Source organism: Arthrobacter phoenicis (genome assembly GCF_047238215.1).
Taxonomy (GTDB): Bacteria; Actinomycetota; Actinomycetes; order Actinomycetales; family Micrococcaceae; genus Arthrobacter.
In genome coordinates this window covers 1,258,623-1,479,863 of record NZ_JBDFMK010000001.1, presented here as the reverse complement: position 1 = coordinate 1,479,863, position 221,241 = coordinate 1,258,623, and the positions used below count along the sequence as shown (strand labels likewise).

The following is a 221,241-nucleotide window of genomic DNA, read 5'->3' as shown; positions in this document are numbered from 1 at the left end:
ACCGCGAGGGGTTCGCCCTCGAATGCCGGGCGCTGAAACGGGTCCGGGAGCGGCTGGGTTTCGGCAACGTGATCGTCATGGTGCCGTTCTGCCGGACCCCGCAGGAGGCGGACAAAGTGCTGGCGGTGATGGCGGAAAACGGCCTGGTCCGCGGGGAAAACGGGCTGCAGGTGTACATGATGTGCGAGATCCCGGCCAACGTGGTGCTCGCCGGGAAGTTCGCCGCCCGCTTCGACGGGTTCTCCATCGGCTCGAACGACCTGACCCAGCTGATCCTCGGCGTGGACCGGGACTCGGCGCGGCTGGCGGCGCTTTTCGATGAGCGGGACGAGGCGGTGATGGCGATGATCAGTGAGGCGATCCGCCAGGCGCACGTGGCCGGGATCAAGATCGGCATCTGCGGTCAGGGCCCCAGCAACCACCCGGAGTTCGCGCAGTTCCTGGTGGGGGAGGGGATCGACTCGATCTCACTGAACCCGGACAGCTATCTCAGGACGGTTCCGCTGATCGCCGAGGCGGAGCGGCGGCCCACGGGAGGGTAGGGAGCGTTAGGCCCGGACAGGCCTACCGCGGGAGATCGACACCATAGGTCTCCGTCGCGATACGGAACGCTGCCCAGGCCTTGGGCCACCCGGCGTAGAACGCCGCGTGGGTTAGCACCTCTGCCATTTCTTCGGCCGTGACCCCGTTGGCCTTGGCGAGGCCGATGTGATGGCGGAGCGAGCCATCGAGCACTCCGCTGGACATCAGGGCGGTCACGGTGACGATGCTGCGGATCCGCGGGGAGAGCTCCTCCTCGCGGGACCAGACCTGTCCGAAGAGCACATCGTCGTTGAGCCCGGCGAACGTCGGGGCAAAGGTACCGAGCGCGTCCCGGCCGGCTGTCACTTTTTCAGGCATTGTCGATTTCTTCTACTTTCCGGAATAGACGGGGAATGCGGCGTGCTCGCCGTAGTTCTTCTCATCGAGAGTGCGAAGCGTTTCCATGTCCTGATCGGAGATCGTGAAGTTGATCTCCGCATTTGAGCGCATGTGGTCCGGGTTCGCGGTTTTGGGCAGCGAAACGGCGCCGAGCTGTGTCGTGTAGCGGATGCAGAGCTGCGGCACGCTCGCCCCGTACTTCTCCGCGATTCCGGCAATGTCCTGGTTCTTCAGGATCTCGCCGTGGGCGATGGGCGAATACGCTTCCACCGCAATGCCCTTGGACCGGCAGTAGTCGATCAGGCCGGTGGGGGTGTTGCCCGCGTGTACGAGGATCTGGTTGACGTGCGGAGCAACGGTTCCGTGGTCGAGGAGGTTCTCCAGATCGGCCTGCAGGAAGTTGGAGACTCCGATCGCGCGGATTTTCCCTGCCCGGTGGGCTTCCTCCAGGGCCCGCCAGGCGGCAAGGTTGCCCTCGGAGTAGTCGCCGCCACGGAAATCGTCCCAGGGCTGCGGGGCGTGGATCAGCATGAGGTCGACATATTCGAGCCCCAGCTTTTCCAGCGACCCCTCGATCGCGGCGAGGGCCCCGGCGTAGTCCTTGATCTCGGCGGCGAGCTTGGTCGAAACAAAGAGTTCGTCCCGTGCCACCCCTGAGGTGCGGATGCCTTCGCCGACGCCGCGCTCGTTTCCGTAGGCCTGGGCGGTGTCGATGTTGCGGTATCCGATCGCGATGGACTGGCGCACGGCCTCGGCGGCCTTGTCATCGTCGATGAACCACGTGCCCAGCCCCAGGGCGGGGACCTCGACGCCGTTCGAGAGGGTGAGTTTGTCGTTCAGGATGGTCATGCTTCTCCTCCGTTCCGGGGCAACCCGCCGTACGCCTCGTCGGTGACGGGCTCGAGCCATTCGTTGCTGACGTCGTTGCCCGGGGTGATGAAAGCGACGTGGGAGAACCACGAGTCCGCCTTCGCTCCGTGCCAGTGTTTGGTGCCGGCGGGCACGTGGATGACCGTTCCCGGTTCCAGGCTGACGGGGGCCTCGCCGTCGGCCTGGTACCAGCCGCTGCCCGCGGTGCAGAGCAGGACCTGGTCGCCTCCTCCGTCTGTGCCGTGGTGGATGTGCCAGTTGTTGCGGCATCCCGGCTCGAAAGAGACGTTGCTGACGGGGACTGGGCCCGAGGCGAGGGGCGCCAGATAACTCTGGCCGGTGAAGTACTGCGCATACGCGTCGTTCTTCTGGCCCAGCGGGAAGATCTGGCTAAATTCGGTGCCGTGCATGGTGTTTCCTTTCAGTGATGGGAATGCTCTGGAACGGGTGTTTCAGAGGACGGTCTTTCCGCCGATGCCGGGCGGGACGCCCGGGGCAGCAGGACCAGGGCGGTCGCAGCTGCCAGGATGATCGCGGCGGCGGTCACCAGGCCCAGCGGGAGGATGCTGAGTGCTCCGGCGAGTCCTACCAGCGGGGCGGCGACTCCACCGAGAGCGAAGCGGGCGGCACCGAGGAAGGAGGAAGCGGCGCCGGCGATGGTCGGATAGCCGGCCAGTGCGATGGTGGTCGAGGGCGGGCTGGTGACCGCGGTCCCGCTCACCAAGAGAAGCAGGGAAACCATCACCGCGGGCAAGGGAAGGTGGGTGATACCGGCGGTCAGAATTCCCCCGGCTCCGGCCGCGCACATGGCCAGGCCGATCATGAGGGTCCCGGTGATGCTCCACCTTTCGCTGGACCGGCCGGCGAGGTAGCCGAAAACCATGAACCCTGCAGAATTGAGGCCGAAGGCCATGGCGTACTGCTGTGGGGAAAGGCCGTAGACACCCTGCAGGACGTAGGTTGCGCCGCTGAGATAGGCAAACAGGGCCGCGTAGACAAACCCTTGAACCACAACAGCGCCGACGAACCCGCGGTCCCGGAACAGAACCCGCATATCGCGGCCCACCTGGCCGAACCCGCCCGGGGTGCGCGACCCCGCGGGCAGCGTCTCGCCAAACCCGACGACGACCCAGGCCAGAATCGCCGCACCAATGACCGCAAGGACCTGGAACAGGCCCCGCCAGTCCATCACCGCGGAGAGCGCACCGCCCACCAAGGGGCCCACGATGGCCGCAAAGCCGCCGATAACGGTCAGTCGGCCGTAAAAGCGGATCAGTCGGCCGCCGTCGTACACATCTCGGCCGGCGGCCTGGGCGATCACGATCCCGACGCCGCCGGCCACGCCCTGGACCAGCCGGGCGAGCACCAGCACCTCAACGGTGGGGCTCATCGCACACAGCGTCGACACGACGACGTACGCGGCCACCCCGATCAGGAGCGGCTTTCGCCTGCCAAAACGGTCAGAGAGCGGGCCTGCGACCAGCTGCCCCGCCGCCAGCCCCAACAGGCACGCGGTGACCGTCAGCTGTGCCGTGGACGTCTTCGCGCCAAGCTCGGCGGTCAGGGCAGGGAGAGCCGGAAGGTAAAGGTCCATGGAAATGGGTCCAAAGACCGTCAGCACCAGCAACAGCGCCGCCAACCACCGGCCATGTCGGCCCGTCTGATTGAGGGTGGAGGAATCAGTCATGTATCCAGCAAAACCCTTATCGGCAGACCGAAGAAGTCCCTGTCAAGAGGTGTACTGGCAGGGCATCCCTCCACCGCGAGGATCGTCGTATGGTCATAGGCATGGACAATCGAGCCCAGGTGCGCGAGTACCTCATGTCACGTCGGGCCAAACTCACCCCCGAGCTCGCCGGGATACCCTCCGGCCCCAACCGACGGGTCAAGGGACTCCGCCGCTCCGAGGTGGCCATGCTCGCCGGTGTCAGCGTCGAGTACTACTCAAAACTCGAACGCGGAGCCATCGCCGGGGCCTCGGCCTCCGTGCTCGACGCCATCTCCGAGGCCCTGCAGCTGAACGACACGGAGAGGGCGCATCTTCTTGACCTGGCCCGGGCGGCCGACGGAATTCCCAGCTCGGGCCGTGCGCGGCGGCGCAGCGCCATCCGCAACCCCGCCCTGCGCCCGAGCCTTCAATGGGCGCTGAGTTCCATTACTGACGGCCCCGCCTTCGTCCGCAACGCGCACCAGGACATGGTGGCCACCAACGAACTCGGCCGCGCCTTCTACTCACCGGTGATTGGCGACGGCGGCCGGACACCGAATCTGGCCCGCTTCCAGTTCCTGGACCCAGCCTCGCGGGAGTTTTATCCGGACTGGGATCTCTTCGCCGACATGTGCGTAGCGATCATGCGGGCGGAAGCCGGCCGGGACCCGCACAACAAGCATCTCCAGGACCTGGTGGGCGAGCTGTCGACCCGTAGTGACGTCTTCCGCCGGCTGTGGGGAGCCCATGATGTCCGCACCCACGGGTCGGGGACCAAGCGCTTTTTTCATCCGGTCGTCGGTGAGCTCACCCTCGCCTATGAGGAGCTCGCCATCACGGCGGATCCGGGCCATGTCCTCTTGGTCTACTCGGCCGAACCCGGATCCCCCTCGGCTGAGAGGCTGCGCCTCCTCGCCTCCTGGGGTGTGCCGCAATCGGCTGCCCGGTGAGGCATACCCTCTACGATCACTTCACCCCAGGCGCCGGCGTCCGGGTTCCCTTCCGCCCCGCACTCAGCGCCCGCAGCGCGTTCAGGATGGTGGCGAGGTCCACCACCTCCTGGGACAGGGCACCGGCGATCGCAGGGACGTAACCGGCGGCAGCCGCCACCATCAGGGCCACGCTCATCGCGATGCCGATCCAGATGCTCTGCAGCGCCACCTTCACCGTGCGCTGGCCGATCCGCACGGCGGAGGCCACCTTGGACAGGTCGTCCAGGATGATCACGACGTCGGCGGACTCGCCGGCCGCCGTCGAGCCCCGCGCACCCATGGCGATCCCGACGTCGGCGACGGCGAGGACAGGGGCGTCGTTGACGCCGTCGCCCACCATCATCACCGGCCGCAGCGGCAGCGACCGCACCGCCTCCACCTTGTCCGGGGGCAGGCACTCGGCCCGGACGTCCGTGAGACCGGCTGCATCCGCGATGTGCTCTGCCGTGGCCAGGGCGTCGCCGGTCAGCATCACGGTCTGCGTGACCCCCAGATGCTGCAACTCGCCGAGGGTCCGGCGCGCCTCGTCCCGGAGCGGGTCGCTCATCACCAGACAGCCGACGAATTTTCCGTCCACCCCCACATAGATGCCTAATTGCCCGGACACCAGCTCCGTCTCCACCACCCCTTTGGCGGATTCGGCCACAAAGTTCGGCTTTCCCACCACCACGTCCCGCCCGTCCAGACGGGCCCGGACGCCGTGCGTGGCGTACTCGGTGGCCTCAGAGGCGCTGTGGAAGCCCAGCACCCGCGCCCTGGCCGCATCCATCACGGACGCGGCGAGCACGTGGGAGGAATACTGCTCCGCGGACGCGGCCAGGCGCAACACCTCGTCCTCGTCCAGGGCGCCCGTGGTGCGGATCTCCACCAACGCCGGGCGGCCGTAGGTGAGGGTGCCGGTCTTGTCGAACGCCGCGGTGCGGATCCGGCCCAGCAGCTCCAGCACCCCGGCGTACTTGACGATGATCCCGCCGCGGGCCGCGCGGCTCATCCCGCCCAGGAACGCCACCGGCGCGGCGATCAGCAACGGGCAGGGCGTGGCCACCACCAGCACCTCGGCGAAGCGGGCGGGGCTGCCGCTGATGATCCAGCCGACGGCGCCGAGCACGTACGCCAGGGCGGTGAAGGGCACGGCGTAGCGGTCGGCCAGCCGGACCATCGGGGCCTTGCTCTCCGCGGCTTCCCGCACCAGGGCCACGATCCTGCTGTACTGGGAGTCCTCCATCCGGGCCGTGACCCGCATGCGGACGGCCGCCTCGCCGTTCAGCGACCCGCTCATCAGGCCCTCCCCGGCTGCCCGCTCCACAGGCAGGCTTTCCCCGGTGAGGGAGGATTCGTCGAAGGTGCCGGACTCGGAGAGCAGGACCCCGTCCAGGGGCACCACCTCGCCGGGCCGGACCAGCAGGATGTCGCCGATCCGGACGTCGGTGGCGGCCACGTCCTCGTGCTGGCCGTCGGCCAGGGTGCCGTCGCCGTGGGTGCCGTCCGCCGCCACCCCGGCCCGCTCGCGGTGCGCTGTCTGCGGGACGCGTTCGAGCAGGGCGGTCAGTTCCGCCTTGGCCCGGCCGGCCGCGAAGTCCTCCAGGGCGGTGCCGCCGGCCATCATCAGCACGATGATCATGGAGGCGACGAACTCGCCCACCAGCACGGTACTGACGATCGCGGTCACGGCCAGGATGTCGATGCCCCAGGTGCCGCCCATCAGCCGGCGGACCATGCCCACCGCCAGGTACGCGGCGACGGCCAGGGCGTAGAGGCTGGCGGTCCACCGGGCGATGCCCTCCTGGCCGGACACCAGCAGCAGGATCACGGCCAACAGGACGGCCAGGGTGCCTGCCACCAGCGGGTACCGAAGGAGAGTTTTCACGGGGTCCTGCCTCGCTTCAGCGACGAATCCGGGATGTGCCTCTCCCTGCATCCTACTGCCCCGGGACGACGGGTTTCCGGGGCCGTTGGAGGGGCCCTTCAGCCCTATCCCGGGCCGTGAAACCGGGGTCACGGTGGGGCATGTGGACGATCCCCGCCGGCGGCCAGCGCCGGCTTCTGGCGGCGGCGCTCGCCGTCCTGCTCGTGGCGGCCGCGGTGGCCGGGGCGGTGCTGCTGGCCTCGGGGCCGCGGGGTTCGGGCCCGCAGGGCGGGCCCCCGGCCACGGCACCCCTGCCGCCCACGTCTTCGTCGCCATCCTCAGCCACGACCACGGTGTCCCCGTCGCCGGCTACCTCGTCGTCCGCGCCTGAGTCACCCACCCCGGCACCGCCCGCACCCGAGCCTCCCGCCCCGCCGGAATCCGCGCCACCGGCACCGGAACCTCCCGCCCCGCCCGCCCCGGAACCTCCGGTCCCGCCTGCCGCCCCGTTCCCGGCCGCGCTCCGGGGCGCCGACGTCGAGGTCATCCCGGGCGCCGGGCCGGTGGTCGCGCTGACCTTCGACGCCGGGGCCAACTCCGCCGGGCTGCCCAGCATCCTGCAGACCCTCTCCGCGACGGGCGTTCGCGGGACGTTCTTCCTCACCGGTGCGTGGGCGTCCGGCAACCCGGCGGGCGTGGCCGCGATCGTGGCCGGCGGTCACCGGATCGGCAACCACTCGATGACCCACCCCGGATTCACCGGCCTGTCCGACGCCCAGATCACAGAGCAGCTCGCCGGCGCGGAGTCCGCCATCAACGTCGGCGGCGGGACCGCCCGGCCGCTGTTCCGGTTCCCGTTCGGCGAGCGGGACGCGCGCACCATCGCCGCCGTCAACGCCCTGGGCTACGTGGCGGTCCGCTGGAGCGTGGACACGCTCGGCTGGAAGGGAACCAGCGGCGGCATCAGCGTCCAGACCGTGCTGGACCGGACCCTGGCCGGCCTGCGCCCCGGCGAAATCGTCCTGATGCACATCGGCTCCAACCCCGACGACGGCAGCACCCTCGACGCGGACGCCCTGCCGCAACTGATCTCTCGGCTCCGGGCCGCCGGCTACGGCTTCACTACCCTCGATGCCCTCCTCCGCTGAGCCGCCCCCGGCTGTGATGCAGGCCTGTCGCACGCCCGGGAAGGCTGGTACGAATAACGCATGACGGTCTCGCCCACAGTCGCCGCCGCACTGGCGCCGGTGGATGCCGTCGTCTTCGAACTCGACGGCGTGCTGCTGGATACCGCCGAACAACGCGCCGCGGCCTGGCGGATACTGCTGGACGAGGTCCTGCGTGACCCCCGGCTGCCGGCCGCCGCCCGGCGCGGCCCGCCCACCGCCGCCGACTTCACCGCCTACCTGGACGGCCGAACCCCCGCCGAGGGGGTGGCGGACTTCCTGGCCTCCCGCGGCGCGGCGCTGCCGGCCGGAAACCCCGCCGGCCCGCCGGGGGAGTGGACGGCGGCGGGGCTGGGCGCCAGGCAGGACCAGCTCTTCGTCGCGGCGCTGGCGGCGGACCCGCCGCGGGCCTACCCCGGCTCCGTGGCCCTGCTGGAACGTCTCAGGGCCGGCCGTGTCCCGGTGCTGCTGGCCACATCCGCCCCGCACGCGGCCCCGCTGCTCGCCGCCGTCGGACTCGACGCCGCCTTCGACCAGATTGCCGACGGGCAGACCGCCGCGCACCGGGGCCTACCCGGTAAACCCGCCCCCGCCCTCCCGCTGGAGGCGGTCCGGAAGCTGGACATCCCGCCCCGCCGCGCCATGGTGATCGAGGCCTCGGTGGCCGGGGTCCTGGCGGGGCGGCGCGGCGGGTTCGGGCTGGTGGTCGGCATCGACCGGGACGGCCGCCGCGCGGCTTTGGAGGCAGCCGGCGCGGACATTGTGGTCGAAGACGTCAGCGAACTGGACATCGGCCTGGTCATCACCCACCCCTGGCTGCTGGTCTACGAGGGCTTCGACCCGGCGCACGAGGGGCACCGGGAGGCGCTGACCACCCTGGGCAACGGCTACCTGGCCACGCGGGGGTCCGCACCAGAACAGCGCGCCGGCCCCATCCACTACCCCGGGACCTACCTGGCCGGCGTGTACAACCGGCTCACCAGCACGGTGGAGGGCCAGCGGACCACGGACGAGCACATGGTGAACATCCCGGACTGGCTGCACCTGGACCTGCGGATCGAGGACGGGCCGTGGTGGTCGGAGGGCGGGCTGCGGCTGCGCCGGGAACGGCGCACCCTGGACCTGAAACGCGCGCTGCTGACCCGGGAGGCGGAGCTGGAGGACGACGCCGGGCGGCGGCTGCGGGTGGTGCAGCGGCGGCTGGTGTCGATGGCCGAGCCGCATCTCGCGGCCCTGGAGACCGTCATCAGCGCGGAGGGCTGGAGCGGCCGGATCAGCATCAGCAGCGGCTGCGACACCGCGGTGCGCAACGCCAACGTCCCCGAGGACGCCGGCCTCGCCCAGCGCCACCTGACCGGGGTGCAGGCGGTGGAAAACCCCGCCAACGCACCCGGACCGGGCGCCGTCGGCCTCGACGTGCAGGTCCGGACCAGCCGCAGCCGGATCGGGATCGCGCTGGCCCTGCGCACCGAATCCTCCGGCCCGGCCAATACCGCCTACCACCAGGCCGCCGGCCTCTACGCCCACCGCCTGGAGGCCGCCGTGGGGGAGGGGGCCCCGGTGACGGTCACCAAGACGGTGGCGGTGGCCACCTCCCGGGACCACGCGGTGTCCTCGCCGCTGGCGGGGGCGCAAGCGGTGCTGGCCCGCGCCGGCAGCTTCGACCAGCTGTTGGCCGACCACGAGCGGGCCTGGTCCCTGCTGCTGGCCCCGTTCATCATCGACTCGGACGCCCCCTCCCAGGCCCAGCTGATCCTCAACCTGCACGTCTTCCACGTGCTGCAGACCCTCACCCTGCACACCGCGGAGCTGGACGCCGGCGTCCCGGCCCGCGGGCTGCACGGGGAGGGCTACCGTGGCCACGTGTTCTGGGACGAGCTCTTCGTCCTGCCGGTGCTGAACTCGCGGCTGCCGTCGCTGGCCCGCGAGCTGCTGGACTACCGGTGGCGGCGGCTGGGGACGGCGCGGGACGCGGCCCGGGCGGCGGGTCTCTCCGGCGCCCTGTTCCCCTGGCAGAGCGGCAGCGACGGCACCGAACAGACCCCCAGCCTGCTGTACAACAGGCTCTCCGGGCACTGGCTGCCGGACTACTCGCACCGGCAGCGGCACGTGGGACTGGCCGTGGCCTACAACGCCTGGCAGTACTTCGAGGCCACCCAGGACCGCGGCTGGCTCACCCAGCACGGGGCCGAACTGATCGTGGAAGTGGCCCGGCTGTTCGCCTCGATGGCCGAGCACGATCCCGCGGACGACCGCTTCCACCTGCGCGGCGTCATGGGCCCGGACGAGTACCACACCGGGCCCCCGGAGCGCCCGGACGCGGGCCTGGCGGACAACGCCTACACCAACGTCATGGCCGCCTGGGTTTTCGACCAGGCCGAATGGATCCTGCGCTCGGTGCGGGGCTTCGACATGGAGGACCTGAAGGCCCGGCTGGGGATCACGACGGCGGAGATCACCCGGTGGGCGCGGCTGAGCCGGCGGATGTTCGTGCCCTTCCACGGCGAGGGCATCATCAGCCAGTTCGCCGGCTATGGCCGGCTCCGGGAGCTGGACTGGGCCGGTTACCGCCGCCGCTACCGGAACATCGAACGCCTGGACCTGATCCTCGAGGCTGAGGGGGACAGCCCCAACCGCTACCGGTTGGCCAAGCAGGCGGACGTCTTGATGCTCTTCTACCTCCTGGGCGAGGACCAGCTCACCGGGTTCCTGGCCCGGCTCGGCTATCCGGTCACCCCGGAGCAGCTGGCCGCCACAGTGGACTACTACCTGGCCCGCACCGCGCACGGCTCCACCCTCAGCCGGGTGGCGCACGCCTCCGTGCTGGCCCAGCGCGACCCGGAACAGGCCTGGGCAACCTTTCGAGAGGCGCTCGACGCCGACCTCGACGACACCCAGGGCGGCACCACCAGTTCGGGCATCCACCTGGGCGCGATGGCGGGGACCATCGACGTCGTCCAGCGCAGCTTCGCGGGCCTCCGGGTCACCCGCGACGCACTGACCTTCACGCCCCGGCTGCCGGCCGAGCTGCGCCGGGTGGGGTTCACGGTCCGATACCGGGACCAGTTGCTGGCGGTGGACCTTGAGCCGGGCCGGCTTGCCGTTTCCGCCGCCCCGGGCGACGCCGCGCCTGTGCTGGTCCGAGTGGGGCAGCAGGAGGTGTTCCTGCAGGCCGGGCAACGTCACGAGTTCCAGGCCGGGCCATGACACCGGGCTTCCGGGACGCCCTTGGCACCCGGCGCAGTGGCTGCCGTGCTCAGTCCCTCACCCGGATGACGGCGGCGCCCGTGACCCGGTCGGCGGCCAGGTCCTGCAGCGCCCGGCCGGCCTCCTCGAACGGGTAGGCGGTGGTGCTGGGCCGCAGCGGGATCTCCGCGGCGATCCGGAGGAATTCCTCGCCGTCGGCCCGGGTGTTGGCGGTGACGCTGCGCAGCTGCCGTTCCTGGAAGAGGTCGGTGGCGTAGTCCAGGGCCGGGATGTCGCTGAGGTGGATGCCGGCGACGGCGAGCGTTCCGCCGCGGTCCAGCGCCCGCAACGCCGGGGGCACCAGGGTGCCCACCGGGGCGAACAGGATGGCCGAGTCCAGCGGGTCCGGCGGGTCCTCGTCCGCGTCACCGGCGAACACGGCGCCCAGCTCCAGCGCCAGGGCCCGGGCCGCGGGGGAGCGGGTCATCACGTAGACGCTGGCGCCCCGGTACAGGGCCACCTGCGCGGCGAGGTGGGCGGAGGCGCCGAAGCCGTAGATCCCCAGCCGGCCGCCCACGGGAAGGTCCGCGCGCAGCAGGGCGCGGTAACCGATGATCCCGGCGCACAGCAGCGGCGCGGCCTCCTCGTCCCGGAACGACTCCGGGAGCCGGTAGGCGAAGTCCTGGGCCACGGTCACCAGGTCCGCGTAGCCGCCGTCGCGGTCCCACCCCGTAAAAATGGGCGCCAGGCAGAGGTTCTCCTGCCCGCGGACGCAGAACCGGCACACCCGGCAGGTGCCCCCGAGCCAGGCGACCCCCACGCGCTCGCCGGCCTGGAACCGGTCGGCCCCGGGCCCGGATGCGACGACGTCGCCCACCACCTCGTGCCCGGGCACCACACCGGGCCGCTTCGGTGGCAGGTCCCCTTCGGCCAGGTGCAGGTCGGTCCGGCACACCCCGCAGACACGCACCCGGACCAGAACCTCGCCCCGGCCGGGCACGGGATCGGGCCGCTCGCCGGCCACCAGTGGGCCGGTGTCCGCGGGTCCGGGCCGGCCTACCCACCAGGCACGCATGGGCCCTCCCGGGCGATGAGGACGTTGCAGGGTGCCTGCTGCAGAACCCCGGAGACGGTGTTGCCCGGGCCGGTGCCGCGGTGGTGGGACCCCAGGACCAGGACATCGGCCCCGGCCGCTGCGGCCGAGAGCTCCCGTGCCACGTGCCGCCCGGTGATCAGGGTTCCGGTGACGGCCAGTGCGGGGGCCAAGCGACGGGCCTCGGCCACGGCGTCCGCAAGGAACGCGGCCCCGTCCCCGGCCCGGCCGGCGCCCCGCCCGGGGGCGACGTGGAGGATTTCGAGGCCGGTGCCCGTGGCCGTGGCGAGGGCAGCGGCCTGGGCCACGACGGCGGCCCGTACCGCATCGGCGTCGACGGCGGCGGCCACCGGTTGGCCCGGCAGGGTGAGCCGCCGGACCACCATCAGCGGGCAGGGCGCGGAGCCAGCGAGGTCCGCGCAGACGGAGCCGGCGAGACGGCCGAGCACGCCGCCGAGTCCCCGGCTGCCCACCGCCAGCAGGGCCGCGCCGCGGGCGGCGTCGAGCAGAACCGGGGCCGGGAGCCCCGGCAGCATCCGGGCGGTGACCGTCAGGCCGGGAGCGGCGGCCCGGGCCAGCGCCGCCCCGGCGTCGCGGATGGTCTCGGCGGCCTGGCGAAGCCCGCTGCCGGCGACGCCGCTGACCGGGCCCAGGTTGGAGGTGAAAACCGGCCAGACCCAGGCGTGCACCACCTCGAGGGGGCGCCTGACGGCGGCGGCATGCCGTGCCGCCCAGCGGACGGCCAGACGGGCGGAATCCGAGTCGTCATACCCGGCCACGACGGCGGCGCGCTGACCTGCTGCGGCTGCCGGCATGGATCCTCCCGGGTAGGCGGACGGCACCCCAGCAGTGCGGCTTCACCCCAGTACAGGCCGCCCGCCCGGGCGGAGGCTAGGGGCTTTGGTCCCCGCGGCGGCCGTCGGACCCGTGACCGGCACCGTGCCCTGCGCCCTGCTCCTCGGAGGCCTGGCGGGCGTGCTCCTCGCGGAGCTCCCGGCCGCGGCGGATGTCCTCTTCCTCCTGGGCCTGCAGCTTGTCGCTCTTCTTGGTGTCCCGCGGCGGCAGCTGGATGGTTTCCTCGGCCTCGATCCCGGCCTGGAGTTCGCGGCCGCGCTCGGTCTCGGCGTCGAACTCGGCGCCGAAAAGCAGGGACATGTTCAGGATCCAGAGCCAGAGCAGCGCCACGATGATGCCGCCGATCGCGCCGTAGGTCTTGTTGTAGCTGCTGAAGTTCGCCACGTAGAAGCCGAAGGCCACCGAGGCGAGCAGGAAGACCAGCAGGGCGATCGCAGATCCCATACTCAACCAGCGGAACTTGGGCTGCTTCACGTTGGGGGTGGCGTAGTAGAGGATGGCGATCGCGACGATCAGCAGGATCAGCATGACCGGCCACTTGGCGATGTTCCACACCATCAGGAAGGCCCCGCCCAGGCCGATCAGGTTGCCCACGGATTCGGCCACCGGGCCGCTGAGGACCAGCATCGCGGCGATGACCACCACCAGCAGGAGGTTGACCACGGTGACGCCCAGCATGGTGCCGCGCAGCTTCAGGAAGGGCCGGCCCTCATCCGTCTCGTAGACCCGGTTCATGGCGCGGCCAAAGGCGCCCACATAGCCGGACGCGGACCAGATGGCCGTCAGGAGGCCGACGACGAACGTCAGTCCCGCGGCGGAGGAGCTGGTCAGGTCCTGGATCAGCGGGCGGATGGTGTCCACGGTCTGCCCGGGCGCAAAGCCCTGGACGATGTCCAGCAGCGCGCCGGTGGTCTTCTGGGCGTCGCCGAAGAGCCCCAGCAGGGACACCAGCGCCAGCAGGGCCGGGAAGATGGAGAGCACCGAGTAGTAGGTCAGCGAGGCCGCCAGGTCCGGGCACTGGTCCTTGGTGAACTCGCGCAGGGTCTTGCGGGCGATGTACTTCCAGGACGGTTTGCTGACGTCGGTGGGCCGGTCCGGCTTGCGGGCGTCCTCCGGGCCGGGGGACGTGCGGGCCTTGGCGGTGCTGCTGGTGGCGGTCTCGGCGTCGTCCATGGAGCCAGTCTGCGCCTGGGTGAGGTTCTTGGCCATCGGAATCTTCTTTCGTGGTTAAGCGCAGCGGCCGGCTGCCTCCGCATCAGCGGGGGCAGCCGGCCGCCATCCGGGTCAGGCTAGGCCTGCTGGACATTGTCCTTGGCGTCAGCGGCGCGGTCCTTGACGTCGGCGACGGCCGTCTGGCCCTCGCCCTTGACGTTCTGGGCTGCGTCGGTGGCCGTGGCCTTGACGTTTTCCATGGCCGCCTGGGCGGGTTCCTTGAGTCCCTCGGCCACGTGCTGGGCCGCCTGGCCCAGTTCCGTGGTGAGCGGCTCTGCTGCCGACTTCAGCGCATCGGCGGCCTCCCGTTCCTTCTGGCTGGCCGGGATCAGGGCGGAGACCAGGAGGCCGGCGCCGAAGGCGATGAGGCCTGCGGCGAGCGGGCTGCCCTGGGTTTTTGCCTTCACCTGGTGCGGTGCATCGGAGACGGCGGAGCCGGCGTCGCTGAAGTGCGCTCCGGTGCTGCTGCCGGCGTGGTCGGCTGCTCCCATGACTTTCTCCTTCGCTCCGAAGACTGCGTCTTTGACCTTGTCGGTCTGGCGCTGGACGATATTCGACGGGGTGACCTTGTCCGCTACGGCGTCGACGTTGGTTCCGAGCCGTGCGCGGGTTGCTTCAATGTCGGCACGGATGGCATCCGGGTTCTGACTCATTGTCTTTCCTCGCTTTAGTGGCTGGGCTTGAGAGTGGGGGGAATTTCCTGGATGGTCTCGGCGGTCTGGGGCAGGCCCTTGATCGCCTTGAGCTCCTTGCGGCCCATGGAGGCCATGATGGCGCCGATGATGCCCCAGAGAACGGCGACAATGACCCCGGCCCATCCGAGTCCCATCAGGGTTCCGAGGCCCCACCAGAGGGCCAGGGACAGGAACAGCAGGACGAAGTGTCCCGCCACTCCGGCGCCGGCCAGCAGGCCGCTGCCCTTCCCGGCCCGGCTGGTGGTTTGCTTCAGTTCCGCCTTCGCGAGCTCCAGTTCCTGACGCATCAGGGTGGACATGTCGCGGGTGACGTCCCCGAGCAGGTCACCCAGGGAAGTGGTTTCCGCTTTCACGTGGGCATCCGTGGCCTGGGCGTGGGCGCCCAGCGGCATCTCGGTGCTCATCGGCGTCCGCCGTCGAACGGGTCCTTACGGTCCGGGTCGACGCCGGGATCGACGCGGTACGGATCCGCCTCCAACGGGTCCTCGGCCCAGCTGCCGGCGTGGGCGCCTGAGCCCTCTCCCTCCAGCGGGTTGGGCGGGTAGGTGTCCGCGTGGGCGGCCGTGGTGGCTTCCGGGTACTGCACCGGCGGCGGGGGCACCGCGACGCCGGCATCGGGCACCCGCGTGACGGGCTGCGGTGCGCGGGAAGCAGTGCCGGTGGAGCCGTTGGCGGACTGCTCCGGAGCGCCGGCGCTGAGGCTGCGGCTCAGGCGCCCGGCGAGGATGCCGGCGCCCGCGGCTGCCAGCAGGAAGGCGCCGGGCCGCTGGCGTGCAAAGGACTTGACCTCGGTCAGGAGCGAGCCCGGATCCCGGTTCTCCAGCCAGGTGGCGACGGAGGCGGAGCGCTCGGCGGCCTGGCGGACCAGGTCGGTCGCGACGCCGGGCTGGTCCGAGGCGCGGGCCATGGTGTGCAGTTCGCTGGAGATCGAGTGCAGCCCCTGGGCCGCCTTCTGCTGCTGGTTGCCGGCCTGCTCGGTCAGGTCCGTACGGGCCTGGTCCAGCAGGTCGCGGGCGTTGCTCTTGACCTCGGTGGCGACGTTGGCTGCCTCGGTCTTGGCGGTCTCGGCGACGTTCTGGGCCGAGTCAACGGCCTGGTCCTTTACCTCGGCGGCCTCATCCTTTGCGGCGTCCGTCTTGGACGACGTGCCGGTTCCGCCGGTGCTGTACGAGCCGGTGCTGTACGAGTCAGCCTCATAGGAACCGGCGCCGGAGGGTGTCTGCCCGCCGACGTAACCGCCGGTGGTGCCGGCAGCCGGGTACTCGGTGGCGGGGTATCCCGTGCCTGCATGCTCCGTGCCGGAATTTGCCGCGGACGGGAACGTGGTGCGGGGGCGCAGTTCGTCCTGTGCTTCACCGGGCGTTCCGTAGGTACCGTCCTGGGGCCATTGGTTCTCTGTCATCGTCGCTCTCTTTCCTTGAAGATCCAGTCTTAGATCTGAGGCCCGGCCGGCCGTTCAGCAGCACCGGAACCCGAATAGTAAGCATGATTACTAACAAATAGTAAGCAAACTTTGCTTCCAATCACAAGGGCCGCCCGGGACCTGGTCCGGAACGGGCGGATAGGGTTGGTGCATGGGTGAGGGGGCTGACGGCTGATGGCGAAGAAAGGCAGGGCTGCGCGGCGCGGGGCCGAGACGACCGAGGAAATGCCGGGTCGTAATGCAGGCCCCGGCGCGGCCGGCGCGGCCCGTGGACCGGGTAAATCCGGACCCGTGGCGGGGGTCTACGCCATCGATACCGGCGAATGCGAACTCGTCCCGGACCAGGACAACTCCACCGGCTGGCTGCTGCGCATCAACGGCGTGATGAGTTCCCATATCGATCTGGCGGACCCATTGTTCCTGGACTTCGAATACATGCGCTGGATCGCAGCACTGGTCGAGTCCCGCTGGCCGACGGCGGCCTCGCCCCGGCTGCGCGCCCTGCACCTGGGCGGCGGGGCGTGCTCCTTGGCCCGCTACGTCCATGCCGCCTACCCGGAGGCCCGGCAGGTGGTGGTGGAGCTGGACGGCAAGCTGGCCGAGTACGTCCGCGGCTGGTTCGACCTACCCAAGGCCCCGTTGCTGCGGCTCCGGGTGGGGGAGGCCCGCGAGGTCACCGAATCGCTGACACCCGAAACCCGGGACCTGATCATCCGGGACGTCTTTGCCGGCTCACAGACGCCGCGGCCACTGACCACCGCCGAGTTCGTTGGCCACGCCAAGCGCCTCCTGGGCCCCGGCGGCGTCTACGTCGTCAACTCCGGTGACGCCCCGGCGCTGACCAACGCCCGCGAGGACGCGGCAGCCATCGCCGCGGCCTTCCGGCACACCGTCATCATCGCCGACCCCGCCATGCTCAAGGGCCGGCGCTACGGAAACATGATCATCGCCGGCAGCGACGAGCCGCTGGGCGAGGATCCGGGCCTGGCCCGGCGGCTGCTGGGCGGCGGCGTCCCGGCGCATCTCTGGGACGACGCCCGGGTCCGCTCCTTTGCCGCCGGCGCTGCCGTCCGGCAGGATCCGGCGCCCGCGGAGCCCTAGGTCCGGGACGTGCCGAGGCCCATCAGTGCGTCGTGGTTGGCGTCCGTCCCCTCGCGCAGGGCCTGGACGACGGCGGCCACCGCGGGCCGGCGGAGCGAATCGGGCCGCAGCACCATCCAGTAGGGCAGCATCTCGGCGACCTGGTCCGGCACCAGCCGCACCAGGTCCGGGTGCAGGTCCGCGGCGAAGCAGGGCAGGAACCCTACCCCGGCACCGGCCCGCGTGGCCTCGATGTGCACGAAAACGTTGGTCGAGCTGAGCCCGTCGCGCATGGTCGGCACCAGCCTGCGCGGGGCATCGAGGTCATCCACCTGCAGCATCGAGTCGACAAAGTAGACCAGCGGGTGGCTCTCCAGTTCGGCGAGGGAGGCGGGCGTCCCGTGCTCGGCCACGTAATCGCGGGAGGCGTACATCCCCAGCATGTACTCGCCCAGCCGCGAGGCCTCGGCGCGGTGCACCTGCGGCTCACCCACCACCACCTCGATGTCCAGGCCGGAACGCTGCTGCAGTGCCCGCCGGGTCACGGTGATGATCTCCACGCTCAGCCCGGGGTGCCGGCGCCGCAGCTTCGCCACCGCCGGGGCGGCGATGTAGGCGCTGAAGGCGTCGGTTGCGGTCATCCGGACGACGCCGGTGACCGGGTCCGGGGTCTTCCCCGGTTCCTCGAGGGAGCGCACGGCGCCCTCCACCTCTTCGGCGACGGCGACGGCGGCGGCGCCCAGGTCCGTCAGCTCCCATCCACCGGCGGCGCGGGAGAGGACCCGCCCGCCGAGCGCCTTCTCCAGCGCGGCGATCCTGCGCGAGACCGTGGTGTGGTTCAGACCCAGGGACTGCGCCGCCGTCGTGAATTTCGCCGAGCGGGAGACGGCCAGCAGCACCAGGAGGTCGTCCGGATTGAGATTCATATCTGCAATTCTGCACACATATCGTGCCGGTTTGGCCATTGAGCGGCGGCGAATCTGCGGCGATACTCGATGAAGCCCATTTTCAGTGCCGTGCATCACAGCTGATTGCACCGCGACGGTAAGCACCACACACTGTGTCGCCGTGGACACCTAGGAGTTATTTATGAGCGTAGAACAGCGCTCCGCAACACCGCCTGCCGCCCGCAAGGGCGAGGGCCTCAAGAAAATCGTCGCCGCCTCCATGGTGGGAACAGTCGTCGAGTGGTACGAATTCTTCCTCTACGCCACCGCAGCCACCCTGGTCTTCGGCAAGTACTTCTTCCCGTCCACGGGCAACGACCTTGACGGCATCATCCAGGCCTTCCTGACCTACGCCGTCGGCTTCATCGCCCGGCCGCTGGGCGGCATCGTCTTCGGCCAGATCGGCGACAAGCTGGGCCGCAAGCCCACCCTGCAGCTGACCATCGTCATCATCGGCGTGTCCACCTTCCTGATGGGCTGCCTCCCGGGCTTCGTCGACATCGGGTACCTCGCCCCGGCCCTGCTGGTCATCCTCCGCTTCATCCAGGGCTTCGCCTTGGGCGGTGAGTGGGGCGGCGCAGTCCTCCTGGTCGCCGAGCACAGCCCGGACAAGGGCCGCGGATTCTGGGCCAGCTGGCCGCAGGCCGCCGTTCCGGTGGGCAACCTGCTGGCCACCCTGGTGCTGTTCATCATGTCCAACACCCTGAGCGCCGCGGACTTCCTCGGCTGGGGCTGGCGCGTGGCGTTCTGGCTCTCCGCCGTGATCGTCTTCGTCGGCTACTACATCCGCACCAACGTCTCCGAGGCGCCGATCTTCCTCGAGGCCAAGGCGCAGCTGGAAGCCGAGCAGGCCGCCAGCTACGGCGTCCGCGAGGTCATCCGCAAGTACCCGAAGGGCATCCTGCAGTCCATGGGCCTGCGCTTCGCCGAGAACATCATGTACTACCTGGTGGTCAGCTTCTCGATCGTCTACCTGAAGACCGTGGACAAGTACGACACCTCGTCCCTGCTGCTGGCCCTGCTGATCGCGCACCTGGTGCACTTCCTGATCATCCCGCAGATCGGCCGACTGGTGGACAGCTGGGGCCGCAAGCCGGTGTACCTCGTTGGTGCCATCTCCGGTGCCACCTGGCCGTTCTTCGCCTTCCCGATGTTCGACACCAAAAACGCCGTCGTCATCGTCCTGGCCGTGACCATCGGCCTCTGCCTGCATGGCTTCATGTACGCCGGCCAGCCGGCCCTCATGGCCGAGCTGTTCCCCACCCGGATGCGGTACGCCGGCGTCTCCCTCGGCTCCCAGGTCACCTCGATCTTCGCCGGTTCGCTGGCCCCGCTGCTGGCAACCGCCTGGCTCAAGGACACCAACTCCTGGCTGCCCACCGCCATCTACCTCGTGGTGGCATGCGTCATCACCGCGGCCACCGTGCTGACCCTGAAGGAAACCAAGGGCATCGCACTGGAGGACGTGGACCGGGCCGACGCCGAGCGCGAAGGCCTGGCCGTAGCCTCCGTCCGCTGACCCGGACAGCAGCATCTGCAGCACTCGTCAATTTCTGAACTGGAAGGCTGGGTACATGGAAAACTCACTCAACGGCCGCAAGGCCCTGGTCACCGGCGGAGCGAGCGGCATCGGCGCGGCAACAGTCCGCGCCCTGGCCGCCCGCGGCGCGAAGGTGGTGGTGGCCGACGTCAATGAGGCCGCCGCGACCGCCCTCGCTGACGAGGTAGGCGGCTCCGCCTGGGCCGTCGACCTGTTCGACACGGACGCCCTGCAGTCGCTCAGCCTGGACTGCGACATCCTGGTCAACAACGCCGGGATCCAGCGGATCAGCCCCATCGAGGACTTTGATCCGGCCGATTTCCGCCGGATCCTGACCCTGATGCTGGAGGCTCCGTTCCTGCTGATCCGCGCCGCGCTGCCGCACATGTATGCGAACAACTTCGGCCGGATCATCAACCTCTCCTCGGTCCACGGGTTGCGGGCCTCGCCGTTCAAGAGCGCCTACGTCTCGGCCAAGCACGGCCTGGAGGGCCTGAGCAAGGTCACGGCGCTGGAGGGCGGCGCGCACGGCGTCACCTCCAACTGCGTCAACCCGGGCTACGTCCGGACCCCGCTGGTGGAGTCCCAGGTGGCGGACCAGGCCAAGGTCCACGGCATCCCCGAGTCCGAGGTGCTGGCCAAGATCATGCTGACCGAGGCGGCCGTGAAGCGGCTCGTGGAGCCGGAGGAAGTCGCCTCGCTGGTGGCCTGGCTGGCCTCCGACGACGCCGGCATGGTCACCGGCGCGAGCTACACCATGGACGGCGGCTGGTCCGCCCGCTAGGGGTGGCCGGCTGACGGGCCCAGAAGGGTAAGTAACGGTGGGAATCCGTCCGGGCGCGACGCCCGGGCGGATTTCTGCCGTTAAGCGGGGGATGCGGGTGCGGGCAGCCGGTGTACGGGCGCACCGCCCTCCCGCGTCCCGGCGCCCGGCGCGGGCCTCGCTAGGCTGGGCGCATGCGTAAGGATTTCAGCCCCTCGGACCTGTCCTCCGCCGAGTTCTACCGGCTGCTCACGGCCCTGGTGGTACCGCGGCCCATCGCGTGGGTGTCCAGCACGTCCGCCGAGGGCGTGGACAACCTCGCGCCGCATTCGTTCTATACGGTGGCCTCGGTGACGCCGCCCATCCTCCAGTTCACCTCGGTGGGCCGGAAGGATACCTTGCGGAACATCACGGAGCGCGGGGAGTTCGTGGTGAACTTCGCCCCCGCCTCGCTCATGGCCGAGGTCAACGCCACCGGCACCAATTTTCCGGCCGACGTCAGCGAGTTCGACGCCGCCGGTCTCACCCGGGAGCCGGGCAGGACGGTCTCGGTACCGCGGGTTGCCGAGTCGCCCGCGGCCTTCGAGTGCCGGCTGCACGCGACGCAGCCAATGGGGGATTGTGTACTGATTTTCGGTGAGGTCACCCATGCCGTGGTGGCCGGGGATGTCCTGGCCGGTGACCATCCGCTGATCGACCGGCTGGGCCCCCTGTCCCGGCTGGGCCGGGACGAATGGGGCCTGCCGGGACCTGTTGAGGAACTCAAGCGGATCCGCCGGTCCGAGTGGCCGGGCTCCTTCGGCCGTCGCGACGACCGCGGCGCCTAGCCGGTTTTCCCGTGGGGCCGGTGGGCCTCCGTCAGCCTTCGCAGTCGGTGCAGTAGGCGTGGCCGTCCTTTTCGCGGGCGATCTGGGACCGGTGCCGGACCAGGAAGCAGGAGTAGCAGGTGAATTCGTCGGAGGCCTGCGGGATGACCTGGACGACGAGTTCCTCGTTGGAGAGGTCCGCGCCGGGGAGTTCGACGCCGTCGACCGTGTCGGCCTCGTCGAGTTCCAGCACGACGCTTCGGGCGTCCGGGGAGTTGGCGGACTTCAGGGCTTCAAGGGAAGCATTGCGGGATTCGGCGACGTCGGGGCGTACTTCGTCGTAGTCGGTTGCCACGTGGGGTGTGCTCTTTTCTTTGCTGTCTGGTTGCTGGTTCAGGTACAACGCGCCCGACCCCCATTTTGTGCCCGCACGCCGAAATCTCTTTTCCTGCCACCTCCCGGAGGCCGTCCGGGCTCATGATCCCGGAGCGTCCCCGGCCCGGATTGGCGAGGCTTGCAACATACCCCCGGGGGTATTATCGTTGTGTGTAGACCAACGGAGGATCCTCCTCCTGGACGCCAACGAAAGAGAGTCCCATGCTTATCGAGCGCATCTATGACGAAGACCTCGCCCAGGCCAGCTACTTCATTGGCTGCCAGGCCAAGGGTGAGGCCCTGGTGGTCGACCCCCGCCGTGACAATGCCGTCTATCTGGACCTTGCTGCCGCGAACGGGATGAAGATCGTGGCCGTGACCGAGACCCACATCCACGCCGACTTCCTCTCCGGCACCCGCGAACTGGCGGCCGCTACCGGCGCCACCGCGTACGTCTCCGGCGAGGGCGGGGCTGACTGGCAGTACGGCTTCGAGGCCGAGCGCCTGAACGATAACGACACGATCACCCTGGGGAACATCACGGTCAAGGCCCTCCACACTCCCGGCCACACCCCGGAGCACCTCTCGTTCCTGATCACCGACGGCGCGTTCGCGGACCAGCCCGGCTACCTGCTCTCCGGTGACTTCGTGTTCTCCGGCGACCTGGGCCGCCCGGACCTGCTCGACGAAGCCGCCGGCGGCGTCGACACCCGCTTCGAAGGTGCCAAGCAGCTCTTCGCCAGCCTGCGGGACAAGTTCCTGACCCTGCCGGACCACGTCCAGGTCCACCCGGGCCACGGCGCCGGCAGCGCCTGCGGCAAGGCCCTCGGCGCCATCCCGTCCTCCACTGTCGGCTACGAACGCCTCTACGCCTGGTGGGGCCCGTACCTCGCGGCCAACGACGAGCAGGGCTTCATCAACGAACTCCTCGACGGCCAGCCCGACGCGCACGCCTACTTCGCCCGCATGAAGCGCGAAAACCGTGAAGGCCCCGCCGTCATGGGCGAGCGTGCACCCCTGGCCGAGCTGGACACGGCCGACGTCGCCAAGGATCTCGCCGCGGACAAGGTCATCTTCGTTGACACCCGCGCCAACGCCCAGGTCCACGAGGGCACCGTCACCGGCTCGGTCAACGTCCCGGCCGGCAAGTCCACCGCCAGCTTCGGCGCCTGGGTAGTCGACCCCGAAAAGGACAAGGCCCCGCTGGTCCTGCTCGCCCCGGACCAGGCCGCCGCGATGGAGATGTGGGACCACCTGGTCCGCGTCGGCATCGACAAGGTCGCCGGCTACGTCACCGGCCTCGAAGGCCTGCCGATCTCCGTCCCGAAGCTGATCCAGCCGGAGGAACTCGATGGCTTCGAGGCCGCCATGGTGCTGGACGTCCGCAACAAGACCGAGCACGCCGCCGGCCACATCCCCGGCTCCTACCAGCTCAGCGGCGGCCGCGTCATGTGGCACCTGGACGAACTCCCCGCCGAGGGCACCATCGTCTCCTACTGCCAGAGCGGGGTCCGTAACTCCGTAGCGGCCAGCGCCCTGCGCCGCGCCGGCTACGACGTCGTCGAACTCGACGGCAGCTACGCCGCCTGGGCGGCACAACAGCAGAAGTCCGCCGTCAACGCCGGCTAATCACTGCACCACAAGGGCGGCGGCCCGGGGAAACCCGGGCCGCCGCCCTTTTTGCGTCCCCGGAAACAACCCGCCCGTGGTCTTCCCGGGAGCCGCCGTGCCGGGCTTTTAGTTCGTGGCACTAAGGGACTCGCCGGCGGGGACCGGATTCAGGCGACCCTGGTGTTCGAGAGCCTGGGATAGCTTTCGGGGGGCCGGCTGAGGGCCGGTAGAGGGGCCGGCTCAGTGGGCGTTGCCGGCCGGCTGGGCGGCGAGGCTGTCCAGCCAGGCCAGGGCCTCCGGCTCGGAGGTGAAGTAGGCGTGCGGGCAGTGGTCGTGGCGGCTGAGGGCTGCCCCCATGATGGTGTCCACCACGCTGGAGCCGATCATCGCCACAGCGGAGGCGGGCTGGGCGTGGGCGAAGGCTGCCCGGGCCGGGTTGCTCAGGGTCACCCCGGCGATCTCCAGCAGCAGCAGTCGCGGGGTCGCGCTCAGGCTGCGCATCGCCTCGATGGAGGCGCGGGCGTCGTCGGCGTCCACCTCGGACTCCGGGGCCCAGACCAGGTGGAAGTACTGCCCGCGAAGGCCCAGTCGGCCCTTCCCGTCCGCGATCAGAATCTCGTTCATTTACGCCTCCTGCGCCCAACTTACCCCGGGCGGGTCACGATCAGTGCCGGGGCACGAAAAAGCGCCGGAAGACGGTGTGTCTTCCGGCGCTTTCGCGGTGCGCTGTGCCGGTGATGTCGATGATGCCGCGGGCGTCGGCGATGCCGCTAGGCGAGCAGGGCCTGGGCGGTGACGTAGGCGGCGACGGCCAGGACCAGGATCCCGAAGCTGCGCTTGAGGACCCGGTCCGGGATGTTCGTGCCGAGCCTGCCTGCGATCAGGGACGCGGCCATGGCGGCCACGGCGAAGGCGGCGGTGACGGCCCAGTCGATGTGCAGGTCGCCCAGGTGGGCGGCGAAGCCGGCGATGGAGTTGATCACGATGATCACGAGCGACGTGCCCACGGTGGCCGCCATCGGCAGGCCAAGGACCAGGGTCAGGGCCGGGACGATCAGGAAGCCGCCGCCCACGCCCAGCAGGCCGGTCAGGAAGCCCACGACGGCGCCGGTGGCGATCGCCTTCGGCAGGCAGCTGCGCCAGTGCACGCCGCCGCCGGGAAGGGCGCAGGACCCGCCGGCGGTCTTGGTCGGCATCATCATGCGGATGCCTGCGATCACCATAATCGCGGCGAACGCCAGGAGCAGGACCTTCTGGTCCAGCAACCGGTTGACGTAGGCGCCCAGGTAGGCGGTGGCGGTGCCGGCGGCGCCGATGATCACGGCCAGGCGCCAGTTCACGTTGCGGAGCCGGGGCACCACCGCGACGGCCGAGGAGGCGCCGACGACGACCAGCGAGGTCGGGATCGCCGCGGAAAGCGGGAGCCCGACGCCGTAGACCAGGGCGGGAACGGCGAGGATGGAGCCTCCGCCGCCGACCAGGCCGAGAAGGCCGCCGACGATCAGGCCGAAGGCCGCCGCGGTGATGATCATGACTTGGTGCCCAGGTTCTGCAGAGCCTGGTGGGCGGTGGGCTCGTTGGCGGAGCGGTTCCACGGCATCTTGGAGAGCATCTGGCCCATGGCGCAGCTGTTGGTCGCTGCGGAGAAGGTCAGGCCCGCGCCGATCCCGCCGGCCAGCAGGCCGAGCTTGGGGGAGAGGAGCTTGCTGCCGACGACGCCGGCGAGCACCAGTGAACCGGCCGTCATCCGGACCTGGCGTTCCAGGGCCCAGGTGTTCTTACCCTTGACGACGTTGCCGCCGGCGGCGGCGTAGGCGGGCACGCCGCCTGTGAGGACGCTGGCGCTGCCGAGGCCGACGGCGTCCAGGTGCTTCCGGGCCTGCTCGGCCCGGTTGCCGGACTGGCAGACCAGCACCACGCGGGTGCCCATCTTGGCGGCGAACTCTTCCGCGTGCTCGCTCAGCAGCGGCAGCGGCACGTGGTAGGAGCCCTTGATGTGCATCGAATCAAACTCGGCACCGCCGCGGACGTCAATCACCATCAGGTCATCGTGGTTGTCCTCCCAGGTCTTCAGCGTTGCCGCGTCGATGGACTTGGGAGCCGTGGCGGCGGGGGTGGGGACGTTCGTGGAAGTCATAATCTCTTTCGGTCTAGCAAAGGATGGAGCGGGGTGGTGCCGACGGCGCACCCGCGGAGGCGGGGACGATGTCGTCCGCCTGCCGGCTCCTGTGCCCGGCATGCCGGGTACAGGTGGCGTGGCAGGTGGAAGCCCGGGCGGCGCAGTTGGGGGTCGGCGCCGCCCGGGCGGTCTTTGGGGATTACGCGGCTGGCAGGCCGTTGGCGGACCAGTCGAGCATGCCGCCGGTCATCGTGTAGGCGGTGAAGCCGGCGGCGGCGAGCTGGTCGGCGGCGGCGGCGCTGCGGCGGCCGCTGCGGCAGACTGCGACGACGGGACGGGCCTTGTCCAGTTCGCCCATCCGGGCAGGCAGGTCGCCCAGGGGGATGTGCCGGGCGGCGGCGATCATGCCCGCGGCGACCTCGTCGGCTTCGCGGACGTCGACGATCTGGGCGTCGCTGCCGTTGTTGATCTGGGCATTCAGTTCGTTAGGGGTGATATCCATGGTCTGGCCTTTCGGGGGTGCCGGGGGATTCGGGGTCAGGGGAGATAGGGGATGCACGGCGCAGAAAGAGTCCGTGCCGTGGCTCAGGTGAGGCGAAGGAAGAGTGCTTGAAGTTCCTCGAGCGTCGGCGGCGCCGGGGCCACGGGGCCGGTGGCGCCCGTGCCGACGTCGGCGGCCGTTGCGGCTGGCGGCGTCGGGCCGGTGTAGGCGGCTGGGGCGAGGCAGTCGCGCATGGCGCTGGAGATGAGTTCGAAGCCGGCCTTGTCCAGGGCCCCGCGGACGGCCGCCAGTTGCGTGACGGCGGCCCGGCAGTCCGTGCCGGACTCGATCGCGTCGATCAGTGCGGTCAGCTGCCCGCGCGCCCGCTTGAGCCGGTTGACGGTCCGGTGCTGGGATGCTCCGGGCGACGGCGCGGCCACGGTGGCGGACATGCCTAGCGTCCGGCCTGGTAGGTCACGGGGTGGCCGTTGCGGTACCACTCGGTGATGCCGCCCATGACGTTGACGGCGTCATACCCAGCCTCGGTGAGCGCCGCCGTCGCCCGCGAGCTCCGGCCACCGGAAGCGCACATGATGTACACGGTCCGGCCGGCAGGGATATCGCCCATGGACTGCTGGAAGCGGGAGAGCGGGACGTTCCTGGTCCCGGGCACGGAGGCCTCGGCGTACTCCTCTTCCTCGCGGACATCGATGATCGGGACCCCGGAGCCCAAGGCAGCGAGGTCGTCCACGGAAATGCTCTTCATGTCCACAGTCCTTTCATGGGGGCCGAAGGCCGCGGTGGCCTTCATCTCCTTCCATGATGATACCCCCGGGGGTATTTAGCAAGTCGCGGCCGACTCTTGCTTAAATACCCCCGGGGGTATTATTTTTATTGCATGGCAACCATTGACATCACCGAACTAACCTTTGAATCCACCATCTCCGGCAGCGACATCGTGCTGGTCGACTTCTGGGCGGCCTGGTGCGGCCCGTGCCGCATGTTCGCCCCGACGTTCAGCAAGGCCTCCGAAGCCCATCCCGACGTCGTTTTCGCCAAAGTGGACACCGAGGCCGAGCCCTCCCTCTCCGCGGCGGCCCGGATCACCTCCATCCCCACCCTGATGGCGTTCCGCGAGGGCATCCTTGTCTTCTCCCGGCCCGGCGCGATGAACGCGAGTGGGCTCGAGCAGCTCATCACCGCCATCAAGGGGCTGGACATGGACGACGTCCGCGCCAAGGTGGCCGAGGCGCAGGCCTCCTAGCGGCCGGCGCCCGTGATCTCCGGGTAAAGCATCTCCACGGGCGAGCTCAGCGCGGCCTTCACGCCCGCGGTGGTGGCGTCGGCGATGACCTCGTAGGCGCCCGCCTCGACCCCCTCGAGGACGGCCTGGACAAGGTCGGCCGCGGTCATTTTGGGGCCATCGGCGTGGGCGGCCATCGCGGTGTCGACATAGCCCATGTGGACGCCGACCACATGGACGCCCCGGGGGGCCAGTTCCAGCCGGAAGGAGTTCGTGGCGGACCATAGTGCGGCCTTCGAGGCGCTGTAGATCCCGCCGAACGCGTACCAGCTTGCTACGGAGTGAACGTCAATCAGGACAGAATCCGTCGCCGCCGCGAGTGTCGGCGCGAACGCCCGGGCCAGCAGGACGGGCCCGTAGAAGTTGGTCTCCATGTTCTGCCGGAGGTCCGCTTCGGTAATCTCCAGCAGGCTCGCCGTGGGCGGGTTCGCCCCGGCGTTGTTGATCAGGACCGTCGCGTCAGAGGCCGCCTCGACGGCGGACTGGATGGACGCGGGATCCGTGACGTCCAGGGTCAGCGGTACGATCCGGCTGTCGTCCCAGGTCCGGGGAGTGCGGGCGGTGGCGTAGACCTTGGCCGCTCCCCGGGCGAGGGCCTGGTGCACGAACTGCGTGCCGATGCCGCCGTTCGCACCGGTGACGAGGACGACGGCGTTGTTGAGGGAGGGCATGGGGATTTCGCTTTCTCGAGGGTTCCGACGCCCGCCGGGGCGCCGTTTGTCTGACTCTGTTCATAACTGAGTGCAGTCATAATTTATTTCCCCGAGAGCTGCGTCGTTTTTCGGCGGCCCCTCAGTTCCGCGCGGTGCCCGCTTCCGGCGCGCCGGCCGCTTCGCGCCTCCGTTCCTCGGCTTGCAGGATGCCGTCGCGCACGGCCGCCCGGACCACCCCGTGGAGGATGTAGAAGAAGATTGCCGCGAAGGTGACGGTCAGGACGAGGCCGTTCACGCGGGCGTCCCGCCGGGCCAGTAGGCCTGGGCGTCCGCGGCCGCGTCGCGCAGGGCCGCACCGTCCAGGGTGATTGAACTTTCCTCGATGCCCATGGCCGTCCACTGTGTCACCAGGCGCAGGTCTCCCGCCGGCGGCAATGGCCAGAGCCACAGCGTTCCGGCGGAGGAGAAGTCGTGGTCGCCGCCGTGGCCGCCCCCGGACCTGAACGTGAAGACCGGGCCGTTCGGTTCCTGGCCCATCGGTGGCCCCGCGTACTGGTCAACAGTCGAAACGCTTGCCCTGGTCCCGTCCGGGAGCTCGATGCCAAAGAGGAAGATGTCCTTGCCCGAGACGGAAGGACCCGGCGGCCCGAACCGGTTGAAGAAGCCGGCATTCATTACGGCCCATTCCTGGTCATCTTCGTCCGTCCGGCGAATCGTCCAGGTCAGGTTGATCGTGCACCCGGTGGAATAGGCGCTGACCGACTCGACGGCGACGACGCGGCCCGTGGACCGGTGAAGGAAGCGGCTGACCGGGACGATGGCCGGCAGCTCGTAGCGCGGCGGCCCTGACCAGGGCGGAGGCACGAACTCGGGCATCCGGGGCCGCGGGGGCAGCGCCGGAATCGGGTAGTCCTGGAAGAAGGTCACGGGTGGTCCTTTGCGTTCGCGGTCTGCGGCCGGTCGAGGAACGCCCGGCGTGGTGCGCCCCGGATCCCCCAATCCGTCCTAGGCCGCCCAGTCTAGCCGTGGCGGTCCTTGGCGCGGCGGAGTAACGGAGTTGCCGCATCCGAACCGACCCGGAAGACTGCCGGGATGGGGCGGGACGAAAAGAGCGGCGACGAACTGCGCACCGGCATGCCGGCCCGGTACAGGGCTGTGCTGGCCGTGATCGGGCTCCTGGCCACCGCCGTCGTGACCCTGTCCACCGGCCAGGCCTGGGCTGGCGTGGCGATGCTGCTCGTCTTCGTCTCCGCGGGGCGGCTGACCGCCCGCATCCGCTGCGACGGAACCGGAGTTCACGTCAGGGTTGCCGGAATCTTCTCCACCACGGTTGCCTACGCGGACCTTGTTGAGGTCGCACCCGGGCCGGAGACCGGCCTGCTCGAAGGAATGGGCCTGAGGATTCTCCGTGGCGGCGGCGCCGGCTACCTGGTGGGCGGCCCGACGCTGAGAATCCGGTCCAAGGGTGCCTGGTTCCTGGTCTCCTGCGCGGATCCGGAGGCCGGCGTGGAACTGATCCGCGCGCGGAGCGGACTGACGTTTTAGCCCTGGGTGCCCTCGCCGCGCGCCACCGCTTCGAGGCGGTTGTAATAGTTGCCCCACCAGGCCTGGTCCTCTGCGGGCAGGTTGCTGTAACCGTCCCGGTGCCCGGCGCTGCCGTCGGCTAACTCCCGCACGATATCGGCGTGCCCGGCGTGCCGGTGCGTCTCCGCCGTCACGTGCACCAGGATGCGGGCCAGGGTTACCGGGTTGCTGTCCTCACGCCACCACGGCACGAACCCGGCGGCCGTGAGGGGAAGCCGGGAGATGGTCTCGTCGGCATGGGCCCAGACGCGCCGATACAGGCCGATGATGTCCTCGCGGGTCTCCCCGGGAGTCGCCCACATGTCAGCGTTCGGCTCGGCATCGGGCGCGAGCCAGCTCAGGGTCTCCCGGAACGGCCGGTCGAACACCGAACCAAAGTACTCGGCCTCAACGCCCGCCAAATGCTTGATCAGCCCCAGCAGATTCGTGCCCGTAGGCGTGAGGGGCCGGCGGACGTCGTAGTCGGCAAGCCCGTCAAGCTTCCAGACCAGGGCATCACGGCCCTCCTGCAGATAGCGGCACAGGTCCGCTTTCGCTCCATCGCTCATGACCGCGATCCTGTCCGCGATGCGGGGCGATTGCAAGTCAACGTGGGGCTTCAGTGCGGTGGGGCCTTCACCCGAAGCGAGCCTCATTCGGCGCATTGCCACAAAGACTGCGGAACGCGGCGGCTCGGCTCACACCGCGCCGGTGGCGGACTGACGGATGTATCCCTCCACCGCCGCCTGGGAGATGCGGTAGGAGCGGCCGAACCGGACGGCGGCCAGGGCGTGCGACTTGACCAGGCGGTACACGGTCATCCGGGACACGCGCATGATGTCGGCGACCTCGGCGATGGTCAGGTAGGCGGGGCGGTCGGCTGGAAGCATGGAACAGACTCCTTCTGGGACGCGGGAACGGAATGAGCGGTACTCAGTCGGGTAGGCGGACGGTGCGGTGGTCGAAGAACACGAGGGTTCCTGCCGGCGTGCCGGGGACCCTGACCCCCACATACGGTGGCCGGACGACCGTCACCCGTCCCTCACGGCGGCCGTTGAAGGGGTCATCCCCGACCACCACCTGGCCCACGCGGAAGCGGACCCGGGACGCGCCGAGGCGGCTGATCACGGCACGGAGACGGCGGTGCCCCCGGGCTGCGGCCGGAGACGCCGCGGCGCGCGGTTCGTGGGGAGCGGACTGGAGGTGGCTGGCGGCGTGAACGCCCATCGGAGTGCTCCTTCCGGCGGATCGAAACGTCTCCCCACGGTAGGCACCCGCACCCACCGTTCACACGAGTAACAGGTACCCCATCTTTCTCACGGACTACTTGCTTGCCGCCGACGGCGGAGCGCCCGCCGGGGACTGCTACGGCCGTGGTCCGGTGGAGGTTTTATCTGGGATTACAGACACTGGACAATCGCGGTGGCCTCCGCCGGCCTCCCGCGGAGGCATTCTTAAGTACGGGATACCGGACATCCCCTGCCGAAGGACGGACATGACAACTGCACCGCACGCCCCCGCCACCCCCGCTGCCAGGGCCGCCTCCAAGGTTCCCGCCGCCGAAAACACCCTGCGGATCCTCAAACTGCTGGCCTCCAAGCGCGGGCCGATGGCGGCGTCGAACATCGCCACAGCGCTGGACCTGCCGCGCTCCAGCGTCTACCACCTCCTGGGCGTCATGGAGGCCAATGGCTTCGTGCTGCACCTGCATGAGGAACGCCGCTACGGGCTGGGCATCAGCGCGTTCGAGCTCAGCTCTGCGTACTCCCGGCAGGAGCCGCTGTCCCGGTTGGGCCGCCCCATGCTTGCCGCCCTGGTGGACAAGATCGGGGAAAGCGCCCATCTGGCCGTCCTGCACGGCCGCGACGTCCTCTACATCGTGGAGGAACGCGCCAAAAACCGCCCTTCCCTGGTGACCGACGTCGGCGTCCGGCTTCCCAGCCACCTCACCGCCAGCGGCCGGGCCATCCTGGCCGCCCTGCCGAAGTCCCAGGTCCGGGCCCTCTACCCGAATGCCGCCGCGTTCAGCGTCCGGCACGAGAGCGAAACCGCCATCACCAAATACTCGGTCCTCTCCTCGCACCTGGATCAGGTCCGGCAGCGCGGCTACGCTACCGAACACGGCGAGGTCACCCCCGGCTTCGGCTCGATCGCCGCTGCCGTCACGGACCACGCAGGCTGGCCGACAGCCGCCGTCGCCGTGACCTTCCTCGAGGACAAGCTGCCGCCGGAGCAGTGGCCGGCCCTGGCCGCGCGGGTCAAAAAAGCCGCCGACGATCTCTCGGTCCGGATCTACGGACGCCCCAACCCAACTAACTAGCAGCTGGGGCCGTTTTAGGCCCGGAAAACGGCTTCTGCTGCGAGTCAGTTGGGTCTGGGATTCCGGACAGCACCCCCGCCAAAGCCCTGTGACCGGCGCCACCGGCAGGCTTTAGTAGATACAGAACCTCTCCCCGGAACCACCCCACACCACGAAGGAGCCCCTCATGGCACCCGTCGATTTCACCACCGGTGCCCGCCCGGTCAAGGCAGCCCGCGGCACCGAGCTCACCGCCAAAAGCTGGCAGACCGAGGCCCCGCTGCGCATGCTGATGAACAACCTGGACCCCGAGGTGGCCGAACGCCCGGACGACTTGGTGGTCTACGGCGGCACCGGCCGGGCCGTCCGGTCCTGGGCCGCCTTCGACGCCATCACCCGCACCCTGGAAACCCTCGAAAAGGACGAGACCCTGCTGGTCCAGTCCGGCAAACCGGTGGGCGTCTTCCGCACCAACGAATGGGCCCCGCGCGTACTGCTGGCCAACTCCAACCTCGTCGGGGACTGGGCCACCTGGCCGGAATTCCGCCGGCTCGAGGCCGAGGGCCTGATGATGTACGGCCAGATGACCGCCGGGTCCTGGATCTACATCGGCACCCAGGGCATCCTGCAGGGCACCTTCGAAACCTTCGCCGCGATCGGCCGTAAGCTCACCGGCGACGAGAACGGCACCCTCGCCGGCACCCTGACCCTCACCGGCGGCTGCGGCGGCATGGGCGGCGCGCAGCCGCTCGCCGTCACCCTCAACGACGGCGCCTGCCTGATCGTCGACGTCGACGAATCCCGCCTCCGCCGCCGTGCCGGCAAGCGCTACCTCGACGAGGTCGAAACCGACCTCGACGCCGCGATCGCCAAGGTCCTGAAGGCCAAGGAGGAGCGACGCGGCTGGTCCGTGGGCTACGTCGGCAACGCCGCCGAGGTCTTCCCCGAGATCCTCCGCCGCCACAACGCCGGCGAACTCACCGTGGACATCGTCACGGACCAGACCTCCGCGCACGACCCCCTGAGCTACCTGCCCGAGGGCATCACGGTCGAGGAATGGCACCGCGAGTCTGCGGCCGACCCGGAGGGCTTCACCAAGAAGGCCCAGGCCTCCATGGCCCGCCACGTCCAGGCCATGGTCGAATTCCAGGACGCCGGCGCCGAGGTCTTCGACTACGGCAACTCCATCCGCGACGAGGCGCGCAAGGGCGGCTACACCCGGGCCTTCGAGTTCCCCGGCTTCGTCCCGGCTTACATCCGACCGCTGTTCTGCGAGGGCCTGGGCCCGTTCCGCTGGGTTGCCCTCTCCGGCGACCCCGAGGACATCCGCGTCACGGACGAGGCCATCAAGGAACTGTTCCCCGAGAACAAGCACCTGCACCGCTGGATCGACGCCGCGCAGGAACGGGTTGAGTTCGAGGGCCTGCCCGCCCGCATCTGCTGGCTCGGCTACGGCGAACGCGCCAAGGCCGGCCTGCTGTTCAACCGGCTGGTCAAGGAGGGCAAGGTCAAGGCCCCCATCGTGATCGGCCGCGACCACCTCGATTCCGGCTCCGTCGCCTCCCCGTACCGCGAAACCGAGGCCATGGCCGACGGCTCGGACGCCATCGCCGACTGGCCCCTGCTGAACGCCCTGCTCAACACCGCCTCCGGTGCCACCTGGGTCTCCCTGCACCACGGCGGCGGCGTCGGCATCGGCCGCTCGATCCACGCCGGCCAGGTCTCGGTCGCCGACGGCACCGACCTCGCCGCGCAGAAGCTCGAGCGCCTCCTCACCAATGACCCCGGCATGGGCGTCATCCGCCACGCTGACGCCGGCTACGACCGCGCCGTCGAGGTCGCCAGGGAACGCGGCGTCCGCATCCCCATGCTCCCCACGGACTCCCTAGCCTCGCAAGCTCGGCCAGGGGACCCTGTCCGCGTGGGCCCAGAGTCCGCAGACTCCGCAGAAGCAACGAAGTAGGGACCTCCGATGACCATTGCCACCCACGAACCGCTCACCGTCACCCTCGGCGCCAGCGGCGTCACGCCCGAGGACGTCGTCGCCGTCGCACGCCACGACGCCCGGGTCACCGTCGCCCAGGACGCCCTCGACGCCGTCGCGAAGGTCCGAGCCCACATCGACGGGCTCGCCAACAGCGAGGTCCCTGCCTACGGCATCTCCACCGGCTTCGGCGCCCTGGCCAACCGGCACATCCCCGCCGAACTGCGGACCCAGCTCCAGAAATCGCTGATCCGCAGCCACGCCGCCGGCATGGGCCCGGCCGTGGAACGCGAGGTGGTCCGCGGGATCATGTTCCTGCGCGCCAAGACCCTCGCCTCCGGCCGCACCGGCGTCCGTCCCGTAGTGCTGCAGACCATGGTGGATGTCCTGAACGCGGGCATCACCCCCGTGGTCCGCGAGTTCGGCTCGCTCGGCTGCTCAGGCGACCTCGCCCCGCTGTCCCACGTGGCCCTGGTCCTGATGGGCGAGGGCGAGGCCACTGGCCCCGACGGCACCCGTTTCGGCGGACGCGGCGAGGCCCCGGTTGCGGAGCTGCTGGCCGCGCACGGCATCGAACCCGTCACCCTGGCCGAGAAGGAAGGTCTGGCCCTGGTCAACGGCACCGAGGGCATGCTGGGCATGCTCCTGATGGCCATCGCCGATCTGCGGCTGCTGCTGACGACGGCGGACATCACCGCCGCGCTCAGCGTCGAGGCGCTGCTCGGCACGGACCAGGTGTTCCTGCCCGAGCTTCACGCCGCACTCCGGCCGCACCCCGGCCAGGCGGCCTCCGCGGACAACATGCTGCGGGTCCTCTCGAACTCCCCGATCGTGGCCTCGCACCGGGTCAACGACACCAAGGTCCAGGACGCCTACTCGCTGCGCTGCGCACCCCAGGTGGCCGGCGCCGTCCGGGACACCGTGGACCATGCCGCCCTGGTAGCCTCGCGGGAGCTCGCCGCCGCGATCGACAACCCCGTGGTGCTCCCGGACGGCCGGGTCAGCTCCAACGGCAACTTCCACGGCGCCCCGGTGGCCTACGTCCTGGACTACCTGGCGATCGCGGTCGCGGACCTGAGCTCCATCGCCGAACGCCGCACCGACCGGATGCTGGACCCGGCCCGCTCGCACGGGCTGCCCGCGTTCCTGGCCTCCAATCCCGGCGTGGATTCTGGCCTGATGATCGCGCAGTACACCCAGGCAGGGCTGGTCTCGGACAACAAGCGGCTGGCTGTCCCGGCGTCGGTGGACTCGATTCCGAGCTCGGCCATGCAGGAGGACCACGTGTCCATGGGCTGGCATGCCGCGCGCAAGCTGCGGCGCGCGGTGGAGAACCTGCGCCGGGTGCTCGCGATCGAACTGGTCACCTCTGCCCGGGCCCTGGATATCCGCACCCAGCTCTCCGACGGTACCCTCGAAGCCGGCCCGGCAGGCTCAGCCGTCATCGCCGCCCTCCGCGGCGTGGTGGAGGGCCCGGGAACGGACAGGTTCCTCTCCCCGAACTGGAGGCCGCGGACCGACTGGTGGGCTCCGGCGCCGTCCGCGACGCCGCCGAATCCGCCGTCGGAAATCTTGCCTGACGGCGCAGAAAATGCAGGGACGCCGGGCGTTTCGGGGACCCCCCGAAATGTTCGGCGCCCGGTCCGCCGAGGCGGTGCGGAATGTAGTAAAACTATGACCGGCGCCACACCGGTGCGCGCAGTGGATTCAGAGCATGGATTCACACCACAGATTCACACAGCAACAAGATCTACAAAGGGGTAGACGTTCATGAAAGCACGCGGGACGGTCCTGTCCAGGCGCACGGCATACACGGCCACAGTCTCGGACTGGCGGAGCCTCACGGCGGGGGACCGGGTGGAGATCCTCAAGCATGCCCAGCTGATCGCGGCCGGGTCCGTGGAAGAAGTCTCGGACAGCGGCAACGTCCTCTGGCTGGTGCCGGCGGCGCCGGGTGAGGCGCAGCTGTTCCTGAAGTCCGACGGCGTCCAGGTCCGGCGCAGCTAGGGCAGCGCGCGCAGACTGCCCGGACCCGGACCCGGACATGCGAAAGGCCGGTGAGGCGGTTCCTCACCGGCCTTCCGTATGTCCAGGAGTCCGCTACGCGGCGATGGCCTCGCGGCTCTCGTGGGTCTCGCCGAAGGGCACGGTGTCATCGAGGGACACGGTGTAGGCCCCCGGCTGGTGCCGGGTGACCCGGATGCCGCAGCGCCGTTCGACGGCCGCCGAGGCGATCAGGGTGTTGACGGCGTTTTCGAGGCCGCTGTGGACTTCGCGCGCACTGTCAAACGAGAGGCTGATGGACGTGGCATCGGGGCCGACGGCCCGCATGGTGTGTGTGTTCATTACTGGTCTTTCGTTGAATCAGGCCGTTTGGCCGCCCTCTATTCTAGTCCGCGGGGCACGATGGGCCTGTCCGGAGCCGGTAGGGTGCAAGAAGCGGTACACGATTGAGGTAACGGCACGCTCCCCGCGGGGACGGCGCCCGGACCCCCGGCCCGGGCCCGCAATCCGGTTTCCACAGGAGGGCATGCGCCATGTTTGAAGCTCCCAGCATCGTTTTTACCGCGGCCGGGATCGCAGTCTTCGTAGCCGCCATCCTGCCGAAGCTCCTGCGCAACGCGCCCCTGTCCATGCCGATGGTCTTCCTTGGCGGCGGCATGCTGGCCTTCACCCTCATCCCGTCGCTGCCGGACCCTGACCCGCTGCAGCACGGGGACTTCGTCGCCCACCTCACCGAGGTCTGCGTCATCATCTCCCTGATGGGCGCGGGCCTGGCGCTGGACCGTCCCGTGGGCCGGAAGGCGTGGTCCACCACCTGGCGGATGCTGGGCCTGGCCATGCCGCTGTGCATCGTGGGCCTGACCCTGCTGGGGCTCTGGTTCCTGGGCCTGGGACTGGGCGCGGCGCTCCTGGTGGCCGCGGCCCTCGCCCCCACTGACCCCGTGCTGGCCTCCGAAGTCCAGGTGGGGGAGCCGGCTGACGAGGACGAGGAGACCGAACGCGAGGACGAAATTCGGTTCGGGCTGACCTCCGAGGCGGGACTCAACGACGGTCTGGCCTTCCCGTTCGTGTACCTGGCCATCGCCATCAGCTTCGTCGGCGCAGCACCCTCGGCCTGGCTGGGCCACTTCCTGGCCGTGGACCTGCTGTGGCGGATCGTCATCGGCGTCCTGCTCGGCTTCGGCACGGGCAAGCTGCTGGGCCGTCTCTTCTTCACCGCCCGGCACGAAACCATCCGGCTCTCCAACCACTCGGAGGGCTTCGTGGCCCTCGCGGCCACCTTCCTGGCCTACGGCGTCACCCAGCTGCTGGACGGCTACGGCTTCGTGGCGGTCTTCGTCTGCGCCCTCACCATCCGCGCGGCGGAGCGCACGCACGGCTTCCACCGGGTCATGCACTCCTATGTCGAACAGCTCGAGCGGCTGCTGACAGTGGTGATCCTGGTCCTCCTGGGCGGCGCGATCGCCCGCGGACTGCTGGCCGGAATCGGCTGGACCGAGGTGCTGGTAGCGCTGGCGTTCCTGCTGATCGTGCGGCCGCTGGCCGGGTGGCTCGGGCTGGCTCGGGGCAAGACCGGCCCGCGGGAACGGATCGCCATCTCCTTCTTCGGCATCCGCGGCATCGGCTCGCTCTACTACCTGGCATTCGCCGTGGCGCACGGAAACTTCGCCGCCCAGGCGCAGCAGCTCTGGGCCTTCGTCGGCCTGGTAGTGGCGATGTCGATCGTGCTGCACGGGGCCACCACGGCCCCGGTGATGAACCGGCTGGACCGGCTGCGCGAGCGCCGCGCGATCGAGGTCCACGGCGACGAGGACCGCGCCCCGCACACCCCCATCTAGGCGATCCCGCTGGTCTCCAGGCGATTCCCGCAGCCCGGCCAGGGCCCTCGGCGGCCCGCAGGGCGCAGCGGAGCTCCGGCGTCAGCGGATCAGAGTGTCGATCAGCCGCGCGGCGACCTTGGCGGTGCGCGCATCGACGTCGTACTCCGGGTTCAGCTCCGCGACGTCCACGTGCAACAGCTTTCCGCTCGCTGCCACCTGCCGGCAGACGGCCGCGATCACCGGCAGCGGCACCCCGTAGGCGGCCGGGGCGCTGACGCCCGGGGCCACCGACGCGGGCAGGACGTCCAGGTCGATCGTCAGGTAGAGCGCGTCCACGCGGTCCAGGAAGCGGGCGACGAACTCCGCCGCGGCGTCCGCGGTGCAGTCCTCGTCCAGCAGGTATTCCACGCCCAGGCGTTCGGCGGTGCGGAACAGGGCGGCGGTGTTGTTGGGTTCGGAGATGCCGACGACGGCGTACTCCAGCGCGCGCCCCGCGGCGGCTTCCGCGCGGGCCATCTGCAGAAACGGGGTGCCGGAGCTGGGGACGGGTTCGTCCCGGAGGTCGAAGTGGGCGTCCAGGTTGAGGACGCCAACGCGCAGCCCGTCCCGGACCGCGGCGCTCCCGGCCACACCCAGGTAGCTGGCGAAGGCCGTTTCGTGGCCGCCGCCCAGCACCACCGGCAGCGCACCGGCGTCGAGCAGGCCGCTGACGATCCGCCCGGCCCGGACCTGGCCGGCCTCCAGTTCGTCCCCCTCGACGGTGACGTCCCCCGCGTCGTGGACGGTCCGGCCGGAGTGGAAGGCCAGGGGCCCGAGGGCGGCGCGGAGGGCTGCCGGGGCCGCCACCGCGCCGGGGCGGCCCTTGTTCCGCCGGACGCCGGCGTCGCTGGCGAATCCGAGCAGGACCGCGGCGCGGGTGTCCCCGGACGTGGGTGTGGGGGTGCCGCCTGCCCGGTCCGGGGAGGCTTCCGGGGAGACCGCCGGGTACGGCGTGACCGCCTGCCACCAGCGGTGGTGCTCGGCGCCGTCGCCGTCGAACCTTCCGGACCAGGGCTGGGGCGCGACGTCGGGGGCGGGGCAGAGGAGAGGCATGCTCCTAGCTCACCGCAGCGACAGGAGGAAAACCAGCGCACCCGCCGTCGTCCTGTCCGGAATCCCGGAAACGTCCCGGCGCGGGGGACAACCCGGGCCTTAAACGCCGGAGGGCACCCCGCCGCGGTGAAACACTGCGGCGGGGTGCCCTCCGGAAGAGTGCGCGACTCCTAGTGGATGCCCAGGGCGGCCTCGATCGGGCCAATGCCGAAGAACAGCAGGAACGCGGCGGCCACGGCCCACATCAGCGGGTGGATCTCGCGGGCCCGGCCCTGGAAGAGGCGGATCAGCACGAAGGAGATGAAGCCGGCGCCCAGGCCGTTGGCGATCGAGTAGGTGAACGGCATCAGGGTGAAGGTCAGGAAGGCCGGGATCGCGATGCCCCAGTCCTGCCAGTCGATCTTGCCCACCTGGGAGACCATCATGAAGCCCACCACCACCAGGGCGGGGGCCACGGCCTCGAACGGAACCAGGTTGATCAGCGGGGTGAAGAACATGGCCACGAGGAACAGCAGGCCGGTGACCACGGAGGCCAGGCCGGTGCGTGCGCCCTCGCCGATACCTGCGCCGGACTCGACGTAGATCTGGTTGGAGGAGACAGACGCGCCGCCGCCCACGATCGCGCCCAGGGCGTCAATCTGCAGGACGCGGTCGACGTTGGGGATGTTGCCGTCCTTGTCGATGGTGCCGGCCTCGGTGGCCAGGCCCACCATGGTGCCCATGGCGTCGAAGAAGATGCTGAGCAGGATCACGAAGGCCAGCAGGGTGGCCGCGACGACGCCGAGGTGCTCGAAAGCGCCGAACGGGTTGGCCTTGCCGATCAGGGACAGGTCCGGGGCGGCCCACTCGGAGAACTTCGGCGCCACCAGGGACCAGCCCTGCGGGTTGTAGTTCTTGCCGTCGAAGCTGGGTCCGATGTGCAGGGTGAATTCCAGGATCACGGAGAGGATCGTGGAGGTGATGATGCCGATCAGGATGGCGCCCTTGACCTTGCGGACCACCAGCGCGATGGTCAGGATCAGGCCGACGACGAAGACGAAGGTGGGCCAGCCGAGCAGCTTGCCGTCGAAGCCCAGGCCCACGGGGACGGTGGTGCCGGCGACGTCGGGGATGCGGCGGACGAACCCGGCATTGACCAGGCCGATCAGGGCGATGAACAGGCCGATGCCCACCACGATCGCGGTCTTGAGGCCCTCCGGGACGGCCTTGAACACGGCGGTCCGGAAACCGGTGAGGACCAGGATCAGCATGGTGACGCCGGAGAGGACCACCAGGCCCATCATGTCCGGCCAGGTCAGGCCCGGGTTGGTGGCGACCGTGACGGCCACGAAGGCGTTGACGCCGAGGCCCGTGGCCAGGGCGAACGGGTGCTTGGCCCAGGCGCCCATCAGGATGGTCAGGATGCCTGCCACGAAGGCCGTGACGGCGGCGACGGCGGGGAAGCCGAGGGTGCCGCCGGATGAGTCCGCGCCCGAGAGGATCAGCGGGTTGAGAACCACGATGTAGCTCATGGCGAAGAACGTGGCGAACCCGCCGCGGATTTCACGGGAGAAGTTCGACCCCCGCTCGGAAATCTTGAAATACCGGTCGAGTGCAGAGCCCTGCTTAAGCATTGGTCCTCCGGGAGGGAAAAGGGTGTTAGCTAAATCCTATTAGGAGTGACGGCGCCCACCTGCCAGATTCGCCTAGTCTGTAAGGAAGCCAACACAAGGAGTTGCTCCGTCATGCCTTCCTACCGATCCACTCCCGCATCCGTTCTGGCCCGTTACCTGACCGCGGCGCTGCTGTTCGCCGCCGCCGCGCTGGGGCTGACCGTCCTGGGGGCCGCGCCCGCGTCCGCCCACGACTCGGTGGAATCCACCAGCCCGGCGGCCGACGCCAGCCTGCCGGCCCCACCGGAGAAGGTCTCGATCACCCTGAGCAACCACCCCCTGGCGATCGGCTCGCAGATCAAGGTCAACGACGCCGCCGGCACCAACTGGGCGGACGGCGACGTGCAGATCGTGGACAACGTCGCGTCCCAGCCGCTGAAGCCCGGCGCCCCCGCCGGCCGGTTCACGGTGCAGTGGCGCGTTGCCAGCTCCGACGGACACCCGATCGAGGGCACCTTCGGCTTCACCGCGGCGGCCGCGGCTCCGGGAGCGGCAGCAAGTACGGCCCCGGGCGCCAACACCGTGCCGACCATGGGCACCGCCGAGCCGGGCACGACGATCGCCCCGACGCCGGTGAAGGACGCGTCCGAGCCGTTTCCGTGGAGCATCGTGATCTTCGTGGCCGTCGCCATCGGCATCCTGGTGGCACTGGGCCTGATGGCGAAGCGCCGGCTGCAGGCCGGCGACGACGACCGGCCCTAACTCGCCTGCTATGTCGCGTGGCGGTTCAGGCGGGCAGCGCCAGTTGCCCGCCCAGCAGGGACGGCAGGCCTTCCGGGTGCACCTTGGCGGAAATGGCCTGGCCGACGACCTTGGCCTGCCGCAGCACTTCCTTCGGCGTCGGGGTGATCAGCTCGCCCACGCCCACCAGGTACATGCCGAGGGCGTGCATGGCGGCCATCAGGTTCTGGCCGACGGCGACGCCGAGCTCCACCAGCATGCGCCGCAGTTGGCTGTGCGCGCAGCGGGTGAGCACCAGGTGGTCTGCGTAGAGGATGCCGCCCGGGGTCCGGACCGCCCAGCCCTGGGACGGTGCCACGGCGGAGTCTGAGCCGGACGTTCCTGCCAGGCAGGCGGGGCCGGCGGCGGTTCCCGCCCCGGTGCCATCAGCCATCAGCCGGTCCAGTTGCAGGGCGCGGACCGAGCCGCGGACGTCTAGGTTGTGGCTGGCGGCGTAGTTGCGGAGGTGTCGGAGGATTTCGTTGCGTTCCCGCAGCGTGGCCGCGTCGGCCGCGTCGCAGCGCTGGAGGGACGAGGTGTTGGCCGGGTGGCCGGCCCCGAGGAGGTCCAGGCCGTCCACCACAATGGCGTCCACGCCGCGGCGCTGCAGCTCGCTGGCCACCGCCAAACCGGACAGACCCGTACCGATGACCACAGTGCTGGTCCGTTCGATTCCGCCGTTCACAGGCATGCTCGACACTGCAGGGTCCCTCCTCGAATAATGCCGGATCCGGGCCCGTGCCCGGACAGCTTTCCGGACCCGCCACAGGGCATCCCAAAGGGATGATCAGATCTGAAAGACGAGTCTCGGTTCAGCAATGCCTCAGAGGATACCCAACAATTCTGACCGTGAACAGACCCGCGTTAAGACTTTGACGCAATGCCCGCGAGCGGGCCTGCGGGCGGGCTGACGGTGGTCCGCGGAGGTGCGCGCCGCCGCCTCTGCGATCTGGCAGAATAGCCGCAACACAGCCACATTCGCGAGGAGGCGGACCCCATGGCCGAGGAACAGACGCACCCATACCGCGACGGCGATTCCGGCGGGGAACGCCCCGCCGTGCGCGGCATCGTCGTCGGCGTCGACGGCTCCGAGCACAGCCATTGCGCCCTCGTGTGGGCGGCCAGGGAAGCCGAACGCCGGCAGGAACCGCTGCACATCGTCACCGCCTACTCTGTGCCCGTCTTCGCCGCCTCCGGACTGGACGGCGGCTACGCCACCGTGGACGACTCCGTCATCCGCGAGGGTGCCGAGGCCATCCTCAAGCAGGCCATGGACAAGGTGGCCGGGTACTCAATCGACGTCGACGCCTCGGTGGAGAACGGCGACGCCTCCGGGGTCCTGCTGGAGATGACCGAGACCGCGGACCTGCTGGTCTTCGGCACCCGCGGCCGGGGCGGATTCGTCGGCCGGCTGCTCGGCTCGGTCAGCAGCGCCCTGCCCGCCCACGCCAAGTGCCCCACCGTGACCGTCCCGCTGGTCTGCGGCGACCGGCTGGGCGAGACCACCGAGGACCGGCACGTCCGGGCGGAGCGCGAGAAGTCGGGCCACCAGCCGGTGGAGAACGTCGTGGTGGTGGGCGTCGACGGTTCCGACCAGGCCCGGGTGGCCGTCCTTGAGGCCGCCGCCGAGGCGGAGCGCCTGGCCGCGAAGCTGCGGATTGTCTGCGCCGTGCCGCAGTACAGCGGCTCGCTCGCCTGGGTCCCCGCTCCGATGGACCGGGAGGCACTGTTCGCCGACATTCGGGTCCAGCTCGACGCCGGCGTCGCCTGGTTGAAGAGCCACTTCCCCAACCTGGAGGTGGAGACCAGCCTGGTGGACGGCTCGCCGGTGGACGTCCTGGTCGAAGCCAGCCGCCACGTGGAACTGGTGGTGGTGGGCACCCGCGGCCGCGGCGGCTTCGCCGGAATGCTCCTGGGCTCCACCTCGGACGGCATCCTGCACCACACCAAGGGCCCGGTCCTGGTGGTCCCGGACAGGGAAGATCCGCGGCTGGATGACCGTGCCAACTTCGGGCCGGTGCTCGGCCGCTCCTGAGCGTGATGCCCGTCACCGGCGGGCGTAGAGTTAATACATGAACTGCCATGCAGGAGCGCGGTCGTCATGACCCGCACGTGGCTGCGCTGGATGCCAGCCGCCGTCGTCCCCGCCGTGATTGCCGCCGGAGTCCTGGCGGGGTCGGTCCCGGCCAGTGCCAAGGATCCGCTGCCTTCGAAGACCCCGGCCGAGGTGATCGCACTCATGGCCGGGCAACGCCAGGCCGCGTTCTCCGGCACGCTGGACCAGGCCTCCAGCCTGGGCCTGCCGCAACTGCCCACCACCGGGCCGGGAAGCTCTCCGGAGACCGCCTGGCTCGAGCTGCTGACCGGACCGCACACGGCGCGCGTCTACCGCGACGGCCCCGGCAACCTCCGCGTGCAGGTACTGGACCGGCTCGCCGAACGCGACGTCATCCGCCGCGGCAACGACCTCTGGCTCTACTCCTCCAAGGACAACTCCGCCGCCCACGCCGTCATCCCCGCCGACGCCGGACACCAGGGCAAGGGCTCCGGTTCCGGGGCCGACGCCGGGACGGCCCCAACACCGGATGCGCTGGCCGCGAAGCTGCTGGCCGCGCTCGAACCCACCAGCGATGTGGCCGTCGCGCCGGAAGTCAGCGTCGCCGGCCGCTCCGCCTACCGGCTGGTCCTCACCCCGAAGAGCGCGGACACGCTGATGGCCTCGGCGGCGATCATGGTGGACGGCCAGACGGGACTGCCGCTGGGCGTGGAACTGAAGGCCCGCGGCCAGGCGGACCCGGCCTTCCGGGTGGCGTTCAGTGCCATCTCGCTGACCGCCCCGGCCGCCGGGATCTTCCAGTTCACCCCGCCGGCCGGCGCCAGCGTCAAGGAACTGCCCGTTCAGGATCACTCCGGCCAGGCCGCCCACAAGCCGTCCGGAACCGGCAAGGACCCGCAGGCCGGGAAGCGCAAGGTCAGCGGCAGCGGTTGGGACTCCGTACTGGAACTGCCTGCCGGTACGCTGACCCCACCGCCGTCCGGCACCGCCGGTGCCACGCCCGGCAACGCGGCGGCCCTGCTCCAGCAGGCCGCGGCTCCCGTAGCGGGTGGCCGGCTGTTGTCCACGGCACTGCTGAATGTCCTGATTCTCGACGACGGACGGGTGTTCCTGGGGTCCGTGCCGCTGGCGCGGCTGCAGGCCGCGGCCGGCGGCCAGTGACCGACCGCCCCGGGCACGCAGGGAACCCCGTGTCCCCGGTGAGTGAGACGCCCCCGGAGCGTTTGCCGCCCCCGGGAGCCGGGCCGTCCGGCCTCAGCATCGAGACCCGTGGCCTGAGTAAACGGTTCGGCCGCCAGCTGGCGGTCGACGGCGTCGACCTGTCCGTCCCGACGGGCTCCGTCTTCGGGTTCCTCGGCCCCAACGGCTCGGGGAAGACCACCACCATCCGGATCCTGCTGGGCCTGGCCGCGGCCTCCACCGGAACCGTCCACGTCCTGGGCGAGGAGATGCCGCGGCAGCTGCGGTCCGTGCTCCCACGAGTCGGCGCCCTGGTGGAAGGCCCCGCCTTCTACCCCTTCCTCTCGGGCACGGCGAACCTGCTGCGGTTCGACGCCGCGGACCCCGAGGCCCCCGCCCGGACCCGGCACGCCCGCGTCCACCGGGCACTGGAACGGGTGGGACTCACCCTCGCCGCGGACAAACCGGTCAAGGCCTACTCCCTGGGCATGAAGCAGCGGCTGGGCATCGCCAACGCGCTGCTGGCCCCGCGCGAGCTGCTGGTCCTGGACGAGCCCACCAACGGCCTGGACCCACAGGGCACCCGCGAGGTGCGGAACCTCGTGCGGTCCCTCGCCGCGGACGGCACCACGGTCTTCGTCTCCAGCCACCTGCTGGCCGAGGTGGAACAAATCTGCACGCACGCCGCGATCATGAGCGCCGGACGCGTGGTGGCCCAGGGGACGCTGGCGCAGCTCCGACAGGACGGCCACGCCCGGGTGCGGCTGCTCACCCCCGACCCCGACGACGCCGTCCGGGTCCTCCGCGGCCTGGGACTCCCCGCCGCGGCCGGACACGACGGGGAGGTCACCGCGCCGCTGCCGGAAGGCCCGGCCGCCGCGCCGCAGGCCCCGCCGGAAGATCTGGTCTCCGCCCTGGTGGCCGCGGGCGTCAGGGTACGGGGCTTCGCGGTGGAGCAGGGCAGCCTGGAGGACCGCTTCGTGGAACTGACCGGGGAGGGCTTCGATGTCGCCCGCTGAACCGGCGCCGCAGGAAAAGCCTGCGCCCGAATCGGGGCCGGAGCGCCAGCCCGGGCCCGGGGGTCAGCCCGCGACAGCGCCCCGGCCGTCCACCTCGCCCAGTCCCGCGCCGGTGCTCCGGCTGCTCGGCTCGGAACTGGCCGTGCTCTTCCGCCGCCGACGCACCTGGGCCATGCTGCTGGCGCTCGCCGCGATCCCGATCCTGATCGCCGTCGCCGTCAGGCTCTCCTCCGCCGTGCCGCCGGGCCGCGGCCCCGCCTTCCTCGACCGGATCAGCCAGAACGGACTCTTCGTCGGGATCACTGCCATGGTGGTGGCGGTCCCGTTGTTCCTGCCGCTGACGGTGGGGGTGGTGGCCGGGGACACCCTCGCCGGCGAGGCCGGCCAGGGCACCCTGCGGTACCTGCTGGCGGCCCCGGCCGGACGCGGCCGCCTGGTGCTGGTGAAGTACCTCGCCGCGGCGGCGTTCGCCGTCGCGGCCCCGGCCGCCGTCGCCCTGGCCGGCGCGGGCATCGGCGCCTTGCTCTTCCCGGTGGGGCCGGTGACGCTGCTCTCCGGGGACACCATCGGCGTCGCTGAGGCGGTGGGCCGGCTGCTCCTGATCGCCGCCTACCTGGCGGTGTCCCTGCTGGGTCTCTCCGCCGTCGGGCTGTTCGTCTCGGCCCTCACCGACGTGCCGGTCGGGGCGATGGCTGCCACGGTGGTCCTTGCCGTCGTCTCCCAGGTCGCGGATGCGTTGCCGCAGCTGGACTGGCTTCACCCGTGGCTGCTCAGCCACCGCTGGCTGGACTTCGCCGATCTGCTCCGGCAGCCGATCGGCTGGGACTCGTTCGGCGCCAACGCGCTGCTCCAGGCCGGGTATGTGGCGGTGTTCGGAGCCCTGGCCTACGCCCGGTTCGCCACCAAGGACGTCCTGTCCTGACGCCCGGACCGTCTCAGTAGCGGGCGGCGTAGGGGTAGAGCTGCATGCCGGACATCGCGGCGATGTCCGTGACGGTGATGCCGGCGTCCGGGTTCAGCGCCTGGACCACGCGGCCGCCGCCCAGGTAAATGGCCACGTGGTAGAAGCCGGGAGCGGAACCCCAAACCAACAGGTCGCCCGGCTGCGCGGCGGAGAGCGGAACCTTCACCGGCGCCTGGGCGAACTGGTCCGCCGCCGTGCGCGGGAGGCGCTTGCCGGCTGCGGCGAAGGCGTTCTGGACCAGTCCGGAGCAGTCGAAGCCGTAGGCTCCCGTGCCGCCGTACTGGTAGAAGTAGGGCGCGCCCACCTTGGCCAGGGCCGAGGAGATCGCCACCTGGTTGGAGCCTCCGGTGGACGGCGGCAGGACAGGTGCGGGTGCGGGGGCCGGTTGTACCGGGGCGGGCTGGACGGGAGCGGGCTGGACCGGTGCTGGCGCGGCGGCCGGGGGTGCCGGCTGGGCGGGCGCGGGCTGGGCCGGTGCGGGCTGTTGGGCCGCGGGGGAGTTCACCGGTGAGTTTCCCTGAGGGGTTCCGGTGGTGCCGGCTGGCTGGTTCCCCGACTGTGAAGCCGATGCCTGGGGCGCGGACGGGGCGGTGCCCCCCTGTCCCGGCTGCGGGGCCCTGGCGGCGGCGGCCGTCACCGCGGCCAGCTGCGCCTCCTGGCGCTGGCGTTCCAGCCCGTCGACCCGCTCGGTCTCGAGGGTGACGGTGGTGTTGCGGAGGGTGGCGAGCTGGCCCACCAGCACGGTCTTCTGCGCAGCGGCCTCGGTCACGGCCCGCTGCCGCTCGGTGTTGGCCCGCTCGGCGTCGGACTTGCGGGATTCCGCGGTGGCCGCGGCGTCGTCGGCCGCGCGGCGGGCCTCGGCGGCGGCGTCCTTGGTGGAGGCAGCTGCCGCGGCGGCGGTTTCCGCAGCCTGGAACGCCCGGGTGCGGCTGGCCGCGACGGATTCCAGCGTGGCGGCCTGCTGCAGGGTCTCGCCGTTGCCGCCCACCAGGCTGCCCAGGCCCGGGGTCATGCCGCCGTTGCGGTACAGGTCACCGGCGAGCTGCCCGATGACCTTGCGGGCCTTGGCCTGCTCGGTCTCCGCCGCGGAGGCCTTCGCGTCCGCCAGTGCGGCGGCATCCTTGCGGATCTGCAGCTGCACCAGCGCGTCCGTGTAGGCGTTGTTCGCGGCCAGGGACGCGGCCATGCCGGTGTCGCGGGCCACGGAGGCGTCGGCAAGGAGGCCGTCGATCCGGTCCACCTCGGCGGCGGCAGCTGCGGCGTCGGACTTCGCGGCGGCGATCTCCTCCGGGGACGGCAGTTCGGGCGAGGCGGGGATCCGCTGGACGGTGGCCGGGGCTGCGGTGGCCGCGTGCGTCGGGAGTGCCGTGGCACCCAGGAGGACGACGGCGGTACACAGGGCCGCGGCCCTGCCGCCGGTTCCGGACCAGATCATGGGAAAACCTCGCTGCAGTCAGGCTGGCGCGAGCGAGGGAAGGAGTGATGGCAACGAAAAAAGGCCCTCTGCGGATCGCCCAGCAGGCTCGAGGCTACGTGCCAAAAACCACTTTGGCAACAGAGGTCACATGAATAACATAAACAACACGAGTGTCATTCGGAAGGCATTGCTCCGGCGTGTCGCGTCGTCGGCTCAGCCCCAGCCGAGCTCATGCAGCCGCCCGTCGTCGATGCCGAAGTGGTGGGCAATCTCGTGCACCACCGTGACCGTGACCTCGTGCACCACCTCCTCACGGGAGGCGCAGAGATCCAGGATGGGGCCGCGGTAGATGGTGATCCGGTCCGGCAGTGACCCCGCGTCCCACCACGAGTCCCGCTCGGTCAGGGGAACGCCCTCGTAGAGGCCCAACAGGACCGTCTCCGGGTCCTCGCCGGGCTGCGGGACGTAGTCGTCCTCGATGAAGACGGCCACATTGTTCATCGTCGCGGCCAGCTTCGGCGGGATACGGTCCAGGGCGTCGGCGACAGCCGCCTCGAAATCGTCCGCCGACATCGCGAACCCGGTGCCGCCGTCGTCGTCGTTTCCGGCGGGCACGATCGGCAGTCCGGGCGGCAGGGAAGCGGTCATGGGAAAACCCTACGCCGGGCGCGGGCGCGACCGGCGGCGGGTGAGCGCGACGCCGGCCAGGCAGATCACGCCGCCCACCAGGCCCCACACGGTGGGGATCTCGCCCAGCAGCAGCCAGGAGATCAGGATGGTGGTGCCCGGCACCAGATAGGTGGTGGCGGCCAGGCGGCCGGCGTCGATCAGGGACAGTGCATAGGCCCAGGTGGTGAACGCGATGGCGGTGGGGAAGACGCCGAGATAGACCAGGCCCAGGGTGGCCGGCGGCGGGGCGGCTTGGACCTCCGTGACGAGCTGGCCGGCGAAGGGGAGGCAGCACAGGGCACCCACGAGGATGCCGAACCAGGTGGCCTGGGCGGCAGGGACCTTGCGCAGCACGGGCTTCTGGATGATGACGCTGACGGCGGCGAGGGCGGCGGCCAACAGGCAGAGCAGCACGCCGGCCACGTCCCCCTTCGACTGCTGCCCGGAACCGAGCGCGATCACCGCGACGCCGCCGAAGGCCACCAGGCTGCCGATGATCAGCCAGCGCGGGAAGCCTTCCTTGAGGATGATCCCCGCCATCACCGCCACCAGGATGGGGTTGACGTTGATCAGCAGCGCGGCCGTCCCGGCGTCCAACAGGTGCTCGGCGGCGTTGAGGGCCACGTTGTAGCCGCCGAACCACATCACCCCGTAGGCCACGATGGGCCACCATTCACGGCCTCGCGGGATGATCCCGGTGCGGCGCAGTTGCGGCACCACCACCACGCCCAGCGCGACGACGGCCACGGCCAGCCGGCCCAGGGTGAGGCTGCCGGGGGAGAAGCTGGGACCGACGGCGCGGATTCCCACAAAGGCCGACGCCCACAGCAGCACGGTGACGACGACGGCGGCGATGCCGCGGCCGCTGACGGCGGGCGGTACGCCCTGGGTGCGCGGGGGCTCGGGGAGGGCGGGGTCAGCGGGTGCCGTCAGGTTGTCATGCTGGGGGAGTCCAGTGCCGTTGCCGGCCGTTGTTGCCATAGTGCCAATCTAGCTCCCGCCGGAGCGGCCCGGCTGGCGGAAATCGGCCACGTCTCGTCGAGTTCCTGCCAGACCTCAGATTTGGGACCCGCTCAGTGCAGCACCCGGGCGGCGGCCCGGATGGCGTCTGCGACCCCGGTCAGGGCGGTGGAACCCTGCCGCCACTGCTGCCAGTAAAGGGTCACGTCCACCGGGGTCCCGGGGGAGAGTTGGGCGAGCCGGCCGGACCGGAGGTCCCCGTCCAGCTCCCGGTCCGGCATGAGGCCCCAGCCCAGGCCCTGCCGGATGGCGTCGGCGAACTCCTGCGCGGCGGGGATGTAATGCCGCGGCGGCCGGGAACCGGCGGACTGCATCGAGGCCAGCCACCGGTCCTGGAGGTCGTCCTTGCGGTCGAAGGCCAACATCGGTGCCTGGCCCAGGGCATCCGCGGAGACTCCGTGCGGGAACCATCGGCGGGAAAAGTCCGGGGTGCAGACTGCCAGGTACCGCATGGTCCCGAGCCGCCGGGAGGTGCAGCCGGGCACCGGTTCAGCTGTGGCGGTCACGGCCGCGGCGGCCGCCCCGGACCGGAGCAGGTCCAGTGAATGCTCCTGGTCCTCGCGCAGGATCTCCAGCCGGGCCGCGGTGCCGGCCGCCGCCACGCCGGGCATCGCCCAGGTGTGCAGGGAATCGCTGTTGATCACCAGCGTCAGCCGCGGGGCGGTATGGGGGCCTGCCGGCTGGAGTTCCTCGGCCAGGTCGGCGGTGAGCAGTTCCAGCCGCCGGGCGTAGCGCGCCACCACGTGGCCGGCGTCGGTCAGCGCCGGCGGCCGCGCCCGGGTCAGCACGGGACGTCCGACGGCGGTCTCCAGCGCGCGGATCCGCTGGCTCACGGCGGAGGCCGTGACGGAGAGCTCGTCCGCGGCCGCCTCGAAACTCCCCTCGGCCGCGATGGCCGCCAGCGTGCGGGCCTGCTCCGGCGTGATGTCGATCATTAGCCCAGCTTATGTTGCCGCAGAATCATTAACTGGTTTCAGGGTTCCGCGGCGCCTACGGTGGCAGGGTGATCCTCCCGCTGCTCACCGGCCTGTCCGCCGGGCTCTCCCTCATTGTCGCCATCGGCGCGCAGAACGTCTTCGTCCTCCGCCAGGGCATCCAGCGCTCGCATGTGGGCCTGGTGGTGGCTGTGTGCGCCGCCTCGGACCTGGTGCTCATCCTGGCCGGCGTCGCCGGGATCGGGGTCCTGCTGGACCGGGCACCCGCCGCCATCACCGTGATCCGGTGGGCCGGGGCCGCGTTCCTCCTGGCCTACGGGGCGATGGCGGCGCGGCGGGCGTTCCGTGGCGAGCGGATGGAGATTTCCGACGGCGCCCAGCCCCGGCGGCGGGTGGCGATTCTGGGCGCCTGCCTGGCCTTCACCTGGCTCAACCCGCACGTCTACCTGGACACCGTGCTGTTGCTCGGCTCGCTCGCCGCGGCCCAGGGCGACCCCGGCCGGTGGTGGTTCGGTGCCGGCGCCGGCCTGGGCAGCATCCTCTGGTTCACCGCACTGGGCGTCGGCGCCCGGTACCTCGCGCCGCTCTTCCGGCGCCGCGGGGCCTGGCGGGTGCTGGACGCGGGTGTCGCCGTCGTCATGGTGGCCCTGGCTGTGGCCCTCCTGGCCTGAGGTGCCGAACGGCGATGCGCTACCGGCCCCGCCCGACCCACTCCAGCAACCGCTCCACCGGCCAGGTGGTGATGATCCGGTCCGCGGGGACCCCGTTGCGCTCCGCCCGTTCCGCCCCGTACTGCAGGAAGTCCAGCTGGCCCGGGGCGTGCGCGTCGCTGTCGATGCTGAACAGGCAGCCGGCCTCGAGGGCCAGCTGGACCAGCTCATCCGGCGGGTCCTGGCGTTCGGGGCGGGAGTTGATCTCCACGGCCACGTCGTGCTCGGCGCAGGCGGCGAAGACCGCCTTCGCATCGAAGTCCGACGGCGGCCGCGTCCCCCGGGATCCGGAGAGCAGCCGGCCCGTGCAGTGGCCCAGGATCCGGGTGTGCGGGTCCCGGATGCCGCCGAGCATGCGGGCGGTCATGGTCCGGGTGTCCGCGCGGAGTTTCGAGTGGACGCTGGCCACCACCATGTCCAGCCGGCCCAGCAGCTCCGGGCTCTGGTCCAGGGTCCCGTCCTCCAGGATGTCCACCTCGATGCCGGCCAGCAGGCGGGTCCGCACCCGGCCGTCGTCGTCCTGGTCCGCCTCGATCCCGGGCAACAGGTCCAGCTGCTCGCCCAGCCGCTCCGGGCTCAGGCCGTTGGCCACCTTGAGGTTCGGCGAATGGTCCGTGAGCCCGAGGTACTCCCGGCCCAGGGTGCGGGCTGCGTCCAGCATGGCCTCGATCGGGGATCCGCCGTCGGACCAGTTGCTGTGGCTGTGCAGGTCACCGCGTAGCCGGGCCGCCAACTCGCGGCCGCCCTCGGCCAGCGGGGCCGCGCCGCGTTCCCTCAAGTCCGCGAGGTAGTCGGGTACCCGGCCGTCCACCGCCTGGGCGATCACCTCGAACGTCCGGTCGCCGATGCCCTTCATCCGCTTCAGCCGGCCGTCCGCGCGCCGCGCCGCCAGCTCCTCGGGGGCGAGGCCGGCGACGGCGGCCGCCGCCTTCCGGAAGGCCTGCACCTTGTATGTCCCGGCGAGCTCGCGCTCCAGCCAGAAAGCGATCTCGTTGAGGGCTGCGACGGCGTCCATCCGACCATCATCCACACACCCCGGCGGGCCCTGTCCAGAGCTTATTCCCGGATCGGGCAACCGATTTTGGAGTTTCCGGAAGTTGGCCCTATAGTTTTAGAGGTCCAGTTCGGAGGAACCCGGCGGGCGCAGGAATCACGGCTTCGGCGTGTGGCTTTTGTCCCGGCATTAATGGTTTGCCGGATGGCGTCCTGGCCCCCATCGTCTAGCGGCCTAGGACACCGCCCTTTCACGGCGGCGGCACGGGTTCGAATCCCGTTGGGGGTACGCAGGGAGCTGGTCAAACCGGATGAAAAAGTCTGGTAAGCTAGAGTCCTTGAAAAAGTGCGGTAGCGATACGGCGCAAGCAAGAAAACGCAGTAACAAGCAGTACACGCAAGGCCCTGTAGCGCAGTTGGTTAGCGCGCCGCCCTGTCACGGCGGAGGTCGCGGGTTCAAGTCCCGTCAGGGTCGCTTTGGTTGCCAGAAGAAATTCCGGCGGTCATGGTGACATGTCACCTAGGCTCTGTAGCTCAGTTGGTAGAGCGTTCGACTGAAAATCGAAAGGTCACCGGATCGACGCCGGTCGGAGCCACCAGCTAAAACCCCCAGGCAATGCCTGGGGGTTTTTCTTTAACCCTCAGGCGCGGGATACCGGTAATGAGGCGCACAATGAGGCAATATCCGGACCCTTCGGTACTCTGTGGGATTGCGAATAGTGGGCGGGCGTCACCCTCGGGACGCCAGCCCTTGCCCCGGAAGGGCCGCTTTGATCTGGAGGCCTCTGATGTGGTCAAAACTTGAGACGTATTTGTTCCCTTTGCCACCGGGAACTTCTTGTCCCTCGGGAACCTTTGAATATGAGCTTTCGTCGGGCACGATGCAGTGGTCCGACGGGTTGTTCGGGATTCATGGGCTGCACCCCGGTGATGTTGTTCCTACCTTGGAACTGTTCATGGCCCACAAGCACCCCTCCGACCGTGACCACATCCTAGGTATTTGGGCAGACCTGGTGCGCGACGGCGGCCAGGCGGCCTTGATGCACAGAATCAGGGACATCCGAGGCCGTGAGCGACGGGTTTTCTCAGCGGTTCAGGCCGTGGCCGACGCGACGGGGAAGGTGGACTCTGTCCGCGGATTCATGGTGGACGTGACGCAGAGTCTCCGGATCGAGTCGAAGGAAGCCGCGGAGAAAGCCATCGTGGGAAGCCATGCGCACCGGGAGCTCATCGAGCAAGCGAAGGGGATCGTCATGGCCCTAAGAGGTGGAGACGGCCCGGCGGCCTTCGGGACACTCTCCGCGGCGAGCCAAAACTCCAACCAGAAACTCCATGCTGTGGCGGAGGGACTCGTCCGCGCGGCTGCTGAGGGCCGGGCGGCGGCCCACTTGGCATCACTGCAAATCTTCAAGGCTCCTTAGCGGGCCGCAACTCGCAACAGGGGCGGTCACTCCTACGTGACGGGGTAGCTGGAGAGGATGTAGTCGGCGGCAGCCGGACCGGTGATGCGCCGGCGAAGGTTGAGGGGGTCGATACCCTGGTGCTGAAGGACATCGCGGAGCTGGAGTTCCTCCAGCGGGGTGATGCCGTGGAGTAAGCACCAGCTGGTGTAGAGCCCGTAGAGGCAGTCGGGGCCAAGCGGCGGTTCGGTGTTGTCGGGGACAGTTGCTTCCAGGAGGAAAGCTGTGACGTGAGACGTGGGCATGGTCGGGCCGTTCTCTTCGGTCTATCATCCCACCGGCCTGCTTCAGTGGATTTCCCGTGGGGGCCAGGGGCCACCACGACAGTTCAGCTCCCAAGGTACTGGGAGGTCCCGGTCCCGTCCACCCCGGGCAGCAAGGGATCCGCCCGGGCCGGGCGGTCGCTCTCCGACCGTTTTGGGGACACGCCGGGGCCCCGGGCTAAACTCGCACGCTGGGGAAGAACGCCAAGGCCACGGCCGGTCCCGCGGACCCCGTGGCGCAATCTCGACCAGAAGAGTAACTGTGAAGAACATCCTGCCCGCCGTTGCCCGCCCGCTGACCCTCGCCGCTGCCGTCTCCGCCCTGGCGTTGACCGGCTGCTCGGCCCCCGAAGCCGCCGCTCCGGCGTCGTCCGCTTCCGCGCCGGCCACGGCCTCTGCTACCTCGACGCCCAGCGCCGCCGCCGCCTCCGGCCCGTGGGGCGACTTCCCGTCGGCCGCCGAGGCCTGCAAGACCATCTCCGAGCAGGCCACCGGCGCCTCACTGCTGCCGATGTCCGCCGCGCAGGGCAAGACCGCCGAGCTGGAGCAGTACAAGGCGGAGTTGAGCCGGACCGCGGAGCGTGTGCCGGACAGCCTCAAGGTCGCCTTCAGCAAGCTGAACCAGGTGGCCATGGCCGGCCTGAGCGACCAGACCGTGTACAGCAGCGGCAGGTTCCAGGCCGCCATGGCCCCGGTCACCGGCTGGATCGCCGCGAACTGCAAGTAGCCCGGCGGCCGGATCCTCCCGCCTCATCCCCATGGTCGGCCCCACGGGCTAGGGTGGTGGAAAAGAGAAGGGAGTGCCCCATGGACTACCAGGATTCCCACCCGGCCGCTGCCGACGGCGCGCTGGTTCCGGCCGCGGCGTCCGCTGCCTCCGGCCGCACCGTTATTTCCGAGACCGCCGTCGCCAAGGTTGCCGGGATCGCCGCCCGCTCCGTGCCCGGCGTCTACTCGCTGGGCAGCGGCCCGTCCCGTGCCCTAGGTGCCATCCGCGACGCGGTCGGCAGCGTGGACCACGCCGCGGGCGTCCGCGCCGAGGTGGGCGAGACCCAGGTGGCTGTGGACATCGACCTGGTGGCCCTCTACGGCACGCCCCTGCACCCGCTGGCAGACCAGATCCGCGCCGCGGTGTACGCGGCCGTGGAAGAGCTCGTCGGCCTGCAGGTCATCGAGGTCAATGTCGAAATCCACGACGTGTTCGTCCCCGGCCCGCCCAAGCCCGCGGCCGCAGACGCCCGTCCCACCCGGGAGGTCCTGCAATGAGCCCCACCATCGCCGGCATTGCGGCCGGAGCGTTTCTGGCCTTCATGTCCTTTGCGTTCGGCGCGTGGGGCTTCCTCGGCTCCCTGCTCTTCATGGCCATCGGCGGGCTGCTGGGCCGCGCGGCGGAAGGGAAACTGGACCTTCGCGGCGTCCTCGACGCCATCACCGGCCGGCGCTCCTCCTCATGAGCGTGGCCACCGGGCGGCAGCTGGCCGGACACAACCGGATCAACACCCAGGCGCTGACGTCGGTGGCGCGCGCCGCGGCCGCCGAGGCGCTGGGCGTCCCGGCGCAGGACGTGCGCGCGGACTGGAACGACGACGACGGCCTGCTGGCCCTCTCGCTCGTCACCCCCATCGCCATCCCGTCGCTGACGTCCGTGCTGCGCGACCCGTCCCGGGTGGCGTCCTTCGGCGGACCCATCCAGGACCGTGCCGTCGCGGCCAAGGCGCAGATCCTGCACCGCGTCACGGAGCTCAGCGGGGCGCAGCTCAGCCGGGTCGACATCCGCATCAGCGGCGCCACCATCACCGACGGAGGGCGGGTCCGGTGACACACGCAGCGCAGCCGAACGACGTTCCCCCGGGTCCGGGGCCGGATCTGCCCGGGAACCCCGAAACCTTTGCCAACCCCGAAACCTCCGGCGAGCCCGGCAGGCAGCGGATACTGGCCCGCGAGACCACCTCGTCCCGCGCCGGTGCCGCCGTGGTGGCGGCCATCCTGGTGATCGCCGTCTGCGGCTACGCGCTGCTGGAAACGGCGGTGCGCGCCGTCGGCCAGCCGCCCTGGCTGATCGACCCGCAGACCGCGGCGGACCAGGTCACCGCCCTGCCCGCCGGGGTCCCGCCGGTTCTGCTGGGCACCGTGGGGGCCATCCTGCTGGCAGCCGGTGCGTGCTTCGTCATGGCCGCCGTCCTGCCGGGCCGCCGCGCCCGTCACGTCCTCGCTGACCCTCGTGCCGCCGTCGTCGTGGACGACGAGGTGATCGCCTCGGCCCTGGCCCGACGCGCCCGGCTGGCTGCCAATGTGACCCAGGAACAGGTCATGGTTGTGGTCTCCCGCCGCGAGGTCCAGGTCAATGTCCGGCCCACCTCCGGCGTCCCGCTCCGTGCCGGTGACCTGCAGGCCGCGGTCGAGGCCGAACTGCGCGACATGGCGCCCGAACCGATGCCCGCCGTCCGGGTCAACGTGGCCTCCTCGGGGGTGATCGGCGCATGAACGGCACCCCGCGCGTCCTGAACCGGACCCTGGTCGGCATCTTCGGCCTTCTGTTGGTGGCCGTGGGGCTGCTGCTGGTCCTGCTGGCCGCCGTTCCCGCCGTCGCCGCCTGGTGGCAGGGCTGGTCCTCCGAGGAATGGGACCGCATCCGGACGCTGTCCGAAAGCACCCGGATCCCCGGCCAGTCCGAGAGCTGGCTCTGGATCGCGATGGTCCTCCTGCTCATCGCCGTAATCGTGGCGATGGTGGCCTGGCTGGCGCAGCAGGGCAAGGGCCGCTCCAACATCCTCGTGACCGAGGACGACGCCGGCGAGGTCCCCGGCTACGTCCGGATCGGCGGCGGCGTCGCCGAGCAGGCGCTCCGTGCCGCCCTCGCCGGCCGCCCGGACCTGGCCGGAGCCACGGTAGCGACGTACGACTTCCGGGGCCGGCCCGGTCTCCGGATCCGGGTCCAGCCCCGCCAGGGGGTCGCCCCGCACCTGCTCGCTGCAGAGGTTTCGGCGCTGGTGGAGGCCCTGGACGCGGTGATCGGACGGCGGACTCCGGTGCTCATCCACATCGGCTCCGGGGCCCGCTCCAGGTTCGGGCGCGCCGAACGGGTTCGCTGACCCCTGCTTCATGTCGCGTTTGTGAAACTCTTCCGCAACCCGCGATGTAAACGCTTGCATTTTGTTGGTAAGCCTGATTACTGTGATCGGTACCACATGAATGCATCACCGGTTCCGCCGGTACTCAGCGAGGAGCACCTGTATGAAAACCCGTAAGTATCTACTTCCCGTGGCCGCGGCCGGTGTGCTGGCCCTCTCCCTGTCCGCCTGCGGTGGCGGCGGCAGCTCCAGCGGTGGCGGAGGCGGTAACTCGGGCGGCGGTGACGCGGCAGCCAACATGGACGGACGCGGTCCCATCACGTACGTCCAGGGCAAGGACAACAGCAACGTCGTCCGGCCGCTGATCGAGAAGTGGAACGCGGCGCACCCGAACGAGAAGGTCACGTTCAAGGAGCAGACCGACCAGGCCGACCAGCAGCACGATGACCTGGTCCAGAACTTCCAGGCCAAGAACGCCAACTACGACGTGGTCAGCGTCGACGTCGTCTGGACCGCGGAATTCGCCGCCAAGGGCTGGCTGCAACCGCTCAAGGACAAGATGGCGCTGGACACCTCCGGCATGCTGAAGCCGACCCTCGACGCCGCTTCCTACAAGGGCACCCTCTACGCGGCCCCCGAATCCTCCGACGGCGGCATTCTGTACTACCGCAAGGATCTGGTCCCCACCCCGCCGAAGACCTGGGACGAGATGATGAGCATGTGCTCGATCGCCAAGTCCAACAACATGGGCTGCTACGCCGGCCAGTTCTCCAAGTACGAGGGCCTGACGGTGAACGCCTCCGAGGCGATCAACTCCGCCGGCGGCTCCGTCCTGGACAAGGACGGCAAGCCCAGCCTGAACACGGATGAGGCCAAGGCCGGCCTCGGCAACCTCGCCAAGGCCTACGCCGACGGCAACATCCCGAAGGAAGCCATCACCTACAAGGAAGAGGAATCCCGCCAGGCGTTCCAGGACGGCAAGCTCCTCTTCCTGCGCAACTGGCCCTACGTCTACAACCTGGCCGTGACCGAAGGTTCCTCCAAGGTCAAGGACGTCCTGGGCATGACCGCCCTTCCGGGCAAGTCCGGCCCCGGCGCCTCCTCCCTTGGCGGCCACAGCGCCGGCATGAGCGTCTACTCCAAGAACAAGGCCACCGCGCTGGACTTCATGAAGTTCCTCACCACCGAAGAGACCCAGAAGTTCTTCGCCACCCAGGGTTCGCTGGCCCCGGTCCTGACCAAGCTCTACGACGACAAGGACCTGGTCGCCAAGCTGCCGTACCTGCCGGTGCTGAAGACCTCCATCGAGAACGCCGTCCCGCGCCCCGTGACCCCGTTCTACCCGGCCGTCAGCAAGGCCATCCAGGACAACGCATACTCGGCCATCAAGGGCGAGAAGGCTGTTGACGCAGCACTGTCCGACATGCAGAAGTCCATCGAAACCCAGACTAAGTAGTCACACCATGGCAACCGAACTAGGCCCGACGCCGGTTAAGAAACCGGCGTCGGGCGGGGCCGCCCCGCAGCGGGCCCCGAAGAAGGGCGTGGGGGAGGACAACGTCATCGCGAGCCAGGGCAAGTGGGCTTCGTGGCTGCTCGCCCCCACCATCCTGGCGCTTTCCGTGGTGATCGTTTACCCGATCATCAGCGCCATTGTGATGTCGTTCCAGGCCGACGCCGGCCTGGACCCGGCTACCGGCCTCTTCACCGAGGGCGGCCCGGCCGGTTTCAGCAACTACGTCAACTGGATCGCGCAGCAGTGCTCCTCGCCCAACGGCGGAACCGTGGCCTGCCCGCCCGGCACCCTGGGCTCGCAGTTCTGGTCCGCGACCGCCACCACCTTCTTCTTCACGGTGGTGACGGTGGCCCTGGAGACCGTGCTCGGTTTCTGGATGGCCATGATTATGGCCCGCACCTTCAAGGGCCGCAGCCTGGTCCGCGCCGCCGTCCTGGTCCCGTGGGCCATCCCGACGGCCGTGACCGCCAAGCTCTGGCTGTTCATCTTCGCGTTTGAGGGCATTGCCAACAAGCTGTTCAACACCACCATCCTCTGGACCGGCAGCGAGTGGCCGGCCAAGTGGGCGGTCATCATCGCCGACGTCTGGAAGACGACGCCGTTCATGGCCCTGCTGATCCTGGCAGGCCTGCAGATGATCCCGGCCGAGGTGTACGAGGCGGCAAAGGTGGACGGTGCCACGGCGTGGCAGCGGTTCCGGATGATTACCCTCCCGCTGGTCCGTCCGGCACTGATGGTGGCAATCCTGTTCCGTACCCTCGACGCGCTGCGCATGTTCGACCTGCCGTACATCCTCACCGGCGGCGCGAACAACACCACCACGCTGTCCATCCTGGTGATCAACCAGATCAGGCAGGGCTTCAACGTGGCGGCAGCGCTGTCAACGATCACGTTCATCATCATTTTCCTGGTCGCGTTCATCTTCGTCCGGTTCCTCGGAGCCAACGTGGTTGAGCAGCAGACCGGCGCCACGAGGGGGAAGAAATGACCGCCGCCGCAACCGAGCTCCGCGCCGAGCAGGACCGCGGGCGCCGGGCAGCGCAGAACCGGGAGAAGTGGGCCCAGGGCCGGACCTACATCAGCGCCGCGGTGATCCTCATCTGGTGCCTGGCCCCGGCCTACTGGATGGTGGTGACGGCCTTCCGCGAGGTCGGGTTCACCTACGACACCTCGATCCTGCCCTCGCACGTGACGCTGGATAACTTCAACACCGCGTTCGACACCTCGTTCGGCAACCACTTCGGCCAGGCCCTGCTGAACAGTGTGTTCATCGGCGTCGTAGTCACCGTGGTCTCGCTGCTGATCGGCGTGTTCGCGGCCTACGCCCTGGCCCGGCTGAACTTCCGGTTCAAGTTCCTGGTCCTGGGCTTCATCCTGGGAGCCTCGATGTTCCCGGGCGTGGCCCTCATTACCCCGCTGTTCCAGCTCTTCACCAATATCGGCTGGATGGGTACCTACCAGGCGCTGATCATCCCGAACATCTCGTTCGTGCTGCCGCTGACCGTCTACACCATGACCTCGTTCTTCCGCGAAATGCCGTGGGAGCTCGAGGAATCGGCCCGGGTGGATGGCTGCACGCAGGGACAGGCGTTCCGGAAGGTGATCATGCCGCTCGCGGCGCCGGCCATCTTCACCACGGCGATCCTGGCGTTCATCTCCTCCTGGAATGAGTTCCTGATCGCCAGCCAGCTCTCGTCCGACGCGACCCAGCCGGTCACCGTCGCGATCGCGAGCTTCGCCGGGGCCCAGCCGAACCAGATCCCGTACACGGCCATCATGGCCGCCGGCACCATCGTCACGATTCCGCTCGTGATCCTGGTGCTGGTGTTCCAGCGCAAGATCGTCGCCGGCCTTACCGCCGGCGCGGTCAAGTGACCCCGGGGACGGGGTCCTGATGGCTGCGCCCGGAAACCAGGGCCAGGTGCGCGGCGCCAACCGCCGCGTCCGCTCCGGCGAGGATTTCGACATCATCATCGGGTTCCTTGGTTTCTGGGCCGTGGTCCTGCTGGCGGTCACCGTCTGGATGGAGGTGACCGCCCAGCCGGCCCTCGGCTGGGCACTGGGTCTGCTGGTGACGCTGCTGGCGCTCTACGGAATGATCCGGCTGCGCCGGCGTCTCCCGGAGCGCACCGGCTCCCGCCGGCGCTGACCCGCCGCTGGCCTGCCCGACACCGGACACGTCCGGGGTCCGGGCCAGGGAGCCTGCCCGGCAACGCGCCGGGTCAAGAATTGAACGGGCAGCCATGAGGGCTGCCCCGCCGGCCGCCCACGCGGCCGGCCGAAGGGGAAATGGTGGGACGGACAACAGACAGGGCGCAGCGCGGCGGCCATACCGGCGTCAGCATTGAGGACGTCGCGGCCGCGGCCGGCGTCTCCACCGCCACCGTCTCCCGCGCCGTCCGCGGCCTGCCCCGCGTCTCGCCCGCCACCCGGGAGAAGATCCTGGATATCGCCGAGTCCCTCGGCTACGTGGCGTCCTCCTCGGCGTCGGGCCTGGCCACCGGCCGCACCCGCACCATCGGCGTCCTCGCCCCCTTCGTCAGCCGCTGGTTCTTCTCCAAGGCCATCGAGGGCGCGGACCGTGAACTGCACGGCCGGCAATACAACCTCTCGCTGTTCAATCTCGGCGGGCACGGCAGCCGGCGCGAGCGGCTCTTCAGCAAGACCATGGTCTACAAGCAGATCGACGCGCTGCTGGTCCTTTGCATGGCGCTCAGCGAGGACGAACTGGACCACTTGCAGAAGATCGATATCCCGCTGGTGGTGGTGGGCGGCCACGTGGAGGGCTGCCCCTACATCGGGATCGACGACTACGCCGCAGCCTCCACTGCGGTGCGGCACCTGATCGACATCGGTCACCGCGACATCGCGCTGCTGCACGGCGACGACGAGACCGACCTCAACTTCGATGTGCCCCGGGTCCGCATCCGGGCCTTCCACGACGTCATGGCCGGGGCCGGCCTGCCGGTCCGGCCGGAATGGGACGAGTGGGGTGACTTCACCGTCCACAGCGGCCAGGAAGCCTTCCAGCGGCTGTGGAACCGGCCCGGCACCAAGCCCACCGCCGTCTTCTGCGCCAGCGACGAGATGGCCATGGGCCTGATCTTCGCCGCGAACCAGGCCGGCGTGCGGATCCCCGAGGACCTGTCCGTGGTGGGCATTGACGACCACGAATTCTCCGCCAGCGTTGGCCTCACCACCGTCGCGCAGCACCCGGACGACCAGGCCGAGCTCGCCACCCGGATGCTGCTGGACGAGCTCGACGGCGTCGCCGGCGCGGTGCGCTCCACCGTGGCGCCGCACACGCTGATCGTCCGGAGTTCGACGGCGCCGCCCCGCGCCCAGGAATAGGGCGCCGGCGCAGCCAAGCCCGACCCGCCGCCGTTAGGAGGCGCGGGCCAGCTGCCGGATCGGGATCCAGCGGGAGGCCAGCCGCCGGTAGGCCGCGGCGGCGCCGGTCATGTCCCCCTCGGCCAGGCACTCGATGCCCAGCCGCACATCCAGCGGCGATTCGTCGGGGTAGACTTTGTCCGCCACGGCGCCGTAATCCAGCTCCACCACCGAGTCCGGGTGGAACAGCTCCAGCCATTCGGTCAGCTGGGTCAGGTCTTCGAGCAAGTCGAGTTCAGGGGCGGCCAGCGCCAGGTGCGCGACGGCGGTCCGGGCCCGGTCCGTGGCCGCGGCCAGGGACGCCCTGATGCGCACGGTGACGATCCGCCCGTCGACTTCGACCACGTCGGTGGGATCGGACTCCTGGAACAGGCAGAACCAGCTGAACGGGATACCCCAGGTGGAGGCCCGGGTGTGCACGCGCACCGAGCCCTCGCGGGCCTTGACCTGGTCGATCCGTTCCTGGTGCCGGTCGCGGACGTCCTCCGGGATCAGCAGCTGGGCCAGCGGGCCGTGGATGCCCTCCATCAGGGCATTCGCGGCGAGACCGGCCCGCAGCACCAGCTGGCTGGGGCAGTACAGCAAACGTGCCGGCGCCGTTGCGGAGTGCGGAGCCGAGGCGGCGGAGGCTGCCGCGGAACCGCCGTCGAGGCTCCCCGCCCCGCGGGGCGCGGCACCGGAGACGGTGACCGCCAGCACCCGCACCAGGTCCGTCTGCCCGGTGGGGAAGGGATCCCCGTCGGCCCGGGTGATCCGGCCCAGGGAAGCCTGCAGTTCGGCGTTTTCCACCGCCGCGCGGGTCTCGCCCCGCCCGCCGGCCGCCTGCAGGGCCTCGCGCTGCGCGGCGGGGAAGGCCTCCAGAGGCTCATAGACGCGCAGCGCCGAGGAGAAAGGCAACCCGGCTTGGCCGCGGTAGAGGTTGCCCGTCATCGCTGTCCCGCGGTTCCCCGGCGCCCGGTCATCAGTCGGCCAGGTCCACGAGCACGGGCGCATGGTCCGAGGCGCCCTTGCCCTTGCGTTCCTCGCGGTCGATCGCCGCGCCGGTGACGCGGGCCGCCAGCGCGGGGGAGGCCAGGACGAAGTCGATCCGCATGCCTTCCTTCTTCGGGAACCGCAGCTGGGTGTAGTCCCAGTAGGTGTAGACGCCCGGGCCCGGGGTGTGCGGGCGGACGACGTCGGTGTACCCGGCGTCCTCGAAGGCGCGGAACGCGGCGCGCTCGGGCTCGCTGACGTGCGTGAGGCCGGCGGAGCGGAAGTAGTCGATGTCCCAGACGTCCTCGTCGCGCGGGGCGATGTTCCAGTCACCCATCAGGGCGATCTGCGCGGCCGGGTCGGCCTGGACCCAGCCCTCGGCGTGGGACCGGAGCGTGTCCAGCCAGCTGAGCTTGTAGGGCATGTGTTCATCGTCGAGGGCGCGGCCGTTGGGAACGTAGAGGCTCCAGACCCGCACGCCACCGCAGGTGGCGCCGATCGCGCGGGCCTCCTGGGTCTCGTCCTTGCCGCCCTTGCCGAAGGCGGGCTGGTCCATGAAGGTGCGTTCGACGTCGTCCAGGCCCACGCGGGATGCGATGGCCACGCCGTTCCACTGGCTGAGGCCGAAGTGGGCCACCTCGTAGCCCATCCGTTCGAACAGCTCCCAGGGGAAATTCTCGTCCTTGCACTTGGTTTCCTGGATGGCCAGCACGTCGCAGTCGCTGCGCTGCAGCCAGGCCTCCACACGGTCGGCGCGGGCACGGAGGGAGTTCACATTCCAGGTAGCAATCTTCACAGACCCTAACTTACCCAATGCGGCCGACGGCGGGGGCGGCGCGGGGCCCTGGGCGACGCCGCAGCGCGGCCCGCGGAGGCTCTGGAGATTACTAGGAAGTCCGAGTATATTCGGGTTCGAGATGATCTAGGTCACATGCAAAGGAGCATTCCCTCATGGTTCGTGAGCTTTCCCATTACGTCGGCGGCCAGCACGTCGACGGCACGTCCGGTCGTTTCAGCGACGTTTACGATCCCTGCACCGGCGAGGTGCAGGCCCGGCTGCCGCTGGCCAGCGCGGAGGAGGTCCGCAACGTCGTGGCCAACGCCGAGAAGGGCCAGCTCGAGTGGGCGGCCATGAACCCCCAGCGCCGGGCCCGGATCCTGCTCAAGTTCGTGGACCTGGTCAACGAGAACATGGACGAACTCGCCACCCTGCTCTCCTCCGAACACGGCAAGACCTTCCTGGACGCCAAGGGCGACATCCAGCGCGGCATCGAGGTGGTGGAGTTCTCCGCCGGTGCCCCGCACCTGCTCAAGGGCGAGTTCTCCGACAGTGCCGGCACCGGCATCGACGTCCACTCGCTCCGCCAGCCGCTCGGCGTCGTCGCCGGAATCACCCCGTTCAACTTCCCTGCCATGATCCCGCTCTGGAAGTCCGGCCCCGCCCTGGCCGCCGGCAACTCCTTCGTCCTCAAGCCCTCCGAGCGGGACCCCTCCGTGCCGCTGCGGCTGGCCGAGCTCTTCACCGAGGCCGGGCTGCCGGACGGCGTGTTCAACGTCGTCAACGGCGACAAGGAAGCGGTGGACGCGCTGCTCGAGGACCCGCGCGTGCAGGCAATCGGCTTCGTCGGCTCCACCCCGATCGCGCAGTACATCTACGCCACCGCCGCCGCGCATGGCAAGCGCGCCCAGTGCTTCGGCGGCGCGAAGAACCACATGGTGATCATGCCGGACGCGGACCTGGACATGGCCGCGGACGCGCTGATCGGCGCCGGCTTCGGTTCCGCCGGTGAGCGCTGCATGGCCATCTCCGTCGCCGTGCCCGTCGGCAAGGAAACCGGGGATGCGCTGGTGGCCAAGCTGCAGGAGCGGATCGCCGACCTGAAGGTCGGCCACAGCCTGGCCAAGGACTCCGACTTCGGACCCGTCGTTGCCGCCTCCGCCAAGGAACGGATCGAGGGCTACATCGCCGCCGGCGTCGAATCCGGCGCCACCCTGCTGGCGGACGGCCGCGGCCTCGCGGTGGAGGGCTACGAGGGCGGCTTCTGGGTGGGCCCCACCCTGTTCGACAACGTCACCAAGGACATGTCGATCTACAAGGAAGAGATCTTCGGCCCGGTCCTCAGCGTGCTCCGCGCCGAGAGCTACGACGAGGCGCTCCGCCTGTGCAGCGAGCACGAGTTCGGCAACGGCGTGGCCATCTTCACCCGCGACGGCGACGCCGCCCGCGACTTCGCCAGCCGCGTCCAGGTGGGCATGGTGGGCATCAACGTCCCCATCCCGGTCCCGATCGCCTACTACACCTTCGGCGGCTGGAAGGCCTCCGGTTTCGGTGACCTCAACCAGCACGGTGCCGACGCGTTCCGCTTCTACACCAAGACCAAGACCGTCACCACGCGCTGGCCCTCCGGCATCCGCCAAGGCGCCAGCTTCGTGATGCCGGAAGGCAGCTGATGGCGGAGCAGGCGGCCGCCGGGGCAACCAAGGAACCGGCCGCAGAGGTCCTGTTCGAGCTTCGCGGCCGGCTTGGCGTCGTCACCCTGAACCGGCCCAATGTCGTCAACGCACTCACCGCCGGGATGGCCGCGGCCATGCTGGAGACGCTCACCGACTGGGCGACGGAAGACGGCGTCGCCGCCGTTCTGGTGCGGGGAGCCGGTGACCGCGGGCTCTGCGCCGGCGGCGACATCGTGGCCATCTACCGCGACATGGCCGACGCCGGCCGCGCCACGGCGGAGTTCTGGGCTGTCGAGTACCGGCTGAACCTCCTGATCTCCGAGTATCCCAAGCCCTACATCGCCTTCATGGACGGCCTGGTCCTGGGCGGCGGCGTCGGCATCTCCGCCCACGGCTCGGTCCGGATCGTCACCGAACGGACCCGCACCGGCATGCCGGAGACCACCATCGGGTTCGTGCCCGACGTGGGCGGGACGTTCCTGCTCTCCCGCTCACCGGGGGAGACCGGAACGCACGCAGCCCTGACCGGGGCGCACCTGAGCGGGGCGGACGCGATCTTCCTGGGCCTCGCGGACACGTTCGTCCCGTCGAACCGGCTGGACGACCTGGCTGCCGCGCTGGAGACCGAGCCCGTTGAGGACGCCGTCGCCCGCGTCGCCGAACCCGCGCCGTCCTCGGTGCTGGCCGCGCAGCAGGAATGGATCGATGCCTGCTACGCCGGGGACGACGCCGGCGAGATCGTGCGCCGGCTGCGCACCGTCGGCGGGGAGGCGGCGGACGTCGCCGGCACCATCGAAGCCAAGTCACCGACCGCGGTCAAGGTGGCCCTGGCGTCACTGCGCCGCGCCGGCGGCCTGGACCTGGCCGGGGCGCTGGAACAGGAATACCGGGTGGGGCTGCGCTTCCTGGACGGCCCGGACTTCCGCGAGGGCATCCGCGCGCAGGTCATCGACAAGGACCGGACCCCGCACTGGCAGCCGGCCAGCCTGGACGAGGTGCGCGACGCCGACGTCGAGGCCTACTTCGCCCCGCTGGGCGACCGCGAACTGCAACTGACGAAGGAGCGCGACAATGTCTGAAACACCGACCGCCGAGGTCCCGCCGACAGCAGCACAGCCCGGGCCGCAGATGGGCCCGATCGCTTTCCTGGGCCTCGGGCACATGGGCGGCCCCATGGCGGTGAACCTGGTCAAGGCCGGGTACACGGTGACCGGGTACGACGTCGTCCCGGCCGCCCTCGAAGCGGCGCGGGCGCACGGCATCGCCACGGCGGACACCGCGGCGGAAGCCGTCGCCGGGGCCGCCGTTGTGCTGACCATGCTGCCCAGCGGCAAGCACCTGCTGGACGCCTACCGCGGAACCCCCGGCGGCCCGGGACAGCAGAGCCAGGAGGGCCTGCTGGCCGGCGCAGCGCCGGGAACCATGTTCCTGGACTGCTCCACCATCAACGTGGACGAGGCACGCGAGGCCTCCGCCCTGGCGGTCGAAGCCGGGCACCGGGCCGTCGACGCGCCCGTCTCCGGCGGCGTCGTGGGCGCCGAAGCCGGGACGCTGACCTTCATGGTCGGCGCCGAGGCGGAGGACTTCGAGGCCGTGCGGCCGATGCTCGAGGTGATGGGCAAGCGGGTGGTTCACTGCGGCGCGCACGGCGCCGGCCAGGCCGCCAAGATCTGCAACAACATGATCCTGGGCATCTCCATGATCGCCGTCAGCGAGGCCTTCGTCCTCGGCGAGAAGCTCGGGCTGACCCACCAGGCCCTGTTTGACGTGGCCTCCGCGGCCTCCGGACAGTGCTGGGCGCTCACCACTAACTGCCCGGTGCCCGGCCCGGTGCCCACCAGCCCCGCCAACCGGGACTACCAGCCCGGATTCGCCGGCGCGCTGATGGCCAAGGATCTGAAGCTGGCCCTGAACGCCCTCGAGAGCACCGGCGTGGCCGCGCGGCTGGGTCCGATGGCCTCCGAAATCTACGATACTTTTGCCGCGGAGGGCGGTGCCGGGCGGGACTTCTCCGGCATCATCACCGACATCCGGGACAAATCAGACCAGCCGAGGGGATAGGCATGACCGACTACGCAAACATTCTGGTGGAGCGCCGCGGCCGCGTGGGCCTCGTGACGCTCAACCGGCCGCAGGCGCTCAACGCCCTGAACAAGGCCACCCTGGACGAAGTGGTCTCGGCCGTCACGGCCATGGATACCGACCCGGAGGTGGGCGCCGTCGTGCTCACCGGCTCCGCCAAGGCCTTCGCCGCCGGCGCGGACATCAAGGAGATGCAGTCCAAGGGCTACATGGAGATGTACGCCTCGGACTGGTTCCGCGGCTGGGAGGACATGACCCGGCTGCGGATCCCGCTGATCGCCGCCGTCTCCGGCTTCGCGCTCGGCGGCGGCTGCGAGCTGGCCATGATGTGCGACTTCATCATCGCCGGGGACAATGCCAAGTTCGGCCAGCCCGAAATCAACCTGGGCGTGATCCCGGGCATGGGCGGTTCGCAGCGGCTCACCCGTGCCGTGGGCAAGGCCAAGGCGATGGACATGGTCCTCACCGGCCGCATGATGGACGCCGCCGAGGCCGAGCGCTCCGGGCTGGTCTCCAGGGTGGTCCCGGCCGACGACGTCGTGGCGGAGGCCCTGAAGGCCGCCGAGGTCATCGCGTCGAAGTCCAAGCCGGTGGCCATGGTGGCCAAGGAGGCGGTTAACGCGGCCTTCGAGACCGGCCTGGCCCAGGGTGTCCTGTTCGAACGCCGCATCTTCCACTCCCTGTTCGCCACGGCGGACCAGAAAGAGGGCATGGCGGCCTTCAGCGAGAAGCGGCAGCCGGACTTCACCCACCGCTGACGCTCCGCGTAACGCCCGAAGCCGCCCCGCTGTCACAGCGGGGCGGCTTTGCCGTTTCCGGGCGGCCGGGGCGGCGGTCTGGAACGGGCGGCAGATCTCGGCTAGTCTGTATTCTTTAGACAGTCTTACAACTAGGCGATCGAAGGAATTCGGATGAAACGTCTTGGTGCCGGAGATGGTTACTGGTACCCGACCAGCGAAAGCCGACGCGCCACCGCCGTGCGTGTCCTGAATGCCCTCAGGGAATACCGGGCCTCGGAGACGGCCATGCGCCGCCGGACCCGCTCCTCCATGGCGATGGGGGAGACGGACCTGTTGGCCCTGCGGTACCTGCTCGACGCCGAGAAGGCCGGGCATGGCACCCGCCCCAAGGAGCTCGCCGCACGCCTGGGCATGACATCGGCGTCCATGACGGCACTGGTGGACCGTATGGTCAGCGGCGGGTACGTCACCCGCGAACCGCATCCTGTTGACCGCCGCGCCATTATCCTCCGGCCCACTCCCGGAGCCGACGAAGAGGTGCGGCATACGCTCAGTCAGATGCATCAGCGCATGATCGAGGTGGCCGAGTCGCTCACGCCCCAACAGGCTGAGGCCGTCACTGTCTTCCTGCAGCGGATGCGCGACGCAGTTGATACGGTGGATGCCGAACATCCCGATCTCGTCTCTGCTGGACAAAGCTAGAAAACTAGATAGTCTAGCTAGGTAATTAGCTAGCTATCTAGAGGCGATGGATCGAATGACTGCTGTAATCGAACGCAAGACCTCCGAAGAACCGGACTCCGGCCGCGGCGCAGCGGCAAGCGGAACGGCAGTGGCCCCGAAGGCCGCCCAGGCTCCGGTGGCTGACTTTACTGTGAACGTGGACGAGGCTTTCGCCGGTCACGACACCCCGAAGGCCAAGGAGCGGACCGCCGCCTCCGCGGCGCCGTCGCACTGCGGCGCCGAGATGATCATGTCTCCGGGACCCGACGCCTCGCTGCCGTGGGCGCAGTTCCACACCGGCCTGGGTGAATGGGTCTGCCCCTGTGGCTTCCGCCAGGACGTCGCCCCCGTCGTCGACCCGCTGGCCGCCGTCCGCGCCGCCTCCGGCCGGCTGGAGAGCCTGCAGTGGGAGATGGACGCCGCTCAGGCGGCCCTCGCCACCGCCGTCCGCGCCGCCGACCAGGCCGGCGCCGACCGGTCCGGTCTCGGCCTCGCCGCCGGGATCAGCGCCGCCGAACTTGAGGACATCCTGGCCTAAGCGCCCGCACCGCCCCCTATCCGGCCTGACGGCCCGTCGCAATCGACGGGGTCAGGCCGGACCGCGTTGGTGAACGTTTTCCAAACCGGGCCGCGCCGTTCCGGCAATCTTGCCTACATATGACAAGATTGCCGCAACTTTGGGTTGGAGGGGGACGACATAGCTAAGGTCAGGCAGCCGGATCAGGCACGCCACCGATCACGGCCGCAGACCCGGATGGGGCTGCCGCCCGGTGCGTGGCTGGGCCTCATCGTGGCCACCGACCTGGTCCTCGCCCTGGTGGTCCGCATCCCCTCCCTGCTGGGCATCGAGCCGCCGGGGGACACGGAGCGCTGGCAGTGGGTGCTCGACGCGGTGATGCTCTCCTTCGTCCCGATCGTGGTCTACTCGGCCCTGCGCATCACCCGCGACCGCCGCGTCGAGCGGCTCCAGGCCACCCGCTCCTCCCGCCAGGTCCGCACCATGCTCCGGGTCAGCCGGGAGTGGCTCTGGGCCGTGGACAGCGCCGGCTCCATCACCTTCTCCAGCCCCATGTGCGAACAGCTCACCGGCTACGCCCCGGAGGAGCTCGTGGGCAGCCCCATTGGGCTGGTCCTGGACCCCTCCGAACTTGCGACGGCGCTGCGGACCCAGCCGGCCGTCGGTGACGACCGGACCTTCACCGGGCTGGTGCTGGTCTGCCGGCACCGCAACGGCACCGGCGTCCTGATGGAGGTGACGGGGGAGGCCGTCCTCGACGACGCGGGGAACCTCGCCGGCTTTGAGGGTATGGCGCGCGCCGTCGAGGACCTTCCGTCTACCGCCTACGAGACGGAACAAGTGCGCCGCCGGGTCTCCGAGCAGCTCGCCGCAGACCGGCTCGTCACCGCCTTCCAGCCCATCCGCTGCCTCGCCTCAGGCCGGGTGATCGGCGTCGAGGCGCTCAGCCGTTTCCCCGCCTCCGAGGGCACCTCGCCCGAGGCGTGGTTCGTCCAGGCGTCCTCCGTGGGGCTCGGGGTGCAACTCGAGCTGCTGGCACTGCGTACGGCGTTGCGGGCTGCCCGGCGCCTCCCGGCGGAGCTGTACGTGGCGGTCAACCTCTCCCCGGAGGCCTGCCTCGATCCCGCCGTGCACGAGCTTCTGTGGCAGACGCCGATCGCACCCGCCCGGGTGGTGATCGAGGTGACCGAGCGCCAGGAGGTCAACGACTACGCCGCCCTCTCCAATGCGCTGGCCCCGCTGCGGGCGGCGGGCCTGCGGGTGGCGATCGACGACGCCGGCTCGGGCTTCGCCTCGATGCGGCACATCATCAAGCTCACGCCGGACCTGATCAAGCTGGACCGCGCCATCGTCCGGGACATCGACTCCGAGACCGCCCACCGCGCCCTGGGCGCCGCCATGGTGGGATTCGCGGCCGAGATCGGCGCCTCCTTGCTGGCCGAAGGGGTGGAGACGGATGCCGAACTGAGGGCAGTCACCGCGCTGGGGATGGCCGCGGCGCAGGGCTACCACCTGGGCAGGCCGTCCGTGAATCCGGCGGACTGGGAACAATGGAGCGGCTCCTTTGGGCGCGGCTCCGGGGACCTTGGCTCCGGTGACTCAGGCTCCGGTGACCTCGGGCCGGGTGGCGCACTCTCCCGCTGACGCCGCGCGGATGGACGAAGCGGCGGGCCGGGCTTGCCTCAGGGCCTCCGGCGGGCGCGCAGCACCGCATCGTGCACCGTCACCGGCGTGCCCTCGGCGTCGGACGCCGCCCGGGCCCGTGCCGCGCAGGTGACGACTTCCCAGTCCTCCCCGTCCAGTTCCGCGGCGATCTGCTCGGCGGTGAACAGCAGCCCCGGCAGGGAGGGCCGGCGCACGGTGGTCTCCAGATCCGAGGGGTGGTGGCCGACGATCAGCAGGGTCCCCCGGGGAGCCACCGAGGCGGCGAGGCGCTGGTACACGTCCGGGCGCTGCTCCGGCGGCAGGTGCAGGTACTGGGCGGTGACCAGATCGAACGTCCCGGCCGGCGGCGGGGCCACCGTCAGGTCCGCGTGCTGCCAGGTGATGCGGGAGGCCGTGGCCGGATCGTCCCGGACGGCGTCGGCGGCGCGGGAAAGCGCCACGGAAGAAATATCGACGGCGGTCACCCGCCAGCCGTGCCGGGCCAGCCAGGCGGCGTCGGCCCCCTCCCCCGCGCCGACGTCGAGCGCGGAGCCCGGTTCCAGCTCCGCCACCTCGGCCACGAGCTGGGGATTGGGCTGGCCGCTCCAGACCGAACCGTGGAGGCCGTGCTGCCGGTACCGTTCGTCCCAGAACGATTCGTCGTAGTCCATGCGGCTCTCCTTGGGCAGCTCGTCGCGGGGGCGGAATCCGGTCGTCAATCCAGTCTAGGGGTCCGCGGTGCTGCCGCCCCTCCCCGTCCACCGCTCCCTAGGAGGCCGTGAAGTCTCCGGCGCCGCGGCGGAAGTCGCCGAGGATCCGGATCAGCTCGTCCACGTCCTCGGGGCCGAAGCCGGACTGCGCGAACACCTCCGCGTTCAGCGCCGCCGTCGCCCGCTTCGCCAGCGTCCGCCCGCCCGAGGTGAGCTCGATCAGGGTGGTGCGCCCGTCGGTGGGGTGCGGCGAGCGGAGCACCAGGCCGGCGTCCTGCAGCCGGTCCACGGCGTTGGTCACCGAGGTGGGGTGGACCTGCAGCAGGGCGCTGGCTTTGTTCATGGGCAGGGCCCCGCTGCGGGCGAAGCTGAGCAGGGCCAGCAGCTCGTACCGGGCAAATGTCAGCCCGAACGGCTTGAGCACCGCCTCGATCCGGGCCAGCAGGATCTGCTGGGTGCGCATGATCGCGGTGATCGCCGCCATGGGGGCGGCGACGTCGGACCAGCCGTGCCGTTCCCAGTTCCGCCGGGCATCGGCAATCGGATCGCGCGGCAGCGGGGCGCCCACCACGGCTAGCCCTTCAGCCCAGGGAAGTCCGCCTCGGTGTACTCCGTGCCCAGTCCCTCCGGCGGAGTGCCGTTGCCGTGCCGGAGTTCTTCGCTGTGCCGCAGCTCCACCCGGCGGATCTTGCCGGAGATGGTCTTGGGCAGCTCGGCGAACTCCAGCCGGCGGATCCGCTTGAACGGGGCAAGGTGGTCGCGGCAGTAGCGCAGGATGTCCTCGGCCAGTTCCGGGCCCGGCTCGTGGCCGGCGGCCAGCACCACGAAGGCCTTGGGGACGGAGAGCTTGAGGGCGTCGGGGGAGGGGACAACGGCGGCCTCGGCCACCGCGGGGTGTTCGATCAGGACACTCTCGAGTTCAAACGGGGAGAGCCGGTAGTCCGAGGACTTGAACACGTCATCGCCGCGGCCCACATAGGTGATGATGCCGCGCTCGTCCCGGCTGGCCATGTCGCCGGTGTGGTAGTACCCGTCGCGGAAGGCCTCGGCGGTCTTCTCCGGGTCGCCGTAGTAAGCCTTCATCAGGCCCACCGGCCGGGGATCCAGGCGCAGGCACAGCTCGCCGTCGTCGCCCTCCTCTCCGGTGGCCGGGTCGACCAGGACCACGTCGTAGCCCGGCAGCGGCTTGCCCATGGCGCCGATCTTGATCGGCTGGCCCGGGGTGTTCGCGATCTGCACGGTGGTCTCGGTCTGGCCGAAGCCGTCCCGGATGGTCTGGCCCCAGGCCCGGTTGACCTGGTCGATGACCTCGGCGTTGAGCGGTTCGCCGGCGGAGACCACCTTGGTGGGTGGGTTCTTCAACAGGGTGAGGTCGGCCTGGATCAGCATCCGCCAGACCGTGGGCGGGGCGCAGAAGCTGGTGACCTTTTCGCGGTCCATCTGCTCCATCATGGCCTTAGCGTCGAAGCGGTCGTAGTTGTAGATGAAGACGCAGGCCTCGGCGATCCAGGGCGTGAAGACGTTGGACCAGGCGTGCTTGGCCCAGCCGGGGGAGGCGACGTTCAGGTGCACGTCGCCCGGTTCCATGCCGATCCAGAACATGGTGGACAGGTGGCCCACCGGGTAGGAGGTGTGGGTGTGCTCCACCAGCTTGGCCTTGGAGGTGGTGCCGGAGGTGAAGTAGAGCAGCAGCGTCTCGTCGGCCTTGGTGGGCGCGTCCGGGGCGAACTCCAGCGGGGCGTCGTCGGCGTCGGCGTACTGCAGCGCGTCTCTGTTCACATCGTCGGAAGTCCCGCCCTCCGTGCCTGCATCTCCGGTGTCCGTGCCGATCTCGATCAGTCGGTAGTCCCCGGGGACGCCGTCGAACTTGCCGATGTTGGCACTGCCGACGGCAGCCCAGCCGGCCCCGCCGCGCTCCACGCGGTCGCGCAGGTCCGCCGGGCCCATCAGCGTGGTGGTGGGGATCATGACAATCCCCAGCTTGATCCCGGCGAGCATGAGTTCCCAGAGCTCCACCTGGTTGCCCAGCATGATGATCATCCGGTCCCCGCGGCGGATGCCCTGCGCCCGGAGCCAGTTGGCCACCTGGGCGGAGCGGGCCGAGAGGTCCGCGAAGCTGCGGCGGGTGGCGGAGCCGTCCTGGTCCACAATCACCAGTGCCGGCCTCGCGCCGCGCTCCGGGTCCGCGGCGATCCGGTCGAACCAGTCCAGGGCAAAGTTGAATTCCTCGAACCGCGGCCATTCGAACTCCTCCCGGGCGGCCTCATAGTCCCCGCGCAGGGCCAGCAGCCTGTCCCTCGCGGCCCGGAATTCGTCAGTCACGGTCATGGGTGCACCTTTCGCAGCCGGTTGCGGCCCGGCGGTCCAGTGGCGGCCGCCGTTGGCCGGGCAATCCACCGCCACCGGGAGGGCCGCGATTCCCGGCGCCCCCTAGTGACGAATATCACTGTGCAATATACTAGGACATCCAAGGGTTTGGAAGAGCCTGCGCCGCCGCCGGCGGCACCCGACGAAGGGATACGTGCCCGTGCAGCCACAACGAAGTGTCGACGGATCAGCCACCGGAACGCCGCCGTTTCCGGACGCGGACCTCATGTACATCGTGGATCTCCTGCCCCCGGAGGAACGGGCCCGCTACGAGGAAATCCGGGAGTTCCTGCAGAGCCGGATCCGCGCCGCGTCGATCGACTACTGGAACCGGGAGGAGTTCCCCTTCGGCCTGCTCTCCGAACTGGGCAAGCACGGCCTTGGCGGGATCCAGACGGACGGGACCTCGAAGCTGTTCAAGGGCCTGATGTACGTGGAAGTGGCCCGGGCCGACGTCTCGCTCTCGGCGCTGGTGGGCATCCACAACGAACTGATCGTGGGGATGATCGACGAGCTCGGGTCCGAGGAACAGAAGGCCCGCTGGCTGCCCGGGCTGACCGCCTTCACCCAGCTGGGCGCGTTCGCCCTGACCGAGCCGGACCACGGCTCGGACATCGCCGGCGGGCTGGCGACGACGGCGCGGCGGGACGGCTCGGAGTGGGTGATCAGCGGCGCCAAGCGCTGGATCGGCGCCGGCACGATCGCGGACTTCGCGCTGGTCTGGGCCAGGGACGAGGCGGACCAGCAGATCAAGGGCTTCATCGTCGAGACGGACCGGCCCGGCTACACCGCCACCAAGATTTCCAACAAGATCGGCCTGCGGATCATGCAGAACGCGGACATCGTCCTCGACGAGGTGCGCATCCCGGCCGAAAACCTCCTGCCGGGGGCCACCAGCTTCTCCCGCGCCAACGACCTGCTGCGCGACTCCCGGGCCTGGGTGGGCTGGCAGGGCGCCGGCATCCAGCTTGCGGCGTTCGACATTGCCCGGGCCTACGCGCTGGAGCGGTTCCAGTTCGGCCGGGAACTGGCCCGGTTTCAGCTGGTCCAGCAGCAGCTGGCCGAGATCCTGGGCAACGCCAGTGTCTCCCTGGCCCTGATGGCGCAGCTGGCGCGGATCCAGCAGGACGGCAAACTGGAGATGGTGCAGGCCGCCATGGCCAAGTCCACCACCACCCGGCTGGCCCGTTCCTCCGTGGCGATGGGGCGCTCACTGCTGGGCGGCAACGGCATCACCACCGACTTCGAAATGGCCAAGCTCTTCGGCGACGCCGAGATCCTCTACACCTACGAGGGCAGCTACGAGATCAACTCGATGATCGTGGCCCGTGCCGTGACCGGGAAGTCCGCATTCGTCTAACGTGTACTGCCGACGGCGGGCCGTCGGTCAGGCGCCCCGGCGGTCAGCCGGCCGCGCCGTAGCGCTCGCTGCGGTCGCGGCCGGCGTGCTTGGCCGTGTACAGCGCCCGGTCCGCGCAGGCCAGCAGGCCCCGGCTGCCGGCGTCGGACAGCTCGCAGACACCCGCGGAGACGGTGATGTGCCCGAGGTCGCCGAACGGCTCGGAGCCGATCGCCACCCGGGCCCGTTCCGCCGCCAGCAGCGCCTCCGCCCCGTCCGTCTCCGGCAGCAGCCAGACGAATTCCTCGCCGCCGAATCGGGCCACGATCTCGTCCTTGCGCGCCACCGCCCGCAGCCGGGCCGCGACGTCGGCCAGCACCACGTCGCCCATCAGATGCCCGAATGTGTCGTTGACCTTCTTGAAGTGGTCGATGTCCAGCACGACGGCGCTGAGCCGGGTGCCGCGGGCGGCCGCCCGCTCGATCTCGCGGGCCAGGTGCTGCTCCAGGGAGCGGCGGTTGGGCAGTCCGCTGAGTTCGTCTGTGGTGGCCTGGCGTTCCAGCTGGACCCGGGCCTCGGTGTTGCCGATGGCGATCTCCACCAGTTCCGCGAACTGCGCCAGCCGCTCCAGCATGGCCGCGGTGACGCCGGTGCTGGACTTGGAGGTTAGGGTCACCACGCCCCAGAGGCTGCCGTGCACCCGTATCGGGGCGGCCGCGGCGGAGCGGAATCCACCGGCGAGCATCTGCTCCTCCGCGACCCCGCCGCTCTCGGTACCGTAGGTGACGAGGGCCGGCTTGCCGGTGACCGCCACCCGCACTGTAGCGGAGTTGTCCGTCAGTGCGAAGTTGTGTTCCCTGCTGAGCGTGGGCGGCAGGGCGGGCGCCATGGCCACGATCTCGGCGGACAGGGGCCCGGTGAACCGGACGACGGCGGCCGAGTCGACGGCGAAGAGGTCTCGAAGGATGAAGGCCAGCTGCACCGAGATGTCCTCGGGGGCGGCGTTGCGGGCCACGGCGGTGGCGATCTCGTGCAGCGCGGCCCAGGTCTGTTCCTGCTGCAGCCGCTCGGTGATGTCCACGGCCACCACCATGCCGGCGGTGGCGCCGTCGGAGGTGACCGGGCCGGCCTTGAGCCGGTAGGTGCGGGCGCCGATCCGTCGGGTCCAGGCAACCTCCTCGCCGGCAAGTGCGGCCCGGTAGCGCGGTTCCAGCTCCTCGGCCAGCCAGCCCTCCAGCACATCATGGATGCGGTGGCCCTCCAGTTCCTCCGAGCGGTACCCGAAAGCGTGCAACTCCTGGCCCTCGGCGATCAGGTAGCGCAGATCCGCGTCGAAGAGCAGGACGAAGACACCGGGAATGCTGCCGGCCAGGGCGCGGTAGCGGTCCGTGTCGCGGCGCTGCCGGTGCTCGGCCAGGACCCGCTCGGTGACGTCGGTGACCATGACAAAGAAGCCCTGGACGGCGCCGTCGCGCTCGTCCGGCATGTAGGAGACCTCGGTGTGGCGGGTGCCGCCGGCGGAATCGGTGAGCGTGCGCTTGAACAGCTGGGCCTCGCCGTCGAGGACCTTTGCGATGTATCCGCGGTTCGCCTCATAGACGTCCTTGTGCAGCAGCTCCTGGATGTGCATCCCATAGAGTTGCTCGGCGTCGACGCCGAACCAGGACAGGTAGGCGTCGTTGGCCAGCCGGTTCCGCAGCTCCGCGTCCCAGTAGGCCACCATCGCCGGAATGCCGTTGAGCACCGCGCGCATCTGAGCGGGAACCTCCGGCATCGCCGGCGGGTGGTTCGCGTTCTCACGATCGAGAGCGCTGTGAGTATTCATTGCCCCAGTATCTATTGCGGTGTGGTCCCGCGAAAAACCGGCGCAACGAAAACGCGCTCAGCAAAGTTCCTCATCAAGGTCGGCGGCCGTCCGGGAATCCCCGTCCAGATCGGCTTGACCTCCATCGAGCGGGCCGAGGGCTTGAACGACACAAACACCCGCTGGCACGAACCCGCGTTCCCCCTAATGGACGCGGCAGCCCCGGAGCGGCCCGCGACAGGAGGAGCCCTGTGAGCGCACCGAACCTTAAGGGCATGGGCTTTGGAGACGCCGTCCTGGTCTGGCTTGCCATCGGCTTCATCGTCGTCTTCGGCGGCGGCGCGTACGCCGCCGTGCACATCGGGTCGTGGATGGCCGGCCTGCCGACCCCGCTAGGACACCCGATTGACCTGATCGCCGGCCTAGTGAAGGGCAAAGTCATCTTGCCGGCCCAGGCGACCGTCGTCGTGGCCGTCATGGCCGGCCTGGTCCTCGCCCTGGCGATCCTCGTGTTCTGGGCTTGGCGGAAGGGCGCTTCCAAGCGTGCCCGGGTCGACAAAGCTGCCCGGTACCTCGGCCGCGGTAAGAACCTCACCGCGTTCTCCGAAAAGGGCGCCCGAGCCACCGCCAACCGGCTGGGCGTCGCCGGCAAGCCGGGCATCGTCGTGGGCAAGGTCGTCTCCACCGGACAAACCTTCATCCAGTCTTGGGAAGACCTCAGCCTCGATATCTGGGGACCCCGAACCGGTAAGTCCACCTCCCGGGTAATGCCGGCGATCCTGGAAGCACCTGGCGCGGTCGTCTCGACCTCGAACAAGCGCGACGTCGTCGACGGCACCCGCGGCGTCCGCGGAGCCACCGCCCCGTGTGGGTCTTTGACCCGCAGAAGATCGCCCAGGAAGAACTGGACTGGTGGTGGAACCCGCTCTCCTACGTCACCGACGAAGAGAAGGCCTACAAGCTCACCCAGCACTTCTCAGTCGGCTCCCGCGTCCCGGGTTCCAAGCCGGACGCTTACTTCGACCCCAAAGCCGAGGACATCCCCTCCTCTCCTCTTACTTCCTCGCCGCCGCCCTTGGCGGCCTGCCGATTACGCAGGTCTATTTCTGGGTCACCGAGCAGGTTAGTCAGGAATCAATCGAGATCCTGAAAGAGCACGACTACGAGCTGCAGTACCGCGGCTTGGAGTCCACGCTGAAACTTGCGGATAAGCAGCGCGACGGCATCTTCGGCACCGCCGAGAAGATGATCCAGTGCCTCAAGAGCCGCAACACCCTCCGCTGGGTCGCCCCCACCGGAGGGGCCACGGTTGCCATGGACCCCCGCTGGCAGTTCAACCCCCACGCCTTCGCCGCGTCCCAGGAAACGATCTACATCCTCTCCAAGGAAGGTGCCGGCTCCGCCGCCCCGCTCACCACAGCCTTGACCGTCGCCATCGCAGAAGCCATGGAAGAACGGGCAGAGCGCAGCGGCGGACGTCTCACCAAGCCGACGCTCTTCGCCCTGGACGAGCTGGCAAACGTCGTCCGCTGGGCCGGCCTGCCGGACCAGTTCAGCCACTACGGATCCAAAGGTCTGATCGTCATGGGCATCCTGCAGTCCTGGTCCCAGGGCGTAGAACTCTGGGGTGAGGCGAACATGCGGAAAATCTGGTCCGCCGCCAACGTCAAGGTCTACGGGGCGGCGTCGCCGAAGAAGGCTTCCTCCGCGCCCTCTCGGACCTGATCGGGGACTACAGCTACACCAATGTCTCCATCAGCTCCGGCAAATCCGGGTCCAGCCGCTCCCGCCAGGAAGGGAAGGAACGGATCTTCGACGTCTCCAACCTCGCAGAGCTGGACCGCGGCCGCGCCGTCGTCCTGACCTCCGGCGCCCCCGCCACCCTGGTCCGCACCATGCCCTGGTACACCGGAGCACATAAGGACGCCGTTGAGGCATCCATAAGGCGGTACAGCCCGCTTACCGAAGAAGAACCTGTGCCGGCCGCTGCCGCTACGGGCTCCAACCCTTGGGTCACTTGCTAGGAGAACCTGAAATGACTACCGAAATCGGACGCTTCGGCTCCCTCGACCCTGAAACGCCGGGAGATGCTCCTTCGGAGGACCAAAAGGCACCGGAACTGGTCTACGGCTCGGCCGAAGAGTTTCTCCACGAGCAACTACTGCCAACGTACGTCCGCGACGTGGACGGCCGCGCAGCTAAATGGTGTACCGAGTGGTACTTCCACCCGGAAGCCGTCAGCCGGATAGAAGCCCTGTGGCGCGCCTGGGAACACCTCCGGCTCGACGGAGCGACGGGCATCAGTGTCTGGTTCAGAGACCATGCCGACCACCACATGAGCGTACTCCTGGATCCCCGCGGTCCTTTCTACAAGTGCGACATGCAAAAACACCGGGACCCAGAACACCTCGAACCCAAAAGGGCCCCTGAAGGCTGGTTCCCAAATGTTCGGGTGACGCCCGCGTAGGGGCAGCCAACTAGAGCTACATCAAGGGGATCACGAGGAAAACCATCGTCCGCCTGCGAGCTGGCTGCAGCCCTTAGACGGCGCCGCCGTCAACACTTCCCTCGTCGAAAGTGCGCGGGCGGAGGGCTAGTCGTCCTTAGATATAGGACGTAGGATGACTATTGGAAAGGAGTCCGATATGCGACTCGAAGGCTGGCATCTCATCATCATTATCGTCCTGGCTATGGTGCTTTTCGCGGCGCCAAAGCTGCCGGGCATGGCCCGCAGCCTAGGCCAGTCAATGCGCATTCTTAAATCGGAGGTCCGCCAGATGAAAGGTGAGGACGAGCCCAATGCCGGGCCTGGCCGCTCCGCCATCGGGGGAAACGCCGTTGATGGCAACCTCGCTGGCGGAATCCATGACCACCCCGGCACCAGCACGGGTGTACCGCCCTGGACTCGGGCGTAGCTCGTCCGGCAGACATAGCCAACCCGGATAGGAGTCCCGTACGCGTCGTGGCAGCCGACGTCAGGAGCGCCGCGCTCGGGACCTTCCGGCCCCAGCAACAACAGTCGCTTTGGGGGGCGCCGCTTTTTCCCGAGCGGCCCGAAAGACGGGCATGATGCAGGGCCGGGCTTGTGGGCTGGCCGTTAAAAGTCCCGGCGCAACTCGGGTATTCGAGGCCCCGGAAGGACACAAGTACCTCGCCGCCCCTTGGCTCCGGCCGGGGCGCTCCTCGTAGAGCGTCAAAGCAAGTGCAGGCTGCCCCGGCGACGCTTGAGTCGCGCTTCCCGGCCAATGGCGGCGAAAGAGATTTGTTCGGGAAAGTTGCTGCGCCCATAACTCAACACGGCCTCGGCCCTACCCCCGAAGCAGCGCAGCCAAGTAGGTCAGCTGTCGAACCCAATGGTGTTCCTGACCCCCTTCGTGGCCATTGAAAGGGTAGACCTCAATAGATTTTGTGGTCGCTGCCCCGCCGCTCGTTACGTGTGATGTCCCGTAGGCGTTGTACGAAGCGAAAACTGTTGAAGGCAGGCAGACGTCGTCGCGCAGGGCTACCGAGTAAAGCGCTGGAGCTGTCGCCCGCCGGCTGAAGTGGACGCCGTCGAAGTAGTCCAGCACTTCATAAGCCTGGGCTTGTCGGTCACGGTGCCGTGAGAGAAATCTGCTGATTTCAGGGTAGGGGCCGTTTTGGGCCAGGTCGATGTTTCTGGGAAGGTCCTGCATGAATGGCACATCCGTCAGGACGGCCCGGATTCCCCTTAGTCGGGTGGCCGCGAGTCCAGCGGTGGCGATGGCCAAGGCTCCTCCCTGGCTGATTCCTGCCAAAACGATTGCTTCTTCGTCGATCGGCGCAAGGCTCTGGACAGCCTCGACTGCCCGGAATGCGTCCGTGTAGAGCCTGCGGTAGTAGTAATCCTCCCGCGAGGACAGCCCACGCGTCATAACCCCCGGATACCCAACTTCTCCGGCGGAGGGGTGGGGGTCCGGAGTGGCTCCGGAAATCCCTCCGTAGCCTTGCCCCCGGGTGTCCATGATGAACTGCGCATATCCTGCCTGCGCCCAGGTCGTATCTTGTTGAACCAGGCCGCGGCCGCCCGAGTAACCGATGTACTGCACGATTGCCGGGAGCGTTTCACCGGGGCGGCGCGATGCGGGCAGGTGAAGCCAGGCCCGGATGCGGTCGCCGCCGTACCCGGCAAAGGACACATCGAAGCTGTCGATCAACGGCAGCATGTTTTCTACCGGCAGGCACGTGACGTCCAGAGCGTGTGAGCGCGTTTCCGCGAGCGTTTTCTCCCAAAAGTCGTCGAAGTCGGCAGGTTCCTGCGTCGATGAGGTGTAGTTTTGCAGCTGGTCCAGGGGAAGGTCTACAAGGGGCATCTAAACTCCGGAAGACGGTGGGTGCCCGAAGGCCTGGTCGGGGGTGTCCTGCGTAGTGGGGGTTGGATAAGGGTGCCTGGAGTAAATTCAGACGAAATCCACTTTCCCCTAGGACAAAGGACGTCCCATCTCTGTATAGTAGGGGATGTGACCGTCATCAACGTGCGGTCGAAGGAGATGACGTGACCCCGGCACCCACTACGGTTTCCCCGGCAAGATTCAGTGCACAGATCCGTTCGCAGGCCTTGCAGACGCGCATTATGGAGCTGATCCTGGAACGCGGTCTGGATGTGGGTGATGCCCTGCCCACCGAGAGCGAGCTGTCGGCTGAGCTCGGGGTCGGACGGAACACCATTCGTGAGTCGCTCAAAGTCTTGCAGGCCCTTGGAGTCATCGAAATCCGTCATGGGTTTGGAATGTTCGTCGCTCCGAACAATTTCAGTGCGCTCGTGTCGGGCCTGACGTTCCGCGGCCGGCTTTCATTGGGGCACCGCGGTGAAGAGGCCATGGAGTTGATCGATGTCCGGCAGGCGCTGGAGTCGGGGTTGATCGGCTCCGCGATCGATCTTCTGACCGATGAGCATTTGGAGGCTTTGCGCGAGACCATGGAGGCGATGCAGAAGGCTGCGGCCGAGGGGGGGCTGCTGGTCGAGCAGGACGCCGAATTCCACCGCCGCCTGTACGCGCCGCTCAACAACGATCTTCTGATCAATCTTATGGACGTGTTCTGGCAGGTGTACCGGCAGATCCACGAGGCGTTGGGTTCCGGGCCGGTGAATCTCGACGAGCAGGTCAAAATTCACTGGGATATTTACGATGCGGTCGCCCGGAAAGATAAGGCTTTGGCGTCCGAGCGGCTGCAGCGGCACTTCGACGGAATCCGCCGCAAACTCAAAGACGTCGCCTCCGCATAGGACCCCGCTCTCCCTCACTCTATTCCCACAGGCTCGCGCCCGTCGGGGATGTTTGCTGTGCCACCGTTTAACCAATCGCTGTCGTTAAAAACAGGAAGCTCTCAGTCATGGAAATCTTCGTCGTACCAGCACCGACCGATACGGGTGCCGTGGCTGCGGGCATTGTCGCTGCGGTAATTCGCAGTAAGCCGACTGCGGTCCTGGGGGTTGCCACGGGAGGGTCCCCGATCCCGGTTTATGAAGCGCTGGGCCGCCATCACCTGGATCTGTCGGGCGTGCGTGCGTTCGCACTGGATGAGTACGTGGGTTTGCCTGTAGGCCATCCGCAAAGCTATGCCGCAGTCATCCACCGTGAGGTCACTCAACGTTTGGGCCTCCATCCGGAGAATGTTTTTGTGCCTGACGGCTCCGCGCCGGACCCGCATCTGGCCGCCGAACAGTTCGATGCCGCCATTGGACGTGCCGGGGGCGTCGACCTGCAGATTCTTGGGATCGGGCATAACGGTCACATCGCCTTCAATGAACCGGGATCTGCGCTCGACTCGCGCACCCGCGTAGAAGAACTTACCGAACGTACCCGTCAAGCCAACGCCCGCTACTTCGCCTCTGCGGAGGAAGTCCCGGAACGGTGCATCACGCAGGGGCTTGGCACAATTATGGAGGCCCGGCACCTTCTGATGGTGGTTTCCGGAGACGACAAAGCCGAGATTCTGGAGCGGGCGTTGCATGGCCCGGTGACCCCCGACTGCCCCGCTTCGATCATGCAGCGGCACTCCCACGTCACGGTCGTTGCCGACGAAGCCGCAGCCAAATACTTGTCGACCGGCCCCGTAGCGGTGCGGGTCGCGGCGCCTTTTGCCTGAACACCGGCGGTGACGCCCGCGGCCCCGGAATCCGCTCAGCTCGTTCTGACCGCTCAGCGTGTTGGCGGAGTGAGAACTTTGCCCGCGCGCATGACCATGACCGGGCTCAACTGCCCGTCTGTGACCAGGACGTCAGCCTTCATCCCCGCCCTCAGGCTGCCAACGCTGGTCCCCAGCCCAAGGACACCTGCCGGGACGGCAGTGGCCGATAACACGGCAGCGGCAGGGGATACACCTGCCGCGACCGTGCGGCGGACAACATCAAGCAGGGTGGCAGTTCCGCCGGCCAGAGAGTTATCAGACTTCAGGCGTGCCTCTCCGGCGGATACGCGGACCGCAGCGGGCCCCAACTCGTAGTCCCCGTCCGGGAGCCCGGTCGCGGACATTGAGTCCGTCACCAACAGAATGTTGGCGGCTCCTGCCGTGGAAAAAACCATGCGGACCGTTTCCGGGTCCAGGTGGACGCCGTCGGCGATCAGCTCGACGGCGATGACGCCCTCTGCGGCGAGGCGCAGGCACGCTGATACCGGGCCCGGAGTGCGGTGGTGAAGCGGGGGCATGCCATTGAAGAGGTGGGTCACTGTCGGGCGCCTGGCGGAGCCGGGAAAGACAGTTGCCAGATCACTAGCGGCCGCCGTGAGGGATGCCGCTGCGGTGGCCGCGTCGGCGTCTGTGTGGCCCAGAGACGGGGTTACTCCCAGGCGGGTCAGAGCCTTCACTAGGTGGGCCGCGTCCGGAAGTTCCGGCGCATAGGTCATGGTGCGCAGGTGGCCGCCGGAGCGGCGGACCAGCTCCTCTGCCAGTCCTATGTCGGGATCGAGCAGGAAACGGGGATCCTGCGCGCCGCACCGTGCGGATGCGAGGAATGGTCCTTCCGCGTGAATGCCCGCGATGAGTCCCTCTTCGGCCAGCGGGCGAAGGGTTTCTGCTGCCCGGAGAAGGTCAGGTCTGTCAGCGGTGACCAGGCTCGCGAGGAGGGTGGTGGTGCCGCTGCGGTGCAGGAATTCCACGGCTGCCTGGACGGAGCCCGTGTCGCCGCCGGGAAAGTCACCCCCGACGGCCCCGTGGCAGTGGAGGTCGATGAGTCCGGGAAGAATGATTGCGTCCGCCGGCAACGGCAGTGTCGTATATCTGGACCTCAGGCTTGGGCTTAGCCCTTCGCTGGGTCCGGCGTATTCGATGTGTCCATCAGCGACCGCAACGGTGGCCTCAGCCAGTTCTGCCCCGTCTGTGAGGAGGACACCATCCACTAAATACGCGTCGGTCACTGTGGGTGGTGATTTCACGAGAGGGCGTCCACAAACCAGCCCGTAATCGTTGCCGGGTGCGTGATGGCCGTCCCGACGACGACGGCGAAGGCGCCGGCTTCCCGTGCCTGACGGGCCTGGGCCGGTGTATGGATCCGGCCTTCCGCGATCAGCGGCACGCCGAGGTCGGCCCGGGCGATGTCGTCGAGCAGTTGCAGGTCCGGTCCCGATGTTTTGGGCCGTTCACCGGTGTAACCGGCCAGGGTCGTTCCGATGAGGTCCGCACCGGACCCGGCGGCGTGGACAGCGTCTTCGAGCGAGCCGCAGTCTGCCATCACCAACGCGTGGGAGTTGTGATGAATTTCTGCAATGGTGTCGGTCAGGCTGAGGTGGTCCGGCCGTTGACGGCGGGTGCCGTCAACGGCTACGACGTGGGCGCCGGCGTTCGCCACGGCCAGGGCGTGGCGCAGCGTCGGGGTGATGAAGACTCCGTCGTGACCGTCTTTCCATAGGCCTATGACGGGCGCTTCGACCGCAGTGCGGGTGAATTGAATGTCCGCAAGGCCTTGGACCCGCACCGCCGCGGCGCCCCCGAGGACGGCTGAGGCCGCGACTTGGGCGGTTGTCCCGGGGTCGCGCATCGGTTCCCCCGGGTAGGCCTGGCAGGAGACGATGAGGCGGCCTTCGAGGGCAGCCAGGCCGGCGGGAGTCAAAATCATTTCTGCATCATTCCGCTTCGTGGGTTGTCTTTGAGTATCAGGCTGGCCGCCCCGATGACAGCGGCTGCGTTTCCCAACTCCGCGCGCTGCACCGGGAGGGCTGTCAGAACAGGGAGTAGTTCCGCTCTAAGCGCGGTTTCCATGGGTTCCCACCACATTGGACCGGCCGATGCGAGCCCACCAGAGATCACTACTTTTTCCGGGTCCAGGATGTTGGAGAGCCCACCCACGGCCTGGCCGGCCGCGGATGCCCCGGCCCTCACCGCGACTGCTGCTGCTTCGTTCCCCGCCGACGCCAAGGCGAACACGGCCCGGGCATCAGCCGCCGGTTCGCCGCTGAGTCTTCTGAAGTGATCAAGGATGGCGGGCCCTGATGCGATGGCCTCGACGTGCCCATGCCCTCCACAGACGCAGGGGAGCGGTTCTCCGGCATAGACGGCGATGGGGGAGGCGAAGTGTCCGACGTGTCCGCCGACGAAGCGGTGTCCGGGCACCGGCGCCCCGTTGAGGACAAAGCTGCCGCCGACGCCGGTGCCGAAGGCCACGAGCAGGGAACTTGTTGTCCCTGCTGCGGCTCCGGTCCATGCCTCGCCGAGCGCGTGTGCGTGCACATCATTGGTCGCCCGCACGGCCGGTGCGGGCAACCCCAGCCGGGCCGCCAGTTCTTCCGTCAACCGGGTTCCGGTCCACCCGCGGATAGCATCGGTTGCCGACGTCACTGAACCCTGGACAGGGTCAATGACGCCGGCCGAACCGATGCCGACACCGTCAATCGTCAGGCCCAGATTGGCCGCGTAGCGGGATATTTCCACAACCGCCGCGGCGGTCGCATCGAGGATGGCAGCTGCGCCGTCACGGTTCCGGGTCGGGATTTCCTCGGAGAAAAGGACCCGGCCGGCGGCCGAGACGATACCAACCGCTGTTTTCGTGCCTCCCAGGTCAATCCCGATGGCGTGCAGCACAATCAGCCCTCCTTGTTTAGACCAGGCCGTTGCGTTCGAGGATTACCTTGATCGCCAGGGTCTCTTCCTCGTTCAGGGACAGCATGGGTGCGCTCATGGTGTTGGACTCGATGACGCCCATGACCTGCAGTGCGGTCTTGAAGGCTCCCAGCCCGGCCGCCCCTCCGGAAACGCGTCCATTGGGGGTGTAGACGATCTCGAAGAGGTCGGCCAGGCGGTCCTGCTCGGCGGCGGCTTTTGCCCAGTCTCCGGCGGCGGCTGCGTCCACGAGGGTGCGGTAGCCGCGTGGGTCTACGTTTCCGAGGCCGGGTACGACGCCCTGCGCCCCTCCCAGGAGGGCGCCGTCAACGACGACTTCGTGGCCGGTGAAGATGTCGAAGTTCTCGATGTCCTTGGCGGCCAGCAACAGCTGACGGAACCCGACGTCGTCGCCGGAGGAGTCTTTGACGCCGGCGATGACGCCGTCGCGGCCGAGCCGGACGAGCAGGTCTGTGGGGAGTTTGAAGTGCGTGCGGACCGGAACGTCGTAGGCGAAGATCGGCTTGTCGATGGCGGCGTGGACGCTGCGGAAGTGGGTTTCGGTTTCTTCGACATTGCCGATGGCGTAGTACATCGAGGTCACCACGATGGCGTCGGCGCCGAGGTCGATGACCTTTTTGGCTTCCTCGATGACACGGTGGGTGGTTTGTTCGTTGGCGCCGACGATCAGGGGTACCGCTCCGGCGTTGGCGTCAGCGATGGTCGTGACGACCAGTTCCCGTTCGGCGTTGGTCAGGTAGGGCACTTCGCCGGAGGATCCGAGAACGAACAGCCCGGAGACGCCGCCGTCCAGAAGGTGTCTGGTGACGTTTTGGAGTGACGCGGTGTCGATGCTGCCGTCGGCGTGGCGGGGAGTGACGACGGGCGGTATGACGCCGTGGAAGTGGGAGGGCACGGAAATCTCCAATGACTTGTTGAGAGGTGGGATGAAATTTAGGTGTGGAGGAGGCTGGGGGCGGCGCCCAGAAGCTTGCGGGTGTAGTCGTTGCGGGGGTTGCCGAAGACTTCTTCGGCCGATCCTTCTTCGACGATTTCCCCGAAGTACATGACGCAGATGCGATCGGAGACGTAGCGGACGGTTTGGATGTCGTGGGAGATGAACACCATGCCGAGGTTGAGCTGGGTCTTCAGGTCCGAGAGCAGGTTGAGCACCTGGGCCCGGACGGAAACGTCCAGAGCCGAAGTAGGCTCATCGGCAACAATGATGTCCGGGTCAAGGGCCAGGGCCCTTGCGATAGCAACACGCTGACGCTGCCCTCCGGAGACCTGCGAGGGCGTCACTTCCGCCGCGGACCCGGGCAGGCCGACGAGGGAGAGGAGCTCTTTGACCTTGGCGCGCCGGGTGGTTGCGTCGCCGATGCCGTGGACCTGGAGGGGATCGGTGAGGATGTCCTCGATCGTCATCCGGGGGTTCAGCGCCGTGGCCGGGTCCTGGAAGACGACGGAAACGGCCCGGCCGAACTCCTTGCGCATGGCAGCGTTGCGTTTGATGGCGGGCTTGCCGTGGAAGAGCACCTGGCCGGAGGTCGGTGTCTGGAGGCCGACGAGCACCGAGGCCAGCGTGGATTTACCGCATCCGGACTCTCCGACGATGCCGACCGTTTCTCCGCGGCTGATGCTGAAATTGACGCCGTTGACGGCTTTGACGATATTCGGTCGGAACAGTCCGCCGGTTCGGGCGCGGTGATGGACTTTGACGTCTTTGAGTTCGATGACGGGTTTTCCGGTGGAGACGCTCACTTGGCTTCCTCCTTCAGGTGGCTTGCCCAGTAGTGGTCTGAATCTCCAGTGACCGCGGTGAGGACGAGTCGCTGGTTCGGGTCGGCGTCGGGCCGCCGGGAACGTGGTGCGAATCGGTCTCCGGTCGCAAAGCTCTGCGGGGAGGGGACGGTGCCGGGGATCTGGTGGAGCCGTTCGGCGTCTGCCTCGATGGAGAGCACAGCACCGAGCAGGCCCCGGGTGTATTCGTGCTGCGGGTTTTGCAGCAGTTCGGTCGCCTGGGCGGATTCGACGACCTGGCCGGCGTACATGACGGTGATCCGGTGGGCCAGTGAGGCCACCAGGGCGAGGTCGTGGCTGACGAAGACCATCGCGAAGCCGAGTTGTTCGCGAAGTTCGTTCAGTAGGTCAACGACCTGTTTTTGCACGGTGACATCGAGTGCTGTGGTGGGTTCGTCGGCCACGACGATCTTCGGGGAGCGGGACAGGGCCATAGCGATCAGGACGCGCTGGCGTTGGCCGCCGGAGAGCTCGTGCGGGTAGCTCGCCAATGTGCGGACGGGGTCGAGTTTGACCATTTCGAGCAGTTCGGCGGGTGTTTTGCGGCCGCCGCGGCGGGTCAGCTGGGTCATCTGGTCTTTGATTTTCATCGAGGGATTCAGTGAGCTGAGCGCGTCCTGGTAGACCATGGCAATTTGTTCGCCCCGGAGTCCCTTATATGCTGCGGGGTTGCTGTGCCCGGTCCGGAGGTCAAGGAGTTCTTTGCCCTCGAAAGTGATGGATCCGCTGATCCGGGCTGCAGGTGGGAGGAGCCCCATGACCGCCAGGGAGGTGATGGACTTGCCGCAGCCGGATTCTCCGACCAGGCCCATGGTTTCGCCTTCGCGGACGGTGAAGGAGACGTTGTCGACAATTGCGGTGTCGCCGAATCGCCCCGGGAAGCGGATGGACAGGTTCTTGACCTCAAGAACGGTGCGGGCAGTGTCCGGGACCTGGGGGAGCCGGTCCGTGCGCCCGGCTTCAACGGAGGCAAGGAGGGCTAGTTCCTTCTCGAGCAGCAGCCCCAGGTCGGCGGGCTTGGCGACAACCCGCCGGGCCTCTGCCGCGCCGGCCACATCCACTTCGCTGAGGGCGACGGGGTTGATGCGGACGCCGTCGAGTTCATGCTGTTCGACGACTGAGGGTTGCGCCACCGAGGTGGCCACTTCCGCGTCCACCGCGACAGCGTTCCCGGAGGCGGTGGCCGCGGTCCCGTCATCGTCTTTCACGACCGGCGCGCGGCGCAGGCGGGGATTGACCATGGCGTCGGTGAGGCCTTCGGCGAGGATGTTCAGCGCGAGGACCGTCAGGAGGATAGTCAGGCCCGCGAATGTCGTGGCCCACCAGCCGCCCGAAAGGACCAGGTTGCGTCCGTAGGAAATGACGTTGCCCCATGAGGGGGCGGGGTCCTGGACGCCGGCGCCAAGGAAGGAAAGGGAGGCCTCGAGGATGATCGCGTCTGCGACCATGACCGTGGCGAAAACCAGCACCGGGGCGGCGGTATTGCGCACGATGTGGCGGCTGAGGATGTGGAAGCGGCCGGCACCGATGACGCGTTCGGCGCGGACGTAATCCTCCCCATACTGGGCAAGGACGTTAGCGCGCACCACCCGGGCCAGCTGGGGAGTGTAGATGATGGCGATCGCGACGATGATGGTCGGGACAGAGTTTCCAAAAGCTGCCAGCAACACGGCGGCCAAGGCGATGCCGGGGAACGCCATCAGGATGTCCATGATGCGCATGGTCAGCTCGTTGACGGCTTTGCTGGAGGTTGCAGCCACGGAGCCGAGGACGGCGCCGGCCAGGACCGCCAGCCCGACAGCGCCAAGGCCGATCATGAGCGATGATTGGGACCCGTAGAGCAGGCGGGAGAAAATGTCCCTGCCGAGGCGGTCGGTGCCGAAGAAGTGCTCGGCCCCGGGCGCAGTCGCGGGGATGAAGGTCTCCAGCGGGTCGTGCGGTGCCAGGACCGGTGCCAGCACGGAGGCCAGGGCGATCAGCACGAGGAAGGCCAGGGCGAGGCGGGAGCTCCAGGGAAGCGCTTTGAAGCGCAGGCCCGGGGCACTGAGGCGTTCAGCGAGTTTGCTTCGCATGGTCACACGGTCCTGATTCGGGGGTTGATGAGGAGGTACAGCAGATCCACGGCGATGTTCACGAGAACAAAGGTCACGGAGATGGTGAGCACGACGCCTTGGACCAGATTGATGTCCAGGTTGGTGATTCCGTTGAGGATGAGCTGGCCCATGCCCGGCAGGGCAAAGATCATCTCGATGACAACGGCACCGCCCAGCAGGTAGCCGATCCGGAGGCCCAGAACGGTCACGGGGGTGACAAGGGCGTTGCGGAGGACGTTTTTGGAAACGACTTCCCGGTAGGGGACACCGTTGCCGATGGCGGTCCGCACGTAGTCACGGTCGAGTTCTTCGACCATGGACGTGCGGACCACCCGGATCAACGATGCCGACACCGGAATTCCCAGCGCCAGTGCCGGCAGGGCCATGGAGTTGATCCACCCTCCGAATCCCGATTCCGGGGTGGCGATTCCGCCTGAGGGGAATATCGGCGCCGGACCCAGCGCAAACCACTGGATCAGCAGGATACCGAGCCAGAACGAGGGGGTTGCGACAGCGGCGATGGAGAACACCCGCACTACCTGGTCCTGCCATTTGTCCCGGTAGAGAGCGCCGATGATGCCGAAGACCAAGGAGAGGACCACGGCAATGATCACTCCAAGGAAGGTCAGTTGCAGGGTGAGCGGAAAAGCGGACCCGATCATGCTGGCCACTGATTTCGCCGGGGGAGTGGTAACGCCGAGGTCCAACTGAACGAGCCGGCCGAGGAAGTGCACGTATTGCAGTGGCAGGGGATCGTTCAGACCGTTGGCCTGGCGGTACTGTTCTTTGGCTTCTTCACTGGCCCCTTCGCCCAGGGCGCTGCTTGCCTGATCGCCCGGGGCGGCCTGAAGGACGAGGAACACCAGCAAGGTGATGCCCAGAATCATCAGGGGCAGGGCCGCTAGTCGGCGGCCCAGCAGGCGCAATATCGTGGTCAATGTATTCTCCGGTCGGGGTGCTTAAGAGGTGCGGCCGACACCGATGAAGGAAACGCCGGTCGTGGGCAGCGGCTTGAAGCCGCTGAGCTTTTTGGCATTCCAGGCGCTGGGGAGCTGGCGGTGGAACATCGGGTAGAGCGGAACCTCTTCGGAGACGAGGTCAACGATGTCGCCCGTGAGCTTCTTCGCCTCACTCTTGGAAGCTTTTCCTGCTTTGGCCATGAGGTCCACGAGCTGGGCGCGTTCGGCGGTGGCGCCCCAGAAGGCGCGGTTTTTCATCCAGGTGTCCCCGGCGTAGAACCAGCTCAGCAGAAGGTCGGCGTCGTTACCGAAGACCGAGGGGTCCCCGGGAGCTGCGACGACTTTGTAGTCGCCCTTGGCCACCCGGTCCGTATACAGGGCACCGGACTGCAGGTTCTTCAGGCTCACCTTGACGCCGGGGATCTTGTTCCAGGACTCGAGCATCAGGGGGGCTACGTCCTTGACCCAGGCTGTGTCGGTGGTGAGCAGCTCGAACTCGAGGCTGGAAACGCCGGCCTGCTTGAGGAGGTCCTCGGCCTTTTTGGGGTCGTAGTTGTATACGTTCTTGGCTTTGACGTAGTCCGGGTGGCCCTCCTGGAAGTAGGAGCTCGCCGGCTTTGCGTTGCCGAAGAGCGCCTTCTTGATGATGGAGTCCTTATCCAGGCCGTAGTGCAGTGCCTGACGGACCAGCTTGTTATCAAAGGGCGCGGCGGAGCAGTTGAACATCAGGAACATCAGACCGAAGGACTGAACGGATTCGACGGTGGCCGCCGATTTCAGGCCGTCCATGTCGAGGTAGGGGACGTCCTCGATGGCCTGGACGCGGCCGGACTGCATGGCGGTCACGCGCGCGGCTGCGTCCGAGAGCAGCAGCCAGGTCATGCCCTTGGCCAGAGCCGGCATGGAGCCGGTGTAGGCCGGGTTGGCTTCGAAGACGATCTTGTCGTCCTTGACGGCGGAGACCAGCTTGTAAGGGCCTGTGCCGACGGGCTTGGCGTCGAAGGACTTCAGCTGGTCCGAACCCACCGGGAAGTTCGTCAGCGCCTTCGGCACGACCTTGACGACGGAGATTCGCGGGCCGAAGCCGGGGAACGGGTACTTCAGGATGAATTCCACAGTCTTTGCGTCGACTGCCTTGACGTCCTGGATGAAGGGGATGAACTGGGAGAAGAGCGACTTGTTGGCCGGGTCCATGACACGGGTGAAGGAGAAGACGACGTCATCGGTGGTGACCGGAGCGCCGTTGTGGAACACGGCGCCGTCACGGAGAGTCACCTGGTAGGTGGTGTCATTGACCATTTTCGGGTCAGCTGCCGCCAGCGCGTTGTAGGGCTCGCGAGTTGCCGGGTGCAGCTCCACCAGGCCTTCGAAGACGTGGAGGTTGGCGGCCATGGGCGTGGCGCCGGAAGAGGAGATGGGGTCGAAGCCGGTGGACAGAGCATAGGAGATCCCGGCCTCGATGGTGAGGTCCTTGTTGATCGGGGACGTGTTTTCCGTCGCTCCGGTGCTCGTGGCGGCCGGGCCGCCGCAGGCGGCGATGGAGGACGCAAAGGCTGCAGCGAGGCCCATGGCGCCGCCGAGCTTGAGGAAGTTCCGGCGGCTGGCATCGTTGACCAGGGGCAGGTTCTTGGAAGACAGGTTCATGAAGGCCTCACCATTCAGATGATTTATGGGACGTAGGATGTCCGAGCTTGTGCAAAAACTGTAAGGGCCATCACAGGGAAGCGTCAAGTGGCCCGGTCTTCGCATGGTCGATGACGCCTTATCTGCTTGCTAAGGTGGGCCGCACCCCTCGGAGTCCGGCTGCGGCGCTGACCGCGGGGATGTATCTCCGAATGATCCCGGCCGCGGCTCGAAAAAGTGTGGAGTTTCCAAAAATGTCCTTGATCCTTGGCGCCTACGCCGCCCAGCCCGCCGTCGAAACGGCCTCGTTCTATGCCGGCCTGGGGGCTATCGACTCCATTCGCGGACTGGAACTGCCCTTCGGCCCCCTAGGCGGTGGCCCCTGGCCGGAAGGCGCCCCGGGGGGCTTTTCCGCGGTTGTAACCGCAATTCCCGGGACGATGCAGCGGCTTCAGTGCTCGCCTTCTTTTGGGCTCGCCTCCGCCGACGCGGAGGGGCGCAACGAGGCCCTCGCGTACGTTTCGGAGCTGCGCTCCTACGTGTCCCGGTTGGAGGGGGAGGGCCACAGTGTGGAAGCCGTGGAACTGCATTCCGCGCCCGCCTACAGCTCCTCGGCCTCCGCTTTCGAGCGCTCTCTGCGCGAGATCCTGGAGTGGGACTGGGGCTCGACGCAGGTCTGCATTGAGCACTGCGATGCGCCCCGCGCCGGCCATGCCTCTGAGAAGGGGTTTCTGCCCTTAGAGGAGGAGATGGAAGTCCTCAGCACCCTCGGCGCGTCCGGTGCCCGGGTCGGGTTGGTCATCAACTGGGGCCGCTCGGTGATCGAGAGCGGTGACCCCGGTTCTGTGGTGGCGCAACTGGCCGAGGCCCGGGAGGCCGGGGTCCTCTACGGAGTGATGTTTTCTGGCTGCTCGCCGGTGGAAACGGAGTTTGGTTACCCCTGGATCGATGCCCACCTTCCCGCGGTAGAGGTCACCGGAGCCCCGCTGAGCTCCCTGCTGAACCGCCACGAGATTCAGAAGTGCTTGACCGCCGCCGGCCCGGTTCCCCTGGTCGGTTTCAAAATCGGCCTTGGGGATCCCAGGCTGGGCGTTCCGGAGAGGCTCCAGCGTCTCGCGCAGATGAGCGCCTTGACCGCGGGTTAAGCCCTCGGTCGGGAGGCCCCCATCGACCGGAGAACTACCCTGGGCCAGGGGAGGGCGCGACCCGGACTTGGCCGGTGTCGCGTGTGAAGGTGAACAGCCGTGAGGTCTGGATGGTTTCGCCATCCAGAGCTGCCGTCACTCCAAAGCGCAGTTCAAAGGACTCTCCGTTGAGGTCAGCCTCGCTCACCGTGTACACGAGGTCCCTGTAGAGCTTCTCCTGGCCCGGCATCAGGTCAGCAGGCGTCATCGGGGGACCTGTAGGCGCCTGTAGGCGGACGTCGGTCAGGGGTCCGGGTCCGTCATTTCTTGCACGCCCCGTGAATGCGAGGATGTCCCCGGCCTTGTATGCGGGCGTCACCGGGCCATAGTTAATGTCCTGGGCCTCACGTGTCCCCAACACTTGGCCTTGTCCGGGAGCGTATCCCTGCCCTATCTCTTTCCAAGCGGACGGGTCCCACCGGCCCGGCTCCGTCGCCACGACGTGGGACTCGCCGGCATCCTTCCACTCTGCGGGAAGGCCCGGGGTGATGGAGCGGAGCTCGAGATCGAAGTGAAGTCCGCAGCCCTCGCTGCTCTGCCCGCCATCGTTGCTCCTGGTTCCAAGAGCGGTAGCGGGGAGCTGCCGTTCAAGGTGACTGGTATCGACGGACGTAAAGACTATCTCCCTGTAGCCCTGGCGCTCGTAGAGGACTCCAATGTTCCCATCAGGCAGCCGGGCAGCCGTTGAGTACCCTGAACTGCCGGGGCAAATAATTACCCGCGCCGGCCAGGTCTTCCCATCATCCGGGGAGAGGCTGAGCGCGGTATTCCGGCGGATGCCGGTGTCGAGGTTATTGGTGGCGATCAGCCATCGGCCGGTTCTCTCCTCGGTCAGGTGGGACACCCCCGGGGACCCGTCAAAGCGCGCCAGTGATCCGTTGTCGCCAGGGTCGGGAAGTTCTTCTATGGAGGTCAGCGGGCTCCATGTCTCGCCGCCGTCCTCGGAAAGGGACGCCAGGCGTCGCGGTGTTGCCCGGCTGTGCAGGAGCAGACGCCCATCGTCGAGCGCCGCCACCTTATTTTCGTTCGGCGCCGCCCCATGAGTCCTTGCGGAGATGAGTTGACCAAGGCGCCAGCTCATTCCGTGGTCATCGCTAAAGGCTGATGCGGCCATGATCTCGCCGGAGCAGAGGAGGACGTACTGCTGGACCAGGCGCCCTCTGAAAGGGCCTGCATGAATTTGGATGCCTTGGCCGGCGGACGCAAAGATGCCGCTAACTCCATGCTCGTTTCCAACTGACCTCTTTAGTTCGGACGTGATGCGCCTGTGCTCCCACGTGAGACCGTCATCGTCGGAAATACTCAGGTCGCAGTGCTGAACATCGTGGTCGTCGTGCCCCGTCCCTGTTGTGGCTTCAAAGAAACCGGCGCGGGTCCCGGCGGCGTGAAATAGGAGGATCCGCCCGGTTTCGAGGTCCACAAGAAGGCTAGGGTCACCGAACCCTTCCAAACCGGCCCCAGTTCGCACAACCGTTTGCGCCTCCCACGTACGACCATTGTCGACGCTTCTGCGCAGCAGCAGGTCTATCGGGCTGGGCAGATCATCCAGGTTGGGGCGCCCATCATAGGCAGCCAGAACGGTTCCTTTAGCGCTGACAGCCAGAGCCGGAATCCGGTACTGGCGATAGCCGGCATAGCCTCTGGTGGCCAAGACGGTTTCGCTCTGGTCCTGCAGATGGGGTATAAGGTGGGACGTCATATCTCATTGTGGAATGCAGTTTGCTGTTGAGCAACTCGCACCTGGTGACCCGGAGGCCGTTCCAGCACCCCGGCCGGTCGAACCGTTCTACTTTGCCCGTTCCGTCCCGCTGTGCGGTCGAGGCTTGAGGCGGCGACGGCTTTCGACGGCCGAACTAAGACCTTGACGACTGCCGAAGAATGGCCTCGACTGTATGGAGCGGGCAACCGCCCTGGCCAGCTCTGTGAACCTTAATTGACGTTTTCCGAATTACCGATAATGGACCTTATGTAAGTTCGATCCAATCAGGCCCTGTCTTTAGTTTCGTCTCCTCAAGGCAGGCTAAAGAAGGATGTGGGATTAGAAGTCGATAAGTCTTGTCTATAGGCCCCCAAAGTTCGATAGTTAGGTACCGCGTGGAACAATCCGCGCGTCACAATGGGGAAATATGAAAAAGAGATCCTTTTATGCGGCTCTGATCAGCCTGGTCTTGACGTGCCTAGGTTTGGCCGCGGCCGCTCCCGCACAGGCGGTTGTCGTCGGACTGTGTACCATTACTGCCCAGAACCCTCATGGGTCTACCCATGTTGCAGGTACAATCAACACGGTGGGGACAGTTTCCTGCTCCATGACGATGACCGAAATTTATATACAGACGACGCTCGAAAAGAGCAATGGACAGTACTGGTCCGGCAACGTCAGAGACTACTTCAATAGCAGCTACGAGATGAGTAATGCGGCTACTTCCTGCAGCCAGGGGCCAGACTCATTTCGTACGCGGGTTTCCTACGTCATCCAGGCCCCGCCTGGCGTTAATCCACGCTACACAGCGAACACAATTTACTCTCCATGGATCGGTGTCGCATGCGGAGTAACTCTCGCCGCTAACCCACCCAGCGAAACCATCGAGCGCGTCCAGATACCGGTCAAATAGTGCTGTCGGGAGAAGCCGCAGGAGGTATCGCCTGCGGCTTCTCCTCGTAAAAGTAAACGGTCTCGGTGGTAGAATCCTCGTCACCCGGAGCGCCGAATACTCGCGTCATTCTAGGCACGACGTCGACCCCCCCGCTGCGATTAATCTTCTGCTCGGACCATTTCAGGAAGACTTCAACCGGCCGACCCGCCGCTTCGCGCTGCGCCCATCCAACGGCTTCCAAAACATCCTCAGCGTCGCGGGCATCCCATTCGTCCACCAACCACGAGAATTTAGCCATCGAAGGCGCGGTCCACACGCGAATACGATATTCGGCGGGACGCTCCTCTTCGCCGATTGACTCATTTGATCCAGCCGGCGTGATGTCCATAGGAAGACTCTAGTCTGGATCGCAAACGATCAAAAGGGATCACTTCTCGCAACTTATGTCTGCTTGAGCTGGGGAATCGTAATCAAGAGGCCCTAACCGGCGCGTGCCGATAATGAAGATTATGTCAGGTCGCTTATGCTTCCTGATGGGCCACGACCGTCTACGGCACGAACCGGTAGCCGATCCCCGCCTCCGTGAGCAGGTGCCTGGGGGCGGCGGGGTCCGCCTCGAGCTTGCGGCGCAGCTGCGCCATGTAGACCCGCAGGTAGTTGGTTTCCTTGGCGTACGCCGGGCCCCAGACCTCGGAGAGCAGCTGCTGCTGCGGGATCAGTTTCTCCGGGTTCCGGACCAGCACCTCCAGCATCTTCCACTCGGTGGGGGTCAGGCGGATGTCTTCCCCGCCGCGGGTGACCCGGTGCTTGCCGAGGTCCACGGTGAACGCCTCGGTGGCGACGACCGGCTGGACGTCGACGTCGGCGGTGCGGCGCAGCAGGGCGCGGAGCCGGGCCAGCAGTTCGTCCAGTCCGAACGGCTTGGTGATGTAGTCGTCCGCGCCGGCGTCGAGCGCCGCCACCTTGTCCTCGGAGCCGTGGCGGGCCGAGAGCACCAGCACCGGCGCCTGGCTCCAGGTGCGGAGCTCGCGGAGGACCTCGGTGCCGTCCAGGTCCGGCAGGCCCAGGTCCAGGATCACCAGCGCCAGCGGGTGCTGGGTGGCGGCCAGCAGGGCGGAGTGGCCGTCCGCGGCGGTGGTGACGTCGTAGCCGTGGGCCTGCAGGGTGATGCGCAGGGCCCGGAGTAGGTGCGGGTCGTCATCGACGACGAGGACGGCGGTCATCCGGCCTCCGTCCGGTTCGCGGCGGCGGGCAGGCGGTGTGCCCGGTGGTCCAGGGTGGACTGCGGTTCCAGCGGGGCCTGCCGGTGGCCGGGCTCGAAGGGTGCGCCGGTGGAGAGCGGCAGCCGGATCACCATGGTCAGGCCGCCGCCGGGGGTCGGTTCGGCGGTGAGGCTGCCGCCCATCGCGTCGGTGAAGCCCTTTGCCACGGCCAGGCCCAGGCCGATCCCGGTGGCCTGCGGGGCGTCGTCGAGCCGTTGAAAGGGCCGGAACATCTCCAGTACGCGTTCGGCCGGGATGCCGTGGCCGTGGTCGATGATCCGCAGCTCCCCGGCGGGCCGGCCGCCCAGGGCCACCGGGCTCAGGCCGCCCCCGGCGCCGACCAGGACAATGTCCGCCTCGGGCGCGTATTTCACGGCGTTCTCGACGACGTTGGCCACCACGCGCTCCAGCATGCCGGGGTCGGCGTCGACCTCGGGCATGTTCGGCGGCAGTTCCACCCGGACCCGGCCCGCGGGCACGGCGCGCAGCGCCCCGGGGATCACATCGAACCAGCGGACCGGTCGGAGCAGGGGGTGGGCGGCGTCGGCGCTGATCCGGGACATGTCCAGCAGGTTCCCCACCAGGGCGTCCAGGCGGTCCGAGCATTCCTCGATGGTGGCCAGCAGTTCTTCCCTTTCCTCGGGGCTGTAGCGGTCCGCGTCGTGGCGCAGCCCGCCGACGGCCAGCTTGATGCCGGCCAGGGGCGTGCGCAGGTCGTGCGAGACGGCGCGCAGGATGGAGGTGCGGATGGTGTTGCTCTCGGCCAGGCGGAGCATCTGCCGCCGGCTGGCCACGAGCTGCTGGCGTTCCAGCTGCGCCTCGAGGTGGACGCCGAACGCGGCCAGCAGCCTCCGGTCGCTCGCCGGGAGGACCCGGCCGTAGAGCACCAGGCGGGCACCGGAGCCCACCTCCTCGACGTTGTCCCCGGCCGCGCCGCCGTCGGCGGTTTCGGCGCTGCCCGGCGACCCGGCCGTGGCGATCAGCTCCCACTCCCCGGAGTTGCCGCCGCCCTCCGCGGGCCGGACGTAGAGCGCCGCGGCGCGGACCTGGAAGACGCTGAGCGCCTGCTCCAGCAGCGCGGCGAGCGTGTCCTCCGAACCGGCGGCGTTGCGGGCCAGGTCGCCCAGGGTGGTGGCTTCGGCGCGGGCCCGGGCGGCCTCCTTGGAGCGGCGGGCGGAGACGTCGACGACGACGGCGACGGCGGCGGAGACCCCGACGAACACCAGCAGCGCAAGCAGGTTCTGGGAGTCACTGATGGTCAGGGTGCCCACCGGCGGGGTGGAGAAGTAGTTAACGAGCAGGCTGCTGAGCACGGCGGCGAGGATGGCCGGCCACAGGCCGCCCACCAGGGCGACCGCCACGGAGCCGCTGAGCTGGACCAGCATGACGGTGGCGACGTTCCGCTCCGGATCGAGCACCAGCAGCGCCTGGACCGCCGGCGGCAGCAGCAGCGCCAGGGCGAAGCCCACCAGCACCCGGATCCGGCCCAGGTCCCGGGGCCGGACCGGGCGGGCGCCGCGGCCCACCAGCGGGTGGGAGACCATGTGCACGTCGATGTCACCGGAGTCGCGGACCACCCGGGTGCCCACGCCGCCGCCCAGCAGCCAGCCGGCCAGGGAATCGATCTTCCGGCGGCGGGAGATCCCGACCACGATCTGGGTGGCGTTGACGCTGCGGGCGAAATCCAGCAGCGCCGCGGCCGGGTCCTCCCCGGCGACCGTGTGGTAGCTGCCGCCGAGGTCCTGGATCAGGTGCCGCTGCGCCTCGAGGGCCTGCGGGGATTCGCTGGCGACGCCGTCGGCCACTCGGACGTGCACGGCCAGCAGGTCCCCGCCGTTGACCCGGTTGAGGATGCGGGCGCCGCGGCGGATCAGCACCTCACCCTCGGGGCCGCCGGTCAGTCCGACAACGATCCGTTCCCGGGCCGGCCAGCTCTCCTCGATGCCCTGTTCGGCCCGGTATTTGGCCAGGCCCTCGTCCACCCGGTCCGCGAGCCAGAGCAGCGCCAGTTCCCGCAGGGCGGTCAGGTTGCCCACCCGGAAGTAGTTCGAGAGGGCAGCGTCGATCTTCTCCGGGGCGTAGATCTTGCCGTCGCCCAGCCGCTGCCGCAGTAGCTCCGGGGAGATGTCCACCAGGTGGATCTGGTCCGCGCGGCGGACGACGTCGTCGGGGACCGTCTCGGCCTGGCGCACGTCGGTGATGGCGCTGACGACGTCCCCGAGCGAGGCCAGGTGCTGGATGTTGACGGTGGAGAGGACGTCGATGCCGGCCTCCAGCAGCGCATCGACGTCCTGCCAGCGCTTCGGGTTGCGGCTGCCGGGGATGTTGGAGTGGGCGTACTCGTCCACGATCGCGGTTTCCGGGGCACGCGCCAGGACGGCGTCCAGGTTCATTTCCTCGAATTCGGTGCCCCGGTAGGGCAGGCGGCGCGGCGGGACGATTTCCAGGCCGTCCAGGAGGGCGCGGGTCTCGCTGCGGCCGTGGTCCATGGCGAAGGCTACGACGACGTCGGTGCCGCGCTGCGCCAGCCGGTGGGCCTCTTCGAGCATCTCGTAGGTTTTCCCGACGCCGGGTGCGGCCCCCAGGAAGATCCGCAGCGTTCCTCGTGCCATGCCGTCATTCTCTCACTTGGTCCGGCCCGGCTGCGCCGCCGCGGCGGCGTCCGCGACGGCCAGGTTCAGGGCGGTGACGTTGACCGAGGGCTGGCCGAGGAACGCCGTGAGCCCGCCGCGGGTGTTCCGGCGGACCAGGTCCTCGACGGCGGCCGGGTCCAGGCCCTGCGCCGCGGCGACCCGCGCCACCTGGAGTGCTGCGTAGGCCGGGGAGATGTCCGGGTCCAGGCCCGAGGCGGAGGCGGTGACGGCGTCGGCCGGGACCTGGTCCACGGCGACGTGCTCCTCCGCGGCCACCGCGGCGCGGCCCTTTTGCACGGAGTCCAGCAGTTTCGGGTCGTTCGGGCCGAGGTTGCTGGCCGAGGAGGACGCAGGGTCCCACGCCACCGCCGAGGGCCGGGCGTGGAACCAGCGCGGGTCCTGGGCCCCGCCGTCCCCGGCGGAGGCCTGCGCGATCAGGGCCGAGGCGGCCGGGCGCCCGGCGCCGTCCCGGAGGATGGAGCCGTTGGCCTGGGCGGGGGCGATCAGCTGCCCGGCGCCGAACACGGCCAGGGGGTAGGCGACGCCGAGCAGCAGGGTGGCGGCGAGGAGGAAGCGCAGCGCGGTGCCGGCTTGCCGGAGGTATCCGAAGATGGTGGTCATGGGTGTTCCTAGCCGATTCCGGGGATGAGGGAGATCACGAGGTCGATGATCTTGATGCCGATGAAGGGTGCCACCAGGCCGCCGAGGCCGTAGATCAGCAGGTTCCGGGACAGCGCCCGGTTGGCGGTGACGGCGCGGTACTTCACGCCGCGCAGCGCCAGCGGGACCAGGGCGATGATGATCAGGGCGTTAAAGATCACCGCCGAGAGGATCGCGGACGCCGGCGTCGCCAGGCCCATGATGTTCAGCAGGCCCAGGCCCGGGAACGTGGCCGCGAACAGCGCCGGGACGATCGCGAAGTACTTGGCGACGTCGTTGGCCACCGAGAAGGTGGTCAGCGCGCCACGGGTGATCAGCAGCTGCTTGCCGATGCCCACGATGTTGATCAGCTTGGTGGGGTCAGAGTCCAGGTCCACCATGTTGGCGGCGTCCTTGGCCGCCGGCGTCCCGGAGTTCATCGCGACGCCGACGTCGGCGGCGGCCAGTGCGGGGGCGTCGTTGGTGCCGTCTCCGGTCATGGCCACGAGCCGGCCGGCGGACTGTTCCTTGCGGATGACGGCGAGCTTGTCCTCCGGGGTGGCTTCGGCCAGGAAGTCGTCCACCCCGGCCTCGGCGGCGTTCGCCTTGGCCGTGATGGGGTTGTCGCCGGTGATCATGACCGTGCGGATGCCCATCTGGCGCAGCTCGGCGAACCGCGCGTGCATGCCGGGCTTCACGACGTCGGCCAGGTGGACGCAGCCGAGCACCTCGGGGCGTCCGTCGGCGGCCACCTCGGCCACCAGCAGCGGGGTGCCGCCCTGCGCGGCGATCTCCCGCACCCGGGCGTCCACTTCCGCGCCGGTGCGGCCGCCGTGTTCCTCGACGAAGGCGCCTACGGTGGAGGCGGCGCCCTTGCGGATCATCCGCCCGTCCAGGTCCAGCCCGGACATCCGGGTCGCGGCGCTGAACGGGACGACGGCGACGTCCCGGCTGCCGGTTTCCAGCGCGGCCAGGTCCGCCCCGGCGACGCCGCGTTCGGCGGCCAGGTCCACGACGGACCGGCCCTCCGGGGTCTCGTCGGCCAGGCTGCAGAGCCGGGCCGCCTCGATCAGCCGGTCAATGCCGATCCCCTCGGCGGGGTGGAATTCCACTGCGCGGCGGTTGCCATAGGTGATGGTGCCGGTTTTATCCAGCAGCAGGGTGGTGATGTCCCCGGCAGTTTCCACGGCCCGGCCGGAGGTGGCCAGGACGTTGTGCTGGACCAGCCGGTCCATGCCGGCGATGCCGATGGCGGGGACCAGCGCCCCGATGGTGGTGGGGATCAGGCAGACCAGCAGGGCAACGAGGACGATCGGGGAGGGGGTGGCGCCGGCGAGGGCGGCGATCGGGGCCAGTGCCATGGTGACGATAAGGAAGACGATGGTCAGGGAGACCAGGAGGACGTGCAGGGCGATCTCGTTCGGGGTCTTCTGCCGGACGGCGCCCTCCACCAGCTTGATCATCCGGTCCACGAAGGTCTCGCCGGCCTCGGCGGTGATCCGGATGACGATCCGGTCCGAGAGCACCCGGGTGCCGCCGGTCACCGAGGACCGGTCGCCGCCGGATTCGCGGATGACGGGGGCCGATTCGCCGGTGATGGTCGATTCGTCGACGCTGGCGACGCCCTCGATGATCTCGCCGTCGGAGGCGATCACGTCCCCGGCCTCGCAGATGATCACGTCGTTGAGCTTCAGCTCGGTGCCCGGGACGCGGCGGGTGCCGCCGTCGGGCAGCCGCAGCGTGGCCTCCACGCCCTGGCGGCTGGCGCGCAGGCTGTCCGCCTGGGCCTTGCCGCGGCCCTCGGCGATCGATTCGGACAGGGTGCCGAACAGGACGGTCAGCCACAGCCACGCCGTGACCGCGATGCCGAAGACGGAGGGTTTCAGCACGCAGATGGCGGTGCACAGCGCGGCGCCGACCAGCACGGTGAACATCACCGGGGAGTGGACCATCTGGCGGGGCGCGAGCTTGCGCACCGCGAGCGGCAGGGCGGCGGCCACGGTGGCCAGGGTCAGCCTGGCCGGGGCCTTGGTGTGGTGCTTGTGTTCGCCGGGGGTGCCGAGCGGGTTGCCGTCGGCGTAGGTCCGGCTGGAGGTGTCCGCGGGGGACGGGGTCATCGGATCAATCCTTCTGCGAGGGGGCCCAGGGCGAGGGCGGGGAAGTAGCTGAGGGCGGTGAGGATGACCGTCACGCCCAGCAGCAGCACCGCGAACAGGGGGCCGTGGGTGGGGAGGGTGCCGGCGGAGACCGGGATCTTGCCCTGCCGGGCCAGGGAACCGGCCAGGGCCAGGACCAGGACGATCGGCAGGAACCGGCCCAGGAGCATGGCCAGGCCCAGGAGGGTGGAGAGCAGCGGCCCGGAGCTGGTGATGCCGCCGAACGCGGAGCCGTTGTTGTTCGCCCCGGAGGTGAAGGCGTACAGCACCTCGCTGAACTGGTGCGGTCCGGTGGCCGGGGCGTTGGCGACGGCGTCGGGCAGCAGCACGGTCGCCCCGGCGAGGGCCAGGACCAGGGTGGGGGTGACCAGGATGTACAGGGCGGCGAGCTTCATCTCGGTGGGACCGATCTTCTTGCCCAGGTATTCGGGGGTGCGGCCCACCATCAGGCCGGCGATGAACACTGCGATGATCGAGAGGATCAGCAGCCCGTACAGCCCCGAACCGGTGCCGCCGGGGGCCACCTCGCCCAGCATCATGTTGATCATCGTCATTCCGCCGGCCAGGGGCGGCAGCGAGTCGTGGGCGGCGTTGACCGCGCCGGTGGAGGTCAGGGTGGTGGACGCGGCGTACAGGGCGGCCGGTGCCGGGCCGAAGCGCTGTTCGAAGCCCTCGCCGAGCCCGCCGGCGGCCGCCGTCGCCGTGCCCTGCGCGGAGGACACCGCCCAGCCGGTCAGCAGGGTGGAGGCCAGCCACAGCGCGCCCATCACGGCGGCCACGGTGAAGCCCTGCCGCCGGTCGCCCACCAGCCGGCCGAAGGTGTACGGCAGCGCGGAGGGGATGAGCAGCAGCAGGAAGACCTGGAACAGGCTGACCGCGGCGTTGGGGTTCTCGAACGGGTGGGCGGAGTTGGCGTTGAAGTAGCCGCCGCCGTTGGTGCCGAGGACCTTGATGGCCTCCTGCGAGGCGACCGGGCCGCCCGGGATGGTCTGGTTTACGCCCATGGCCTGGTTGGCGACGTCGGTGGACCAGAAGTTCTGCACCACCCCGCCCAGCACCAGGAGGACGGCGGAAACGAACGCCAGGGGCAGCAGCACCCGGTAGGTCACGCGGGTCAGGTCTACCCAGAAGTTGCCCAGCCGGTCGGTGCGGACGCGCACCAGGCCGCGGATGAGGGCGACGGCGACGGCGATGCCGACGGCGGCGGAGAGGAAGTTCTGCACCGCCAGGAGGCCCATCTGCACGAAGATGCCCACCGTGGCTTCCGGGGCGTAGGTCTGCCAGTTGGTGTTGGTCACGAAGGAGATGGCCGTGTTCATGGCCACCCACGGGTCCACGCCGGTTAGGGGGCCGGTGCCCGGGATGACGCCCTGGAGCCGTTGCAGCGCGAAGACCAGCAGGATCGAGACGGCGGAGAAGGCCAGCACGCCGCGCAGGTACACCGGCCAGGTCTGTTCCGTGCCGGCGTCGACGCCGGTCAGCCGGTAGAGGAGGCGTTCGGCGCGGGCGGTGCGGGTGCCTTCGACCACCCGGGCCAGGTAGAGCCCCAGCGGTTTGTGCACCGCGGCCAGGGCCACCAGCAGGGCGCCGGCCTGGAGGAGGAAGGAGAGAGTGGTGAAGGTCATCGGGCGGTTACCACTTCTCGGGGTTGATCAGGACGGCCAGGAGGTAGCCCGTCAGGCCCAGTCCGGCCAGGAACAGGACCACCCACATCACGGCTTCGACGTTCACCGTCCACCCTCCGTCCGCCCGGCGTCGTCGCCGAGCATCCGGGCCAGGCGTTGCCCGACCCACATCACGAATCCCATGGAGACCACGAGGATTCCGATCACAGCCGCGTCGGCCATTACAGGTTCCTTTCATCTGCGCCCCGTCTGTGGGGCCTGAGACCAGTGAAGACCTTCGCCGGGGCTCCGCGGCAGGTGCTAACGGTTCCTTGACGGGGGCGGGCCGGATCTTGACGGATCCTTGACGCGGGGCCGTTCGGCCGGCCGGGAGGGGGCGTCAAGGATTCGTCAAGATCCGCAGATGTGGCCGGATCCGGGCCCGTGAGGGTGCTACGTTTGCGGGTGATCGCAATGCGGTACGCCGCGGCGTGCCGCGAGGAAAGGCTCTTCATGACCACCCTGAGCAGGCCCCCGGCCGACCCCTCGGCACCCCGGCCGGCCCGCAGCACAGCCCTCCGGAAATGGCTCCTGGTGGGGCTGCAGGACAGCAAGGGCGCCCACCAGGGTCCGCACGGCGTGCGGGCCGCGGAGGAAAAGAAGCACACCTGGTGGCAGGTGATGTGCCTGACCGGCGTCGACTACTTCTCCACCCTGGGCTACCAGCCGGCCATCGCGGCGCTCGCCGCCGGCGTTATTTCGCCGCTGGCCACCCTGGTCCTGGTGGCCATCACCCTGTTCGGCGCGCTCCCGGTCTACCGCCGGGTGGCCGGCGAGAGCCACCGCGGCGAGGGCTCGATCGCCATGCTGGAGCGGCTGATGCCGCGCTGGGGCGGCAAGCTCTTCGTGCTGGTGCTGCTCGGCTTCGCCGCGACCGACTTCATGATCACCATGACCCTCTCCGCCGCGGACGCCACCGCCCACCTGGTCGAGAACCCGATCAGCCCGGGCTGGATGCAGGGCCAGAACGTCGCCATCACCCTGTTCCTCCTGGCCCTGCTGGCGGCCGTCTTCCTCCGCGGCTTCAAGGAGGCGATCGGGGTCGCCGTCGCGATCGTCGGCGTCTACCTGGCCCTGAACGTCGTCGTGGTCGGCGTCTCGCTCTGGGAGGTGCTGACCCACCCGCTGGCCGTCGGCAACTGGTGGGCGGCGATCGCCACCTCGCACGGGAACCCGCTGCTGGCCGTGGGTTTCGCGCTGCTGGTCTTCCCAAAGTTGGCCCTCGGCCTCTCCGGCTTCGAGACCGGCGTCGCCGTGATGCCGCAGATCCAGGGCCACCCGGACGACACCGAGGAGAACCCGGCCGGCCGGATCCAGGGCGCCCGCAAGCTTCTGACCACCGCGGCCCTGATCATGAGCACGTTCCTGATCATCAGCAGCTTCACCACCGTGGTGCTGATCCCGGAAAACGAGTTCCAGCCCGGCGGCCAGGCCAACGGCCGCGCCCTGGCGTTCCTCGCCCACGAACAGCTCGGCATCGGCTTCGGCACCGTCTACGACATCTCCACCATCGCCATCCTCTGGTTCGCCGGGGCGTCCGCGATGGCCGGGCTGCTGAACCTGGTGCCCCGCTACCTGCCCCGCTATGGCATGGCCCCCGGCTGGGCCCGCGCGGTGCGTCCGCTGGTGCTCGTTTTCACCCTGGTGGGCTTCCTGATCACCTGGATTTTCGACGCCGACGTCGACGCGCAGGGCGGCGCGTACGCCACCGGCGTGCTGGTGCTGATGACCTCGGCGGCGATCGCCGTGACCCTGTCCGCCCGCCGGAAACGGCAGCGCAAGCGCACCGTGGGCTTCGGCGTGATCGCCGTGGTCTTCGTGTACACCACGGTGGCGAACGTCGTCGAACGCCCCGAAGGCATCCGGATCGCGTCGATCTTCATCCTCGGGATCATCGTGATCTCGCTGCTGTCCCGCGCCCGGCGGTCCTTTGAACTGCACGCCACCCACGTCCACCTGGACCGGCAGGCGCTCGAGTTCCTGTCCGCCGAACTGGACGGCCCGCTGAGCATCGTGGCGCACGAACCGCTGCGTCTGAGCCCCGAGGCGTACCGGGAGAAGCTGGAATCCGCGATCCAGGTCAGCCACCTGCCGCTGGACTACCAGGCCGTGTTCCTCGAGGTGGTGGTGGACGACTCTTCGGACTTCGAAACCGAACTCGAAGTCAAGGGCATCACCCGGCACGGGTACCGGATCCTGGAGGTGCACGGGCCGGTGGTGCCGAACACGATCGCCTCCGTGCTGCTGCACATCCGCGACGTTACCGGACTGATGCCGCACATCTACTTCCGCTGGACCGAGGGCAACCCGGTGACCAACCTGCTGCGCTTCCTGGCGTTCGGCGAGGGGGAGATCGCCCCGGTGACCCGCGAGGTGCTGCGCGAGGCCGAGCCGGATGTGACCCGCCGGCCCTGGGTGCACGTTGGCTGACTAGGCCTGGCGGCTCGCGGCCGTGGTGGCGCCCTCGACGATTTCGCGGGCGATCAGCGCGACCTTCCGGTTGGTCTCCGAGCTCAGCTTGCTCATCAGCTCGAACGCCTCATCGGCGCTGACGCCGGTGCGGCCCATCAGGATTCCTTTGGCCTGTTCGATCACGGCCCGGGTCTTGGAGGCCGCGGCGACGGATTCGTTGGCGAGCTGGTGCCGGTCCGTGTGGATCGACTGCGTCAGGTCCACCACCACGCCCCAGACACCGATGGGAGTGTTCCCGTCCATGATGTAGTCCGCGGAGTAGAGCAGCTTGTGCTGCCGGTTCTTCCGGTCCCGGATCGAGAGGTAGAGGGAGGACGGGCCGCCCTGGGACGCCACCCGTTCCCAGTACGCGGTGACCCGCGGCCGGTCCTCGGGCTCGATGTGGGGCATGACCATCTCCATCGAGGGGACCACCTCGCCCCGCTCGTAGCCGTAGATCCGGTAGAGGCCGTCCGACCAGCGGAAGATTCCGTCGGCGAAATAGTGTTCCACCAGTCCGGTGGGGCAGTCCAGGAAGCCCTCGTGGGGACCCCCATGGGGAAGGGACCCGCGATGGTTATGGTTCACAGACATGGGCGGGGCCGTTCGACGAGGTGCGCCCGGCGTCACCGCGCCAGGGCCTGAAAATACAAGGATATCCCGGGCCGCCCCTCCGCAGATGTGGCGGCTGATCCGTTACGCGGTGCCTGGGTTCCGGGGGAGTTCCAGCAGGAGGGTGTCCGAGCCGCCGTTGCGGCCCACCCTGCGGAACCCCAGCCGCTCGTAGAGGGCGCGGGCACGGTTGCCGTCCTCCACGCTGAGGCTGATGGCGGGGATGGACCGGGCCGCCGCTTCCCCGAGGAGGCCCTCGAGCAGGGCCGTTCCGATTCCTGCCCCGCGGTGCCCGGGCTGCACCCCGATGGTCAGCTCCGGGATGTCGTCGCGGACGAAGCCGTAGCCGGCATCGTGCGCGGGGAGGAACCGGCACCAGGCGGCGCCCACGGGCGTTCCCGCGGCGGTTTCGGCGACGACGCCGATGTCGCCCCCGCGGGGCCAGCCGTCAAGGTACCGGGAGAGCTTGGGCTGGCTGAGGTAGTCCTCAAGCGTGAACCGGGCCTCTCCGGTCCAGTTCATCGCCTCGACCCCGGCGGCGCGAAGGGCGTCGACGTCGCCGGCGTCCGCCGCGCGGACGGTGTATTCCACGAATTCCATGCGCCCGAGCATAGGCGCACGCGGCGTCTTCGCCCGACCCGGAGGCGCGGATAGGCAAAACAAAGCCCCTCCGGGGGTACCGAAGGGGCTTGTGTTTTCTAGGAGAAGCAGTCCGGCTGGCCGGGCTTTCCCGAAAGCTTAGAGCGGGCGAATGTTCTCGGCCTGCGGGCCCTTGGGGCCCTGGGTGACGTCGAACTCGACCTTCTGGTTCTCGTCCAGCGAGCGGTAGCCGCTGGAAGCGATTGCCGAGTAGTGGGCGAAAACGTCAGCGGACCCGTCATCCGGGGCAATGAAGCCAAAACCCTTTTCGGCGTTGAACCATTTAACTGTGCCAGTAGCCATGCTTTATCCTTCTGAAATGCTGATCTCCGGCGGCCACGCAAGGCCAACGGCTGCGGAGACATTCGTCCGCTGTCCCCAACGTACGGGGCGCGGGGCCAGGGTGCAAGAGCCACGCGGGGCAGTTCTGCCCGGCCGGAGGCGATAGTCTGCCCACCATGGCAACCATCTCGGTGGTGATCCCCACCCGCAACGACGCCGGGCCGCTGGCCGTGTGCCTCGCCGCCCTCGCCCGCCAGAGCCGCCGTCCGGACGCGGTGATCGTGGTGGACAACGGCAGCACGGACGGGACCGACGCCGTTTGCGCCGCCGCTGGGGTGCGCCGGATCCCCGCCGACGTCGCGGGCATCGCGGCCGCCACGGCTCTCGGTTTCGACGCCGCGGACACGGACATCATCGCCCGCCTGGATACCGACTCGATCCCTCCGGCTGACTGGCTGGAGCGGGTCGAAACCCTCCTGGCGGCCGCCGCCCCGACCGCCGCCGTCAGCGGCCCGGGTGACTTCTACGGCGGCACGGCGCTGGCCCGATGGGCGGGCCGGAGCCTCTGGATCGCCGGGTACCACCGCGTGGTGGGGCTGCTGCTGGGACACCCGCCGCTCTTCGGCTCCAACTTCGCCATGCATTCGGAGGCGTGGGCCCTGATCCGGGACGCGGTGCACCGCGGCCTGCCGGCCGTGCATGACGATCTCGACATCTCCTACCAGCTGCCGCCCCAGGTGGCCGTGATCTGGGAGCCAACCCTGCGGGTGGGGGTTTCCGCCCGGCCGTTCGAGAGCGCCGGGGCGGTGTGGCGGCGGCTGGCGATGGCGTGGACGACGTTCGCCGTCGACTTCTCTGCGGACCCGCCGTTGGCCCGACGACGGCGGCGGCGCGACTACCGGCGCGGGCTCACCCGGCCGAATTGAAAAGGGCGAGCAGATCCCGGCTCATCTGGTGCGGGGAAGTCTCGCTGGGGCTGTGGCCGCCGCGGTAGACGGCGATCTTCGCGCTGATCGCCTGGGCGAACCGGCGGTGCAGGGCCAGCGGCCAGAGATCGTGCTCCCCGACGGCCACGAGCTTGGGCAGCGTGGCCTCCGCCAGGACCGGGCGGAGATCCGGGGCGTGTTGCATCAGGCCGAAGATGTCCCGGACCGACTGGCGCCGGGTGAGCCGGAACCGGGAGCGGACGAACCGGAGCCGGTTTGAAGCCACCCAGACAACGTTGCTGCGGATGCCCCAGATCATCAGTGCCGCGCCCACCCGGGGGCTGGCCAGACCACTGAACCGGCCGATCCGCTGCACCCCGCGGAAACTGTTCCCCGGTTCCGGTGGGCAGCTGAGCAGCGTCAGTGTCCGGAACAGCTCGGGCCGCCGCTCGAAGGCCAACTGCGCGACAATCGCGGCAAAGGAATACCCGACCACGTGGGCCGGCCCCTCGCCGGACTCCAACAGGGCGATAAAGTCATTGGTGAACAACTCGTAGTCATAGTGTTTCCGCGGCGGAACGAGGTGCTCCGGCCCGGCCCCGGCGGACTCATACTGGCCGGCGATGTCACAACTGAGCGCGTAGTAGCCGGCGTCGGCGAGTTGGGGAAGCATCAGGGCGAAGTCTTCCTTGGATCCGGTGGCGCCCGGGAGCAGCAGCACCCGCGGACCTCCCGGTACGCCCATGGCCAGGGTGGCAAGGCTCCCACTCGGCGCCTCGAAGACCCCACGGACGGCACCGGGCGGAGGCACGGACCAGTCGACGTCGGGCAGCGCGGCATCCAGGCGGGCGGACTCATCGATCAGCCCGGAGCCAAAGACCCCCGGGTCCGGTTCGGGAACGCCGGTGATCCGGCGGCCGGTACTCGCCATGGGTCAACCATAGCCCCCTGCCAGGTGGCTCCGGCTGAACAGCGGCTAGGTTCCGGCCACCCGCGCCACGAAGGCGTGCAGCCGGCGGTAGACCTCCTGGGATTCGGGGAAACGGGCGTCCTGTTGCCAGGTGTGCTCGGCGTTGGCGGACTCCCAGCCGTAGACCAGCGCATCCGCCGGGACCCGGTGCTGCCGCAGCCGGTCGAGGAAGTTCAGGTTGGCGGTGTAGAAAAAGTCGCGCTCCGAGGTGGTCAGGAACACGGGCGGATGCCGCGAATCCAGCCACTCGATGGGGGACAGGTGCCGGGCCGCCCGCCGCAGCGACTCTGCGCCAGGGCCGGCGCTGCGGGGGAGCAGCATCCGCACGAACGCCAGGCTGAGGACGAAGCCGCGCTCGAAGAACACGGAGAAGTCCACCACGCTGCAGTGCTGCACCAGGCCCCGCAGGCTCGCGGCGGGCGCCGCGGGTTCCAAGCCGTAGTGCTCCGCCAAGTCGGTATGGAGCGACGATGCCGTCAGCAGCGCGGCAATCTGGCCGCCGGCGGAGTCCCCGCCCAGCACAATCCGGTCCGGGTCCCCGCCGTGCCCGGAAATGGCGGCCCGCACCCAGGCCAGCGCGGCGTTGGCATCCTGCAGAACGTGGCCCATGTGGAAGCGCGGGGCGTGGCGGTAGTTCACGTTGACCACCACCATGCCGGCGGCGGCCTGGCTGGCGCAGTATTTCGTCAGCGCCGCCTTGTCCCCGGAGGTCCAGCCGCCGCCGTGGAAGTAGACGTAGACGGGGAGCCCGGAGTCTGTGGATCCGGTGGTTTCGGCCGTTCCGGCGGGGGTGATCACGTCCAGCCGGTGCGCTCGGATGCCGTCACCGGCGAAGTCGATGTCGTGGAAGTAGTCGACGCCGGTCACCGGGTCCGCATTGAACCGGGCCTTCTCGGCGGGGCCGACGATCCCCATCAGGGCCCGCCACGCCCAGACCGGTACACGGCGCAGGACACGCCGGGCGCGCCGGGCGAGGCCGAACGCTCCGTGGCCCGACCGGTGCCGGGAGGCAGCCGCCGAAGTCATCCCTCCATTCTACTGGCACGCCCGTGCTAGAACCGCCGGGTGCCCGGCCCCGTCGCCCCGAAGACGGCCGCCCCGCCGACTGCGGCCGCAGCCTCAGTCCGGCACTACCCGGACGGTGCCCGCGGCACCGTCGACCGTCACCAGCTGCCCGGTCCGCAGCCGGGTGGTGGCGTCCGGGACGCCCACCACCGCGGGAATGCCGTACTCGCGCGCCACCACCGCCCCGTGGGAGATCACCCCGCCCATCTCCATCACCAGCGCCCCGGCGGTGAGGAACAGCGGCGTCCAGCCCGGGTCCGTCGACGGCGCCACCAGGATTTCCCCGGGTTCCAGCCGTGCCCCCACCGGGTCCAGGACCACCCGGACCGTTCCCGTGGCGGAGCCGGCGGACGCGGGGGTGCCGGCCAAGGCGCCCGACGGCGGCGCCGCGGCCAGGGCGGCCGCCTCCACGTCCGTGCCGTCGGAAAGCAGCAGGCGGGGGATGTGGCGGCGCCTGAGTTCGACGTCGTACAGGCGGCGGCGGGCGGCCACTGTCTCCTGCAGCCGGGCCCCGCGCAAGCCGGTCCGCAGCTCGCCGAAGTCCAGGAAGAACACGTCCCCCGCGGCGGCCACGGCGCCGCGGCGCACCAGGTCCTCGCCCACCAGCAGCAGCTGGCGGTGCACCTCGGCCAGGATCCGGACGATGTGGAACTTGGGCAGTTCGCGCAGACCGGCCAATTCCCGGACCTCGCGAAGGGCCAGCCCCAGCAGCCGGGCCCGCCAGCGCCCGTGGGCGGCGGCGCGGTCCACCAGGCTCCGGATCCGTTCCTCCGCGTGCGCGGCGGCCAGGCCGAACTGCCGGTCCGGCGCATGGTCCGGATCGTCCAGGCGCAGGTAGTTCGAGATCACGCCGAGGATATGGTCGGGCTCCTCGGCCTGGCGCTGCTCCGGCTGCCCAGCGCCGGAGAGGTGGCGCCGGGCTGGCTGCGGTCCCTGATGCCCGAGGCCCGGATCCCCGGCTCCGCCCGGAAAACCATGGCCGCCACCATGCCGGTGGCCGCCGCCACCTGGGCCCTGGCCGGGTTCTACCTCTCGCTGGGGCCGGCCTTGGCGCACGCCATCACCCGGGACAACTCGGTGCTGGTGGGCGGCCTGGCCCTCTTTGCCCTCTTCGTGCCCGGCGCCCTGGCCATCCTGGTGGTCCGCCGCCGCTCGGACCGGACCACGCTGCTGACCGGCGTCGTCTCCCTGATTACCGGCATCTCCCTGACCGTGCTGGCCGTCCTGCTCGGCTCCGCGCCGCTGTACTTCGCGGGCACGGTGGTGGCCGGCGTCGGCTTCGGCAGCGGGTACTTCGGCGCGATGCGCATGACCCTCCCGCTCTGCGGTCCGCACGAGCGCGTGGGCATGCTCTCCAGCATCTACCTGATCTGCTACCTCGGCTTCAGCGTCCCCGCCGTGGCCGCCGGGCTGCTGGTGGCCGTGGCCGGCATGAAGGGGACCACCCTCATCTACGGCGCTGCCCTGGTGCTCGCCGCCATTCCGGCCCTGCTCCGCACCATCCGGAAAAACCCCGCCCACCGTCCCACCCTGGCTGCCGGTTCCCCGGCAGCGTCCTGAAAGGAAACGCCATGACCTTTTCCCTCCCCGCCGACACCGCCGTCCGGCCCATCACCGTCATTGGCGGCGGCACCCTGGGCCGCCGCGTGGCACTGATGCTGTCGCTGCGCGGCGCCGACGTGCGCATCTTCGACCTCAACCCGGCCGTCGGCCAGGCCGCCGTCGACTTCATCGAGGCCGAGCGGCCCGCCGTCGCGGCCGAGCACGGCGGCGCGCCGTCCGGCCGGATCACGGCCGGCGACGACCTTGCCGCTGCCCTGGACAACGCCTGGCTGGTGGTCGAGGCGGTGCCCGAAAAGCTCGAGCTCAAGCGCGGGATCTTCGCCGACTTGGACCGGCTGGCCCCGGCGGACGCCCTGCTGGCCAGCAACTCGTCGTCGTTCGCGTCCTCGGAGTTCATCGGCGGAGTGGCCGCCCCGGAGCGGGTCCTGAACATGCACTTCTACATGCCGCCGGCCGTGCGCTCGGTTGAACTGATGTCCTGCGGGCGGACCGACCCGGCCGTCCTGGACCTGCTGATGGCCGAACTGCCCGGCTACGCGCTGGCGCCGCACCTGGTCCGGAAGGAAAGCACCGGCTTTATCTTCAACCGGGTCTGGGCCGCGATCAAGCGCGAGGCACTGCTGGTGGTGGCCGAGGGCGTGGCCGAGCCGGAGGACGTGGATGCCTTGTTCGTGGACGTCTTCAAGGCCGACACGGCACCGTTCCGGTTCATGGACCAGGTGGGCCTGGACGTGGTGCTCGACATCGAGAACCACTACTGCGAGCTGGCCGGCATGGAGAACAAGTCGGCCCCGCTGCTGCAGGAATATATCGATAAGGGCTGGCTGGGAATCAAGTCCGGCCGTGGCTTCTACAACGACTACGCCTAAGGCGTGGTGCCGGGGCAGCCGCGGGTTGCCCCGATTGTGAGCGGACAGGTCTGTCTGGTACTTTCGAGGGCGTATCAGACAGATCTGTCTACCTAACTCCGAACCGACTCGGGCCCCGTCGCCGACGGCGTGCTCCGGGGCGTTCCGGGGTCAGTTCCATTCCCGAAAGAAGCACACGCCCTTCATGAGTACGCACCGCACCCTCGTCGTCGTCGCCCACCCCGACCTCGCCACGTCCGGAATCAACGCACAGCTGGCCGCGGCCATCGGGGACGTCGACGGCGTGACCGTTCGCGAGATCGCCTCCGTTTATCCGGACCGGCGGATCGACGCCGCCGTGGAGCAGGAGCTCCTGCGCGGGCACGACACCCTCGTCCTGCAGTTCCCCTGGCACTGGTACTCCGTGCCCGGTGTCCTGAAGGAGTGGATGGACCAGGTCCTCACGTACGGCTTCGCCTATGGCGCCGGCGGGGACGCATTGCACGGCAAGCGCCTGCAGCTGGTCATCTCCACCGGCGGCCCCGAGTCCGCATACATGCCGACGGGCCACAACCGCTTCACCATGGCTGAGCTGCTTCGCCCGCTGGAGGCCACCGCACATCTTTGCGGGCTGGACCTGGCCGAACCGCTGGTCCTGCACGGGGCGCCGCGCGCGACCCCCGAGGACGTGGCGGCCCACGCCGCCCGCTACCGGGAGATCCTCTCCGCCGTCCCTGCCGCCGCCAACTGACCTGTTGGCTGGCCGTTCCGGCTCTTGCCCGAACGTGAAAATGGCGGTGGGGCACCGCAGCGTTGCGATAGGTTGACGATCCGGGTGATCGTCCGGTGCCCCACCACCAGCCTTAGGGTCCCACCGGCGGGGACCGCAGCCCGATGTTCGGGTGTACTAGAAGCCGAGGGAAATTCCGCCGTCGACCCGCAGTTCGATGCCGGTGACGTAGGCGGATTCGTCGCTGGCCAGGAAGACGGCCGCGTTTGCCACATCCCAGGCCGTGCCCATGTGGCCCATGGGGACCTGGGCGTGGCGCTTCTTCAGCATTTCCTCACGCTGCCCGTCCGCGTAGGCGCCAGCGAGTTCCGCGGATTCCGTGACGAACGGTGTCTCCATGAGGCCCGGCAGGATGGCGTTGATGCGGACGTGCTTGGCCGCATATTCGGCGGCCGTGGTGCGGGTGAGGTGGTTGAGGGCGGCCTTGGAGGAGTAGTAGGTGGAGTAGGGCACGCCCGTCCACCGGATGCTGGCCAGCGATGAAATGTTGATGATGGAACCGCCGCCCTGCCTCACCATGTGCGGGATGACGTGCTTCATGGTGAGGAAGGGGCCCTTGAGGTTGATGGCGAGGACCCGGTCCCATTCCGCTTCGTCCAGTTCGACCACGCCGCCCACCTTGGCGATGCCCACGTTGTTGTCCAGGATGTCGATCCGGCCGAACTCCTGAACAACGGATTCCACGGCGGAGCCCACCGCGGCGGAGTCCGTGACATCGAACGCCAGATGCCGGGCCTGGCCGCCTTCGGCCGTGATCAGGCTTTCGGTTTCCTTGGCGGCGGCCTCGTTGACGTCGGTGCACACCACGGTGGCCCCTTCGCGGGCGAAGGCGAGGGCGGTGGCCTTCCCGTTGCCCATTCCGGGGGCACTGGAGCCGGCGCCCACCACGAAGGCGATCTTTCCCTGAAGTCGATTCGACATTGTTCTTCTCCTAGATTTTCGTTGCTTCGCCGCGCCAAAAGGTTTCGCGGATGGTTTTCTTGAGGACTTTTCCGTTGACGCTGCGCGGCAGCGAGGGGACCATGTGGACGGCCTTCGGAGCACGGATGCTGCCCAGTTCCCGTTTGCAGAGGGCCACCAGTTCGGCCTCCGTGACGTCGCACCCCTCGTTGAGTTCGACGACGGCGGTCACCGCTTCGCCCCAATCGGCATGCGGGGCGCCAATCACGGCACAGTCACGGACCGCCGGGTGGCCCCAAATCACCTGTTCCACCTCACTCGGGTAAACGTTGAATCCGCCGGAGATGATCAGGTCGCGCCGTCGATCGGTCAGGTGCAGGTAGCCCTCGCCGTCGAGGATGCCGATGTCGCCGGTGTGGAGCCAGCCGTCGCGCAGGGCCAGGGCCGTCTGCTCGGGGTTCTTGTAATACCCCTTCATGACCAGGTCCCCGCGGACGCAGATCTCCCCGGGCGACCCCGCCGGAAGTGCGCGGCCCTCGTCGTCGCGGACCTCCACCTCCACCAGAGGGTAGGGGCGGCCGCAGGAGGAGAGCCGGGAGTCCGGTGCGATTGCGCCGGCGACGAAGTGCTCGTCTGGCCGCAGGAAGGTCACCGACGCCGGCGCCTCCATCTGGCCGTACAGTTCCATCATGACGGGGCCAATCTCGGTCAGCGCCTGACGGAGTTTTTCGACCGACATGGGTGCCGCGCCATAGATGAGGTAGCGCAGCGACGACAGGTCGGATTGCCGCTCCTTCAGGACCTCCAGGAGCCGGTAGATGACCGTCGGCGGCAGGAACAAGTCCGTCACCGCGTACCGTTTGATGGCGTCCAGGACCTCCCCGACATGCGCCTTGGGGAGGACGACGACGGTTCCGCCGCGGGCCGTGGCCGCCAGGCTCAGCAGGCCCGCGGTGTGGGTCATGGGTGCGGCGGCCAAATTGACCACCGCGTCTTCGGAGCCGTAATGGGCGGCCATCAGCAGGTGCGTCACGAAGGCTGAGAGGCTTCGGTTGGTGTTCATGACGCCCTTGGGCAGTCCGGTGGTCCCGCCGGTGGGTGCCAGTGAGACCACATCCTCCGGAGCTGCGGCGACTGCCGGCTTCGTCGCCGCCTGGCCGTCGATCCATCGTTCGAAGGGTACGCTGCCGTCGTTTGCGCCGGCCTCAGCCGCCGCTTCCCCGCCGAGGCGAACCCAGCGGAGCACCCCGGGAAGGCTCGGGCGCAACCCTGCGGCGGCGTCGTCGAGGCTGGCGTGGTAGATCACCAGTTCGGCATCAAAACCTGCCAGCAGTTGCGCCGTTTCCGGGGTGGGGCTGTCCGGGTTGGCCGGGATCCAGGTCAGCCCGGACCGCCAGATTCCCAGCACGCAGATCCAGGCGAGGGGATCGTTGGGGGCCAGCACCGCCACCTTGGCGTCGGAGGACAAACCTGAGTCCAGCAATGCGTTGGCGATGCGGCAGGACAGTTCCCCGGCCTCGGTGAACGTGAAGGCCGTGTCTTCCTGCACGTAGGCGATGCCGTTGGGATTGCAACGCCACCCGCGGTCAAAGAACCCGATAACGCTCACTGGGGAAGTTCCTTTCGGGCGGTTTCCTTGAGCCGCAGGAACACGAGGGTGGTGATGGCTGCGAGGACCGTGAGGTACCAGCCAAATGCATCGAGCATCTTGGCGTCGGCCAGCCACGTGGCAACATACGGTCCCGTGCCGCCTACCAGGGCCACGCCGAGGGCGTACGGCAGGCCGATCCCGGCCGCTCGGATCCTCGCCGGGAAGAGCTCGCACATGACAGTGGAGGTGATGGAGGTGTAGCAGGCGAGCAGCGTCAGTGCCGCCATTTGGACCAGCAACAGCGAGAGGAAGCTGTTTTGCAGCGCGTTCAGGAGGGGGATGGTCAGCAGGGTGAATCCGCCACCGAACACCAGCAGCAGAGGTTTGCGGCCGATCCGGTCGGAGAGGACACCCATCACGGGCTGCAGCAGAGCGAAGTAGCTCAGCGAGATCAGTCCGACGACGAGGGCGTTCTTCATGTCGAAGCCGACCGTGATGTGCGCGTAGGTGGGCAGGTAGGACGAGAAGACGTAGAAGAACAGGGTGGGAGCCGCGTTGATGGCGAAGACCAGCAGGCATTCCTTGGGGTGGGTGCGCATGAACTCAAACGCCGACGGGCGGGCGGCCCTGGTGGCCGCGGCGCCTGCGAGGCCCGGCTCCTCGGCGACGGCAAGGGTTTCCTCGGCGAAGCGGCGGATGAAGAGGCCCGCAACGGCGCCGAGGGTGCCGACGACGAAGGGGATCCGCCAGCCCCAGCTGTGCATGGCGTCGTCGGGCAGGCCGGCAACCAGCGCGGCCACCAGCGCGATGGCAATGACGTTGCCCAGCGTCGCTCCGATGTAGAGGAAGCTGGAGAAGAATCCGCGGCGTCCTGTCGGAGCCGATTCGACCAGGAAGGTCGACGAGGCGGCGAATTCCCCGCCGGTGGAGAGACCCTGGAGCAGCCGGGCGAGCACCAGCAGGACGGGGGAGAGCAGGCCGACCTGGTCGTAGGTGGGGGAGATGGCGATGAGGAGGCTGCCCGCGCCCATCAGCATTACCGTGGCGGTGAGGGCCTTCTTGCGGCCGAGCCGGTCCGCGACCATGCCGCCCAGAAGTCCGCCCAGGGGGCGCATGAAGAAGCCGACGGCGAAGATGGCCATAGCGCTCAGGAGGGGGACGACGGGGTCATCGGTTTTGGGGAAGAACTGCCCGGAGAAGTAGAGGGCCAGCATCGAGTAGACGTACCAGTCGAACCACTCGACGATGTTGCCGACGGTGGCGGCCGCGAGTTGGCGGGTCCTGCTGACAGGTGGTGTTGCGGTGATGACGCTCATCCGGTGACTCCCAGATCCGAAGGAACCGGACGAGGAAATCCGCAGCGTCCGGCCCGGGTGGGCGCGGCTGTCAGCAGTTCATCCGGCTGTGATGCAGACCACGTTACGGAGCGGTCCGGGCGGGGAACATGGAGCCAGATCAAAGGGAACCGGCAGCCGGTTGTGGTTTTCTACAACGGGGCCCCGGGCGCCTCGAAGGTGCCGGACGGGCACGCTTCGAAGGCCCAGGAAAGTTCGACCAGGGTGTCCGTCGATTCCAGCCGCGCACCAGTTAGCTGTTCGAACTTCTGAAGCCGGTAGCGCAGGGTATTTTCGTGAACTGAGAGGGAGTTGGCGGCCGTGGCGATCCGCCGGTCGTGGGCGAGGTAGTGGCGGACCGATTCCAGAACGATCCGGCCGAACTCTGCGTCGGTGCCGAAGGGTTCCAAGTAGCGGCGTCGCAACACTGCTCCGACGTCGGGGTCATCGGCGGCGGTACGCCAGGTCAGGTCTTCAAGGCAATAGGAGCCGGCGCGCGGGCGCCGCAGCGCGGCCGTAAAGATGCGGTCGGCTACTGCGCGGGAGTGCGGCAGCTCCGTCAGCTGACCTTCGGGGCCGGTGGCTACGGTGGCGTCCGGCACATCGTTGGGCTGGGCGGCGACGAAACCCACGACGTCGCCCCCCAGTACGGTCAGGACTCCGTCGCCGGCCCGCAGCTTCGCCGCCAGGGCGTCGAGGAGCCGGTCCGGTGAGGAGCCGGCGTGCGGACGCGCCCGCAGGGCGCGGTAATCCCGTCCAGGATCGATTCCGAAGTCCGTGGCGCGGGCCGCCAGTTCGGTCTCGGCCAATGTCCCGGCCAGGGCGGCACGGAGGAATCCCTGCCTGAGCTCGTGATCGCGGACAGCCTGCCGGACGCTGCTCTCGCGGTACGACTCCACCAGGGCGGCCGTATAGGAGTCGCTGACGCCCCACAGAGTTCGATGGGCAGAGAGCAGTTCGCGGTCCCCGAGGTGCAGATTCTGGGCGATCTCGATGAAGCGCTCCTGGATCACGGCCATCGAGAGGCGGTAGCCGCGCATCACATCTTCGATCCGAAGGCCCTGGTGGAAACGGATCTGGGCCACCCGGGCTTCCGGTGCCAGCTGCGCGGACTCTGGCACGGCGCCGGACTTGACCGCCTGGATGGCCATCCGCAGATTCTGCTCTACCGAAGCGCTGATGTCCTCCTCGGCCACCCCTCGGTAGCCAACCTCCGCGACGCACCGCTGCACGCTGAGGGCCTTCAGCGCGTTCAGATCGCGGAACAGCAGGTCGGCCACCGCTTCAATGGTTGGCGGGGACATCGGGGTTCGCGCACCAGATCTGGGTTCCGTCGGACTTGAAGAGCATGGTGCGCTCGCCCGTGGACCGGTAGCGGACCCAGAGGATCTTTCCGTCCGGGGTGGCGAGCTCCACGGTCGCGGGGACCGGCACGCCGCCGGGCCGGAGCACCATCACGGGTGCCCCGGCCGGCAGGCCCAGCCAATTGGTGGCCCAGACCAGTTCGGCGGGCGCCGGCTTAGACGGCTTCAAGCACGCTGACATAGTTCGCAATGCCGACGCCGCCCATGTTCTGTACCGCGGCCCGGCGCGGCGCCGCCAGCTGCATGTCCCCGGCCGTGCCGGTGAGCTGCATCGCGGCGATGACGTGCTGGGAGACCCCGGTGGCGCCGACCGGGTGGCCCTTGGCCTTGAGCCCGCCGGAGACGTTGACCGGGAGCTTTCCGTCCTTGAAGACCCAGCCTTCCTCGATCGCCCGGGAGCCCTGGCCGGGCTCGGTCAGGCCCATCACCTCGTACATCAGCAGCTCGGCGATGGTGAAGCAGTCGTGCACCTCGGCGAAGTCCAGGTCCTCCAACCCGACGCCGGCCATGCCGAGGGCTCGATGCCAGGAGGCGCGGGTCGCGGCGAACGCCGTCGGGTCCCGGCGCTCGGCGGGGAAGAAGTCGTTCGCCTGCCCGAAGCCGGCCAGCCGGACCGGGGCGGTGGCCCCGCCGGTGGGGGCGACGGAGAGCACGACGGCGGCGGCGCCGTCGGAGACGGGGGAGCAGTCGGTGCGGCGCAGCGGATCGGCGACCATCGGGTTCTTATCCGACACGGTCCGGCAGAACTCCTCACCGAGGTCCTTGCGGAGCTGGGCGTAGGGGTTATCGACGCCGTTGCGGTGGTTCTTCGCCGCGATGGTGCCCAGGGCGTCGGAAACAGCGCCATGGCGCTTCTCGTAGTGCTTGGCGACCTCGGCGAAGAGGCCGGTGAAGCCGGTGGTGGAGGGCTTGCCGGCCATGTCGTAGTCGGCGCCCAGCAGGGCGGCGCCCACGACGTCGGCCCCGGCCTGGGTCATCTTCTCCGCGCCGATCACCAGGACGGTCTTGGCGGTGCCGGCCAGCAGCGACTTGGTGCCCTGCTGGAAGGCGGCCGAACCGGAGGCGCAGGCGTTTTCCACCCGGGTGGAGGGCACGTTGGCGAGCTGCTCGGAGACCTGCAGGGCCAGCGAGGACGGAAACGCCAGCGGCATCATGCCGGAGTTGAACTGGCCCAGGTAGACCTCGTCGATCTGGCCCGGCTCGATCCCGGCGTTGCCGATCGCCTCGGTGGCGACCTGCACGATCAGGGATTCCAGGGTCTCCTCGGTCAGCTTGCCGAAGCGGCTGTGGCCCCACCCGGTGAGCAGGACGTCCTTGCCGAACTGGTCCTTCAGGCTCATGCCCGGGCCTCCTCGAGCGCGTCAGTGGTCTCTTCCAGGGCGGGATCGACGTCGAACTCCGCCTCGGTCTTCCCGCGGATCTCCTCGACCGTGACGCCGGGGGCGAGGCGCGTGAGCGTCAGCCGGCGGCTCCCGGTGCCTTCGTTCTTTACCAGGTCGAAGACGGCCAGGTCGCTGATGATGCGGTCCACGCAGCTCAGGCCGGTCAGCGGCAGGGTGCACTCCTTGACGATTTTGGCGGTGCCGTCCTTGGCGTTGTGTTCGGTAAGGACGACGACGCGCGGTGTGCCGGCCACCAGGTCCATGGCGCCGCCCATGCCCTTGACCATCTTGCCGGGGATGGTCCAGTTGGCCAGGTCGCCGGCGCCGGAGACCTGCATGGCGCCGAGGATGGCGACCTTGACGTGACCGCCGCGGATCATGCCGAATGAGGTGGCGGAGTCGAAGATGCTGCCGCCGGGCAGGACCGTGACGGTCTGCTTGCCGGCATTGATCAGGTCCGCGTCCTCGTCACCTTCGTAGGGGAACGGGCCCATGCCGAGCAGGCCGTTCTCGCTCTGCAGCACGACCCGCACGCCCTCGCGCAGGTTGTTGGCCACGAGCGTGGGGATGCCGATGCCGAGGTTGACGTAATCGCCGTCGTTGAGTTCTTCGGCCGCGATGGCGGCCATGTCGTTGCGGGTCCAAGCCATGGTGAGTCTCCTGGAAAAGTGTCGGTGGGGCGGATCAGACCGCGGCGGGGGCGGCTTCGGCGCGGGGCCGGACGGTGCGCTGTTCGATGTCCTTGACCCGGTCGGTGGCCTGGACCAGCCGCTGGACGAAGACGCCGGGGGTGACGATGTGGTTCGGGTCCAGCTGGCCGGGTTCGACGATCACCTCGGCCTCGGCGATGGTCACGGCGCCGGCGGTGGCGACGACGGGGTTGAAGTTCTGCGCTGTGTAGCGGTAGATCAGGTTGCCGTCTGTGTCCGCGGTGTGCGCGTGGACCAGGGCGACGTCGGCCTTGATGGCGCGCTCCTGGACGTACGTTTCGCCGTCGAACTCCGCGAGCGGCTTGCCTTCGGCCACCAGGGTGCCGACGCCGGTCTTGGTGTAGAAGGCGGGGATGCCTGCGCCGCCGGCGCGCATCCGCTCCGCGAGCGTGCCCTGTGGGGTGAACTCGACCTCCAGCTTGCCGGCCAGGTACTGCTCGGCGAAGAGCTTGTTCTCACCCACGTAGGAGGCGATGACCTTGCGGACCTGGCCGGCCTCGATCAGCAGGCCCAGGCCCTTGCCGTCCACGCCCATGTTGTTGGAGACAACCGTGAGGTCCCTGACGCCGGAGTCCCGCACGGCCTCGATCAGGTCCGCGGGGATGCCGCTGAGGCCGAAGCCGCCGACGGCGAGCGTCATGCCGTCCCGCAGGACATCCTGCAAGGCGGCGGCTGCGCTGTTTCTGAGCTTGGACATGGCATCTCCTCGTTGAGCGTTCGAACTGTTGGCGGGCCGGCGGGGCCGGAGCCGCCATCCACTTTGTGGACTGTTGACCTGATGAAGGAGCTTAGGGTGTGGTGTGGAACACTGTCAACGCGGGAAATTCCCGGAATTCCATGGATTTCTACAGTGTGGACGGTAGGCTGTGAGCTGTCCATATTGTGGATGATTAGGTCGCTTTTGAGCGGTTGGAGGGTTCGGATGAGTGCGGTTCCGGTGCAGGGCGCGCAGGTGGTCAGCCGTGTGGCGGCGCTGCTGCGGATCGTCGGGCGGAAGCCGGAGGGGTCCGGGCTGGCCGAGCTGGTCCGCGAGTCCGGGCTGACCCGGCCCACCGTGCACCGGCTGCTGAGCTCGCTCGCCGCGGAGGGGCTGCTGGACCAGGATCCGGTCAGCGGGCACTGGGTGCTGGGCCCGGAGATCCTGCTGCTTGGGTCTGTGGCCTCGGCCCGGTTCCCGCTGGAGGACATCGCCCGGCCCAGCCTGCGCCGGCTCGCCGAGGAGACGGGAGAGAGCGCCTTCTTCTCCATCCGCCGCGGTGCCGAGACCGTGTGCCTGCTCCGGGAGGAGGGCAGTTTCCCGGTGCGGTCCTTCGTCCTGCACGAGGGGGTCCGCTTCCCCCTGGGGGTGGCCTCCGCCGGGACGGCCATCATGGCGTTCCTGCCGCCCGAGGAGCAGGAGGAGATCCTGTCCGGCTGGGAAGCCCACGCGGGAAGTTTCGCTGCCGGGCACACGGAGGACCGGGTCCGGGCCAACCTGGAGCTGACCCGGTCCACGGGCTACTCGGTCAATCCCGGGCTGGTCCTGGAGGGCAGCTGGGGGATGGGCGCGGCCGTGTTCGACCGGCGGGGACGCCCGGCCTGGGCGCTGTCCCTGACCGGCATCGAACCCCGGTTCCGCGGCGAGCGGGGCGAACAGCTGGGCCGCCTGCTGCTGGACGAGGCGCACCGGATCTCACTGCAGCTGCAGGGCGCCTAGGGGTTCTTGGCGCTCATTCGGGGCGAGGTTCGGCACGGGTGGTGCCGGCGGGCGGGGGTGGCTGACCGTCCGGGGGCACATTGCCACGGACACGCCGACGACGACGGCGGGAACCGGCGTCGTCGGGCTCCGAAGTGCCCCCGGACGGAGCCCCAGCGGGGCGCTAGGCGGTTACTGCTTCCACCAAGTGTCGAAGAGGGACACGGGAACGGTCCGCTTGTGCCGGGTCTGCAGGTACCGCTTCTCGATCATCTCGGCGGCCGCCTCGGGGACGTCCCGGCCCTCGAGGTAATCATCGATCGTGTCGTAGCTCAGGCCCAGTTCGTCCTCGTCGGTCCGGCCGGGCGTGTTGTCGAGCAGGTCCGCCGTCGGCACCTTTTCCCAGATCCGTGCCGGGGCGCCGAGTTCGGCCAGCAGGGCCCGGTTCTGGCGCTTGTTCAGGCCGAAGAGCGGGAGGATGTCCGCGCCGCCGTCGCCGAACTTGGTGAAGAAGCCGGTGACAGATTCGGCGCCGTGGTCCGTGCCGATCACCAGGTAGTTGCGCTCGCCGGCCAGGGCGTATTGGGCGGTCATGCGGGTGCGGGCCTTGGTGTTGCCCTTGTGGAAGTCGGAGATGCCGTCGCCGGTGGTCTTCTCGAACTCGTCCTCGAAGCCGTCGACGGCGGCCGAGATGTTGAAGGTCCACTCGGTCTTGGCCTTGATGAAGTCGAGCGCGGCCTGGGCGTCCTCCTCGTCGTGCTGGATGCCGTAGGGCAACCGGACAGCGACGAAGTCGGCCTCCGTGCCCTCGGCTTCGAGCTCCTCGACCGCCAGTTGCGCCAGCCGGCCGGCCAGCGAGGAGTCGAGTCCGCCGGAGATGCCCAGGACGAAGCCCTTGGTGTGGCTGGCCTTGAGGTATTCCTTCAGGAACGTGACGCGTTTGCGCACCTCCCCGGCCGGATCGATCCGGGGCTGCACGCCCATTTCCTCGATGATCTTCGCCTGGAGTTCACGCATGTCCCTCAGCCTAGTCAGCGGCATCCCCCGGGCTCAACTGTTGCCGGTCTCCCGGCCTCCGGTGCGGAATCCGCGGCGCTTTCGGACCGGGGCGCCGCGGACCCGGGGTGCGCCGGTCCGTTTCCGCCGCGGCGGTCCGGAACCCGCGCGGAAATGCGCCCTCCCCGGCCCTGCCGCCCGGGTCCGGACCGGCGTAGCGTATGGCCATGGAGTCCACGGGATGTGTGGTGGCGGGCGGCGGTCCGGCCGGCCTGATGCTGGGCCTGTTGCTGGCGCGGGCCGGCGTGCGCGTGACGGTCGTGGAAAAACACGCCGACTTCCTCCGCGACTTCCGCGGCGACACCGTCCACCCGTCCACGGTCCGGCTGATCGACGAGCTGGGACTCGGTGAGGAGTTCCGCCGGCTGCCACAGAGCAAGTTGCGGAGCGTGGTCCTGCCGGTGCCGGGCGGTCCGCCGGTGACCCTGGGCGACTTCGCGCTGCTGAAGCCCCCGTACGACTACATCGCCATGATGCCGCAGTGGGATTTCCTGAACTTCCTGGCGGCGGCCGCGGCCGAGGAGCCCGGCTTCACCCTGCTGATGAGCCACTCCGCCACCGGCCTGATCCGAGACGGCGGGAGGGTCCGCGGCATCCGCCTGCGCCGACCGGACGGCAGTGAGGAAGACCTGCGGGCGGACCTGGTGGTGGCGACCGACGGCAGGCATTCCGCGCTCCGGGCCGCGGCCGGCCTGGCCCCGAGGGAGTTCCCCGTCCCCTTCGACACATGGTGGTTCAGGCTCCCGCGGCATGCCGAGGAAGCCGGCGAGGTGGCTGGCCTGATCCCGGCACTCGGCCCGGGCGAGGCGCTGATCGCCCTCAACCGCACCGATTACTACCAGATCGCGTACTTGGCGCCCAAGGGAGCGGACGCGCGGATCCGGGCCGAGGGGGTGGAGGGCTTTCGACGGCGGATCGCGGCGCTGCGGCCCGACCTCGCCGACCGGGTGGATGCCATCGGGTCCCTCGATGACCTGCACTGGCTGGACGTCCGGCTGGACCGGCTGCGGTCCTGGCACCTGAACGGGCTGCTCTGCATCGGCGATGCGGCCCACGCTATGTCCCCGGCGGGCGGCGTCGGCATCAACCTCGCCATCCAGGATGCCGTCGCCGCCGCGAAGCTGCTGGCCCCGGCCCTGCTGCGGGGCACCGTCGGTGCCGGGGACCTGGAGAAGGTGGAACGACGGCGTCGCCCGCCCACCGTGATCGTGCAGACCGCGCAGCGCCTGATGCACCGGGCGATTTTTGGTCCGGTGATGGCCGGGAAGCGGACCAGGGTGCCGGGCCTCGTGATCCTGCTGGCCCGCCGGCTCCCGGCCATCCGCGGCCTGATGCCACGGCTGATCGGCTTCGGGCCGTTGCCCGAGCATGCCCCGGCGTTTGCGCGCCGCGCCGGGGCAAGCCCGCAGGCCCGGGCCTAGCGCCGTCAGCCGTGTGGTGGTCCCGCGAAGGTTGCCCAGGTGAGGCCGGCGGTGATGCCGATGACGAGGATGAGGACGGCCGCGCCAACGGCTGTCCGGGAAGCCCACGGCCGGGGTGAGAAGTCGCCGGCGCCCGGCGTGTCGGGGCCGGCTGCCCGGAAGACGGGGGCGATCCAGCGCAGGTAATAAAACAGGCTGGCGATAGTGTTCACGGCGGCGATGACCGTCAGCCACCAGAACCCTCCGTCCAAGGCCGCCGTGAAGACCGTCAGTTTGCCGAGGAACACGGCGGCGGGCGGGGTCCCCACGAGGCTGAGGAGCGCGACGACCAGGGCCCCGGCGTGCCAGGGCCGGGCACTGCCCAAGCCCTGGAACCCGGCGAGGGTGCGCCGGTCAGGGTACGCGGCTGTGACTGCGAAGGCGGCCAGGTTGGACACGGCATAGCCGGCGAGATAGACCAGCAGCGCCGGCAGGGCCAGGGGCACGCTCCCGGCGACGGCGACGGGCATGAGCAGGTAGCCCGCCTGGCTCACGGTTGACCAGCCCAGCAGCCGTCGCGGATCGTCCTGGGTGTAGGCGGCGAGGTTCCCCAGGGTCATGGTCAGCGCGGCCAGCACGGCGATCAGCAGGGGCCAGTTCACCGTCCCGTGGACCGCCTCCAACAAACGGTAGGCGGCGATGAATCCGCCCACTTTGGGCACAGTGGTGGCGAAGGCCGCGCTGGCCGTTCCCGCACCTTGGGCGGCGTCGGGGACCCAGAAGTGGCCCGGCACGGCGCCCGCCTTGAACATCAGCCCGGCGATGATGCCGAGGAGGCCGACGGCGATCGCGGCGCCGGGCGCACTGGCCAAGCCGGCCGCCAGGCCCGCGTAGCCGGTGGTCCCGGCGAGCCCGTACGTGATGGTCACTCCCAGAAGCAGCGCAATGCCGAACAGCGCGCCCATGAGGTAGGTCTTGAGGGCCGCCTCCGCCCCGCTCCGGGTTCGGTTCATTCCGATCAGGGCATACAGGGGAACGCTGGCCAAGAGGAATGCGACGGCGAGGACCAGCAGGTCGCTGGTGCCGGCCAGTACGACGGCGCCCAGCGCGGCGAGCAGGACAAGGGCGTGGTGTTCGCTTTCCCTGTCGGTTCCCTTGAGTTCGTCCCGGCCGAGCAGGATAACCAGCAGCGCGGAGACTGCCACTATCAGCCGGGCCGCCCCGGTGGCGGCGTCGACGGTGTAGCTGCCGTCGTACACGCTGGACACCGGCGCGCCGAGGGCGGCCACGGCAGCGGCAGCCGCGCCAAGCAGCGCCACAATGGCGATGAGCCGGGTGATCCACTGCCGCTGGCGGGCCAGGAAGGAACCGGTGAGCAGGGCGGTGATGGCGCCGGCCAGCAGGAAGATCTCCGGCAGCAGGGCCAGCGGGTCCGGGCCCGAATGTGCGGCTTCGGTCAGGAGTAGAAGAGTCACCGGTTACCGCCGAACCAGGGTAACTATGGCGTCGGCCGCCGGGGTGATGACAGCCAGCAGGGGCGCGGGGAAGACTCCGACGACGGCTGAGAGGACCAGCAGGGACCCTGCGGAGAGCATCTCCGCCGGGCGGAGGTCCGTGAACCCCTCGGCCCTGCCCTTGACCGGGCCGGTAAATATCCTCTGAAGGGCGCGGAGGAACAGCGCCGCGGTGGTCACGATCCCCGGCAGTGCAATGGCGGTGAGCGGGACGGCCCCGATGCTTCCGGCGAAGATCTGGAACTCGGCGATGAAGCCGCTGAAGGCCGGGAGGCCGAGGGAGGCGAACGCCGCGACGGCGAAGAAGCCGGCAAACTTCGGTGCCGGCGCCGCCAGCCCGCCGAAGGCACCCATGTCGTAGGTCTTGGCCCGGTCCTGCAGGACCCCGGCCAGCAGGAACAGCGCCCCGGTGATCAGGCCGTGGCTGACCATTTGGGTGACGGCGCCGGTGACGGCTGTGGCGCGGACCGTTGACCCCGCGCCCGTGGCGGCTCCGGCCGCTCCGAGGGCGATCAGGATGTAGCCCATGTGGTTCACCGAGGTATACGCGATCATCCGCTTCAGATCGCTCTGGGCCAGCGCGACCAGGGCGCCGTACAGGACCGAAAGGATCCCGACGGTGAGGATGGCCGGGGACCAGGCCCGCCAGGCCTCCGGCAGCAGCGGCATGGCAATCCGGACAAACCCGTAGGTGCCCATCTTCAGCAGAATTCCGGCCAGCACCGCGGAACCCGTGGCCGGGGCATCGGTATGGGCCGGAGGCAGCCAGGTATGGAACGGCACGGTGGGTGTCTTGACCGCCAGGCCCAGGAGAATCGCGGCGAGCACGAAGCCGCCGGCGGGGTTGCTGCGGAAAGCGTTCGCCGCGGCGAGTTCGGGAATGTCGAAGGTGTGGGGATCGGCGCCCAGGTACAGGCCGATGAAGCCAACCAGCAGGGCGAGGGAGCCAAGGAAGGTGTAGAGGAAGAATTTCATGGCGGAGCGGGCGCGGTCTCCGTGGCCCCATCCGGCGATGACGAAGTACATCGCCACGATCGATAGGTCAAAGAAAAGAAAGAACAGGATCAGGTCCTGCGCCGCGAACAGGCCGAGGCAGGTTGTCTCCAGGAACAGGAAGAGCGCCGACCGGGCCCTGACCCGGTCCCGGGACTTCCAGTCATAGACGGCACAGGCCAGAAAGATGACCGTGGACAGCACCAGCAGCGGCAGCGACAAGCCGTCCACGCCCAGGTGGTAGCTGCTGCCGACATTGGGTATCCACCGCAGTCGTTCCTCGTAGGCCAGGCCGCCCGGCCCGGGGTCGCGGTAACCGGCCCAGAGGCCGACGGCCAGCACGGCCTCCACGCCCGCCGTCGCGGCGAACACCGTCCGTGCCGCGGAGTCCTTCAGCCGGGGCAGTCCGGCCAGCACCGCCGCTGCAGCCAGTGGCAACACAATAATCAGGCTAAGCACACTTACCTCACGAAAATCAGGAGAACCGCGGCACCCACGAGGAGCAGCACCGCCTGGGCGTAATACTGGTGGATCAAACCGGTCTGCGGCCGCTTGGCCTGCCGGCCCGCGCTGCGGAAGCCGCGGGCCACGGCTTCGACGCCACGGTCTACCGCGGCATCGGCCCGGGACGCGGGACCGGCGGCCTTGACGATCGTCCGGGCCATCGCCATAACGCCGCGGTCCAGGACCCGGTCATCGAACAGCGCCAGGGCGTGCGCGGCCCGCTCAACCGGGCGGACCACGACGGCGGCCGCGGCCCGCTCCAGTCCGAACCAGTCCGCCGCGTGCCCGGCCCGGACGGAGGCGGGACGCCACAGGCTGTAGGCCAGGACCGCGACGGCCAGGGCCGCGGACGTGATCAATTCGGCAACGCCCGGCTCCGCGCCGCCACCCACGGCGGCGCTGACGGCCCTGCCGACCGGGCCGGAGACCAGCAGGCCACCGACGGCGGCCGCGGCGGCCAGGGCAGCGACCGGAAGAATCTGCCCGGGCTCCACCCGGCGCGTGCCCTTCTCTTCCGTGTCGTAGGCGGCGGCTGCATCTGCTGGCAGGGGCCGCCACACCAAGGCCAGGGCCTTGCCGGCGTAAGCCGCGGACAATGCGGCACCGGCGAGGCCTGCGGCATACAGGGCCGGGGATACCTCAAGGGCGGCGGCGAGCACATTGTCCTTGGTGGCCCAGAGGGACAGGGGCGGCATCCCGGCCAGGCTCAGCGCCCCGACGGTAAAGGCGGCCCCCAGGACCGGCCAGCGGCGCGCGGCACCCCGGAGCGCCGGAAGCTGCTTGGTGCCCAGGGCGGCCAGCCAGGCCCCGGCGGAGAGGAACAACGCAGCCTTCGTCGCCGCGTGGGCCATCAGGTGCGCGGCGCCGCCGGCCACGTCGCCGACGCCGGCACCCATCACGACGAACCCGAGCTGCGCGGCCGTGGACGCGGCGAGCAACTGCTTCAGATCCTCCTGCGCGAGCGCGATGACCCCCAACAGGACGGCCGTGGCGGCGCCGGCCCAGGCCGCCGTCGTCGGGCCCCAGGCCGTGGCGGCGAGCAGAGGCTGGGTCCGCAGCAGCAGGTAGCCGCCCATGGCGACCATGGCGGCCGAATGCAGCAGCGCGCTGACCGTGCTGGGGCCCTCCATGGCGCGGGACAGCCAGAAGCTGAATGGCAGCTGGGCGGCCTTACCGAGGGCGGCGGCCAGGATTCCGGCCGTAGCGGCGTCCCGCCATCCCGGGGGCAGGCCCGCGAGGGAGCCAAGGTCCAGCGTTCCGCCGCCGGCAAACGCCGCTCCCGCCGCAAGGTACAGCCCCAGGTCGGCGGTTCGGGTGGTGATAAAGGCGGTCAGGCCGGAGCCGACGCGGTGGCTGTCACGCCAGTTGAAGCCGATCAGCGCGAAAGAGGCTGCCCCCATGAGTTCCCAGGCGAAAAGGAGCGCCGCTAACGTGGCCGCCGTCAACGTCACCAGGACCGCGGCGGAGAAGAGGAGCATCAGGCCGTGGAAGCGGGCGGCGGCGGGGGTCCCCTCAGCCGCGGCGAAGACCAGCACCAGCAGCGTCACCGCGGCCACGACCGGGAGGATGAGGGCCGTGAGGCCGTCCACGGTGAGCCCGAAGGAGGTTCCGGCCATGAACGGCGCGCTCCAGGAAGGCCGGGCGGCGGCCAGCGCCGCGGTAGCGGCGAGCACCAGGAGGGAGACCCCAATGGCGGTGCCCGGCGCGATGCGGTCGGCCCGGTGGCCGGCGACGCACAGCCCGGCACCGGCGGCGGCCGGAAGGAGGATCGCGAGGATCAAGAGGACGCTCATTCGGAGAGCTCCGTGGCCATGTCCGTCATGTCCGTCTGCTGGGACCGGTGCAACAGTGTCGCCACGGCAAATCCCAGCGCCATTTCGACCGTCATCGCCGCGATCACGACCAGCAGGAGCACCTGGCCGTCCGGTGCGGGGGCGAGGAACCACCAGAAGCCGGCGGCGGCCAGGATGACTCCGTTGATCATCAGTTCCAGTCCCATCATGACCATGACGACCACCTGCTGGGACAGCGCGCCGTAAAGTCCCACGCTGAAGAGCGCGGCGGCAGCCACCAAAACCAGGGGCAAGCTCATCAGCGCCCACCTCCATGGTGTCCATGATCGTGCGGGGCGGTCCCGCCGTCGGATCCGGTCCCGCCGAGATCCGTGCCGCCGGCGGCATCCCCGGGGGCAGCCAGGGGCGGGGGGTGGTCCCGGTAGCGGCCGCGGGGATTGGCAAGGACCACGGCGGAGACGAGGGTGGCGAACAGCACCGGACTCACCGTCAGCATCACGAGCATCTTGTTGCCCATGATCGCCTCGCCCAGCGAGGCCGTGAGGTCCACGGCAGGGGCGCCGCGGCGGGCCGGCCAGGGCACCAGGAACGCCCCCGCGGCTAACACTACGAAGACGCCGCCCGCGATCAGGAGGGAACCCCGTTTGTTGTGCACCATGTCCATGGGCATCAACGCCGGGTTCATCCCCATGAACATGACCATGAAGATGGCCATGATGGCCATCTCCATCACCATCATCAGGATCGTCACCACGCCGATGTAGTCCAAGCCGAACTGCAGCATCATGGCGCCGACGGCGACGAAGGACACAGCCAGGGCGTAGGTGGCCCGCGCCATGGAATCCGTGCGGAACACGGCTATGCCGGCGGCTACGGCGATCAGGGCAAGTGCGGCAAAAATAACGGTGGTCAGCATGTTTTCAACCTCTCGCAACAGCAACGACGGCGACGACGGCAAGCTGGGCGAGCACGGCCGGCAGCGCCACGAGCCAGGCCGGGGCCATTAGCTGCTCGGGTCTGAGAGGACCCAGACGCCGGCGGACGACGAGCAGCACGCCCAGCAGCACCAGCGTTTTCACCAGAAACCAAACCCAGCCGGGCAGGAGCGGACCCGCGCCTCCACCCAGGAACAGGGCGACGGCGAAGCCCGAACCGACAGCCAGCAGCATGTGCCGGCCGGCGAGCAGCAGGAGGCGGTCCACGCCGGTGGCCTCGGCAAGCACCCCTCCGGCAAGGTCCGCCCCGGCCGGGGCATCGAAAGGCCGGTGCAGCGAAAAGGCCAGCACCGCGGCGCAGAAAACCAGGAAGGCGACGGGCATCCAGGCCACGTACCAGAGGGTCTCCTGGTCCGCCACGATATCCGCCATGCGCAGGCTCCCCGCCGCGACCGCCGGTGCGGTCAGGGCGAACATCAGGGGCAGCTCGTACCCGAGGGCCAACCCGAGGAAACGGTAGCCTCCGATCATCGCGTGGGCGGAATTGGGACCCCACCCTGCCAGCCAGACCGCAGCCCAGACCATGACGTCCATGGCGTTGAACCAGACCAGCCCGATCGGCAGGTCCGCGATGACCCAGGATCCGAACGGCAGGACCGCGGCCATCAGCACGGCGATGACCGGCAGGCCCGCCGTTCCGATCCGCCACAACAGGACGTCGGCCGAGAGCCAGGACCGGCGTGGTTGGCGAAGGAGCCGCGCCGTTTCCGCGAAGGGCGCCAGCAGCCCGCCCCGGCGGCCATCCGAGCGCGCCTGCACCCCGGCGTCGAAGACCGCCCCGGCAACACCCGCCAGTACCGTCAGGAGCACCGCAGCCGCGGCCCAGACCGGGGCCACCTGCACGACGCCGCTCACCGGGCTGCCGCCGTCAACGCCGCGACCGGGGACAGATCAAGACTTGCAACGATGAGCCGGACCCGCCCGAGTTCCTGCCCGGCCGCCAGGTCCGCCAGCAGCGCGGCGTCCAGATGCCGGCTAAGCCGGGGCGGCGGCTGCTGCACCCCCGCGGCAGCGGAGACTGCCCCCTCGACCATGCCGAGCAGGCGGTCCCACGCGTCGGTGCCCGCCTCAGGGCGTGGTTCATCCGTGTCGACGCGTCCCACGCCCCGCAGGGCCCGGCGCAGCAGGAAGGACCGCTTCAGCCGCGATAGTTCGGCAGTGAGAGGGCCGTGGCTGGCGGCTGTGGAACCGTTTGCCAGCGCCTGGTTTCGGATCCGCTCCATCCGTCCGGCCGCATCGGCGCTTCCCGCGAGCCGCAGGAGCCGGGCGGCCAGATCGGTCTGATGCACCACCACCGCCCGGGAGTCGGCCACGGTTGCCTCTGCTCCGGGGCCGACCGTCAGCCATTCGGCCTGTGCGGACATCACGACGTCGCCCTGCAGCCTGCAGCGCAGCACCAGGCCGGCGGGCCAGAAGGGAAGCACCGGACCCAAGGGCACCTGCAGCTCGTCCAGGTCCAGGCCGTCCCGGTCCGCGCCCTGACCTGCGAGGGCGATTCCGTCCGGCATCGGCATGTCCATGCCGCCGTGATCCATGCCGCTGTGGTCCATCTCGCCGTCGTCCATCGCGTCGTGGTCCCCGGCCGTCGGTGAGCCGGCGTCGTTCTTCCGCTCGCCGGCCTGGGCGGCCTGAAGTTCGGGATTGGCGAGTTCCCGGGCGCACGCGGTCAGCGCCCCGTCAATGTCAGCGGCTGACACGACAGTTGTTCTGGCCCGGGGCGCGGGAAGCTCATCCCAGATCCGGCTCAGGACCTCGGCGAGGTCGGCTGCGGGTTCCCCGCAGACACAGAGGATGTCCGCGTCCGCGGGGGAGAGCGCGGGCACCCAGCCGCGCCTCACCAGGTCCTGCTCCACAGCCATTCGGACCGAGGCATAACCGGGCGCCTCGACGATCAGAACATGACAGCGGGTCGTCGCGAGCCTGCCCAGGACGTTTTTCAGACCCATTTGAACGCCCCTTCCCGCCACGCCCAGACCACACCGGCCATCAGCACTCCGAGGAAGACAAACATCTCGATCACGGCGCCCGGTCCGAGCCGGCCCACCACTGCCGCCCACGGGTACATGAAGAGCATTTCGACGTCGAAGGCCAGAAACACCAGGGTCACGGGGTAGTAGCGGGCGTGATAGCGGGACAGAGCGTGCTGGTCTGGGATCCAGCCGCTGAGGAACGGTCGGCTGATCAGCGGATTGCGCGCGACGGCGGTGAGTTTGGCGAAGGCATATAAGCCTCCGACGCCTGCCAGGACCAGCCCCAGCATGCTCAGGATTCCCCAGTACATCGACAATCACCCTTCCCTTCGCCCGCTTCCGGCCGCTGACCAGCGCACCGGGTTCCTCTTCCGTTCTCAGACCACGTACGAGATGACGCCCATCATGCCGCGCTCGGCGTGGTAGGCGTTGTGGCAGTGCGTCAGCCACTGGCCGGGGTTGTCCGCATCAAAGACCACGGTAACGGTCTGGCCGGCCCTGACGATGACGGTGTCCTTTCTGGCGCCATCGGCGCCCACCTGGAAGGTGTGGCCGTGGAGGTGCATGGGGTGCCACATGGTGGTCTCATTGACGAACTGCACTTCTACCCGCTCTCCGCGCCTAATATCGAAGGCGTCGCGCAGGGGGTCGTTCATGTCGAACCGCCGGCCGTTGATGCCCCAGTCGTACTTCATCATCCCGCCCGTGAGCTTGAGGACGTGGGACCTGTCCGGGGTCTTCGCCGGCAGCGCGACCGACGGGTCTGCCGTCAACTGGCCGCCGTCCACCACGTCGCCGTCGAGGGCGATGGGTAGCGTCGCCGGCAGGGGCCGCTTCCCCGTCCCCGTGCTGATGAAACCGACCGTCTGGCCGATTTTTCCTTCGGGCAGGGCCAGGACCGGGGTGTAGCCGTCCCCCACCGTGACCAGGGCATCAATGCGTTCGCCCATACCGAGGACCACGGCGTCGACGTCCTTGTGCACCACCGGGAAGCCGTCCGTGTGGGTGAGGGTGAGCTTCCGGCCGGGCGTGCCGACCCGGTAGGCGGTGTCCCCGGCGGCATTGATAATCCTCAGCCGGATGACCTCGCCGGCTTTGGCCGGGAACTCCTCGGCCTGGTCGGGCGCCTTGCCGTTGAACAGGTGGTAGGGGTAGCGGACATCGCCGGCGTCGCCGCCCAGGAAGTCGCTGCGTGAGCCCATCAACATGTGGGTTCCGGACCCCGGCGACGGCGGCGGCATTGAACCCATGGATCCGCCCATCGACCCTTGATCCATTCCGGGCATGGAGCCGCCGCCCATGCCGCCGGAAACCTCCTTGAGGACCTCATCGGGGGTGCCGGTGACGCCGTCCAGCCAGTCGTCCAGGACGATGACCCAATCCCGGTCGTAGACAAGCTTCTCGGCCGGGTCATCGACGATAAGGGCGCCGTAGAGCCCGCGTTCGCGCTGCATTTCCACGTGCGAGTGATACCAGTAGGTGCCCGGGTGGGCGATCCGGAAATCGTAGGAATAGTCGGCGTTCGAGGCGACGGCATCCTGGGTGACGCGAGGTACGCCGTCCTGGTCGTTCCGCAGCGCCAGACCGTGCCAGTGGATGCTGGTGGGGTCCGGAAGGTTGTTCTTGAGGGCCACGCGGAGCCTGTCGCCGGCCTTCGCCCGGATGGTCGGCGCAACCAGGCCGTTGTTGTACCCCCAGGTGTTGACGGTCTTGCCGCCGATCGAAGCCGCAATCGGTGCAGCGGTGAGGTTCTGGCTGACGGTGGTGCCGGTGGAAGTCCGGCCGGCCTCCAGTTCGGCGATGGCCGGATCGCCAGGCATGATCCTGCGCGGGGCGTCTGCTGTGGGTGGCGAGCTGGTGCAGGCTGCCAGAGCCGCGGTAGCCGCCGCGGACACGGAGAGGCCGAGGAAGCTGCGCCGGTTGAGTCGGGGATTCATAGGGGTGGGCATAATTTCGTATCTTTCAGAGGAGTCTGGGTTGTCGGGGTTGCCGGGGCATGCGCCGGAATGCAGGGAGGCAGCTGCCCTAGGGTCAGGTATCGAGGTGGAGCCGAAGGTCGGAGATGATGGACGATTCCTCGACGCCGCGGGCTTCGGCCAACTGAGTCACCAACCACCTGATCGCCACGGTGGCGCCTCCCACGAGGTGGGTCACGTCAATGTCGATGCCTTCCAGATCGGCGGCCGCGGGCCCCCGGGCCTGGACGGCTCCGATCTCACCCAGCCTGGCCAGGGCCCGGTTGATGAGCTCCGGGTCCGGCTTCTCGTCCCACAGCGATACCGCATCGAGCAGGACGTGGGCCGCCTGCCGTCCGGTTTCCGGGATGCCCGTCACCGGGTCACCGCCGTCGAGCCTGGGCCCGCACCGGCGGGATCGTAGGCGGAAAAAGTCTGGCCGCCGTCTGCGGAGACTTCCAACCCTTGCGCTGTGGCCACCCAGATGCGGAGCTTTCCGTCGCTGCTCTGGTTTGCGGCGACCGCCTGGACAGGGCCTGTCGGCTTGCCTGCGGCCTTCCAGGTCGCACCGCCGTCGTCCGAGCGGTAGACGGCCCCGTCGGGGGCGGCCCCTACGGCGGTCTGGACGCTGGCGAAGGTGGCGAACTGTATGACGGGGGAGCCCGGGACCTTCGTCCAGGTGGCGCCGCCGTCGGTTGAACGCCGCAGCCCGTCCTGGGCGGTGGCGAGGACAACCCCACTGCCGGGATGCCCCGCCAGTGCTGCGGGGTGGAAATCCACCCCGACGGCTTTCCACGAGGTGCCGTCCGTGCTGGTCCGCAGGGTGCCGTCGAAGGCTACGAGCCCGGATCCCGTCACGGTGAGTGCGTGGAAGTCTGACTCACCCTGACGTGAGAGGGGTTGCCACGTCTTCCCGCCGTCGGTGCTCTTGATGAGGCCGAGGGGATCGGGTGCCGCGGTGCCGGGACCGGGATGGCCGGAGGCAAAGAGAACTCCCCGTTCACCGGCCGGGGCGTAGCCCATCAGGTCATTTGTTGGCCCGATCTTCACGGCCGGGCTGCTGGTGACGTCGAACAGGCCCTCATGGGTAGCCAGGAGCAGTTGCCCGGAGGCGGGATCAGCGCTGAGCCCATGGACGTGGGCGTCGGGAAGTGCATTGTTCAGCGGGGAGACCGCGATGGGCGTGGACGGCGGAGCGGAGCTGCAGGCTGGAAGCAGGAAGGTTATTGCGACGGCCGCCGAGACCATTGCTGTCGGGCGTTTCCGGGGTTTGCGAAGCACAGACATTCGAGGCTCCTGGAAGCGTGGTGGGATGAGGCTTTGCGGGAAGGCGCGCCCGGGGAGGGTGCGGGCGCCTGACGTGCCGCCGAATCCGGCAAATGGACCGGCGGCACGTGGAGGGCGGGGCAGGCTGCCTAGAGCGTGGGCAGGAGGGTCTGCATGTCCTTGATCTCGGCTTCCTGGGCCGTAACGATGCTCTTGGCCAGAGACACCGCGTCGGCGTTCTTCCCCTGCGCGATTTCCGTCTTGGCCATCGCGACGGCGCCCTGGTGGTGGGCGATCATCTGGGTCAGGAACAGCTTCGCGGCCTCGGTACCCTGGGCGGCCTTGAGTTTGGCCATGTCGTCCGCACCCATCATGCCGCCCATGTCCATGCCGGGGGCCATAGTGGCGGACTCGTTCCAGGTCTTGAGCCAGCCGGTCATGGTGGCGATCTCCGGGCCCTGGGCGGCCTTGATCCTGGTAGCGAGTTCCTTGACCGGTGCGGGGATATCGCTCTTACCCAGCATCAGGTCGCTCATCTCCACGGCCTGCTGGTGGTGAGGGATCATGCCTTGGGTAAACATCGTGTCCGCAGCATTGTGATCCGCGGCGGCGGCAAGGGTGCTGCTGGCGGGTGCACTGCCGGACATGCTCCCGTGGTCCATGCCGTCCATGGAATTCATCGGGGCGGAGGTTCCGTTCGAGCCGGATGCGCAACCGGCGAGGGCAATGGCGGCGGCGACGGCGGTGGCTGACAGGGCAAGGTACTTCTGGGTCTTCATCGGGGTTCCTTCGGATTATCCCGGGCGCATGAAGGCACGGGAAAGAGGCGTTCGTCAATGACGCGCTGCGCTTCCGTGGGGGTAAGGCAACGGGGTGAGCGCCGGAGAGATCACGGCGCGGCCTCTTCCTTTACGTCCGGCTGATGCAGAGATCCCCTGGCGAAGGACTCAGGGGGCGGTGGGAGAGGGCCGCCGTCTGGAACGGCGCATGGGCCGGGGGATTGACGACGGTTACACCGGTGCCAGGCATCGGGGCTTCAAGTGATGTTGTCTGGGCGGCAGGGGTGCAGGACGCGTCCATAGAGTGCATACCGGCGCACCCGTGATCTCCCGTGCAGGCCTCGTTGCCGAGGGAGCCCGGCTGCTGCGCTCGGCTGTGGTTATGGCCGGGCGCTGTGCTTGATTCGCTGTGGCCAGAGTGAGCGGCGGCGTCCGCGGACACCATGGTCTGCACTGTGCCTTGGGAACCCGCCCCGGATGCCGAACCGGTTGCGGCCGATTCGGCGCCGTGGCCGCTCATGGGCGCGAAGGACATGATGTGCATGCCAAGGATGCCGGCTATCAGGGCCAGGGACAGCAGTACGAGGCGCACGCGGCTCAGGACGGCCATGGTGGTAGCGGCCTTTCCGGTCACGGCAATCATCCCTCCTGGTGGAAACCTGCTCATTCCAGACTACAGTTTCCCCCGGTATTCCGTGCCGCGGCCGGGCTCAGGTGACGGTGAGCTGGGTGTACATGCCGGCCTCGTAATGGCCCGGGAGGTTACAGGCCAGCTCATACCGGCCCGGCGGCAGCGTGAGGGTCACCCAGCCCGAGGTGCCGGGCAGGATTCCCTCGCCTGAGCCTTCGGTGCAGGTCCCGGAGGCCTCCCCGAGGCTGCCGCTTTCGTCGATGGTGCCGTCCGGCCCGACCGGACGGGTTCCGGGGACCTGGTTGTCGGGCAGGGGGAGGATCACCATCTCGTGGCTGATGTTCCCGGCGTTGGTCACCAGGAAGGAGACCGTGCCGTGGGTGACGGTGCCGCGGTCGGCCCGAAGCCGCATGGCCCCGCCCATCATGCCGTTCCGCGGGCGCATGACCGGGCCGCCAATATTGGTCAGCGTGACATTGACCTGGGTTCCGGCCAGGCCCGGGACGGTACACCCGGCCACCGGCCGGCCGAGGGGGCCGCCGCCGCCACCGGGACCCGCCGGATTGCCCAGGAGGCCAACGGCCAGGAGGGACAGCACCGTCAGGACGACGACGGCGGCGCCCGCCACAAGGTTCTGGCCCCGCCGGGAGATCCCGCTCACTCCCGGCGCCTCAGGGCCGCCCGCCGCGCGGTGAGTTCCTGCTCGTCGATTTCCCCTCGGGCGAAGCGCTCGTTGAGGATCCGCTCGGCGTCGTCGCGCGCGGGCTGTTCCGGGAAGCCGCGCTCCGGGAAGCCGTGGCCGGGGTGATGGGGCCGCCGCAGGAGGAGCACCACCACCGTGATCACGCCGCCCCAGAAAATCAGCATCAGCAAGGCCATAACGATCCAGCCGCCGAGGCCCCACCCGTTTCCGTACCAACCATTCATCATGACAGTGCCTCTCTATCCCTACCCGTGGCTGCCGAGGTAGCCGACCAGTCCGTCCACCGTGGCGACGGCCGGGTAGTCGCGCTCGGGGATGTCCACCCCGGTGTCCGTGTCGATCACTTCCACCAGCCGGAGGAAGTCCAGCGAGTCCAGCTCCAGGTCCTGGCGCAGCCGTGCGCCGCCGTCGACGTCGTCCAGTTCGACGTCGGGCGCCACCTTCCGCAACGCCGCGCGGACCGCCTCCCGGGCGTCCTGTTCGTTCATGGCCTCTCCGTTCCCGCTCGTGGTCAAAGCTCTTCGGGCGTTTGCAGCAGTTCCCCTATCCGGGCCAGGTAGCGGCCGCCGCGAAGGCCGTCGCTGACCCGGTGGTCGGCCGAGAGGGTGGCGGTCACCGCGTGCCGCACGCCCAGCATCCCGTTCTCCGCCCACGGCTGTTCCTGCACCCGGCCGAGGCCCAGCAGCGCCACCTGCGGCGGGTAGATCACGCCGAAGACGCTGTCGACGCCGAGGTCGCCCAGGTTGGTAACGGTGAGCGTGGGGTCCGCCATTTCGGCCCGCTGCAGCCGCCCGGCCCGGGCCCTGCCCACCAGGTCGCGCAGCTGGGCCATCAGTTCGTCCAGGGTGAGGGTGTCCGCGTCGTGCAGTGCCGGCGCCACCAGGCCGCCCTGCCGCAGGGCCACCGCCACGCCCAGGTGAACCGCGGGGCTGAACCGGAATTCGTCGTCGACATAGAAGCCGTTGACCTCCGGTACGTCCCGGGCGGCGAGCGCCGCGGCCTTGAGCAGCAGCGCGGACGGGACCAGCCGGGCGGCAACGGGCCGCTGCGCGTTGACGTGCTGCATCCAGTCCATGGCCGCGCGCAGGTCCAGCGTGGCACTGAGGTAGTAGTGCGGGATGGTCTGTTTGGAGCGTGACATCAGCGAACCGATCGCCCGCCGGAGCGCGGCGGTCCGGTCCGTCGCCGGGGTTTCGGTGCCGACCTGTGCGGAGGCGGCCGGCTCCGGCACGGTTTGTCGCTGTCCGCCTTGTTCGGGAGCGGCGGGCGCCGCGGGCGGCTCCGCCAGTGGAGCAGCGGGCGGTGTCTGCCGCGCTTGGACGGCGCGTTGAATGTCTTGGGCGGTGATGGCGCCGTCCGGGCCGGTCCCGGCGAGCCTGGAAAGGTCGACGCCGAGCTCCGCGGCCAGGCGGCGGGCGCGAGGCGCCGCGCGCACCCGGCTCGGTTCCACCGTGCCCGTTTCCGCCTGGCCCTGCTCCGGCGGGCCGGCCGTAGCTCGGGTAGGGCCGGGTCTTGCCGCTGCGGCGTGTTCGACGTCGGCCCGGGTGATGGCGCCGTCCCGGCCGGTCCCGTGGATCCGGTCCGTGTCCACGCCGAGCCGGTGGGCCAGGTGCCGGACCGGCGGCGCGACCGGTGCCGGGGCCGGCGGCCTGGCGGCAGGAACCGGTTCCGTGGAGGAGCGAACCGGCGGCGTTGAGGGTGGTGGCACCACAGCGCCAGGCCGGGCAACGGACGCCGGAGGAGCCTCCGGCATCCCCCCGGGGACCTCGGCCTGGGTCTGGGTGATCCGGGCCACGGGTGTTCCCACCGGCACGGTCTGGTTCAGCCCCACCAGCAGCTCCGCCACCACCCCCTCCTGGAAGGACTCGATGTCCATGACGGTCTTGTCCGTGTCCACCACGGCCACCAGGTCGCCGCGGCGGACGTAGTCCCCGGGCTTGACCAGCCATTCGACGATCTTTCCGTGGTCCATGTCCGCCCCGAGGGAAGGCATCAGGAAGTCACCCACGCGCCCCCACCGCCCCGTGCGCGGCCGCCACCACCCGCTCGGCCGAGGGGAGGGCCGCCAGTTCCAGATGCTTGGAGTACGGGATGGGCACCTCGGCGCTGCACACGCGGGCCACCGGTGCGTCGAGCTCGTAGAAAAGCTGCTCGCCAAGCCGGGCACAGATCTCGGCGGAGATGCTGCCGCTGCGCCAACCCTCATCGACGACGACGGCGCGGCGGGTCCGGCGCACAGCGGCGAGGATGGTGGCCTCGTCCAGCGGGCGGAGGGTGCGCAGGTCCAGCACCTCGGCGTCGATCCCGTCCCCGGCGAGCCGGTCCGCGGCCTCCAGGGTCAGCGGCAGCGTCCCGCCGTAGGTGATGAGTGTGATGTCCGTGCCGGGCCGACGGACGGCGGCGGTGGTGATGTCGACGGCGCCGGCATCCTCGGCGAGCTCGCCCTGGACGTTGTAGAGCGAGCCGTGTTCGAAGATCAGCACCGGATCCGGGTCCCCCAGCGCGGTCCAGAGCATTCCGCGGGCGTCCTCCAAGGTGGCGGGGGCGAGGATCCGCAGCCCCGGGATGTGCGCGTACCAGCCCTCGAGGCTGTGCGAGTGCTGGGCGCCGAGCTGCCGGCCCGCCCCGGTGGTCATCCGGACCACCAGCGGGACGTGGAACTGCCCGCCGGACATGTGCAGCAGCGAGGCGGCATTGTTCATCAGCTGGTCCAGGGCCAGCAGGCTGAAGTTGACCGTCATGATCTCGACGATGGGCCGCATCCCGCCGAGGGCCGCCCCGATCCCGGCGCCAACGAAGCCGGACTCGGAGAGCGGGGTGTCCCGGATGCGCTCCGGCCCGAACTCCTCCAGTAGGCCCAGGCTGACGGCGAACGAGCCGCCGTACGCGCCCACGTCCTCACCCATCAGGAAGACCCGGTCATCGCGCTGCAGCGCGTCCCGGATTCCGGCGCGGAGGGCCTCCCGGTAGCTGGACTTCATGGCCGGTTCCCGGAGGTATCGGCGCCGCTACCGGAACCCCTTGAAGCGCCGGCCTCGCTGTAGACGAAGCGTTCCAGGTCCGCGACCGGTTCGGGCGTCCCGGCCTCCGCGAACGCGACGCCGGCTGCGATCTCGGCGTCGGCGTCGGCCTGGAGCCCCTCCCAGTCCGCGTCGGAAAGATCGCCCGAACCCGCCAGGGAGGTGCGCAACAGTGTGATCGGGTCCCGCTCCTGCCACCGCGCCACCTCGGCCTTGTCCCGGTAGCGTTCCGGGTCGAACATCGAGTGGGCCCGGAACCGGTAGGTGCGCAGCTCCAGGAAGTGCGGCCCGCCGCCGGCCCGGACCGCGTCCACCGCGCGGCGGGCGGTGTCCTCCACCGCCAGCACGTCCATCCCGTCCACCGCCCAGGCGGCCATCTCGTAGCCGGCGGCCTTGAGTGCGATGTCCGTCTGCGACTCGGAGCGGCCCAGCGCGGTGCCCATCGCATAGAGGTTGTTCTCGCAGCAGAACAGCACCGGCAGCTGCCAGAGCGCGGCGAGGTTCATGCTTTCGTGGAATTCGCCCTCAGCGACGGCGCCCTCGCCGAAGAAGCAGGCGGTGACGCGGGGCCGGCCTGTCAGCTTGTCCGCGAGCGCCAGGCCCACCGCCAGGGGCAGCCCGCCGGCCACGATCGCGTTGCCGCCGTAGAAGCGGGTGGCGGCGTCGAACAGGTGCATGGACCCTCCCCGTCCCCGGCAGCAGCCCTCGACGTTGCCGTACATCTCGGCCAGGATGGCGCCGGCGGACACCCCGCGCAGGAGGGCATGGCCGTGCTCGCGGTAGGTGGCGACGACGGCGTCCTCCGGACCCAGCGCGGACAGCACCCCGGCGGCCACCGCCTCCTCGCCGATGTAGACGTGCAGGAACCCGCGGATCTTGGCGGCACTGTAGAGCTCGACGCATTTCTCCTCGAGCCGGCGCACCCGGAGCATCTGCCGCAGCAGCTCCACGGCGTCCGGGCCGCTCACGCCGGGTCCCTGGACGCCGGACCGGACTCGATGGTGGAGGTGTCGCCCTCCGGCAGGCCCAGCTCGCGGGCCTTCAGCAGCCGGCGGAGGATCTTGCCGCTGCGGGTCTTCGGAAGCGCCGTGGTGAAGTCCAGCAACCGCGGCGCCACGGCCGGGCCCAGCCGCTTCCGGGCGAACCCGATGATGTCCAGCCGCAGCTCCTCGGACGGTTCGACGCCGGGGCGGAGCTCCACGAACGCCTTCACCACCTCCCCGGCCACCGGGTCCGGGACGCCGATCACCCCCGCCTCGGCGACGGCGTCGTGCTCCATCAGCGAACTCTCCACCTCGAAGGGGCCGATCAGGTGCCCGGAGGACTTGATCACGTCGTCGCCGCGGCCCACGAACCAGTAGTAGCCGTCGGCGTCGCGCCGGGCCAGGTCGCCGGTGAGGTACCAGCCGCCGGCGAAGCACTTCCGGTAGCGCTCCTCCTCGTTCAGGTAGCCGCGGAACATCGAGGGCCAGCCCGGCCGCAGCGCCAGTTCACCCACGGCGTTCGGGTCCGTGACCAGCACCGCGGCCCCGTCCCGGACCACCGGCCTGTCCGCCTCGTCCCGGACCACCAGGGCCGCCTCGATGCCCGGCAGCGGCCGCCCCATCGACCCGGGCCGGATCTCCGTCGCGGCGAAGTTGGCGATCATGATCCCGCCGGTCTCGGTCTGCCACCAGTTGTCGTGCACGGGCTGGCCGAAGGCTTCCCGGCCCCAGAGGACCACCTCCGGGTTCAGCGGCTCGCCCACGCTGGCGACGAACCGCAGCGCGGACAGGTCATGGCCGGCGGCGCGCTCCGCCCCGGCCTTCATCAGCATCCGCAGGGCCGTGGGCGCCGTGTACCAGACCGAGACGCGCTCGCCGGCGAGGATCCGGTACCAGCGGTCCGCGTCGATTTCCTCCTCGTCCACAATGCTGGTCACGCCGTGGCTGAGCGGGGCGAGGACGCCGTAGGAGGTGCCGGTGACCCAGCCTGGGTCCGCGGTGCACCAGTAGATGTCCTCCGGGTGCAGGTCCAGGGCGAAGGTGCCGGTGGCGTGGTGGGCGGTGACGGCGTCGTGGACGTGGATGGCACCCTTGGGCGTCCCGGTGGTCCCGGAGGTGAAGTGCAGCAGCGCCATGTCCTCCGGCTGGGTCGCGGCGATCTCTTCGTCCGCGGGCGCCCCGGCCAGCAGCGCGGCCAGGTCCAGCGTGCCCGGTTCCGGGTGGCCGTCCGCGTCGGCGAGCAGGATGTGCCGCAGTTCCGGCAGGGCGTCCCGCTGCGGGGCGATCTTCCGCCGGTACAGCGCCCGGGTGGTGACCAGGGCGCGGGCGCCCCCCAGCTGCAGGCGCTGCCGCACCGGCTCGGGGCCGAACGCGGAGAACAGGGGGCAGAAGACGCTGGCGTTCTTGAACGTGCCCAGCATGGCGGTGTAGAGGGCGGGGCTGCGGCCCAGGAGCGAGAAGACGCGCTCGCCGCGGCCGACGCCGAGGCCCCGCAGCGCCGCGGCGAACCGGTTGCTCCGCTCGGCCAGGTCCGCGTAAGTCAGCGCGTGGGCGCCGCCGTCAGCCCGGATGAACCGCAGCGCCTCCCGGCCGCCCAGCCCGGCCGCCACGTGCCGGTCCGCCGCCTCGTACGCGATGTTCAGGCCCCGGCCGCCCGGCAGCCCCGAGAGCTGCCGCCGGGCCTCGTCCCAGCTGAACGCGGCGCGGGCGGCATCGTAATCGGCCAGATGGGGGCGGACCCGGAAGCTGCCGGGATCTTTCCCGATGGCCGGCCAGCGGAGCGAGGGCGCGGTTCCTGCCGTCATGGTTACATCGGACGCCCGCGCCCCGCCGGTGCCAAGAGCCGTTAGTCCCGGCGCCAGAGCGGGGGCCGGGCGGAGACAACGCGGGGTCCGGGCGGCGCCGCGTGGGGCCGGTCGGGGCGGCACGTCCGCGCCTGTACTGCCACTAAACTGGGTGCCATGACAGCCTCCACTGACACTGCGGCCGACGCCGCCGCCGCCCGCGCCCGCCTCCTGGAACTGATCAAGGAACTCGCCGTCGTCCGCGGCAAGGTCATCCTCTCCAGCGGCGCCGAGGCCGACTACTACATCGACCTGCGCCGCATCACCCTGCACCACGAGGCCTCCAAGCTGGTGGGCCAGGTCATGCTGTCCCTGCTCGACGACGCCGGCATCCACTTCGAATGCGCCGGCGGCCTGACCATGGGCGCAGACCCCGTGGGCACCGCGGTGATGCACGCCGCCGTCGACGCCGGCCGCCCGGTGGACGCGTTCGTGGTCCGCAAGGCGCAGAAGTCCTACGGCATGGGCCGCCAGGTGGAAGGCCCCTCCGTGGAGGGCCGCAATGTCTTGGTCCTGGAGGACACCTCCACCACCGGCGGCTCCGCGCTGACCGCGGTCGAGGGCGTGCGCAAGGCCGGCGGCAACGTGGTGGCCGTCGCCGTGATCGTGGACCGGGCCACCGGTGCCAAGGAAAAGATCGAGGCCGAGGCCGGCGTGCCCTACCTGTTCGCCTTCGGCAAGGACGAACTGGGCCTGGAATAAGGGTTTTCCCTGCAGCGGAATCCTCTGGACCGGGTTTGGGGCCCGACTTATCATTTCCTCAACACCCGCGCCGGCATCCCGGCGCCTGCAACCGGAGAACACCGCCCATGCTCCCTTCCCATGACCACACCGAAACCGACCCTGGAACGCTGGTAGACCAGGTCCAGGACCTCATCCTCGACAGCAGCGACTTCGAGGAGTTCCTGAACGAGCTGGCGCGGTTTTCCGCCCACCAGGTGGCCGGCGACGGCGAGGACGCGCTCTGCGGGATCACCCTGCTGCGCGACCGGAAGGCCGCCACGATCGGCTGGAGCAGCGACGACGCCCGGGCGATCGACGAGATCCAGTACCGGCTGGCCCAGGGTCCCTGCCTGACGGCGGCGCAGGAGGAACGCGAGGTCTACGTCCCCGACCTGCTGGACGAGGAGCGCTGGGGCCCCGAATACGCCGACGCCGTCGCCTCGTTCGGCCTGCGCTCGGTGCTCTCCGTCCCGTTCCACCTGCAGGGCGAGGCGCAGGCGGCGCTGAACCTCTACTCCGACGTCCCGCGCAAGTTCGACGGCGAGGCAGCCGACAAGGCCCGCCACTACACCCGGCAGATCAGCCAGGCGCTGCGCATGGCCGTGCGCTGCTCGCTGCATGCGGACAGCGCCAGCAACCTGCGCGCCACCCTGGAGTCCCGCACGGTGATCGACATGGCCATCGGCATCGTCATGGCCCAGAACCGCTGCGACCAGGAGACCGCGGTGCGGATCCTGACGGACGCCTCCAACCACGGGAACATCAAACTCCGTGAGGTGGCGACCTCGCTGGTGAAGTCCGTGGGTGGTTCCGGCACCCGGACCCACTATCAGGAGCCGGGCCGGCAAGCCGCGGGCTGATCCGGGAACTTGTGCCGCTAGTATTCGGCCGATAGTCTGAGCGAGGTTGAGCCGTCGGCCAAAGATACCTTCTTTGGAGTACCTATGGACCAATCCCTGAACGCTCACGTAAAGCTCGACGTCGGTCTCGACATCGTCCGGATCGATGTTATTGGCACCCTTAACCGCGAAACCCGTCCGGCCCTCCTGCAGCTGATCCAGCGCATCCGCCGCTCCGGTTTCACCTGGCACATCCGCGTGGATCTCTCCCGCTCGCCCTTCGTCGAATCCGCCGCCCTCGCCGGCCTGCGCCACGACCTCAACGCCATCGACGGCCAGAGCCGCCAGCTGGACCTCTCCGGCGCGCCGCCCCTTTCCGCCGGGGTCTCGCTGGAACTGCAGTGCTCAGCCGACGCGTCCGGCAGCGTCTTCGAGGACCTGGACTTCGCCGCCGCCGACTTCCACGCCGCCAAAATCCGTCCGCTGGGCCGGTACTCGGACGCCGAACTGCTGGCGGCCTCGGACGACGCCTTCAGCAAGCTCGACGATCCCGCCCGCGGCGCCGCCTCCGAGCTGCTGGCCCACTACGAGGACATCCGGTTCGAGATGTCCCGCCGCGAATTCGACCGCGAAACCGAAACCCTCTGACCTGTCCGGGCGCCGCGGACCCGGCGGCGCCGCACTCCCCGAACCGGAGCATTTTCCCGTGGAAGCCGCAGTGGTTACGGTTGTGGTGTGCCGCGTGAGACCGAAGTGACGGAGGGCGGAACCGCGAAGGCGGATGCCCGGCTCCTCCGGCACGCCGCCGAACTGGAACGGTTCTCCCGGCGGAACTTCCTGATCGGCGCCGGCACCGCGGGACTCCTGGCCGCGGACATGCTCTTCACCCGCCGAGTCCAGGCCGAGCGCCGGGTGAACAAGATCCTGACCGTGCCCGACGACGTCGCCGAACGCTACTACCCGCGCGCCAGCTGGATCCTCTTCCCGGGCTTCAAGACCAGCTGGGAGGAGGCCCAGTGGATCCTGAACTCCCTGCGTGGCGCCATGAACAAACGCGGCCAGCTGGCCGCCGTCGGCTACTCCAACGTGGGCCTGGAGATCGACAAGATCGTGATCGCCGTGATCGAGCACGTGCGCGCCCACAAGCTGGAGACCCTCTACTTTTACGGCCACAGCTTCGGCGGGATGGTCGCCGTGCAGGTGGCCGCCCGGCTGCTGGAACTGCACGGCGTCAAGGTGGCCTTCATCCTGCTGGACTCCAGCCCCGCAACCCGCAGCGACGTGCTGGACCAGAGCTGGTTCGAGGGTGTGGTGTTCCTCTACGAGAGCGGCGTCCGGTTCCCCACGGTGCTGCGCGGCAGCTACGAGCTCGGCGAACGGGTGCTCAACAAACACGAGCGCACCTGGGGCCAGATCGTTGACCAGACACTCGAGCAGCTTTCCCCGATCGCGCCGTCCAGCGTCCTGATCCAGAGCGAGTCCGCCTACATCTACCACTTCGATCCGGGCCGGTACGTGGGCAAGCTCGGCGACGCCAGGATGGCGTTCATCGGCAACCCGGCGGACCGGACCGTCAGCTACGAGACGGCCCGGGACTCCTGGATGCTGCGGTTCGCGGGCAACATGGTCTCCGACTCGCTGCAGACCGACGGCGCCCGGCCGGCCCACGCCAGCCCCCAGTGGAACCCGGGGATCTACAAGCAGCTGGTCGAGCAGCTCCAGGACCAGATCCTGCCCCTTCCGGCCGGCGGCGGCCGGAAGGTGGCGTTCTAGCGGCCTAAATCTGGTTCTTGAGGTCCGCCACCGAGTTCAGGATCTGGTTGGGCCGGAACGGGTAGGCGGCGATGTCGTCCTTGTGGGTGATGCCGCTGAGCACCAGCACCGTGTGCAGGCCCGCCTCCATGCCGGCGATGATGTCCGTGTCCATCCGGTCCCCGATCATGGCCGTGGTCTCCGAGTGGGCGTCGATCTGGTTCATCGCGGACCGGAACATCATGGGGTTCGGCTTGCCCACAATGTAGGGTTCCCGGCCGGTGGCCTTGGTGATCAGGGCGGCGATCGCCCCGGTGGCCGGCATGGGGCCGTCCTTGGAGGGGCCCGTGGCGTCCGGGTTGGTGGCGATGAACCGTGCCCCGCCCAGGATCAGCCGGATGGCCATGGTGATGGCCTCGAAGGAATAGGTGCGGGTCTCGCCGAGCACCACGAAGTCCGGATCCTGGTCGGTGAGGATGAAGCCCGCCTCATGCAGCGCCGTCGTCAGGCCCGCCTCGCCGATCGTGTAGGCGCGGTTGCCGGAGTCGGAGCCGCGGACCTGGTCCTTAAGGAACTGGGCCGTGGCCAGCGCCGAGGTCCAGATGTTCTCCTCGGGGATCTCCAGGCCGGAGCTGCGCAGCCGGGCGGCGAGGTCCCGCGGAGTGAAGATCGAGTTGTTGGTCAGCACCAGGAAGCGCCGGGAGGTGTCCACCCAGCGCTGGATCAGTTCGGCCGCGCCGGGGATGGGCTGGTTCTCATGCACCAGCACGCCGTCCATGTCCGTCAGCCAGCACTCAATGTCCTGGCCGCTGCGGTACACCGACGCGGTGGAACGGGTCTCGTCCGCGTCCTGCCGCTGCTCTGAGTGGTGCTCTGACTGCTCCGCCATGGTGCCCTCCGCCGATAGTGTTCCGCTACTGCTCCCAGTCTAATGTTGAGGAGTGACCCAGCCAGAAGTAACGCCAGCAGCAGAGCCTGAACCCGGGCAGGAACCGGAGATCGGCGTCGGGCCCTGGAGCGGGCCGCTGCCCGAGGGGGACCACTGGGACCCGGACCTGCTGGCCGACGGGGACCGCCGCAACGTCCTGGACAAGTACCGGTACTGGAAGCACGAGGCGATCGTCGCAGAGCTGGACTCGCGCCGCCACAACTTCCACATCGCCATCGAAAACTGGCAGCACGACATGAACATCGGCACCGTGGTCCGGACGGCGAACGCCTTCCTGGCCAAGGAGGTGCACATCATCGGACGACGGCGGTGGAACCGGCGCGGCGCCATGGTCACCGACCGTTACCAGCACGTCCGCCACCATCCCACGGTGGAGGACTTCGTGGCGTGGGCGCAGGCGGAGAACCTCGCGATCATCGGGATCGACATCTTCCCGGACTCGGTGCCGCTGGAGACCTACGAACTCCCGCGCGACTGCGTGCTGGTGTTCGGCCAGGAAGGTCCCGGCCTGACCCCCGAGGTGCACGCCGCCGCGGTGGACACCCTCTCCATCGAGCAATTCGGCTCCACCCGGTCCATCAACGCCGCCTCGGCCGCCGCGATCGCGATGCACGCCTGGATCCGCCGGCACGTCTTCAACCAGCTCCCCGGCTAGGCCGGCAGTAAGGACCGTTCTTTAGATCGGCCGGCCCGCGGCGAACACCGCCGTGACGGCCAGGTCCTCATCCAGCAGGACCGCGTCCGCCTGGTACCCCGGCGCCAGCAGCCCCAGGTCCGTGCCGCGGCCGATCGCCCGCGCCGGCGTCCCGGTCAGCGCCGTCACCGCCTCCGTCAGCGGGATGCCCGCGTCCCGCACCGCCCGGCGCAGGGCCTCGTCAAGCGTCAGGGTGGACCCGGCGATGGGGCCCTCCGCGTCCCCGGTCCCGGCCAGCCGTGCCACCCCGCCGCGCACCGTGACGGGCAGCGTGCCCAGCTGGTAAGTTCCGTCTGCGGCGCCTGCGGCGGCCATCGCGTCGCTGACCAGCGCCACCCGGCCCGGGGCTCCGGTGAAGGCCAGCCGCACCATTTCCGGGTGGACGTGGACGCCGTCATTGATCACCTCAAGGGTCACGCCAAGGGAGCGGAACGCCGCGGCAACGGGCCCGGGCTCGCGGTGGTGCAGCCCCGGCATCGCGTTGAAGGCGTGCGTGAGGATGGAGGCGCCGGCGTCGAACGCGGCGAGGGCGGCGTCGTACCCGGCGGCGGTGTGACCGACGGCGACCGCGACGCCGGCATCCACCAGGGCGCGGAGGGCCGCCATGGCGCCGGGAAGTTCCGGGGCCAGGGTCCACTGCCGGAGCGTACCGCGTCCCGCCGCCAGCAGCGCGGCGACGTCCTCCGGGTCCGGGGCACGGAGCAGGGACGGGTCGTGGGCGCCGCGGAATGCAGCGGCCAGGAAAGGGCCCTCGAGGTGGGCTCCCAGGATGAGCGGGTCCGCCTCGGCCGCGTCGGCGACGGCGGCGAGCCGGGCTTCCAGGTCCGGCCGGGCGGCGGTGACGAGGGAGAGGACCAGCCGGGTGGTGCCGTGCCGGTGGTGGGTGGCCAGGGCCCGGCCGATCGCGGCCGCCCCGCCGTCGTCAGCCCCATCGTCGAACGCGGCGCCGCCCCCGCCGTGGCAGTGCAGGTCGATGAAACCCGGCGTCAGCCAGCGGCCGGCCGCGTCCGTGATGGCGCACCCGGCGCCTGGAGCATCAAGACCGTCTCCGGCCCCGTTGTCGGCAGGGGTGCCGCCGGCATTCGGCACCAGCCCCCGCCAACCGTCCCCGGACCCGACGGCCGCGACTGTGGTCCCGGCGAACGCCACCCAGGCGTCAGCGGTGATGGACCAGCCGGAGACGAGGCGGGCGGAGTGGATGATGCGGGTGGGCTGGCCGGGCATGATGCTGCCACCCTATCCGCTCCGGTCCGGGGGCAGTGTTACAACCGGGAGTGAGCGGAACCACTGCCGTCCGGCGGGAATGGCTAGGATGGTGCGTAGCCGACGAGGTTCACCCCAGGGGTCAGCCCAGCCCGCAGACGAAATTCACCTAAGGAGTCAGCATGCCCATTGCAACCCCAGAGATTTACTCCGAGATGATCGACCGCGCGAAGACGGGCGGTTTTGCTTTCCCCGCCGTCAACGTGACCTCCTCCCAGACCCTGAACGCCGCCCTCCGCGGCTTCGCCGAGGCCGAGTCCGACGGCATCGTCCAGGTCTCCACCGGCGGTGCCGCCTACTGGTCCGGCGCCTCCACCAAGGACATGGTGGCTGGCTCCCTGGGCTTCGCCGCATTCGCCCGCGAGGTCGCCAAGAACTACGGCGTCAACATCGCCCTGCACACGGACCACTGCCCCAAGGACAAGCTGGACGGCTTCGTCCTGCCGCTGCTGGCCGCCTCCGAGGCCGAGGTCAAGGCCGGCCGCAACCCGCTCTTCAACTCCCACATGTGGGACGGCTCCGCCGAAACCCTGCAGGAGAACCTCAAGATCGCCCGTGACCTGCTGGCCCGCACCGCGGCCGCCAAGATGATCCTCGAGGTCGAGATCGGCACGGTCGGCGGCGAGGAAGACGGCGTCGAGAACGCCATCAACGACAAGCTCTACACCACGGTTGAGGACGCCCTCGCCACGATCGACGCCCTCGGCGCCGGCGAGAACGGCCGCTACATCACCGCCCTGACCTTCGGCAACGTGCACGGCGTGTACAAGCCCGGCGGCGTGAAGCTGCGCCCGGAGATCCTCAAGGACATCCAGGAGCAGGTGGGCGCCAAGATCGGCAAGGCCAATCCGTTCGACCTGGTCTTCCACGGCGGCTCCGGATCCTCCGAGAAGGAAATCGCCGACGCGGTCTCCTACGGCGTGATCAAGATGAACATCGACACCGACACCCAGTACGCCTACACCCGCCCGGTGGTGGACCACATGTTCCGCAACTACGACGGCGTCCTGAAGATCGACGGCGAGGTCGGCAACAAGAAGATGTACGACCCGCGCGTCTGGGGCGCCTCCGCCGAGGCCGGCCTGGCTGCCCGCGTGGTCGAAGCCGCCCAGCAGCTCGGCTCCACCGGCAAGACGTTCTAACCGTGTCGGACGAATTCCGGAAGAACCTGCTGGGCCCCGAACCCACCCTCCTGCCCGCCGAGACCGAGGTCACTGCGGGCCTGGAGGCCGGGCACGAGGCCCTGGACCTGGTGGAGAAGCACCCGACGTCCTCGCTGCTCTGGGCCGTGCTGGCCGAGGAAGCGTGGAAAGAGGGCCGGACCATCGATTCCTACGCGTACTCCCGCGTCGGCTACCACCGCGGCCTGGACGCCCTCCGGCGCAACGGCTGGCGCGGCGCCGGCCCGATCCCGTGGGAGCACGAGCCGAACCAGGGCTTCCTGCGGGCGCTGTACTCGCTGGGCCGGGCCTCCGCCGCGATCGGTGAGGCCGAGGAGCCGGAGCGGATCGAGAAGTTCCTGGCCGAGTCCGATCCCACGGCCAAGGCCGCCATCGAGGCGCGAGGCTGACCCAGCGCCGCCCCGGGTGACCCGGGACCAGACGACGACGGCGGGTGCCCACCGAAAGGTGGACACCCGCCGTCGCGGTTTAAGCTGGGCCCACGCCCGCAGGGTTCCCTGGCCGAGCTTGCGAGGTTAGGGAGCGGGTGGGGACGATCAGGCCTTCGCCAGGCCGGTGCGGGCCATCGCGTCCGCGTAGGCAACGCGCATGTCCTCGAGGTACTGCTCCTGCCGTGCAGGGGTGCCGGCGAAGGCGCGGCCGCTGAGCGAGCGGACCTTGTAGGTCTTCAGGCCGCGGCGCCAGATCATCGGCACCTCGGTCTTCAGCAGCAGGTTGGCCAGCCGGTTGGCCTCGGTGCCGTGGGCGACGATCACGGAGGCGCGGGGGACCAGGGCCAGGAACTTCAGCAGCGGCTTGAGTCCGGCGGCGATCTGGTCCGGGGTGAATTTGCCGTTGGGCTCGCCCTCGACGTGCCACGGGTGGACATTCCACGGCATCACAAACTCGGGGCGCAGGCCCAGCTTCCAATGGATGCCCAGCAGGCGGGTGGCGGCGTCGGAATCGCCGGCGGTGATGAACCCGGACGGGTCCGCGGTGCCGATGTTGGAGAACAGGCTCACGATGCGGCATTCGTCCACGTCGTGGGCGGGATCGACGTAGGGGACGGTGGTGCCGGCCTTGGCGGTCTGGAGGGCGTCGCACAGCTCGTTGACAGGGGCGACATTGGCCTCGTAGCGGCGGTTAAAGAGCTGTTCGCGGAAATTTTCAGTGGCCAGGGCTGTCATGTGGTGCTGGGTCTCCTGCGGGATTGGTAACGCCGCCAGACCGGCCGCGGGCGCGCCAAAGGAAGGCGCGCCGCGGCCGGTGTGGTGTGGAAATGTGGTGTGGGCCGAAAACCTGTCCGGCCGTTACCAGTCTACCAAGATCCCGTCGGCCGGCCGCCGGTCACCAAAGTCGCTTGGTGGCCCGCCGTGCTCCCTCGCCCAGCGCCTCAAGCTTGGCGAAGGCAATCTGCGGGTGGACGCGGCCGCCGAGGCCACAGTCCGTGGAGGCGATGACGTTCTCCCGGCCCACCAGTTCGGCGAACCGCACGATCCGGTCCGCCACCAGGTCCGGGTGCTCGACGACGTTGGTGGCGTGCGAGACGACGCCGGGGATGATCGACTTGCCCTCGGGAAGCTTGGTGTCCTCCCAGACCCGCCACTCGTGCTCGTGCCGGACATTGGCAGCCTCGAAGGAGTATGCGCCGGCGTTGACCTGCAGCACCGAGCCGATGATGTCCTGGAACGGGATGTCCGTGGTGTGCGGGCCGTGCCAGGAACCCCAGCAGACGTGCAGCCGGACCTGCTCCTGCGGGAGGTCCCGGAGCGCCCAGTTGGTGGCCTCCACCCGGAGCTGGATGAACTTCAGGTAGTCCTCCAGGCTGGGCTCGGGGTTGATCTGGTCCCAGCTCTCGGCCAGCGACGGGTCGTCCAGCTGGACGGTCAGGCCGGCGTCGATGATGGCCTTGTACTCCTCGCGCATGGCGTCCGCGCAGGCGTAGAGCAGTTCCTCGTCGCTCTGGTAGTACTCGTTGGCCACCCGGGCGCAGGACCCGGGGGAGAGGGAGGCGACGAAGCCCTCCGTCAGGCCTGCCGCGGCGAGGCCGGTCTTGAGGTTGGCGACGTCGGAGGCCACCAGGTCCTGGCCCGTGTAGGTCAGTGGACCGGCAATCTTGGGCTGGGTGACCGACTTGCGGTGCGAGAGGATGCCCGAGGACGGGTCGTTGTAGGCCTCGTTGAACTTCTGCCGGTCCCGGCGGTCCGGGAAAGACGTCAGGACGATGTGGCCCGGTGAGGAGCGGTGCACCTGGGCGTCGGCCCAGCGGTCCACATTGGTCGGTTCCAGGCCGCCGAGGCGCGAGAAGGAGTAGTTCCACCAGGCGCCGTAGTCCACGGAACTGGACATGGTGTGGCCGTATTCACCGTCGTTGGCGATGTCGATGCCCAGATCGCTCTGGCGCTGCACCACGTCCTTGACCGAGGTTTCCAGCAGGTCCAGGAACTCGGGGGTAATCCCGTCCTTTTCCTTGGCCTCGTTCGCGGCGATCAGCTCCGGGGTGCGGGGCAAGGACCCGGCGTGGGTGACGCGGATGTGGTCGGTGTTCTGGGCGGAGGTAGGGGTCATGGCTCGGTTTCCTTTCCATCGGTCCTGGCGGTAGCACCGTGGCCGGCCGCGGCAGCCGCCCTGGGGGCGGTCCGGGTCCGGCGGGGTTGCTGCGGCGTCAACGGTCCAGGTCCCTCGGCCGCTCGGGATGGTCACTCCCACTACATTCCACCCGTGCTCCGCCCGCAAGTCATGCCCATAATGTGTCACGGGCCCGTGGTGGCGGCCGAAAACGCGCCGCCGGCTCCGTCGTCGGCTAAACTTGGGTGGTAAGAGCCCCTGACTGCCCGCAGCGGTAGAGTCGGGGCATTCTCATGAACGGTGCCGGACTGCGGAACCACCTGGTGGACCGAAGCACGGCCCGAACGAATGGGGGAGGATCCCATGCCAGCAATCGTGATCGTCGGAGCCCAGTGGGGCGACGAGGGCAAAGGTAAAGCCACCGACCTGCTCGGCGGCCGCGTCGACTACGTCGTCAAGCCCAACGGCGGCAACAACGCCGGCCATACCGTCGTCGTAGGCGGTGAGAAGTACGAGCTGAAGCTCCTTCCTGCCGGCATCCTCAGCCCCAACGCCATCCCGGTGATCGGCAACGGCTGCGTGGTGAACCTCGAGGCGCTGTTCCAGGAGATCGACGGGCTCGAGGCCCGCGGCGCGGACACGTCCCGGCTGCGCGTCTCCGCCAACGCCCACCTCGTGGCGCCCTATCACCAGGTGCTGGACAAGGTCACCGAGCGGTTCCTCGGCAGCCGCGCCATCGGCACTACCGGCCGCGGCATCGGCCCGGCCTACATGGACAAGGTGGCCCGCCTCGGCATCCGCGTCCAGGACGTCTTCGACGAGTCCATCCTGCGCCAGAAGGTCGAGGGCTCGCTGCGGCAGAAGAACGAACTGCTGGTCAAGGTCTACAACCGCCGCGACATCGAGGTGGACGAGATCGTGGACTACTTCCTCTCCTTCGCCGAGCGCCTCCGCCCCTTGGTCGTGGACAGCACCTTCCTGCTGAACACGGCGCTGGATGAGGGGAAGGTGGTCCTCATGGAGGGCGGCCAGGCCACGTTCCTCGACGTCGACCACGGCACCTACCCGTTCGTGACCTCCTCCAACCCGACCGCCGGCGGCGCGTCCGTGGGCTCGGGCATCGGCCCCACCCGGATTTCCCGCTCGATCGGCATCATCAAGGCGTACACCACGCGCGTCGGCGCCGGACCGTTCCCCACCGAGCTGTTCGACGAGATGGGCGTCTACCTGCAGAAGACCGGCGGTGAGTTCGGCGTCAACACCGGCCGCCCGCGCCGCTGCGGCTGGTACGACGCCGTGCTGGCCCGGCACGCTTCCCGCGTCAATGGCTTCACCGACTACTTCGTCACCAAGCTGGATGTGCTGACCGGCATCGAGCAGATCCCGGTCTGCGTGGCCTACGACGTCGACGGCGTCCGGCACGATGAGATGCCGATGACCCAGACCGAGTTCCACCACGCGAAGCCGATCTTCGAGTACTTCGACGGCTGGACCGAGGACATCACCGGCGCCCGCACCCTGGACGACCTGCCGGAGAACGCCCGCAACTACGTGCTGGCGCTCGAGAAGCTCTCCGGCACCCGGTTCTCCGCGATCGGCGTCGGCCCGGACCGCGACCAGACGATCGTGGTCAACGATCTGATCAACGACTGACCTGATTAAGGGCTAACGCCCTTCGAGCGCCCGACGGCGGCGTCCCACCCGGAACGGTGGGGCGCCGCCGTCGCCGTTTAACCCCGGGGCAACCCCGGGCAAGCCCCGGACAACCCCAGAAAAATCGCGGCAATCCGCGGCGGAACGGTCCTGGGAAAAAGAAACAAAGGAATTTTCCGGATCCGCGTAACCTTTTCGGCCCTCCCGGCGATTACCCCTATGTAAGCGCCGCATGGGACCTGGACCCCAACCACGTTCCGCGGCGCGGCCGCGAAGCTACCGCACGGCACCCGCCCCCATCGGGCGCCGCGGGCTTCGCCGGAAGGATCCGACGGGCACCTGCCCCCATCAGGTACCGACGGGATCCCAACTGTAAGAGCCGGCGGGCGCCCGCCCCCATCGGGCGCCGCCGGCCCTCCACAACCAAAGGATGTAATTTTCATGAAGAGTGTTAGCAAGACCACCAAGATTGCTGTCGGCGCCGCCATTCTCGCGGTCGGAGGCTTCTCCGGAATCGGCCTGGCCAACGCGGCCCAGGTCTCGAACACCCAGCAGGCTGAAGTGAGCAACGCTACGCCCGCCACCCCGGCCGTTCCGGCGACCCCGTCGCTGCCCGCCGTTCCGGCTACCCCGGCCGTTCCGGCTGTGCCGTCCGCCCCCGCCGTTGACGGTGCCGCCAAGGGCGACGCCTCCGTCAAGGGTGCCGACGAGTCCGCCGAGGGCTCCGTCTCCGCCGACAAGGACGGCGTGACCGTCGACGGCGCCGCCAACGCCAAGGGCGCCGCAGAGGCCCAGGCCCACGCCGGCGTCACCGTGGCCACCCCGGCCGTCCCGGGTGCCAAGGACCTCCCGGCTACCCCGGCCGTCCCGGCCGTCCCGTCGGTGGATGTCCCGCAGGTGAAGAAGTAAGCACTGCCCATCTCCTTTCGGAGGTGACGGGGTGCGGCCGCTAAGATCTTGGGGGCCGCACCCCACAGCAGTAAACGGAAGGAAAGCCTCTTGGCAGACCAGCTGAGCGATGACGAACTGTCAGCCGCCTTGGCTGGCGACCCGTCAGGATTCAGCGCCGTTTACACCGTGATGTCCCCGGCAGTGCTGGGCTACTTCCGGGCCAAGGGCGTCGACGACGCCGAGGCCCTCACCCAGGACGTGTTCGTGGACATCCTGCCCCGGCTCGGCGGCGTCACCGGCGGCCACAAGGGGCTGCGGACCTTTATCTTCTCCGTGGCCCACGCCCGGCTGGTGGACCACTACCGCCGCTCGGAACGGGCCCCGCACCACACCCCTTACGACCCCCTGACGGATGACCGGCACACGGTCTCCGCGGAGGACGAGGCACTCGGCTCCCTCGGGGGCCTGACCCACACACTCTCCCTGCTCAACGAGGAGCAACGGGAAGTCCTGGTCCTGCGGATCGTCGCGGACCTCGCCATCGACGAGGTGGCCAGCATCATGGGCAAGAGCCCGGGTGCCATCAAACAGCTTCAGCGGCGCGGGCTCAGTGCCCTGCGCGAACTGGTAACAGAAAAGGACCACGCAGCATCATGACCGGCACCCGCAAACCCCAGCAGGATGGCAGCATCCAGGCGGTGCTCCGTGATGCCGGCCTTGAATCTGCCGCCGAACTCCGCGGCGCCCTGGAAAACCTTCAGGCCCTGGTCCCGGACCAGGCCCCCGCCCCGCGGGCCGACCTCGCGGCCCTGCTCGCCGCCGGTGCCCCCGCAGCAGCCGCCTCTTCCGAAGAAACCAACGACTCAGTCGAGGAGCCCCCGCTTCCCGCGGGCGTCACCAGCCTGGCCGCGCACCGCCGCAGCCGCGGAAACCGGCGCCGGATGGCATTGGTGGGCGGCGCCGTCGTCGGCGCCATGACCCTCGGCGCGGGTGCCGTGGCCGCCGCCAGCCAGGACTTCCGCGACAGCGTCGGCCACACCGTGGGCAGTATTTTCCAGCCCGCCGGCAACGCCCCGGCCCCCGCTCCGTCCTCGGTCCGCCCGTCGCCGTCGGATCTGCCGGCGCTTCCGGCACCGGCCCCCGCGCCGGCCGGCACGGTCACGGCACCGACCCTGCAGGCAACGGCTCCGGGCGCGGTCCCCGAACCGGTCCGGCCCAGCACTTCGGCCACGCAGCCGGGTTTGGGCCGCGACGTCGGCCGGACCGGCGTCCTGCCGACCCCGCCGCAGCGGCCGGTCACCCCGGTGATCCCCGGCGCTGACGGCCGGGGCATCCCGGTCAGCCCGCTGCCCACCGTCCCGGCCATCCCCGAGGTTCCGGACGGGACGGGGCAGCGCTGATCCCGGCTTAGGCCAGGACCTGCCGCTTCGAGGAGATGACGCCGGTGTCGAAGCCGGCCAGGTGCAGGCCGCCGTGGAAACGGGCGTGCTCGATCTTCACGCACCGGTCCATCACCACGTTCAGCCCGGCCGCCTCGGCCTCCTTGGCCACGTCCTCATGCCAGGACCCCAGCTGCAGCCAGAGCGTCTTGGCGCCGGCGGCGATCGCCTCGTCCAGCACGCCCGGCAGGTCATCGTGCTTGCGAAACACATCCACAATGTCCGGGCTCTCCGGCAGGTCCGCCAGCGACGCGTAGCTCGGCTGGCCCAGGATCTCCTTCACCACCGGGTTCACGAAGTAGACCTTGTACCGGGTGGAGGACTGCAGGTACGTCGCCACGAAGTAGCTGGCCCGGGACGGCTTGTCCGAGGCGCCCACAATCGCGATGGACTTCGCCTGCCGGAGCAGGTTCAGCCGCTCCGGCGCGGACGGTCCGGTCCAGGTGCGGGTTTCTTCAGTCATCAGTTCGCTCCAATCGCGCACGCTTCGGCGGGCAGTTCTTCCGAGGCAGCGGATGCACCGTCGGCCGGGGCCTCGGACGCCGCGGCCAGGGCCTGGTCCAGGTCCCAGAGGATGTCCTCGATGTCTTCCAGGCCCACCGAGATCCGGATCAGGTCCTCCGGTACGCCCGCGGATTCGAGCTGCTCCGGGCTGAGCTGCTGGTGGGTGGTGGAGCCCGGGTGGATGACAAGGGTCCGGGAGTCGCCCACGTTGGCCAGGTGCGAGGCCAGTTGCAGGGACTCGATGAACTTCTGCCCCGCGGCGCGGCCGCCCTTGACGCCGAAGGAAAACACGGACCCCGGGCCGAGCGGCAGGTAGGTGCGGGCCCGTTCGAAGTGCGGGTGGGAGGGCAGGCCGGAGTAGTTCACGTACGCCACCCGCTCGTCGGCTTCGAGCCATTCGGCCACGGCCTGGGCGTTCTTCAGGTGCTCGTCCAGCCGCTGCGGCAGCGTCTCGATGCCCTGCAGCAGCTGGAACGCGGACTGCGGTGACAGGGCCGGGCCGATGTCCCGCAGCTGCTCGCAGCGCAGCTTGGTGAGGAACCCGTACTCGCCGAAGTTCCCCCACCAGGAGACGTTGCCGTAGGAGGCCACCGGCTCGGTCATGGTGGGGAACTTGCCGTTGCCCCAGTTGAAGCGGCCGCTTTCGACGACGACGCCGCCCAGGGTGGTGCCGTGCCCGCCCAGGAACTTGGTGGCGGAGTGGATCACGATGTCCGCGCCGTGCTCGATCGGGCGCACCAGGTACGGGGTGCTCAGGGTGGCGTCGACGACGAGCGGAATGCCGGCGTCGTGCGCCACCTTCGCCAGCCCGGCGAGGTCCTGGACCTCGGAGGAGGGGTTGGCGACGACCTCGACGAAGATCGCCTTGGTGTTCTCCCGGATGGCCGCGGCGTAGTCCGCCGGGTCCGTGCCGGGGACGAAGGTGGTGTCCACGCCGAAGCGGCGGAGCGTGACGTCCAGCTGGGTCACGGTGCCGCCGTAGAGCTGGGAGGAGGCCACGAGGTGGTCCCCGGCCTGGGTGAGCGCGGCGAAGGTGACGAACTCCGCGGCCATGCCCGAGGACGTGGCGACGGCGCCGATGCCGCCCTCCAGGGAGGCGACGCGCTCCTCGAACGCGGCCACCGTGGGGTTGCCGATCCGGGAGTAGATGTTGCCGTACTTCTGCAGGGCGAAGAGGTTGGCCGCGTCCTGGGTGTCCTTGAAGACAAAGGACGTGGTCTGGTAGATCGGCACGGCCCGGGCGCCGTGTTCGGCGTCGGGAGTGCCGCCGGCGTGCAGGGCGCGGGTGCGGAATCCGAAGGTACGGTCGGCCATTACGCGTTCACCTCAGTCTTGGTGGCAGGGGTGGAAAGTTCGGTGCCGTGCTTGCGGGCCAGGTCGGCCTCGAGCTCGCGCACGATCGGCAGGATGTCCTTGCCGAACGCGGCCACCTCCTCCTGGAAGTGCAGGTAGCAGGTCAGGAGCAGGTTCACCCCGATCTTCTTGTACTCGACGATCCGTTCCGCGATCTGCTCGGGGGTGCCGATCAGCTGGGTCTTGAAGCCGTCGTTGTACTGGATCAGGTCCTCGAAGCTGGAGTCGGCCCACATGCCCTTGCCGTCCCTGGTGGACGCCCCTGCCTCCTGGACGGCGTCGCGGAAACCCTCGACGGCGGGCTTGTGCGCCTTGGCGACGATCTCGCGGAGGGTCTCGCGTGCCTCCTTCTCGGAATCGCGGGCGATCACGAAGCCGTTCAGGCCAAACCGCGGGAAACCGAGGGCGCCGCCGGTCCCGCGCCTGGTTTCGCCGGCCGCGGCGACGACGCCGGCGATGTTCTCCTTGAAGCCGTCCAGGTCCTTGCCATTGGAGAAGTACCAGTCCGCCACGCGGCCGGCCGTGGCCTGTGCCGCGGTGGAGTTGCCGCCGAAGAAGATTTCCGGGTGCGCGCGGCCGGGGACGTCCACGGGGGCGGGCTGCAGGGTGAAATCGGTGATGTTGTAGTACTTGCCGGCCTGGCTGAAGTTCTTCTCGGTCAGCAGGCCGCGGAGCACCCGGATGAACTCCTCGGTGCGGACGTAGCGCTCGTCGTGCTCCAGCCACTCGAGGCCGAAGTTCTCGAACTCGGCCTTGAGCCAGCCGGAGACGATGTTCACGGCGGCGCGGCCGTTGGAGATGTGGTCCGCGGTGATCAGGTATTTCGCCAGCACGCCGGGATGCCACATGCCGGGGTGGACGGCGGCGATCACCTTCAGCCGCTCGGTCGCGGCCAGCAGGCCCAAGCTGAACGAGGTGGCCTCGTGCTGCTTGTCCGCGCCGTAGGAGGCGGCGTAGCGGGTCTGCGTCAGGGCGTACTCGAAACCGGAATCCTCGGCGATGCGGGCAAGCTTCTTGTTGTAGTCGAAGTCCCAGCCGGTGCGCTGTTCGATGGTGGAGACCACCAGGCCACCGGAGACGTTGGGGACCCAGTAGGCGAACTTGAGCGGTTCGGAGAGACGGGCGACGGTGCTGTTCTCGGTCATGGCGTTCCTTACTTCCGGGAGGGTTCTGTGCTGCGTTCGCGGAGGGCCTGCTGGATGCCGGCGATCGAGGGCTCGTTCTGCAGCGACGTGGTGTCGCCGAGTTCGGTGCCCTCGAACAGCTGGGTCAGCAGCCGCCGCATGATCTTGCCGCTGCGGGTCTTCGGTACGTCCGGGACCACGACGACGTCGCGCGGCTTCGCGATCGGCCCGATCGCCTTCGCGACGTGGTTGCGCAGTTCCTCGGTGGACGGGGCCCGGCCGGCGTCGCCGCCCTTGGGGACGACGAACGCGACCACCGCGTGGCCGGTTTTGGCGTCGGGGACCGGGCAGACGCCGGCCTCCACCACGTCCGGGTGCGAGACCAGTGCCGATTCGATCTCGATGGTGGAGAGCAGGTGCCCGGAGACGTTGAGGGTGTCATCCACCCTGCCCAGGATCCAGATGTCGCCGTCGTCGTCGTATTTGGCGCCGTCGCCGGCGAGGAACCAGCCCTGTTCCGCGTACTGGCGCCAGTAGGAGTCGTAGTAGCGCCGCGGGTTGCCCCAGACGGTGCGGGCGATCGCCGGGGCGGGGGCGTCCACCACAATGAAGCCCTGCACCCCGGGCGGGACCGGGGCCCCGGCCTCGTCCACGATCCGGGCGCCGACGCCGGGCAGCGGCCGGGCGGCGCAACCGGGCTTGAACGCGGTGTCGGTCGGGGCGGGGGAGAGGATGGTGGCGCCGGTCTCGGACTGCCACCAGGTATCCACCACCGGCGCGGTGCCGGCTCCCACGTTGTCCCGGAACCAGCGCCAGGCCTCCGGGTTCACGGCCTCGCCCACGGTGCCGAGCAGCCGGATGGAGGACAGGTCGAACGAGGCGGGGATGCCATCCGGGAACCAGCCCATCAGCGAGCGCACCAGGGTGGGGGCGGTGTAGTACTGCGTGACGCCGTAGCGTTCGATGATCTCGAAGTGCCGGCCCGGGTGCGGGGTGTTTGGCGTGCCCTCGAAGATCACCTGCGTGGCGCCGTTGGAGAGCGGGCCGTACAGCTCGTAGGTGTGCGCGGTGACCCAGGCGAGGTCCGCGGTGCACCAGTGGACGTCCCGGTCCCGGAGCGCCGGGTCCGGGTTGCTGAAGAGGTGCTCGAAGCTCCACGACGCCTGGGTCAGATAGCCGCCGGAGGTGTGGACCAGGCCCTTGGGCTTCCCGGTGGTGCCGGAGGTGTACATGATGAACAGCGGCGTCTCGGCGTCGAACGCCTCGGCGACGTGGACGTCGGAGGCGCGCCCGACGGCGTCGTGCCACCACACGTCCCGGCCCGGGACCATCGGGACGGTGCCCAGGTCCTCCGGCGCGGTGGTCCGGTTGACCACCAGGACGTGTTCGACGGCGTTGTCCCCGGCGACGGCGGCGTCTGCATTGGCCTTCACCGGCACCGCGGCGCCGCGGCGGAACTGCCCGTCCGTGGTGACCAGCAGCTTCGCGCCGGTGTCCTCCACCCGGAACTTCAGCGCGTCGGCGGAGAACCCGCCGAACACCAGGGAGTGGATGGCGCCGATGCGGGCCACGGCCAGGGTGATGATGACCGTTTCGGGGATCACCGGGAGGTAGATGACCACGCGGTCGCCCTTGGTGATGCCGAGGTCCAGCAGGGCGTTGGCGGCCCGGGATACCTCGCGTTGCAGGTCCGCGTAGGTGAGGGTGCGCCGGTCGCCGGGTTCGCCCTCGAAGTACAGCGCCACTGTGTCACCGCGTCCCGCCGCTACATGGCGGTCGACGCAGTTGTAGGCGACGTTGAGCTTCCCGCCCTCGAACCAGCTGATCTGCGGACCGGTTCCGGCCGCCGGGTCCGCGGGGACGCGGCGGTGCGTGGTGTGCCAGGGCAGTCCCGCACCGGCGGACCCGGCGGGTTCCCAGTCGAGGCGCAGCGCGGCCTGTTCCCAGAATGCGATGCGTTCGGCCTCGGTCAACGGAGCCTGTGTCTGTGGTGCCACGGTGCCTTGGCCCAGGGTCTGGGGGCCCGGGGTCTGCGCCGTGGTCTCTGCTGCCGTTACGCCCACCGGTTCACCGCCCATTTCTCCGCCAGGCCGAGCAGCGCGTCGGTGATCTTGCCGATCACGGCCAGCAGCACGATGGCCAGGAGCAGCCGGTCCGTGCGGCCGTTGTTCTGCGAGTCGGTCAGCAGGAAGCCCAGGCCCATCGAGGAGGCGATCAGCTCGGCCGCCACGAGGAACAGCCACGCCTGGGCCAGGGCCAGCCGCAGCCCGGAAAACACGGCGGGCACGACGGCGGGCAGCTGCACGGTGGTCAGCAGCTTCACGCCCTTGAGCCCGAAGGCGCGGGCGGCTTCCACCAGGTTCCGGTCCACGTGGCGCAGGGCCAGCGAAACGGTGGTGAAGACGGGGAAGAACGCGCCGATCATGATCAGAGTGACCTTGGAATCCTCGCCGATCTTCATCCAGAGGATCAGCAGCGGCACCCAGGCCAGGGACGGGACGGCCCGCAGCGCGCCGATGGTGGGGCCCAGCAGGGCGTCCGCCACGCGGGAGAGCCCCACCAGGGAGCCGAGGAGCAGGCCCAGGGCGGCGCCGGCGGCGAAGCCGATCAGCACCCGCTGGGTGGAGATGGCGACGTGCAGGCCCAGCTGCCCGCGGCGGAGCAGGTCGAGGCCGGCGTCGAGCACCATGGCCGGCGGCGGGAGCTGGACCACGCTGAAGACTCCCGCGGCGGTGGACAGCTGCCAGGCCGCCAGCACCGCCGCGGGGACCAGCAGTCCAAGGAGCAGACGCGCCCAGCCGCGGGCCAGGAACCCGGCGGGGGACCATCCGTTCGCCGGGGTGCCGTGTCCTCCCGTGACGGGGGAGGCCGGCCGGGCGGCGTCTGCCGGAGCTGCGGGGGCGGCTGCAGCGCGCCCGTCCGCAACGGTGGTGCCGGTGAAGGGGGAATCTCCGAGGCTGGCCATCAGGAGTCCTTGATGGCGGAGGCGTCCGCCTTCTTCACCAGCGAGTCATCGAGAAGCGAGCCGACGGCGTCGTCGATCTGCTTCTGGCTCGCCACGTCCCCGGTCTCCACGAAGGTGGGACCGATCTTCGCGAGGACCGTGCGCTGGGCTTCGCCCGGCGCCGGGTTGACGTTGAGGTTGCTGCGCTGCAGCACCACGGTCTTGGCCACGGCCAGGTCCAGGCCGGCGGCCTCGGCCAGGATCTGCGCGGTCTCGTCCGGGTTCGCGGCCGCCCAGGCGCGGGCCTTCTCGTAGGCGTTCACCACGGTCTGCGCCTGCTGCGGCCGGTCCTTGAGGAAGGACTCGGTGGCGTTGAGGAAGCCGTAGGTGTTGAACGAGAGGTTCCGGTAGAAGAGCTTGGCGCCCTTCTGCTCGGCGCCGGCCATGATCGGGTCCAGCCCGGACCAGGCGTCCACGGATCCGTTCTCCAGGGCGGTGCGGCCGTCCGCGTGCTGCAGGTTCTGCACGGTGACGTCCTTGGGCGAGAGGCCGGCCTCGGACAGCGCCTGCAGCAGGAAGAAGTACGGGTCCGTGCCCTTGGTGGCCGCGACCGACTTGCCCTTCAGGTCCGCCACCGTGCTGATGCCGGAGCCGGGCTTGGTGACCAGGGCGGCCCATTCGGGCTGGGAGAAGATGTCGATGGTCTTGATCGGGGAGCCGTTGGCCTTGGCCAGGAGCGCGGCCGAACCGGCGGTGGAGCCGACGTCCACCGCGCCGGAACGGAGTGCCTCGTTGGCCTTGTTGGAGCCGGCCGACTGGACCCACTTGACGGTGACGCCCTGGTCCTTAAGGGCGGCCTCCAGCCAGCCCTTCTTCTTGATCACCAGGCTCAGCGGGTTGTAGGTGGCGAAGTCGATGGTCAGCGTGCCGCCGCCGTTGCCGCCGGCGGCCGCGGCGGCTGCGGGCTGGCTGCCGGAGCCTTCCCCGGCGACGCACCCGGTGAGGGCCAGGGCCGCGGAGGCGGCGACGGCGGTGAGGACGAAACGGCGGGACGTGGTGCGGGTGGGAGCCATGGGAGTTCCTTTACGGGCGGTGCGAGCGATGCGAAAGAGACAGGAGAGTGATGCAGGTGGCCGCCGGCGCGGGGAGCGGACGGCTCGGCCGGTCCGGTGCCGGGGTACCGGCGGCGCTGCCTGCTGGAAGCGGACGGACCGTTCAGGCCGTGACCGGGGCGGCGGGGCGGGGCCGTTAGTGGCCGTCGACGCCGAGGCTGGCCAGGAGCGAGGTGCGCATTCGGGCCAGGTCGGCCGAGGCGCGGTCCCGGGGCCGTCCGCCGGGAACGGTGAGGGTGCGCACGATCGTGGCGCCGGCCGGGGACGATTCGGTGTCCTCCCGGCCGAGGACGATGATGCGGTCCGCCAGCTGCAGGGCCTCGTCGACGTCGTGCGTCACCAGCAGCACCGTGGTGGGTTCGGCGCGGTGGACCTCCAGGAGCAGGTCCTGCATCTTGATCCGGGTCAGTGCGTCGAGGGCGCCGAAGGGCTCGTCGAGGAGCAGCACGCCGGGGTTCCGGGCCAGGGCCCGGGCCAGCGACGCGCGCTGGGCCATGCCGCCGGAGACCTCCCGGGGGCGGTGCTTGGCGAAGTCCTGCAGGCCCACGAGTTCCAGCAGGCGGGCCACCTTGGCCTTGCCGTCGCGGGCGCTGACGCCGGCGGGCAGGCCGATGGCGATGTTCGCCTGGAGCGTGTGCCAGGGCAGCAGCCGCGGCTCCTGGAACGCGAAGGCGCAGCGGTCGTCGACGCCGCGGACCGGCTCGCCGTCGATGGCGACGCTGCCGGAGGTGGCGGCGTCGAGCCCGGCGGCGGCCCGGAGCAGGGTGGACTTGCCGCAGCCGGAGGCGCCCAGGATGGCCAGCACCTCGCCGGGGACGACGTCGAAGCTGACATCCCGGAGGACGGTGTGCGCGGCGGGGCCGGTCCCGAAGGCGCGGCCCAGGCCGCGGAAGGACACCGGAAGGGCGGGGGTGCCGGAGCCAGCCCGGGCGTCGGCCCGGGGCTGGGGCGGGTGCAGGACAGCAGTCATAGGGTTACTCCATCGGTCCTGGCAGTAGCACCCTACGGAAGCAGCCTTTGGCCCGGGTAGTCAGTCCGGACCTTTCCCTCGGCGTGCGTCCTCGTTATCGGCGGGCTCCGGGGTGGAGGTCCGTCGACCAGGGTTGCTGCGGCGTCATCGATCCAGGTCTCTCGGCCGCTCGGGATGGTCACTGTCTACTAAAACCGAACGGCGGATTTTTGCCAAATGGGCGCGTAATATTCGGAAACCTGCGGACGTGCGGCACCTGGTTCGATCAGAAATTCGGCACAGCGCCCGGGGCGGATTTCCCTACTGCGGTGGTGCTGCCGGCGGACGTAGGCTGGCCGCATGAGCCACATGAACGATCCCGCCGTCGTCGAACGCCTCCTGCGCACCAAGGGCCGGTGGGCCATCGTGGGCCTGAGCACCAACCAATGGCGTGCTGCCTACGACACGTCGCTGTTCATCCGCGACCGCCTTGGCATGGACATCATCCCGGTCAACCTGCCCGGCGACGACGTCCACGGGGAGGCCGGCTACCGCTCGCTGGGGGAAATCCCGGCGGAGAAACGGCCCATCGACGTCGTGGATTGCTTCGTGAACTCCGGCCGCGTCGGCGACGTGGTGGACCAGGCGATTGCCGCCGGCGCCGGCGCCGTCTGGCTGCAGCTGGGCGTCATCGACGAGGCCGCGGCCGAACGCGCCAAGGCCGCCGGGCTGGACGTCGTCATGAACGCCTGCCCGGCCAGGGAAGCGCCGCTCCTGGGCCTCTAACCGGAACTGATGGGAGCTTTACGGCGTGTGACGCGCCGCTTTCACCTCGGCCGGGCGTGTGCCAGATTCGTGGGGTAACCATCCCGAGCGGCTGAGAGACCTGGCTCCGTGACGCCGCAGCAACCCCCTCGATGAGGACGGTGCTACCGCCAGGACCGATGGAGAACCACTGTTCCACGGACCCGAGAGGCCGCGCTTTGTGCTGCCCCGGCGCCGGGGGATGAGGCTTTCCTCGGGCGAGCCCCGGAGGAATCATGAACACCACAACGACGGCAGCGCCGGCCCGGATCGCGGGCGGTCCGCTGTGATCGAGATCCAGAACGTCAGCACCTCGTTCCCATCGAAGGACGGCCGGTTCACCGCCGTCGACGACGTCACCCTCACCGTGGAGCGCGGCCGGATCCAGGGCATCATCGGGTTCTCCGGCGCCGGCAAATCCACGCTGCTGCGTAACATCAACCTGCTCGAACGCCCCACCTCGGGCCGGGTCCTGGTCGACGGCGTGGACCTGACCGCCCTGAGCGAGCCGGACCTGCGCAGCAGCCGGCACGGAATCGGCATGATCTTCCAGCACTTCAACCTGCTCAATAACCTCACCGCGCAGGAGAACGTGGAGCTCTCACTGAAGTTCGCCGGGGTGGGGCGGACCGAACGCCGGCGCCGGGCGGCGGATGCGCTGGCCATCGTGGACCTCGCGGACAAGGCCGCCAGCTATCCCGCGAAGCTCTCCGGCGGCCAGAAGCAGCGGGTGGCCATCGCCCGGGCGCTGGCCACGGAGCCGAAGGTCCTGCTCTGCGACGAACCGACGTCGGCCGTGGATCCCCGGACCACTGCCTCCGTGCTGCAGTACCTCGCGGACGTCAACGCCAAATTTGGCATCACGATCGTGGTGGTCACGCACGAAATGAACGTCATCAAGGCCATCGCGGACAACGTCGCGGTCATGGAGGACGGCCGGATCGTCGAGCAATTCGACCTGGCCGAGCTCGAACGCCCCGGCTTCCACCCCGCCACCTCGATCGGGCGGTACCTGGTCTCCGACGCCATCGAGCTGAACCGGCCCCACCGGGCAGCCGCACCGGCCGGCCCCGCCCCGAAAGGCCTGATCCATGCTTGAGCGCATCTTCTCGGTCCTGCCCGAAATCGGCGCCGCCATGGGCCAGACCCTGGCCATGCTGCTGGTCGCGATCCCGCTGGCCGTCCTGATCGGCACGCCGCTGGGCGTCTGGCTCTACACGATCGGCCCCGGCGGACTGCGGCACCGGCCCCGGCTCCACCGGGTCCTGGACGGCCTGGTCAACCTGGTCCGATCCTTCCCGTTCCTGATCCTGCTGATCGCCATCATCCCGGTGACCCGCTTCATCGTGGGCACCACCATCGGCACGGCCGCGGTGATCGTCCCGCTGACCATCAACGCCATCCCGTACTTCGCCCGCTTCGTGGAGCAGAACCTCAGCCAGCTCGGCAGCGGGGTGGTGGAGGCCGCCCGTTCGATGGGAGCCAGCCGGTCACAGATCGTCCGGGACGTGCTGCTGGTGGAGGCCCGGCCGGGACTGGTCAGCTCCATCACCATCATGACCGTCAGCTTCATCTCCTACTCGGCGATGGCGGGCTTGGTGGGTGGCGGCGGGATCGGCGACTTCGCCATCCGCTACGGCTACTACCGCTACGAAACCCCGCTGATGATCACCGCGATCATCCTGATGATCCTGCTGGTCACCCTCGTCCAGTTCGGCGGCTCCCGCCTGGCCCGCCGCCTCGACAAGCGCCTCTGACCGCGGCCCCGGCACCCCACTTCGGAAAGCAGAACCATGACTTCACCAGCCAGCCCCCGCTTCGACGGACCCCGCCCCCGCCTGCTCCTCAGCGCGTTCGTCATGAACACCACCAGCCACATCATGGGCGGCCAATGGCGCCGCCCCGAGGCCCAGCAGCACCGCTTCAACGAACTGCAGCTCTGGACCGACCTGGCCCGGCAGCTGGAGGACGCGAAATTCGACGCGATCTTCTTCGCCGACGTCGTGGGCCTCTACGGCGACTACGACGGCGGCTGGGCCTCCCACCTGAGGAAGGGCCTGCAGGTTCCCTCCAACGACCCGCTGATCCTGCTCTCGGCCCTGGCCGCCGCCACCCGGGAGATCGGCCTGGCCGCCACCTCCTCCGTGATCCAGAGCCACCCCTTCCAGTTCGCCCGGCAGATGTCCACCCTGGACCACATCAGCAACGGCCGGGTGGGCTGGAACATCGTCACCAGCGTGCTGGAAAACTCGCACCGGAACTTCAACGCCACCGAGCTGACCAAACATGACGAGCGCTACGACTGGGCGGACGAATACGTCGAGGCGGCCTACAAGCTGTGGGAGGGCTCCTGGGCGGACGACGCCCTGGTCCGGGACAAGGAGGGCGGCCTCCACGCGGACCCCGAAAAGGTCAGCAAGATCTACCACAGCGGGCCCCGCTACTCCATCGACGGGCCGCACCTCGTGGCGCCGTCGCCGCAGCGCACCCCGGTGCTCTTCCAGGCCGGCAGCTCCGGCCGCGGCCAGCAGTTCTGCGCCGCCAACGCGGAGGCGACCTTCACCCTGGCGCCCAGCACCGCGATCGCGGCCGCCTACACGGCCGCCGTTCGCGGGCAGGCGGTGGCTGCCGGCCGTCGTGCCGAGGACGTGAAGTTCCTCCAGGGCATGCACTTCGTGGTGGGCGGCACCGAGGCCGAGGCGGCCCGGAAGGCGGCCGAGCTGGAGGACAGCCTGGACATCGAGGCCCTGCTGGCCCACGTCGGCGGCGGATTCGGCGTCGACCTGGGCGGCTTGCCGCTGGACACCCCCTTGGGTGACATCCAGACCGAGGGCAGCCAGGGACACCTGGAGGCCATCCGGGCCTCCACCCGCGGTGGCAACCCGACGCTCCGCGACATCGCGCTGTACCGCAGCCGGGCCAACCGGGTGGTGGGCACGCCCGAACAGATCGCTGACCGGCTCGAAGAATGGCAGGACGCCGGCATCGACGGGATCAACATCATCAACCAGACCATCCCGGGGTCCTACACCGACTTCATCACCGGGGTGCTGCCCGAACTGCGGGACCGCGGCCTTGCCCAGACCGACTATGCGCCGGGAACCCTGCGCGAAAAGCTCTTCGGTGACGGCCCCCGACTCAACGGCCGGCACCCCGCCGCCGCATTCCGCGGTGCCTTCACCGCGTTCTCCGCGGCCGCCGAAAACACTCCCGCCGCCGTCGGCGTCTAATCCCCCTCTCGACAAAGGACACTCGCCATGCACCGCAGAAATTTCCTCAAGTTCGCCCTCGCCGGAGCCGGCGCCGCGTCTGCCACGGCCCTCACCGGCTGCGGCCTGGTCAACCCCGGCGGCGCCAACGCCGCCTCGGGCGGGAAGACCATCAAGATCATCGTCACCGAGTCCGCGCCGTACCAGGAGCCAACGAAGATCGCCAAGAAGCTCCTCGAGGCCAAGGGCTGGACGCTGGAGCCCACCTACGTCACGGACATCATCCAGCCCAACCTGGCGGTGGCGAACGGTGAATTCGACGCCAACTTCTTCCAGCACAATGCCTACCTGAAGCAGTTCAACCAGGACAAGGGCCTCTCCAACGTCGGCCTGTTCTACGTCTACAGCGCGCCCGGCGGGATCTGGTCGGACAAGTATAAGTCCCTCAGCGAGCTCCCCGACGGGGCCAAGATCGGCATCCCCGTGGACCCGGCCAACAACGGCCGCGCCCTGTTCATGCTCCGCGACGCCGGGCTGCTGGAGCTCTCCGACGCCACCGTCATCCACACCTCGCAGAAGAACATCACCGCCAACCCGAAGAAGCTGCAGTTTGTGGAGGTGGACCAGCAGTCCCTGGCCAAGACCCTCCCGGACGTCGACGCCGGCTTCCTGATCGCCCGGATGGCGGCCGACGCCAAGCACACCCGGGCCGACGCGCTGGCCTTCGAGCCCGACGCCAACCAGGTCCCCTTCCGGATCGTCGTTGCCGGGCGGCCCGAGTTCGCCGGCACCGAGAAGGCGGCCGCGCTGAAGGAGGCCTACCAGTCGCCCGAGGTCAAGGCCTGGTTCGCCGGCTACCAGAACGGAATCCTGCCCACGCCGTGGGACCAGGACCCGGCCGCCGACGCGGCGAAACTCTAGCCGGCCCGGGGAACAGGAGACGCCATGAGCACCTCAACAGAAACAACGACGACGGCGGGCGCCACCAAGGAGCACGGCTACCAGGCCCTGGCCGGGCGGTTCCGCCCGGTCTTCGCCCGGATCGCCGAGGGCGCCCTGGACCGGGAGCGGGACCGCGTCCTGCCCTTCGAGCAGGTCCGCTGGCTCAACGAGGCAGGGTTCGGCCGGCTGCGGGTCCCCGTGGAGCACGGAGGGGACGGGATCGGCTTCGAGCCGTTCTTCCGGCTGCTGGTGGAACTGGCCGAGGCCGACTCCTCGGTGGCGCACCTGTACCGCTCGCACTTCGCGTTCGTGGAGACCGTGGGCCTGGAGGGCCCCGGCTTCCAGGACCGCTGGTACCCGCGGGTGGTGGCCGGCGAAATCTTCGGCAATGCGGCCACCGAGCAGTCCGGCAACGTCCTCGGCGCCACCGGAACCACGCTGACCCCGTCCGGACCGGACTGGGTGCTCAACGGCCGGAAGTTCTACACCACCGGGACCATCTTCGCCCGGTGGATCGCCGTCACGGCCAGTACCGCGGGCCGGGAGGGCCGCCAATACGCCGTCGTCAGCACCACGGCGCCCGGGGTGGAGATTCTCGACGACTGGGACGGGTTCGGCCAGCAGCTCACCGGGACGGGCACCACAATCTTCCGCGACGTCGCCGTGCCCGCGGAGCACATCATTCAGCGCTCGGTGTCCACCACACACGAGCCGGCCTTCTTCCAGCTGGTCCTGCTGGCGGTGCTGGCCGGGATCGGGCGGGCGGCCCTGGCGGATGCGAAGGCACTGGTCCGGGACCGGAAACGCACCTTCAACACCGGCTCGGGTGAGCTGTTCCGGCACGACCCGCTGATCCTGCAACTCGTGGGGCAGCTCTCCGCCAAGGTCTTCGCCGCGGAGTCCGTCGTCTTGGCCGCCGCCCGCGAGCTCGACGCCGCCGCCGATCCGGGCCTGGACCTCGCCCCCGCCGAGCGGTACAGCAGGGGAGAGGCGGCCGTAGGGAAGGCGCAGCTGCTGGTCCCCGAGCTGGTGCAGTCGGCAGCCCAGCAGCTCTTCGACGTCACCGGCGCCTCCGCCACCTCGAAGGCCAAGGCACTGGACCGGCACTGGCGGAACGCCCGCACGGTGGCCACGCACAACCCGGCGGTCTTCAAAGCCCGGATCCTGGGCGACTACGAGGTCAACGGCACCACACCGGAGGGGCTTCACAGCATCGGCGACGCGCCGAAGGCTCCGGCGGCGGGGGAGTAGCGTCCATCCAGCCGCGCCGCTTCAGCACACCGGGGAGACTTGGCCTCACCGCGGAGACCTGGCCTCCCGGGTTCGGGCTGCCCGATGTCCGTGCCCGGACGTAAGCTCGGACCATGGACGCGGACGCACTGCGAGAGATCTGCCTGGGCTTTCCCGGCGCCTTCGAGGACTACCCGTTCGGGCCCGAGACGGCCGTGTTCAAGGTCCGCGCCGCCATTGCCGGCGGGGCCCGGCACCAGGCGAAGGTCTTCGCCCTGTCCGCCATGGACCCGGAGGACTTCAGCGTGAGCCTCAAATGCGAACCGGCGCTCGCGGAACAGCTCCGGCAGGTGCACCCCGAGATCACCGGCGCCTGGCACCTGAACAAGCGGCACTGGAACGGCGTCCGCTTGGACGGTGCGCTCCCGGACGACATGATCCGGGACATGGTGGAGGATTCCTACGACCTGGTGGTGGCCACCCTGAGCCGGGCCCAGCAGGCGCAACTGGGCTGGTCCCGGCTGGCACGGGGTGGGGACCGGGGCAACGACCGGATCGGGGACCGGCCGTGAGGGGCGGGGAGCGGATCGCCGCGGGCGAGCTGACCTATTCCGGCGTCGGTGCCACCGAGAGCGGCCGGCTTCCCGCGGACGGCAACGGCATCGTCACCCGGGCCCACATCGGCGACGGGGCGGCGGCCTACCGCCGGGCGGTGCACGGCCTGATGACCTGGCAGCTGCACCGCGGCGCGGGGCTGCGGGTCCGGGCCGAATCCGACGTCGCCCCCGGCGTCCGGGTGGTCAGCGGCTTCGGCGTCGGCCCGTTCCGCGTCGACGCCCCCTGCGAGGTGGTCTGGGTGCACCCGCCCCGCCCCGGGGCCGGCCCGCAGTCGGCCGGATTCGGTTACGGCACCCTGCCCGGGCATCCGGTCCGGGGCGAGGAGTCCTTCGAGATCTCGCTGGATGAGGCCGGCCGGGTGCTGATCACCATCACCGCCTTCGGTGTCCCGTCCACCTGGTTCTACGCCGCCGGCCGCCCCGTCACGGACCGGGCGCGCCGGCTGGTCACTTCCCGGTACGTTAGGAGTGCACAGGAACTGGCCGCCGGCGTGAACCGAGCAGGAGTGAGTGGATGCTGAACCAACAGAACCTGGACCTGATCTCGAACTTCGACAATCCCGGGCTCTCCGAAGCCCGCTTCCGGGAGGCACTGGAGGACCCGGCGTTCGACGCCGATGAACGCGCCGAACTTGCCACCCAGCTGGGCCGGGCGATCGGGCTGCAGGGCCGGTACGAGGAAGCTGACGCACTGCTGGACGCGGTCGACGCCGACGAACCCACCGTGGCGGTGCGGGTCCTGCTCGAGCGCGGCCGGGTGCTCAACTCCGGCGGCCACCCCGAGATGGCCGTTCCCCTTTTCGAGCAGGCCGCGGAACTCGCGGACCACCTTGGCGAGGACTTCCTGGCCGTGGACGCGCTGCACATGCTGGCCATCGCGGACACCGCCCACGCCGAAACCTGGACCCGCAGCGCCCTCGAGTACGCCTCCACCGCCGGCGACGAACGCACCCGGGGGTGGCTGGTGGCACTGCACAACAACCTCGGCTGGTCGCTGCATGAGGCGGGCCGCTGCACCGAGGCTATGGTCGAATTCCAGCTGGCCGAGCAGTGGGCCGAACGGGTCGGCACGCCCCGGCAGCAGGAGCTCGCCCGGGCCGCCATCGGCGCCTGCAGACCGGCCCAACTGAAATACTGAAAGACCGTATCCGTACCGAAAGGGACCGTCCATGATCTTCATCGTCGTCAAATTCAAGGTCAAGCCCGACTGGTCCGAGCGCTGGCTCGGCCTCGTGGAGGACTTCACCTCCTCCACCCGCAAGGAAGCCGGCAACCTCTGGTTCGAGTGGTCACGCAGCGTCGAGGACCCGAACGAGTTCGTCCTCGTCGAGGCCTTCAAGGACGACGCCGCCGGAGACCACGTCAACAGCGCCCACTTCAAGAAGGCCATGGAGGACATGCCCCAGGCCCTGGTGGAGACGCCCCGGATCATCAGCCGCCAGATCGACGGCGACGGCTGGGACCGGATGGGCGAGCTCACCATCTAGCCCGGCCGCTACGCTGGGGCCATGTGGATCGGCTGGATTGAGTTCGACCTTCTGCTGGGCGACGTGCACAGCCTGAAGGAAAAACGGTCCGTGGTCCGGCCGCTACTGGCGGAGCTGAAGCGGCGCTTCGACGTCTCCGTCACGGAGGCCGGATACCAGGACCAGTACCGCAGGGCCCTGGTGGGCGCCGGACTGGTCGCCGCGGACCGCGCCCACCTCATCGAGGTGCTGGCCGCCGTCGAACGCTTCGTCGCGGCCCGGCCGGAGGTCGAACTCCTCAGCGCCCGCCAGCGCGAACTCCGCAGCGACGAGTAGGCCCGGCGCACGGCTCAGGGCGCGGCGTCCCGGGACGTCGGGCCGCCGCCGTTGGGATCCTGGTCGTCCGCCTCCAGCAGGGCGGCCAGGGCGGCCAGTGCCGGAAGTGCATCCTCGATGGCCTGTTGCGAGGAATCGGGCAGCCGCCGGAGGGCGTCGCCCAGGCGGCGGTCATTGGCGTCCTGCCAGGCGGCGAGGACCGCGGCGCCCCGCTCGGTAAGGGTCAGCGTCACCGAACGCCGGTCGCCCGGCCGGGTCAGCCGCTCCACCAGCCCCGACACCACCATCTGCTGGACCAGGTTGCTCACCGTGTTGACGGCCAGCCGCTGCCGCGAAGCCAGCCCGCTCACGCCGATTCCCGGTTCCTCGGCCAGCCGCTGCAGGACCTCCACCTGTGCCATCGGCAGCGCCTCCCAGGGAAACTCCTGCCGCACGCTGGAGCGCAGCACCCTGCGCAGGCGGGTGATCACGCCGGTCAGGGACCACGCGCCGGAGTCCCGGCGGGCCGCTGCCTCCGGTGCGGATTCCACGGCCCTCATCATCCGCCCAGTTTAGCCGGATACAGTCAGACCTAGAATAGTTCTGTGGCAGAACCAATTACCGTGCCGCGCACTTCTTAGACAGGACCGCCATGACCGCCGGAGATTCGTTTTTCCCGTCCCCGACCGTCAGCGCCTTCCACGTGGGACCGCTGACCATCCACTTCTATGCCCTCTGCATCCTGGCCGGCATCGCGGCGGCCATCTGGCTGGGGTCCCGCCGCTGGATCGCTCGCGGCGGCCTGCCCGGCCAGGTCCTGGACATCTGCGTCTGGGCGGTTCCGGCCGGGATCATCGGCGGCCGGATCTACCACGTCATCACGGACCCGGAGTTGTATTTCCTGCCCGGCCGGAACCCCTGGAATGCGTTCGCCATCTGGGACGGCGGCCTGGGCATCTGGGGAGCGATTGCGCTCGGCTGCGTGGGCGCCTGGATCGGCTGCCGCCGGGCCGGGGTGTCCTTCGTGGCCTTCCTCGATTCCGTGGCGCCCGGCGTGCTCTTTGCCCAGGCCCTCGGCCGCTGGGGCAACTGGTTCAACAACGAGCTCTACGGCGACCCCACCACCCTGCCGTGGAAGCTGCAGATCCACCAGATGGACGCCGCCGGAAACGCGGTCACCGATCCCTCCGGCGCCCCCGGGGTCCTCGGCTACTTCCAGCCGACCTTCCTGTACGAGTCGCTCTGGTGCGTCGCCGTGGCTCTCCTCATCCTCTTTCTGGACCGGCGGTTCAAGCTCGGTGCCGGCAGCGTGTTCGCCCTATACGTCGCCGGGTACACGGCGGGCCGCTTCGCCTTCGAACTGATGCGCTCGGACTACGCCAACCTGATCCTGGGGCTCCGGGTCAACACCTGGGTGGCCGCGCTGATCTTCCTGGGCGGAGCGGCGGGCTTCCTGCTGACCTTCCGCCGGAAGCGTTCGGTGGCGATCCCGGGCGCCGCGCCCGACGGCGGGGACGAGCCTCCCGCCGCCGACGCCCCCGCGACCCGGGAACATCCCGATGCCCGCTAGGCGATCCCTCTGGCGCGCGGTACTGGCCTTCATCGCGGCCGGGACCGTGTGCGGCGTGCTGGTGGCCGGTCTCTTTATCCCCGCCACCGCCATGGCGGGCGCGGTGGTCAGCGACTCGATCGGCATGTTCGACAAGCTCCCCGATGACTTGAACCTCAACGCCCCGCCGGCCACCTCCACCGTCCTGGCCAACGACGGTTCAATCATCGCCTCCTTCTACGCGGAGAACCGGGCGCCGGTCAGCCTGGACAAGATGTCCCCCTTCATCAAGGACGGCATCGTCGCCATCGAGGACGCCCGTTTCTATCAGCACGGCGGCATCGACACCACCGGCATCCTGCGCGCCCTCGTCGCCACCGCGCAGGGTGGCCGCCAAGGAGCGTCCACCCTCACCCAGCAGTACGTCAACAACATGATCATCGAATCCCTCGTGGCGCAGGGGAAGAGCGAGGACGTCAAGCTCGGCTACGCCAAGACGGTGGGGGACAAGCTGCGGGAGATGAAGCTCGCGATCGCCCTGGAGAAGACCTACTCCAAGGACCAGATTCTGCAGGGCTACCTCAACGTGGTCTACTTCGGCAACGGCGCCTACGGGATCGACGCCGCCGCCCACGAATACTTCAACGTCAGCGCCGCGCAACTGACCCTGCCGCAGGCGGCGGCGCTGGCCGGCGTCGTCAACAGCCCGGTCTACTACGACCCGCTCACCCAGCCGGACCACGTGGTGTCCCGCCGCAACGAGGTCCTCGACAAGATGCTCCAGCAGGGCAAGATCAGCCAGGCCGACCACGACGCGGCGGTGCAGGCACCGATCGGCCTCAACGTCCACCCGGCCAGCCAGGGCTGCGCCGGTGCCGTCTCCGCGCCCTACTTCTGCGACTACGTCCAGCGGCTGATCCTCAACGACCCGGCCTTCGGGCCCGACGAGGACGCCCGGAAGAAGCTGCTCTACCTGGGCGGACTGACCATCCGCACCACCCTGGACCCGGCGCTGCAAAAGGTGGCCCAGGACCAGGTCAACGCCTCCATGTCCGCCACCGACCCGCTGCAGCGCGGGGCGTCCCTGGTCAGCGTCCAGCCCGGCACCGGCAAGGTGCTGACCATGGCGCAGAACACCAACTACAACCCCACGGCGGGTCCGGGCAACTACACCGGCAACTTCGCGCTGCCCGAACGGGACGCCAACGGCCAGCCCCTCGATGGCGCCGGCGGCTTCCAGATCGGCTCCACCATGAAGCCGTTCGTCTTCGCCGAGTGGCTGCGCGCCGGCAAGTCCATGGGCACTGTCCTGGACGGCGCGGTGCGCCTCTACCGGCCCGGCTACCCCTGGCAGAACTCCTGCGGCCGCACCACCGGATCCTATGACCCGGCGGCAGGGACGCAGCTCCTGCCCAACGACGACGCGAACCACTACGTCAGGATGAGCGTCCTCCAGGGCCTCTACCAGTCGATCAACACCATCACCTTCCAGTCCGCCGCGCAGCTGGACTTCTGCAACATCCAGAAAATGGCGACGGCGGCCGGCGTCGCCGACGGACACACCAACAAGCCCTACGACGTTTCCAGCATCGCCAGCCTGATCGGCACCCAGGACGTCGCCCCGCTGACCATGGCCGACGCCTACGCCACGTTCGCCGCCGGCGGCAAGCACTGCGACCCGATCGCCCTCGAATCGGTGACCGGCCCGCACGGCAAGGCCTACCCGGTCCCGGACGCGCACTGCCAGCAGGCCATCGATCCTGACGTCGCGGCCGGGGTGACCTACGCGCTGAAGAACGTGCTGACCCGGGGCTCCGGCTACAACATCCCGGTTTCCAAGGCCACGGACATCTTCGCCAAGACCGGCACCACGGACGGCAACACCATGACCTGGACCGTGGGCGGCACCTCCGGGATCGCCACGGCCTCCTGGTTCGGCAGCTACCAGGGCATCGGGCCGCGCTGGGTGAACCAGGACATCACCATCAACGGCCGCTACTACGTGGGCGTGGACGGCGCGGACATCGCCGGCGGCCAGTGGGGCCGGCTGATGGACGCCGCGGCCCAGCGCTACCCCGGCGAAAAGTTCGCCACGCCCCCGGCGTCGATGACCCGCTGAGCGCCGGACGCCGCCTGACCGGAGGCAGCGTTTAACTGAACGGCCGCCCCTCCAGTGGAGGGGCGGCCGTTCAGTTCAGGCGGTGGGTGAGCGTCAGCCGAAGTACTTCGGCAGTGTCCCCTCGTGCGCCTCGCGGAGCGCGTCCAGGCTCAGGGTGTCCACGCCGTTGATCTCCAGCGTGCCGCCCTCGGCGTCGACGACGCCGATCCGGACGTGCGCGAAGCCGCGGGCGGTGCACATGTCCTTGAAGCGGATCTCCTCCGAGCGGGGCACGGCCACGACGGCGCGCGCCTGCGACTCGGAGAACAGCGCGGTGAAGAGGTCCACGCCGTCGCGGTCCATGACGTCCTGCAGCGAGATCCGGGCGCCGACGCCGTAGCGCAGCGAGGATTCCACCAGGGCCGCGGCGAGGCCGCCCTCGGAGACGTCGTGGGCGGAGTCCACCATGCCGTCGCGGGAGGCGTTGATCAGGATCTGGCCCAGCTCGCGCTCGGCGGCGAGGTCAACCTTCGGCGGCCGGCCGCCCAGGTGGCCGCGCATGTTGGCCCATTCGGACCCGTCCAGTTCGGAACCGGTGGTGCCGAGGAGGTAGATCGCCTGGCCGTCCTCACGCCAGCCCGACGGCGTGCGGCGGGCGACGTCGTCGAGCTTGCCCAGCACCGCCACCACGGGGGAGGGGTGGATGGGGGTGGTGCCGGTCTGGTTGTAGAGCGAGACGTTGCCGCCGGTGACCGGGATGCCGAGCTCCATGCAGGCGTCGGAGAGGCCGCGGATGGCTTCGGCGAGCTGCCACATGACGTCCGGGTCCTCGGGGGAACCGAAGTTCAGGCAGTCGCTGACGGCCATCGGGATGGCGCCGGAGGTGGCCACGTTGCGGTACGCCTCGGCCAGGGCCAGCTGCGCGCCCTGGTACGGGTCCAGGTAGGTGTAGCGGCCGTTGGCGTCGGTGGCCAGGGCCACGCCCAGGCCGGTCTCCTCGTCCACCCGGACCACGCCGGCGTCGTCCGGGAACGCCATGGCGGTGTTGCCGCCGACGTACCGGTCGTACTGGTTGGTGATCCAGGCCTTGCTGCACATGTTCGGCGAGGCCACCAGCTCGGTGACGGCCGCAGCGAGCTCGGACGGGGCTCCCGGGCGGCCGGCGTCCTGCACGGACCCGGTGAAGGCGTCCGCCTGGACGGAGTCCTGCCACTCGGGGCGGGCGTAGGGGCGGTCGTAGACCGGGCCGTCGTGGGCGACGGTGCGCGGGTCGACGTCGACGATCACTTCGCCGTCCCAGGTGATGATCAGGCGGCCGGTGTCGGTCACCTCGCCCAGCCAGGAGTACTCCACGGCCCACTTGTCCATCACGGCCTCGAACGCCTCGACGTTCTCGGGGGTAACCACGGCCATCATGCGTTCCTGCGACTCGGACATCAGGATTTCGCCCGGGGTCAGGGTGGGGTCGCGCAGCAGCACGGAGGTCAGCTCAACCTGCATGCCGCCGTCGCCGTTGGAGGCCAGTTCGGAGGTGGCGCAGGAGATGCCGGCCGCGCCGAGGTCCTGGATACCTTCCACCAGGGAGCCCTTGAAGAGCTCCAGGCAGCACTCGATCAGGACCTTCTCCGCGAACGGGTCGCCCACCTGGACGGCCGGACGCTTGGAGGGCTTAGTGTCGTCGAAGGACTCGGACGCCAGCACGGACGCGCCGCCGATTCCGTCGCCACCGGTGCGGGCACCGAACAGGACAACCTTGTTGCCCTTGCCGGAGGCGTTGGCGAGGCGGATGTCCTCGTGCCGCATGACGCCGACGGCGAGGGCGTTGACCAGCGGGTTGCCCTGGTAGACGGAGTCGAAGACCATTTCGCCGCCGATGTTCGGCAGGCCCAGGGAGTTGCCGTAGCCGCCGATGCCGGCCACGGCGCCGTGCATGACGCGGGCGGTGTCCGGGTGGTCGATCGCGCCGAAGCGGAGCGGGTCCATGACGGCCACGGGGCGGGCGCCCATCGAGATGATGTCGCGGACGATCCCGCCGATGCCGGTCGCGGCACCCTGGTACGGCTCCACGAAGGAGGGCGAGTTGTGCGACTCGATCTTGAAGGTCACGGCCCAGCCGTCGCCGAGGTTGGTGACGCCGGCGTTCTCGCCGATGCCCACCAGCATGTCCTTCTTCATCTCCTCGGTGACCTTCTCGCCGAACTGGCGCAGGTGGTTCTTGGAGGACTTGTAGGAGCAGTGCTCGCTCCACATGACGGAGTACATGGCCAGCTCGGCGCCGGTGGGGCGGCGGCCCAGGACCTTGACGACCTCGTCGAACTCGTTCTGCTTCAGGCCCAGCTCGGCCCAGGGCAGCTCGGTGTCCGGGGTCCTGGCCGCGTTCTCCACCGTGTCGATGTTGAACTTCTTGCCGGACTCCGCGGGCTTGGCCACGGCGGGGGTCTCGGTCATTTGTTGTCTCCCACGATCTTGTTCAGGACTGAGGTGAAGAAGCCCAGGCCCTCGGTGCCGGAGCCGTTCTCCGGACCGAAGCCCGCTTCGATGGCGTGCTCGGGGTGCGGCATGAGGCCCACCACGTTGCCCGCCTCGTTGGTGATGCCGGCGATGTCGCGGCGGGAGCCGTTGGGGTTCCAGCCGACGTAGCGGAACACCACGCGGTTCTCGGCTTCCAGCGCGTCGAGGGTCTTCTCGTCCGCGATGTACTGGCCGTCCTGGTTCTTCAGCGGAACGGTGATTTCCTGGCCGGCGCTGTAGTCGCCGGTCCACGCCGTGGCGGTGTTCTCCACGCGGAGGACCTGGTCGCGGCAGAGGAACTTCAGGTGGTCGTTCTTGATCATGGAGCCGGGCAATAGGTGCGACTCCGTGAGGATCTGAAAGCCATTGCAGATGCCCAGGACCGGCAGGCGGGCCTCGGAGTTGGCGGCGTCGATGATCTTCGACATGAGCGGGGCGAACCGGGCGATCGCGCCGGCGCGCAGGTAGTCGCCGTAGGAGAAACCGCCGGGGATCACGACGGCGTCGACGTCGGCCAGCGTGGTGTCCGCGTGCCAGAGGGCCACCGGGGTGGCGCCGGCCAGCCGGACGGCGCGGGCGGCGTCGCGGTCATCGAGGGTGCCGGGGAAGGTGACGACGCCGATCTTTGCGCCAGCGAGCCGGGGCTCGGCAGCGATCGCGACGGCTTCGCCGATCAGGGGTTGTTCAGTCATGTCAGGCCTCGACGACCTCGACGTTGACGACATCCTCGATCACCGGGTTGGAGAGCAGGGTCTCCGCGGCGTTCCGGGCCTGGGCCAGGATTTCCTCGGTCACCTCGCCGTCGACGGTGAGTTCGAAACGCTTGCCCTGGCGGACGCCGCTGAAGGCGGTGAATCCGAGGCGGGGCAGCGCTCCGACGATCGCCTTCCCCTGCGGGTCCAGAATCTCGGGCTTGGGCATGACGTCGACAACGATCCGGGGCATCCGGCAACTCCTGTGCGTGAGCGTTGGGTAAGGGCGCAGCGGAGTGGTGCCGTCTCACGCCGGTCCCGCTGTGATGAAACAGGAATGTTCCAGGACGGCGTGGTTCGGGCGCTCCGCGAGCTTGCACGCCTATTCTACCGGGCCCGCTCCGCCGGGCGTATTCGTGACCGATGGAGCCTGGTTGGCCCCGTGCGCGCGGATGTCCGGGGACGCCGTGGGGCGTCCCCGGACAGCTCACGGGACGGTTAGTCCTTTACTGGTTGGTCCTTTACGAGCGACGTTGCTTACGCCGACCGCTTGAGCCGCACACCGAGCAACATCAGCAGCCCCGCCCCGAGGAACAGGCCCGCGAGCCATAGGGCGTCGGCGTTGGTCCCCGTGTAGGCGAGCGTCGAGGCCCCGGCGGGGATGCCTGACGGCGCCGAAGCGGCGGACACGGTTCCCTGCGAGGTGCCGGTGGCGCCCTGGTTTCCGGGCTGGACGGCGGCGGGCGTCTCCGCCGCCGGGAGATTTACCACTGGCGCGGTCACGACCGGCGGGGTAACCACCGGGGGAGTCACGACCGGCGGGGTGGCGGTGGGCGGGTTGCCCGTCGTGGCCGCAGAGCCGCCACCCACGCCCACCGAGGTGGCGCCGAGCGAGATCGGTGCGCTGATGGGCGCGGTGATCTGGGTTCCGGAGAGAATGCCGCCGGCGCCCGTCGTGGCAGGACCCGATAAGGGGCCTGCTGCCGCCTGACCCGTGCTGCTGGAGCCGCCGGCGGTGGCGGTTGAGTCACCCAAGGTGCCGACCGAGGTGGCGCCGAGGTTGATCGGTGCGCTGATGGGGGCGGTGACCTGGGTGCCGGAGAGGATTCCGTCCGTCCCGGTGGTTGTCGGGCCCGCAGCCGAGGGAGCCTGGGGCGAGGCCGGTGCGGTACCGGTGGTGGTCCCGCCGCCGGTGGTGGCGGTGGAGTCGCCCCAGGCTCCGACGGAGGTGGCGCCGAGGTTGATCGGGACCGTCACTGGTGCGGTGATCTGGGTGCCGGAGAGGATCCCGTCCGCCCCGGTGGTGGACGTGGATCCGGCCTGCGCCGCAGGTGCGGTCCCGGTGGGCCCGCCGGTGGTAGCGGTGGATCCGGTGGGTGCGGCCGGTGCGGTACCGGTGGTGGTCCCTCCGGAGGTGGCGGTGGAGTCACCCAGTGCGCCCACTGAGGTGGCGCCAAGGTTGATCGGGGCGGTGACCGGTGCGGTGATTTGGGTGCCGGAGAGGATTCCGTCCGCCCCGGTGGTGGAGGTGGTTCCGGTGGTGGACGTGGATCCGGTGGGCGCCGCAGGTGCGGTCCCGGTGGTCCCACCGGTTGTGGCGGTGGAGTCGCCCAGCAGCCCCAGGGACGTCGCCCCGAGGTTGACCGGAATCGAGATCGGCGCGGTGACCTGGGTACCGGAAAGGATCCCGTCCGAGCCGGTGGTGGTCGTGTCGGCCGCTGAAGCCGCCGTGCTTCCGAGGGCCAGCAGGCCGCCGGCGAAGAGGGTGCCGAGCATGCCTCGGCGAAGGTTTTGATGCATGACAAAGTCTCCTGGAAAGAGTGGTTGAGCGGCCGCTGGGGCCGTGGATGCCGTGGCCGCGCCTGGGCGCGGCAGAGCTCAACTAGTCAGGAGACGAACCCGGGCCAAAGGACACCGGGGAGGGCGGCGCGAGCAGGTCTCCCCGCGCCGGAATGTTGAGGGTGCCCGCGAGGTGCAGGCGGAAGCTGGAGAGCCAGGCAGGATTGGCGTTGCCGCCGCAGGGTGCCCCCGATCCCGAGCCGCTGCCGGGAACGCCCGGTGCGGGGTCCGGAACGGCCGGCGCCCGCTCATCAGCCGGATCATCGGCGAGGGACATCATCGGGGTTTCAGCGGGGTTCAGCGCTGCTGTCTGCCCGCAGGGTACCGAGGAGGCCGCCGCCGTGACGGCGCCTCGGGCTGCGGCCGCCGCAGCAGGGGCAGGCTCGATGCCCGCAGAGGGGGCCCGGGTGCTGCCCGTAACGGCTGCGGCCGGAGGGGCGAGGGGTGCCGCCGCTGCCGCCCCGCCGGGCAGCTCCGATGGGACTTCCGGCAGTTCCGACGGGACGGCGGGCAGCGCTGGAGGCGTGACGACGGCGGCAACCGGCCCGGTCAGGGCGCCGAGGACCGGACCCACGCCGTCGACGACGGAAGCGACGGCAGAGTCGGCGGAGACCGCGACGGCGGACACGGCGTCGTCCGCGAGGCCCAGGACGGGGTCTGTGACCGGGGTCAGCGGTGGGAGCGTCAGGGCCGAACCGACCACCGGAACGTCGGCCACCGGGACCGCTGCCACCAGGGCATCAGCCCGGGACGTCACCGCTCCGGCCAACGGCTGCAGCTTCGGCACCACGGAGAGGAGCCCCGGTGCGGGAGCATCACCGTCGGGGCGGGAAGCCAGCGGGAGGTCGACGGCCGCATCGGGAGCGGCGATCGCCGTCACGGTGGACAGGACCTGCCCGGCGAGCGGCCCGCGGTCGGTGGGGGAGTCGGCAGAGGCTGCCGTGGCCGAGATGGCAAGCCACGAGGTCGCGGCGGCGGCCGCGAGAAGCACAGGCCGGACCACGCGCCACAAGGGCCGTGAACTTTCCATCTCAAACACCTCCCCCACGGAGTAGCGATATGCAAGTGAACCCAGCATACGGATGGTGAAGAAGTAATTTCCAGAGATTCCTGTAAAAAATCCTTCGATTGGATGAATTACGGCAGCGGGCCGGGCCGTCACCGGGCCGAGCGTCGGCGGCGGAGTGGGGTAGCCCGCGGGAACCGCGCCCGCGCGCCGAACGAGATACTACGGGCGCGGTGTGCGGGGCGGGATATCTTTGGCTGATGCGGCTATGGGGCCGGTGGGACTGAAGCGATTGATGGGACGGGAATGGCCGAAGTGGAAGGCGCCGGAGACGCTTACCGCGCCTTGGTGGAGGGCTCGCCGGAAGCCGTCCTGAGGATCGACGGCGCGGGAGTCCTCGGCTTCATGAACGCCGAAGCGGAACGGCTCTTCGGCTACCCGCGGGAGGAACTGCTGGGCTCACATTTCGGCGTGCTGCTGCCCAAGCGCTTCCGGGATGAGCTGGCGGGCGCCATCGCCGGGCTGTCCGGCGCCGGCGACATCTGCCGCCTGGGTCCCGGGCAGGCCGTTTCCGGTCTTCACCGGGGCGGCACCGAGTTCCCGATCGAGGTCAGCGCGGCCCATCTGGGAAGCGGCCCGGCCCCCGACGTGATCGTCAACGTCCGCGATGTCAGCGAGCGGCGCCAGACCGAAAACCAGCTCCGCGATACCCTCTCGCTGCTGGCCGCGACCCTGGAGTCGACGGCGGACGGGGTCCTGGTGGTCACCTCGGACGGGACCATCGCGGGGCTGAACGAACAGTTCGGAAAACTCTGGGGCATCCCGCCGGAGCTGCTGAACTCCCACGACGACGGCCAGGTCATGGCATTCGTCCTGAACCAGCTCTCGGACCCCGGCAGCTTCCTGGACAAGGTGCAGGAGCTCTATTCCGATCCCGGCGCTGAGAGCCTCGACATCCTGGACTTCAAGGACGGGCGGACCTTCGAACGCTACTCCCGTCCCCAGCGGGTGGGGTCCGAGATTGTCGGGCGTGTCTGGAGCTTCCGGGACGTCACGGCCCGGCGCCGGGCCGAGGATCAGGCCCGGGCGGCGATCACCCAGCTCAAGGGACTGGGCGCGATCGTGAACTCCTCGGCGGACGCCATCGTGGGCATGACCCCCGACGGCGTCATCACCAGCTGGAACGCGGGCGCCGAAAAGCTTTATGGCTACACCGCCGAGGAAGCATCCGGCCGCAACGCGCGGTTCCTGATCCCGGAGCCGTTGCGCGCGGAGGAGGAGGAAATGCTGGCCGGGGTCCGCCGGTTCGGCACCCCGAAGAGCTTCGAGGCCGAGCGGGTGCGCAAGGACGGCAGCATCGTCCCGGTATCGGTGACCATCTCGCCGATCCGCACCGAGGGCGGCGCCGTCACCGGCGTGGCCAAGATCGTCCGCGACATCACCAGCCAGCGGCATGCCGCCGCGGAACTCCTGGCCGCCCGGGAGGCGGCCCTGGAATCGAGCCGGCTGAAATCGGAATTCCTCGCCACCATGAGCCATGAAATCCGCACGCCCATGAACGGGGTGATCGGACTGACCGCCCTCCTGCTGGACACGCCGCTGGATGAGACCCAGCGGCGCTACGCCGAGGGGGTCCGCGGCGCCGGCGAGTCCCTCCTGGCCCTCATCAACGACATCCTGGATTTCTCCAAGCTGGAGGCCGGGAAGGTCGAACTCGACGTCGGCTCCTTCGACCCGCGGGGCCTGGTCGAGGAGGTCGCCGGGCTGCTAAGCGAGGCCGCCCGCGGCAAGGGCCTGGAACTCATCGCCTACTGCCAGCCGGAACTGCCCGCCCGCCTCTCCGGCGATCGGGGCCGGATCCGGCAGATCCTGCTGAACCTCGCCTCAAACGCCGTGAAATTCACTTCCGCCGGCGAGGTGTCCATCCACGCGGAAACCACCGGGAAATGCGACGGCGGCCGGTGCCTGGTCAGGTTCGAGGTCCGCGACACGGGGATCGGGGTCACGCCGGAGGACCATGACCGGCTCTTCGAATCGTTTTCCCAGGCGGACTCCTCCACCACCCGCCGGTACGGCGGGACGGGCCTGGGCCTGGCGATCTCCCGCCGCCTCACCGAGGCCATGGAGGGAGAGATCGGGCTGGACAGTGTCCCGGGGGAGGGCAGCACGTTCTGGTTTGAGATCCCCTTGGAACAGGCGGACGACGACGGCGGCGACGGTCTGTCCGCGGGTGCCACACTCGCGGGGCTGCGGGTGCTGGTCGTCGACGACAACGCCACCAACAGGCTGGTGCTGGAGTCCCAGCTCCGGTCCTGGAAGATGGCGCCGGACTCCGTCGGCGGCGCCCGCGACGCCCTTGACAGGTGCGCAGAGGCCCGCAGCGCCGGGACGCCCTTCGACGTCGTCGTCCTCGACCTGTGCATGCCGGAGGTCAGCGGGCTCGACCTGGCCCGGATGATCACCGCCGATCCCGTCCTCTCCGGCACGTCCATGATCATGCTCTCCTCCGACCCCCAGGTGGACCCGGCCGACCTCGCCGCGGCAGGCGTCGGCGAGTGGCTGACCAAACCGGTGCGGAGCTCGGAGTTTTACAACCGGCTGGTCCGGCTGCGCGCCGGAAGCGGACCCCGGGTGCCCGAACGGCCCTCCCCGGTGCCGGAGCCGGCAGGCAAGGCCGCCCGCGGCCGGGTGCTGGTGGTCGAGGACAACACCGTCAACCAGCTCGTGGCCCGGGAAATGGTGGGCAAGCTCGGCTATGACGTGGAGGTGGTCTCCGACGGCAGGGAAGCGGTGGCTGCCGTGGCGGCCGGCTCCTACGCGGCGGTGCTCATGGACTGCCACATGCCGGTGATGGACGGCTACGCGGCGACCCGGACCATCCGGGGCGCCGGGGAAGCTGACGGCCTGCCGATCATCGCGATGACGGCGGGTGCCATGGACGAGGACCGCGAACGCTGCCTCGCCGCCGGGATGGACGATTTCCTCACGAAACCCGTGGACCTGGCCGCCCTGGAGGCGGCGCTGGAGCGCTGGGTGGCGCCGCCGCCGTCGGACGCCGAACCGCCCGGTCCGGCGATGCCGGAACCGGCAGCGCCGGACCCTGCAGCATCGCCCGCCCTGGACGAGGCCCGGTTGACCGTGCTTCGCCAGCTGGGGCCCCAGGACGGCCTCGGGCTCCTCCCGGCCGCCGCCGAAGCCTTCCTCGACGACGTCCCCTCAACCCTGAAGGAACTCCGCCACGCCATGACCACCACACCGGACCGCACTGCCGTCAGGAACGCGGCCCACAAGCTCCGCGGCTCCGCCGGGAACATCGGCGCCGCCGCGGCGGCATCGCTGTGCGCGGAACTCGAGGCCACCGGGGGCGGAACGGAGGGGCTGGAGCTCCTGGACCGCCTCGGTGCCGAACTCGACCGGGTGGACGCCGCCCTCCGGCGTGCCCTGGCAGGTGAAGCGTGAAGGTCCTGGTGGTCGACGACGACAGGGGTTCCTTGATGGTGGCCGCCGCGGCCGTCGAGCAGGCCGGGCATGAGTGCATCACCGCCCCCGACGGCGACACCGCCTGGGCGCTCTACCAGAGGCACCGACCCCACGTGGTGGTCACGGACCGGAACATGCCCGGGCTCGACGGGCTCAGCTTGTGCCGGGCCATCCGCGACTCGGAACGCGACTCCTACACCTACGTGGTGCTGCTGACGTCCCGCGGGGACCGCGACGACGTGCTGGCCGGGATGGCAGCCGGCGCGGACGACTACGTCACCAAGCCGCTGGACCCGTTCACCCTGCACACGCGGCTGCTTGCCGCGGACCGGGTGACCTCCCTGCACGCTGAACTCGCCGGATACCGCAACGCCCTCGCGGCCCAGGCGCGGACCGACGCGCTGACCGGGCTGCACAACAGGCTCAAGCTCACCGAGGACCTGGAGCGGCTGGAGAGTCGGGCCGAACGGTACGGCGAGGAGTACTGCCTGGCCCTCTGCGACGTCGACAATTTCAAGAGTTACAACGACCTGTACGGACACCCGGCGGGCGACGCCGCGCTCGCCGCCGTCGGTGCGGCGCTGGCCGGGCATGCGCGGCAGAGCGACGGCGCGTACCGGTACGGCGGTGAGGAATTCGTGGTCCTGCTGCCCTACCAGTCGCCCGCCGCGGCGGCCGTGGTGATGGAACGGGTCCGGCGGGCAGTCCAGGAGCTGGGGATCGTCCACGCGGGCGACCCGTCCGGCGGACTGACCATCAGCATCGGCATCGCCGGCAGCGGACATACAAACAACGACGGCGGTGCCCGGATCCTTGCGGATGCGGACGCCGCCCTCTACGCGGCGAAGGCCAAGGGCCGGAACACCGTCGCGCTGGCCGGGGCGCCGCGGGAAGCCGTCACGGACCAGGCATAACAAAAACCGGGAGGCGTCCCCCAAGGACGCCTCCCGGTTTTTGCAGTGGTGCGCTGATTAGCCTTTGAACGCGTCCTTGACGTTTTCGCCGGCCTTCTTCACCGAGGCCTTGGCCTGGTCAGCCTGGCCCTCGGCCTCGAGCTCTTCGTTGTGGGTGGCCTTGCCAACTGTTTCCTTCAGCTTTCCGCCTGCGGATTCAGCGGCGTTCTGGATCTTGTCTCCGATACCCATGATGTACACCTTCCTTGTTCGTTGCTGCGGTTACGTACTTCTGTGCATTCACCCCGGGCGGGGGGAATTCTGGGTGCAGAACTCTTCGGCGGCCTGTGCTGCCCTGATCAGCGGCCTAGCGGCGCGCAGGGGGCTGTGTGCCCCCGCGGCGGCCCAGCCGTCCCCTGAGCCAGCCGGCCAGCGCCGTGACAACTGCTGCAATGATCTTGTTGCGCATGGTTCTCTCTTCCGTGGTCGGGAGAGCGCCGGAGTGAATCGCTCTACATAGATAAAGACGCACGCCGTTCGGAATCGTCACGGCCCTGAGGGGATTTTTTTGTGCGGACCGGATCAGTAGGATGAACGCATGGCTCAGAAACCCAGGTCCGTGGTCCTTCCCGTGGTCGCCGCCGCCGTCTTTGCAGGCCTCGGCCGGATGGTCCTGCAGAAGGTCCTGGCCGACCGGGCCGCCCGCGAGACGAATGTTGCCGGGCCGCTGGATGAGAAAACCAGGGCCTGGATCAGCGAGGTTGTGCGGACTCCCCGCCAGTAGCGGATCGGACCACCCCCAAGACCCTCCGCGGAGGGCAAAAGACACTGCGAATACCGGAAGCCGGACGGTCACAGACCGCCCGGCTTCCGTGCGCCCCGACCGCGACAAGAATTGTCGAATCGTTTGACCAAAGTTAATTCGTTACCTGTGGTCTATGTCATATGCGGCTCTCAGTCTGTACTGTGTGAAACGGCTGGTATCCGCCGGGCCGCATGAGACCAGAGTTGCTCCAGCGCCCGTTCCAGACCACAGTCCCCGGCCACCGCGCCGGGACCGTTCCTTCTGAAAGGTTCAAAACACTCGTGAAATCACCAGGAAAGAGCTTCCTTCGAAGCGGGGGACTCCGGAGGGCCGCGGCACTGACCCTGGGCTTGCCGGTTCTCCTCTCAACTGTTGCCATCGCGCCCGCTACCGCGGCACCGGCACAAGGCGCCACCGTCGCCGGCGTCGCCCAGAAGAATCTGGACCCGGCGAACTACCCGGACGGCCGCTACATCGTCATGCTGGCCGAGCAGCCGGCGGCCAGCTACGAGGGTTCCACCCCCGGCCTGCCGGCCACCAAACCCGCACCGGGCAAGAAGCTTGACCCCAGCAAGGGCGAGGTCAAGAACTACCGCGCGCACCTCGAGCAGAAGCAGGCCGAGGTCGCAGGCAAGCAGAACGTCAAGATGGGCCGCCAGTTCTCGGCGGCGGTCAACGGCTTCAGCGCCAAGCTGACCACGGACCAGGCGATCAAGCTCGCCAAGGACCCCAGCGTCCTGGCGGTGGCTCCGGACACGGAGAACGCCCCGGACTACTCCACCACCGACTTCCTCAAGCTCAGTGGCCCCAACGGCACCTGGAACACCACCTTCGGTGGCCAGGACGGCGCCGGCAAGGGCGTCGTCGTCGGCGTCATCGACACCGGCTACACCCCGGACAGTGCCTTCTTTGCCGGCGACCCGGTCAAGCCGCTCTCCGGCGCCCCCGTGGTCGGCGTCCCGTACCGCGCGGCGGATGGCAAGATTGCCATGCTCAAGGCCGACGGCGAGACGTTCACCAGCGACTGCCAGAAGGGTGTTGACTCCGGTGCGTCCTTCGATGGCACCGCCTGCAACTCCAAGGTCCTCGGCGCGCACTACTTCGCCGACGACTTCCTTAACTACGTGGCCCCGGGTGACCGCTCGCCGCTGGAGCAGCTCTCCCCGGTGGACGTGGCCAGCCACGGCACCCACACCGCCAGCACCGCGGCCGGCAACGCCAACGTCGAATCCTTCGTGGACGGCCGCAGCTTCGGCCTGACCAGCGGCATCGCCCCGGCTGCCAAGCTCTCCATCTACAAGGTCTGCTGGGAAGACACCGATCCCAACACCGGCGGCTGCTACAGTTCCTCATCCGTCGCCGCCGTCGAGCAGGCCATCGAGGACGGCGTCGACGTCCTGAACTACTCCATCTCCGGTTCCGCGACGTCCGTCATCGACCCGGTCTCCATCGCGTTCCTGAACGCGTCGGCCAGCGGCATCTTCGTCGCCGCCTCCGCCGGCAACTCCGGCCCCACCGCCAGTACCGTCAACCACGGCGCCCCCTGGGTGACCACCGTGGCGGCCAGCAGCTTCTCGCAGGAACTGCAGGGCACCATTGAGTTCGCCGACGGCAGCAAGTTCCGTGGCGCCAGCATCATGAACGGCGAGGTCAAGGACGCCGGTGTCGTGCTGGCAGCAACCGCGGCCGCCAAAGCCGGTGACGCAAACGCGGCGCTGTGCGGCCCGGACACCCTAGACCCGGCCAAGGTTGCCGGGAAGGTTGTCGTGTGTGACCGCGGCGTCTTCGACCGCGTCGCCAAGAGTGCCGAGGTTAAGCGCGGCGGCGGAGTCGGCATGATCCTCGTCAACCTCACCAACTCCTCCCTGGACGCGGACCAGCACGCGGTGCCCACCGTGCACGTGAACCCGCCGGCCACCCAGACCATCAAGGACAAGGTCGCGGCCAACCCGGGTATCAAGGTCTCCCTGGTCAACAAGGACACCACCGGCCTTCCCCTGGAGGCCCAGCCGCAGATCGCCGGGTTCTCCTCCCGCGGACCGCTGCTGGCCACGGATTCGGACCTGCTGAAGCCTGATGTCACCGCCCCCGGCGTGGCTGTCCTGGCCGGTGTTTCCCCGATCGCTGAGAACGGCGCGAAGTTCGGCTTCATGTCTGGTACCTCGATGGCTTCCCCGCACGTGGCCGGCTTCGGCGCGCTGCTGCTGGGCAAGAACCCCACCTGGTCCCCGGCCGCGGTGAAGTCCGCCATGATGACCACCACCTCCGACGTCAAGCTCGCCGACGGCACCAAGAACACCGACGTCTTCGCCACCGGCGCGGGCGAGGTGGACCCGGCCCGCATGGTCGACCCGGGCCTGGTGTACGACGCGAACACCCAGGACTACCTGAAGTTCATCCAGGGCACCGGCGTGGACCTGGGCCTGAAGTCCAGCACCAAGGCGCGTGACATGAACGTCCCGTCCTTCGCCCTGGGCAACCTCACCGGGAAGATCGAGGTCACCCGCACGGTGACCGCCCTGACTCCGGGTGTCTACAAGGCCAGCGTCAACGTCCCCGGCATCAAGGTCAGCGTGGCCCCGGCGGCGCTGAACTTCAAGGCCGCCGGCGAACAGCGCACCTTCAAGGTCACCTTCGAAAACCAGGGTGCCCCGCTGGGCCAGTTCGCCATGGGCTCGCTGTCCTGGCAGGGTGCCGGCAAGACCGTCACCTCGCCGATCTCGGTCCGCCCGCAGTCCGTGGTGGCCCCGAAGGACGTCACCCTGACCACCAACCAGGGCACCGGCTCCGGTGACATCAAGGTGGTCTCCGGCACGAACAACCCCACCAACATGACGCTGGACGGCCTCTCCAAGGCCGACGCCACCGCCATCTCACTGGTCCCGGGTCCGTTCACCGCTACGGCCGACGCCTCGACCTACATCAAGACCGTCCAGGTCCCGGCCGGCGTCCCGCTGGCGAAGTTCTCCGTGATCTCCTCCGATCCCGGCGCCGACTTCGACATGTACGTGGTCACCCCGCGCGGCGTGGAGCAGGTTGCCACCTCGTCATCGAGCGAGACCCTCTCCATCCCCAACCCCGCCGCCGGTAAGTACACGATCTACGCGAACCTGTACGCCAGCCCGGGCGGCAAGGCCACCAAGGCTTCGGTTGAGGCGGCGGTGCTCGGCGCCAACGTGGGCAACGCCTCGGTCTCGCCGAACCCGCTGAAGCTGACCAACGGCAAGGCCGGCAAGGTCACACTGAACTGGAAGGGCCTCGCGGCCGGTTCGTACATCGGCCGGATCACCTTCGAAGGTTCCAGCGACCCGACCTTCGTCACCGTCATGGTGAACCCCGACGGCACCACCGCCGTGGCCCCCACCGCCGAGGACCAGGCCAGCAACACCGGCCCGGGTGACGAGGCGGGCACCGGCGACGCGGCCCAGCTGGAGAAGGGCGCCCAGGTCAAGAAGGAACAGGCCAAGGTGGTCCCGCAGGATCCGGACAGCCCGAACAACGCTATTTAGCGGTAGCGCGTAACACCTGAACACAGCAGTGGCCGGCGGTCTTACCGCCGGCCACTGCTGTGTTCTTCGTTCTGTATGCCCTGGCGCGTGGGGACCCAGGGCCGCGGGCCGGGGGCTAGGCGCCGTGGGCCGCCGCTGCGGCGCCTAGACCGCGCCGGTGGAACCGGCCGTTCCCCCGAGGAGCGGGGCCATGGACTTCCACCGGGAGATCTCGCAGCCGTCAGTCCGGCTGAAGCGGGACTCGACGCCGCGGCCCCGGTACGTGCCGGTGACCACCGCGACCTGCGGGCCGCCGTACTGCTGGGTGCAGAGCTTCGGCGGCCCGGGCACGGGGAAGAAGATGGCCTCGCCGTGCTGCCGGACGGCCGCCAGCGCGGCGGCGGAGTCGGGGAGCGTGGACTCCGGGCCGGGCTCCTGGCCGTCCGCGACCAGCCGGAACACGTACTCCGGGCCGCCCGGCGCCTCGGTCAGCGTGATGGTGAGGTCCACCTCGGGATTTTGAGTCTGGTCCCGGGGTGAAGCTGCCGGCTCGCCGGCGCCATTGGTGGCGGTCATGGCGTTCCTTCCTGGGCTGCGGTGCGGGGCTGTTGGCGGGCGGCGGCCGTGAGGAGCGGGTCGAGTTCCTGCAGCAGACGGCCCCGCAACTCCTGGGCGGCGTCCGCGAAGCCGCGCTGCCGGTCCACATAGTCGGCCTTGCCGCCGGCGGTTTCGATCCTGATGGGCGGGTAGCCCCACTCGCTGAGGTCGTAGGGGGAGGCTTGCATGTCCATGGCCCGGATCTGCCAGGAGAGTTCGAAGCAGTCCATTACCAGTTCGCTCGGCAGCACGGGCGCCAGCTTGTAGGCCCACTTGTAGAGGTCCATGTTGGCGTGCAGGCAGCCGGGCTGTTCGAGGTCCCGCTGGTTTTCCCGGCTCGGGGCGAGGCTGTTCAGCGGCACGGCGTCCGGGGTGTAGAACCGGAAGGCGTCAAAGTGCGAGCAGCGGATGCGGTTTTCCTCCACCACCTGGTCCGTGCCCGCGGAGCCCAGCCGCAGGGTGAGGTATTCGTGGCGGAGCGCAAACTTGTCCTGCCGGTAGACCATGGCCCACTCGTGCAGGCCGAAGCAGCCGAACTGTGCGGGCCGGGCCGCTGTGCCGGCCAGGATGATCCCGGCGAACTGCACCGCCTCGCGCCGTTCGGCCAGGAAGCGCTCGGCGTCGACGGTCAATGCCGGGACGCCGTCGGGCACGCCCGCGGTGCCGCGTTCGGCGTCGTCGGCCTCGCGGTAGTACTTCCAGTCAGCGCGCGCGGTGGCGGCCGGGCCTGAGAGTACGACGCCGGCGCCCGGGTGCCAGCGCAACAGCTGCCCGGGTTTCTGGGTGTAGTAGGTGAAGAGGAAGTCCTCCACCGGGTGCTTGCGGCCGGCCGACCGCCGTGCCAGGTAGGGGTCGGCGTAGGTCCGGACGCGTTCCTGGTGGGCGGCCTCCCGCCGGGTCCACTGGTCTTCTGTCAGGTGCTGCAGTTTAGCCAGCCCCGCCGCTCGAGCCCAGGACGTCTTTGGCGGCGTTCCACTGGGCGATTTCGCAGCCGTCGCGCAGGCTGAACGTGGCTTCGACCGGCCGGTCGTCCACCGAGCCCGTGACCGTGGCCTCCTGCGGGCCGCCGTACTGCTGGGTGCAGGCCTTGTCCGTGGGCCGGGGTGCCGGGCTGAGCAGGGCGGCGTTGGCCTTCAGGGCGGCGCAGGCGGCAGCGGCGGAGGGGTGCTGGCTTTCCGCCGCGGGGACGCCGTCGCGGCAGACCAGGGTGTAGTTGGCCGGCTGGCCGCTGCCGCCGGGCTTGACCATGATGGAGAGCTCGGCGTTGCCGGCGCCCGGCCCGGCCGTGGGTGCCGCGGCCGAGGGGGACGGTGCCGCCGCGGTGGTCTCGGCGTCCGCGGACGGGGTGCCGCTGGAGCTGCCTGTCGGGGTGCCCGCGGAAGTGCCGGTGGAGCTGGAGCCGGTGGGGGACGAGACAGTCGGGCCGGGGCCGCCGGAGCCGCCCGGCGAACAGGCGGCCAGGGCGGTGGCCGTGGCCGCGATCAGCAGCACGTGCATCAGGGGTTTGCGCATGGCGGACCTCCTCGGGTTGGTGTCCAGTCTATCGCCGGGTGGCCGCGATCAGCCGGGTCATGGCGGCATGGAGTTCGGCCACCTGGTCCCGGCTCAGTCCCAGCCGGGCCATCATGGTGCCGGGAATCGCCGTCGCGTCCCGGCGGAGCGCCGCGCCGGCCGGGGTGAGGCCTACGGCAAGGCTGCGTTCGTTGCCTTCGGCACGTTCCCGGGTCACGTAGCCCACGGCCTCGAGCCGGCGCAGCAACGGGGACACCGTGGCCGGGTCCAGGTCCAGGGCGTCGCTGATCTCGCGAACGGTGCGCGGGCTGGATTCCCAGAGGGTCAACATCACCAGGTATTGCGGGTGGGTGAGGTGCAGTTTGTCCAGGACGGGTTTGTAGGCGGCCACCACATTGCGCGAGGCGACCGTGAGGGCGAAGCAGAGCTGGTGTTCCAACAGCAGGTCCTCGTCGATGAAGTCGGGGGTGGCGGTGGCGCTGTCGGTCATGGAACTCCTCGGGGCGCGGGATAATTAGTGCACTAATCATTAGCGTACACTGGTGGCATATCCGTTGCGAAGGAGTGGTGATGGCGAAGGAATCCGCCGCCGAGCGTTTCATGCGGGCGACCGGGAAGTTGCGGGCCGTGTTCGGTCCCGCCAGCCGCGGCTCGCTGGGCCACGACATGACCGAGCAGAACCGCCGGCTGTTGGCCCAGCGGGAGGCAGAGACCCGGCAGTGGGAGACCATCCGCCGCCCGGACGGCAGCACCTACGTGGTGCCGCGGGACCCCGGGGACAAGTCGCTCCGCTAGGCGGGTAGCTCGGGCTCATTTGCCGCCGTCGGGCGTAAAATTGAGGCACCGGCGGCCCCGGCCCGCTCGCTGAAAACGACGTCCAGGCCGACGCGCCGTCCTTCCGCTCATCCTGTCAGCAGGGGAGGAGGTGGAAACCATGGCACATGCACTGCGCAGGGCCGCCCACGGCAGCCGGCTGCACCCGTCCACCTGGGTGCGGTTCGTCTTCGGCCCGGCCTCACGCGGAGATTACGCCGCCCCGGTGGTGCACCGGCACGACGACTTCGAACTCGCCTCCGAGCAGGAGCTCGCCGGCTTCGAGATCGAAACGGATGCGGCGGGGCATCACTACGCCGTCCGCCGCGAAGACCTTCCCAAGGAACAGGTCTGACTTGCTGTTTTAACGCGAAAGGGAGCGGCAGGCTGCCGCTCCCTTTCGTGTGTACCGCATGACGTGCCTTAGCGGCCGGTGCCGCCGTAGACCGTCGCCTCGTCCTCGCTGTCGAGGTCGAAGGCCTTGTGGATGGCCCGCACGGCGTCATCGAGCAGGTCCGCGTGGGTGACCACGGAGATGCGGATCTCGGAGGTCGAGATCATGTTGATGTTGATCCCGGCCTCGGACAGGGCGGCGAAGAACCGTGCCGAGACGCCCGGGTGGGAGCGCATGCCCGCACCGATCAGCGAGAGCTTGCCGATCTTCTCGTTGTATTCGATGTTCTCGAAGCCGATTTCGGCCTGGGCGGCGCGCAGGGCGGCCAGGGCGTCTGCGCCCTCGACGATCGGCAGGGTGAAGGAGATGTCCGTCCGGCCGGTCCCGTGGGTGGAGACGTTCTGGACGATCATGTCGATGTTCGAGTGCGCATCCGCGATGACCTGGAAGATCGCCGCCGCCTTGCCGGGGATATCCGGAACGCCAACGACGGTGACCTTGGCCTCGGAACGGTCGTGTGCAACGCCGGAGATGATTGGCTGCTCCAAGGCAACTCCCTCTTGAATCGTGATCTTGTCGTCGGCGCTGGGCAGCACCCAGGTGCCTTCGTGCTGGCTGAATGAGGAGCGGACGTGCAGCGGGACGCCGAAACGGCGGGCGTACTCCACGCACCGCAGGTGCAGGATTTTGGCCCCGGACGCGGCGAGTTCCAGCATTTCCTCGCTGGAGATGCTGTCGATCTTCCGGGCGGACGGGACCACACGCGGGTCGGCGGTGTAGATGCCGTCAACATCGGTGAAGATCTCGCAGACGTCGGCGTCGAGGGCGGCCGCCAGGGCCACCGCCGTCGTGTCCGAGCCTCCACGCCCCAGGGTGGTGATCTCGTTCGTGGTGCGGCTCATGCCCTGGAAGCCGGCGACGATCGCGATGTGACCCTTGTCCAGCGCGGTGCGGATCCGGTGCGGGTCGACGTCGATGATCCGGGCCTTGCCGTGGATGCCGTCGGTGATCATGCCCGCCTGCGAGCCGGTGAAGGACTGGGCGGAGGCGCCGTACTTGTTGATCGCCATGGCCAGCAGCGCCATCGAGATGCGTTCGCCCGCGGAGAGCAGCATGTCCATCTCGCGGGCCGGAGCGGAGTCGGTCACCTGGGCGGCCAGGTCGAGGAGTTCGTCCGTGGTGTCACCCATGGCGGAGACGACGACGACGACCTCGTCGCCGGCGTTGTGCGCGTCCACGACGCGGCGGGCGACCCGCTTAATACCCTCGGCATCGGCCACCGAGGAACCGCCGAACTTCTTCACGACGAGGTGTTTGGTGGCACCCGGGATCACCGGCAGCCCCTGCGGCTGCGGTCCGGGGTGGACTTCGGTAGTGGGCAGACTCATGCGCGCACCCTCACTGGATCATCGGGGTTCTGGGTGAAGCAGCCAAACGGCGCGACCGAGTGGTGCGACGGCGGCTTCAGCCCAAGTTTATCGCCGCGGCCGGTCCGGCGTTCAATTGTGACCGGCGGGCGGACCCGCCGCCGGTGGCCGGTCCAGCCGGTAGCGCCAGGAGGGGAGGCCCTTCCCGGCGCGGTCCTGGGCCGCCGTGAAGTAGTGGTCCGGGACGAATCCCAGCGTCTCCAGCAGCCTGCGGGAGGGGAGGTTGGGTTCGTAGACGCCGGCGAGGACCGTGCCGACGCCCCGGTCTTCGAACAGCCAGCGCACCAGGGCCCCCGCCGCCTCCCGCCCGTAGCCGTGGCCGTGGTGGTCAGGGTGGATCAGGTAGCCGAGGGCGCCGGCCGGGATGGGTCCGGGGGCGGGCGGCGCTTCGGCGGTCCAGGTCCGGGCATCGCCGATCACCTCGCCGGTGCCGCGCAGGACCACGGCCCAGCAGAGGTCGAACTGTTCCGGGGTGGAGGCCTCGGCCCGTGACAGCATGGTGCGCAACCGGGTGGAGTTCTCCGCGGCATCCAGCGGGGCGTGCGAGAGATACCGGGTCACTTCCGGGTTGCCGCGGAACCGCAGCAGGGCAGCCTCGTCCGCGGTCGTCACGGGCCGGAGCGTCAGCCGTTCGGTGGGGATGGGGTCCGGGATCATTGTCCGTGACTCTACCGCCCGGCCTGTTGCGGTCTGTTCCGGCCGGCGGCCCGGATGCAATACTGGCCCGAAAGCCGGAACCGCACTGTGGGGGTTGCTATGAGCCAGAGGCCAGCATTGAGATTGTCCGGCTTCGTCCTTGACGCCCCCGATGCCCGCGGTTTGGCGGACTTCTACCGCCGCCTCCTGGGCTGGGAGTTGGGGCAGGATGAGCCCGAATGGGTCACGGTGGTCTCCCCGGACGGCGGCGCCGGGCTCTCGTTCCAGAGCGACGCCGGGTATGTGCCGCCGGTCTGGCCCGCCGGGCGTGGGGCGCAACAGATGATGATGCATCTGGACATCGCCGTCACGGATCTGGCCGAGGCCTCAGCCCATGCTCAAGGGGCCGGCGCGACGCTGGCCGAGTTTCAGCCGCAGGACGACGTGCGGGTGCATCTTGACCCGGCCGGCCAGGCCATCTGCCTGTTCCTCGACGCCTGAGCCGCTGCGGACACCGACGGTGCGGCCCTCACGGAAGACGCTGAGGACGTGGGGTCGGAAACACCCGTACCTCGGTGCGTTTACCGGCCTGGTGGTGATAGCCACCGTGAGCACCGCCGCCTGGCTGGCACTTTCCGGGCGCGAGCCCGGATCCGTCATCTTAAGCGGCCTTTCAAATGTCGTCGTGTACTGGCTGATCACCGTGGTCCATCTGCGCGCGACGCGGAAGGAGCGAAAGGAACTCGCCGGGAAGGGACAGCTGCGGGCTTTTATTCGCTACCCGGATTCCCTGCCGGGGTCCCTGAGCGGGATCTGGAATCCCGGCGTCGTCACCCCCACGGAGGGCACTCTCCGGTTCCAACCCGCCGTCTACGAGAGCCTTGAAGCCGTTGGCCGCGCCACGAACTTCACCGTCGCGGACGTGTCAGAGCGCTGGACAATCACCGGCAAAGACCGGAAATACCTGCCGGCGTCGGCCGGCTACGAAGCGGTCACCCTGGCCACCGATAAGGGGAGGCTGGAGCTCGCAGCGAGCCCGGAGTCGCTGGACCTGTTGGCGGTGATCCGGCCGCCCATCGGACAGGACGATCCCGGGCCGCGCGGTCACTGACCCGGGTGAATCCCTTTCCGGGGCCTGCTTCGGGCTAGCTGAGGGCGTTGCGGCGGCCCTCGAAGGCGCGGCCCAGGGTGACCTCGTCGGCGTATTCGAGGTCGCCGCCCACGGGCAGGCCGGAGGCCAGACGGGTGACGGCGATGCCGATGGATTTCAGCATCCGCGCCAGATAGGTGGCCGTCGCCTCGCCCTCCAGGTTGGGGTCCGTGGCGATGATGATCTCCTGGATCGCGCCGTCGTTCAACCGCGTCAGCAGCTCCCGGATCCGCAACTGTTCCGGGCCCACCCCGGCGATCGGATTGATGGCGCCGCCCAGCACGTGGTACCGGCCGCGGAAGGACCGGGTGCGTTCGACGGCCAGGACATCCTTGGACTCCTCCACGACGCAGATGACCGACGGATCACGCCTCGGGTCACGGCAGATGTTGCACATCTCCTGTTCGGTGACGTTGCCGCAGACCGTGCAGAACTTCACGCGTTCCTTCACCGTGGTGATCGCCTCGACAAGCCGTTTCATGTCCTGCGGATCGGCCTCGAGGATGTGGAAGGCCAGGCGCTGGGCGGATTTCGGCCCGACGCCGGGTAGCCTGCCGAGCTGATCGATCAGCTCCTGGACTGCACCTTCGTACACAATTTCCTCGTTCGTTGGGGTAGCGCCCGCTCAGGGCGCCGGGAGGGTTAGAAGCGCGGCGCCAGTGGGCTGCCGTCGAGGGAGCGCTCCTCGAGCAGCTTGCCGCCCAGAATGCGTTCGACGGCGGCGCGGCCGAACACCCCCGATTCCTCGATGGTCTCATCGTCGGCGCTGGGGATGTCCTGCTCATAGGTGGTGGCGGCCGCGACGGCCCGGGCGGGCGCCTTTGCGCGTCCGGCCTCCGCCTCCGGGCTGTTCGACAGGCGCTGGTAGAGACTCTGCCGTCCGCCGGCCGGGGCTCCGACGGGCGCGGGGGCCGTCACCGGCGGGGCCGCCGTCAGGACGGCCGAGCCGCCGGTTGCCGCGGCTTCCTGCGGCGCGGCGTGCGGGAGGTTCCCGGGGGCCGGGGCCGCCGGCGCAGGGGTGCTCTGCCGCGCAGGGGGCTGCGCCGTCGCGGGTTCGTAGCGGCGCGGTTCCGGTTCGGTGACGTGGGGCTCGGGTTCCGTGGCCTTTGCGGTCCCGGCGTCGGTCGCGTTGTGCCGTCCCACGTTCAGCTCGGTGCCGACGGTCCAGACGCCCGGGGACTGTTCGACAGCGCGCGCCCAGGGATCCTGGGCGGGATCGGGCTTGGCCGTTCCGGCACCTGAACCAGCGTCCGCAGCGGGAGCGGGGGCGGCAGCGGGGGTGCGATCCGCGGCCGGCGCCCGGACGGGTGCCGGGTTGTCGGCGCGCACGGGCGTCGGGGTGGTCTGGACAGACCTGGACGGCGACGGAGTCCAGTCCATCGGCGGCTCTTCATCCAGCGGGGGAGCGTCCTCGTCGCGGGGCGGTCCCCAATCGTCATCCGGGTCTGCGTACGATCCGCTCCAGCCCTGGTCCGCGGGTGCCGCGGAAGCGGACGGCGGCACGGGGGCGGCGGGTGCCGCGGGGGTCGATTTGGCTGAAGGTGCCGCGGCGGATGCCTCCGGAGAAGCAGCTCCGCGGTTCGCCGCGGGTGCAGCCGGAGCAGACTGGCCAGGAGCAGACTGAGCGGGAGCGGACTGAGTCGGAGCAGGCTGGGCGTGCGCAGACTGGGCCGTAGCGGAATGAGCCGGCGCAGCAACGGAGGCTTCTGCCGCGGCAGGCGTTGCGGCGGCCACCGGGGCAGCATCGCGTGGGCCCGCGGAAGCCGGCGTGGGCGCGGAGGCCGGGGCGGCTGCAGGCGCGAGGCCCCACGCTACATCGGCCGAGCTGGGGGCAGCAGCCTCGGGCTCAGTAGGCGCTTTTGGGTTTGGCTCAGAGCTCGCTGGGCTCTTGGACCCGCCGGCGACGGCGGTGATCTGGCAGTCGATGCCGATCGTCTTGTGGATCGCCTGCCGGAGGTTCTCGGCGTGGTCACCTCGGCCGAAGGCCCCGGCCAGCCCGGCGGTGCTGAAGAGCAGCGTCAGGACGTGGCCCTCCACATGACCCACCTGGGCGTTCGGCTCCACCAGGGCCCAGGTGCTGCGCTTGATCCTGGTCAGGGTCTGCAGGACTTCCGGCCAGGCGCGGCGCAGCACCTCCACATCGGGTCCCGAGCCGGAGCCCGGGGCGGCGGCCGCGGGAGCGGCAACCGGGGCAGCCTCGGCGGGCTGGGAGGCCCGCGGCGCGGGCGTCCCAGCAGGAGCGGGAGCGGGGGTGCCTGCGGGTGCCGGCGTGGGCGCTGCTGTCGACGTTGGTGCCGGTGCCTGAGTCTGGTCTGGACGCGCGGCGTTGCTGGCGCCGTTGTGGGCGGCGGCCGGAGCGGCTGCCCGGCTCGGAGCAGGGGACTGGTGTGGCGGCTCGGCCGATACTGCGGGCGCAGGCATGGGAGCGGACGGCTGGGCCGCGGCGGGAGGTGCGGCCGGTGTCCGCTCCGGGGCGGGGGCGGCCGGTTCCGGTGCCCGAACCGCGGGGGCCTGAGTCGCGGCGGGTGCCTGGGCCGCGGGCGCAACAGCGGCAGCAACAGCGGAAGCCGCAGCAGCGGGCACGGCGGCCGGGACGCCGCCGTCGGATCCGGCGTAGTTGAGGCGCCGCTCCACGCGGTCGATCCGGGCGGCGATGCCGCGTTCGGTCTGCTCCGCGCTGGGCAGCAGGATGCGGGCGCACAGCAGTTCAAGGTGCAGCCGCGGGGAGGTGGCCCCGGTCATCTCGGTGAGCGCCGTGTTGGTCACGTCCGCCGCGCGGGAGAGCTCGGCCGCGCCCAGGTTGTGCGCCTGGCTCTGCATCCGGGCGATCTGGTCCGCCGGCATGCCCCGCAGGATGGACTGGGCGCTCTCCGGCATCGCCTGGACGATGATGAGGTCGCGGAAGCGCTCCAGCAGATCCTCGACGAAACGGCGCGGGTCGTGGCCGGTCTGGATCACCCGGTCCACGGCGCGGAACACCGTGGCTGCGTCGGCGGCCGCCACGGCCTCGACGACGTCGTCCAGCAGCGAGGCGTGCGTGTAACCCAGCAGGGCCACGGCCAGCTCGTAGTCCAGGCCATTGGGGCCGGCACCGGCCATCAGCTGGTCCAGGACCGAGAGCGAGTCACGCACCGAGCCGCCGCCGGCGCGGATCACGAGCGAGAGGACGCCCGGCGCCACCGGGACGTTCTCCTGCTGGCAGAGCTGTTCCAGGTACGCCATCAGCGGCTCCGGCGGGACCAGCCGGAACGGGTAGTGGTGCGTGCGGGACCGGATGGTGCCGATCACCTTGTCCGGCTCGGTGGTGGCGAAGATGAACTTGATGTGTTCCGGCGGCTCCTCGACGATCTTCAGCAGCGCGTTGAACCCTGCCGAGGTGACCATATGGGCCTCGTCGATGATGAAGATTTTGTAGCGGTCCCGGACCGGCGCGTAGGTGGCACGTTCACGCAGGTCGCGGGCGTCGTCCACGCCGCCGTGGCTCGCCGCGTCGATCTCGATGACGTCCAGGGAACCCGCGCCGCCGCGGGCCAGTTCCACGCAGCTGGGGCACACGCCGCAGGGGGTGTCGGTGGGGCCTTCGGCGCAGTTCAGGCAGCGGGCCAGGATGCGGGCGGAAGTGGTTTTGCCGCAGCCGCGCGGGCCGGAGAAGAGGTAGGCGTGGTTGACGCGGTTCTTGCGCAACGCCGTCATCAGGGGGTCGGTGACGTGCTCCTGCCCGATGACATCCGCGAACGAATCAGGCCGGTAGCGGCGGTACAGGGCGGTAGTTACGGTCACGCTTAAACCCTACCAATCGGCACAGACATAAAAGACCCCTCATGCACCCGCCAGAGCCCGTTTACCCTTGCTACCTTCCGGTCCTGGGGGAGTTCAACAGGATGACGCCACATGAGGGGCCGTCGACTACTTTACCCGAGATCCCGGCCTGCCCCGAATCCGCTCCCGGGCAGGGGCCATCCAGGCCCGTCGGCACCCCGATTGGTCGACGGGCGGAAGTTCGGGTATTCTAGTATCTGCTTTTGATTCAGAAGCAACTGGAGAATTCGCCTAGCGGCCTATGGCGCACGCCTGGAACGCGTGTTGGGTTAACGCCCTCGGGGGTTCAAATCCCCCATTCTCCGCGGTTGGCCCCGGTCCCTTGGACCGGGGCCTTTTTGCGTCCGGGCTCCGGACCCGTCAGGCCCGGAATCCGAGGCGGCGGAGCCGTGAGCGGGCGGCCAGTTCGCTCGGACCCGTCCGGCCGAGGGCCAGATGGACGACGCCGAGGGTGGCGCGGGTGATCAGCTTTACCGGCAGCGGCAAGGGCCCCAGCCGGGCGGTCCGAAGCCCGAGCAGCTCGCGGTACTCCGGTTCCAGGCTTGCCACCGCGGCGGCGAACAGCACCCGGTAGCCGGGCCTGAGCATCGGGTGCAGGGGAGGATGCCGGATGAAGTGCACGGTTTCGGCAACCATCGGCCCGGCGGCGAGCGTCCCGCCGTCGTACCAGTCGCGGAGCTCGTGGCGCATCTGCCCGGCACTGACCGGAGGGGAGTCCACGCCCATCATTTCCCCGGCCTGCGCCCATTCGCGGACGTAGGCGTCCGGCCCGCCCGGAATCGCCGGCCCGAACATGGTGTGGGCCGTCAGGAAGGCATCGGTGAAGGCGATGTGGATCCAGCGCAGCAACTCCGGGTCGCTCGCCGCGTAGGGCCTGACGTCTCCCGCGGCGTCCCGATAATCGCCGCGGACCGGTTCGTGCAGGCGCTGGACCCAGGCCGTGGCCTCCCTCGCCGCCGTCGTCGACCCGTAGGTAACGGTAAAGATCCAGCGGATGGTGCGGGCCAGGCGCCCCAGCGGGTCCTCGCGGAAGTGTGAATGCTCGTGCACGCCGGTCAGGGCGCCGGGGTGCAGCGACTGCATAAGCAGCGCCCGGATGCCGGCCACGATCGCGGGCATGCCCCCGTGCACCGTCCAGACGGCCGAGCCCGGCAGGTGGTAGCCGGCGTCGTCGCCCTCCTCGAGACGGGCCACCCAGGGCGGCGCCGTGTCCCGTGACCCGGTGAAGGTATGCCGGAGTTCGGCCTGGAAATTCTGCAACATAGTGCGCATGGTCCATTCTGCGCCCGGATCCCTCCCTGCGGTACTTGGTGTCCGGACCGCGACTACTGAGGTGCTACCCGAGTTTCAAGAAGGGTAGTTCGGACGGTTCACACCCCTTGCCGATTGTGGTCCCATGAAAGAGGTCAGGCCGCGTTGCCGGCGACTGAGGATGTGGGGTTTACATCGTGGGAAAGCACTGGGGAAACACGACCAGCGAACCAAAAACAAGAAAACGAATCGTGGCGGTGCGTTGCCTCTCGGGAGGGTTTTGCCTCTCGCTGGCCGTGCTGACGTTCGGGGTCCAGGGAGTCACAGGCGCGGGAACGGCCGTGGTCTCGGTCGGCGTGCCGGACCGGGACGTGGCGGTCAGCCCCACGTTGCGCCCCGGGGCCGCGATCACCGCCGCCGGGGGAACGACGGCGGCGGCGACGGGCGCAGCGCAGGCCGCGGCCGCCGGGGCGGTCACTGCCGCGGGCGACCCGGGCGCGGGCTTCACGACGGACCCGCGGGCGCTGGTGGCGTACTCGCGCTCGGCCGTACTCACGGGCACCAAGGACGGCACCCCGGGGGAGCTCAACGTGGCCTCCTCCGGGTTGAAGCGGCCCGCGGAGGGTTTCCTCATGGCCCCCCTGGAGGTCCTGAACCCCTCGTCGCCGTTCGGCCTGCGGACCAGCCCGCTCTCAGGGGTGGCGGGGGAGTTCCACTGGGGCCAGGATTTCGCGGCGGCCTGCGGGACGCGGGTCTACGCCGCCGACGCCGGGGTGGTGCGCGCCGTGGGCTGGCACCCCTGGGGCGGCGGGAACCGCGTGGAGATCGACCACGGCAACGGCCTGATCACCACCTACAACCACCTGGAGGGGATCGCCGTGAAGAAGGGCGACTCGGTCCGCGTGGGTGAGGTGATCGCCAAGGTGGGCACCACCGGGTCCTCTACCGGCTGCCACCTGCATTTCGAGACCATCCTCAACGGGGTACACAAGAACCCGCTGGACTGGACGTTCCTTCCCATTACGCAGACCGACCCGCTGGGTCCCCTGGAGATGACCAGCTACGCGCCCGACGCCGGGCTCCCATCCAACTCCTCGCTGGGCTGGGCCATCCCGGTCTCCGACGATGGCCGGCACGAGGTGGCCAACGGCGCCCAGGAGATCCCGGCCGCCCTGCTCCCGCAGCTGCCCGGCTACACCGCGTCCTACTCGCCGTCGCCCTCACCGACGGCGGACGCCCTCTCACCCACCCGGCCGCCGTCGTCCACCACCGGGCAGGCGCCCGGCACCTCGGCGCCGGTGACCTCCGAACCGGTCACCGCCGCTCCGCCGGCGACCGGCACCACGACCGGTACGCCGACCACCAGCACGCCGCCCGCGACAACGCCGCCGGGGACGACGCCCCCGGCCACCACCCCGCCGGTCGGCTCGGAGGCGCCGTCCACGCCGCCGCCGGTGACCACGCCGCCAGCGCCCCCGGCGACCACCCCGGCCCCGCCGCCGGTGACGGAGGCCCCACCGCCCGTGGTGACCCCGCCGCCGGTTGTGGAGGTTCCCCCTCCGCCGCCGGTGGTCGAGCTGCCTCCGCCACCACCGCCCGTCGTCGAGGTGCCCCCGCCGGCCCCTGCGCCGCCGCCCGTGGTCACGCCGCCGCCGGTGACCTCGCCCGCCCCGGAACTGACCGCCCCGCCCGTCACCGCGGATCCCGCGCCGAGCGGCACTCCGGCCCCCACCGGCACAGTCGCCCCCTGACCGCCTGACTCCTGGCCCCCGGCCCTCCGGCCGCCGGCCACCCATACCGCCGCCCGTCGGCGTCGAATTACGGTTGTGACCATGCCGGGCTATGCTTCCGGCACGCCGACTCGACGCCCGGGAGGACCCCGCCATGACCGACCTCTACTCCGTTCCGCTCACCCTCAACGACGGCACCGAAACGGACTTCGGCCGCTACCGTGGGCAGGTGGTGCTGGTGGTGAACGTTGCCTCGCAGTGCGGCTTCACGCCCCAGTACGCCGGCCTCCAGGCCCTGCACAACAAATTTGAAGACGAGGGGTTCACCGTGTTGGGCGTGCCCTGCAACCAGTTCGCCGGCCAGGAACCGGGCAGCGACGCGGATATCGCCGAATTCTGCGACCGGAACTTCGGCGTCACCTTCCCGCTGACCGCCAAGGCCGACGTGCGGGGCAAGAACCAGCACCCGCTCTATTCCCGCCTCACCAAATTCAAGAAGGGCCTGCTGCCGGGCCTGGTGAAGTGGAACTTCGAGAAATTCCTGATCAACCGCGACGGCGAGATCGTCGCCCGGTTCGCCCCCACCGTGGAACCGGACGCCCCCGAGGTGATCGAGGCGGTGCAGGCCGCGCTCGCCTAAGGGACCGGTCGGGACCCTCGGCCCGCAAGGGCCCGAGGGGTCTATCCCTCCGCGCCATCCCGTCCTAGACTGGCCGGACCCTCCGACGTTCGGGCCGGTTCGCGGCTTTCTTGCGGCGCCCGCCGGCAGCGTTATCGACGCTGGCCAGGAGGGTGCATCAGAACGCTTCGTGAATCACAACTGGGCACTCAACATTGGGGTCCGTGAAACCAGGAGGAAAGTGATGACAGGAAACAAAGCCGTTGCCTACAAGGGGCCAGGGAAAGTCGAACTCATCGACATTGACTACCCCACTTTCGAACTCAAAGACGGACCAGGCGTCAACCCGGCCAACGTCGGCCGGCAGGTGCGCCACGGCGTCATCCTCAAGACCGTCGCGACGAACATCTGCGGATCGGACCAGCACATGGTCCGCGGCCGCACCACCGCCCCCGCCGACCTGGTGCTGGGGCACGAGATCACTGGCGAAGTCGTCGAGGTCGGTCCCGACGTCGAGTTCATCAAGGTTGGCGACATCTGTTCGGTGCCCTTCAACATCGCCTGCGGACGCTGCCGCAACTGCAAGGAACGCAAGACCGGTATCTGCCTGAACGTCAACCCCGACCGGCCCGGAAGCGCCTACGGCTACGTGGATATGGGCGGCTGGGTGGGCGGCCAGGCCAACTACGTGCTGGTGCCGTACGCGGACTGGAACCTGCTGAAGTTCCCGGACCGGGACCAGGCCCTCGAGAAGATCATGGACCTGACCATGCTCTCGGACATCTTCCCCACCGGCTTCCACGGCGCCGTGACCGCGGGTGTCGGCGTCGGATCCACCGTGTACGTCGCGGGCGCCGGGCCGGTGGGCCTCGCGGCCGCCACCAGCGCGCAGCTGCTCGGCGCCGCCGTCGTCATCGTCGGCGACATGAACGAGGACCGGCTCAAGCAAGCCCGAAGCTTCGGCTGCGAGACGATCGACCTGTCCAAGGGCGGACCGGCCGAGCAGATCGAGCAGATCCTGGGCGTTCCCGAGGTTGACTGCGGCGTTGACGCGGTCGGCTTCGAGGCCAAGGGCCACGGACATGACGCCAAGGAGGCACCGGCCACGGTGCTGAACTCCCTGATGGAGCTCACTGCGGCCGGTGGGGCGCTGGGCATTCCCGGGCTCTACGTCACCGGCGACCCAGGCGGCGTCGACGAGGCGGCCAAGAAGGGCGCGCTCAGCCTGAGCCTGGGCACCGGCTGGGCCAAGTCGCTGAGCTTCACCACCGGCCAGTGCCCGGTGATGAAGTACAACCGCGGCCTGATGATGGCGATCCTGCACGACAAGGTCCACATCGCCAAGAACGTCAACGCCAAGGCGATCGCCCTGGAGGACGCACCGAAGGGCTACGCCGAGTTCGACGCCGGCGCCGCCACCAAGTACGTGCTGAACCCGAACGGCTACCTCAGCTAGGGCCCGCCCCACCGGGTGACCTACGGTCCGGCGGCAGCCTTCCTGCACCAGGGTGCGCAGGTAGGGTGCCGCCGGATTACTTAATCCGCACGCGTAGCCGTGCCCGTTTTAAAGCTGCCTACCTGAGTTTGCCCACGTCCGGCCGGAAATCTGGTTGGATAGAAGGTACTGAGAGGGATCGCTGGGGGGACCGCCTCCACCCAACCAGGAAGGTTGCAATGGAGCTCATCGAGGCCGAGCACCCACGGCCACGCCATTTCCTACTCCACGTCAGTGACGCGCACCTGCTGGGCGGTTCCGATCCGCTGCACGGCGTCGTCGACGCCGAGGCCCACCTGCGCCAGCTTTTCGAGCAAGTCCAGGCTTCCGGCGCGCGCCCCGAGGCGGTGATTTTTACCGGCGACCTGGCCGACCGCGGGGAGGCCGACGCCTACGCCAAGCTGCGCCGGATTGTCGAACCCGCCTGCGAGGCCATGGGCGCGAAGATCATCTGGGCCATGGGCAACCACGACAACCGGGCCAACTTCCGTACCGGCCTGCTCGACGAACCCGCCCACGATGGCCCCGTGGACCGCAGCTACTTCCTGGACGGGTTGCGGATCATCACCCTGGACACCTCGGTGCCCGGCTTCCATCACGGCGAACTCAGCCCCGAACAGCTCGACTGGCTCGCGGCGGAGCTGGCCACACCGGCTCCGGACGGCACTATCCTGGCGTTGCACCACCCGCCCGTGCCGTCCGTCCTGGACCTGGCGGTGCTGGTGGAACTGCGCGGCCAGGCTGCCCTCGCGGCGGTGCTCCGGGGCACGGACGTCCGCACCATCCTGGCCGGGCACCTGCACTATTCGACGTCGGCCACGTTCGCCGGCATCCCCGTTTCGGTGGCCTCTGCGACCTGTTACACCCAGGACCTGAACGTCCCGGTGGGCGGCAGCCGGGGCCGGGACGGCGGCCAGGCGTTCAACCTGGTCCACGTCTATGAGCACACCATCGTGCACTCGGTGGTCCAGCTGGGCGAGGTGCTGCCGCCGGTGGGCGAGTTCGTCACGGCGCAGGAAGCCACCCGGCGGATCGCCGCGGCCGGCATCCGCATCCCCGACCAGGGCCGGCCCGAGAACCCCTCGGCCTCCGGCGACCGGAGCATGACGTTCTTGAACTAGGCCCGCGTCCCCTCCGGCGGCCGGTCCGGGAAGGCTCCGGTTACTTCTCCCAGGGCGCCTTGATCGGGAAATACTTCTCCAGGAAGTCCGTCACGATCTCGGCGCGTTCCTCGGCGGGGACCTCCGGGAAGCTGCCGTCGTTGAGGCAGAAGAAGTCCATGTTCCGCTTGGAGAGCAGCTTGGGCAGGTAGTTCAGGCCCGCCCGGGCGGTGGTGTCCACGTAGCGCACCTTGGCCGCCGTCTGGGTCACGGCCCGGCCGGTCAGCAGCGCGTAGTAGTGGTAGAACGAGTTCGTCACCGAGATGTTGTCCGCGGCGCGGAACCGGCTGGCCGCCGTGCGGGCGAACTCCTCCGGGAACTCCTGCTCCATCTTGGCGGTGACGCTGCGGCGCAACGGCGCCGCCGTGTGCTCCAGGTGGCGCGTGGTGATCCGGCCGAAGCGGTTCCACAGCAGCTTCCGGTTCACCCGGGCCGCGTTCTCGAACCCGCTCCGCTCGGCGTCGTTGTCACCCAGGCCGATCCGGGTCTCCGCCTCGATGAACTTGGTGATGCCGCCGGGGGTGAAGAACATGTCCGGGCCCACGGTGCGGCCGAAGAACATGTCGTCGTTGGAATACAGGTAGTGCTCGGAGAGGCCCTCGATGTGGTGGAGCTGGCTCTCCACCGCCTGCGAGTTGTGCGTGGGAAGCACCGACGTGTCGGCGAAGAACTCCTCGCTGCGCACGATCGTCACGGCGGGGTGGTCGGCCAGCCATTCGGGGGCGGGGGAGTCCGTGGCGATGAAGATCCGCCGGATCCACGGGGCGAACATGTACACGGAGCGCAGCGCGTACTTCAGCTCGTTGATCTGCCGGAAGCGCGCCTCGTGGTCGTCGCCCTCGCCGACGACGACGCCGGCCATCCGGGCCTTGCGCGCGGCGATGTACTCGGGTGAGGAGCCGTCCACCCAGGAGAAGACAATGTCGATGTCGAAGTTGATGTCGCTGGCGTGGTCGGCGAACATGTTCTCGATCGTCGGCCAGGTGTGGCCATAGCGTTCGACCGTGCCGCGCACCGCGTCCTGGGCCAGCAGGGTCCGGCGGGTCAGGGAGTTCTCGATCGGCAGGATCAGCTGGTCGCCCTCGAAGCTCCAAAGTTCCAGCTGCACGCCTGCGGAGGCACCGAACTCAAGGCCGCCGTTGGGTTCCACGCACGGCCGGTAGAGCCGGAAGATCCGGGCCTGGCGGTTGGGCGAGAGCTCGCCGTCGGCCACCAGGACCGAGGACTTCTTCTTGGCGTCCACGGTCATGGAGTAGAACGGCTCGTCCCTGCAGGCCTCCACCAGGGCGGCGCGCAGTTCCCGGCGGTTCTTCCAGTCCACGGCGATCACCGGCCGGTGGTTGTTGCCGCGGACCAGCAGGTAGTCGATGTCCGCACGGACCAGCACCTCACGGACGAATAACAGGTCCTCGACCATCGACTGGTACGGGGTGCGGTTTTCATTGATCAGCGCGTAGCGGCCGTGCCTGCGGACAATGTCGCTGCGCGTTCGGAACCTGGCGACGGCTGCCGCTGACGTGACCTCTGCATGGGCGTGGTCGTCCTCGGTGGCCTGGCTGCCGTAGTAAATCTCGTCCTGGATCAATGCGTCGGTGATGTCGATTCTCCGTTTTCCTGACTGGCTTTCGTGCTAGCCGCGTTGTTACTGGCATGATATCGCGGGCCGCCAAAACGGCCCGTCACAGCGGCCGCGGCTCAGCCGGCCAGGGCGGCCCGCCAGTGCCGCAGGAAGGCCGCGCCGGCGTCGTCGTGGATGACGTCCGCGCCCAGCCCCAGGTCCGCCGCGGTCAGCACCTCGTAGGGTTTGACCGGGATGCCGTCCGCCGGCCGGACATCCACGTGCTTGACCGGGTGGTCGTTGTGGAACAGCCAGTCGGCCATGGCGTAGTCGGTGCGGGAGTCGCCCACGGTCCGCCATGCCTGCGGAGTGATGCCCTGGGCGGCCAGCAGTTCGACGGCGCGGCTGGCGCCGAGGTCCTTGCCCAGCCGGACGGACTCGATGTCGGTGGAGATGATGGTGGGGTCCACGCGGTAATCGATCGCGTCGTCGCTGTCCGGGATGTGGCGGTCCAGCCGGACGACGCCGAGGCCGTGCCGCTGCATCAGGTCCATGGCGTCGGCGTCGAACAGGGCCTGTTCGGCGCGGTAGTCGGCGTTGGCGACGTCGACGTGCTGCTCCACCGAGACCATGGCGCGCTTGGTTTCATCGAAGAACATGTGCGCCGCGTAATCCTCGGCCACCAGCCGCCGGACGTCGTCGCCGAACGCGGCCGGGACGGCGAGGGCGTCATCGACGTGGACGGTGCCGGGGCCCGCCGCCGTGTAGCTGAACCAGACGGCGCCCTTCTCGCAGATCGCGTGGACGGTCAGGCCGGCGGGCATCCCGGCGGCGATCATCGGGTCCATGACCTGCTCGCGGATGAAGGCGTCCGAGCGGCCGGTGTTGAAGATGACGGGGATGCCGGCGGCGGTGAGGGTCAGCAGGTCGGCGATGATGCCGGGGGTGACGGTTCGGGTGACGGGGCTTGCGATGGGGCCGTCGACGTCGAGCAGTAGGGCCAGCGGCGGGGTGGAAGCCTCGGAATCTCTCATGCCTCCATTCTCTCAGCCGGTGCAGGGGGCCGCGGATGGTTACTGTTTGGCCACAACCTCCGGCGCCGGGGCTCCGTGGATTCCCCTGACCCGGGTTGTTCCATAGGCTTGCATGGTGATCTTCAAAGCTGTGGGCGAGGGACGCCCTTACCCCGACCATGGTTTCCATACGCCCAAGGACTGGGCGGCACTGCCGCCGCGCCCGGTCCGGCTGGATGAACTCGTGACCACCAAGCGCACCCTGGACCTCGAGGCCCTGCTGGCCGAGGATTCCACCTTCTTTGGCGACCTGTTTCCGCACGTCGTGGAGTTCCGCGGGGTGCTGTACCTCGAAGACGGGCTGCACCGGGCCGTCCGCACCGCGCTGCACCAGCGCACCGCCATCCACGCCCGTGTCCTGGTGGTCAATGGCTAGGAAGCCGCAGGACCCGACGGTTCTGCATGGGCATCATGTGGTGACGGGCTCGGACCTGCGGGCCACGTTTGTCGAAGAGGACGAGCTCGAGAATCCGGACCGGATGCGGCGCCGGATCCTCCACGGGGTGGTCCTGGTGCTGCTGGTGGGGCTGCTGGTTGCCGCCGTGGTGGTGGCGATGGCCATCCAGAACGGCCAGATCAAGATTCCGACGGCGGAGCGGAGCCCCGCCGCGGTCTCGGCCTGCCCGGAGGCCACCTACGACTACGTTCCGCACGAGAAGATCCGGCTCAACGTCTATAACTCCACCAACCGGCCGGGGCTGGCGAAGACCGTGGCGGACGAGCTGGTGGCCAGGAAGTTCGCCGTCGGCACCGTGGGCAACACCGAGTCCGGCTTCCACGGGGTGGCGCTGGTGGTCTCAGGCGCGGCAGGGCAGTCCTCGGCCTTCAGCGTCCAGCGGAACCTGCCGGGGTCCGACTACGTCCAGGACGGCCGCACCGACGCGACCGTGGACGTGATCCTGACCGGTGACTTCAAGGACCTGGCCAAGCCGGAACTGGTCGACCAGACCCCCGGCAAGCTCAGCTGCCCGCGGGAGACCCGCCGCGAGGCGGACGCCCCGGCGACGCCGGTGGTGCCGTCCGTCGTGCCGGCCAGCCCCAACCCCTAGCGAAACCTTTGACCCTCTAAACCGTCAGGCCGTGAGGCGCAGGGGACGGCCGGCGTCGTCGAACCGTGCGCCCGCACCGAGCTGGACGAACCGCACCGTCCGAGCGATCCGCGCCTCCGCCTCGGGATCCGCCCCGGCCCCGTCGCCGCGGGCGGCGCTGGAGGAGAGTGTGCCGTGGATGAGCTGGGCGAGCTGCCCGATGTCCGCGTCCGGGAGGTAGTGCTGGGCGACGCCGTCGCGGAGGATGTCCTGCAGCAGGACGCTGAGTTCGCCCACGTGGTCCGCCAGCTTCGCGAAGGACGCGGGGGAGAGGACGGCGGCCATGGCCGGGCCCGGCGGCAGGTGCCTGCGGCTGAGGTCCGCCACCTGAGCGCGGACGTACAGCGCCAGGCGGTCCACGGGGTTGTCAAGGCCGGCCAGCGCCTCGCGGAGTTCCACCAGGAAGCGTTCGGTCTCGTCCAGGGCGTACGCGATGAGGAGCTCTTCGATGTCCGCGTAGTAGTTGTAGACGGCGGTGCGGCCGATCTGGGCGTGCCGGGCGACGTCGGTCATGGTCAGCCCGGGAAGCCCGTGCGTGAACAGCAGTTCACCGAAGGCGGTGAGAATCCGCCGCTGGGTCTCGGCGCGTTGGGCGGAGTTGCTCGCGGCCGTAATCCTGGGCATACGGACACTTTAGCGCGATCTGTCAGTAAAGTTCCGGCGGGCGGCCAGCTAGCCCATAACCCCGCCGTCGGCTCTTTGCCTGTGACGCGGAAATATCACCTGCCGGAAACGCCGCCGAAACGTGGGCGGGGCAAGCTGGGGATCATGGGAGCCCCGACGACGGGGCGGACGCTGGGGAGGAGCAATTTCATGGAGGACAACGGGACGGCCGTGACGACGTGCGCGGAGCTGTCGGTTGGGGACGACATCGAGGCCTGGCACAACGGCAGGCTCTTCCACCGCGGGCGGGTGACCCAGACGGTGCCCCTGATGGAGCTGTTCTGGATCCTCGATTCCCGGACCGGGGCGCGGAAGCTGCTGGACGTCGAGGCGCTGGAGATCATCCGTTGCGTACCGGACGAGGCGGGCCGCACCGTGGATCTGGCACAGCCCGCCTGAGGGTATCGCCTAGATCGCGCAGCCGTCCGGACCGCAGGCAGCGCCGTCGGCGCCTGAGGCATCAACCATCACCAGCGGCTGGCTCTCCTGCCAGGCCTGGTCCAGGGCCGCGCTGAACGTCTCGGCCGGCTGGGCGCCTGAAATCCCGTACTTCCGGTCGATCACGAAGAACGGCACGCCGCTCACGCCAAGGGCGCGGCCCTCGGCAATGTCGTTGCGGACGGCGTCGGAGTACTTATCGGTGGTGAAGAGCTCGTCGACCTCGGCGGCGTCGATCCCGAGCTCGAGGCCCAGCGAGGTGAGATAGGACCGGTTCCCGATGTCCTGGCCGTGCTCGAAGTGGTCGCTGAGCAGCCGTTCCTTGGCGACATCCTGCTTGCCGTGGGCCGCCGCGAGGTGGATCAGGCGGTGCGCCGCGAAGCTGTTCGCCACCACCACGTCGCCAAACTTGTAGTTCAGGCCTTCCCCGGCGGCCTGCGCGGCCACGTGGTCGAACATGCCGGCGACCTGCTGCGGGTCCAGGCCCTTGCGGGTACTCAGGTAGTCCAGTTCGGTGCCGTCATAGTGCTCCGGCAGGTTCGGGTCCAGCTGGAAGCTGCGCCACTGGACCTCCACGGAATCGCGGTGGGGGAAGGCGGCCAGGGCGGTTTCAAAACGGCGCTTGCCGATGTAGCACCAGGGGCAGGCGACGTCGGACCAAATCTCAATCTTCATGCTTTCCACAACCGAGATGCCCCCCGGGGCATTCCCGGACAACGACGGCGGAGCCGGGTCAGTCGGCGAGCGGACGTTCCAGCACGAAATCGTGTTCCACTGTGTCGCCCAGCCGGAAGGACTTGGTGCCCACCTGCCGGAAACCGGACTTTTCGTAGAAACGGATGGCCCGGGCGTTCTGGCTGTTGACCCCCAGCCAGAGCCCGCGGGCACCGGTGGCGGCCGCGGCGGCGACGCTGGCCCGCATCAGCTCGGCGGCCGCCCCGACGCCGTGGTGGTCCGGGTGCACGTAGCACTTGCTGAGTTCGGCGGCCGGGGTGAGGCCCAGGGCGGAGGCCACGTCGGGGTCCTGCGTCGGCCGGTCCACCAGCAGGCTGTAGCCGCGCAGGGCGCCGTCGACGTCGAGGACCAGGACGGTCACGTCCGGGTCGGCGAGGTAGTCCCGGAAATTCCGCTCGCTCAGGGTGTTGGCAATGTGCGCCGCAATGTCCTCCGGCCGCGACTCGGGCGGGCAGGCGAGCGGGAAGGTGACGGCGGCCAGTTCGGCCAGGGCGCCGGCGTCCGCAAGGGTGGCTTTCCGGATCAGGTGGGTCATAGCAAAACCCTAGTCCCGGTGCCGGGCAGGGTGTCAGCCGGGCGGGTACGTGACGAAGGCGAAGTGGTCCGAGTCCGGAGCCCAGCTGTTGACGTTCAGCGTTCCCTGGCCGCCGAACACGGCCCAGCTGTACATCGGGGTGGTCCAGTCCTCGAGGGCGACGACGACGACCTCGACGTCGAGATTTTCGGGGTGGCCAACCGTTCCCGTCGGGAACCGGAGGTAGCTGGCGAACCGCCCGTCCGGGGACAGATGCGGGAACCAGTCGACGCTGGCGCTCCTGAGCAGGCACTCCAGCCTGGACCCGTCGGGGCGGACCCTGGCCAGCTGGGCGTGTCCGGGACGGTCGGTGAAGGCCTCGGTGTTCAGGTAGATCCATGCCCCGTCCGGCGAATATTCCGGGCCGTCGCAGTGCCCTGGTCCGGTGTCGACAGCGGTGACGGGTCCGCCGTCCGCGGGCATGGTCACGAGGCGGCCGGGCCGGGAGAAATCACCGGCTTCGATGGCGACGGCGGCCAGCCGGGCGCCGTCGGGACTGATCCCGTGCAGGTAGTGCGCAAACCCGTCCTCGGCGGTGACCCGCTCGGCATCGCCCCCGCCGATGCCAGCCCGGTAGAGGTGCCCGTCCTCTGCGGAGAGGTAGAGGCAGCCTCCGCCGGGGGCGATCACGTGGTCGTTGTTGAGGGCGGGCACCCCCGTGACCCGGATGGCCGCGAGTGACCGGCCGGCCAGTTGCAGCCGCCACAGGACGCCGGCACCGTTGAGGATCAGCGCTGAACCGTCCGTAGTCCAGTTCGGGGCTTCCAGAAGCAGGCTGTCGGTGGAGTAGATCAGCTCACGGGAGCCCGTGAGGGCGGATCCGACCCAGACCTCGCAGCGTTGACCGGGTTGCAGGGTGCGTGGCACGGCCTACTGCGTGAAGGCTGCGTCGAAGGAGGCGCTCGAAGCCGGGAAATCAAACTTCTTGAGCGCCGCTAGGGCCTCCGGGGCGCCGTGCAGGCGGTCCATGCCGGCGTCCTCCCATTCGATCGAGATGGGGCCCGTGTACCCAATGGCGGTGAGGGCGCGGAAAGAGGATTCCCAGGGCACGTCGCCGCGTCCCGCGGAGACGAAGTCCCATCCGCGCCGGGGGTCGCCCCACGGCAGGTGGGAACCCAGGACGGTGTTCCGCCCGGTGGGCCGGAGCTTCGTGTCCTTGCAGTCCACGTGGTAGATCCGGTCCTTGAAGTCCCAGATGAAGGAGACCGGGTCGATGCCCTGCCACATGAAGTGCGAGGGGTCCCAATTCAGGCCGAATGCTTCCCGGTGGCCGATGGCTTCCAGGGTACGGACAGTGGTCCAGTAATCGTAGGCAATCTCGCTCGGGTGGACTTCGTGGGCAAAGCGGACACCGCATTCGTCGAAGACGTCCAGGATCGGGTTCCAGCGGTCGGCGAAGTCCTGGTAGCCGGCCTCGATCATTTTTTCCGGGACGGGCGGGAACATCGCCACGTACTGCCAGATCGAGGAGCCGGTGAATCCGACGACGGTGTCCACGCCGAGAGCCTGGGCGAGGCGCGCGGTGTGTTTCATTTCCTCGGCTGCGCGCTGCCGGACGCCCTCGGGGCCCCCGTCGCCCCACACCTTGGAGCCTACGATCGCCTCATGCCGGAAGTCGATGGGGTCATCACAGACGGCCTGGCCCTTGAGATGGTTGGAGATGGCCCAGACCTTGAGGTTGTACTTTTTCAGCACCGCGAGTTTGGACTCGACGTAGCCGGGTTCGTCCCACCGCCAGGCGTCCAGATGGTCGCCGGAGACGGCGATTTCCAGGCCGTCGTAGCCCCAGCCGGAGGCCAGCCGGGCGACGTCCTCGAAGGGAAGGTCGGCCCACTGGCCGGTGAACAGGGTGTACGGGCGGCCCATATCAGGCTCCTTCGGGGGTCGTGGCGGGTGACATAGCTGAGGGCGTTGCCGGTGGCGTGGTGAGCTGGATGGTGGAACTCTTGGCGGCTGCGCTTTCCTCGATCGCGGCGAGGACACGTTGGACGTTCAGTCCGTCCTCGAACGACGGCGCGGGCGCCGTCCCGCCGTCGATCGCTACCAGGAAGTCGCGGATCTCGTGGGTGAAGGAGTGCTCCCAGCCGATGGTGTGTCCTTGCGGCCACCACGCCCTAATGTACGGGTGCTCCGGTTCGCTGACGAGGATGCGGCGGAACCCTTGTTCCCGGACCGGGAGCGTTGCGTCCAGGAATTCGAGCTCATTGAGCTCTTCCAGGTCGAACAGGATGGTCCCCTTGCTGCCGTAGATCTCGAGTTTGAGCGCATTTTTTTGCCCGGTGGCGACCCGGGACACCTCCACCGAAGCGATTGCGCCGGAGGCCAGAACGAGCGTGGCCCACGCCGCATCGTCCACAGTCACCTCCTCCGGGCCGTCCCGGCCCGGCCGGGTGGGGGTGAAGGTGTGCAGCCGGCCGGAAACCTCGATGACCTGGTCCCCGAGCAGGAACAGGACTTGGTCGATCGCGTGCGAGGCGATGTCACCGAGCGCCCCGGAGCCGGCGGTGTGCTTGTTCAGCCGCCAGGTCATGGGCGATTCCGGGTCCGCCAGCCAATCCTGCAGGTATGCGGCGCGGACGTGCCGCACCGTGCCGAGCCGGCCCTCGGCGATCAGCTCGCGGGCCAGGGCCAGGGCTGGGACCCGGCGGTAGTTGAAGCCGACCATGGCCTGCACGCCGCGGCCGCGGGCGGCCCGGGCCGCCGCCGCCATGGCCTCGGCCTCGGCGAGGGTGTTGGCCAGGGGCTTCTCGACCAGCACATGCTTGCCGGCCTCGAGCGCCGCGATCGCGATCTCGGCGTGCATCCAGCCCGGCGCGCAGATGTCCACGATATCCACGTCGTCCCTGGCAATCACCTCGCGCCAGTCCGTGGCGGATTCGGCCCAGCCGTACCTGGCGGCCGCCGCGGCAACCCCCTCGGCGTCCCGGCCCACCAGGACCCGGCGTTCGAAGGCTGGCACGTCGAAGTAGCTGGCGACATTGCGCCAGGCGTTCGAATGGGCTTTGCCCATGAACGCGTAGCCGATCATGGCCACACCGAGCGGTGCGGAGTTCTTCGGTGTTCCGGCCCCGGGGACGGCCGGGATTTCCTGGGGGGTCATGGCTGTTCCTAGAGGGTGGAAGCGGTGGGGTCCCAGTCCTCGGGGAGGGCTGCGGACACGGGGGCTGTACTGTCCACGTCGATGAAGGTGCCGGCGTCGATCGACTCGGAGATCGAGACCATCGTGTCCAGGACGTGGTAGGCGAGGTCGCCGGTGGCGCGGTGCGGGACGCCGGAGCGGAGGGACCGGGCCATGTCCAGCACCCCCATGCCCCGTCCGTTGGCCGGTCCGGTCGCGGGAACGACGGTCCAGTCGTCGTCCCCGGCGCGCCAGAGCCTGATGTCACCGTCGAAGTGGTTCGGGTCGGGCAGCGAAATGGTGGCCTCGGTGCCGGTGATTTCCACGAAGCCCATCCGTTGCCGCGGGGACTCGAAGGAGAACACGCTGTGTGAGGAGGCACCGTTCTCGAACTGGGCCATGGCGGACACGTGGGTGGGTACCTCGACGGTGAATTCCTCGCCGGCCTTGGCCCCGGAGCCGATCACTCGGACGTCCTTGGCCTTGGAACCGGTGGCCGCCACCCGCCGGACCGACCCGAAGGTTTGCACGAGCGCGGTGAGGTAGTAGGGGCCCATGTCGAACAGGGGGCCTGCGCCGTGCTGGAAGAGGAACGCCGGGTTGGGGTGCCAGGACTCTGGTCCCGGGGTCTGGAACGTGGTCATGGCGGTCAGCGGGGTGCCGATGTCGCCCCGTTCGATCAAGCGGCGGGCGGTCTGCAGGCCGGCACCGAGGAAAGTGTCGGGCGCGGTGCCGAGCCGGAGGCCGGCGGCGTCGGCGGCCTTGAGCAGGCCGAGGCCGGACTCGCGGTCTAGGGAGAACGGCTTCTCAGTCCAGACGTGCTTGCCGGCGTTCACGGCGGCGGTGGCCACCTCGACGTGGGCTGCCGGGATGGTCAGGTTCACGATGATCTCGACGTCGGGGTGGTTCAGTGCCGCGTCGACGCCGCCCGACTGGGCGATGCCGTATTCTTTGGCGCGTGCCGCCGCGGCGTCCTCGAAGAGATCGGCGATGACGTGGACTTTCACGTCGGGGAAAACAGTCAAGTTGTCCAGGTACTGCTTGCTGATGTTGCCCGCGCCGATGACGGCGACGCCCACCGGGCCGCGGCGGGTTTCGGGTGCCGCGCTCACGCGTCCACGTCCTGGGCGCTCGCAGAGCCTGCGTTCAGGTAGGCCAGGGACTGGGCGATCCCGTCGAAGATGTCCCCGGAGTAGTCGTCGAATTCGACGACGCCGACCTCCAGGGCGTGGGCGGCGCCGATGACCTCCCAGACCGGGATCTTGCCCTGGCCGGCGGGCAGCTGGGCCTTGGTGTCCGCAGTCACGGGACCGTCCTTGATGTGGATGAAACGGACCCGGTCACCGAGCCGATCGAGCAGGGCGGCAGGGTCCTGGCCGCCGACGGCCGCCCAGTAGGTGTCGACTTCCAGGACCACGTCGGTGTCCAGCAGGCCGGCAAAGTATTCCAGTGCGGTCTGGCCCTCCACGCTGGACTCGAGCTCCCAGGCGTGGTTGTGGTAGCCGACCCGGATGCCGTATTCGGCGCCCTTTTTGGCCGCGGCGTTGAGCTTGGCTGCGGTGGACTGG

General features: G+C 69.3%; 223 protein-coding genes, 4 tRNA genes, 1 other RNA gene, 2 pseudogenes and 1 riboswitch (2 of these 231 running past the window's edge). Of the genes and pseudogenes, 100 read left to right on the top strand and 130 right to left on the bottom strand.

The window, feature by feature from the left end; genetic code table 11:
* Positions 1-542, top strand: the end of a protein-coding gene (gene ppsA / locus ABC337_RS06890) for a phosphoenolpyruvate synthase (RefSeq protein WP_412884603.1). 1,858 nt of this gene lie to the left of the window's left edge; only the last 542 of its 2,400 coding nucleotides appear in the window; its start codon lies off the left edge, out of view; its stop codon occupies positions 540-542.
* Between the two features lie 22 nt (positions 543-564).
* Here the strand turns inward: ppsA and ABC337_RS06885 are convergent, their stop codons facing one another.
* Genes ABC337_RS06885 through ABC337_RS06870 form a run of 4 tightly spaced genes read right to left on the bottom strand, consistent with a single transcriptional unit; the run spans position 565 to position 3,478 of the window.
* A complete protein-coding gene (locus ABC337_RS06885) occupies positions 565-900 on the bottom strand; it encodes a carboxymuconolactone decarboxylase family protein (protein ID WP_412884604.1) in 336 nt (111 codons plus the stop codon).
* 12 nt (positions 901-912) lie between these two features.
* On the bottom strand, positions 913-1,770 hold the full coding sequence (locus tag ABC337_RS06880) for an aldo/keto reductase (RefSeq protein WP_412884605.1): 858 nt from the start codon (positions 1,768-1,770) through the stop codon (positions 913-915).
* Positions 1,767-2,201: a cupin domain-containing protein gene (locus ABC337_RS06875; RefSeq protein ID WP_412884606.1), complete on the bottom strand. Its 435-nt coding sequence runs from the start codon at positions 2,199-2,201 to the stop codon at positions 1,767-1,769. Before ABC337_RS06875 ends, ABC337_RS06880 begins: the two co-directional genes overlap by 4 nt.
* Before the next feature lie 11 nt (positions 2,202-2,212).
* Positions 2,213-3,478, bottom strand: coding sequence for a multidrug effflux MFS transporter (locus ABC337_RS06870; RefSeq protein WP_412884607.1), 1,266 nt, complete (start codon positions 3,476-3,478; stop codon positions 2,213-2,215).
* Positions 3,479-3,579: 101 nt separating this feature from the next.
* Here ABC337_RS06870 and ABC337_RS06865 point away from each other — a divergent pair, with 101 nt between their 5' ends.
* Positions 3,580-4,449: a helix-turn-helix domain-containing protein gene (locus ABC337_RS06865; protein WP_412884608.1), complete on the top strand. Its 870-nt coding sequence runs from the start codon at positions 3,580-3,582 to the stop codon at positions 4,447-4,449.
* 16 nt (positions 4,450-4,465) lie between these two features.
* On the opposite strand, the gene ABC337_RS06860 is transcribed toward ABC337_RS06865, so the two are convergent.
* Complete coding sequence (locus tag ABC337_RS06860; protein WP_412884609.1) at positions 4,466-6,358, bottom strand: heavy metal translocating P-type ATPase; 1,893 nt, start codon at positions 6,356-6,358, stop codon at positions 4,466-4,468.
* A 140-nt stretch (positions 6,359-6,498) separates the two neighbouring features.
* On the opposite strand from ABC337_RS06860, the gene ABC337_RS06855 reads away from it, so the two are divergent.
* Both ABC337_RS06855 and ABC337_RS06850 read left to right on the top strand, forming a co-directional pair.
* Entirely contained in the window at positions 6,499-7,485 is a 987-nt protein-coding gene (locus tag ABC337_RS06855; RefSeq protein WP_412884610.1) for a polysaccharide deacetylase family protein, read from the top strand.
* 60 nt (positions 7,486-7,545) lie between these two features.
* The gene (locus tag ABC337_RS06850; protein WP_412884611.1) at positions 7,546-10,710 is read left to right on the top strand and encodes an HAD family hydrolase; all 3,165 of its coding nucleotides are present in this window, start codon (positions 7,546-7,548) and stop codon (positions 10,708-10,710) included.
* 49 nt (positions 10,711-10,759) lie between these two features.
* On the opposite strand, the gene ABC337_RS06845 is transcribed toward ABC337_RS06850, so the two are convergent.
* The 6 genes from ABC337_RS06845 to ABC337_RS06820 all read right to left on the bottom strand — a co-directional run bounded on the left by ABC337_RS06845 (position 10,760) and on the right by ABC337_RS06820 (position 15,946).
* Positions 10,760-11,764, bottom strand: a complete 1,005-nt coding sequence (locus ABC337_RS06845; RefSeq protein WP_412884612.1) for a zinc-dependent alcohol dehydrogenase family protein — start codon at positions 11,762-11,764, stop codon at positions 10,760-10,762.
* On the bottom strand, positions 11,746-12,597 hold the full coding sequence (locus tag ABC337_RS06840; RefSeq protein ID WP_412884613.1) for a universal stress protein: 852 nt from the start codon (positions 12,595-12,597) through the stop codon (positions 11,746-11,748). The genes ABC337_RS06845 and ABC337_RS06840 overlap by 19 nt, the downstream gene beginning before the upstream one ends.
* Before the next feature lie 76 nt (positions 12,598-12,673).
* Complete coding sequence (locus ABC337_RS06835; RefSeq protein ID WP_412884614.1) at positions 12,674-13,846, bottom strand: YihY/virulence factor BrkB family protein; 1,173 nt, start codon at positions 13,844-13,846, stop codon at positions 12,674-12,676.
* An 80-nt stretch (positions 13,847-13,926) separates the two neighbouring features.
* Entirely contained in the window at positions 13,927-14,502 is a 576-nt protein-coding gene (locus ABC337_RS06830; RefSeq protein WP_412884615.1) for a DUF3618 domain-containing protein, read from the bottom strand.
* 14 nt (positions 14,503-14,516) lie between these two features.
* Positions 14,517-14,948 carry a phage holin family protein gene (locus tag ABC337_RS06825; RefSeq protein WP_412884616.1) on the bottom strand — a complete coding sequence of 144 codons (432 nt, stop codon included), beginning with the start codon at positions 14,946-14,948 and terminating at the stop codon, positions 14,517-14,519.
* A complete protein-coding gene (locus tag ABC337_RS06820) occupies positions 14,945-15,946 on the bottom strand; it encodes a hypothetical protein (protein WP_412884617.1) in 1,002 nt (333 codons plus the stop codon). The genes ABC337_RS06825 and ABC337_RS06820 overlap by 4 nt, the downstream gene beginning before the upstream one ends.
* A 195-nt stretch (positions 15,947-16,141) precedes the next feature.
* Between ABC337_RS06820 and ABC337_RS06815 the strand changes: the two genes are divergently transcribed.
* Entirely contained in the window at positions 16,142-17,068 is a 927-nt protein-coding gene (locus ABC337_RS06815; RefSeq protein WP_412884618.1) for a spermidine synthase, read from the top strand.
* Here the strand turns inward: ABC337_RS06815 and ABC337_RS06810 are convergent.
* Positions 17,065-17,973 (bottom strand): LysR family transcriptional regulator, encoded by a 909-nt coding sequence (locus ABC337_RS06810; RefSeq protein ID WP_412884619.1) that lies wholly within the window; start codon positions 17,971-17,973, stop codon positions 17,065-17,067. The two genes, ABC337_RS06815 and ABC337_RS06810, sit on opposite strands and share 4 nt — an antisense overlap.
* A 163-nt stretch (positions 17,974-18,136) precedes the next feature.
* Here ABC337_RS06810 and ABC337_RS06805 point away from each other — a divergent pair, with 163 nt between their 5' ends.
* From ABC337_RS06805 to ABC337_RS06795, 3 genes are all read left to right on the top strand, one after another.
* Complete coding sequence (locus ABC337_RS06805) at positions 18,137-19,513, top strand: MFS transporter (RefSeq protein ID WP_412884620.1); 1,377 nt, start codon at positions 18,137-18,139, stop codon at positions 19,511-19,513.
* 55 nt (positions 19,514-19,568) lie between these two features.
* Positions 19,569-20,318: a 3-hydroxybutyrate dehydrogenase gene (locus tag ABC337_RS06800; protein ID WP_412884621.1), complete on the top strand. Its 750-nt coding sequence runs from the start codon at positions 19,569-19,571 to the stop codon at positions 20,316-20,318.
* Between the two features lie 173 nt (positions 20,319-20,491).
* Entirely contained in the window at positions 20,492-21,124 is a 633-nt protein-coding gene (locus ABC337_RS06795) for a flavin reductase family protein (protein WP_412884622.1), read from the top strand.
* Positions 21,125-21,155: 31 nt separating this feature from the next.
* Here ABC337_RS06795 and ABC337_RS06790 read toward each other — a convergent pair whose 3' ends face one another.
* Positions 21,156-21,458: a DUF4193 domain-containing protein gene (locus ABC337_RS06790; RefSeq protein WP_412884623.1), complete on the bottom strand. Its 303-nt coding sequence runs from the start codon at positions 21,456-21,458 to the stop codon at positions 21,156-21,158.
* A gap of 242 nt (positions 21,459-21,700) precedes the next feature.
* On the opposite strand from ABC337_RS06790, the gene ABC337_RS06785 reads away from it, so the two are divergent.
* Entirely contained in the window at positions 21,701-23,107 is a 1,407-nt protein-coding gene (locus ABC337_RS06785) for an MBL fold metallo-hydrolase (protein WP_412884624.1), read from the top strand.
* Positions 23,108-23,329: 222 nt separating this feature from the next.
* Here the strand turns inward: ABC337_RS06785 and ABC337_RS06780 are convergent, their stop codons facing one another.
* From ABC337_RS06780 to ABC337_RS06755, 6 genes are all read right to left on the bottom strand, one after another.
* Positions 23,330-23,713 (bottom strand): DUF7793 family protein, encoded by a 384-nt coding sequence (locus ABC337_RS06780; protein WP_412884625.1) that lies wholly within the window; start codon positions 23,711-23,713, stop codon positions 23,330-23,332.
* A gap of 146 nt (positions 23,714-23,859) precedes the next feature.
* A complete protein-coding gene (locus ABC337_RS06775) occupies positions 23,860-24,621 on the bottom strand; it encodes a sulfite exporter TauE/SafE family protein (protein ID WP_412884626.1) in 762 nt (253 codons plus the stop codon).
* A complete protein-coding gene (locus tag ABC337_RS06770; protein WP_412884627.1) occupies positions 24,618-25,226 on the bottom strand; it encodes a rhodanese-like domain-containing protein in 609 nt (202 codons plus the stop codon). Before ABC337_RS06770 ends, ABC337_RS06775 begins: the two co-directional genes overlap by 4 nt.
* A gap of 181 nt (positions 25,227-25,407) precedes the next feature.
* Positions 25,408-25,710: a rhodanese-like domain-containing protein gene (locus tag ABC337_RS06765; RefSeq protein WP_412884628.1), complete on the bottom strand. Its 303-nt coding sequence runs from the start codon at positions 25,708-25,710 to the stop codon at positions 25,408-25,410.
* Between the two features lie 83 nt (positions 25,711-25,793).
* Entirely contained in the window at positions 25,794-26,141 is a 348-nt protein-coding gene (locus tag ABC337_RS06760; RefSeq protein WP_412884629.1) for a metal-sensitive transcriptional regulator, read from the bottom strand.
* Positions 26,142-26,143: 2 nt separating this feature from the next.
* The gene (locus ABC337_RS06755; RefSeq protein ID WP_412884630.1) at positions 26,144-26,455 is read right to left on the bottom strand and encodes a rhodanese-like domain-containing protein; all 312 of its coding nucleotides are present in this window, start codon (positions 26,453-26,455) and stop codon (positions 26,144-26,146) included.
* A gap of 132 nt (positions 26,456-26,587) precedes the next feature.
* Here ABC337_RS06755 and trxA point away from each other — a divergent pair, with 132 nt between their 5' ends.
* The gene (gene trxA / locus ABC337_RS06750; RefSeq protein ID WP_412884631.1) at positions 26,588-26,953 is read left to right on the top strand and encodes a thioredoxin; all 366 of its coding nucleotides are present in this window, start codon (positions 26,588-26,590) and stop codon (positions 26,951-26,953) included.
* Here the strand turns inward: trxA and ABC337_RS06745 are convergent.
* The 3 genes from ABC337_RS06745 to ABC337_RS06735 all read right to left on the bottom strand — a co-directional run bounded on the left by ABC337_RS06745 (position 26,950) and on the right by ABC337_RS06735 (position 28,572).
* Entirely contained in the window at positions 26,950-27,663 is a 714-nt protein-coding gene (locus ABC337_RS06745) for an SDR family oxidoreductase (protein ID WP_412884632.1), read from the bottom strand. The two genes, trxA and ABC337_RS06745, sit on opposite strands and share 4 nt — an antisense overlap.
* Before the next feature lie 121 nt (positions 27,664-27,784).
* Entirely contained in the window at positions 27,785-27,940 is a 156-nt protein-coding gene (locus ABC337_RS06740) for a hypothetical protein (RefSeq protein ID WP_412884633.1), read from the bottom strand.
* Positions 27,937-28,572 carry a hypothetical protein gene (locus ABC337_RS06735; protein WP_412884634.1) on the bottom strand — a complete coding sequence of 212 codons (636 nt, stop codon included), beginning with the start codon at positions 28,570-28,572 and terminating at the stop codon, positions 27,937-27,939. Before ABC337_RS06735 ends, ABC337_RS06740 begins: the two co-directional genes overlap by 4 nt.
* 165 nt (positions 28,573-28,737) lie before the next feature.
* Between ABC337_RS06735 and ABC337_RS06730 the strand changes: the two genes are divergently transcribed.
* Positions 28,738-29,190, top strand: coding sequence for a hypothetical protein (locus ABC337_RS06730; protein ID WP_412884635.1), 453 nt, complete (start codon positions 28,738-28,740; stop codon positions 29,188-29,190).
* Here ABC337_RS06730 and ABC337_RS06725 read toward each other — a convergent pair.
* From ABC337_RS06725 to ABC337_RS06715, 3 genes are all read right to left on the bottom strand, one after another.
* Positions 29,187-29,777, bottom strand: a complete 591-nt coding sequence (locus ABC337_RS06725; protein WP_412884636.1) for a DinB family protein — start codon at positions 29,775-29,777, stop codon at positions 29,187-29,189. The two genes, ABC337_RS06730 and ABC337_RS06725, sit on opposite strands and share 4 nt — an antisense overlap.
* Positions 29,778-29,906: 129 nt before the next feature.
* On the bottom strand, positions 29,907-30,098 hold the full coding sequence (locus ABC337_RS06720) for a helix-turn-helix domain-containing protein (RefSeq protein WP_290256872.1): 192 nt from the start codon (positions 30,096-30,098) through the stop codon (positions 29,907-29,909).
* 43 nt (positions 30,099-30,141) lie between these two features.
* Complete coding sequence (locus ABC337_RS06715) at positions 30,142-30,435, bottom strand: hypothetical protein (protein WP_412884637.1); 294 nt, start codon at positions 30,433-30,435, stop codon at positions 30,142-30,144.
* Between the two features lie 268 nt (positions 30,436-30,703).
* Here ABC337_RS06715 and ABC337_RS06710 point away from each other — a divergent pair, with 268 nt between their 5' ends.
* The 4 genes and pseudogenes from ABC337_RS06710 to ABC337_RS06695 all read left to right on the top strand — a co-directional run bounded on the left by ABC337_RS06710 (position 30,704) and on the right by ABC337_RS06695 (position 35,498).
* Positions 30,704-31,528, top strand: a complete 825-nt coding sequence (locus ABC337_RS06710) for an IclR family transcriptional regulator (protein WP_412884638.1) — start codon at positions 30,704-30,706, stop codon at positions 31,526-31,528.
* 166 nt (positions 31,529-31,694) lie between these two features.
* Positions 31,695-33,470, top strand: coding sequence for a urocanate hydratase (hutU, locus tag ABC337_RS06705; RefSeq protein ID WP_412884639.1), 1,776 nt, complete (start codon positions 31,695-31,697; stop codon positions 33,468-33,470).
* Between the two features lie 9 nt (positions 33,471-33,479).
* Positions 33,480-35,071: pseudogene (hutH, locus tag ABC337_RS06700) on the top strand (histidine ammonia-lyase).
* A 190-nt stretch (positions 35,072-35,261) separates the two neighbouring features.
* Positions 35,262-35,498, top strand: a complete 237-nt coding sequence (locus ABC337_RS06695; RefSeq protein WP_412884640.1) for a hypothetical protein — start codon at positions 35,262-35,264, stop codon at positions 35,496-35,498.
* Positions 35,499-35,591: 93 nt separating this feature from the next.
* Here the strand turns inward: ABC337_RS06695 and ABC337_RS06690 are convergent, their stop codons facing one another.
* Positions 35,592-35,837, bottom strand: a complete 246-nt coding sequence (locus tag ABC337_RS06690; RefSeq protein ID WP_412884641.1) for a hypothetical protein — start codon at positions 35,835-35,837, stop codon at positions 35,592-35,594.
* 191 nt (positions 35,838-36,028) lie between these two features.
* Here ABC337_RS06690 and ABC337_RS06685 point away from each other — a divergent pair, with 191 nt between their 5' ends.
* Entirely contained in the window at positions 36,029-37,333 is a 1,305-nt protein-coding gene (locus tag ABC337_RS06685; RefSeq protein WP_377972562.1) for a cation:proton antiporter, read from the top strand.
* An 81-nt stretch (positions 37,334-37,414) separates the two neighbouring features.
* Here the strand turns inward: ABC337_RS06685 and hutG are convergent, their stop codons facing one another.
* Positions 37,415-38,407, bottom strand: coding sequence for a formimidoylglutamase (hutG, locus tag ABC337_RS06680; RefSeq protein WP_412884642.1), 993 nt, complete (start codon positions 38,405-38,407; stop codon positions 37,415-37,417).
* A 170-nt stretch (positions 38,408-38,577) separates the two neighbouring features.
* Entirely contained in the window at positions 38,578-40,020 is a 1,443-nt protein-coding gene (locus ABC337_RS06675) for an NCS2 family permease (protein WP_290256863.1), read from the bottom strand.
* A 111-nt stretch (positions 40,021-40,131) separates the two neighbouring features.
* Here ABC337_RS06675 and ABC337_RS06670 point away from each other — a divergent pair, with 111 nt between their 5' ends.
* A complete protein-coding gene (locus ABC337_RS06670) occupies positions 40,132-40,761 on the top strand; it encodes a copper resistance CopC family protein (protein WP_412884643.1) in 630 nt (209 codons plus the stop codon).
* 25 nt (positions 40,762-40,786) lie between these two features.
* On the opposite strand, the gene ABC337_RS06665 is transcribed toward ABC337_RS06670, so the two are convergent.
* Entirely contained in the window at positions 40,787-41,470 is a 684-nt protein-coding gene (locus ABC337_RS06665; protein ID WP_412884976.1) for an FAD-binding protein, read from the bottom strand.
* Positions 41,471-41,776: 306 nt separating this feature from the next.
* Here ABC337_RS06665 and ABC337_RS06660 point away from each other — a divergent pair, with 306 nt between their 5' ends.
* The 4 genes from ABC337_RS06660 (at position 41,777) to ABC337_RS06645 (ending at position 45,955) form a co-directional block, all read left to right on the top strand.
* Entirely contained in the window at positions 41,777-42,814 is a 1,038-nt protein-coding gene (locus ABC337_RS06660; RefSeq protein WP_412884644.1) for a universal stress protein, read from the top strand.
* A 66-nt stretch (positions 42,815-42,880) separates the two neighbouring features.
* Positions 42,881-43,996 (top strand): LolA family protein, encoded by a 1,116-nt coding sequence (locus ABC337_RS06655; RefSeq protein WP_412884645.1) that lies wholly within the window; start codon positions 42,881-42,883, stop codon positions 43,994-43,996.
* A 38-nt stretch (positions 43,997-44,034) separates the two neighbouring features.
* Positions 44,035-45,033, top strand: a complete 999-nt coding sequence (locus tag ABC337_RS06650; RefSeq protein ID WP_412884646.1) for an ABC transporter ATP-binding protein — start codon at positions 44,035-44,037, stop codon at positions 45,031-45,033.
* The gene (locus ABC337_RS06645; RefSeq protein WP_412884647.1) at positions 45,020-45,955 is read left to right on the top strand and encodes an ABC transporter permease; all 936 of its coding nucleotides are present in this window, start codon (positions 45,020-45,022) and stop codon (positions 45,953-45,955) included. Before ABC337_RS06650 ends, ABC337_RS06645 begins: the two co-directional genes overlap by 14 nt.
* Before the next feature lie 13 nt (positions 45,956-45,968).
* Here ABC337_RS06645 and ABC337_RS06640 read toward each other — a convergent pair whose 3' ends face one another.
* The 4 genes from ABC337_RS06640 to ABC337_RS06625 form a co-directional block, all read right to left on the bottom strand.
* Complete coding sequence (locus ABC337_RS06640; protein ID WP_412884648.1) at positions 45,969-47,432, bottom strand: C40 family peptidase; 1,464 nt, start codon at positions 47,430-47,432, stop codon at positions 45,969-45,971.
* A gap of 195 nt (positions 47,433-47,627) precedes the next feature.
* Entirely contained in the window at positions 47,628-48,062 is a 435-nt protein-coding gene (locus ABC337_RS06635) for a metallopeptidase family protein (RefSeq protein ID WP_412884649.1), read from the bottom strand.
* Positions 48,063-48,071: 9 nt separating this feature from the next.
* Complete coding sequence (locus tag ABC337_RS06630) at positions 48,072-49,064, bottom strand: DMT family transporter (protein ID WP_412884650.1); 993 nt, start codon at positions 49,062-49,064, stop codon at positions 48,072-48,074.
* Between the two features lie 92 nt (positions 49,065-49,156).
* Positions 49,157-50,038, bottom strand: a complete 882-nt coding sequence (locus ABC337_RS06625) for a LysR family transcriptional regulator ArgP (protein WP_412884651.1) — start codon at positions 50,036-50,038, stop codon at positions 49,157-49,159.
* Positions 50,039-50,106: 68 nt separating this feature from the next.
* On the opposite strand from ABC337_RS06625, the gene ABC337_RS06620 reads away from it, so the two are divergent.
* On the top strand, positions 50,107-50,709 hold the full coding sequence (locus tag ABC337_RS06620) for a LysE/ArgO family amino acid transporter (protein WP_412884652.1): 603 nt from the start codon (positions 50,107-50,109) through the stop codon (positions 50,707-50,709).
* Between the two features lie 19 nt (positions 50,710-50,728).
* Here the strand turns inward: ABC337_RS06620 and ABC337_RS06615 are convergent, their stop codons facing one another.
* The gene (locus ABC337_RS06615; protein ID WP_412884653.1) at positions 50,729-51,763 is read right to left on the bottom strand and encodes a PHP domain-containing protein; all 1,035 of its coding nucleotides are present in this window, start codon (positions 51,761-51,763) and stop codon (positions 50,729-50,731) included.
* Between the two features lie 194 nt (positions 51,764-51,957).
* Here ABC337_RS06615 and ABC337_RS06610 point away from each other — a divergent pair.
* The 4 genes from ABC337_RS06610 (at position 51,958) to ABC337_RS06595 (ending at position 53,162) form a co-directional block, all read left to right on the top strand.
* Positions 51,958-52,030: transfer RNA gene (locus tag ABC337_RS06610), tRNA-Glu, on the top strand.
* Positions 52,031-52,142: 112 nt separating this feature from the next.
* Positions 52,143-52,216: transfer RNA gene (locus tag ABC337_RS06605), tRNA-Asp, on the top strand.
* 48 nt (positions 52,217-52,264) lie between these two features.
* Positions 52,265-52,340 (top strand) — tRNA-Phe (locus tag ABC337_RS06600).
* A gap of 189 nt (positions 52,341-52,529) precedes the next feature.
* On the top strand, positions 52,530-53,162 hold the full coding sequence (locus ABC337_RS06595) for a PAS and ANTAR domain-containing protein (protein ID WP_412893216.1): 633 nt from the start codon (positions 52,530-52,532) through the stop codon (positions 53,160-53,162).
* Between the two features lie 32 nt (positions 53,163-53,194).
* Here ABC337_RS06595 and ABC337_RS06590 read toward each other — a convergent pair whose 3' ends face one another.
* Complete coding sequence (locus ABC337_RS06590) at positions 53,195-53,446, bottom strand: hypothetical protein (RefSeq protein WP_412884655.1); 252 nt, start codon at positions 53,444-53,446, stop codon at positions 53,195-53,197.
* Positions 53,447-53,726: 280 nt separating this feature from the next.
* Between ABC337_RS06590 and ABC337_RS06585 the strand changes: the two genes are divergently transcribed.
* The 11 genes from ABC337_RS06585 (at position 53,727) to ABC337_RS06535 (ending at position 61,402) form a co-directional block, all read left to right on the top strand.
* The gene (locus ABC337_RS06585; protein WP_412884656.1) at positions 53,727-54,191 is read left to right on the top strand and encodes a hypothetical protein; all 465 of its coding nucleotides are present in this window, start codon (positions 53,727-53,729) and stop codon (positions 54,189-54,191) included.
* Between the two features lie 80 nt (positions 54,192-54,271).
* Positions 54,272-54,730 (top strand): Asp23/Gls24 family envelope stress response protein, encoded by a 459-nt coding sequence (locus ABC337_RS06580; protein WP_290256849.1) that lies wholly within the window; start codon positions 54,272-54,274, stop codon positions 54,728-54,730.
* Positions 54,727-54,918, top strand: a complete 192-nt coding sequence (locus ABC337_RS06575) for a hypothetical protein (protein WP_290256848.1) — start codon at positions 54,727-54,729, stop codon at positions 54,916-54,918. Before ABC337_RS06580 ends, ABC337_RS06575 begins: the two co-directional genes overlap by 4 nt.
* Positions 54,915-55,283, top strand: a complete 369-nt coding sequence (locus ABC337_RS06570; protein ID WP_412884657.1) for a hypothetical protein — start codon at positions 54,915-54,917, stop codon at positions 55,281-55,283. Before ABC337_RS06575 ends, ABC337_RS06570 begins: the two co-directional genes overlap by 4 nt.
* A gap of 47 nt (positions 55,284-55,330) precedes the next feature.
* Positions 55,331-55,948, top strand: a complete 618-nt coding sequence (locus tag ABC337_RS06565; protein WP_412884977.1) for an Asp23/Gls24 family envelope stress response protein — start codon at positions 55,331-55,333, stop codon at positions 55,946-55,948.
* Positions 55,945-56,556, top strand: coding sequence for a hypothetical protein (locus ABC337_RS06560; protein WP_412884658.1), 612 nt, complete (start codon positions 55,945-55,947; stop codon positions 56,554-56,556). Before ABC337_RS06565 ends, ABC337_RS06560 begins: the two co-directional genes overlap by 4 nt.
* Positions 56,557-56,698: 142 nt before the next feature.
* The gene (locus tag ABC337_RS06555) at positions 56,699-57,991 is read left to right on the top strand and encodes an ABC transporter substrate-binding protein (protein WP_412884659.1); all 1,293 of its coding nucleotides are present in this window, start codon (positions 56,699-56,701) and stop codon (positions 57,989-57,991) included.
* 7 nt (positions 57,992-57,998) lie between these two features.
* Positions 57,999-59,039: a carbohydrate ABC transporter permease gene (locus ABC337_RS06550; RefSeq protein WP_412884660.1), complete on the top strand. Its 1,041-nt coding sequence runs from the start codon at positions 57,999-58,001 to the stop codon at positions 59,037-59,039.
* Positions 59,036-59,926, top strand: a complete 891-nt coding sequence (locus tag ABC337_RS06545) for a carbohydrate ABC transporter permease (protein WP_412884661.1) — start codon at positions 59,036-59,038, stop codon at positions 59,924-59,926. The genes ABC337_RS06550 and ABC337_RS06545 overlap by 4 nt, the downstream gene beginning before the upstream one ends.
* A gap of 19 nt (positions 59,927-59,945) precedes the next feature.
* Positions 59,946-60,200, top strand: a complete 255-nt coding sequence (locus ABC337_RS06540; protein WP_412884662.1) for a hypothetical protein — start codon at positions 59,946-59,948, stop codon at positions 60,198-60,200.
* 143 nt (positions 60,201-60,343) lie between these two features.
* Positions 60,344-61,402 carry a LacI family DNA-binding transcriptional regulator gene (locus ABC337_RS06535; protein ID WP_412884663.1) on the top strand — a complete coding sequence of 353 codons (1,059 nt, stop codon included), beginning with the start codon at positions 60,344-60,346 and terminating at the stop codon, positions 61,400-61,402.
* 33 nt (positions 61,403-61,435) lie between these two features.
* Here ABC337_RS06535 and ABC337_RS06530 read toward each other — a convergent pair whose 3' ends face one another.
* Positions 61,436-62,371 (bottom strand): DUF8083 family protein, encoded by a 936-nt coding sequence (locus tag ABC337_RS06530; protein WP_412884664.1) that lies wholly within the window; start codon positions 62,369-62,371, stop codon positions 61,436-61,438.
* A 31-nt stretch (positions 62,372-62,402) separates the two neighbouring features.
* Positions 62,403-63,209: an exodeoxyribonuclease III gene (locus tag ABC337_RS06525; RefSeq protein WP_412884665.1), complete on the bottom strand. Its 807-nt coding sequence runs from the start codon at positions 63,207-63,209 to the stop codon at positions 62,403-62,405.
* Positions 63,210-63,364: 155 nt separating this feature from the next.
* Here ABC337_RS06525 and ABC337_RS06520 point away from each other — a divergent pair, with 155 nt between their 5' ends.
* From ABC337_RS06520 to ABC337_RS06490, 7 genes are all read left to right on the top strand, one after another.
* Complete coding sequence (locus tag ABC337_RS06520) at positions 63,365-64,864, top strand: CoA-acylating methylmalonate-semialdehyde dehydrogenase (protein ID WP_290256837.1); 1,500 nt, start codon at positions 63,365-63,367, stop codon at positions 64,862-64,864.
* The gene (locus ABC337_RS06515; protein ID WP_412884666.1) at positions 64,864-65,946 is read left to right on the top strand and encodes an enoyl-CoA hydratase/isomerase family protein; all 1,083 of its coding nucleotides are present in this window, start codon (positions 64,864-64,866) and stop codon (positions 65,944-65,946) included. The genes ABC337_RS06520 and ABC337_RS06515 overlap by 1 nt, the downstream gene beginning before the upstream one ends.
* Positions 65,939-66,928 (top strand): 3-hydroxyisobutyrate dehydrogenase, encoded by a 990-nt coding sequence (gene mmsB / locus ABC337_RS06510; RefSeq protein ID WP_412884667.1) that lies wholly within the window; start codon positions 65,939-65,941, stop codon positions 66,926-66,928. Before ABC337_RS06515 ends, mmsB begins: the two co-directional genes overlap by 8 nt.
* 2 nt (positions 66,929-66,930) lie before the next feature.
* Positions 66,931-67,707 carry an enoyl-CoA hydratase gene (locus ABC337_RS06505; protein WP_412884668.1) on the top strand — a complete coding sequence of 259 codons (777 nt, stop codon included), beginning with the start codon at positions 66,931-66,933 and terminating at the stop codon, positions 67,705-67,707.
* Positions 67,708-67,860: 153 nt separating this feature from the next.
* Positions 67,861-68,391, top strand: a complete 531-nt coding sequence (locus ABC337_RS06500) for a MarR family winged helix-turn-helix transcriptional regulator (protein WP_412884669.1) — start codon at positions 67,861-67,863, stop codon at positions 68,389-68,391.
* Between the two features lie 55 nt (positions 68,392-68,446).
* Positions 68,447-68,950, top strand: coding sequence for a hypothetical protein (locus tag ABC337_RS06495; RefSeq protein ID WP_412884670.1), 504 nt, complete (start codon positions 68,447-68,449; stop codon positions 68,948-68,950).
* 216 nt (positions 68,951-69,166) lie between these two features.
* Positions 69,167-70,573, top strand: coding sequence for a sensor domain-containing phosphodiesterase (locus ABC337_RS06490; protein WP_412884671.1), 1,407 nt, complete (start codon positions 69,167-69,169; stop codon positions 70,571-70,573).
* A gap of 38 nt (positions 70,574-70,611) precedes the next feature.
* On the opposite strand, the gene ABC337_RS06485 is transcribed toward ABC337_RS06490, so the two are convergent.
* Genes ABC337_RS06485 through ABC337_RS06475 form a run of 3 tightly spaced genes read right to left on the bottom strand, consistent with a single transcriptional unit; the run spans position 70,612 to position 73,611 of the window.
* Positions 70,612-71,292 (bottom strand): class I SAM-dependent methyltransferase, encoded by a 681-nt coding sequence (locus tag ABC337_RS06485; protein WP_412884672.1) that lies wholly within the window; start codon positions 71,290-71,292, stop codon positions 70,612-70,614.
* A gap of 49 nt (positions 71,293-71,341) precedes the next feature.
* Positions 71,342-71,851, bottom strand: a complete 510-nt coding sequence (locus ABC337_RS06480) for a MarR family winged helix-turn-helix transcriptional regulator (RefSeq protein ID WP_412884978.1) — start codon at positions 71,849-71,851, stop codon at positions 71,342-71,344.
* A gap of 5 nt (positions 71,852-71,856) precedes the next feature.
* The gene (locus ABC337_RS06475) at positions 71,857-73,611 is read right to left on the bottom strand and encodes an AMP-binding protein (RefSeq protein WP_412884673.1); all 1,755 of its coding nucleotides are present in this window, start codon (positions 73,609-73,611) and stop codon (positions 71,857-71,859) included.
* 265 nt (positions 73,612-73,876) lie between these two features.
* Here ABC337_RS06475 and ABC337_RS06470 point away from each other — a divergent pair, with 265 nt between their 5' ends.
* Entirely contained in the window at positions 73,877-75,010 is a 1,134-nt protein-coding gene (locus ABC337_RS06470; protein ID WP_412884979.1) for an acyl-CoA dehydrogenase family protein, read from the top strand.
* A gap of 43 nt (positions 75,011-75,053) precedes the next feature.
* Here ABC337_RS06470 and ABC337_RS06465 read toward each other — a convergent pair whose 3' ends face one another.
* Positions 75,054-76,814: a sensor domain-containing diguanylate cyclase gene (locus ABC337_RS06465; protein ID WP_412884674.1), complete on the bottom strand. Its 1,761-nt coding sequence runs from the start codon at positions 76,812-76,814 to the stop codon at positions 75,054-75,056.
* A gap of 63 nt (positions 76,815-76,877) precedes the next feature.
* On the opposite strand from ABC337_RS06465, the pseudogene ABC337_RS06460 reads away from it, so the two are divergent.
* The 5 genes and pseudogenes from ABC337_RS06460 to tatA all read left to right on the top strand — a co-directional run.
* A pseudogene (locus tag ABC337_RS06460) lies at positions 76,878-77,048 on the top strand (ATP/GTP-binding protein); the annotation flags it as partial.
* Complete coding sequence (locus tag ABC337_RS06455) at positions 77,045-77,920, top strand: hypothetical protein (protein ID WP_412884675.1); 876 nt, start codon at positions 77,045-77,047, stop codon at positions 77,918-77,920. The pseudogene ABC337_RS06460 and the gene ABC337_RS06455, both read left to right, overlap by 4 nt.
* Positions 77,921-77,975: 55 nt before the next feature.
* Positions 77,976-78,518: a type IV secretory system conjugative DNA transfer family protein gene (locus tag ABC337_RS06450; RefSeq protein ID WP_412884676.1), complete on the top strand. Its 543-nt coding sequence runs from the start codon at positions 77,976-77,978 to the stop codon at positions 78,516-78,518.
* A 310-nt stretch (positions 78,519-78,828) separates the two neighbouring features.
* Positions 78,829-79,260, top strand: coding sequence for a DUF4913 domain-containing protein (locus tag ABC337_RS06445; RefSeq protein ID WP_412884677.1), 432 nt, complete (start codon positions 78,829-78,831; stop codon positions 79,258-79,260).
* Between the two features lie 178 nt (positions 79,261-79,438).
* Positions 79,439-79,708 carry a Sec-independent protein translocase subunit TatA gene (gene tatA / locus ABC337_RS06440; RefSeq protein WP_412884678.1) on the top strand — a complete coding sequence of 90 codons (270 nt, stop codon included), beginning with the start codon at positions 79,439-79,441 and terminating at the stop codon, positions 79,706-79,708.
* A gap of 393 nt (positions 79,709-80,101) precedes the next feature.
* Here tatA and ABC337_RS06435 read toward each other — a convergent pair whose 3' ends face one another.
* On the bottom strand, positions 80,102-81,124 hold the full coding sequence (locus ABC337_RS06435; protein ID WP_412884679.1) for an acetylxylan esterase: 1,023 nt from the start codon (positions 81,122-81,124) through the stop codon (positions 80,102-80,104).
* Positions 81,125-81,306: 182 nt separating this feature from the next.
* On the opposite strand from ABC337_RS06435, the gene ABC337_RS06430 reads away from it, so the two are divergent.
* Together ABC337_RS06430 and ABC337_RS06425 are read left to right on the top strand one after the other, a co-directional pair.
* Positions 81,307-82,038 carry a FadR/GntR family transcriptional regulator gene (locus ABC337_RS06430; protein ID WP_412884680.1) on the top strand — a complete coding sequence of 244 codons (732 nt, stop codon included), beginning with the start codon at positions 81,307-81,309 and terminating at the stop codon, positions 82,036-82,038.
* Between the two features lie 107 nt (positions 82,039-82,145).
* Positions 82,146-82,901: a glucosamine-6-phosphate deaminase gene (locus tag ABC337_RS06425; RefSeq protein ID WP_412884681.1), complete on the top strand. Its 756-nt coding sequence runs from the start codon at positions 82,146-82,148 to the stop codon at positions 82,899-82,901.
* 53 nt (positions 82,902-82,954) lie between these two features.
* Here the strand turns inward: ABC337_RS06425 and ABC337_RS06420 are convergent, their stop codons facing one another.
* The 8 genes from ABC337_RS06420 to ABC337_RS06385 are packed head-to-tail and all read right to left on the bottom strand — an operon-like array spanning position 82,955 to position 92,343.
* Positions 82,955-84,187, bottom strand: coding sequence for an N-acetylglucosamine-6-phosphate deacetylase (locus ABC337_RS06420; RefSeq protein WP_412884682.1), 1,233 nt, complete (start codon positions 84,185-84,187; stop codon positions 82,955-82,957).
* Complete coding sequence (locus tag ABC337_RS06415; RefSeq protein WP_412884683.1) at positions 84,184-84,867, bottom strand: N-acetylmannosamine-6-phosphate 2-epimerase; 684 nt, start codon at positions 84,865-84,867, stop codon at positions 84,184-84,186. The genes ABC337_RS06420 and ABC337_RS06415 overlap by 4 nt, the downstream gene beginning before the upstream one ends.
* On the bottom strand, positions 84,864-85,829 hold the full coding sequence (locus ABC337_RS06410) for an ROK family protein (protein WP_412884684.1): 966 nt from the start codon (positions 85,827-85,829) through the stop codon (positions 84,864-84,866). Before ABC337_RS06410 ends, ABC337_RS06415 begins: the two co-directional genes overlap by 4 nt.
* Before the next feature lie 16 nt (positions 85,830-85,845).
* The gene (locus ABC337_RS06405) at positions 85,846-86,763 is read right to left on the bottom strand and encodes a dihydrodipicolinate synthase family protein (protein ID WP_412884685.1); all 918 of its coding nucleotides are present in this window, start codon (positions 86,761-86,763) and stop codon (positions 85,846-85,848) included.
* Positions 86,764-86,801: 38 nt separating this feature from the next.
* Positions 86,802-87,608, bottom strand: a complete 807-nt coding sequence (locus ABC337_RS06400) for an ATP-binding cassette domain-containing protein (RefSeq protein ID WP_412884686.1) — start codon at positions 87,606-87,608, stop codon at positions 86,802-86,804.
* Positions 87,605-89,719, bottom strand: coding sequence for a dipeptide/oligopeptide/nickel ABC transporter permease/ATP-binding protein (locus ABC337_RS06395; protein ID WP_412884687.1), 2,115 nt, complete (start codon positions 89,717-89,719; stop codon positions 87,605-87,607). Before ABC337_RS06395 ends, ABC337_RS06400 begins: the two co-directional genes overlap by 4 nt.
* A 2-nt stretch (positions 89,720-89,721) precedes the next feature.
* A complete protein-coding gene (locus ABC337_RS06390) occupies positions 89,722-90,678 on the bottom strand; it encodes an ABC transporter permease (protein ID WP_412884688.1) in 957 nt (318 codons plus the stop codon).
* 21 nt (positions 90,679-90,699) lie between these two features.
* Positions 90,700-92,343, bottom strand: a complete 1,644-nt coding sequence (locus tag ABC337_RS06385; protein WP_412884689.1) for an ABC transporter substrate-binding protein — start codon at positions 92,341-92,343, stop codon at positions 90,700-90,702.
* Positions 92,344-92,576: 233 nt separating this feature from the next.
* On the opposite strand from ABC337_RS06385, the gene ABC337_RS06380 reads away from it, so the two are divergent.
* Complete coding sequence (locus tag ABC337_RS06380) at positions 92,577-93,467, top strand: DUF4862 family protein (protein WP_412884690.1); 891 nt, start codon at positions 92,577-92,579, stop codon at positions 93,465-93,467.
* 34 nt (positions 93,468-93,501) lie between these two features.
* On the opposite strand, the gene ABC337_RS06375 is transcribed toward ABC337_RS06380, so the two are convergent.
* The 8 genes from ABC337_RS06375 to ABC337_RS06340 all read right to left on the bottom strand — a co-directional run bounded on the left by ABC337_RS06375 (position 93,502) and on the right by ABC337_RS06340 (position 104,521).
* Positions 93,502-95,205 carry a sialidase family protein gene (locus ABC337_RS06375; RefSeq protein ID WP_412884691.1) on the bottom strand — a complete coding sequence of 568 codons (1,704 nt, stop codon included), beginning with the start codon at positions 95,203-95,205 and terminating at the stop codon, positions 93,502-93,504.
* A gap of 905 nt (positions 95,206-96,110) precedes the next feature.
* Positions 96,111-96,488 carry a hypothetical protein gene (locus ABC337_RS06370; RefSeq protein WP_364138935.1) on the bottom strand — a complete coding sequence of 126 codons (378 nt, stop codon included), beginning with the start codon at positions 96,486-96,488 and terminating at the stop codon, positions 96,111-96,113.
* 160 nt (positions 96,489-96,648) lie between these two features.
* The gene (locus tag ABC337_RS06365; RefSeq protein WP_400160129.1) at positions 96,649-97,323 is read right to left on the bottom strand and encodes a response regulator; all 675 of its coding nucleotides are present in this window, start codon (positions 97,321-97,323) and stop codon (positions 96,649-96,651) included.
* Entirely contained in the window at positions 97,320-99,974 is a 2,655-nt protein-coding gene (locus tag ABC337_RS06360; protein WP_412884692.1) for a DUF4118 domain-containing protein, read from the bottom strand. The genes ABC337_RS06365 and ABC337_RS06360 overlap by 4 nt, the downstream gene beginning before the upstream one ends.
* A 12-nt stretch (positions 99,975-99,986) precedes the next feature.
* On the bottom strand, positions 99,987-100,616 hold the full coding sequence (gene kdpC / locus ABC337_RS06355) for a K(+)-transporting ATPase subunit C (protein WP_412884693.1): 630 nt from the start codon (positions 100,614-100,616) through the stop codon (positions 99,987-99,989).
* A gap of 8 nt (positions 100,617-100,624) precedes the next feature.
* Positions 100,625-102,751, bottom strand: a complete 2,127-nt coding sequence (kdpB, locus tag ABC337_RS06350; RefSeq protein WP_412884694.1) for a potassium-transporting ATPase subunit KdpB — start codon at positions 102,749-102,751, stop codon at positions 100,625-100,627.
* Positions 102,748-104,415: a potassium-transporting ATPase subunit KdpA gene (gene kdpA / locus ABC337_RS06345; RefSeq protein WP_412884695.1), complete on the bottom strand. Its 1,668-nt coding sequence runs from the start codon at positions 104,413-104,415 to the stop codon at positions 102,748-102,750. The genes kdpB and kdpA overlap by 4 nt, the downstream gene beginning before the upstream one ends.
* A gap of 7 nt (positions 104,416-104,422) precedes the next feature.
* A complete protein-coding gene (locus tag ABC337_RS06340) occupies positions 104,423-104,521 on the bottom strand; it encodes a potassium-transporting ATPase subunit F (RefSeq protein ID WP_412884696.1) in 99 nt (32 codons plus the stop codon).
* 386 nt (positions 104,522-104,907) lie between these two features.
* Between ABC337_RS06340 and ABC337_RS06335 the strand changes: the two genes are divergently transcribed.
* On the top strand, positions 104,908-106,884 hold the full coding sequence (locus tag ABC337_RS06335) for an APC family permease (protein ID WP_412884697.1): 1,977 nt from the start codon (positions 104,908-104,910) through the stop codon (positions 106,882-106,884).
* Here ABC337_RS06335 and ABC337_RS06330 read toward each other — a convergent pair whose 3' ends face one another.
* From ABC337_RS06330 to ABC337_RS06320, 3 genes are all read right to left on the bottom strand, one after another.
* On the bottom strand, positions 106,885-107,499 hold the full coding sequence (locus ABC337_RS06330; RefSeq protein ID WP_412884698.1) for a PAS and ANTAR domain-containing protein: 615 nt from the start codon (positions 107,497-107,499) through the stop codon (positions 106,885-106,887). It abuts the gene before it with no gap.
* A gap of 102 nt (positions 107,500-107,601) precedes the next feature.
* Positions 107,602-108,117, bottom strand: a complete 516-nt coding sequence (locus ABC337_RS06325) for a GNAT family N-acetyltransferase (RefSeq protein ID WP_412884699.1) — start codon at positions 108,115-108,117, stop codon at positions 107,602-107,604.
* A 138-nt stretch (positions 108,118-108,255) separates the two neighbouring features.
* On the bottom strand, positions 108,256-108,459 hold the full coding sequence (locus ABC337_RS06320; protein ID WP_013599688.1) for a cold-shock protein: 204 nt from the start codon (positions 108,457-108,459) through the stop codon (positions 108,256-108,258).
* Between the two features lie 155 nt (positions 108,460-108,614).
* Here ABC337_RS06320 and ABC337_RS06315 point away from each other — a divergent pair, with 155 nt between their 5' ends.
* A complete protein-coding gene (locus tag ABC337_RS06315) occupies positions 108,615-109,364 on the top strand; it encodes a glycosyltransferase family 2 protein (protein WP_412884700.1) in 750 nt (249 codons plus the stop codon).
* On the opposite strand, the gene ABC337_RS06310 is transcribed toward ABC337_RS06315, so the two are convergent.
* From ABC337_RS06310 to ABC337_RS06300, 3 genes are all read right to left on the bottom strand, one after another.
* A complete protein-coding gene (locus ABC337_RS06310) occupies positions 109,348-110,295 on the bottom strand; it encodes an alpha/beta fold hydrolase (RefSeq protein ID WP_412884701.1) in 948 nt (315 codons plus the stop codon). The two genes, ABC337_RS06315 and ABC337_RS06310, sit on opposite strands and share 17 nt — an antisense overlap.
* A gap of 45 nt (positions 110,296-110,340) precedes the next feature.
* Positions 110,341-111,360: an alpha/beta hydrolase gene (locus ABC337_RS06305; RefSeq protein ID WP_412884702.1), complete on the bottom strand. Its 1,020-nt coding sequence runs from the start codon at positions 111,358-111,360 to the stop codon at positions 110,341-110,343.
* 93 nt (positions 111,361-111,453) lie between these two features.
* Positions 111,454-112,248, bottom strand: a complete 795-nt coding sequence (locus tag ABC337_RS06300; RefSeq protein WP_412884703.1) for a PEP-utilizing enzyme — start codon at positions 112,246-112,248, stop codon at positions 111,454-111,456.
* A 9-nt stretch (positions 112,249-112,257) separates the two neighbouring features.
* Between ABC337_RS06300 and ABC337_RS06295 the strand changes: the two genes are divergently transcribed.
* The 3 genes from ABC337_RS06295 (at position 112,258) to ABC337_RS06285 (ending at position 114,561) form a co-directional block, all read left to right on the top strand.
* Positions 112,258-112,959: a hypothetical protein gene (locus ABC337_RS06295; RefSeq protein WP_412884704.1), complete on the top strand. Its 702-nt coding sequence runs from the start codon at positions 112,258-112,260 to the stop codon at positions 112,957-112,959.
* An 11-nt stretch (positions 112,960-112,970) separates the two neighbouring features.
* The gene (locus ABC337_RS06290) at positions 112,971-113,831 is read left to right on the top strand and encodes a 3-hydroxyacyl-CoA dehydrogenase family protein (protein ID WP_412884705.1); all 861 of its coding nucleotides are present in this window, start codon (positions 112,971-112,973) and stop codon (positions 113,829-113,831) included.
* A gap of 184 nt (positions 113,832-114,015) precedes the next feature.
* Complete coding sequence (locus ABC337_RS06285) at positions 114,016-114,561, top strand: NAD(P)H-dependent oxidoreductase (protein ID WP_412884706.1); 546 nt, start codon at positions 114,016-114,018, stop codon at positions 114,559-114,561.
* Between the two features lie 156 nt (positions 114,562-114,717).
* Here the strand turns inward: ABC337_RS06285 and ABC337_RS06280 are convergent, their stop codons facing one another.
* The 8 genes from ABC337_RS06280 to ABC337_RS06245 form a co-directional block, all read right to left on the bottom strand.
* Positions 114,718-115,521, bottom strand: coding sequence for an SDR family NAD(P)-dependent oxidoreductase (locus tag ABC337_RS06280; protein ID WP_412884707.1), 804 nt, complete (start codon positions 115,519-115,521; stop codon positions 114,718-114,720).
* A gap of 10 nt (positions 115,522-115,531) precedes the next feature.
* A complete protein-coding gene (locus ABC337_RS06275) occupies positions 115,532-117,109 on the bottom strand; it encodes a class I adenylate-forming enzyme family protein (RefSeq protein ID WP_412884708.1) in 1,578 nt (525 codons plus the stop codon).
* On the bottom strand, positions 117,106-118,407 hold the full coding sequence (locus ABC337_RS06270; protein WP_412884709.1) for an MFS transporter: 1,302 nt from the start codon (positions 118,405-118,407) through the stop codon (positions 117,106-117,108). The genes ABC337_RS06275 and ABC337_RS06270 overlap by 4 nt, the downstream gene beginning before the upstream one ends.
* Before the next feature lie 170 nt (positions 118,408-118,577).
* On the bottom strand, positions 118,578-119,705 hold the full coding sequence (locus tag ABC337_RS06265) for a PucR family transcriptional regulator (RefSeq protein WP_412884710.1): 1,128 nt from the start codon (positions 119,703-119,705) through the stop codon (positions 118,578-118,580).
* Positions 119,706-119,709: 4 nt separating this feature from the next.
* Positions 119,710-119,958: a hypothetical protein gene (locus ABC337_RS06260; protein WP_412884711.1), complete on the bottom strand. Its 249-nt coding sequence runs from the start codon at positions 119,956-119,958 to the stop codon at positions 119,710-119,712.
* Positions 119,945-121,129: an acetyl-CoA acetyltransferase gene (locus ABC337_RS06255; RefSeq protein ID WP_412884712.1), complete on the bottom strand. Its 1,185-nt coding sequence runs from the start codon at positions 121,127-121,129 to the stop codon at positions 119,945-119,947. The genes ABC337_RS06260 and ABC337_RS06255 overlap by 14 nt, the downstream gene beginning before the upstream one ends.
* Entirely contained in the window at positions 121,126-121,821 is a 696-nt protein-coding gene (locus ABC337_RS06250) for a CoA transferase subunit B (RefSeq protein WP_400160143.1), read from the bottom strand. Before ABC337_RS06250 ends, ABC337_RS06255 begins: the two co-directional genes overlap by 4 nt.
* A 34-nt stretch (positions 121,822-121,855) precedes the next feature.
* A complete protein-coding gene (locus ABC337_RS06245; RefSeq protein WP_400160144.1) occupies positions 121,856-122,578 on the bottom strand; it encodes a CoA transferase subunit A in 723 nt (240 codons plus the stop codon).
* A 225-nt stretch (positions 122,579-122,803) separates the two neighbouring features.
* Here ABC337_RS06245 and ABC337_RS06240 point away from each other — a divergent pair, with 225 nt between their 5' ends.
* Complete coding sequence (locus ABC337_RS06240; RefSeq protein ID WP_400160145.1) at positions 122,804-123,577, top strand: IclR family transcriptional regulator; 774 nt, start codon at positions 122,804-122,806, stop codon at positions 123,575-123,577.
* Positions 123,578-123,748: 171 nt separating this feature from the next.
* Here the strand turns inward: ABC337_RS06240 and nadE are convergent, their stop codons facing one another.
* Positions 123,749-124,573: an NAD(+) synthase gene (gene nadE / locus ABC337_RS06235; protein ID WP_412884713.1), complete on the bottom strand. Its 825-nt coding sequence runs from the start codon at positions 124,571-124,573 to the stop codon at positions 123,749-123,751.
* 206 nt (positions 124,574-124,779) lie between these two features.
* Between nadE and ABC337_RS06230 the strand changes: the two genes are divergently transcribed.
* On the top strand, positions 124,780-126,033 hold the full coding sequence (locus ABC337_RS06230; protein ID WP_412884714.1) for an FAD-dependent oxidoreductase: 1,254 nt from the start codon (positions 124,780-124,782) through the stop codon (positions 126,031-126,033).
* 5 nt (positions 126,034-126,038) lie between these two features.
* On the opposite strand, the gene ABC337_RS06225 is transcribed toward ABC337_RS06230, so the two are convergent.
* From ABC337_RS06225 to acsA, 19 genes are all read right to left on the bottom strand, one after another.
* Positions 126,039-127,487 carry an NADH-quinone oxidoreductase subunit N gene (locus ABC337_RS06225; RefSeq protein ID WP_412884715.1) on the bottom strand — a complete coding sequence of 483 codons (1,449 nt, stop codon included), beginning with the start codon at positions 127,485-127,487 and terminating at the stop codon, positions 126,039-126,041.
* A 3-nt stretch (positions 127,488-127,490) separates the two neighbouring features.
* Positions 127,491-128,978 carry a complex I subunit 4 family protein gene (locus ABC337_RS06220; RefSeq protein ID WP_412884716.1) on the bottom strand — a complete coding sequence of 496 codons (1,488 nt, stop codon included), beginning with the start codon at positions 128,976-128,978 and terminating at the stop codon, positions 127,491-127,493.
* Between the two features lie 2 nt (positions 128,979-128,980).
* Positions 128,981-130,816, bottom strand: coding sequence for a proton-conducting transporter transmembrane domain-containing protein (locus tag ABC337_RS06215; protein WP_412884717.1), 1,836 nt, complete (start codon positions 130,814-130,816; stop codon positions 128,981-128,983).
* Positions 130,813-131,115, bottom strand: a complete 303-nt coding sequence (locus tag ABC337_RS06210; RefSeq protein WP_400160528.1) for an NADH-quinone oxidoreductase subunit NuoK — start codon at positions 131,113-131,115, stop codon at positions 130,813-130,815. Before ABC337_RS06210 ends, ABC337_RS06215 begins: the two co-directional genes overlap by 4 nt.
* The gene (locus ABC337_RS06205) at positions 131,115-131,732 is read right to left on the bottom strand and encodes an NADH-quinone oxidoreductase subunit J (RefSeq protein WP_412884718.1); all 618 of its coding nucleotides are present in this window, start codon (positions 131,730-131,732) and stop codon (positions 131,115-131,117) included. Before ABC337_RS06205 ends, ABC337_RS06210 begins: the two co-directional genes overlap by 1 nt.
* A gap of 4 nt (positions 131,733-131,736) precedes the next feature.
* On the bottom strand, positions 131,737-132,666 hold the full coding sequence (locus ABC337_RS06200; protein WP_412884719.1) for an NADH-quinone oxidoreductase subunit H: 930 nt from the start codon (positions 132,664-132,666) through the stop codon (positions 131,737-131,739).
* Complete coding sequence (locus ABC337_RS06195) at positions 132,663-133,757, bottom strand: hypothetical protein (protein WP_412884720.1); 1,095 nt, start codon at positions 133,755-133,757, stop codon at positions 132,663-132,665. Before ABC337_RS06195 ends, ABC337_RS06200 begins: the two co-directional genes overlap by 4 nt.
* A complete protein-coding gene (locus ABC337_RS06190; protein ID WP_412884721.1) occupies positions 133,748-134,092 on the bottom strand; it encodes an NADH-quinone oxidoreductase subunit A in 345 nt (114 codons plus the stop codon). Before ABC337_RS06190 ends, ABC337_RS06195 begins: the two co-directional genes overlap by 10 nt.
* 66 nt (positions 134,093-134,158) lie before the next feature.
* The gene (locus ABC337_RS06185) at positions 134,159-135,718 is read right to left on the bottom strand and encodes a multicopper oxidase family protein (RefSeq protein ID WP_412884722.1); all 1,560 of its coding nucleotides are present in this window, start codon (positions 135,716-135,718) and stop codon (positions 134,159-134,161) included.
* A gap of 94 nt (positions 135,719-135,812) precedes the next feature.
* Positions 135,813-136,115, bottom strand: coding sequence for a hypothetical protein (locus ABC337_RS06180; protein WP_412884723.1), 303 nt, complete (start codon positions 136,113-136,115; stop codon positions 135,813-135,815).
* Complete coding sequence (locus tag ABC337_RS06175) at positions 136,112-137,023, bottom strand: F510_1955 family glycosylhydrolase (protein WP_412884724.1); 912 nt, start codon at positions 137,021-137,023, stop codon at positions 136,112-136,114. Before ABC337_RS06175 ends, ABC337_RS06180 begins: the two co-directional genes overlap by 4 nt.
* 128 nt (positions 137,024-137,151) lie before the next feature.
* Complete coding sequence (locus ABC337_RS06170; RefSeq protein ID WP_412884725.1) at positions 137,152-137,781, bottom strand: DUF305 domain-containing protein; 630 nt, start codon at positions 137,779-137,781, stop codon at positions 137,152-137,154.
* 710 nt (positions 137,782-138,491) lie between these two features.
* A complete protein-coding gene (locus ABC337_RS06165; protein ID WP_412884726.1) occupies positions 138,492-139,073 on the bottom strand; it encodes a sulfocyanin-like copper-binding protein in 582 nt (193 codons plus the stop codon).
* A complete protein-coding gene (locus ABC337_RS06160) occupies positions 139,070-139,342 on the bottom strand; it encodes an SHOCT domain-containing protein (RefSeq protein WP_412884727.1) in 273 nt (90 codons plus the stop codon). Before ABC337_RS06160 ends, ABC337_RS06165 begins: the two co-directional genes overlap by 4 nt.
* Before the next feature lie 18 nt (positions 139,343-139,360).
* Positions 139,361-139,603: an acyl carrier protein gene (locus ABC337_RS06155; RefSeq protein ID WP_364136330.1), complete on the bottom strand. Its 243-nt coding sequence runs from the start codon at positions 139,601-139,603 to the stop codon at positions 139,361-139,363.
* A 23-nt stretch (positions 139,604-139,626) separates the two neighbouring features.
* Positions 139,627-141,108, bottom strand: a complete 1,482-nt coding sequence (locus tag ABC337_RS06150) for a dihydrolipoamide acetyltransferase family protein (protein ID WP_412884728.1) — start codon at positions 141,106-141,108, stop codon at positions 139,627-139,629.
* A 7-nt stretch (positions 141,109-141,115) separates the two neighbouring features.
* Entirely contained in the window at positions 141,116-142,096 is a 981-nt protein-coding gene (locus ABC337_RS06145) for an alpha-ketoacid dehydrogenase subunit beta (protein WP_412884729.1), read from the bottom strand.
* A complete protein-coding gene (gene pdhA, locus ABC337_RS06140) occupies positions 142,093-143,103 on the bottom strand; it encodes a pyruvate dehydrogenase (acetyl-transferring) E1 component subunit alpha (RefSeq protein ID WP_412884730.1) in 1,011 nt (336 codons plus the stop codon). The genes ABC337_RS06145 and pdhA overlap by 4 nt, the downstream gene beginning before the upstream one ends.
* The gene (acsA, locus tag ABC337_RS06135; RefSeq protein ID WP_412884731.1) at positions 143,100-144,923 is read right to left on the bottom strand and encodes an acetate--CoA ligase; all 1,824 of its coding nucleotides are present in this window, start codon (positions 144,921-144,923) and stop codon (positions 143,100-143,102) included. Before acsA ends, pdhA begins: the two co-directional genes overlap by 4 nt.
* 156 nt (positions 144,924-145,079) lie before the next feature.
* On the opposite strand from acsA, the gene pyrE reads away from it, so the two are divergent.
* From pyrE to ABC337_RS06115, 4 genes are all read left to right on the top strand, one after another.
* Complete coding sequence (pyrE, locus tag ABC337_RS06130; RefSeq protein ID WP_412884732.1) at positions 145,080-145,664, top strand: orotate phosphoribosyltransferase; 585 nt, start codon at positions 145,080-145,082, stop codon at positions 145,662-145,664.
* 107 nt (positions 145,665-145,771) lie between these two features.
* Complete coding sequence (locus tag ABC337_RS06125) at positions 145,772-146,545, top strand: GAF and ANTAR domain-containing protein (protein ID WP_412884733.1); 774 nt, start codon at positions 145,772-145,774, stop codon at positions 146,543-146,545.
* Between the two features lie 84 nt (positions 146,546-146,629).
* Positions 146,630-147,172, top strand: a complete 543-nt coding sequence (locus tag ABC337_RS06120; RefSeq protein ID WP_364136344.1) for a hypothetical protein — start codon at positions 146,630-146,632, stop codon at positions 147,170-147,172.
* An 87-nt stretch (positions 147,173-147,259) separates the two neighbouring features.
* The gene (locus tag ABC337_RS06115) at positions 147,260-148,297 is read left to right on the top strand and encodes a thioesterase domain-containing protein (protein ID WP_412884734.1); all 1,038 of its coding nucleotides are present in this window, start codon (positions 147,260-147,262) and stop codon (positions 148,295-148,297) included.
* Positions 148,298-148,301: 4 nt separating this feature from the next.
* Here the strand turns inward: ABC337_RS06115 and ABC337_RS06110 are convergent, their stop codons facing one another.
* Positions 148,302-149,165 carry an HAD-IIA family hydrolase gene (locus ABC337_RS06110; protein WP_290256781.1) on the bottom strand — a complete coding sequence of 288 codons (864 nt, stop codon included), beginning with the start codon at positions 149,163-149,165 and terminating at the stop codon, positions 148,302-148,304.
* A 52-nt stretch (positions 149,166-149,217) separates the two neighbouring features.
* On the opposite strand from ABC337_RS06110, the gene ABC337_RS06105 reads away from it, so the two are divergent.
* Entirely contained in the window at positions 149,218-149,880 is a 663-nt protein-coding gene (locus ABC337_RS06105; RefSeq protein ID WP_412884735.1) for a TrmH family RNA methyltransferase, read from the top strand.
* Between the two features lie 21 nt (positions 149,881-149,901).
* Here the strand turns inward: ABC337_RS06105 and nagA are convergent, their stop codons facing one another.
* Positions 149,902-151,143: an N-acetylglucosamine-6-phosphate deacetylase gene (nagA, locus tag ABC337_RS06100; RefSeq protein ID WP_412884736.1), complete on the bottom strand. Its 1,242-nt coding sequence runs from the start codon at positions 151,141-151,143 to the stop codon at positions 149,902-149,904.
* A gap of 161 nt (positions 151,144-151,304) precedes the next feature.
* On the opposite strand from nagA, the gene fbaA reads away from it, so the two are divergent.
* Both fbaA and ABC337_RS06090 read left to right on the top strand, forming a co-directional pair.
* Positions 151,305-152,324: a class II fructose-bisphosphate aldolase gene (gene fbaA / locus ABC337_RS06095; RefSeq protein WP_290256778.1), complete on the top strand. Its 1,020-nt coding sequence runs from the start codon at positions 151,305-151,307 to the stop codon at positions 152,322-152,324.
* Positions 152,325-152,326: 2 nt separating this feature from the next.
* Positions 152,327-152,752 carry a DUF3151 domain-containing protein gene (locus ABC337_RS06090; protein WP_364136352.1) on the top strand — a complete coding sequence of 142 codons (426 nt, stop codon included), beginning with the start codon at positions 152,327-152,329 and terminating at the stop codon, positions 152,750-152,752.
* A 147-nt stretch (positions 152,753-152,899) separates the two neighbouring features.
* Here the strand turns inward: ABC337_RS06090 and ABC337_RS06085 are convergent, their stop codons facing one another.
* On the bottom strand, positions 152,900-153,529 hold the full coding sequence (locus ABC337_RS06085) for a uracil-DNA glycosylase family protein (RefSeq protein ID WP_412884737.1): 630 nt from the start codon (positions 153,527-153,529) through the stop codon (positions 152,900-152,902).
* Positions 153,530-153,689: 160 nt separating this feature from the next.
* Positions 153,690-154,910 carry a cobalamin-independent methionine synthase II family protein gene (locus tag ABC337_RS06080; RefSeq protein ID WP_400159678.1) on the bottom strand — a complete coding sequence of 407 codons (1,221 nt, stop codon included), beginning with the start codon at positions 154,908-154,910 and terminating at the stop codon, positions 153,690-153,692.
* A 363-nt stretch (positions 154,911-155,273) separates the two neighbouring features.
* Between ABC337_RS06080 and ABC337_RS06075 the strand changes: the two genes are divergently transcribed.
* From ABC337_RS06075 to ABC337_RS06060, 4 genes are all read left to right on the top strand, one after another.
* Positions 155,274-156,563 (top strand): adenylosuccinate synthase, encoded by a 1,290-nt coding sequence (locus tag ABC337_RS06075; RefSeq protein ID WP_364136358.1) that lies wholly within the window; start codon positions 155,274-155,276, stop codon positions 156,561-156,563.
* 441 nt (positions 156,564-157,004) lie between these two features.
* A complete protein-coding gene (locus ABC337_RS06070) occupies positions 157,005-157,472 on the top strand; it encodes a hypothetical protein (protein ID WP_364136360.1) in 468 nt (155 codons plus the stop codon).
* Positions 157,473-157,562: 90 nt separating this feature from the next.
* A complete protein-coding gene (locus ABC337_RS06065) occupies positions 157,563-158,111 on the top strand; it encodes an RNA polymerase sigma factor (protein WP_364136362.1) in 549 nt (182 codons plus the stop codon).
* Positions 158,108-158,854, top strand: a complete 747-nt coding sequence (locus ABC337_RS06060; protein WP_412884739.1) for a hypothetical protein — start codon at positions 158,108-158,110, stop codon at positions 158,852-158,854. Before ABC337_RS06065 ends, ABC337_RS06060 begins: the two co-directional genes overlap by 4 nt.
* Positions 158,855-158,861: 7 nt before the next feature.
* Here ABC337_RS06060 and ABC337_RS06055 read toward each other — a convergent pair whose 3' ends face one another.
* The 7 genes from ABC337_RS06055 to ABC337_RS06025 form a co-directional block, all read right to left on the bottom strand.
* Complete coding sequence (locus tag ABC337_RS06055; protein ID WP_290256769.1) at positions 158,862-159,356, bottom strand: CoA-binding protein; 495 nt, start codon at positions 159,354-159,356, stop codon at positions 158,862-158,864.
* Complete coding sequence (locus ABC337_RS06050) at positions 159,356-160,711, bottom strand: O-acetylhomoserine aminocarboxypropyltransferase/cysteine synthase family protein (RefSeq protein WP_412884740.1); 1,356 nt, start codon at positions 160,709-160,711, stop codon at positions 159,356-159,358. The genes ABC337_RS06055 and ABC337_RS06050 overlap by 1 nt, the downstream gene beginning before the upstream one ends.
* Positions 160,711-161,895 (bottom strand): dimethylsulfone monooxygenase SfnG, encoded by a 1,185-nt coding sequence (gene sfnG / locus ABC337_RS06045; protein WP_412884741.1) that lies wholly within the window; start codon positions 161,893-161,895, stop codon positions 160,711-160,713. Before sfnG ends, ABC337_RS06050 begins: the two co-directional genes overlap by 1 nt.
* A gap of 8 nt (positions 161,896-161,903) precedes the next feature.
* Positions 161,904-163,952, bottom strand: a complete 2,049-nt coding sequence (gene acs, locus ABC337_RS06040) for an acetate--CoA ligase (protein ID WP_412884742.1) — start codon at positions 163,950-163,952, stop codon at positions 161,904-161,906.
* Entirely contained in the window at positions 163,928-164,839 is a 912-nt protein-coding gene (locus ABC337_RS06035) for an ABC transporter permease (RefSeq protein WP_412884743.1), read from the bottom strand. The genes acs and ABC337_RS06035 overlap by 25 nt, the downstream gene beginning before the upstream one ends.
* Positions 164,839-165,891, bottom strand: a complete 1,053-nt coding sequence (locus ABC337_RS06030) for an aliphatic sulfonate ABC transporter substrate-binding protein (protein ID WP_364136372.1) — start codon at positions 165,889-165,891, stop codon at positions 164,839-164,841. The genes ABC337_RS06035 and ABC337_RS06030 overlap by 1 nt, the downstream gene beginning before the upstream one ends.
* Before the next feature lie 175 nt (positions 165,892-166,066).
* Positions 166,067-166,900, bottom strand: a complete 834-nt coding sequence (locus ABC337_RS06025) for an ABC transporter ATP-binding protein (RefSeq protein WP_412884744.1) — start codon at positions 166,898-166,900, stop codon at positions 166,067-166,069.
* Positions 166,901-167,239: 339 nt separating this feature from the next.
* Between ABC337_RS06025 and ABC337_RS06020 the strand changes: the two genes are divergently transcribed.
* The 11 genes from ABC337_RS06020 to ABC337_RS05970 all read left to right on the top strand — a co-directional run bounded on the left by ABC337_RS06020 (position 167,240) and on the right by ABC337_RS05970 (position 175,483).
* The gene (locus tag ABC337_RS06020) at positions 167,240-167,665 is read left to right on the top strand and encodes a CoA-binding protein (RefSeq protein ID WP_412884745.1); all 426 of its coding nucleotides are present in this window, start codon (positions 167,240-167,242) and stop codon (positions 167,663-167,665) included.
* A gap of 75 nt (positions 167,666-167,740) precedes the next feature.
* Positions 167,741-167,830, top strand: a riboswitch (SAM riboswitch).
* A gap of 139 nt (positions 167,831-167,969) precedes the next feature.
* Entirely contained in the window at positions 167,970-168,782 is an 813-nt protein-coding gene (locus ABC337_RS06015; protein WP_412884746.1) for a methionine ABC transporter ATP-binding protein, read from the top strand.
* Positions 168,775-169,440: a methionine ABC transporter permease gene (locus ABC337_RS06010; protein ID WP_412884747.1), complete on the top strand. Its 666-nt coding sequence runs from the start codon at positions 168,775-168,777 to the stop codon at positions 169,438-169,440. Before ABC337_RS06015 ends, ABC337_RS06010 begins: the two co-directional genes overlap by 8 nt.
* A gap of 36 nt (positions 169,441-169,476) precedes the next feature.
* Positions 169,477-170,913, top strand: coding sequence for an NtaA/DmoA family FMN-dependent monooxygenase (locus ABC337_RS06005; protein ID WP_412884748.1), 1,437 nt, complete (start codon positions 169,477-169,479; stop codon positions 170,911-170,913).
* 27 nt (positions 170,914-170,940) lie between these two features.
* On the top strand, positions 170,941-171,813 hold the full coding sequence (locus tag ABC337_RS06000) for a MetQ/NlpA family ABC transporter substrate-binding protein (RefSeq protein ID WP_364136384.1): 873 nt from the start codon (positions 170,941-170,943) through the stop codon (positions 171,811-171,813).
* A gap of 24 nt (positions 171,814-171,837) precedes the next feature.
* Positions 171,838-173,085 carry an acyl-CoA dehydrogenase family protein gene (locus ABC337_RS05995; protein ID WP_412884749.1) on the top strand — a complete coding sequence of 416 codons (1,248 nt, stop codon included), beginning with the start codon at positions 171,838-171,840 and terminating at the stop codon, positions 173,083-173,085.
* Positions 173,086-173,198: 113 nt separating this feature from the next.
* Positions 173,199-173,636 (top strand): MmcQ/YjbR family DNA-binding protein, encoded by a 438-nt coding sequence (locus tag ABC337_RS05990; RefSeq protein WP_400159688.1) that lies wholly within the window; start codon positions 173,199-173,201, stop codon positions 173,634-173,636.
* Positions 173,633-174,202, top strand: coding sequence for a DUF1990 domain-containing protein (locus ABC337_RS05985; RefSeq protein ID WP_412884750.1), 570 nt, complete (start codon positions 173,633-173,635; stop codon positions 174,200-174,202). The genes ABC337_RS05990 and ABC337_RS05985 overlap by 4 nt, the downstream gene beginning before the upstream one ends.
* Complete coding sequence (locus ABC337_RS05980; RefSeq protein WP_412884751.1) at positions 174,196-174,819, top strand: tetratricopeptide repeat protein; 624 nt, start codon at positions 174,196-174,198, stop codon at positions 174,817-174,819. The genes ABC337_RS05985 and ABC337_RS05980 overlap by 7 nt, the downstream gene beginning before the upstream one ends.
* Positions 174,820-174,850: 31 nt before the next feature.
* A complete protein-coding gene (locus ABC337_RS05975; protein ID WP_290256753.1) occupies positions 174,851-175,168 on the top strand; it encodes a putative quinol monooxygenase in 318 nt (105 codons plus the stop codon).
* Between the two features lie 21 nt (positions 175,169-175,189).
* A complete protein-coding gene (locus ABC337_RS05970; protein ID WP_412884752.1) occupies positions 175,190-175,483 on the top strand; it encodes a DUF503 domain-containing protein in 294 nt (97 codons plus the stop codon).
* 14 nt (positions 175,484-175,497) lie between these two features.
* Here the strand turns inward: ABC337_RS05970 and ABC337_RS05965 are convergent, their stop codons facing one another.
* Positions 175,498-176,025 (bottom strand): MarR family winged helix-turn-helix transcriptional regulator, encoded by a 528-nt coding sequence (locus tag ABC337_RS05965; RefSeq protein WP_412884753.1) that lies wholly within the window; start codon positions 176,023-176,025, stop codon positions 175,498-175,500.
* Positions 176,026-176,114: 89 nt separating this feature from the next.
* Between ABC337_RS05965 and lgt the strand changes: the two genes are divergently transcribed.
* Positions 176,115-177,032, top strand: a complete 918-nt coding sequence (gene lgt, locus ABC337_RS05960) for a prolipoprotein diacylglyceryl transferase (protein WP_412884754.1) — start codon at positions 176,115-176,117, stop codon at positions 177,030-177,032.
* Entirely contained in the window at positions 177,022-179,130 is a 2,109-nt protein-coding gene (locus tag ABC337_RS05955; RefSeq protein WP_412884755.1) for a transglycosylase domain-containing protein, read from the top strand. Before lgt ends, ABC337_RS05955 begins: the two co-directional genes overlap by 11 nt.
* A gap of 93 nt (positions 179,131-179,223) precedes the next feature.
* On the opposite strand, the gene purL is transcribed toward ABC337_RS05955, so the two are convergent.
* The 5 genes from purL to ABC337_RS05930 form a co-directional block, all read right to left on the bottom strand.
* Entirely contained in the window at positions 179,224-181,557 is a 2,334-nt protein-coding gene (gene purL, locus ABC337_RS05950; RefSeq protein WP_412884756.1) for a phosphoribosylformylglycinamidine synthase subunit PurL, read from the bottom strand.
* Entirely contained in the window at positions 181,554-182,312 is a 759-nt protein-coding gene (gene purQ / locus ABC337_RS05945) for a phosphoribosylformylglycinamidine synthase subunit PurQ (protein ID WP_412884757.1), read from the bottom strand. Before purQ ends, purL begins: the two co-directional genes overlap by 4 nt.
* Before the next feature lies 1 nt (position 182,313).
* Complete coding sequence (gene purS / locus ABC337_RS05940; RefSeq protein ID WP_290256746.1) at positions 182,314-182,565, bottom strand: phosphoribosylformylglycinamidine synthase subunit PurS; 252 nt, start codon at positions 182,563-182,565, stop codon at positions 182,314-182,316.
* Between the two features lie 284 nt (positions 182,566-182,849).
* On the bottom strand, positions 182,850-184,112 hold the full coding sequence (locus ABC337_RS05935; RefSeq protein ID WP_412884758.1) for a chaplin family protein: 1,263 nt from the start codon (positions 184,110-184,112) through the stop codon (positions 182,850-182,852).
* Positions 184,113-184,194: 82 nt separating this feature from the next.
* A complete protein-coding gene (locus ABC337_RS05930) occupies positions 184,195-185,181 on the bottom strand; it encodes a hypothetical protein (RefSeq protein WP_412884759.1) in 987 nt (328 codons plus the stop codon).
* 282 nt (positions 185,182-185,463) lie between these two features.
* Here ABC337_RS05930 and ABC337_RS05925 point away from each other — a divergent pair, with 282 nt between their 5' ends.
* Both ABC337_RS05925 and ABC337_RS05920 read left to right on the top strand, forming a co-directional pair.
* On the top strand, positions 185,464-188,616 hold the full coding sequence (locus ABC337_RS05925) for a PAS domain S-box protein (protein ID WP_412884760.1): 3,153 nt from the start codon (positions 185,464-185,466) through the stop codon (positions 188,614-188,616).
* Positions 188,613-189,551, top strand: a complete 939-nt coding sequence (locus ABC337_RS05920; protein WP_412884761.1) for a GGDEF domain-containing response regulator — start codon at positions 188,613-188,615, stop codon at positions 189,549-189,551. The genes ABC337_RS05925 and ABC337_RS05920 overlap by 4 nt, the downstream gene beginning before the upstream one ends.
* Positions 189,552-189,608: 57 nt before the next feature.
* On the opposite strand, the gene ABC337_RS05915 is transcribed toward ABC337_RS05920, so the two are convergent.
* Positions 189,609-189,782 carry a CsbD family protein gene (locus ABC337_RS05915; RefSeq protein ID WP_290256743.1) on the bottom strand — a complete coding sequence of 58 codons (174 nt, stop codon included), beginning with the start codon at positions 189,780-189,782 and terminating at the stop codon, positions 189,609-189,611.
* 346 nt (positions 189,783-190,128) lie between these two features.
* Between ABC337_RS05915 and ABC337_RS05910 the strand changes: the two genes are divergently transcribed.
* Together ABC337_RS05910 and ABC337_RS05905 are read left to right on the top strand one after the other, a co-directional pair.
* A complete protein-coding gene (locus tag ABC337_RS05910) occupies positions 190,129-190,314 on the top strand; it encodes a hypothetical protein (RefSeq protein ID WP_412884762.1) in 186 nt (61 codons plus the stop codon).
* A gap of 302 nt (positions 190,315-190,616) precedes the next feature.
* Positions 190,617-193,844 (top strand): S8 family serine peptidase, encoded by a 3,228-nt coding sequence (locus ABC337_RS05905; RefSeq protein WP_412884763.1) that lies wholly within the window; start codon positions 190,617-190,619, stop codon positions 193,842-193,844.
* 144 nt (positions 193,845-193,988) lie between these two features.
* Here ABC337_RS05905 and ABC337_RS05900 read toward each other — a convergent pair whose 3' ends face one another.
* Genes ABC337_RS05900 through ABC337_RS05885 form a run of 4 tightly spaced genes read right to left on the bottom strand, consistent with a single transcriptional unit; the run spans position 193,989 to position 196,422 of the window.
* On the bottom strand, positions 193,989-194,399 hold the full coding sequence (locus ABC337_RS05900) for a serine protease inhibitor (RefSeq protein ID WP_412884764.1): 411 nt from the start codon (positions 194,397-194,399) through the stop codon (positions 193,989-193,991).
* Complete coding sequence (locus ABC337_RS05895) at positions 194,396-195,355, bottom strand: 3-methyladenine DNA glycosylase (RefSeq protein ID WP_412884980.1); 960 nt, start codon at positions 195,353-195,355, stop codon at positions 194,396-194,398. The genes ABC337_RS05900 and ABC337_RS05895 overlap by 4 nt, the downstream gene beginning before the upstream one ends.
* Entirely contained in the window at positions 195,348-195,932 is a 585-nt protein-coding gene (locus ABC337_RS05890) for a serine protease inhibitor (protein WP_412884765.1), read from the bottom strand. The genes ABC337_RS05895 and ABC337_RS05890 overlap by 8 nt, the downstream gene beginning before the upstream one ends.
* Before the next feature lie 28 nt (positions 195,933-195,960).
* Entirely contained in the window at positions 195,961-196,422 is a 462-nt protein-coding gene (locus ABC337_RS05885; protein WP_412884766.1) for a MarR family winged helix-turn-helix transcriptional regulator, read from the bottom strand.
* Positions 196,423-196,502: 80 nt separating this feature from the next.
* Between ABC337_RS05885 and ABC337_RS05880 the strand changes: the two genes are divergently transcribed.
* Positions 196,503-196,727 (top strand): hypothetical protein, encoded by a 225-nt coding sequence (locus ABC337_RS05880; protein ID WP_412884767.1) that lies wholly within the window; start codon positions 196,503-196,505, stop codon positions 196,725-196,727.
* A gap of 139 nt (positions 196,728-196,866) precedes the next feature.
* Positions 196,867-197,100 (top strand): hypothetical protein, encoded by a 234-nt coding sequence (locus tag ABC337_RS05875; protein WP_412884768.1) that lies wholly within the window; start codon positions 196,867-196,869, stop codon positions 197,098-197,100.
* A gap of 68 nt (positions 197,101-197,168) precedes the next feature.
* On the opposite strand, the gene ABC337_RS05870 is transcribed toward ABC337_RS05875, so the two are convergent.
* Together ABC337_RS05870 and ABC337_RS05865 are read right to left on the bottom strand one after the other, a co-directional pair.
* On the bottom strand, positions 197,169-198,527 hold the full coding sequence (locus ABC337_RS05870) for an aspartate kinase (RefSeq protein WP_290256736.1): 1,359 nt from the start codon (positions 198,525-198,527) through the stop codon (positions 197,169-197,171).
* Positions 198,528-198,638: 111 nt separating this feature from the next.
* Positions 198,639-199,223 (bottom strand): GNAT family N-acetyltransferase, encoded by a 585-nt coding sequence (locus ABC337_RS05865; protein WP_412884769.1) that lies wholly within the window; start codon positions 199,221-199,223, stop codon positions 198,639-198,641.
* A gap of 99 nt (positions 199,224-199,322) precedes the next feature.
* On the opposite strand from ABC337_RS05865, the gene ABC337_RS05860 reads away from it, so the two are divergent.
* Positions 199,323-199,703, top strand: coding sequence for a VOC family protein (locus tag ABC337_RS05860; RefSeq protein ID WP_412884770.1), 381 nt, complete (start codon positions 199,323-199,325; stop codon positions 199,701-199,703).
* A 106-nt stretch (positions 199,704-199,809) separates the two neighbouring features.
* Complete coding sequence (locus ABC337_RS05855; RefSeq protein ID WP_412884771.1) at positions 199,810-200,313, top strand: hypothetical protein; 504 nt, start codon at positions 199,810-199,812, stop codon at positions 200,311-200,313.
* Positions 200,314-200,347: 34 nt separating this feature from the next.
* Here ABC337_RS05855 and recR read toward each other — a convergent pair whose 3' ends face one another.
* From recR to ffs, 3 genes are all read right to left on the bottom strand, one after another.
* The gene (recR, locus tag ABC337_RS05850) at positions 200,348-200,947 is read right to left on the bottom strand and encodes a recombination mediator RecR (protein WP_412893215.1); all 600 of its coding nucleotides are present in this window, start codon (positions 200,945-200,947) and stop codon (positions 200,348-200,350) included.
* Between the two features lie 47 nt (positions 200,948-200,994).
* Positions 200,995-204,132, bottom strand: coding sequence for a DNA polymerase III subunit gamma and tau (locus ABC337_RS05845; protein ID WP_412884772.1), 3,138 nt, complete (start codon positions 204,130-204,132; stop codon positions 200,995-200,997).
* A gap of 27 nt (positions 204,133-204,159) precedes the next feature.
* Positions 204,160-204,256: signal recognition particle sRNA small type (gene ffs, locus ABC337_RS05840), an RNA gene on the bottom strand.
* Positions 204,257-204,391: 135 nt separating this feature from the next.
* Here ffs and ABC337_RS05835 point away from each other — a divergent pair.
* Positions 204,392-204,476 (top strand) — tRNA-Ser (locus ABC337_RS05835).
* 55 nt (positions 204,477-204,531) lie between these two features.
* Here the strand turns inward: ABC337_RS05835 and ABC337_RS05830 are convergent.
* Positions 204,532-205,443 carry an oxygenase MpaB family protein gene (locus ABC337_RS05830; protein WP_412884773.1) on the bottom strand — a complete coding sequence of 304 codons (912 nt, stop codon included), beginning with the start codon at positions 205,441-205,443 and terminating at the stop codon, positions 204,532-204,534.
* 230 nt (positions 205,444-205,673) lie between these two features.
* On the opposite strand from ABC337_RS05830, the gene ABC337_RS05825 reads away from it, so the two are divergent.
* From ABC337_RS05825 to ABC337_RS05810, 4 genes are all read left to right on the top strand, one after another.
* A complete protein-coding gene (locus tag ABC337_RS05825; RefSeq protein ID WP_412884774.1) occupies positions 205,674-207,173 on the top strand; it encodes a M23 family metallopeptidase in 1,500 nt (499 codons plus the stop codon).
* A 133-nt stretch (positions 207,174-207,306) separates the two neighbouring features.
* Positions 207,307-207,792 (top strand): glutathione peroxidase, encoded by a 486-nt coding sequence (locus ABC337_RS05820; protein WP_412884775.1) that lies wholly within the window; start codon positions 207,307-207,309, stop codon positions 207,790-207,792.
* Positions 207,793-208,015: 223 nt separating this feature from the next.
* Positions 208,016-209,227 carry a formaldehyde dehydrogenase, glutathione-independent gene (gene fdhA / locus ABC337_RS05815; protein ID WP_412884776.1) on the top strand — a complete coding sequence of 404 codons (1,212 nt, stop codon included), beginning with the start codon at positions 208,016-208,018 and terminating at the stop codon, positions 209,225-209,227.
* Between the two features lie 218 nt (positions 209,228-209,445).
* Positions 209,446-210,387, top strand: a complete 942-nt coding sequence (locus ABC337_RS05810; RefSeq protein ID WP_412884777.1) for a phosphodiesterase — start codon at positions 209,446-209,448, stop codon at positions 210,385-210,387.
* A 40-nt stretch (positions 210,388-210,427) separates the two neighbouring features.
* Here ABC337_RS05810 and ABC337_RS05805 read toward each other — a convergent pair whose 3' ends face one another.
* Together ABC337_RS05805 and ABC337_RS05800 are read right to left on the bottom strand one after the other, a co-directional pair.
* The gene (locus ABC337_RS05805) at positions 210,428-211,843 is read right to left on the bottom strand and encodes a stealth family protein (RefSeq protein ID WP_412884981.1); all 1,416 of its coding nucleotides are present in this window, start codon (positions 211,841-211,843) and stop codon (positions 210,428-210,430) included.
* Positions 211,844-212,121: 278 nt separating this feature from the next.
* A complete protein-coding gene (locus tag ABC337_RS05800; RefSeq protein WP_412884778.1) occupies positions 212,122-213,018 on the bottom strand; it encodes an HAD family hydrolase in 897 nt (298 codons plus the stop codon).
* Positions 213,019-213,133: 115 nt separating this feature from the next.
* Between ABC337_RS05800 and ABC337_RS05795 the strand changes: the two genes are divergently transcribed.
* The gene (locus tag ABC337_RS05795) at positions 213,134-213,433 is read left to right on the top strand and encodes a type II toxin-antitoxin system VapB family antitoxin (protein WP_290257291.1); all 300 of its coding nucleotides are present in this window, start codon (positions 213,134-213,136) and stop codon (positions 213,431-213,433) included.
* Positions 213,426-214,106 carry a LytR C-terminal domain-containing protein gene (locus tag ABC337_RS05790; RefSeq protein ID WP_412884779.1) on the top strand — a complete coding sequence of 227 codons (681 nt, stop codon included), beginning with the start codon at positions 213,426-213,428 and terminating at the stop codon, positions 214,104-214,106. The genes ABC337_RS05795 and ABC337_RS05790 overlap by 8 nt, the downstream gene beginning before the upstream one ends.
* Before the next feature lie 24 nt (positions 214,107-214,130).
* Here ABC337_RS05790 and ABC337_RS05785 read toward each other — a convergent pair whose 3' ends face one another.
* Complete coding sequence (locus ABC337_RS05785; RefSeq protein WP_412884780.1) at positions 214,131-214,769, bottom strand: TetR/AcrR family transcriptional regulator; 639 nt, start codon at positions 214,767-214,769, stop codon at positions 214,131-214,133.
* Positions 214,770-214,958: 189 nt separating this feature from the next.
* Here ABC337_RS05785 and ABC337_RS05780 point away from each other — a divergent pair, with 189 nt between their 5' ends.
* Positions 214,959-215,207, top strand: a complete 249-nt coding sequence (locus ABC337_RS05780; RefSeq protein WP_412884781.1) for a hypothetical protein — start codon at positions 214,959-214,961, stop codon at positions 215,205-215,207.
* Positions 215,208-215,216: 9 nt separating this feature from the next.
* Here ABC337_RS05780 and ABC337_RS05775 read toward each other — a convergent pair whose 3' ends face one another.
* The 7 genes in view from ABC337_RS05775 to ABC337_RS05745 are tightly spaced (at most 58 nt apart) and all read right to left on the bottom strand, a layout consistent with a single transcriptional unit that may run on beyond the window.
* Positions 215,217-215,921, bottom strand: coding sequence for a DsbA family oxidoreductase (locus ABC337_RS05775; protein ID WP_412884782.1), 705 nt, complete (start codon positions 215,919-215,921; stop codon positions 215,217-215,219).
* A 58-nt stretch (positions 215,922-215,979) separates the two neighbouring features.
* Positions 215,980-216,516, bottom strand: coding sequence for a GNAT family N-acetyltransferase (locus ABC337_RS05770; RefSeq protein ID WP_412884783.1), 537 nt, complete (start codon positions 216,514-216,516; stop codon positions 215,980-215,982).
* 33 nt (positions 216,517-216,549) lie between these two features.
* Positions 216,550-217,422 (bottom strand): TolB family protein, encoded by an 873-nt coding sequence (locus ABC337_RS05765; RefSeq protein ID WP_412884784.1) that lies wholly within the window; start codon positions 217,420-217,422, stop codon positions 216,550-216,552.
* Positions 217,423-217,425: 3 nt separating this feature from the next.
* Positions 217,426-218,421, bottom strand: a complete 996-nt coding sequence (locus ABC337_RS05760) for a sugar phosphate isomerase/epimerase family protein (protein WP_412884785.1) — start codon at positions 218,419-218,421, stop codon at positions 217,426-217,428.
* A gap of 1 nt (position 218,422) precedes the next feature.
* Positions 218,423-219,655 (bottom strand): Gfo/Idh/MocA family protein, encoded by a 1,233-nt coding sequence (locus ABC337_RS05755; protein WP_412884786.1) that lies wholly within the window; start codon positions 219,653-219,655, stop codon positions 218,423-218,425.
* An 8-nt stretch (positions 219,656-219,663) separates the two neighbouring features.
* Entirely contained in the window at positions 219,664-220,785 is a 1,122-nt protein-coding gene (locus ABC337_RS05750; protein WP_412884787.1) for a Gfo/Idh/MocA family protein, read from the bottom strand.
* Positions 220,782-221,241, bottom strand: the 3' portion of a protein-coding gene (locus ABC337_RS05745) for a sugar phosphate isomerase/epimerase family protein (protein WP_412884788.1). Its footprint extends 296 nt past the window's final position; only the last 460 of its 756 coding nucleotides appear in the window; the start codon falls outside the window, past its right edge; the stop codon is at positions 220,782-220,784. The genes ABC337_RS05750 and ABC337_RS05745 overlap by 4 nt, the downstream gene beginning before the upstream one ends.

Excerpts from the sequence above, each read along its gene's own strand:
- ABC337_RS06885 (WP_412884604.1), bottom strand. The coding sequence starts at position 900 with ATGCCTGAAAAAGTGACAGCCGGCCGGGACGCGCTCGGTACCTTTGCC.
- ABC337_RS06880 (WP_412884605.1), bottom strand. The coding sequence starts at position 1,770 with ATGACCATCCTGAACGACAAACTCACCCTCTCGAACGGCGTCGAGGTC.
- ABC337_RS06875 (WP_412884606.1), bottom strand. The coding sequence starts at position 2,201 with ATGCACGGCACCGAATTTAGCCAGATCTTCCCGCTGGGCCAGAAGAAC.
- ABC337_RS06870 (WP_412884607.1), bottom strand. The coding sequence starts at position 3,478 with ATGACTGATTCCTCCACCCTCAATCAGACGGGCCGACATGGCCGGTGG.
- ABC337_RS06865 (WP_412884608.1), top strand. The coding sequence starts at position 3,580 with ATGGACAATCGAGCCCAGGTGCGCGAGTACCTCATGTCACGTCGGGCC.
- ABC337_RS06855 (WP_412884610.1), top strand. The coding sequence starts at position 6,499 with ATGTGGACGATCCCCGCCGGCGGCCAGCGCCGGCTTCTGGCGGCGGCG.
- ABC337_RS06850 (WP_412884611.1), top strand. The coding sequence starts at position 7,546 with ATGACGGTCTCGCCCACAGTCGCCGCCGCACTGGCGCCGGTGGATGCC.
- ABC337_RS06845 (WP_412884612.1), bottom strand. The coding sequence starts at position 11,764 with ATGCGTGCCTGGTGGGTAGGCCGGCCCGGACCCGCGGACACCGGCCCA.
- ABC337_RS06840 (WP_412884613.1), bottom strand. The coding sequence starts at position 12,597 with ATGCCGGCAGCCGCAGCAGGTCAGCGCGCCGCCGTCGTGGCCGGGTAT.
- ABC337_RS06835 (WP_412884614.1), bottom strand. The coding sequence starts at position 13,846 with ATGGCCAAGAACCTCACCCAGGCGCAGACTGGCTCCATGGACGACGCC.
- ABC337_RS06830 (WP_412884615.1), bottom strand. The coding sequence starts at position 14,502 with ATGAGTCAGAACCCGGATGCCATCCGTGCCGACATTGAAGCAACCCGC.
- ABC337_RS06825 (WP_412884616.1), bottom strand. The coding sequence starts at position 14,948 with ATGAGCACCGAGATGCCGCTGGGCGCCCACGCCCAGGCCACGGATGCC.
- ABC337_RS06820 (WP_412884617.1), bottom strand. The coding sequence starts at position 15,946 with ATGACAGAGAACCAATGGCCCCAGGACGGTACCTACGGAACGCCCGGT.
- ABC337_RS06815 (WP_412884618.1), top strand. The coding sequence starts at position 16,142 with ATGGCGAAGAAAGGCAGGGCTGCGCGGCGCGGGGCCGAGACGACCGAG.
- ABC337_RS06810 (WP_412884619.1), bottom strand. The coding sequence starts at position 17,973 with ATGAATCTCAATCCGGACGACCTCCTGGTGCTGCTGGCCGTCTCCCGC.
- ABC337_RS06805 (WP_412884620.1), top strand. The coding sequence starts at position 18,137 with ATGAGCGTAGAACAGCGCTCCGCAACACCGCCTGCCGCCCGCAAGGGC.
- ABC337_RS06800 (WP_412884621.1), top strand. The coding sequence starts at position 19,569 with ATGGAAAACTCACTCAACGGCCGCAAGGCCCTGGTCACCGGCGGAGCG.
- ABC337_RS06795 (WP_412884622.1), top strand. The coding sequence starts at position 20,492 with ATGCGTAAGGATTTCAGCCCCTCGGACCTGTCCTCCGCCGAGTTCTAC.
- ABC337_RS06785 (WP_412884624.1), top strand. The coding sequence starts at position 21,701 with ATGCTTATCGAGCGCATCTATGACGAAGACCTCGCCCAGGCCAGCTAC.
- ABC337_RS06780 (WP_412884625.1), bottom strand. The coding sequence starts at position 23,713 with ATGAACGAGATTCTGATCGCGGACGGGAAGGGCCGACTGGGCCTTCGC.
- ABC337_RS06775 (WP_412884626.1), bottom strand. The coding sequence starts at position 24,621 with ATGATCATCACCGCGGCGGCCTTCGGCCTGATCGTCGGCGGCCTTCTC.
- ABC337_RS06770 (WP_412884627.1), bottom strand. The coding sequence starts at position 25,226 with ATGACTTCCACGAACGTCCCCACCCCCGCCGCCACGGCTCCCAAGTCC.
- ABC337_RS06765 (WP_412884628.1), bottom strand. The coding sequence starts at position 25,710 with ATGGATATCACCCCTAACGAACTGAATGCCCAGATCAACAACGGCAGC.
- ABC337_RS06760 (WP_412884629.1), bottom strand. The coding sequence starts at position 26,141 with ATGTCCGCCACCGTGGCCGCGCCGTCGCCCGGAGCATCCCAGCACCGG.
- ABC337_RS06755 (WP_412884630.1), bottom strand. The coding sequence starts at position 26,455 with ATGAAGAGCATTTCCGTGGACGACCTCGCTGCCTTGGGCTCCGGGGTC.
- trxA (WP_412884631.1), top strand. The coding sequence starts at position 26,588 with ATGGCAACCATTGACATCACCGAACTAACCTTTGAATCCACCATCTCC.
- ABC337_RS06745 (WP_412884632.1), bottom strand. The coding sequence starts at position 27,663 with ATGCCCTCCCTCAACAACGCCGTCGTCCTCGTCACCGGTGCGAACGGC.
- ABC337_RS06730 (WP_412884635.1), top strand. The coding sequence starts at position 28,738 with ATGGGGCGGGACGAAAAGAGCGGCGACGAACTGCGCACCGGCATGCCG.
- ABC337_RS06725 (WP_412884636.1), bottom strand. The coding sequence starts at position 29,777 with ATGAGCGATGGAGCGAAAGCGGACCTGTGCCGCTATCTGCAGGAGGGC.
- ABC337_RS06720 (WP_290256872.1), bottom strand. The coding sequence starts at position 30,098 with ATGCTTCCAGCCGACCGCCCCGCCTACCTGACCATCGCCGAGGTCGCC.
- ABC337_RS06715 (WP_412884637.1), bottom strand. The coding sequence starts at position 30,435 with ATGGGCGTTCACGCCGCCAGCCACCTCCAGTCCGCTCCCCACGAACCG.
- ABC337_RS06710 (WP_412884638.1), top strand. The coding sequence starts at position 30,704 with ATGACAACTGCACCGCACGCCCCCGCCACCCCCGCTGCCAGGGCCGCC.
- hutU (WP_412884639.1), top strand. The coding sequence starts at position 31,695 with ATGGCACCCGTCGATTTCACCACCGGTGCCCGCCCGGTCAAGGCAGCC.
- ABC337_RS06695 (WP_412884640.1), top strand. The coding sequence starts at position 35,262 with ATGAAAGCACGCGGGACGGTCCTGTCCAGGCGCACGGCATACACGGCC.
- ABC337_RS06690 (WP_412884641.1), bottom strand. The coding sequence starts at position 35,837 with ATGAACACACACACCATGCGGGCCGTCGGCCCCGATGCCACGTCCATC.
- ABC337_RS06685 (WP_377972562.1), top strand. The coding sequence starts at position 36,029 with ATGTTTGAAGCTCCCAGCATCGTTTTTACCGCGGCCGGGATCGCAGTC.
- hutG (WP_412884642.1), bottom strand. The coding sequence starts at position 38,407 with ATGCCTCTCCTCTGCCCCGCCCCCGACGTCGCGCCCCAGCCCTGGTCC.
- ABC337_RS06675 (WP_290256863.1), bottom strand. The coding sequence starts at position 40,020 with ATGCTTAAGCAGGGCTCTGCACTCGACCGGTATTTCAAGATTTCCGAG.
- ABC337_RS06670 (WP_412884643.1), top strand. The coding sequence starts at position 40,132 with ATGCCTTCCTACCGATCCACTCCCGCATCCGTTCTGGCCCGTTACCTG.
- ABC337_RS06665 (WP_412884976.1), bottom strand. The coding sequence starts at position 41,470 with ATGCCTGTGAACGGCGGAATCGAACGGACCAGCACTGTGGTCATCGGT.
- ABC337_RS06660 (WP_412884644.1), top strand. The coding sequence starts at position 41,777 with ATGGCCGAGGAACAGACGCACCCATACCGCGACGGCGATTCCGGCGGG.
- ABC337_RS06655 (WP_412884645.1), top strand. The coding sequence starts at position 42,881 with ATGACCCGCACGTGGCTGCGCTGGATGCCAGCCGCCGTCGTCCCCGCC.
- ABC337_RS06645 (WP_412884647.1), top strand. The coding sequence starts at position 45,020 with ATGTCGCCCGCTGAACCGGCGCCGCAGGAAAAGCCTGCGCCCGAATCG.
- ABC337_RS06640 (WP_412884648.1), bottom strand. The coding sequence starts at position 47,432 with ATGATCTGGTCCGGAACCGGCGGCAGGGCCGCGGCCCTGTGTACCGCC.
- ABC337_RS06635 (WP_412884649.1), bottom strand. The coding sequence starts at position 48,062 with ATGACCGCTTCCCTGCCGCCCGGACTGCCGATCGTGCCCGCCGGAAAC.
- ABC337_RS06630 (WP_412884650.1), bottom strand. The coding sequence starts at position 49,064 with ATGGCAACAACGGCCGGCAACGGCACTGGACTCCCCCAGCATGACAAC.
- ABC337_RS06625 (WP_412884651.1), bottom strand. The coding sequence starts at position 50,038 with ATGATCGACATCACGCCGGAGCAGGCCCGCACGCTGGCGGCCATCGCG.
- ABC337_RS06615 (WP_412884653.1), bottom strand. The coding sequence starts at position 51,763 with ATGGACGCCGTCGCAGCCCTCAACGAGATCGCTTTCTGGCTGGAGCGC.
- ABC337_RS06595 (WP_412893216.1), top strand. The coding sequence starts at position 52,530 with ATGTGGTCAAAACTTGAGACGTATTTGTTCCCTTTGCCACCGGGAACT.
- ABC337_RS06590 (WP_412884655.1), bottom strand. The coding sequence starts at position 53,446 with ATGCCCACGTCTCACGTCACAGCTTTCCTCCTGGAAGCAACTGTCCCC.
- ABC337_RS06580 (WP_290256849.1), top strand. The coding sequence starts at position 54,272 with ATGGACTACCAGGATTCCCACCCGGCCGCTGCCGACGGCGCGCTGGTT.
- ABC337_RS06575 (WP_290256848.1), top strand. The coding sequence starts at position 54,727 with ATGAGCCCCACCATCGCCGGCATTGCGGCCGGAGCGTTTCTGGCCTTC.
- ABC337_RS06570 (WP_412884657.1), top strand. The coding sequence starts at position 54,915 with ATGAGCGTGGCCACCGGGCGGCAGCTGGCCGGACACAACCGGATCAAC.
- ABC337_RS06560 (WP_412884658.1), top strand. The coding sequence starts at position 55,945 with ATGAACGGCACCCCGCGCGTCCTGAACCGGACCCTGGTCGGCATCTTC.
- ABC337_RS06555 (WP_412884659.1), top strand. The coding sequence starts at position 56,699 with ATGAAAACCCGTAAGTATCTACTTCCCGTGGCCGCGGCCGGTGTGCTG.
- ABC337_RS06550 (WP_412884660.1), top strand. The coding sequence starts at position 57,999 with ATGGCAACCGAACTAGGCCCGACGCCGGTTAAGAAACCGGCGTCGGGC.
- ABC337_RS06545 (WP_412884661.1), top strand. The coding sequence starts at position 59,036 with ATGACCGCCGCCGCAACCGAGCTCCGCGCCGAGCAGGACCGCGGGCGC.
- ABC337_RS06540 (WP_412884662.1), top strand. The coding sequence starts at position 59,946 with ATGGCTGCGCCCGGAAACCAGGGCCAGGTGCGCGGCGCCAACCGCCGC.
- ABC337_RS06530 (WP_412884664.1), bottom strand. The coding sequence starts at position 62,371 with ATGACGGGCAACCTCTACCGCGGCCAAGCCGGGTTGCCTTTCTCCTCG.
- ABC337_RS06520 (WP_290256837.1), top strand. The coding sequence starts at position 63,365 with ATGGTTCGTGAGCTTTCCCATTACGTCGGCGGCCAGCACGTCGACGGC.
- ABC337_RS06515 (WP_412884666.1), top strand. The coding sequence starts at position 64,864 with ATGGCGGAGCAGGCGGCCGCCGGGGCAACCAAGGAACCGGCCGCAGAG.
- mmsB (WP_412884667.1), top strand. The coding sequence starts at position 65,939 with ATGTCTGAAACACCGACCGCCGAGGTCCCGCCGACAGCAGCACAGCCC.
- ABC337_RS06505 (WP_412884668.1), top strand. The coding sequence starts at position 66,931 with ATGACCGACTACGCAAACATTCTGGTGGAGCGCCGCGGCCGCGTGGGC.
- ABC337_RS06500 (WP_412884669.1), top strand. The coding sequence starts at position 67,861 with ATGAAACGTCTTGGTGCCGGAGATGGTTACTGGTACCCGACCAGCGAA.
- ABC337_RS06495 (WP_412884670.1), top strand. The coding sequence starts at position 68,447 with ATGACTGCTGTAATCGAACGCAAGACCTCCGAAGAACCGGACTCCGGC.
- ABC337_RS06490 (WP_412884671.1), top strand. The coding sequence starts at position 69,167 with ATGGGGCTGCCGCCCGGTGCGTGGCTGGGCCTCATCGTGGCCACCGAC.
- ABC337_RS06475 (WP_412884673.1), bottom strand. The coding sequence starts at position 73,611 with ATGACCGTGACTGACGAATTCCGGGCCGCGAGGGACAGGCTGCTGGCC.
- ABC337_RS06470 (WP_412884979.1), top strand. The coding sequence starts at position 73,877 with ATGTACATCGTGGATCTCCTGCCCCCGGAGGAACGGGCCCGCTACGAG.
- ABC337_RS06465 (WP_412884674.1), bottom strand. The coding sequence starts at position 76,814 with ATGAATACTCACAGCGCTCTCGATCGTGAGAACGCGAACCACCCGCCG.
- ABC337_RS06445 (WP_412884677.1), top strand. The coding sequence starts at position 78,829 with ATGACTACCGAAATCGGACGCTTCGGCTCCCTCGACCCTGAAACGCCG.
- tatA (WP_412884678.1), top strand. The coding sequence starts at position 79,439 with ATGCGACTCGAAGGCTGGCATCTCATCATCATTATCGTCCTGGCTATG.
- ABC337_RS06435 (WP_412884679.1), bottom strand. The coding sequence starts at position 81,124 with ATGCCCCTTGTAGACCTTCCCCTGGACCAGCTGCAAAACTACACCTCA.
- ABC337_RS06425 (WP_412884681.1), top strand. The coding sequence starts at position 82,146 with ATGGAAATCTTCGTCGTACCAGCACCGACCGATACGGGTGCCGTGGCT.
- ABC337_RS06415 (WP_412884683.1), bottom strand. The coding sequence starts at position 84,867 with ATGATTTTGACTCCCGCCGGCCTGGCTGCCCTCGAAGGCCGCCTCATC.
- ABC337_RS06395 (WP_412884687.1), bottom strand. The coding sequence starts at position 89,719 with ATGCGAAGCAAACTCGCTGAACGCCTCAGTGCCCCGGGCCTGCGCTTC.
- ABC337_RS06385 (WP_412884689.1), bottom strand. The coding sequence starts at position 92,343 with ATGAACCTGTCTTCCAAGAACCTGCCCCTGGTCAACGATGCCAGCCGC.
- ABC337_RS06380 (WP_412884690.1), top strand. The coding sequence starts at position 92,577 with ATGTCCTTGATCCTTGGCGCCTACGCCGCCCAGCCCGCCGTCGAAACG.
- ABC337_RS06375 (WP_412884691.1), bottom strand. The coding sequence starts at position 95,205 with ATGACGTCCCACCTTATACCCCATCTGCAGGACCAGAGCGAAACCGTC.
- ABC337_RS06370 (WP_364138935.1), bottom strand. The coding sequence starts at position 96,488 with ATGGACATCACGCCGGCTGGATCAAATGAGTCAATCGGCGAAGAGGAG.
- ABC337_RS06365 (WP_400160129.1), bottom strand. The coding sequence starts at position 97,323 with ATGACCGCCGTCCTCGTCGTCGATGACGACCCGCACCTACTCCGGGCC.
- ABC337_RS06360 (WP_412884692.1), bottom strand. The coding sequence starts at position 99,974 with ATGGCACGAGGAACGCTGCGGATCTTCCTGGGGGCCGCACCCGGCGTC.
- kdpC (WP_412884693.1), bottom strand. The coding sequence starts at position 100,616 with ATGACCACCATCTTCGGATACCTCCGGCAAGCCGGCACCGCGCTGCGC.
- kdpB (WP_412884694.1), bottom strand. The coding sequence starts at position 102,751 with ATGACCCCGTCCCCCGCGGACACCTCCAGCCGGACCTACGCCGACGGC.
- kdpA (WP_412884695.1), bottom strand. The coding sequence starts at position 104,415 with ATGACCTTCACCACTCTCTCCTTCCTCCTCCAGGCCGGCGCCCTGCTG.
- ABC337_RS06335 (WP_412884697.1), top strand. The coding sequence starts at position 104,908 with ATGACCACCCTGAGCAGGCCCCCGGCCGACCCCTCGGCACCCCGGCCG.
- ABC337_RS06330 (WP_412884698.1), bottom strand. The coding sequence starts at position 107,499 with ATGTCTGTGAACCATAACCATCGCGGGTCCCTTCCCCATGGGGGTCCC.
- ABC337_RS06325 (WP_412884699.1), bottom strand. The coding sequence starts at position 108,117 with ATGGAATTCGTGGAATACACCGTCCGCGCGGCGGACGCCGGCGACGTC.
- ABC337_RS06320 (WP_013599688.1), bottom strand. The coding sequence starts at position 108,459 with ATGGCTACTGGCACAGTTAAATGGTTCAACGCCGAAAAGGGTTTTGGC.
- ABC337_RS06315 (WP_412884700.1), top strand. The coding sequence starts at position 108,615 with ATGGCAACCATCTCGGTGGTGATCCCCACCCGCAACGACGCCGGGCCG.
- ABC337_RS06310 (WP_412884701.1), bottom strand. The coding sequence starts at position 110,295 with ATGGCGAGTACCGGCCGCCGGATCACCGGCGTTCCCGAACCGGACCCG.
- ABC337_RS06305 (WP_412884702.1), bottom strand. The coding sequence starts at position 111,360 with ATGACTTCGGCGGCTGCCTCCCGGCACCGGTCGGGCCACGGAGCGTTC.
- ABC337_RS06295 (WP_412884704.1), top strand. The coding sequence starts at position 112,258 with ATGGTCGGGCTCCTCGGCCTGGCGCTGCTCCGGCTGCCCAGCGCCGGA.
- ABC337_RS06290 (WP_412884705.1), top strand. The coding sequence starts at position 112,971 with ATGACCTTTTCCCTCCCCGCCGACACCGCCGTCCGGCCCATCACCGTC.
- ABC337_RS06285 (WP_412884706.1), top strand. The coding sequence starts at position 114,016 with ATGAGTACGCACCGCACCCTCGTCGTCGTCGCCCACCCCGACCTCGCC.
- ABC337_RS06280 (WP_412884707.1), bottom strand. The coding sequence starts at position 115,521 with ATGTCGAATCGACTTCAGGGAAAGATCGCCTTCGTGGTGGGCGCCGGC.
- ABC337_RS06270 (WP_412884709.1), bottom strand. The coding sequence starts at position 118,407 with ATGAGCGTCATCACCGCAACACCACCTGTCAGCAGGACCCGCCAACTC.
- ABC337_RS06255 (WP_412884712.1), bottom strand. The coding sequence starts at position 121,129 with ATGAGCCTGAAGGACCAGTTCGGCAAGGACGTCCTGCTCACCGGGTGG.
- ABC337_RS06250 (WP_400160143.1), bottom strand. The coding sequence starts at position 121,821 with ATGGCTTGGACCCGCAACGACATGGCCGCCATCGCGGCCGAAGAACTC.
- ABC337_RS06245 (WP_400160144.1), bottom strand. The coding sequence starts at position 122,578 with ATGTCCAAGCTCAGAAACAGCGCAGCCGCCGCCTTGCAGGATGTCCTG.
- ABC337_RS06240 (WP_400160145.1), top strand. The coding sequence starts at position 122,804 with ATGAGTGCGGTTCCGGTGCAGGGCGCGCAGGTGGTCAGCCGTGTGGCG.
- nadE (WP_412884713.1), bottom strand. The coding sequence starts at position 124,573 with ATGCGTGAACTCCAGGCGAAGATCATCGAGGAAATGGGCGTGCAGCCC.
- ABC337_RS06230 (WP_412884714.1), top strand. The coding sequence starts at position 124,780 with ATGGAGTCCACGGGATGTGTGGTGGCGGGCGGCGGTCCGGCCGGCCTG.
- ABC337_RS06215 (WP_412884717.1), bottom strand. The coding sequence starts at position 130,816 with ATGAGCGTCCTCTTGATCCTCGCGATCCTCCTTCCGGCCGCCGCCGGT.
- ABC337_RS06210 (WP_400160528.1), bottom strand. The coding sequence starts at position 131,115 with ATGAGCTTGCCCCTGGTTTTGGTGGCTGCCGCCGCGCTCTTCAGCGTG.
- ABC337_RS06205 (WP_412884718.1), bottom strand. The coding sequence starts at position 131,732 with ATGCTGACCACCGTTATTTTTGCCGCACTTGCCCTGATCGCCGTAGCC.
- ABC337_RS06195 (WP_412884720.1), bottom strand. The coding sequence starts at position 133,757 with ATGGGTCTGAAAAACGTCCTGGGCAGGCTCGCGACGACCCGCTGTCAT.
- ABC337_RS06190 (WP_412884721.1), bottom strand. The coding sequence starts at position 134,092 with ATGTACTGGGGAATCCTGAGCATGCTGGGGCTGGTCCTGGCAGGCGTC.
- ABC337_RS06185 (WP_412884722.1), bottom strand. The coding sequence starts at position 135,718 with ATGAATCCCCGACTCAACCGGCGCAGCTTCCTCGGCCTCTCCGTGTCC.
- ABC337_RS06175 (WP_412884724.1), bottom strand. The coding sequence starts at position 137,023 with ATGTCTGTGCTTCGCAAACCCCGGAAACGCCCGACAGCAATGGTCTCG.
- ABC337_RS06170 (WP_412884725.1), bottom strand. The coding sequence starts at position 137,781 with ATGAAGACCCAGAAGTACCTTGCCCTGTCAGCCACCGCCGTCGCCGCC.
- ABC337_RS06160 (WP_412884727.1), bottom strand. The coding sequence starts at position 139,342 with ATGATGAATGGTTGGTACGGAAACGGGTGGGGCCTCGGCGGCTGGATC.
- ABC337_RS06155 (WP_364136330.1), bottom strand. The coding sequence starts at position 139,603 with ATGAACGAACAGGACGCCCGGGAGGCGGTCCGCGCGGCGTTGCGGAAG.
- ABC337_RS06150 (WP_412884728.1), bottom strand. The coding sequence starts at position 141,108 with ATGCCTTCCCTCGGGGCGGACATGGACCACGGAAAGATCGTCGAATGG.
- ABC337_RS06145 (WP_412884729.1), bottom strand. The coding sequence starts at position 142,096 with ATGAAGTCCAGCTACCGGGAGGCCCTCCGCGCCGGAATCCGGGACGCG.
- acsA (WP_412884731.1), bottom strand. The coding sequence starts at position 144,923 with ATGACGGCAGGAACCGCGCCCTCGCTCCGCTGGCCGGCCATCGGGAAA.
- pyrE (WP_412884732.1), top strand. The coding sequence starts at position 145,080 with ATGACAGCCTCCACTGACACTGCGGCCGACGCCGCCGCCGCCCGCGCC.
- ABC337_RS06125 (WP_412884733.1), top strand. The coding sequence starts at position 145,772 with ATGCTCCCTTCCCATGACCACACCGAAACCGACCCTGGAACGCTGGTA.
- ABC337_RS06120 (WP_364136344.1), top strand. The coding sequence starts at position 146,630 with ATGGACCAATCCCTGAACGCTCACGTAAAGCTCGACGTCGGTCTCGAC.
- ABC337_RS06110 (WP_290256781.1), bottom strand. The coding sequence starts at position 149,165 with ATGGCGGAGCAGTCAGAGCACCACTCAGAGCAGCGGCAGGACGCGGAC.
- nagA (WP_412884736.1), bottom strand. The coding sequence starts at position 151,143 with ATGCCCGGCCAGCCCACCCGCATCATCCACTCCGCCCGCCTCGTCTCC.
- fbaA (WP_290256778.1), top strand. The coding sequence starts at position 151,305 with ATGCCCATTGCAACCCCAGAGATTTACTCCGAGATGATCGACCGCGCG.
- ABC337_RS06085 (WP_412884737.1), bottom strand. The coding sequence starts at position 153,529 with ATGACAGCCCTGGCCACTGAAAATTTCCGCGAACAGCTCTTTAACCGC.
- ABC337_RS06080 (WP_400159678.1), bottom strand. The coding sequence starts at position 154,910 with ATGACCCCTACCTCCGCCCAGAACACCGACCACATCCGCGTCACCCAC.
- ABC337_RS06075 (WP_364136358.1), top strand. The coding sequence starts at position 155,274 with ATGCCAGCAATCGTGATCGTCGGAGCCCAGTGGGGCGACGAGGGCAAA.
- ABC337_RS06070 (WP_364136360.1), top strand. The coding sequence starts at position 157,005 with ATGAAGAGTGTTAGCAAGACCACCAAGATTGCTGTCGGCGCCGCCATT.
- ABC337_RS06060 (WP_412884739.1), top strand. The coding sequence starts at position 158,108 with ATGACCGGCACCCGCAAACCCCAGCAGGATGGCAGCATCCAGGCGGTG.
- ABC337_RS06055 (WP_290256769.1), bottom strand. The coding sequence starts at position 159,356 with ATGACTGAAGAAACCCGCACCTGGACCGGACCGTCCGCGCCGGAGCGG.
- ABC337_RS06050 (WP_412884740.1), bottom strand. The coding sequence starts at position 160,711 with ATGGCCGACCGTACCTTCGGATTCCGCACCCGCGCCCTGCACGCCGGC.
- sfnG (WP_412884741.1), bottom strand. The coding sequence starts at position 161,895 with ATGACCGAGAACAGCACCGTCGCCCGTCTCTCCGAACCGCTCAAGTTC.
- acs (WP_412884742.1), bottom strand. The coding sequence starts at position 163,952 with ATGGGCGGTGAACCGGTGGGCGTAACGGCAGCAGAGACCACGGCGCAG.
- ABC337_RS06035 (WP_412884743.1), bottom strand. The coding sequence starts at position 164,839 with ATGGCCAGCCTCGGAGATTCCCCCTTCACCGGCACCACCGTTGCGGAC.
- ABC337_RS06030 (WP_364136372.1), bottom strand. The coding sequence starts at position 165,891 with ATGGCTCCCACCCGCACCACGTCCCGCCGTTTCGTCCTCACCGCCGTC.
- ABC337_RS06025 (WP_412884744.1), bottom strand. The coding sequence starts at position 166,900 with ATGACTGCTGTCCTGCACCCGCCCCAGCCCCGGGCCGACGCCCGGGCT.
- ABC337_RS06020 (WP_412884745.1), top strand. The coding sequence starts at position 167,240 with ATGAGCCACATGAACGATCCCGCCGTCGTCGAACGCCTCCTGCGCACC.
- ABC337_RS06010 (WP_412884747.1), top strand. The coding sequence starts at position 168,775 with ATGCTTGAGCGCATCTTCTCGGTCCTGCCCGAAATCGGCGCCGCCATG.
- ABC337_RS06005 (WP_412884748.1), top strand. The coding sequence starts at position 169,477 with ATGACTTCACCAGCCAGCCCCCGCTTCGACGGACCCCGCCCCCGCCTG.
- ABC337_RS06000 (WP_364136384.1), top strand. The coding sequence starts at position 170,941 with ATGCACCGCAGAAATTTCCTCAAGTTCGCCCTCGCCGGAGCCGGCGCC.
- ABC337_RS05995 (WP_412884749.1), top strand. The coding sequence starts at position 171,838 with ATGAGCACCTCAACAGAAACAACGACGACGGCGGGCGCCACCAAGGAG.
- ABC337_RS05990 (WP_400159688.1), top strand. The coding sequence starts at position 173,199 with ATGGACGCGGACGCACTGCGAGAGATCTGCCTGGGCTTTCCCGGCGCC.
- ABC337_RS05980 (WP_412884751.1), top strand. The coding sequence starts at position 174,196 with ATGCTGAACCAACAGAACCTGGACCTGATCTCGAACTTCGACAATCCC.
- ABC337_RS05975 (WP_290256753.1), top strand. The coding sequence starts at position 174,851 with ATGATCTTCATCGTCGTCAAATTCAAGGTCAAGCCCGACTGGTCCGAG.
- ABC337_RS05970 (WP_412884752.1), top strand. The coding sequence starts at position 175,190 with ATGTGGATCGGCTGGATTGAGTTCGACCTTCTGCTGGGCGACGTGCAC.
- ABC337_RS05965 (WP_412884753.1), bottom strand. The coding sequence starts at position 176,025 with ATGATGAGGGCCGTGGAATCCGCACCGGAGGCAGCGGCCCGCCGGGAC.
- lgt (WP_412884754.1), top strand. The coding sequence starts at position 176,115 with ATGACCGCCGGAGATTCGTTTTTCCCGTCCCCGACCGTCAGCGCCTTC.
- ABC337_RS05955 (WP_412884755.1), top strand. The coding sequence starts at position 177,022 with ATGCCCGCTAGGCGATCCCTCTGGCGCGCGGTACTGGCCTTCATCGCG.
- purL (WP_412884756.1), bottom strand. The coding sequence starts at position 181,557 with ATGACCGAGACCCCCGCCGTGGCCAAGCCCGCGGAGTCCGGCAAGAAG.
- purQ (WP_412884757.1), bottom strand. The coding sequence starts at position 182,312 with ATGACTGAACAACCCCTGATCGGCGAAGCCGTCGCGATCGCTGCCGAG.
- purS (WP_290256746.1), bottom strand. The coding sequence starts at position 182,565 with ATGCCCCGGATCGTTGTCGACGTCATGCCCAAGCCCGAGATTCTGGAC.
- ABC337_RS05935 (WP_412884758.1), bottom strand. The coding sequence starts at position 184,112 with ATGCATCAAAACCTTCGCCGAGGCATGCTCGGCACCCTCTTCGCCGGC.
- ABC337_RS05930 (WP_412884759.1), bottom strand. The coding sequence starts at position 185,181 with ATGGAAAGTTCACGGCCCTTGTGGCGCGTGGTCCGGCCTGTGCTTCTC.
- ABC337_RS05925 (WP_412884760.1), top strand. The coding sequence starts at position 185,464 with ATGGCCGAAGTGGAAGGCGCCGGAGACGCTTACCGCGCCTTGGTGGAG.
- ABC337_RS05915 (WP_290256743.1), bottom strand. The coding sequence starts at position 189,782 with ATGGGTATCGGAGACAAGATCCAGAACGCCGCTGAATCCGCAGGCGGA.
- ABC337_RS05910 (WP_412884762.1), top strand. The coding sequence starts at position 190,129 with ATGGCTCAGAAACCCAGGTCCGTGGTCCTTCCCGTGGTCGCCGCCGCC.
- ABC337_RS05900 (WP_412884764.1), bottom strand. The coding sequence starts at position 194,399 with ATGACCGCCACCAATGGCGCCGGCGAGCCGGCAGCTTCACCCCGGGAC.
- ABC337_RS05890 (WP_412884765.1), bottom strand. The coding sequence starts at position 195,932 with ATGCGCAAACCCCTGATGCACGTGCTGCTGATCGCGGCCACGGCCACC.
- ABC337_RS05885 (WP_412884766.1), bottom strand. The coding sequence starts at position 196,422 with ATGACCGACAGCGCCACCGCCACCCCCGACTTCATCGACGAGGACCTG.
- ABC337_RS05880 (WP_412884767.1), top strand. The coding sequence starts at position 196,503 with ATGGCGAAGGAATCCGCCGCCGAGCGTTTCATGCGGGCGACCGGGAAG.
- ABC337_RS05875 (WP_412884768.1), top strand. The coding sequence starts at position 196,867 with ATGGCACATGCACTGCGCAGGGCCGCCCACGGCAGCCGGCTGCACCCG.
- ABC337_RS05870 (WP_290256736.1), bottom strand. The coding sequence starts at position 198,527 with ATGAGTCTGCCCACTACCGAAGTCCACCCCGGACCGCAGCCGCAGGGG.
- ABC337_RS05865 (WP_412884769.1), bottom strand. The coding sequence starts at position 199,223 with ATGATCCCGGACCCCATCCCCACCGAACGGCTGACGCTCCGGCCCGTG.
- ABC337_RS05860 (WP_412884770.1), top strand. The coding sequence starts at position 199,323 with ATGAGCCAGAGGCCAGCATTGAGATTGTCCGGCTTCGTCCTTGACGCC.
- ABC337_RS05830 (WP_412884773.1), bottom strand. The coding sequence starts at position 205,443 with ATGCGCACTATGTTGCAGAATTTCCAGGCCGAACTCCGGCATACCTTC.
- ABC337_RS05820 (WP_412884775.1), top strand. The coding sequence starts at position 207,307 with ATGACCGACCTCTACTCCGTTCCGCTCACCCTCAACGACGGCACCGAA.
- fdhA (WP_412884776.1), top strand. The coding sequence starts at position 208,016 with ATGACAGGAAACAAAGCCGTTGCCTACAAGGGGCCAGGGAAAGTCGAA.
- ABC337_RS05810 (WP_412884777.1), top strand. The coding sequence starts at position 209,446 with ATGGAGCTCATCGAGGCCGAGCACCCACGGCCACGCCATTTCCTACTC.
- ABC337_RS05805 (WP_412884981.1), bottom strand. The coding sequence starts at position 211,843 with ATGGTCGAGGACCTGTTATTCGTCCGTGAGGTGCTGGTCCGTGCGGAC.
- ABC337_RS05800 (WP_412884778.1), bottom strand. The coding sequence starts at position 213,018 with ATGAGAGATTCCGAGGCTTCCACCCCGCCGCTGGCCCTACTGCTCGAC.
- ABC337_RS05790 (WP_412884779.1), top strand. The coding sequence starts at position 213,426 with ATGGCTAGGAAGCCGCAGGACCCGACGGTTCTGCATGGGCATCATGTG.
- ABC337_RS05785 (WP_412884780.1), bottom strand. The coding sequence starts at position 214,769 with ATGCCCAGGATTACGGCCGCGAGCAACTCCGCCCAACGCGCCGAGACC.
- ABC337_RS05780 (WP_412884781.1), top strand. The coding sequence starts at position 214,959 with ATGGAGGACAACGGGACGGCCGTGACGACGTGCGCGGAGCTGTCGGTT.
- ABC337_RS05775 (WP_412884782.1), bottom strand. The coding sequence starts at position 215,921 with ATGAAGATTGAGATTTGGTCCGACGTCGCCTGCCCCTGGTGCTACATC.
- ABC337_RS05770 (WP_412884783.1), bottom strand. The coding sequence starts at position 216,516 with ATGACCCACCTGATCCGGAAAGCCACCCTTGCGGACGCCGGCGCCCTG.
- ABC337_RS05760 (WP_412884785.1), bottom strand. The coding sequence starts at position 218,421 with ATGGGCCGCCCGTACACCCTGTTCACCGGCCAGTGGGCCGACCTTCCC.
- ABC337_RS05755 (WP_412884786.1), bottom strand. The coding sequence starts at position 219,655 with ATGACCCCCCAGGAAATCCCGGCCGTCCCCGGGGCCGGAACACCGAAG.